This window comes from Paraburkholderia sp. SUR17 (genome assembly GCF_029536165.1).
Lineage (GTDB): Bacteria > Pseudomonadota > Gammaproteobacteria > Burkholderiales > Burkholderiaceae > Paraburkholderia > Paraburkholderia kururiensis.
Genome location: NZ_CP120508.1, coordinates 970869 through 1201554, shown reverse-complemented (window position 1 = coordinate 1201554; position 230686 = coordinate 970869). Strand labels below are relative to the sequence as shown.

General features: G+C 65.3%; 196 protein-coding genes, 4 tRNA genes and 3 rRNA genes (2 of these 203 only partly in view). 84 read left to right on the top strand and 119 right to left on the bottom strand.

Annotated features, from left to right (window positions below; genetic code table 11):
• Together P2869_RS05370 and P2869_RS05365 are read left to right on the top strand one after the other, a co-directional pair.
• Positions 1–203 carry the 3' end of a hypothetical protein gene (locus tag P2869_RS05370; RefSeq protein WP_277597674.1) on the top strand. Its footprint begins 214 nt before the window's first position, so only the last 203 of its 417 coding nucleotides appear in the window; its start codon lies off the left edge, out of view; the stop codon is at positions 201–203.
• A 131-nt stretch (positions 204–334) separates the two neighbouring features.
• The gene (locus P2869_RS05365; RefSeq protein WP_277597673.1) at positions 335–673 is read left to right on the top strand and encodes a transposase; all 339 of its coding nucleotides are present in this window, start codon (positions 335–337) and stop codon (positions 671–673) included.
• A 22-nt stretch (positions 674–695) separates the two neighbouring features.
• Here P2869_RS05365 and P2869_RS05360 read toward each other — a convergent pair whose 3' ends face one another.
• From P2869_RS05360 to P2869_RS05350, 3 genes are all read right to left on the bottom strand, one after another.
• Positions 696–1712, bottom strand: coding sequence for a cyclic nucleotide-binding domain-containing protein (locus P2869_RS05360; RefSeq protein WP_277597672.1), 1017 nt, complete (start codon positions 1710–1712; stop codon positions 696–698).
• Between the two features lie 173 nt (positions 1713–1885).
• Positions 1886–2197, bottom strand: coding sequence for a hypothetical protein (locus P2869_RS05355; RefSeq protein WP_277597671.1), 312 nt, complete (start codon positions 2195–2197; stop codon positions 1886–1888).
• Between the two features lie 114 nt (positions 2198–2311).
• On the bottom strand, positions 2312–3856 hold the full coding sequence (locus P2869_RS05350) for a PAS domain-containing methyl-accepting chemotaxis protein (protein ID WP_017777738.1): 1545 nt from the start codon (positions 3854–3856) through the stop codon (positions 2312–2314).
• A 437-nt stretch (positions 3857–4293) separates the two neighbouring features.
• On the opposite strand from P2869_RS05350, the gene P2869_RS05345 reads away from it, so the two are divergent.
• The gene (locus tag P2869_RS05345) at positions 4294–5397 is read left to right on the top strand and encodes a cupin-like domain-containing protein (RefSeq protein WP_277597670.1); all 1104 of its coding nucleotides are present in this window, start codon (positions 4294–4296) and stop codon (positions 5395–5397) included.
• A 139-nt stretch (positions 5398–5536) separates the two neighbouring features.
• Here the strand turns inward: P2869_RS05345 and P2869_RS05340 are convergent, their stop codons facing one another.
• From P2869_RS05340 to P2869_RS05325, 4 genes are all read right to left on the bottom strand, one after another.
• Positions 5537–5770: a sulfurtransferase TusA family protein gene (locus tag P2869_RS05340; RefSeq protein WP_017777736.1), complete on the bottom strand. Its 234-nt coding sequence runs from the start codon at positions 5768–5770 to the stop codon at positions 5537–5539.
• 182 nt (positions 5771–5952) lie between these two features.
• Positions 5953–7002, bottom strand: coding sequence for a Gfo/Idh/MocA family oxidoreductase (locus P2869_RS05335; RefSeq protein WP_277597669.1), 1050 nt, complete (start codon positions 7000–7002; stop codon positions 5953–5955).
• 40 nt (positions 7003–7042) lie between these two features.
• Positions 7043–8056 (bottom strand): inositol 2-dehydrogenase, encoded by a 1014-nt coding sequence (iolG, locus tag P2869_RS05330; RefSeq protein WP_277597668.1) that lies wholly within the window; start codon positions 8054–8056, stop codon positions 7043–7045.
• Entirely contained in the window at positions 8049–8930 is an 882-nt protein-coding gene (locus P2869_RS05325) for a MurR/RpiR family transcriptional regulator (protein ID WP_017777733.1), read from the bottom strand. Before P2869_RS05325 ends, iolG begins: the two co-directional genes overlap by 8 nt.
• A 253-nt stretch (positions 8931–9183) precedes the next feature.
• Here P2869_RS05325 and P2869_RS05320 point away from each other — a divergent pair, with 253 nt between their 5' ends.
• From P2869_RS05320 to P2869_RS05280, 9 genes are all read left to right on the top strand, one after another.
• Positions 9184–10242 (top strand): sugar ABC transporter substrate-binding protein, encoded by a 1059-nt coding sequence (locus P2869_RS05320; protein WP_277597667.1) that lies wholly within the window; start codon positions 9184–9186, stop codon positions 10240–10242.
• A gap of 144 nt (positions 10243–10386) precedes the next feature.
• Positions 10387–11550, top strand: coding sequence for an ABC transporter permease (locus tag P2869_RS05315; protein ID WP_017777731.1), 1164 nt, complete (start codon positions 10387–10389; stop codon positions 11548–11550).
• 13 nt (positions 11551–11563) lie between these two features.
• Positions 11564–12394: an ATP-binding cassette domain-containing protein gene (locus P2869_RS05310; protein ID WP_233411822.1), complete on the top strand. Its 831-nt coding sequence runs from the start codon at positions 11564–11566 to the stop codon at positions 12392–12394.
• A 79-nt stretch (positions 12395–12473) separates the two neighbouring features.
• The gene (gene iolC / locus P2869_RS05305; RefSeq protein ID WP_277597666.1) at positions 12474–14519 is read left to right on the top strand and encodes a 5-dehydro-2-deoxygluconokinase; all 2046 of its coding nucleotides are present in this window, start codon (positions 12474–12476) and stop codon (positions 14517–14519) included.
• Positions 14516–16531: a 3D-(3,5/4)-trihydroxycyclohexane-1,2-dione acylhydrolase (decyclizing) gene (gene iolD / locus P2869_RS05300; RefSeq protein WP_277597665.1), complete on the top strand. Its 2016-nt coding sequence runs from the start codon at positions 14516–14518 to the stop codon at positions 16529–16531. Before iolC ends, iolD begins: the two co-directional genes overlap by 4 nt.
• 24 nt (positions 16532–16555) lie before the next feature.
• Positions 16556–17470, top strand: coding sequence for a myo-inosose-2 dehydratase (gene iolE, locus P2869_RS05295; protein ID WP_277597664.1), 915 nt, complete (start codon positions 16556–16558; stop codon positions 17468–17470).
• Entirely contained in the window at positions 17467–18276 is an 810-nt protein-coding gene (gene iolB, locus P2869_RS05290; protein ID WP_277597663.1) for a 5-deoxy-glucuronate isomerase, read from the top strand. The genes iolE and iolB overlap by 4 nt, the downstream gene beginning before the upstream one ends.
• A gap of 196 nt (positions 18277–18472) precedes the next feature.
• The gene (locus P2869_RS05285) at positions 18473–18796 is read left to right on the top strand and encodes a helix-turn-helix transcriptional regulator (protein ID WP_126878889.1); all 324 of its coding nucleotides are present in this window, start codon (positions 18473–18475) and stop codon (positions 18794–18796) included.
• Positions 18793–20124: a type II toxin-antitoxin system HipA family toxin gene (locus P2869_RS05280; RefSeq protein WP_277597662.1), complete on the top strand. Its 1332-nt coding sequence runs from the start codon at positions 18793–18795 to the stop codon at positions 20122–20124. The genes P2869_RS05285 and P2869_RS05280 overlap by 4 nt, the downstream gene beginning before the upstream one ends.
• Before the next feature lie 91 nt (positions 20125–20215).
• On the opposite strand, the gene P2869_RS05275 is transcribed toward P2869_RS05280, so the two are convergent.
• Positions 20216–21895, bottom strand: a complete 1680-nt coding sequence (locus tag P2869_RS05275; RefSeq protein WP_277597661.1) for a methyl-accepting chemotaxis protein — start codon at positions 21893–21895, stop codon at positions 20216–20218.
• 320 nt (positions 21896–22215) lie between these two features.
• Positions 22216–23445 (bottom strand): acyltransferase, encoded by a 1230-nt coding sequence (locus tag P2869_RS05270; protein ID WP_277597660.1) that lies wholly within the window; start codon positions 23443–23445, stop codon positions 22216–22218.
• A gap of 274 nt (positions 23446–23719) precedes the next feature.
• On the opposite strand from P2869_RS05270, the gene P2869_RS05265 reads away from it, so the two are divergent.
• Positions 23720–24979 (top strand): MFS transporter, encoded by a 1260-nt coding sequence (locus P2869_RS05265; protein ID WP_017777721.1) that lies wholly within the window; start codon positions 23720–23722, stop codon positions 24977–24979.
• Positions 24980–25103: 124 nt separating this feature from the next.
• Here P2869_RS05265 and P2869_RS05260 read toward each other — a convergent pair whose 3' ends face one another.
• From P2869_RS05260 to alaS, 9 genes are all read right to left on the bottom strand, one after another.
• Complete coding sequence (locus tag P2869_RS05260; protein ID WP_277597659.1) at positions 25104–27455, bottom strand: hypothetical protein; 2352 nt, start codon at positions 27453–27455, stop codon at positions 25104–25106.
• A gap of 427 nt (positions 27456–27882) precedes the next feature.
• Positions 27883–28626 carry an ABC transporter ATP-binding protein gene (locus tag P2869_RS05255; RefSeq protein WP_277597658.1) on the bottom strand — a complete coding sequence of 248 codons (744 nt, stop codon included), beginning with the start codon at positions 28624–28626 and terminating at the stop codon, positions 27883–27885.
• Complete coding sequence (locus P2869_RS05250) at positions 28626–29375, bottom strand: ABC transporter ATP-binding protein (protein ID WP_017777716.1); 750 nt, start codon at positions 29373–29375, stop codon at positions 28626–28628. The genes P2869_RS05255 and P2869_RS05250 overlap by 1 nt, the downstream gene beginning before the upstream one ends.
• Complete coding sequence (locus P2869_RS05245; RefSeq protein WP_277597657.1) at positions 29372–30709, bottom strand: branched-chain amino acid ABC transporter permease; 1338 nt, start codon at positions 30707–30709, stop codon at positions 29372–29374. The genes P2869_RS05250 and P2869_RS05245 overlap by 4 nt, the downstream gene beginning before the upstream one ends.
• Positions 30702–31667 carry a branched-chain amino acid ABC transporter permease gene (locus tag P2869_RS05240; protein WP_277597656.1) on the bottom strand — a complete coding sequence of 322 codons (966 nt, stop codon included), beginning with the start codon at positions 31665–31667 and terminating at the stop codon, positions 30702–30704. The genes P2869_RS05245 and P2869_RS05240 overlap by 8 nt, the downstream gene beginning before the upstream one ends.
• Positions 31668–31670: 3 nt before the next feature.
• On the bottom strand, positions 31671–32162 hold the full coding sequence (locus P2869_RS05235; RefSeq protein ID WP_277597655.1) for a thioesterase family protein: 492 nt from the start codon (positions 32160–32162) through the stop codon (positions 31671–31673).
• A 23-nt stretch (positions 32163–32185) separates the two neighbouring features.
• Complete coding sequence (locus P2869_RS05230) at positions 32186–33334, bottom strand: iron-containing alcohol dehydrogenase (protein ID WP_277597654.1); 1149 nt, start codon at positions 33332–33334, stop codon at positions 32186–32188.
• 194 nt (positions 33335–33528) lie between these two features.
• Complete coding sequence (locus P2869_RS05225; RefSeq protein ID WP_017777711.1) at positions 33529–34059, bottom strand: NUDIX domain-containing protein; 531 nt, start codon at positions 34057–34059, stop codon at positions 33529–33531.
• Positions 34060–34335: 276 nt separating this feature from the next.
• Positions 34336–36960 carry an alanine--tRNA ligase gene (gene alaS / locus P2869_RS05220; protein WP_126878900.1) on the bottom strand — a complete coding sequence of 875 codons (2625 nt, stop codon included), beginning with the start codon at positions 36958–36960 and terminating at the stop codon, positions 34336–34338.
• A 207-nt stretch (positions 36961–37167) separates the two neighbouring features.
• On the opposite strand from alaS, the gene P2869_RS05215 reads away from it, so the two are divergent.
• A complete protein-coding gene (locus P2869_RS05215; RefSeq protein WP_026122032.1) occupies positions 37168–38388 on the top strand; it encodes a CaiB/BaiF CoA-transferase family protein in 1221 nt (406 codons plus the stop codon).
• 76 nt (positions 38389–38464) lie between these two features.
• Here P2869_RS05215 and P2869_RS05210 read toward each other — a convergent pair whose 3' ends face one another.
• Positions 38465–39097: an alpha/beta hydrolase gene (locus tag P2869_RS05210; RefSeq protein ID WP_277597653.1), complete on the bottom strand. Its 633-nt coding sequence runs from the start codon at positions 39095–39097 to the stop codon at positions 38465–38467.
• Between the two features lie 145 nt (positions 39098–39242).
• Here P2869_RS05210 and P2869_RS05205 point away from each other — a divergent pair, with 145 nt between their 5' ends.
• Complete coding sequence (locus tag P2869_RS05205) at positions 39243–40994, top strand: glutamine--tRNA ligase/YqeY domain fusion protein (protein ID WP_017777707.1); 1752 nt, start codon at positions 39243–39245, stop codon at positions 40992–40994.
• A gap of 61 nt (positions 40995–41055) precedes the next feature.
• On the opposite strand, the gene P2869_RS05200 is transcribed toward P2869_RS05205, so the two are convergent.
• The 3 genes from P2869_RS05200 to P2869_RS05190 all read right to left on the bottom strand — a co-directional run bounded on the left by P2869_RS05200 (position 41056) and on the right by P2869_RS05190 (position 43613).
• Positions 41056–41505 (bottom strand): NUDIX hydrolase, encoded by a 450-nt coding sequence (locus P2869_RS05200; RefSeq protein WP_277597652.1) that lies wholly within the window; start codon positions 41503–41505, stop codon positions 41056–41058.
• 23 nt (positions 41506–41528) lie between these two features.
• The gene (locus P2869_RS05195) at positions 41529–41942 is read right to left on the bottom strand and encodes a hypothetical protein (RefSeq protein ID WP_255219135.1); all 414 of its coding nucleotides are present in this window, start codon (positions 41940–41942) and stop codon (positions 41529–41531) included.
• A 225-nt stretch (positions 41943–42167) separates the two neighbouring features.
• Positions 42168–43613, bottom strand: coding sequence for a cytochrome c peroxidase (locus P2869_RS05190; RefSeq protein WP_277597651.1), 1446 nt, complete (start codon positions 43611–43613; stop codon positions 42168–42170).
• Positions 43614–43882: 269 nt separating this feature from the next.
• Here P2869_RS05190 and P2869_RS05185 point away from each other — a divergent pair, with 269 nt between their 5' ends.
• From P2869_RS05185 to P2869_RS05170, 4 genes are all read left to right on the top strand, one after another.
• Positions 43883–45460, top strand: coding sequence for an acid phosphatase (locus P2869_RS05185; RefSeq protein ID WP_277597650.1), 1578 nt, complete (start codon positions 43883–43885; stop codon positions 45458–45460).
• A gap of 282 nt (positions 45461–45742) precedes the next feature.
• Positions 45743–45958 carry a hypothetical protein gene (locus P2869_RS05180; RefSeq protein ID WP_017777701.1) on the top strand — a complete coding sequence of 72 codons (216 nt, stop codon included), beginning with the start codon at positions 45743–45745 and terminating at the stop codon, positions 45956–45958.
• A 79-nt stretch (positions 45959–46037) separates the two neighbouring features.
• A complete protein-coding gene (locus P2869_RS05175) occupies positions 46038–46202 on the top strand; it encodes a DUF6726 family protein (RefSeq protein WP_017777700.1) in 165 nt (54 codons plus the stop codon).
• 405 nt (positions 46203–46607) lie between these two features.
• Entirely contained in the window at positions 46608–47258 is a 651-nt protein-coding gene (locus P2869_RS05170) for a flagellar basal body L-ring protein FlgH (protein WP_277597649.1), read from the top strand.
• An 81-nt stretch (positions 47259–47339) separates the two neighbouring features.
• Here the strand turns inward: P2869_RS05170 and P2869_RS05165 are convergent, their stop codons facing one another.
• Positions 47340–48089 carry a response regulator gene (locus P2869_RS05165; protein ID WP_017777697.1) on the bottom strand — a complete coding sequence of 250 codons (750 nt, stop codon included), beginning with the start codon at positions 48087–48089 and terminating at the stop codon, positions 47340–47342.
• A 398-nt stretch (positions 48090–48487) separates the two neighbouring features.
• Here P2869_RS05165 and P2869_RS05160 point away from each other — a divergent pair, with 398 nt between their 5' ends.
• Together P2869_RS05160 and P2869_RS05155 are read left to right on the top strand one after the other, a co-directional pair.
• The gene (locus P2869_RS05160; protein WP_277597648.1) at positions 48488–49849 is read left to right on the top strand and encodes an ATP-binding protein; all 1362 of its coding nucleotides are present in this window, start codon (positions 48488–48490) and stop codon (positions 49847–49849) included.
• Positions 49850–49860: 11 nt separating this feature from the next.
• The gene (locus P2869_RS05155; RefSeq protein ID WP_277597647.1) at positions 49861–50931 is read left to right on the top strand and encodes a tyrosine-protein phosphatase; all 1071 of its coding nucleotides are present in this window, start codon (positions 49861–49863) and stop codon (positions 50929–50931) included.
• Between the two features lie 173 nt (positions 50932–51104).
• Here P2869_RS05155 and P2869_RS05150 read toward each other — a convergent pair whose 3' ends face one another.
• The 3 genes from P2869_RS05150 to P2869_RS05140 form a co-directional block, all read right to left on the bottom strand.
• Positions 51105–51641: a hypothetical protein gene (locus P2869_RS05150; protein WP_026122027.1), complete on the bottom strand. Its 537-nt coding sequence runs from the start codon at positions 51639–51641 to the stop codon at positions 51105–51107.
• A 119-nt stretch (positions 51642–51760) separates the two neighbouring features.
• Entirely contained in the window at positions 51761–52279 is a 519-nt protein-coding gene (locus tag P2869_RS05145) for a hypothetical protein (protein WP_346833740.1), read from the bottom strand.
• 289 nt (positions 52280–52568) lie between these two features.
• Positions 52569–52823, bottom strand: coding sequence for a hypothetical protein (locus tag P2869_RS05140; RefSeq protein WP_017777692.1), 255 nt, complete (start codon positions 52821–52823; stop codon positions 52569–52571).
• A gap of 194 nt (positions 52824–53017) precedes the next feature.
• Here P2869_RS05140 and P2869_RS05135 point away from each other — a divergent pair, with 194 nt between their 5' ends.
• Together P2869_RS05135 and P2869_RS05130 are read left to right on the top strand one after the other, a co-directional pair.
• Positions 53018–53464: a hypothetical protein gene (locus P2869_RS05135; protein WP_277597646.1), complete on the top strand. Its 447-nt coding sequence runs from the start codon at positions 53018–53020 to the stop codon at positions 53462–53464.
• 161 nt (positions 53465–53625) lie between these two features.
• Complete coding sequence (locus P2869_RS05130) at positions 53626–55287, top strand: sigma-70 family RNA polymerase sigma factor (RefSeq protein WP_277597645.1); 1662 nt, start codon at positions 53626–53628, stop codon at positions 55285–55287.
• A gap of 206 nt (positions 55288–55493) precedes the next feature.
• On the opposite strand, the gene P2869_RS05125 is transcribed toward P2869_RS05130, so the two are convergent.
• From P2869_RS05125 to P2869_RS05100, 6 genes are all read right to left on the bottom strand, one after another.
• Positions 55494–55727 (bottom strand): hypothetical protein, encoded by a 234-nt coding sequence (locus tag P2869_RS05125; RefSeq protein ID WP_277597644.1) that lies wholly within the window; start codon positions 55725–55727, stop codon positions 55494–55496.
• 217 nt (positions 55728–55944) lie between these two features.
• Positions 55945–56814 (bottom strand): DUF2894 domain-containing protein, encoded by an 870-nt coding sequence (locus P2869_RS05120; protein ID WP_346833739.1) that lies wholly within the window; start codon positions 56812–56814, stop codon positions 55945–55947.
• Positions 56807–57463, bottom strand: a complete 657-nt coding sequence (locus tag P2869_RS05115) for an OmpA family protein (RefSeq protein ID WP_017777687.1) — start codon at positions 57461–57463, stop codon at positions 56807–56809. The genes P2869_RS05120 and P2869_RS05115 overlap by 8 nt, the downstream gene beginning before the upstream one ends.
• Entirely contained in the window at positions 57460–59586 is a 2127-nt protein-coding gene (locus P2869_RS05110) for a DUF802 domain-containing protein (protein WP_277597643.1), read from the bottom strand. Before P2869_RS05110 ends, P2869_RS05115 begins: the two co-directional genes overlap by 4 nt.
• 34 nt (positions 59587–59620) lie before the next feature.
• A complete protein-coding gene (locus P2869_RS05105; protein WP_277598057.1) occupies positions 59621–60376 on the bottom strand; it encodes a DUF3348 domain-containing protein in 756 nt (251 codons plus the stop codon).
• 90 nt (positions 60377–60466) lie between these two features.
• Complete coding sequence (locus P2869_RS05100; RefSeq protein WP_277597642.1) at positions 60467–61243, bottom strand: NAD(P)H-dependent oxidoreductase; 777 nt, start codon at positions 61241–61243, stop codon at positions 60467–60469.
• Between the two features lie 85 nt (positions 61244–61328).
• Here P2869_RS05100 and P2869_RS05095 point away from each other — a divergent pair, with 85 nt between their 5' ends.
• The gene (locus P2869_RS05095; RefSeq protein WP_232833577.1) at positions 61329–62222 is read left to right on the top strand and encodes a LysR family transcriptional regulator; all 894 of its coding nucleotides are present in this window, start codon (positions 61329–61331) and stop codon (positions 62220–62222) included.
• A 604-nt stretch (positions 62223–62826) separates the two neighbouring features.
• Here the strand turns inward: P2869_RS05095 and P2869_RS05090 are convergent.
• The 9 genes from P2869_RS05090 to P2869_RS05050 form a co-directional block, all read right to left on the bottom strand.
• Entirely contained in the window at positions 62827–63642 is an 816-nt protein-coding gene (locus tag P2869_RS05090; protein WP_277597641.1) for an Imm49 family immunity protein, read from the bottom strand.
• Positions 63639–63911 carry a hypothetical protein gene (locus P2869_RS05085; RefSeq protein ID WP_277597640.1) on the bottom strand — a complete coding sequence of 91 codons (273 nt, stop codon included), beginning with the start codon at positions 63909–63911 and terminating at the stop codon, positions 63639–63641. The genes P2869_RS05090 and P2869_RS05085 overlap by 4 nt, the downstream gene beginning before the upstream one ends.
• A gap of 10 nt (positions 63912–63921) precedes the next feature.
• On the bottom strand, positions 63922–64773 hold the full coding sequence (locus P2869_RS05080) for a hypothetical protein (protein ID WP_277597639.1): 852 nt from the start codon (positions 64771–64773) through the stop codon (positions 63922–63924).
• Positions 64770–65051, bottom strand: a complete 282-nt coding sequence (locus tag P2869_RS05075) for a hypothetical protein (RefSeq protein WP_157977934.1) — start codon at positions 65049–65051, stop codon at positions 64770–64772. Before P2869_RS05075 ends, P2869_RS05080 begins: the two co-directional genes overlap by 4 nt.
• Entirely contained in the window at positions 65052–65702 is a 651-nt protein-coding gene (locus tag P2869_RS05070; RefSeq protein WP_277597638.1) for a hypothetical protein, read from the bottom strand.
• Positions 65703–66083: 381 nt separating this feature from the next.
• Positions 66084–77777 (bottom strand): hemagglutinin repeat-containing protein, encoded by an 11694-nt coding sequence (locus tag P2869_RS05065; protein WP_277597637.1) that lies wholly within the window; start codon positions 77775–77777, stop codon positions 66084–66086.
• Between the two features lie 192 nt (positions 77778–77969).
• Complete coding sequence (locus P2869_RS05060) at positions 77970–79784, bottom strand: ShlB/FhaC/HecB family hemolysin secretion/activation protein (RefSeq protein WP_277597636.1); 1815 nt, start codon at positions 79782–79784, stop codon at positions 77970–77972.
• A gap of 678 nt (positions 79785–80462) precedes the next feature.
• A tRNA-Arg gene (locus P2869_RS05055) sits at positions 80463–80539 on the bottom strand.
• A gap of 133 nt (positions 80540–80672) precedes the next feature.
• Positions 80673–81503 (bottom strand): undecaprenyl-diphosphate phosphatase, encoded by an 831-nt coding sequence (locus P2869_RS05050; protein WP_277597635.1) that lies wholly within the window; start codon positions 81501–81503, stop codon positions 80673–80675.
• A 572-nt stretch (positions 81504–82075) separates the two neighbouring features.
• Here P2869_RS05050 and P2869_RS05045 point away from each other — a divergent pair.
• A complete protein-coding gene (locus P2869_RS05045; protein ID WP_277597634.1) occupies positions 82076–82984 on the top strand; it encodes an aldose epimerase in 909 nt (302 codons plus the stop codon).
• A gap of 149 nt (positions 82985–83133) precedes the next feature.
• Complete coding sequence (locus P2869_RS05040; RefSeq protein ID WP_017777679.1) at positions 83134–83865, top strand: peptidoglycan DD-metalloendopeptidase family protein; 732 nt, start codon at positions 83134–83136, stop codon at positions 83863–83865.
• Between the two features lie 674 nt (positions 83866–84539).
• Here P2869_RS05040 and P2869_RS05035 read toward each other — a convergent pair.
• The gene (locus tag P2869_RS05035) at positions 84540–85079 is read right to left on the bottom strand and encodes a cytochrome b (protein WP_017777678.1); all 540 of its coding nucleotides are present in this window, start codon (positions 85077–85079) and stop codon (positions 84540–84542) included.
• A gap of 173 nt (positions 85080–85252) precedes the next feature.
• On the opposite strand from P2869_RS05035, the gene P2869_RS05030 reads away from it, so the two are divergent.
• The 3 genes from P2869_RS05030 (at position 85253) to P2869_RS05020 (ending at position 87530) form a co-directional block, all read left to right on the top strand.
• The gene (locus P2869_RS05030; protein WP_126878932.1) at positions 85253–85561 is read left to right on the top strand and encodes a DUF2288 domain-containing protein; all 309 of its coding nucleotides are present in this window, start codon (positions 85253–85255) and stop codon (positions 85559–85561) included.
• Complete coding sequence (locus P2869_RS05025) at positions 85558–86916, top strand: MATE family efflux transporter (protein WP_277597633.1); 1359 nt, start codon at positions 85558–85560, stop codon at positions 86914–86916. Before P2869_RS05030 ends, P2869_RS05025 begins: the two co-directional genes overlap by 4 nt.
• Before the next feature lie 440 nt (positions 86917–87356).
• The gene (locus tag P2869_RS05020; RefSeq protein WP_017777675.1) at positions 87357–87530 is read left to right on the top strand and encodes a hypothetical protein; all 174 of its coding nucleotides are present in this window, start codon (positions 87357–87359) and stop codon (positions 87528–87530) included.
• A gap of 317 nt (positions 87531–87847) precedes the next feature.
• On the opposite strand, the gene P2869_RS05015 is transcribed toward P2869_RS05020, so the two are convergent.
• On the bottom strand, positions 87848–88417 hold the full coding sequence (locus P2869_RS05015; protein ID WP_017777674.1) for a helix-turn-helix transcriptional regulator: 570 nt from the start codon (positions 88415–88417) through the stop codon (positions 87848–87850).
• Between the two features lie 118 nt (positions 88418–88535).
• Here P2869_RS05015 and P2869_RS05010 point away from each other — a divergent pair, with 118 nt between their 5' ends.
• Together P2869_RS05010 and P2869_RS05005 are read left to right on the top strand one after the other, a co-directional pair.
• Positions 88536–89261, top strand: coding sequence for an SDR family oxidoreductase (locus tag P2869_RS05010; protein WP_051062125.1), 726 nt, complete (start codon positions 88536–88538; stop codon positions 89259–89261).
• A gap of 2 nt (positions 89262–89263) precedes the next feature.
• Positions 89264–90349, top strand: a complete 1086-nt coding sequence (locus P2869_RS05005; RefSeq protein ID WP_277597632.1) for an S-adenosylmethionine:tRNA ribosyltransferase-isomerase — start codon at positions 89264–89266, stop codon at positions 90347–90349.
• Between the two features lie 169 nt (positions 90350–90518).
• Here the strand turns inward: P2869_RS05005 and rrf are convergent.
• The 5 genes from rrf to P2869_RS04980 form a co-directional block, all read right to left on the bottom strand.
• A 5S ribosomal RNA gene (gene rrf, locus P2869_RS05000) occupies positions 90519–90632 on the bottom strand.
• Between the two features lie 140 nt (positions 90633–90772).
• Positions 90773–93653: ribosomal RNA gene (locus P2869_RS04995) — 23S ribosomal RNA — on the bottom strand.
• Positions 93654–93945: 292 nt separating this feature from the next.
• Positions 93946–94021, bottom strand: a tRNA-Ala gene (locus P2869_RS04990).
• A 40-nt stretch (positions 94022–94061) separates the two neighbouring features.
• A tRNA-Ile gene (locus P2869_RS04985) sits at positions 94062–94138 on the bottom strand.
• Positions 94139–94201: 63 nt separating this feature from the next.
• Positions 94202–95732, bottom strand: a 16S ribosomal RNA gene (locus P2869_RS04980).
• The 16S, 23S and 5S rRNA genes sit together here with 2 tRNA genes alongside, the layout of an rRNA operon.
• 739 nt (positions 95733–96471) lie before the next feature.
• Between P2869_RS04980 and P2869_RS04975 the strand changes: the two genes are divergently transcribed.
• The 4 genes from P2869_RS04975 to P2869_RS04960 all read left to right on the top strand — a co-directional run bounded on the left by P2869_RS04975 (position 96472) and on the right by P2869_RS04960 (position 100334).
• Positions 96472–97686 carry a DUF2863 family protein gene (locus tag P2869_RS04975; protein WP_277598056.1) on the top strand — a complete coding sequence of 405 codons (1215 nt, stop codon included), beginning with the start codon at positions 96472–96474 and terminating at the stop codon, positions 97684–97686.
• Positions 97687–97882: 196 nt separating this feature from the next.
• Entirely contained in the window at positions 97883–98749 is an 867-nt protein-coding gene (locus P2869_RS04970; protein WP_199543910.1) for a response regulator transcription factor, read from the top strand.
• Between the two features lie 75 nt (positions 98750–98824).
• Positions 98825–99499: an energy-coupling factor ABC transporter permease gene (locus tag P2869_RS04965; protein WP_277598055.1), complete on the top strand. Its 675-nt coding sequence runs from the start codon at positions 98825–98827 to the stop codon at positions 99497–99499.
• Between the two features lie 259 nt (positions 99500–99758).
• Entirely contained in the window at positions 99759–100334 is a 576-nt protein-coding gene (locus P2869_RS04960) for a hypothetical protein (RefSeq protein WP_026121354.1), read from the top strand.
• Positions 100335–100547: 213 nt separating this feature from the next.
• Here P2869_RS04960 and P2869_RS04955 read toward each other — a convergent pair whose 3' ends face one another.
• Positions 100548–101711, bottom strand: a complete 1164-nt coding sequence (locus P2869_RS04955; protein WP_277597631.1) for a M14-type cytosolic carboxypeptidase — start codon at positions 101709–101711, stop codon at positions 100548–100550.
• Between the two features lie 26 nt (positions 101712–101737).
• Positions 101738–102532: a peroxide stress protein YaaA gene (gene yaaA, locus P2869_RS04950; RefSeq protein ID WP_017774435.1), complete on the bottom strand. Its 795-nt coding sequence runs from the start codon at positions 102530–102532 to the stop codon at positions 101738–101740.
• Between the two features lie 66 nt (positions 102533–102598).
• Here yaaA and P2869_RS04945 point away from each other — a divergent pair, with 66 nt between their 5' ends.
• Positions 102599–103117: a putative toxin-antitoxin system toxin component, PIN family gene (locus tag P2869_RS04945; protein ID WP_277597630.1), complete on the top strand. Its 519-nt coding sequence runs from the start codon at positions 102599–102601 to the stop codon at positions 103115–103117.
• 100 nt (positions 103118–103217) lie between these two features.
• Positions 103218–104393, top strand: a complete 1176-nt coding sequence (locus P2869_RS04940; RefSeq protein ID WP_277597629.1) for a pyridoxal phosphate-dependent aminotransferase — start codon at positions 103218–103220, stop codon at positions 104391–104393.
• A gap of 72 nt (positions 104394–104465) precedes the next feature.
• Here P2869_RS04940 and P2869_RS04935 read toward each other — a convergent pair whose 3' ends face one another.
• On the bottom strand, positions 104466–105119 hold the full coding sequence (locus tag P2869_RS04935; protein ID WP_126878527.1) for a glutathione S-transferase: 654 nt from the start codon (positions 105117–105119) through the stop codon (positions 104466–104468).
• Positions 105120–105259: 140 nt separating this feature from the next.
• Between P2869_RS04935 and P2869_RS04930 the strand changes: the two genes are divergently transcribed.
• From P2869_RS04930 to P2869_RS04905, 6 genes are all read left to right on the top strand, one after another.
• Positions 105260–106822: a 3-hydroxyacyl-CoA dehydrogenase gene (locus P2869_RS04930; protein WP_277597628.1), complete on the top strand. Its 1563-nt coding sequence runs from the start codon at positions 105260–105262 to the stop codon at positions 106820–106822.
• Positions 106819–107607, top strand: a complete 789-nt coding sequence (locus P2869_RS04925) for an enoyl-CoA hydratase (RefSeq protein ID WP_199543915.1) — start codon at positions 106819–106821, stop codon at positions 107605–107607. Before P2869_RS04930 ends, P2869_RS04925 begins: the two co-directional genes overlap by 4 nt.
• A gap of 13 nt (positions 107608–107620) precedes the next feature.
• A complete protein-coding gene (locus P2869_RS04920) occupies positions 107621–108340 on the top strand; it encodes a histidine phosphatase family protein (RefSeq protein ID WP_017774429.1) in 720 nt (239 codons plus the stop codon).
• A 54-nt stretch (positions 108341–108394) separates the two neighbouring features.
• Positions 108395–109501, top strand: a complete 1107-nt coding sequence (locus P2869_RS04915) for a phosphotransferase family protein (RefSeq protein WP_277597627.1) — start codon at positions 108395–108397, stop codon at positions 109499–109501.
• A 30-nt stretch (positions 109502–109531) separates the two neighbouring features.
• Positions 109532–110791 (top strand): acyl-CoA dehydrogenase family protein, encoded by a 1260-nt coding sequence (locus P2869_RS04910; RefSeq protein WP_277597626.1) that lies wholly within the window; start codon positions 109532–109534, stop codon positions 110789–110791.
• A gap of 181 nt (positions 110792–110972) precedes the next feature.
• Positions 110973–111674, top strand: a complete 702-nt coding sequence (locus P2869_RS04905) for a glutathione binding-like protein (protein WP_017774426.1) — start codon at positions 110973–110975, stop codon at positions 111672–111674.
• Between the two features lie 67 nt (positions 111675–111741).
• Here P2869_RS04905 and P2869_RS04900 read toward each other — a convergent pair whose 3' ends face one another.
• The 28 genes from P2869_RS04900 to P2869_RS04765 form a co-directional block, all read right to left on the bottom strand.
• Positions 111742–112206 carry a MaoC family dehydratase gene (locus tag P2869_RS04900; RefSeq protein WP_277597625.1) on the bottom strand — a complete coding sequence of 155 codons (465 nt, stop codon included), beginning with the start codon at positions 112204–112206 and terminating at the stop codon, positions 111742–111744.
• On the bottom strand, positions 112203–112670 hold the full coding sequence (locus P2869_RS04895; RefSeq protein ID WP_277597624.1) for a MaoC family dehydratase: 468 nt from the start codon (positions 112668–112670) through the stop codon (positions 112203–112205). Before P2869_RS04895 ends, P2869_RS04900 begins: the two co-directional genes overlap by 4 nt.
• Before the next feature lie 37 nt (positions 112671–112707).
• Positions 112708–113859 (bottom strand): acyl-CoA dehydrogenase, encoded by a 1152-nt coding sequence (locus tag P2869_RS04890; protein WP_277597623.1) that lies wholly within the window; start codon positions 113857–113859, stop codon positions 112708–112710.
• A gap of 10 nt (positions 113860–113869) precedes the next feature.
• A complete protein-coding gene (locus P2869_RS04885) occupies positions 113870–115066 on the bottom strand; it encodes an acyl-CoA dehydrogenase family protein (RefSeq protein ID WP_126878518.1) in 1197 nt (398 codons plus the stop codon).
• A 50-nt stretch (positions 115067–115116) separates the two neighbouring features.
• Positions 115117–115548, bottom strand: a complete 432-nt coding sequence (locus tag P2869_RS04880; RefSeq protein ID WP_277597622.1) for a DUF1178 family protein — start codon at positions 115546–115548, stop codon at positions 115117–115119.
• Positions 115549–115881: 333 nt separating this feature from the next.
• The gene (locus P2869_RS04875; protein ID WP_277597621.1) at positions 115882–116484 is read right to left on the bottom strand and encodes an NUDIX hydrolase; all 603 of its coding nucleotides are present in this window, start codon (positions 116482–116484) and stop codon (positions 115882–115884) included.
• A 52-nt stretch (positions 116485–116536) separates the two neighbouring features.
• Positions 116537–116833, bottom strand: a complete 297-nt coding sequence (locus tag P2869_RS04870) for a DUF2818 family protein (RefSeq protein WP_017774419.1) — start codon at positions 116831–116833, stop codon at positions 116537–116539.
• On the bottom strand, positions 116833–118305 hold the full coding sequence (gene nuoN, locus P2869_RS04865) for an NADH-quinone oxidoreductase subunit NuoN (RefSeq protein WP_277597620.1): 1473 nt from the start codon (positions 118303–118305) through the stop codon (positions 116833–116835). Before nuoN ends, P2869_RS04870 begins: the two co-directional genes overlap by 1 nt.
• A 25-nt stretch (positions 118306–118330) precedes the next feature.
• Entirely contained in the window at positions 118331–119821 is a 1491-nt protein-coding gene (locus P2869_RS04860) for an NADH-quinone oxidoreductase subunit M (RefSeq protein ID WP_017774417.1), read from the bottom strand.
• Between the two features lie 14 nt (positions 119822–119835).
• The gene (nuoL, locus tag P2869_RS04855) at positions 119836–121872 is read right to left on the bottom strand and encodes an NADH-quinone oxidoreductase subunit L (RefSeq protein ID WP_017774416.1); all 2037 of its coding nucleotides are present in this window, start codon (positions 121870–121872) and stop codon (positions 119836–119838) included.
• Positions 121873–121889: 17 nt separating this feature from the next.
• On the bottom strand, positions 121890–122195 hold the full coding sequence (gene nuoK / locus P2869_RS04850) for an NADH-quinone oxidoreductase subunit NuoK (protein WP_277597619.1): 306 nt from the start codon (positions 122193–122195) through the stop codon (positions 121890–121892).
• A gap of 17 nt (positions 122196–122212) precedes the next feature.
• A complete protein-coding gene (locus tag P2869_RS04845; protein ID WP_017774414.1) occupies positions 122213–122869 on the bottom strand; it encodes an NADH-quinone oxidoreductase subunit J in 657 nt (218 codons plus the stop codon).
• 173 nt (positions 122870–123042) lie between these two features.
• Positions 123043–123531 (bottom strand): NADH-quinone oxidoreductase subunit NuoI, encoded by a 489-nt coding sequence (gene nuoI, locus P2869_RS04840; protein ID WP_017774413.1) that lies wholly within the window; start codon positions 123529–123531, stop codon positions 123043–123045.
• A gap of 15 nt (positions 123532–123546) precedes the next feature.
• Positions 123547–124611, bottom strand: coding sequence for an NADH-quinone oxidoreductase subunit NuoH (gene nuoH, locus P2869_RS04835; protein WP_126878514.1), 1065 nt, complete (start codon positions 124609–124611; stop codon positions 123547–123549).
• Positions 124612–126954, bottom strand: coding sequence for an NADH-quinone oxidoreductase subunit NuoG (nuoG, locus tag P2869_RS04830; protein ID WP_277597618.1), 2343 nt, complete (start codon positions 126952–126954; stop codon positions 124612–124614). It lies immediately after the preceding gene.
• A 190-nt stretch (positions 126955–127144) separates the two neighbouring features.
• Entirely contained in the window at positions 127145–128473 is a 1329-nt protein-coding gene (gene nuoF / locus P2869_RS04825; RefSeq protein ID WP_017774410.1) for an NADH-quinone oxidoreductase subunit NuoF, read from the bottom strand.
• Positions 128470–128955 (bottom strand): NADH-quinone oxidoreductase subunit NuoE, encoded by a 486-nt coding sequence (gene nuoE, locus P2869_RS04820; RefSeq protein WP_017774409.1) that lies wholly within the window; start codon positions 128953–128955, stop codon positions 128470–128472. The genes nuoF and nuoE overlap by 4 nt, the downstream gene beginning before the upstream one ends.
• 143 nt (positions 128956–129098) lie before the next feature.
• Entirely contained in the window at positions 129099–130352 is a 1254-nt protein-coding gene (locus P2869_RS04815; RefSeq protein WP_126878512.1) for an NADH-quinone oxidoreductase subunit D, read from the bottom strand.
• A 9-nt stretch (positions 130353–130361) separates the two neighbouring features.
• The gene (locus tag P2869_RS04810; protein WP_017774407.1) at positions 130362–130964 is read right to left on the bottom strand and encodes an NADH-quinone oxidoreductase subunit C; all 603 of its coding nucleotides are present in this window, start codon (positions 130962–130964) and stop codon (positions 130362–130364) included.
• Positions 130965–130985: 21 nt separating this feature from the next.
• A complete protein-coding gene (locus P2869_RS04805; protein ID WP_006052903.1) occupies positions 130986–131465 on the bottom strand; it encodes an NADH-quinone oxidoreductase subunit B in 480 nt (159 codons plus the stop codon).
• A gap of 62 nt (positions 131466–131527) precedes the next feature.
• On the bottom strand, positions 131528–131887 hold the full coding sequence (locus P2869_RS04800; protein ID WP_017774406.1) for an NADH-quinone oxidoreductase subunit A: 360 nt from the start codon (positions 131885–131887) through the stop codon (positions 131528–131530).
• Positions 131888–132043: 156 nt separating this feature from the next.
• Positions 132044–132128 (bottom strand) — tRNA-Leu (locus tag P2869_RS04795).
• 113 nt (positions 132129–132241) lie between these two features.
• The gene (gene secG, locus P2869_RS04790) at positions 132242–132619 is read right to left on the bottom strand and encodes a preprotein translocase subunit SecG (RefSeq protein ID WP_017774405.1); all 378 of its coding nucleotides are present in this window, start codon (positions 132617–132619) and stop codon (positions 132242–132244) included.
• 92 nt (positions 132620–132711) lie between these two features.
• A complete protein-coding gene (gene tpiA / locus P2869_RS04785; RefSeq protein ID WP_277597617.1) occupies positions 132712–133497 on the bottom strand; it encodes a triose-phosphate isomerase in 786 nt (261 codons plus the stop codon).
• 113 nt (positions 133498–133610) lie between these two features.
• On the bottom strand, positions 133611–134624 hold the full coding sequence (locus P2869_RS04780; protein ID WP_017774403.1) for an NAD(P)H-quinone oxidoreductase: 1014 nt from the start codon (positions 134622–134624) through the stop codon (positions 133611–133613).
• 154 nt (positions 134625–134778) lie between these two features.
• A complete protein-coding gene (gene pnp, locus P2869_RS04775; RefSeq protein ID WP_126878508.1) occupies positions 134779–136929 on the bottom strand; it encodes a polyribonucleotide nucleotidyltransferase in 2151 nt (716 codons plus the stop codon).
• A 310-nt stretch (positions 136930–137239) separates the two neighbouring features.
• Positions 137240–137509, bottom strand: a complete 270-nt coding sequence (rpsO, locus tag P2869_RS04770) for a 30S ribosomal protein S15 (protein WP_017774401.1) — start codon at positions 137507–137509, stop codon at positions 137240–137242.
• A 108-nt stretch (positions 137510–137617) separates the two neighbouring features.
• The gene (locus P2869_RS04765; RefSeq protein ID WP_277597616.1) at positions 137618–138886 is read right to left on the bottom strand and encodes a branched-chain amino acid ABC transporter substrate-binding protein; all 1269 of its coding nucleotides are present in this window, start codon (positions 138884–138886) and stop codon (positions 137618–137620) included.
• Between the two features lie 248 nt (positions 138887–139134).
• Here P2869_RS04765 and P2869_RS04760 point away from each other — a divergent pair, with 248 nt between their 5' ends.
• The 3 genes from P2869_RS04760 (at position 139135) to P2869_RS04750 (ending at position 142165) form a co-directional block, all read left to right on the top strand.
• Entirely contained in the window at positions 139135–139665 is a 531-nt protein-coding gene (locus tag P2869_RS04760; protein WP_199543934.1) for a hypothetical protein, read from the top strand.
• Between the two features lie 192 nt (positions 139666–139857).
• Positions 139858–140499, top strand: coding sequence for a carbonic anhydrase (locus P2869_RS04755; protein ID WP_277597615.1), 642 nt, complete (start codon positions 139858–139860; stop codon positions 140497–140499).
• Between the two features lie 73 nt (positions 140500–140572).
• Complete coding sequence (locus tag P2869_RS04750; protein WP_277597614.1) at positions 140573–142165, top strand: SulP family inorganic anion transporter; 1593 nt, start codon at positions 140573–140575, stop codon at positions 142163–142165.
• Positions 142166–142265: 100 nt separating this feature from the next.
• Here P2869_RS04750 and P2869_RS04745 read toward each other — a convergent pair whose 3' ends face one another.
• From P2869_RS04745 to P2869_RS04720, 6 genes are all read right to left on the bottom strand, one after another.
• A complete protein-coding gene (locus P2869_RS04745; protein ID WP_017774396.1) occupies positions 142266–143816 on the bottom strand; it encodes a 2-isopropylmalate synthase in 1551 nt (516 codons plus the stop codon).
• 329 nt (positions 143817–144145) lie between these two features.
• Complete coding sequence (gene pssA, locus P2869_RS04740; protein ID WP_017774395.1) at positions 144146–145018, bottom strand: CDP-diacylglycerol--serine O-phosphatidyltransferase; 873 nt, start codon at positions 145016–145018, stop codon at positions 144146–144148.
• Positions 145019–145040: 22 nt separating this feature from the next.
• Positions 145041–145679, bottom strand: a complete 639-nt coding sequence (locus tag P2869_RS04735) for a phosphatidylserine decarboxylase (RefSeq protein ID WP_277597613.1) — start codon at positions 145677–145679, stop codon at positions 145041–145043.
• 184 nt (positions 145680–145863) lie between these two features.
• Entirely contained in the window at positions 145864–146880 is a 1017-nt protein-coding gene (gene ilvC, locus P2869_RS04730) for a ketol-acid reductoisomerase (protein ID WP_017774393.1), read from the bottom strand.
• 69 nt (positions 146881–146949) lie between these two features.
• Positions 146950–147441 carry an acetolactate synthase small subunit gene (ilvN, locus tag P2869_RS04725; protein WP_277597612.1) on the bottom strand — a complete coding sequence of 164 codons (492 nt, stop codon included), beginning with the start codon at positions 147439–147441 and terminating at the stop codon, positions 146950–146952.
• 162 nt (positions 147442–147603) lie between these two features.
• On the bottom strand, positions 147604–149367 hold the full coding sequence (locus tag P2869_RS04720; RefSeq protein ID WP_026121352.1) for an acetolactate synthase 3 catalytic subunit: 1764 nt from the start codon (positions 149365–149367) through the stop codon (positions 147604–147606).
• Positions 149368–149739: 372 nt separating this feature from the next.
• Between P2869_RS04720 and P2869_RS04715 the strand changes: the two genes are divergently transcribed.
• The 11 genes from P2869_RS04715 (at position 149740) to P2869_RS04665 (ending at position 159965) form a co-directional block, all read left to right on the top strand.
• On the top strand, positions 149740–150303 hold the full coding sequence (locus tag P2869_RS04715) for an RNA polymerase sigma factor (protein ID WP_017774390.1): 564 nt from the start codon (positions 149740–149742) through the stop codon (positions 150301–150303).
• Positions 150300–150728, top strand: a complete 429-nt coding sequence (locus P2869_RS04710; RefSeq protein WP_042301907.1) for a DUF3619 family protein — start codon at positions 150300–150302, stop codon at positions 150726–150728. The genes P2869_RS04715 and P2869_RS04710 overlap by 4 nt, the downstream gene beginning before the upstream one ends.
• Positions 150729–150744: 16 nt before the next feature.
• The gene (locus P2869_RS04705) at positions 150745–151515 is read left to right on the top strand and encodes a DUF3106 domain-containing protein (RefSeq protein WP_277597611.1); all 771 of its coding nucleotides are present in this window, start codon (positions 150745–150747) and stop codon (positions 151513–151515) included.
• A 123-nt stretch (positions 151516–151638) separates the two neighbouring features.
• Positions 151639–152100, top strand: a complete 462-nt coding sequence (locus P2869_RS04700) for an RDD family protein (RefSeq protein ID WP_277598054.1) — start codon at positions 151639–151641, stop codon at positions 152098–152100.
• 187 nt (positions 152101–152287) lie between these two features.
• Complete coding sequence (locus P2869_RS04695) at positions 152288–153250, top strand: UDP-2,3-diacylglucosamine diphosphatase (protein WP_277597610.1); 963 nt, start codon at positions 152288–152290, stop codon at positions 153248–153250.
• Positions 153251–153327: 77 nt separating this feature from the next.
• Positions 153328–154359 carry a glycosyltransferase family 1 protein gene (locus P2869_RS04690; protein ID WP_126878502.1) on the top strand — a complete coding sequence of 344 codons (1032 nt, stop codon included), beginning with the start codon at positions 153328–153330 and terminating at the stop codon, positions 154357–154359.
• A gap of 63 nt (positions 154360–154422) precedes the next feature.
• Positions 154423–155142, top strand: a complete 720-nt coding sequence (locus P2869_RS04685) for a diacylglycerol kinase (protein ID WP_277597609.1) — start codon at positions 154423–154425, stop codon at positions 155140–155142.
• A 237-nt stretch (positions 155143–155379) separates the two neighbouring features.
• Positions 155380–156090 (top strand): TetR/AcrR family transcriptional regulator, encoded by a 711-nt coding sequence (locus P2869_RS04680; protein WP_017774384.1) that lies wholly within the window; start codon positions 155380–155382, stop codon positions 156088–156090.
• Positions 156091–156157: 67 nt separating this feature from the next.
• On the top strand, positions 156158–156742 hold the full coding sequence (locus P2869_RS04675) for a TIGR00730 family Rossman fold protein (protein WP_277597608.1): 585 nt from the start codon (positions 156158–156160) through the stop codon (positions 156740–156742).
• Between the two features lie 64 nt (positions 156743–156806).
• Positions 156807–157553: an SDR family oxidoreductase gene (locus P2869_RS04670; protein ID WP_277597607.1), complete on the top strand. Its 747-nt coding sequence runs from the start codon at positions 156807–156809 to the stop codon at positions 157551–157553.
• Between the two features lie 438 nt (positions 157554–157991).
• A complete protein-coding gene (locus P2869_RS04665) occupies positions 157992–159965 on the top strand; it encodes a glycosyl transferase (protein WP_277597606.1) in 1974 nt (657 codons plus the stop codon).
• A gap of 84 nt (positions 159966–160049) precedes the next feature.
• On the opposite strand, the gene P2869_RS04660 is transcribed toward P2869_RS04665, so the two are convergent.
• From P2869_RS04660 to P2869_RS04590, 15 genes are all read right to left on the bottom strand, one after another.
• The gene (locus P2869_RS04660; RefSeq protein ID WP_277597605.1) at positions 160050–160682 is read right to left on the bottom strand and encodes a DUF924 family protein; all 633 of its coding nucleotides are present in this window, start codon (positions 160680–160682) and stop codon (positions 160050–160052) included.
• Positions 160679–161410: an alanyl-tRNA editing protein gene (locus P2869_RS04655; RefSeq protein ID WP_277597604.1), complete on the bottom strand. Its 732-nt coding sequence runs from the start codon at positions 161408–161410 to the stop codon at positions 160679–160681. Before P2869_RS04655 ends, P2869_RS04660 begins: the two co-directional genes overlap by 4 nt.
• 284 nt (positions 161411–161694) lie before the next feature.
• Positions 161695–162105 (bottom strand): group II truncated hemoglobin, encoded by a 411-nt coding sequence (locus P2869_RS04650; RefSeq protein ID WP_277597603.1) that lies wholly within the window; start codon positions 162103–162105, stop codon positions 161695–161697.
• 114 nt (positions 162106–162219) lie between these two features.
• Positions 162220–164898, bottom strand: coding sequence for an FtsX-like permease family protein (locus P2869_RS04645; protein ID WP_277598053.1), 2679 nt, complete (start codon positions 164896–164898; stop codon positions 162220–162222).
• An 89-nt stretch (positions 164899–164987) separates the two neighbouring features.
• Positions 164988–165605, bottom strand: a complete 618-nt coding sequence (locus tag P2869_RS04640; RefSeq protein WP_017774376.1) for a DUF4126 domain-containing protein — start codon at positions 165603–165605, stop codon at positions 164988–164990.
• Between the two features lie 300 nt (positions 165606–165905).
• The gene (gene kdpE, locus P2869_RS04635; protein WP_042301897.1) at positions 165906–166604 is read right to left on the bottom strand and encodes a two-component system response regulator KdpE; all 699 of its coding nucleotides are present in this window, start codon (positions 166602–166604) and stop codon (positions 165906–165908) included.
• Positions 166601–169834 (bottom strand): sensor histidine kinase KdpD, encoded by a 3234-nt coding sequence (locus tag P2869_RS04630; protein ID WP_277597602.1) that lies wholly within the window; start codon positions 169832–169834, stop codon positions 166601–166603. Before P2869_RS04630 ends, kdpE begins: the two co-directional genes overlap by 4 nt.
• A 263-nt stretch (positions 169835–170097) precedes the next feature.
• Complete coding sequence (gene kdpC / locus P2869_RS04625; protein WP_026121351.1) at positions 170098–170685, bottom strand: potassium-transporting ATPase subunit KdpC; 588 nt, start codon at positions 170683–170685, stop codon at positions 170098–170100.
• A gap of 30 nt (positions 170686–170715) precedes the next feature.
• The gene (kdpB, locus tag P2869_RS04620; RefSeq protein WP_277597601.1) at positions 170716–172821 is read right to left on the bottom strand and encodes a potassium-transporting ATPase subunit KdpB; all 2106 of its coding nucleotides are present in this window, start codon (positions 172819–172821) and stop codon (positions 170716–170718) included.
• A gap of 24 nt (positions 172822–172845) precedes the next feature.
• Positions 172846–174651, bottom strand: a complete 1806-nt coding sequence (gene kdpA / locus P2869_RS04615; protein ID WP_277597600.1) for a potassium-transporting ATPase subunit KdpA — start codon at positions 174649–174651, stop codon at positions 172846–172848.
• Entirely contained in the window at positions 174648–174740 is a 93-nt protein-coding gene (locus P2869_RS04610) for a potassium-transporting ATPase subunit F (RefSeq protein ID WP_017774370.1), read from the bottom strand. Before P2869_RS04610 ends, kdpA begins: the two co-directional genes overlap by 4 nt.
• Positions 174737–174850, bottom strand: a complete 114-nt coding sequence (locus P2869_RS04605; RefSeq protein ID WP_081601790.1) for a potassium ABC transporter ATPase — start codon at positions 174848–174850, stop codon at positions 174737–174739. Before P2869_RS04605 ends, P2869_RS04610 begins: the two co-directional genes overlap by 4 nt.
• Positions 174851–175053: 203 nt before the next feature.
• On the bottom strand, positions 175054–176028 hold the full coding sequence (locus P2869_RS04600; RefSeq protein ID WP_277597599.1) for a quinone oxidoreductase: 975 nt from the start codon (positions 176026–176028) through the stop codon (positions 175054–175056).
• Positions 176029–176124: 96 nt separating this feature from the next.
• Positions 176125–176517 (bottom strand): methylglyoxal synthase, encoded by a 393-nt coding sequence (locus tag P2869_RS04595; RefSeq protein WP_126878492.1) that lies wholly within the window; start codon positions 176515–176517, stop codon positions 176125–176127.
• 110 nt (positions 176518–176627) lie between these two features.
• A complete protein-coding gene (locus P2869_RS04590) occupies positions 176628–177407 on the bottom strand; it encodes an SDR family oxidoreductase (RefSeq protein WP_017774367.1) in 780 nt (259 codons plus the stop codon).
• Positions 177408–177701: 294 nt separating this feature from the next.
• On the opposite strand from P2869_RS04590, the gene upp reads away from it, so the two are divergent.
• The 11 genes from upp (at position 177702) to P2869_RS04535 (ending at position 187330) form a co-directional block, all read left to right on the top strand.
• The gene (upp, locus tag P2869_RS04585) at positions 177702–178352 is read left to right on the top strand and encodes a uracil phosphoribosyltransferase (RefSeq protein ID WP_126878490.1); all 651 of its coding nucleotides are present in this window, start codon (positions 177702–177704) and stop codon (positions 178350–178352) included.
• Between the two features lie 535 nt (positions 178353–178887).
• A complete protein-coding gene (locus tag P2869_RS04580; protein WP_017774365.1) occupies positions 178888–179616 on the top strand; it encodes a YebC/PmpR family DNA-binding transcriptional regulator in 729 nt (242 codons plus the stop codon).
• A gap of 225 nt (positions 179617–179841) precedes the next feature.
• The gene (gene purD, locus P2869_RS04575; protein WP_277597598.1) at positions 179842–181119 is read left to right on the top strand and encodes a phosphoribosylamine--glycine ligase; all 1278 of its coding nucleotides are present in this window, start codon (positions 179842–179844) and stop codon (positions 181117–181119) included.
• Positions 181120–181537: 418 nt separating this feature from the next.
• Positions 181538–182461 carry an oxygen-dependent coproporphyrinogen oxidase gene (gene hemF, locus P2869_RS04570; RefSeq protein WP_277598052.1) on the top strand — a complete coding sequence of 308 codons (924 nt, stop codon included), beginning with the start codon at positions 181538–181540 and terminating at the stop codon, positions 182459–182461.
• Positions 182452–183180: a nicotinate-nucleotide adenylyltransferase gene (locus P2869_RS04565; protein WP_277597597.1), complete on the top strand. Its 729-nt coding sequence runs from the start codon at positions 182452–182454 to the stop codon at positions 183178–183180. The genes hemF and P2869_RS04565 overlap by 10 nt, the downstream gene beginning before the upstream one ends.
• Positions 183181–183182: 2 nt before the next feature.
• Positions 183183–183650, top strand: coding sequence for a ribosome silencing factor (gene rsfS / locus P2869_RS04560; protein WP_126878487.1), 468 nt, complete (start codon positions 183183–183185; stop codon positions 183648–183650).
• 56 nt (positions 183651–183706) lie between these two features.
• Positions 183707–184177 carry a 23S rRNA (pseudouridine(1915)-N(3))-methyltransferase RlmH gene (rlmH, locus tag P2869_RS04555; protein WP_017774360.1) on the top strand — a complete coding sequence of 157 codons (471 nt, stop codon included), beginning with the start codon at positions 183707–183709 and terminating at the stop codon, positions 184175–184177.
• Positions 184178–184417: 240 nt separating this feature from the next.
• Positions 184418–185074 (top strand): Maf family protein, encoded by a 657-nt coding sequence (locus P2869_RS04550; RefSeq protein ID WP_277597596.1) that lies wholly within the window; start codon positions 184418–184420, stop codon positions 185072–185074.
• An 18-nt stretch (positions 185075–185092) separates the two neighbouring features.
• On the top strand, positions 185093–186562 hold the full coding sequence (gene rng, locus P2869_RS04545) for a ribonuclease G (protein WP_277597595.1): 1470 nt from the start codon (positions 185093–185095) through the stop codon (positions 186560–186562).
• 223 nt (positions 186563–186785) lie between these two features.
• Positions 186786–186944, top strand: a complete 159-nt coding sequence (locus P2869_RS04540) for a hypothetical protein (protein ID WP_017774357.1) — start codon at positions 186786–186788, stop codon at positions 186942–186944.
• Between the two features lie 56 nt (positions 186945–187000).
• Positions 187001–187330 (top strand): hypothetical protein, encoded by a 330-nt coding sequence (locus tag P2869_RS04535; protein WP_277597594.1) that lies wholly within the window; start codon positions 187001–187003, stop codon positions 187328–187330.
• A 74-nt stretch (positions 187331–187404) separates the two neighbouring features.
• Here the strand turns inward: P2869_RS04535 and P2869_RS04530 are convergent, their stop codons facing one another.
• Positions 187405–188247 (bottom strand): glycosyltransferase family 2 protein, encoded by an 843-nt coding sequence (locus P2869_RS04530; RefSeq protein WP_277597593.1) that lies wholly within the window; start codon positions 188245–188247, stop codon positions 187405–187407.
• Positions 188248–188540: 293 nt separating this feature from the next.
• On the opposite strand from P2869_RS04530, the gene P2869_RS04525 reads away from it, so the two are divergent.
• The gene (locus tag P2869_RS04525) at positions 188541–189791 is read left to right on the top strand and encodes an O-antigen ligase family protein (protein WP_277597592.1); all 1251 of its coding nucleotides are present in this window, start codon (positions 188541–188543) and stop codon (positions 189789–189791) included.
• Positions 189792–189824: 33 nt separating this feature from the next.
• Here P2869_RS04525 and P2869_RS04520 read toward each other — a convergent pair whose 3' ends face one another.
• Entirely contained in the window at positions 189825–190910 is a 1086-nt protein-coding gene (locus P2869_RS04520) for a glycosyltransferase (RefSeq protein WP_277597591.1), read from the bottom strand.
• 176 nt (positions 190911–191086) lie between these two features.
• Between P2869_RS04520 and P2869_RS04515 the strand changes: the two genes are divergently transcribed.
• A complete protein-coding gene (locus tag P2869_RS04515; protein WP_277597590.1) occupies positions 191087–192115 on the top strand; it encodes a glycosyltransferase in 1029 nt (342 codons plus the stop codon).
• 12 nt (positions 192116–192127) lie between these two features.
• Here the strand turns inward: P2869_RS04515 and P2869_RS04510 are convergent, their stop codons facing one another.
• Entirely contained in the window at positions 192128–193165 is a 1038-nt protein-coding gene (locus tag P2869_RS04510) for a glycosyltransferase family 2 protein (protein ID WP_277597589.1), read from the bottom strand.
• 165 nt (positions 193166–193330) lie between these two features.
• The gene (gene msbA, locus P2869_RS04505) at positions 193331–195118 is read right to left on the bottom strand and encodes a lipid A export permease/ATP-binding protein MsbA (protein WP_017774350.1); all 1788 of its coding nucleotides are present in this window, start codon (positions 195116–195118) and stop codon (positions 193331–193333) included.
• Positions 195119–195415: 297 nt separating this feature from the next.
• Here msbA and P2869_RS04500 point away from each other — a divergent pair, with 297 nt between their 5' ends.
• Positions 195416–196210: a glycosyltransferase family 2 protein gene (locus P2869_RS04500; protein WP_277597588.1), complete on the top strand. Its 795-nt coding sequence runs from the start codon at positions 195416–195418 to the stop codon at positions 196208–196210.
• On the opposite strand, the gene dnaE is transcribed toward P2869_RS04500, so the two are convergent.
• Positions 196204–199809: a DNA polymerase III subunit alpha gene (gene dnaE, locus P2869_RS04495; RefSeq protein WP_277597587.1), complete on the bottom strand. Its 3606-nt coding sequence runs from the start codon at positions 199807–199809 to the stop codon at positions 196204–196206. The genes P2869_RS04500 and dnaE overlap by 7 nt on opposite strands.
• 240 nt (positions 199810–200049) lie before the next feature.
• Between dnaE and P2869_RS04490 the strand changes: the two genes are divergently transcribed.
• Both P2869_RS04490 and gluQRS read left to right on the top strand, forming a co-directional pair.
• Positions 200050–200961, top strand: a complete 912-nt coding sequence (locus tag P2869_RS04490) for a sulfurtransferase (protein WP_017774347.1) — start codon at positions 200050–200052, stop codon at positions 200959–200961.
• A 106-nt stretch (positions 200962–201067) separates the two neighbouring features.
• Positions 201068–201985 carry a tRNA glutamyl-Q(34) synthetase GluQRS gene (gluQRS, locus tag P2869_RS04485; RefSeq protein ID WP_277597586.1) on the top strand — a complete coding sequence of 306 codons (918 nt, stop codon included), beginning with the start codon at positions 201068–201070 and terminating at the stop codon, positions 201983–201985.
• 149 nt (positions 201986–202134) lie between these two features.
• On the opposite strand, the gene P2869_RS04480 is transcribed toward gluQRS, so the two are convergent.
• From P2869_RS04480 to purT, 6 genes are all read right to left on the bottom strand, one after another.
• On the bottom strand, positions 202135–203574 hold the full coding sequence (locus tag P2869_RS04480) for a DEAD/DEAH box helicase (RefSeq protein WP_277597585.1): 1440 nt from the start codon (positions 203572–203574) through the stop codon (positions 202135–202137).
• Positions 203575–204062: 488 nt separating this feature from the next.
• Positions 204063–205499 (bottom strand): aldehyde dehydrogenase family protein, encoded by a 1437-nt coding sequence (locus tag P2869_RS04475; RefSeq protein ID WP_277597584.1) that lies wholly within the window; start codon positions 205497–205499, stop codon positions 204063–204065.
• A gap of 68 nt (positions 205500–205567) precedes the next feature.
• Entirely contained in the window at positions 205568–207232 is a 1665-nt protein-coding gene (locus P2869_RS04470) for an acetolactate synthase large subunit (RefSeq protein WP_277597583.1), read from the bottom strand.
• Between the two features lie 275 nt (positions 207233–207507).
• Positions 207508–207897 carry an MliC family protein gene (locus P2869_RS04465; protein ID WP_277597582.1) on the bottom strand — a complete coding sequence of 130 codons (390 nt, stop codon included), beginning with the start codon at positions 207895–207897 and terminating at the stop codon, positions 207508–207510.
• Positions 207898–207953: 56 nt separating this feature from the next.
• Positions 207954–208184 (bottom strand): DUF6726 family protein, encoded by a 231-nt coding sequence (locus P2869_RS04460; protein WP_277597581.1) that lies wholly within the window; start codon positions 208182–208184, stop codon positions 207954–207956.
• Between the two features lie 162 nt (positions 208185–208346).
• Positions 208347–209570 (bottom strand): formate-dependent phosphoribosylglycinamide formyltransferase, encoded by a 1224-nt coding sequence (gene purT / locus P2869_RS04455; protein ID WP_277597580.1) that lies wholly within the window; start codon positions 209568–209570, stop codon positions 208347–208349.
• 214 nt (positions 209571–209784) lie between these two features.
• Between purT and P2869_RS04450 the strand changes: the two genes are divergently transcribed.
• Entirely contained in the window at positions 209785–210333 is a 549-nt protein-coding gene (locus tag P2869_RS04450) for an META domain-containing protein (RefSeq protein WP_277597579.1), read from the top strand.
• Positions 210334–210484: 151 nt separating this feature from the next.
• The gene (locus P2869_RS04445) at positions 210485–214528 is read left to right on the top strand and encodes a DNA translocase FtsK (RefSeq protein ID WP_277597578.1); all 4044 of its coding nucleotides are present in this window, start codon (positions 210485–210487) and stop codon (positions 214526–214528) included.
• A 34-nt stretch (positions 214529–214562) separates the two neighbouring features.
• Here the strand turns inward: P2869_RS04445 and P2869_RS04440 are convergent, their stop codons facing one another.
• Both P2869_RS04440 and P2869_RS04435 read right to left on the bottom strand, forming a co-directional pair.
• Positions 214563–215153, bottom strand: a complete 591-nt coding sequence (locus P2869_RS04440) for an antimicrobial peptide resistance and lipid A acylation PagP (protein ID WP_277597577.1) — start codon at positions 215151–215153, stop codon at positions 214563–214565.
• 112 nt (positions 215154–215265) lie between these two features.
• Complete coding sequence (locus P2869_RS04435) at positions 215266–216537, bottom strand: lactonase family protein (protein ID WP_277597576.1); 1272 nt, start codon at positions 216535–216537, stop codon at positions 215266–215268.
• A gap of 301 nt (positions 216538–216838) precedes the next feature.
• Here P2869_RS04435 and P2869_RS04430 point away from each other — a divergent pair, with 301 nt between their 5' ends.
• Entirely contained in the window at positions 216839–216991 is a 153-nt protein-coding gene (locus tag P2869_RS04430; RefSeq protein ID WP_017774335.1) for a DUF3096 domain-containing protein, read from the top strand.
• A gap of 160 nt (positions 216992–217151) precedes the next feature.
• On the opposite strand, the gene P2869_RS04425 is transcribed toward P2869_RS04430, so the two are convergent.
• Positions 217152–217391 (bottom strand): hypothetical protein, encoded by a 240-nt coding sequence (locus P2869_RS04425; protein WP_017774334.1) that lies wholly within the window; start codon positions 217389–217391, stop codon positions 217152–217154.
• 343 nt (positions 217392–217734) lie between these two features.
• On the opposite strand from P2869_RS04425, the gene P2869_RS04420 reads away from it, so the two are divergent.
• Together P2869_RS04420 and phaZ are read left to right on the top strand one after the other, a co-directional pair.
• Positions 217735–219615: a glycoside hydrolase family 15 protein gene (locus tag P2869_RS04420; RefSeq protein WP_277597575.1), complete on the top strand. Its 1881-nt coding sequence runs from the start codon at positions 217735–217737 to the stop codon at positions 219613–219615.
• Between the two features lie 224 nt (positions 219616–219839).
• Entirely contained in the window at positions 219840–221117 is a 1278-nt protein-coding gene (phaZ, locus tag P2869_RS04415) for a polyhydroxyalkanoate depolymerase (protein WP_017774332.1), read from the top strand.
• A 92-nt stretch (positions 221118–221209) separates the two neighbouring features.
• On the opposite strand, the gene P2869_RS04410 is transcribed toward phaZ, so the two are convergent.
• The gene (locus tag P2869_RS04410; RefSeq protein WP_017774331.1) at positions 221210–221842 is read right to left on the bottom strand and encodes a TetR/AcrR family transcriptional regulator; all 633 of its coding nucleotides are present in this window, start codon (positions 221840–221842) and stop codon (positions 221210–221212) included.
• 327 nt (positions 221843–222169) lie between these two features.
• Between P2869_RS04410 and rsxB the strand changes: the two genes are divergently transcribed.
• From rsxB to P2869_RS04395, 3 genes are all read left to right on the top strand, one after another.
• The gene (gene rsxB / locus P2869_RS04405) at positions 222170–223036 is read left to right on the top strand and encodes an electron transport complex subunit RsxB (RefSeq protein WP_277597574.1); all 867 of its coding nucleotides are present in this window, start codon (positions 222170–222172) and stop codon (positions 223034–223036) included.
• Between the two features lie 50 nt (positions 223037–223086).
• Complete coding sequence (nth, locus tag P2869_RS04400) at positions 223087–223731, top strand: endonuclease III (RefSeq protein WP_277597573.1); 645 nt, start codon at positions 223087–223089, stop codon at positions 223729–223731.
• Between the two features lie 126 nt (positions 223732–223857).
• The gene (locus P2869_RS04395; protein WP_277597572.1) at positions 223858–224292 is read left to right on the top strand and encodes a DUF1841 family protein; all 435 of its coding nucleotides are present in this window, start codon (positions 223858–223860) and stop codon (positions 224290–224292) included.
• A 142-nt stretch (positions 224293–224434) separates the two neighbouring features.
• Here P2869_RS04395 and P2869_RS04390 read toward each other — a convergent pair whose 3' ends face one another.
• Positions 224435–224821: a c-type cytochrome gene (locus P2869_RS04390; protein ID WP_126878464.1), complete on the bottom strand. Its 387-nt coding sequence runs from the start codon at positions 224819–224821 to the stop codon at positions 224435–224437.
• Positions 224822–224867: 46 nt separating this feature from the next.
• Positions 224868–225233, bottom strand: coding sequence for a c-type cytochrome (locus tag P2869_RS04385; RefSeq protein WP_017774326.1), 366 nt, complete (start codon positions 225231–225233; stop codon positions 224868–224870).
• A gap of 369 nt (positions 225234–225602) precedes the next feature.
• Between P2869_RS04385 and P2869_RS04380 the strand changes: the two genes are divergently transcribed.
• The 3 genes from P2869_RS04380 (at position 225603) to tal (ending at position 228845) form a co-directional block, all read left to right on the top strand.
• On the top strand, positions 225603–226445 hold the full coding sequence (locus tag P2869_RS04380) for a MoxR family ATPase (protein ID WP_277597571.1): 843 nt from the start codon (positions 225603–225605) through the stop codon (positions 226443–226445).
• Positions 226446–226508: 63 nt separating this feature from the next.
• On the top strand, positions 226509–227684 hold the full coding sequence (locus P2869_RS04375; protein WP_017774324.1) for a VWA domain-containing protein: 1176 nt from the start codon (positions 226509–226511) through the stop codon (positions 227682–227684).
• A 207-nt stretch (positions 227685–227891) separates the two neighbouring features.
• Positions 227892–228845, top strand: coding sequence for a transaldolase (tal, locus tag P2869_RS04370; RefSeq protein ID WP_017774323.1), 954 nt, complete (start codon positions 227892–227894; stop codon positions 228843–228845).
• Positions 228846–228953: 108 nt separating this feature from the next.
• Here the strand turns inward: tal and P2869_RS04365 are convergent, their stop codons facing one another.
• Both P2869_RS04365 and P2869_RS04360 read right to left on the bottom strand, forming a co-directional pair.
• A complete protein-coding gene (locus P2869_RS04365; RefSeq protein WP_277597570.1) occupies positions 228954–230114 on the bottom strand; it encodes an FUSC family protein in 1161 nt (386 codons plus the stop codon).
• A 240-nt stretch (positions 230115–230354) separates the two neighbouring features.
• Positions 230355–230686: the end of a sodium:solute symporter family protein gene (locus P2869_RS04360; RefSeq protein ID WP_277597569.1), read on the bottom strand. It continues 1219 nt past the right edge of the window; the window shows 332 of its 1551 coding nt (coding positions 1220–1551); its start codon lies off the right edge, out of view — the gene reads right to left on this strand; the stop codon is at positions 230355–230357.

The following is a 230686-nucleotide window of genomic DNA, read 5'->3' as shown; positions in this document are numbered from 1 at the left end:
GCCTGCTCTTGCGTCGCGCGCACCATTTGCGCGGATGCGGACGCGAAACCCCCGTCGCCGACCTCATTGTTTCCTGCATCGTCAATCTGCTGGAAGCGCTCGAACTCAATTCACCTGACGAAACCGAAATCGGCCTCGCCCGGCTGCAACAGATCATCGACCTGGCCTTCACAGGCGGCCCGTGGAAAGCAGCCTCGGGCTGATGCAGCGGCTCCGCGCCACAACGCGGCCCGCGAAGAAGAACCGTCCGCAACACGAGAGAACGCATTCATCGACAGGCGCATGCAGAACGACAACACCAGTTCCCACGGAACTGGAATACGAGGGGGTTGCCATGCATCACGAGATCGGTCTGGGGGTCACGGCTTTTCGCCTCTCGGCGCCGGAGCGCCGGGTATCGGACGAACAATGGATGCAGGTCGCCCATCTGTTCTCGAGCGACGAGACGAAACACGGCGGCCGGCGAAAATGCCCCGACCGGGCCGTGCTCGATGCTGTCTTCTGGGTCATGACGAGCGGTGAGAAATGGCACCGGCTGCCGTCCTGCTACCCGGCGCAGCAGACCTGCTACAACCGGTTCGTGGCGTGGCGCCGAAGCGGCCTCGTCGACCAGGTGGTGCGGGCGCTCGGCTGGGACACGATGCGCGCCGACGTAGCGCACGCCGGGGACTGACGCGGGCCGTCCCCGCGCCCGGTCAGCTTGCCCCGAAGATGCGGTCGTACTCCCTTTCGAGCACGGCATGGCATTCGCACGCGGCCGCTTCGATCGCGGCGCGATCGAGCACGCGAATGGATCCTGGACGGCAACGCAGCGCGCCGCTCGCTTCGAGCGACTTCAGTTCGTCGAGCGCCTGCGCCGCGTGCGCACCGAGCACGTCCGGAAACACCCTCTGGCTGAAACGGACTTCGTCGGAATCCTGGCGGGCGAGCGTCTGCAACAGCCAGCGGCACATCTGCTGACGCGGCGTGTGGTGGTGGACGCACAAGGCAATCTGCGCCATCTGCGCCATGAGGGCCTGGGTATAGCGCAGCATCACCCGCTGAAACGCACCTGCCAGAGCGAACTCGCGGCGCGCCACTTCGACGCTCAACCGGAACGCCTCGCCGGCGCCTTGCACGACGGCGCGCCTTGCGGCATGCGGCTCGCCGATGCAGGCGGAAAGGCCCAGCAGCCCTTCGTTGCCCACCACTGCCACGCCGAGCGGGGCGCGGTCCGCCGTGGCATGAAAGATCGCGACGATTGCGGTGGTCGGCAGATACACGTTGGTGAGCGGCTCGCCTTGCCGGAACACGACCTGGCCGAGCGGCATCGCCACCGGTGCGAGATGCGGTTCGAGGCGCTCGCGCTCGCGCGGCGAGAGTGCGGCGAGCAGCCGGTTGCCGGGCGTCGACGCATGTGCCGTGCGCGAACCGCCATTTGTGCCGGCACCTGCTGCCGCATGCTCCGCGACGCGTCGCACAAGCGCGAGGTGTTCCTGGATCAGCGTGTCGCGGTTTCTTTCGGGCAGCAGGCTCAGCACGGCAGAGCGCACGTCGCTGTGGCCGAGTACGTCGAGAATGCGAAGCTTGACGAGGGTGCCGAGATCGCTTTTACCATTGCGCCAGGCCGATATCTGCGCACGAGTAAGATGGAGTGCTTCTGCAAGCTGGGCGTCGCTTGCGAAGCGGCCCCGCGTTTTGACGTCGTCGAACAATGCGTACCAGTCGCGCACAGTGTTATTGACCTGAATTGGCGTCCAGAGAACTCGACATGGACGGCATGGCAGCGCTACGGCATGTCGATGAAGTAACCGGGTAAGGTAACCAGACGAGGTGACCGGATCCGGTCGAAGGCGCACCCTTTATAGCACAACTGTGACAGCCGTCGCGGCCCTGTCCGCCGCCTTCAGCGGCCTGACGCCGCCTGCGCGGACAGCGCCGCCATGACGCGCACGAGCTGCTCGCGGCAGACCGCGCTCTCGCTCGTATCGTTGAGCGCGATGCCTTCGAGCAGATTCACGATCGCGCACAGGAACGCATCGGCCACGGGCATGGGCCGCGCACAGCTGCGCAGATAGTCGGCGTAGCCGTACACCGCTTGCAGAAACGCCACCTGGCGGGAGGCGAACTGTTCGTCGTCGAGCGGTGCGGCGACATCGACCGTCTCGCGTCCGTCGCGCAAGGCGCCAGGCAGCCGAATGGTATGCGGATTGGTCATGGCGCCCTCGCCCACGCCGTGAATGACCACGAGACAATTGCCATACGCAAACGGTAGGCGTGTTGATCTGTATCAGCCAGGCTGCGGACACACCGCGGCCTCGGGCGGCGTGCCTCAACGAAATACGCTCACGGCATCGACAAGACGCGTGGCCTGTTGCTTGAGGCTCTCCGATGCCGCCGTGCTCTCTTCGACGAGCGCCGCGTTCTGCTGCGTAATGCGGTCCAGTTCGCCCACCGCCGCGTCCACTTGCGTCACGCCGCTGCTCTGCTCTTCGGTAGCCGCGCGAATTTCGGCGATGAGGTCCGACACGCGTTTGACCTGCGCGACGATCTCGTCCATCGTCGTGCCCGCGTCGTCCACGAGCCGCGCGCCCGACGCCACGCGCTCCACGCTCGCGCCGATCAGGTCTTTGATCTCGCGCGCCGCGTTCGCGCTGCGCTGCGCGAGCCCGCGCACCTCGCCCGCCACCACCGCGAAGCCGCGCCCCTGCTCACCGGCGCGCGCCGCCTCCACCGCGGCGTTGAGCGCAAGGATGTTGGTCTGGAACGCGATGCCGTCGATCACGCCGATGATGTCCGCAATGCGCCGCGAACTCTCGGTGATCTCGTTCATGGTGTGCACGACTTCGGATACTGCACGTCCGCCCTTCGCGGCCGTGCTGCTCGCCGAACCCGACAGCGTGTTGGCCTGCAGCGCCGTTTCGGCATTGCTCTTCACGGTGGACGTCATCTGCGCCATCGATGCCGCGGTCTGCTGCACGCTGAAGGCCGCTTGCTCGGTGCGCTTGCTCAGATCGGTGTTGCCCTGCGCGATCTCGTCGCTCGCGCGCTGCACGTTGATGACCTGCTCGCTCACGTCGCCGATGAGCCAGCGGAACATGAGGCCGAGCTGGCTGATGGTGCGCAGCGTCATGCCGATTTCGTCGACCCGGTCCATGTGAACCACGTTCTGGCTTTCGCCCGTGGCCACGCGCAGCGCCTGGGCGAGCACCTGCTCGAGCGGCCGCGAGATCTGCGATTCGAGCCACCACGTGGCCATGAACGAAGCGAGCGCCATCAGCGCCGCAAAGCCGCCCAGCGCGCCGCCCGTCAAGCCGAGTTGCCACGCCGCCGCGACCATCGCCGGCAGCATGACGAGCAGCGCGGACCGGATGCGCCAGCGCACAGGCATTGTCTTCAGCAGCGAAGTCCAGCCCATCAGGCCGCGGCGCACGATCAGCCCCTTGTGAAAGCGCTGGTTGCCGGCCTTGCCCTCGCGGAAGTCACGATAGAGCGACTCCGCCGCGGCGATTTCCTCGCGCGTCGCCTTGGTTCGTACGGACATATAGCCCGCGGCCTGTCCGTTGCGCACCACCGGTATCGCATTGGCCCGCACCCAGTAATGGTCGCCGTTCTTGCGACGGTTCTTCACGAGCGCCGTCCACGGTTCGCCGCCCTTCAGCGTGGCCCACATGTCGGCGAACGCTTCTTGCGGCATGTCGGGGTGGCGCACGATGTTGTGTGGCTGGCCCTGAATTTCTTCCTCGGAAAATCCGCTGACCTGAATGAACGCCGCGTTGGCGTAGGTGATGTAGCTCTGCGTGTCCGTGGTGGACATCAGCGTGGCGTTGTCGGGAAATTCAAATTCGTGCTGCGTGACAGGCTGATTGTTTCGCATGACGCCCCCTGAAGCGAATTACGTGTTCGCTATTTATCGTCAGCCAGTGAGCATTCCTGAAGTGCAGACGTGTCGCGATGCAGACAGATTTCACCGTGGCGCGGCGCGCGCCACGGTGTCTTCACACGTCAGCGCGAGCTGAACAGGGCTTGCATTCTTGCCCCGCAGGAAGAGCCCGCGCTTGTGGGGCGAGGCTCTCGCCATGCACATCGCATCATGATGCGCAGCGTGGATCGCTTCGTGTCGCCGCACGTGCCGTCGCACGGTCCGCCGTTGCGCCGCTGTGAAGCGGGTAAAAAGATTCGGAGCGCGCAAAGCGCCAGCCCGGCGTTCATCCGACACCCTTCGCCTGGGCCTTACGTCTGCTGAAACTTATGTCTGCTGAAACACCACTCGCCACGCCATCGCCCGACACCTCTGCCTCGATGTCTGCCTCGATGAGCCAGACGATCGAACGGCTCACCGAACGCCTTGCCGAGCACTACATCGCGCCGGCACAGACGTCCACGCTCGATCTGATCGTGAGCGACCACGAGCACGCGCCCTGGCGCTTCGTGATGGGCACCGCCGTGCAATTGGTTGCGCTGTACGAAGGCAGTCTGCAGCCGCCCGCCATGTGCACGCTGACGTTGTCGCGCGCGCTGATCGAACACGTGCTGGCGCACCCCACGTCGTTCGATCTGCGCAGCGCGCAAAGTCTCACCATGGGCGGCGCGCGCATCACGGGAGCGAGCCGGATTACGGCGTACTGGATTCAATTGCTCAAGCGGCCCGATGCCACGCAGCGCGCCGCGCTCGCACGAGCCCGTGCACACGCGCCGGAGTCGATACAGACGGTGCCGCGCCTCTCTCTACACGACGGCGCCTCGCGTGAGCTGCTCGGGCACGTGGTGAGCGCGCTGCAATCGAGCACGCCGCTGCATCTCGCCGGCGTGCTCGACTGGCCCGAGACGCAATGGACCGCCGCCGACTGGCACGCGCGTGAAGGCGAGACGGTACTGCCCATCGTCTCGGGAGAAGGCCGTCACGTGTGCGTGAGCGCGCTGATCGACGCGTTTTCGGCCACCGCAGCATCGAACACCACTTCGTACACCGAAGGCTGCCTGCTGCCGCCCGACTGGGAAGCACGCTTCGCAATGCCGCTCGTGCCCCGCGACGCACTCGGCCCCGGGCAGCTGTGGGCCGGCCGGCGCTGCGCGCAAGCGGTCACGCGCCTGCATTGCGATCTCGGCAACTCGTTTCTCGCGCAGGTGCTGGGACGCAAGCGCGTGCGGCTCTATGGTCCGAGCCAGGAACGCGCGCTCTACGCGCTCGATGCGTTCAACAGCTACCGCCCCTGCGCCGTGGACGTCGACGCGCCCGACTTCGAGCGGCACCCGCGCTTTGCCGAGGCACAGGGTGTCGACGTGCTACTGGCGCCGGGCGATCTGCTGATCGTGCCGACGGGCTGGTTTCACTGCGTATGGGCGGTGGACGACGTGCTTTCGGTGAGCCGCGTATTGAGCGACGACAGGATCACGCGACTGCGGTCCCTCGTGTGATGGCGGAAGCGCCGTGAAAAGCTGCGGGGGGGGGGCGAAACGGAAAGCCGGATAAAAACCGGCAGGAGCGGCTCACAGCAGGAGGAGAAACCGGTCATCCACCGCTTCACGACCGGCCTGAAACAGAAACAGCGGCCGCCTAGCGCCGCCGCATCAGAAACACGAAGGTCTTGTCTTCCACCGAGCTTTCCACGATCTCGTTGCCCGTCTGCTTCGCGAAGGCGGCGAAGTCGCGTTGCGAGCCCGGATCGGTGGCGAGCACCTTCAGAATCTGCCCGCTTTGCATGTCGGCCAGCGCCTTCTTGGCGCGCAGGATGGGCAGCGGACAGTTGAGTCCGCGCGCATCCACTTCCTTGTGAACCTGAGTTTGCATCGGTGTTCGACCTTCGGGAGAGGCGCGCCAGCGGCGCGCTCGTAGAAGGCCGGATTTTACCGCAGCCGCTCTCGCAACGCTGCGCACCGCTGCGCAGGCTGCCGCAGCCACATGCCGTCGTGCGCCGGGACACAAAGCGTGCGCGCGATGCATCACGCCCAACTCCGCCCCGACTTCCCACCTCACGCCTGCAACGTCACCGCCTCGCCGGTTTCGAGCGAACGGCGCAGCGCGCTGCCGATGCGCGTTGCCTCCAGCGCGTCCGCGAGCGTGGCGCCCGCCTGCTCGCCGTTCGTCACGGCGGCGACGAACGCCTGCGCCTCGCACAGGAACGCCTCTTCGAAGCGGTCGACGAAGGTCGGCGTGCATTCGTTGCGAATGCCGGTACCGTCGTAAATCTCCACGCGATTCGCGCGAGGATTGCGCCCCACCGTGAGCGCGCCCGCCGGGCCGATCACCTCCGACGACGTATCGTTGCCGTGCGCCATGGTGCGCGACGCGTAGAACACCGCAAGCTGCCCGCCTTCGAATTCGCAGATGGCCACGCCGTTATCCACATCGCCTGCTGCGCGCAGTCCCTCGTGCAGCGCGATCGTGCCGCTCGCGTAGACGCGTTTGGCGCGCGGAAAGCCGAGCAGCCAGCGCGCCACGTCGATGTCGTGCACGGTGCAGTCCAGAAAGATGCCGCCCGAGGTGGGCGCGAAACGCACGAAGAAGCCTTCGGGGTCGTTCTGGTCGCAGGTCTGCGAGCGCACGAGGAACGGGCGGCCAATCGCGCCCGCCTGCACCTTGCCGAACGCGTCGCGATAGCTCGGATCGAAACGGCGCATGAAGCCGATGGTCACCTTGAGATGCGGATAGCGCGCGGCCACGCCGAGCACGCGTTCGCATTCGGCCACGTCGAGCGAAAGCGGCTTCTCGCAGAACACGTGCTTGCCCGCATGCAACGCATCGACGATCTGCTGCGCGTGCAGCGAAGACGGCGTGACGAGCCACACGGCGTCTACAGCGTCGTCGGCAAGCAACGCCGCGTAGTCGTCGTAGACGCGCGTGGCGGCAAAACGCTCGCGCGCCCACGCGCATTCCTCGGCGAGCGGACTGCACGCCGCAGCGAGCGCCGCGCCCGGCACGCGGAACGCGAGATTTTCGGCATGGCGCCGCCCGAGCCGCCCGAGCCCCACCACGCCAATGCGCAGCGGACCTGAAGCGGTGATGTTGGCTGTTGTCGCCATCAGTCGTGTCTCCTCGATCCTCTCTGTGAACGAACGCGCCTCAGCCCATCTGCACGATGCGACCTTCGCGCCACGACTGCGTGGCGGCCTCGGCCAGTTCGAGCGCCTTCAGACCGTCTGCCACCGTGGTGCGCACCGGCTTGCCTTCGGTCACCGCGGCGAAGAAATGCGCGATTTCGTCGGCATAGGCTGCCCGATAGCGTTCGAGGAAGAAGGCCTCCGGCACGTCGATGGCGACGGCACGCTTCGACCATGCCACCACCTCCGTGGGCCGCACGTTGCCCGCCTGGAGCATGCCCTCGCTGCCCAGCACTTCGAAGCGCTGGTCGTAGCCGTACGCGGCACGCCGCGCGGTGTTGATCTGGCAAAGCCGCCCGCGCTTCGTGCGGATCGTGACCGCGGTCGAATCGATGTCGCCGGCCTCGGCAATCGCGGGGTCCGTAAGACAGCTGCCCGTGGCATGCACGGTGGCGGCTTCGTCGTCCAGAATCCAGCGGAAGATGTCGAAGTCGTGGATCAGCATGTCCTTGAAGATGCCGCCCGAGTGCTTGATGTACTCCACGGGCGGCGCGCCCGGATCGCGGCTCGTCACGACGAGCATTTCCGGCGTGCCGATTTCGCCTGCATCGATGCGCGCCTTCACAGCGGCAAACGTCGGATCGAAGCGCCGCTGAAACCCGATCATGCAGACCACGCCTGCACGCGCCACCGCGTCCGCGCATTCGCGCGCACGTTCGATCGCGAGGTCCACGGGCTTCTCGCAGAACACATGCTTCTTCGCCGCCGCGGATTTCAGGATGAGGTCCGCATGCGTGTCCGTGCTCGAACAGATCACGGTGGCCGCAATCAACGCATCGCCCATCGCGCCGTCCACGTCGGCCACCTGCGCGCCGTGCTGCGCCGCGAGCGCGGCGGCCGCCTCGCGGTTCACGTCCACCACGTACTTGAGCCGCACACCCGGCTGACGCGCGAGATTGGCCGCGTGAATGCGTCCGATGCGGCCTGCGCCGAACACCGCGACGTCGAGCGTCTTGCCGCCTGCTGTTTCAGTCATCGTATCCTCCAGTGTCTTTCGATTCTTCTACGTTCAATTCGAGCTTGTACGCGAGCGCGATGAAGAGCGCCTGGCACAGGCAGATCGTGCTGGTCAGTGAGCGGAAGGCGAACGCGCTGCCCTCCTTCACGTACAGTTGCGCGCTCGCGTAACGCGCGAGCGGCGAAAGCTGGCTATCGGTAATCACGAGCGTCTTCGCCTGGTGATGCTGGGCCACGCGCAGGCAGTACTGCGTTTCCTTGCCGTAGGGCGCAAAGCTGATGGCGATCACCACGTCGCCCTTGCGCACGCTGCGAATCTGTTCGCGGTACATGCCGCCGAAGCCCGACACCAGATGCACGCGCTTGGGCGTGTGCTGCAGTGCGTAGACGATGTAGCTCGCCACCGGGAACGAGCGGCGCACGCCCACCACATAGATGTTTTCGGCCTGCTGGAGCATTTTCACGGCGGCGTCGAACTGCGCGTTGTCGAGACCCGCTTCGAGTTCGTCCAGACCGCTGCGGCACGCGCTGATGAACTCGCGCGCCACCGACCCGCCCGACACCCGCCCCGGCTTCTCGTCGATCAGCTTGCGAATGCGCTGCTGATAGCTCGTCGCTGAAACGCCCTGGTTCGTATAGGCCTGGCGGAACACGGCCTGCAGATCGGAAAAACCCGAGAAGCCGAAGCGCTGCGCGAAGCGCACCACGGCCGAGGGATGCACGCCGCAGCTCGCCGCGATGTCGCTCGTGCGATCCACCATCACGCTCGCGCGATGCTGCTCGATGTAAGTCGCCACGCTCTTCAACTGCCGCGGCAGCGACTCGTAGTTTTCCGCGATGCGCTGCATCAGTTCCTCGACGCTCGGCAGCGCTTCGGTGCTCTCTTCGCTCATGGTTCTACCCGTTTCCATTGGTGCAGCGCCGCAGCGTACGGCGCCTCGTCGTTGGGGGCGATTATAGGCACGCCACCTCATGAATGGAACAGATTTTCCATTTTTATTTGCAATGAAATTTCCGTTGCACCACGCCGCGAGATGACCTAATCTTGTTCGTGAGCGATGGCCCCGGCGCGCTTGCCATGCATTCACAGTGGGCCGGCACGCTCGCTCATTCCCTAAAAACGAAAGATCGAGATAGGTGGAGACAATGACACATCGCAAGGGCAAGGCAACGCTCAGGATGCTGGCTGCCGCATTGACGCTGGCGGCCGGCCTCGCCACCACGCTGGGCACGGCGTCCACCGCTTACGCGGCCGACGCGCACTTCGTTCTGATCAGCCACGCGCCGGATTCGGACTCGTGGTGGAACACCATCAAAAACGCCATCAAGCAGGCCGACGAAGACTTCAACGTAGAGACCGACTACCGCAATCCGCCCAACGGCGACATCGCCGACATGGCGCGCCTCATCGAGCAGGCCGCAGCGCGCAACTACGACGGCGTGATCACCACCATCGCCGACTACGACGTGCTCAAGAGTTCCATCTCGAAGGTCACGGAAAAGAAGATTCCGCTCGTCACGATCAACTCGGGCACCGAAGAGCAGAGCGCAAGACTGGGCGCCATCATGCACATCGGCCAGCCCGAATACGTGGCGGGCAAGGCCGCCGGCGAGAAGGCCAAGGCCGCGGGCGTGAAGAGCTTCCTGTGCGTGAACCACTTCGCGACCAACGCCGTGTCGTTCGAACGCTGCCGCGGCTTTGCCGATGCGCTCGGCGTGGACTACAAGACCTCCACCATCGACTCCGGCCAGGACCCGACCGAAATTCAGTCGAAGGTGAGCGCCTATCTGCGCAACCATCCGAACACGGGCGCCGTGCTCACGCTCGGCCCGGTGCCGGCTGCCGCCACGCTCAAGGCGCTCCAGCAGATGGGTCTGGCGGGCAAGGTGTTCTTCTGCACGTTCGACTTCTCCGACGACATCGCCAAGGCCATTCAGGCCGGCACGATCCAGTTCGCCATCGACCAGCAGCCGTATCTGCAGGGCTATCTGCCGGTCGCCGTGCTCGCCATCGCGAAGAAGGAACACACCACCGACCCGGCCGCCATCCGCAAGGCGCTGCAGGCCAATCCGAAGTTCCAGGCGCGCCTGCAGACGTACGGGCTGGAGCCGTCGTATGGGCCGAAGAACATCCGTTCGGGCCCAGGCTTCATCACGAAGGCCAACCTCGACAAGGTCATCAAGTACGCGGGCCAATACCGCTGATGGCGCGCGGCTGACTCGTTGTTGATTCGTGGTTGTTTCGTTCTGGTTGTTGATTCGTTCTGTCAGTCACCGGTTTCGCCATCCGCACGCGCGCCTGCCCGGCGCAGGGCGTGCGGCATGGCGGCCGGGCTTCAAGGAGACATCATGGGCGTAGCCGGCAAACCTTATCCCTCGCACGTCGACGAGAGCCCCGCCAATAACGGCGCGGGGCGCAACGCGACCGCGGCGGACGAGCGCGTGCGCAAGGAGTCGTGGTTCGGCCATCTCATGGGCCGCCCCGAGTTCGCGGCCATTTCGGGCACCGTGCTCGTGTTCGCCGTATTCGCCATCGGCGCGGGCAGCTCGGGCATGTTCAACCTCGACGGCGTGATGAACTGGTCGCAGGTGTCCGCGTATCTCGGCATTCTGGCCGTGGGCGCGTGCCTGCTGATGATCGCGGGCGAGTTCGATCTTTCCATCGGTTCCATGATCGGCTTCGCGGGCATGATGGTCGCGCTGCCCACCATGTATTTCCACTGGCCGATCTGGCTCGCCATCGCGTTCGCGTTCGCCGCTTCCATGGCGCTCGGCGCGCTGAACGGCTATCTCGTGATGCGCACGCGCCTGCCCTCGTTCATCGTCACGCTCGCGTTCCTGTTCATCCTGCGCGGCCTGACTCTCGCGCTCTCGATCATGTTCGCGGACCGCACCATCGTTTCGGGCGTGGGCGACGTCGCGAAGGCCGACCCGCTCACCAACCTGCTCTTTCACGGCGTCGCGTTCAAGGGGCTCTTCACGGCGCTCGCGCACATGGGCGTCGGCTCGCTGCTCGACAACGGGCAGCCGCTCGTGCCCGGCATTCCGAAAGTGATTCTCTGGTGGTTCGCACTCGCCGCCGTGGGCGCGTTCGTGCTCGCGAAGACGCGCTACGGCAACTGGGTTCTCGCCGTGGGCGGCGACGCGAATGCCGCGAAGAACGTCGGCGTGCCGGTGCGGCGCGTGAAGATTTCGCTCTTCGTGCTCACGGCGTTCTGCTCGTGCCTCTTTGCCGTGCTGCAGGTGTGCGACATCGGCTCGGCCGCCGCCGACCGCGGCATCCAGAAGGAATTCGAAGCCATCATCGCGGCAGTGATCGGCGGCACGCTGCTCACGGGCGGCTACGGATCGGTGATCGGCGCATGCTTCGGCGCGCTGATCTTCGGCGTGGTGCAGATCGGCATCACCTACACCAACGTGAGCTCCGACTGGTTCCGCGTGTTCCTTGGCGTCATGCTGCTGATGGCCGTGCTATTCAACCACTATGTGCGCCGCCGCGTCGCGCAGTCGTAACGGGAGGACGATCATGGCAGACACGACTATGGCGCAAGCCACCACGCCGGGCGACAGCAGCGGCGACACCATCCTCGCGCTCGAAAACGTCAGCAAGTATTTCGGCAAGGTGATTGCGCTCAACGGCGTCACGCTGCGCTTAAAGCGCGGCGAGGTGCATTGCCTGCTGGGCGACAACGGCGCGGGCAAGTCCACGCTCATCAAGACGCTTGCGGGCGTGCACGCACCCAGCGCCGGCGAATACCTCGTGGACGGCAAGCCCGTGCACTTCGAGTCGCCGAAAGAAGCACTGGACCTCGGCATCGCCACGGTCTACCAGGACCTCGCGCTGGTGCCGCTGCTCTCTGTTGCGCGCAACTTCTTCATGGGACGCGAGCCGCAGAAGAAACTCTTCGGCCTCGTCAACGTAATGGACCTGGAGACGAGCGCCGCCACCGCGCGCGAAAAGCTCGCTGAAATGGGCATCATCGTGCGCGACCCGCATCAGCCTATCGGCACGATGTCGGGCGGCGAGCGTCAATGCCTCGCGATTGCACGCGCCATTCACTTCGGCGCGCGCGTGCTGATTCTCGACGAGCCCACCGCCGCGCTCGGCGTGAAGCAGAGCTTCAACGTGCTCAAGCTCATTCACAAGGCACGCGCGAAAGGCATCTCGGTCATCTTCATCACGCACAACGTGCACCACGCCTACCCCATCGGCGATTCGTTCACGCTGCTCAACCGCGGCCGTTCGATGGGCACCTTCACGAAAGACACCATCACGAAGGACGAAGTGCTCGACATGATGGCGGGCGGCGCCGAGATGCAGAAGATGATCGCCGAACTCGACGGCGCCACGATCTGAATCGCACGTCGATTCACGCTCGATACAAGCTCGATCCACGCCTGAACCACGCTCGATTTACGAACACCAGGACTTACTCATGGCACTCACCGGCAACTCCAGCGCCCACGGCCCGAGCCGCTTCGCGCCCGGCCGCAGCCGCGACGTCATCTGTCTCGGCCGCCTCGCCGTCGACCTGTACGCGCAGCAGGTCGGCGCGCGGCTGGAAGACGTGACGAGCTTCGCGAAGTACCTCGGCGGCTCGTCGGCGAACATCGCGTTCGGCTGCGCGCGGCTCGGCCTGCGCTCGGCCATGCTCACGCGCGTGGGCAACGACCACATGGGCCGCTTTCTCACCGAAACGCTCGACAAGGAAGGCTGCGACACGAGCCACGTGCGCGTCGATGCCGACCGCCTCACGGCCCTCGTGCTGCTCGGCCTCAAAGATCGCGACACGTTTCCGCTCATCTTCTATCGCGAGAACTGCGCGGACATGGCCGTAGACGAACACGACTTCGACGAGGCGTTCATCGCGTCGTCGAAAGCGCTGCTCATCACAGGCACGCACTTCTCCACCGAGCAGGTGAACCGCGCGAGCCGCCGCGCGCTCGACTACGCGCGCCGCAACCAGGTGCGCACGGTTCTCGACATCGACTATCGGCCCGTGCTGTGGGGCCTCACGGGCAAGGCCGACGGCGAGACGCGCTTCGTCGCGAACGAAGGCGTGACGGCGCACCTGCAACGCATCCTGCCGCTCTTCGATCTCGTGATCGGCACCGAAGAGGAATTCCGCATTGCGGGCGGCAAGAGCGAACTCGTGGATGCGCTCGCGATGGTGCGCGCGGTGACGCCGGCCACGCTCGTCGTGAAGCGCGGGCCGCTCGGCTGCCAGGTGATCGACGGCAAGGTGCCCGCCTCGCTCGACAACGTGCCGTTGCAGAGCGGTGTCGAAGTGGACGTGCTCAACGTGCTGGGCGCGGGCGACGCGTTCGCGTCCGGCTTCCTCTCGGGCTGGCTGCGCGACCAACCGCTCGACGCATGCGCGAAAGCCGCGAATGCATGCGGCGCGCTCGTCGTGTCGCGCCACGGCTGCGCGCCCGCCATGCCCACGCCCGCGGAACTCGACTACTTTCTCTCGGCCGCAGCCGCCGACCCCGTGCGCATGCGCCGTCCCGACCGCGATACGACGCTTGCGCGACTGCATCGCGTTACGCCGCCGCGTACACGCCATGACGAAGTGCTCGGCTTCGCGTTCGACCATCGCAACCAGTTCTTCGACCTCGCGCAGCAAACGGGCGCGGACGAATCGCGCATCGCGACGCTGAAGGGCCTCTTCGTGGAAGCGGTCGCGCAGACCGAAAGCGCGCTGGGGCTTGCGGGCCGCATCGGCGTGCTGATCGACGACCGCTACGGCCAGGATGCGCTCAATGCCGCGACCGGACGCGGCTGGTGGGTGGGTCGCCCCGTCGAGTTGCCGGGCTCGGTGCCGCTCGTGTTCGACCATGGCCGCTCCATCGGCACCACGCTCGCGAGTTGGCCCATCGGGCACACGGTGAAGTGCCTCGTGCAGTTTCATCCCGACGAGCCCATCGAACAGCGGCTCGAACAGGAAGCGCAATTGCGCGCGCTTTACGACGCAACGCAGGCCAGCGGCCATGAACTGCTGCTCGAAGTGATTCCGCCCAAGCACGCCGGACTGCCGCTCGCGCCGGATACGGTTTATCGCGCACTGAAGCGGCTCTATAACGTGGGCATCTATCCCGAGTGGTGGAAGCTGGAACCGATGGACGCCGCGCAGTGGCGCGCCATCGACGCGCTCGTTGCCGAACGCGATCCGTACTGTCGCGGCGTGGTGCTGCTGGGTCTCTCGGCACCCGTCGAGCAACTCACGCAGGACTTCCGCGCGGCGGCCGCCTCGGCCACCTGCCGCGGCTTCACGGTGGGGCGCACCATCTTTCACGAACCGAGCCACGCGTGGCTCGCAGGCACCATCGGCGACGACGAACTCATTGCGCGCGTGCGCCGCACGTTCGAAACGCTGATCGCGGCGTGGCGCACGGCGCGCGACGCAGCCGGCGCAGGCGCAGGCACGGGCACGGGCACCGCTGGCCACGCGGGCACGGTACACGAGGAGAAAGCCGCATGAACGAACGCGTTGCACATTCCTCGCAGGAGGCGCCGGTCAAAGCCGGTGCTGCAGGGACGCCGGCAGTAGCCGGCTCAGTGGGAACGCCTGCAGGCGCCGGCTCAGCGCAAACGCCGGCCGCACAGCCACAAACCGGCACGGTCCGCTTGACCGCGGCCCAGGCGCTCGTGCGCTATCTCGCGGCCCAGCGTGTGGCTACCGAAGACGGCAGCGGCCGCACCGAGCCGCTCTTCGGCGGCGTGTTCGCAATCTTCGGTCACGGCAACGTGGCGGGCATGGGCGAGGCGCTCTATCAGCATCGTCACGAACTGCCCACCTTCCGCGCCCATAACGAGCAGGCCATGGCGCACAGCGCGATCGCCTACGCGAAGGCGCACATGCGCCGCCGCATGATGGCCGTGACGACGTCGATCGGCCCAGGCGCCACGAATCTCGTGACCGCTGCCGCGCTCGCGCACGTGAACCGGTTGCCGGTACTGCTCCTGCCAGGCGACATCTTCGTGTCGCGCGCGCCAGACCCGGTGTTGCAGCAAGTCGAAGACTTCCACGACGGCGGCATTTCCGCGAACGACGCGTTCAAGCCCGTCTCGCGCTACTTCGACCGCATCATGCATCCCGCGCAGTTGCTCACCGCGTTGCCGCGCGCGCTGCGCGTGCTCACGGACGCCGCGCTGTGCGGGCCCGTCACGCTCGCGCTGCCGCAGGACGTTCAGGCCGCCGCCTACGACTACCCCGTCGATTTCTTCATGCCGCGGCTGGTGACGTTCCACGCGCCCTCGCCGGTCGAAAGCGAGATCGACGCGGTGCTCGGCACGCTGCGCGCCGCGCAACGGCCGATGATCGTGGCCGGCGGCGGCGTGCTCTACAGCGGCGCCGCCGAAGCGCTGCGCGCGTTTGCGCACGCACACGGCATCCCGGTGGCCGAAACGCAGGCGGGCAAGAGCGCGCTTGCATGGGACGATCCGCTCAATGCGGGGGCGCTCGGTGTGACCGGTTCGCCCGCCGCGAATGCGCTCGCCCGCGACGCCGACTGCGTGCTCGCCGTGGGCACGCGGCTGCAGGACTTCACGACGGGATCGAACTCGCTCTTCACGCAGGCGCAAGTCATCGGCATCAACGCCAATGCGTTCGACGGGCTCAAGCACGGCGCGCTCGTCGTAGAGGCCGATGCGAAGCGCGCGCTCGAGACGCTCGATGCACGGCTTGCCGGCTGGCGCGCGACGGCTGACTGGAGCGAGCACGCGAGATCGCTTGCCGCGCAATGGCGCGACACCGTGAGCCGTCTCACGAACACGCCCCAGCGCGAGGGCACGCTGCCCTACGATGCGGACGTGATCGGCGCCGTCCAACGCTCGGCGGCGAACTCGCCCGGGGACGACATCGTGGTCTGCGCCGCCGGCACGCTGCCCGCCGAACTCCACAAGCTGTGGCGCGCAGGCCGGCCAGGCGCGTATCACGTCGAATACGGCTACTCGTGCATGGGCTACGAGATCGCGGGCGGTCTCGGCGCGAAGCTCGCCCACCCGAAACGGGAAGTCATCGTGATGGTGGGCGACGGCAGCTACCTCATGATGAACAGCGAACTCGCGACTTCCGTCATGCTGGGCGCAAAGCTGATCGTCGTCGTGCTCGACAACCGCGGCTACGGCTGCATCAACCGCCTTCAGCAGGCCTGCGGCGGCGCGCCCTTCAACAACCTCTTCGACGACTGCGTGCAAGGCCCGGCCGGCGCGCCGCAGATCGACTTCGCGGCCCATGCGCGCGCGCTCGGCACGCACGCGGAGCACGTGGCGAACGTCGGTGAGCTCGAGGCCGCAATGCAACGCGCGCGTGCCGCGGACCGCACCTACGTGATCGTGATCGACACCGACCCGGCCCGCACCACGGACGACGGCGGCTGGTGGTGGGAAGTGGCGGTGCCCGAAGTCTCGCAGCGCGGCGCCGTGCGCGAGGCGCGCGCGAAGTACGAAGCGCAGATCGCCGCGCGCGACCGCCACGACGGCACCACGTGACGCCATTGAGAAAAGGAACGCTCCATGAATTCGTTTGAAGTGCGCATCGGCATCAATCCGCTCTCGTGGATGAACGACGACCTGCCCTCGCTCGGCGGCGAAACGCCGCTCGAAGTCGCCCTCACCGAAGGGCGGCGCATCGGCTACGAAGGGTTCGAACTCGGCAACAAGTTTCCGCGCGAACCGCAGGCATTGAAGACGCTGCTCGCGCAGTACGACCTCGCGCTCGTCTCGGGCTGGTATTCGGGGCAGCTTGCGCGGCGCAGCGTGGAAGAGGAAATCGCCGCGGTGGGCCCGCACCTGGACCTGCTCGCGAAGAACGGCGCCACGGCGATGGTGTACGGCGAAGTGGCCGACACCATCCAGGGCGCGCCGAAGCCGCTCTATCAGCGGCCACGCTTTTTCTCGGCGGCGCAGTGGGACGCCTACGCGGAACGTCTCGACGCCTTCGCGCGCTATACGCTCTCGCACGGCGTGCGCGTCGCTTATCACCATCACATGGGCGCTTACGTTGAAACGCCCGCCGACGTCGACAACCTCATGGCGCGCACGAGCGACGCCGTGGGCCTGCTGTTCGACACGGGGCACATCACGTTCGCGGGCGGCGACCCCATTGCCGTGCTGGACAAATACATCGACCGCGTCTGTCACGTGCACTGCAAGGACGTGCGTCCCGCTGTCGTCAAACTTGCGCGCAACCGCAACTGGAGCTTCCTCGACGCCGTGCTGGCCGGCGCCTTCACCGTGCCCGGCGACGGTGCCGTCGATTTCGCGAGCGTGATCGATCGGCTCAAGCGCCACGGTTATCGCGGCTGGCTCGTGGTGGAAGCGGAACAGGATCCCGTGGTGGCGCCCTCGTACGCCTATGCGGAGAAAGGCTATCGCACGCTGCGCACGCTCGTGGACGCGCCGCTCGATGCAACGAAGGAGGCCGCATGACCCTGCTGGTGAAGGCCGAGCGCGAAGGCCAGACAATCGCGCGCGTCACACCCGAATCGGCGGACTGGCGCTACGTGGGTTTCGCCGCCTACCGGCTCGGCGAAAACGACGTGGTGCACATGTTCGAAAGCGCGCGGGAAAGCTGCATCGTGGTGCTCTGCGGTGTGGTGGACATCGAGGCCGGCGACACGAAGTGGCTGAACCTGGGTTCGCGCGACAGCGTGTTCGAGGACAAGTCGCCCTATGCCGTGTACCTGCCGCCCAACGTGCGCGCCGTGGTGCGCGGCGTGCGCAATGCCGAGATCGGCGTGGCGAGCGCGCCCGCGAAGGGCACCCTGCCGCCGCGGCTCATCGAGCCCGCGCAGATGAAACGCTCGACGCGCGGCAAGGGGCTCAACACGCGTTACGTCTGCGACATCCTCCCGCAAACCGAGCCGGCCGAATCGCTGCTCGTGGTGGAAGTGCGCACGCCCTCGGGCCATGCGTCGAGCTACCCGCCGCACAAGCACGACACGGATGACATCCCGGTGGAAAGCTCGCTCGAAGAGACTTACTACCACCGCCTGAATCCGCCGCAAGGCTTCGCCTTCCAGCGCGTGTACACGGATTCGCGCGACATCGACGAATCCATGGCGGTGGAGGATCACGACGTCGTGATGGTGCCGCGCGGCTATCACCCGGTGGTGGTGCCCTACGGCTACGACTCGTACTACCTCAACGTGATGGCGGGCCCGCAGCGCGTGTGGCACTTCAAGAACGATCCCGCGCACGAGTGGATCATCGAGCGGGATGCGCGCGGCGGCTGAACGCGCGAGAAGCCTGCCCGACGCCCGGATGAGGACCAGGGAAGCGGCGGCAACGCAGCTTAATGTCTCACTGAAATGACATTAAGCGGTTTTTTCCGCCTAATGTTCCCTATACAGGACAATACTTGCACCCACGTAATGTTCCGTATACGATGCGTTAACTCGCATTTCGACGTTAACGTACCGAATACAGAACATGAACCTCGCTGAATTGGGTGAAGCCTTCCGCCATGCGCGCATGGCCGCCAACCTCACGCAACAACAGGTGGCCGACCTGAGCGGCGTGGCGCGCGGCCGCATCAGCATGTTCGAGACGGGAACGCTGCCCGAAATTGGCGCCGTCAAGTTGCTGAGCCTCTTCGACGCGGTGGGACTGGAACTGATCGCCCGCCCGCCAGGCCACCAGCGCACGCTCGACGACGTGCTGATGGAGGCGGCCGAGACCTACGATGCGCCGCCCCGCCAGCGCGTGCGTGCCCGCGCCGCGCGGCCCCCGAAAGCCACGGAGGGCAAACCGTGAGCGACGCGACCCTCGACGTGTATGTGAACAGCCGGCACGTGGGCACGCTCACCGAAGAGGTCGGCCAGTACGTCTTCACCTACCTGCCCGATGTTCCGCCGGCAAGCCTCGTCTCGCTGCTCATGCCCGTGCGTGCGGCGTCGTACGGCTGGAAGACGCTGCATCCCTTCTTCCAGATGAATTTGCCGGAAGGCTTCCAGAAGAACCTGATGATCCGCCGTCTCGGCCCGCACGCCGACGTCAGCGATTTCGGTCTGCTGGCGCTCACCGGCGCGAACACGATCGGGCGCGTCCGGCTGGTTCCACGCGGCGCCACGCCGGAACAGGCGGCCAGCAAGGCGGATATGGCGGCGCTGCTGGCGTCGGCCGACTCGCGCGACAACCTCTTGCAGTTGCTCGAAGGCGGAGTTGCGGAAGGCGTCTCCGGGGTCATGCCGAAGGCGCTCGTTCGGCCCGACCACCTCGACAGCAAGGCCACGGTCTGGACCGACGAGTTCATCCTGAAGACGGGATTCGAAGACCTGCCGGGACTCGCCATCAACGAATACCTGTGCCTCGACGTGGCGCGCGAAGCGGGTCTCGAGGTACCCGAGGCGCGTCTGTCCGACGACGGGCAGGTGCTCGCCGTGCGCCGCTTCGACCGCAACGCGGATGGCGGGATGCTCGCGGTGGAGGACTACTGCGCCCTCAAACCCAACGACGCCGTCAACAAGTACAAGGGGTCGCTGGAGGACCTCGCCAAGCTGACGCACACCTACGTGCCGCGCGCTGCGCTCAAGGACAACGCCCGGCGCCTCTACACGCTGATCCTGCTGAACTACGCGATTCACAACGCGGATGCGCACCTGAAGAATTTCGCGCTCGTCTACACGAATCTCGACGACGTTCGGCTTGCGCCCGTCTACGACGTGCTGAGCGGCACCGTCTACCCGAGGTACGCCACGCAGCTGCCTGCGCTCACGTTGCAGGGCAAACGGGTGTGGGCCTCGGGCAGCATGCTCGCCACGTACGGCGGCGCCAGGCTGGGGCTCAGCAGGGCCGACATGGACGAAGCGCGCGAGCGGATCACGGGCGCCGTGCACAAGGTGGCCCCCAGGGTGGAGGCCTATGCGAAGAGCCACCCCGCGTTTCGCGAGGTGGCGAAGGGCATGCTGGACACGTGGGCCGCCGGGCTCGAGGACATCTTGCCCAACGCGAAGCCGGGCAAGACCGCCCCGGCGCCGCTGCGCGCACAGATGGGCATGTCCCGGCCCGACACGACGGCACGACGCAAGGAGGCGAATCCTTATGCCAACGCCGACGGTCCTTTCAGCTACAAATCGCGATAAGTCCGCGACAGGTCCGCGACGGGGCCGCAATCAATCCGCAATCAATCCGCGATCAGCCGCTCGATGCCGGACCGGCCACCCGATCCAGCCCTCAACCCGCCAGCTGGAACTTGCCCACCATCCGCTTGAGCGACTTCGCCTGATCGTCGAGCGACTGGGCCGCCGCCGTGGCCTCTTCCACGAGCGCCGCGTTCTGCTGCGTGCCCGCGTCCATCTGCGTGACCGCGTGGTTCACTTCCTCGATGCCGGCGCTCTGCTCCGCGGAGGCCGCGGAGATTTCGCCCATGATGTCGGTCACGCGCTTGACCGCTCTCACGACCTCGTCCATGGTCTGGCCCGCGTCCTGCGCGAGCGCCGAGCCGTTGCTCACGCGATCCACGGATGCGCTGATGAGCGTCTTGATTTCCTTCGCCGCGGCCGCGCTGCGCTGCGCGAGGTTGCGCACTTCGCCCGCCACCACCGAAAAGCCGCGTCCTTCCTCGCCCGCACGCGCCGCTTCAACCGCCGCGTTGAGCGCCAGAATGTTGGTCTGGAACGCGATGCCTTCGATCACGCCGATGATGTCGGCAATGCTCTTCGCGCTATCGTTGATCTCGCCCATCGTCGCGACCACGCGGCCCACCACTTCGCCGCCCTTCTCCGCGATCTCCGACGCGTTGGCCGCCAGCGTGCTGGCCTGCTTCGCGTTGTCCGCGTTCTGGCGCACCGTGGAGGTGAGCTGTTCCATGCTGGTCGCCGTGCGCTCCAGCGCCGTGGCCTGTTGCTCCGTGCGTTGCGAGAGATCCAGGTTGCCCATCGAGATTTCGCTCGACGCCGCGGCAATCGCCTCGGCGCTCGCCGCGATCTCGCTCACCGTGGAGGCGAGGCCCTTCTGCATGTCGCGCAACGCGAACAGCACGCTCGACGAATCGCGCCGCTCCACCTTCACGGGATAACCGAGCTCGCCCGCCGCAATGCGCGCCGCGATCTCTTTCGCGTAGGCCGGCTCGCCGCCCAGCTGACGCGCGAGCCGCCGCACCACCCACTCGCTCACGAGGAACGCGAGCACGATCAGCCCAACAGTCATCGCCGCGATCATGACGAACGACGAATGGAAAATGAACGCGGATGCCTTGATGGTGGCCTTCGCCGCCGTGCCGCGCTGCGCGACGAGTTCGTCGACGAGCTTTTCGAGCTTGCCCGTTTCCACGAGGAGCGACACGTCCTGCGTGCCCACTTGCCAGTTCATCTGCGAGAGGTCGAGCGGCTGCGCCTTCACGAGCGTCACGAAGTCATGCAGGTGTCCGCTCCACGTGGTCACCGCAGCGGAGAACTTGCGCTCCAGCTGGGCGTCGTTGGCGTCAGGCGATGCATCGGAATATTGCTTCAGCGTGGCGAGCTGGGTGTTGAGCGCGGCCAGACCGCTTTCGATGTCGGCGCCCAGTTCGTCGCGCTCCTTCGCGGTGGTCGCGGTAAGCAGCATCTTCTGGGCGCGGCTGGCGCGCAACATGTAGCCGCGCACTTCTTCCGCAGCGCGGCTCGCCACGTGGCCCTGGTCGTAGATGGATTGCGCCGATGCGTTGAGGCGGCTGATCTGCGTGAGCGCGAATATGCCGATGGCGAGCGTGCCGATCAACAGGAGGGCAAAGGCGAGACGCAGCGTCGCCTTCACCGAAAGCCGCGCGAGGCGGCGTGATCCGGCCGTGCCCGCAGGCTGCCCCGACCTGGGTGCCGCCGCTTCGTGCCGTGGTACGAATCCGATGGTCCCGCTGGTCCCCGAAACTGCTTTCATAGTGTCTTCCCCGCTACTTTGGCCGCGCGCTGCGGGCCGGATCGCACCCGCATGCGCGCTTATCCTCCGGGTCTACGGCAGCGGCATCCTTTTCTTTAGCACTGCGCCGTCCGTGTCAACCCGAACCCGTCGTGACGCGCGCTTCGTGGGCGCACGTCCGTGCGGCTTTATACACGGCCAAAAACGCGCAGCGGGTCCGGGTTTGCATTCGCCACACAGATTCGTCGCGCGGATGCGACGTAGCGGACCGTAGTTGCCTGACGACTCCGGACACTTGTTTTCCGGGGGTTTCACGTGCTTGTCACGCACACGTCGGCCAATCAGACCGCGGGCCGCGTAGGCACACGCTGGGCAAACTTGCGTAGCCGATGCGCAAGCCGGTGCGAGGGCCGCTCCACCGCGAGGTAGAACGCGTAGCTCACGGCGAGCGCGATCACCACCGTCGCGAACCATGCGGCCACGGCGCCGGGCGGACTGCCCGTGACGCCGAGAATCGCCTGCGCGAGCTTGTGGCAGAGATAGAGGCTGTAAGACCACGCACCGAGCGCACCCACGCGGCTCCAGAAACGGCTGCGCGAGGGCCGCGCCAGTTCGGCGGCAATCCATGCGGTCGCAACGAGCTGGAAGATGGGCAGCGTGATGTCGGGCCCGATGAACGGCAGGAACGCGGGCTTGATGCGCGACGTGGACGCCAGCACGAAGGTCAGCGACGCGGCGGCCACCACGGCGATGCGCGTGGCGACGAGTTGCGTCGAAAGCGCCTGCGCGACGGCGCGCAGCGTAGCGGCGAACCTCGCGGTAAAGGCCGACATGGGTGAACGCATGGACGAACCCAGGGACGCCCCCCCTCGTTCGCCCGCAGCGCCCATCTGCTGGATCTCGGCGACGAGGCAGCCCAGCAGCCAGCCAGGCAGATACAGGAACGACGTGCCGGCCACGCCGTAGGTTTCGTAGACGCAGTGCTCGCACACGATGTGCGTGTGCGTATGGACGTACCACACCATCGCGGCTCCGGCGAGCGCGATGCCGACGATCATCTCCCCCGCGTAGCGGAAATAGCTGCGCAGCAGCGGATAGAGCGTGTAGTAGACGATTTCGCAATAGAGCGACCACAGCACCGACTGCAGCAGATTGCCCGCCCCCGGCAGCGGCTGGCAGACGAGCACGGCCACCGCGAGCGGCAAACCGATGCGCACGTAACGCGAGGCAAAGTAGTTGACGGGCTTGAGCACCGCGTCGCGATGCCAGGCGTGGTGAATGCAGTAGCCCGAGATCACGAAGAACACGATCACGGCCGCAGGCCCGGCGAACAGCACGACCGAACCCGACCACAGCGCGCCGCCCACGGGCGCGAATGCAGGCGCGAATGCAGGCGGAAGCACGGCCTTGAAAATCTCTTTGAAAGGCGGCGGACCGAAGTGGTAAAGCATGACCCACGTGGCCGCGAGAAAACGGATGGCGTCGATCTTGAGCGATTTGCCGGACGCGGCCGCGCGTGCACTGCCCTCGCCATGCGCACCCGCCGACCTCACAGCCGAATGTCCGTCCATGACAGGCCCCTTTCAGGAAAGTGCGAAAAGCCTACGCTTGCGTGCCATGAAAAAAATCGGAAATAAATTCGCATGCGCCGAGGAGACGAAGCAGCACGCAACCCATGTCCTGATCGCGACAAAGGTTGTCCGCACAATGCGGGCAGGACACATTACACTGCGTCAAAACAAGTCGAATAAATCTATTTATTCCCATGCAATTTGGCGCCACATCCGTTTCGCCCGCGTTGGGCGACCGGACGCCGCGATGCGTGGACATTTCCGCCAATAAAAAATGGATACGAGTTTCGATAAACGCGCCGCCGCGGCAGGCGCCATCGCTTCCACGGCTTCACCCACAGAAGCCTCGCTGCCGGCGAAGGCCCAACGCACGGTTTATTCCGTGCTGGGTGCAATCAGCTTTTCGCATTTGCTCAACGACATGATCCAGTCGTTGATTCTCGCGATCTATCCGATGCTGAAGGCGAATTTCGCGCTCTCGTTCACGCAGATCGGCCTGATCACGCTGACCTATCAGATCACGGCGTCGATGCTGCAGCCGCTCGTCGGCATCTATACCGACCGGCGTCCGCAGCCGTGGTCGCTGCCCATCGGCATGGGCTTCACGCTGAGCGGGCTGCTGCTGATGTCGGTGGCGCCGAATTTCGGCGTGCTGCTCATGGCCGCAGCGCTCGTGGGCTGCGGCTCCTCGGTGTTTCACCCCGAGTCGTCGCGCGTGGCACGTATGGCTTCGGGCGGACGGCACGGGCTCGCGCAGTCGCTGTTTCAGGTGGGCGGGAACGCGGGCACGTCGCTCGGACCGCTGCTCGCGGCGGCCGTCGTGATTCCACATGGGCAGCGCAGCATCGCGTGGTTTTCGGTGGCGGCGCTCGTCGCGATTGCCGTGCTCACGCAGATCGGCCGCTGGTACCGCCAGCATCCGGCCACGAAGAAGACGCGTGCCGAACGGCCCCACGCCACGCTCTCGCGCGCACGGGTGGCGGCAGCAATGGGCGTGCTGGTGCTGCTCGTGTTCTCGAAGTACTTCTACCTTGCGAGCATCAACAGCTACTTCACGTTCTATCTGATCGACCGCTTCCATCTGCCCGTGCAGGCCGCGCAGGTGCATCTGTTCGTGTTTCTCGCGGCCGTGGCGGCGGGCACGATCATCGGCGGGCCGGTGGGCGATCGCATCGGGCGCAAATACGTGATCTGGGTGTCGATACTCGGCGTGGCGCCGTTCACGCTGCTGCTGCCCTACGCGAACCTGTTCTGGACCGGCGTGCTCACGGTCGTGATCGGCGTGGTGCTCGCCTCGGCGTTCTCGGCGATTCTCGTCTACGCGCAGGAACTCATCCCCGGCAAGGTGGGGATGGTGGCCGGCCTCTTCTTCGGCTTCGCATTCGGGCTGGGCGGCATCGGCGCCGCCGTGCTCGGCCAGCTCGCGGACGCCACGAGCATCGCCTACGTCTACAAGGTGTGTTCGTTCCTGCCGCTGCTCGGCGTGCTGACAGTGTTCCTGCCCAACGTGGAGGCGAAGAAGGCTGCGGCGTAATGAATGATGAATGGCGCCGCGCGCGGTGTGCTGGGTCGCACCACCATCGCGCGCGGCGCGTTCAGCGCGGCTTCGGCGGGTTCAAGCCTGCTTCAAGCCTGCTTCATTCGCCTCCTGACCCGCCTCACTTGTCCGAAGCGAGCGAGGCCGATGGCGTCGTCGACCGTTGTACGGCCATTTGTGCCGCACCGCGCGGATTGAGGTCCACGTCGAGGCTGCCGTCCAGCGCCATTTTCACGGTGCCCTTCGCCACGTCGCGCCGGTACGCGTACATGTCGAAATGCAGCGGGCCGCTCGCGTGCGAATCGTGAATCAGCGTGCGTCCATTCACCACGAGCGAATCGAACATCTTCACGTCCCCCGCTTCTATCCAGACGTAGCTCGCCCCCGCCGACGCCGGCGCGTGGATCGCGGGCGCATGCGGCTCGGCGCGAAACTTGAGCACGAGGCCCGCCTGCGTCACCGTCGCGCTCTCCAGATGGCCGCGCAACACCGGCGGCGGAAACACGGTGTACTGATCGAATACGAGTTCGTTGCCGCGCAGCGCCACGCCCTTGCGTGTGAACGGCGTGAGCGACGAGAGCGGAATGTCGAGCGCGCGCAGCAAGCCCGCCTGCGGCACGCCTAGCACCGTCACGCTCTGCGGCGCGTAAGCGAGATGACGCTCGTCGAGCACGCGAATCGTGCCGCTCATCGTCGTGGGCAGCCACACGCCTGGAAAGTGATTCCAGAGCTTGATGCCGCCCGTCACGCGTAACGCGTCGCCTTCCGGCACGAGCGCCAGGTCGTTGAGCGAGCGCGGCGTGTAGTCGAGCAGATAGTCGTTGAAGAGCGCCGACATCGCAGACCAAGGCTCCACCACTTCGCCGCCCAGAATGCGGATCTCGTATTGCGTCGGGTCGTCCAGATTCACGGGCTGGCCGGGCTGCTTCGCCACGAGTTGCGCGTCGAGCGCGCGCACGTGAAAGCCGATGCGCCCCGTCACGTAGAAGTCGACGTTCTGCGCATGGATGAACGGCGCCGGCCCCGACGAGCGGCGTTCGTCGTCCGCCGATTGTGCCGATTGTGCCGATTGTGCCGATTGCGCCGTGGGCGGCGATGCCGGCGGGGTCGCGGGCACGGCGTCCGAAGACATGGACACGGTAGACACACCCGACGCCGCCGACGCCACCTGCGTATTCGCGTCCCGCAACGATGCCGGCACGAAGCGCCATTGCGCGCGTGCTTCGGCGAGCGACGCCTGCTGCATGCGGATGAAGCTGTCGTTGTAGCGCGCAGCGGCGCTGCCCGTCTGTATCGGCGCAGACTGTGTTGCCTGCGCGGCCGCGCTCGTGACCGGCCACGATGCGAGCCGCACGTTTAACGCGCCCCCCTCGCTAAACGTGAGCCAGCCCGCGGCGAGTTGCTCGCGATAGTGGTACAGGTCCAGCACGAACGGCGCAGCGCGGTTCACGGGCTCGATAGCCATGTCGATGTTCATCGGCATCGAGCGCATGAACTTCACGTCGCCACCCACGATACGCAGGCCGCGCGCCGGCATCGACTCGGGGCACACGATGTTGTTCAGCGTATGGTCGTCGAGCGTGAAGCGCACGCCCTCGGGCGTCACGTCGATCTGCGTGATGGTCATGCGCAGCGCGGGCGGCGGCGTGAGCTTCGCGACCTGCATCACGACGTCGTCGCCTTCGAGGCGTGCAATCGGCGTCTGAACCTTGAGCAGGTCGGCCATCTTCACGTGGGCGGCCTGCATGAGATGATCGGCACTCGCGCCCGCCACCTCGACGTGCTGGGCATGGAATACGAGTTCGTCCGCATTGCGCATGGCGAGCGTGCCCGTGAGCGCGATCGGCACCCAGCCGTCGCGCCACATCTGCCCCGTGATGCGCAGCGTGCCCTGCTGCGGCACTACGCGCATGTTGCGCAAGGGCGAGCCCTGGTACTGGAACAGATAGCGGTTGAAGATCCCGGTGAGGCGGTCCGCATTGAGCGTGACGTCGCCGCGATGGACGCTGATCACGACGCTCGTCGGGTCGTCGAACACGACGGGTTCCCCGCGCTTGACCGGCGTGAGCGTGGCGCTCATGTCGTGGATCATGAAGCCGATGTCGCCTGTGACGCGAAAGTCCACGTCGCGCGCGAACATCAGCGAGCCGTCGATGCCCGAGTCGCGCAGCGTGAGTGCGCGCGTGCGCTGCAGTGCCAGGGGCCCGACCGACGGCACGCGCGCAAGAACACGCTGATCCTCGCCTAGCTCGCGCGCCTTTGCCACTTCGAGCTTTGGACGCTCGGCCGAACCCGCGTCGGCGCACCCGGCGAGGAGCGTCGTAATGGCGAGGAGCGCAGCAGCACACGCCGCCACGGACGTGAAAGCGCGTGTGCCGCGCAATGCGCGCTGGCTGCGTGGTTGAGTTTGTCCGGACTGCGCTTTCGCGCGCGCTTCGTGCTGAACAGCGGCCGAACCGGTTATGTCTTGCATGGTTGTCGCCTCCTCCCTGGGGAACGGCGCAGCGGCTTCGTATCGGGTCATACCCGCTTCGTACCCGCTTCGTGGAATGCGCGGCGCCGTCGTCCTGCGTGCCCTCGTTGTCCGGTACCGTCATCTGCGCGATCTGAGCGATGTGCCGGAACAGGGTCTTTGCAAGCGATTGTCTTTTTTTGTCGCCGCGCTGCCGACAAGATTCGTCGAGGAGAGTCACCAAACGCGGGCGCGGACGGCGACGGTCGCAGAAGCGCCGTGAAACCGCGTCCGCAGGGGCTTTTCGCGAGGCGCGCGGGTGACATTCAAACGCCTGTTTTGAGCGTTCGAATCGATAAAGGGCGGGGTTTTCGTGTTGCGCTGCAATGTCGCCACGTACCAGGCGCGAACCCGGCACGCACGGCAGGCGTGCAGGCTTGCCGCTCGCTCAGCCCACGCCGAGCCAATCGCGCACCACGTCGTCGCGTTTGGCGAACGCGTCGAGCGATCCGTCGAACACGATGGCGCCGTGTCCCATCACCGCAACGCGGTCCGCAAGCCGGCGCGCGAGCACGAGCCGCTGTTCGATCAGCAGCACCGCGACGCCGCGTTCGCGCAACGTGCTCAGGCAATCGCCTACGAGTGCGCTCATCTGGGCCGCCAGCCCTTCGGTGGGTTCATCGACGATCAGAAGATCAGGATCGCCAAGCAGTGCGCGAGCCAGCGCGAGCATCTGCTGCTCGCCGCCCGAGAGCACGCCTGCACGCGCCGTGGCACGCTCGCGCAAAATCGGAAAGAGCGCGTAGGCATCGTCTAGCGTGAAGCGCGGGGCGCGCGATAAGCGCGACACGCGCGACACGCGCCGCAAAGCGCCACGCGGCGCGAAACCGAGCGCGAGGTTTTCGCGCACCGTGAGCGTGGGAAACACGTCGCGGTGCTCGGGCACGTAACCGATGCCGAGCCGCGCGATCTCGAACGTGCGCCGTCCCGCGAGCATCTGACCTGCGAACCGCACATGCCCTTGCGTGCGCACCATCCCCATCACGGCCTTCGCGAGTGTCGAGCGACCCGAGCCGTTGCGTCCCGCGAGCGCGAGTACTTCGCCTGCATCCACACGCAGATCGACGCCGTGCAGCACCTGGCTTGCGCCGTACCACGCATGCAGTCCGCGAATCTCGAGCAGCGCGCCCATCACGCGAACGCCTCGCCCAGGTACGCGGCGCGTACCGCCGCGTGCGCGCGAATCTCTGCGGGCGTGCCCGTCGCGATAACCCTGCCCTGCACGAGCACCGAGATGCGATCCGCGAGTCCGAACACCGCGTCCATGTCGTGCTCGATCATGAGCAGTGTCTTGCCGGCCGTCGTCGCGCGGATCAGATCGATGGCGTGCGCGGCTTCGGCGCGGTTCATGCCGGCCGTCGGCTCGTCAAGCAACAGCGTGTGGGCGTCGCTTGCGAGCGCGAGGCCCAGATCGAGCGCGCGCTGCTGCGCGTAGCCCAGTCGCGCAGCACTCACGTCGCGCTGTGCGGCAAGGCCGATGGCGTGAAGCACGTCGTCGGCCCGCGTGTCGATGACTGCGGAGCCTGCCCATCGATGCCACCAGCGCACGCCGCCGCGCCGCGCGGCGAGCACGGCACAACGCAGGTTGTCGTACACGGAGAGCCGCCCGAACACGCTCGTGGTCTGGAAACTGCGGGCAAGGCCAAGATGATTCACGCGCGCGGGCGTGAGTCTCGTGATGTCCACGCTGTTCAACTCGATACGGCCTGCGTTCGCTCGCGCGGCGCCCGTGATCACGTTGAAGAGCGTCGACTTGCCCGCGCCGTTCGGGCCAATCAGCGCGTGGCGCTCGCCGGCTTGCACGACGAGATCGACGCCGCGCAGCACTTCGACATCGCCGAAGCGCTTCTCGAGGCCGCGCAGGACGAGCGCGGCGGTCATGATTCGTCTCCGGTGCGCGGGTCTGCGCGGGTGCCTGGGCCTGCCAGGTCGCTGTCGTTACCCGCCGTGAGCTTCGACCACGCACGTGCGGCGCGCCACGCACACACGCCGCCTGCCATCGCGAGCGCCGCGAGACAAACCGCGAGCCCCGACACGCCCGCCGCATCGTGCGGCACAGCGCCGACGAACGGCAGCGCAGCATCGGCGCTACCACCGGAGATGTCGCCGAAACGCGCGGCGTACGCCCACTGCACCGCGAGCACCAGTGCCACGCCCCACGCGCTCGCGCCGCCCGTGCTCCACGCGTAGAGGCGCGCGCAACGCCGCCATCCGTATTGCGCCACGAGGCGCCGCTGCCGCTCGACGAAACCCGCGAGGCCGCCCGGCGACGCCACCATCACGACCACGAAGAACAGCCCTACGTAGAGCAGCCACGCGCGCGTGACGCTCGCCACCGCGACGCTGAAAAACACCAGCGCGACAGCACCGACCGCCGGTCCGAAGAACCACGCCGGGCCGCCCGTGACCGTTGCGATCAGCACGGCGGCCGAGGGCAGCATGCCGACGCTCTCGGGCGACACGAGTTCCACGTTCACGAGCGCGAGCGTGCCCGCCACGCCCGCGAAGAACGACGAGAGCACGATCATCGCGTAACGGATGCGCGCCGGTGCACAACCGATCGCGGCGGCACGCACCGGGTTGTCGCGCACGGCGTTGGCGAGCCGCACGAGCGGCGTGCGCGAGAGCACGAACATCGCCGCGCTGGCCAGCACGCACCACACAGCGATCAACGCGTACGCCTGATGCGCCGGGCCGAAGGTCCAGCCGCCCCACGCCGGGCCGCTGGTACGGTCGATAGTGACGCCTGCTTCTCCGCCGAACCAGTGAGGCAAAGTCCAGGCCGCCGCCGCAACGAGTTCGCCGAGCCCGAGTGTGATCATGGCGAACGCCGTGCCCGCGCGGCGCGTGGCCACGGCGCCGAACAGCACGCCTACCAATGCGCCGCCCACGCCGCCCACTGCGGGCAGCAGCGGCAACGCGATGCCGAACCGGTTGAACACGTGCGCGGCTGTCAGCGCGCCGAGCCCCGAGCAGGCGGCATGGCCGAACGAGAGCAGCCCGGTCTCGCCGAGCAGCAGGTTGTACGAGAGCGCGAGCACGATCAGCGTGGCCGTCTGCGCGAGATACGAGAGCAGCCATCCCGCTGGCACGAGGTGTGATGGCGACGACAGCGCCGACACGAACGGCGGCCCGGCGAGCAACGCGATCAACGCGCACCAGGGCGCGGCACGCTGGAACAGGCGCGGGCGCGAAGGCCCGTGGCACCTACGCATCGTCGCCACGCTGGCCGAAGAGTCCGCGAGGGCGCAGCGCGAGCATCGCCACGAGCAGCACATAAGGCAACAGCGGCGCGATCTGCGCGACGGTAAGCGCGCTCCATGCAGGCGGCAGCGCATCGGCGAGATGCCCGAGGTGGCTCAGGTGATCGAGGCGTTCAGCCAGATCGCCGAACGACACGTTGCTCGCCGCCGCGAACGTCTGAATGCAGCCCACCGCGAGCGAGGCCGCGAGCGCCCCCGAAAGCGAACCCAGGCCGCCCGCCACCACCACGACGAACACGATGGAGCCGACGGACTCCGCCATCGCCGGCTCGATCACGAAGAGCGGCGCGCCCACCACGCCGGCCAGTGCCGCGAGCCCGGTGCCCACGCCGAACACCCAGGTGAAGACGCGCGGCACGTCATGACCGAGCGCCTCCACCATCTGCGCATGCGTGAGCGCCGCACGCACGACGAGCCCCGTCTTCGACACGCGCAGCACCGCGGCGAGCAGCGCGAGCATGGCGAGCGCCACGGCCATCATGAAAGCGCGGTAGCGCGCAAAGGCGAGGCCGTCGAGCGTGAAGAGCGGACCGTCGAGCACGGCCGGCACCGTCGCGCTCAGCGGCTCGAGCCCCCACACGAGCTTGACGAGTTCACCGATCACGTAGGCCGCGCCGAAGGTGAGCAGCAACTCGTTCAACGCGCCGCCAGGCCGCACGCGCCGCAATAGCCAGTGTTCGAGCGCCGCGCCCGTGGCGCCCACGGCAAGCGGCGCGAGCACGAGCGCCCAGCCGAAGCCCATGCGCGCCGCCAGCGAAAAACCCACGTACGCGCCCAGCATGTAGAAGCTCGCGTGCGCGAAGTTGAGCACGCCGAGCATGCTGAAAATCAGCGTGAGTCCGGCGCTGAGCATGAACAGCAAGAGGCCGTAGCTGAGGCCGTTCAGCGTCTCGATTGCCAACGTCTGCACGAGTTAATCCGCCGCCTGGTCCTGGTTCTTGTGCTGACCGGAAGCAACGGCCTCATGAGGCGCCACGACGAGCGGCGCGAGTGCTGCGCGCAACGCGTCGGGCAGCATCGACACCGGCCGGCGCGTGGCGCGCTCCACGTAGACGTGCACGAAATGCCCCTGCGCCGCGGGCTGCGACTCGCCCTCGCGAAAGAGCCCCACCTCGTAACGCACGCTCGACGACCCCAGCCGCGCCACGCGCAGACCGGCATCCACGCGCTCCGGAAACACGAGCGGCGAGAAGTAGTTGCACTGCGTCTCCACCACGAGGCCGATGGTCGCGCCGTGCTCCACGTCGAGCGCGCCCGCGCGGATCAGGTACTCGTTCACCACCGTGTCGAAATAGCTGTAGTAGACGACGTTGTTCACGTGGCCGTAGACGTCGTTGTCCATCCAGCGCGTGGTGATGGGCAGGAAGTGGCGGTAGGCGCTGCGAACGATCGCGGTGGGCCTCATGGTGGTTTGCGTCCCTTCGTGGGTTAGAGCGACTCGTGCAGCATGCGACGGTAGTCGTCCGCGCTGGCTTCGCGCGGATTGGTCTTGTGGCAATGGTCGGCAAGCGCGCCTTCGATCACGTGGTCGAACACGCTCGCATCCACGCCCATCTGCGCGAGCCCGGTGGGCAGGCCGAGCCGCGCGGTCATGTCGTGCAGCGCGTCGGCCAGATCGGCATGGGGCGCGAGCCCCATCACGCGGCGCATGCGTTCGTAGCGCCGGTTGGCCACCACGCTTTCGGCGCTCGCGTTGAAGCGCAGCACGGCGGGCAGCACAACGGCGTTGAGCGTGCCGTGATGCAGCGACGTGCGTCCGCCCACCTTCACGCCGCCGAGCGGATGCGACAGCGAATGCACGCAGCCGAGCCCCTTCTGGAACGCCATCGCGCCCTGCATCGAAGCGCTCATCATGTTGAGACGCGCGTCGCGGTCGCTGCCGTCGCGGGTGGCGCGCTCGATGTTCGCCCACGCGCGTTCGAGCCCGTCGAGCGCGATGCCGTCGGCGGGCGGGTTGAAGGCGGGCGCGAGGAACGTCTCGATGCAATGGGCGATGGCGTCCATGCCCGTCGCCGCGGTGAGCATGGGCGGCAGGCCGAGCGTGAGGCCGGGGTCGCAGATCGCGGCTTTCGGCAGCAGATGCCACGAATGGAAGCCGAGCTTGCGTCCGTCGTCGAGGATGATGATGGCGCCGCGCGCTACTTCGCTGCCCGTGCCGGCGGTGGTGGGCACGGCGATGAGCGGCGCGGCCGCGCTCGTGATGCGGTTGCTGCCGCCTTCGATGGTGGCATAGGTGGCGAGCGGCCCCGGATGGGTCGCCGCAATGGCCACGCCCTTGGCCAGATCGATCGACGAACCGCCGCCCACTGCCACGAGCCCGTCGCAGCCCTCCTCGCGATAACGTGCTGCGGCGGCCCGCACCATGGCCTCCGTGGGGTTCGAGGGCGTGTCGTCGAACACCGGCAGCGTGCCGCGACCAAGCGCGTCCGCCGCGCGCTGGGCAAGACCCGCCGCCACGACGCCTTTGTCCGTCACGATAAGCGGCCGCGTGATGCCGGCGCGCGCGCATTCGGACGCGAGCTGGTCGAGCGCGTCGTAGCCGAGATGGATGTGAGTCAGGTAGTAGATGTACGCCATGCCACGTCTCCTGGTTGGGTCGCCCGGTTTAGTCTGGTTCGGCCCGGTTGGGTCACCTGCCGCGCGCGGGCGCTTTTGTCTTACGGACCGCTGCGGCAACTGAGGGGTGCCGCTTCATCGTTATCGACAGGAATGTGCCGCTACTGCTCTGCTGTGATGGAGTGCTGATACGTCGCTACGCGCGGATGCCGCCGTCATTGTCCCGGCCGCTCGACGAATTCGAACGGCAGACCCCGGCGCCGCATCCACTCGGCGAGCGCCTGGCCGGTACCCGCCAGCCACGGCCGCAGCTTGGCGGGCTCCACGAGCCGATACTCCAGTAACTCCGGCGACAGCGCGATGGTGCCATGCGCCTTCACGTGATACGCGATGATGAGTTCGTTCTTGCGGATGAACTCGTAGACGCCCACCAGCTCCACGCTCTGCGCATGCAGCGCCGTCTCTTCGCGCACCTCGCGGGCAATGCCCTCTTCCGGCGTTTCGCCGTTTTCGAGAAAGCCCGTGATGAGCGCAAACGTGCCCTCGGGCCACGCGGCATTGCGTGCCAGCAGCACCCGCCCTTCGTACTCGACGATCGCCGCGACCACGGGCAACGGATTGTTCCAGTGCACATAGCCGCAGGCCTCGTCCGGACAGGTCTGGCGCACACGGCCGCCCTCGTGTTCCGGATCGGTTCGCTCGACGAGCGGCGTGGCGCAGCGGGGGCAGAAGCGGTAGTCGGTCATGGGGCGGGAGGACGCAGGGTGCGATGGAAAGCGTCCATTTTAGTGTGCGATTGCGGCGGTCGTGGGGCGGCGTCGGCGTGGGGCGAGGTTCGGGCTGAGGTTCGTCCCGGGACGGCCACTTTGGGCCGCCACGCCGCTCTCGTTGTACCCCACGCCTCGCGCCACAAACGAAACGGGCCGCTCCCTTTTCTTCAGGAGCGGCCCGCTTGCCTCTTACTCTCTCGTGCGTCTCGACGGCGCTTTCATCGGGCCATTACCGTAGCCCGCCACATGCGATTAAAGCTGCGCTTCGATCCAACCCTTCACGCCGGCCAGCGCGGCGGGCAAGTTGGTCGGATCGGTGCCGCCGGCCTGCGCCATGTCGGGGCGGCCGCCGCCCTTGCCGCCCACCTGCTGGGCGACGAAGTTCACGAGTTCGCCGGCCTTCACCTTCTTGCTCGCCTCGGCCGTGACGCCCGCAATCAGGCTCACCTTGCCGCCTTCCACCGACGCCAGCACGATCGCGGCGCTCTTCAGCTTGTCTTTGAGCTTGTCGACGGTCTCGCGCAGCGTCTTCACGTCCGCGCCTTCCAGCGTCGCGGCAAGCACCTGCACGCCGGCCACCTCGACCGCCTGGCCCGCCAGTTCGTCGCCCTGGCTCGACGCGAGCTTCGACTTGAGCGCCGCCAGTTCCTTCTCGAGCGACTTCACCTGGTCTTGCACCTGCGAAATGCGCTGCGTGAGTTCGGCCGGCTGCGCCTTGAGCGCCGCGGCCGCCGCGTTGACGCGTGCGTCGAGTTCCTGCACGTAGCGCACCGCGTTGTCGCCGGTGATGGCTTCCACGCGACGGATGCCCGCCGCCACGCCGCCTTCCACCACGATCTTGAAAAGGCCGATGTCGCCCGTGCGATGCACGTGCGTGCCGCCGCAGAGTTCGCGCGAGAAGCCGAGATCGAGCACGCGCACTTCGTCGCCGTACTTCTCGCCGAAGAGCGCCATCGCGCCGCCCTTCACGGCTTCGTCGTAGGGCATCACCTGCACCACGCCCGGCGCGTTCGCAAGCACCTCGGCGTTCACGATGTCTTCCACGCGGCGAATTTCGTCGTCGGTCATGGGCGCGTTGTGGGCGAAGTCGAAGCGGGTCTTTTCCGCATCCACGAGCGAGCCCTTCTGCTGCACGTGCGCGCCCAGCACTTCGCGCAGCGCCTTGTGCATCAGGTGCGTGGCCGAGTGGTTGCGCGCCGTGCGGGCGCGGCGGATCGCGTCGATCTCGGCCTTCACCACGTCGCCCACCTTGAGCGTGCCCTGTTCGAGCAGACCGTGATGGCCGATCACGTCGGCCTGCACCTTCTGCGTATCGCTCACTGCAAAGCGCACGCTCGCGTTACCAAGCACGCCCTGGTCGCCCACCTGGCCGCCCGACTCGGCGTAGAACGGCGTGTGGTCCAGCACCACCACGGCGTGCTGGCCCTTCGTCACTGCGTTGACCGCGGCGCCGTCCACGTAGAGCGCGACCACCTTCGCGTCGTCGAAGACGATCTCTTCGTAGCCGTGGAACGTGGTCTTCGCGCCCGAGTATTCGAGGCCCTGCGCCATGCGGAATTTGCCCGCCGCACGAGCCTGCTCGCGCTGGCGCGCCATGGCTTCGTCGAAGGCGGACTCGTCAACCGTCACGCCCCGCTCGCGGCACACGTCGGCCGTGAGGTCCAGCGGGAAGCCGTAGGTGTCGTGCAGCTTGAACGCGAGTTCGCCGTCGAGCGTCTTGCCGCCCGCGGCTTCGAGTTCGGCAAGCGCGCCTTCGAGAATCGACATGCCGTGCTCGATGGTCTCGAAGAAGCGTTCTTCCTCCTGGCGCAGCACGTCCGTGACGCGCGCCTCGTTTTCCTTGAGTTCGGGATACGCGCCGCCCATCTGCGCGACGAGGTCGCCCACCAGCTTGTGGAAGAACGCCTGCTTGCGGCCCAGCTTGTAGCCGTGGCGGATGGCGCGGCGCACGATGCGGCGCAGCACGTAGCCGCGGCCTTCGTTGCCCGGAATCACGCCGTCGACGATCAGGAACGAGCACGCGCGGATGTGGTCCGCAATCACCTTGAGCGAGTTGTTCGTGAGGTCGGTAATGCCGGTTTCACGGCCGGCGGCCGCGATCAGCGCCTGGAACAGGTCGATCTCGTAGTTGCTGTGCACGTGCTGGAGCACGGCCGCGATACGTTCGAGGCCCATGCCGGTGTCCACGCAGGGCTTCGGCAGCGGCGTCATGTTGCCCTGCGCGTCGCGGTTGAACTGCATGAACACGAGGTTCCAGATTTCGATGTAGCGGTCGCCGTCTTCTTCGGGCGACCCCGGCGGGCCGCCCCACACGTCCGGGCCGTGGTCGTAGAAGATTTCGGAGCACGGGCCGCACGGGCCGGTGTCGGCCATCTGCCAGAAGTTGTCGGAGGCGTAGCGCGCGCCCTTGTTGTCGCCGATGCGGATGATGCGCTCGGCCGGCACGCCCACTTCCTTCGCCCAGATGTCGTAGGCCTCGTCGTCTTCCTGGTAGACGGTGACCCAGAGCTTGTCCTTCGGCAACTGGTAGACCGTGGTGAGCAGCTCCCACGCGTAGTGGATCGCGTCGCGCTTGAAGTAGTCGCCGAACGAGAAGTTGCCGAGCATCTCGAAGAACGTATGGTGGCGCGCGGTGTAGCCCACGTTTTCGAGGTCGTTGTGCTTGCCGCCCGCGCGCACGCTGCGCTGGGCCGTGGTGGCGCGCGAGTACGGCCGCTTGTCGGTGCCGAGGAACACGTCCTTGAACTGCACCATCCCCGAATTGGTGAAGAGCAGCGTCGGGTCGTTGGCGGGCACAAGGCTCGACGAGCGCACGATCGTGTGGCCCTTCGATTCGAAGAACTTGAGGAATTTCTCGCGGATATCGGCTGCTTTCATGGCGTGGTGGGGCGGTCTCTGCTTTAAATCCGGCGCGTACCGGTCAAAACCGCAGACGCGCCAGCCATTTGCTTTCCAGACGGTCGATTATACGGGATCACGCCTGCCACGCGAGGCCGCAGAGCCCTCGTGGGCGGGCGCGCAGGCGGGAATCGCTTAAGATGGACGGCATTGCAGGCAGCCACAAGAGGAGACATGCAAGACATGATGGGCGCTCTCAGTCATATCCGGGTGCTGGACCTCACCCGCGTGCTGGCCGGTCCCTGGTGCGCACAGACGCTCGCCGACTTCGGCGCGGACGTGATCAAGATCGAGCGCCCCGGCGCCGGCGACGACACGCGCCATTGGGGTCCGCCGTATCTGAAGACGCCGGACGGCGCCGACACGCGCGAGGCCGCCTACTACCTCGCGGCCAACCGCAATAAACGTTCGGTCACGGTGGACATCGCCACGCCCGAGGGCCAGCGCATCGTGCGCGAACTCGCGGCGCAAAGCGACGTGGTGCTGGAGAACTACAAGGCCGGGCAGTTGAAGAAGTACGGGCTCGACTACGCATCGCTCGCCGCCGTGAAGCCGGACATCGTCTACTGCTCCGTGACCGGCTTCGGCCAGACCGGGCCCTACGCCTCGCGCGCCGGCTACGACTTCATCGTGCAGGGCATGGGCGGCTTCATGAGCATCACGGGCGAGCGCGACAGCCTGCCGGGCGGCGGCCCGCAGAAAGCCGGCGTGGCCATTGCGGACCTCATGACCGGCATGTACGCGACCATCGCCGTGCTCACGGCGCTCGCGCACCGCGACCGCACGGGCGAAGGCCAGTACATCGACATGGCGCTGCTCGACGTGCAGGTCGCCATGCTCGCGAACATGAACGCGAACTACCTCGCGAGCGGCAAGCCGCCCGTACGCTGGGGCAATGCGCACGCCAACATCGTGCCGTATCAGACGTTCCAGACGAGCGACAGCTGGATCATCGTGGCGGTAGGCAACGATGGCCAGTTCCGCAAGTTCGTGGAAGTGGGCGGCCGCGCGGAACTGGCCGACGACGAACGCTTCGCCACGAACCCGGCCCGCGTGCGCAACCGCGACACGCTCGTGCCCGTGCTCGCCGAAATGGTGCGCCTGAAGACCAAGCACGAATGGATCGCGGCCCTGGAAGCGGCGGGCGTGCCGTGCGGGCCGATCAACGATCTGGCCGAGGTATTCGCCAACGAGCAGGTGGTGGCCCGCGGGATGCAGGTCGACGTGCCGCATCCGTCGGGCGCCACGGCGAAGCTCGTGGCCAATCCCATCAAGATGACGAAGACGCCGCCGCGGGTGGCGAGCCATCCGCCCACGCTCGGCGAGCACACGGACGAGGTGCTGCGCGACGTGCTGGGCTATAGCGAAGACGCCATCGCGGCGCTGCGGGCGAAGTCGGCCGTCTGAACGCCGCGCGCCCGGGGCCGTTCAGCGCACGTTCAACGCACCCTCAGCGCACCCTCAGCGCACCCTCAGCGCACCCTCAGCGCCCCGCCTCCACGCGTGGCTCGCGCGCCAGTTCCGCGAGCCACGCGAGTCCCTGTTCCCAGTCGCCAAGACCGCTGTCGGCATTGATGTGCCCGCGTGCGCCGATGTCGAACCAGCGGCTGCCCCACGCCTGCGCGCACGCGGCGGAAAACGCAATGCCGCCGTACGGGTCGTTGCTGCTCGCCACGACGGTGGTGGGAAACGGCAGCGGTTCGAGCGGCACGGGCGAGAAGCCCGACGCGTCGCGGGGGAACACAGCGCCTGCCGGGTCCGGCACGGCCACGAGCAGCGCGCCCGCCACCTTCGCCGCGCGTTCGGGCGTGGCGTACTGCGTGGCCCAGAACGCCACGGTAAGACAGCCCATGCTGTGCGCGGCGAGCAGCACCGGCCCTTCAGCGGCGGCGATGGCTTCGTCGAGCGTGCGACACCACGCCTCGCGCACCGGATGGTCCCAATCGGCCATCTGCACGCGGGTGAAGGCGAAATGACCCGACGGCGCACCCGATACCGCGCCTCTGGCCGGCCCATGCCGGCCTTGCAGCGTCTCCCAGCGCGTCTGCCAGTGGCCGGGGCCGGAGTTCAGGTAGCCGGGCAGCGTCAGTACCGTGTGGTCCGTGCAGTCGATCATCGCTTTCGTGTTCCTCGCAGGCTCGCGACAAGGCTGCGGCGCCCCGCGCAACGCCGTGCGGCGGCTGCTGGAGCGGGCCTCGTCAGGTAGAATTAACAGAATTGCGGACGCACCGCGCGCCCTCGAACGACATCCCTACTCTCGCATGAACAACGAACGCAAACCCACCGAACGCAAAGCCGCCGACAGCAACCACGCGGACCGGACGGACGCGCCCGCGTCCAATTTCATCCGCAACATCATCGACGAGGACAACCGCTCGGGCAAGTGGAGCTCGCGGGTGGAAACGCGTTTCCCGCCCGAGCCGAACGGCTACCTGCACATCGGCCACGCGAAAAGCATCTGCCTGAATTTCGGCATGGCGCGCAGCTACGGCGGCGTGTGCCATCTGCGCTTCGACGACACGAATCCGGAAAAGGAAAGCGTCGAGTACGTCGAGTCCATCATCGACGCCGTGAAGTGGCTCGGCTTCGACTGGCAGCACGACGGCCGCGAGCACCTCTACTACGCGAGCGACTACTACGACAAGCTGTACGCGTTCGCCGAGCTGCTGATCGAGCGCGGCAAGGCCTACGTGGACAGCCAGAGCGCCGACGAAATGCGCGCGAACCGCGGCTCGCTCACCGAGCCCGGCAAACCCTCGCCGTACCGCGACCGCACGCCCGAAGAGAATCTCGACCTGTTCCGCCGCATGAAGGCGGGCGAATTCACCGAAGGCGAGCACGTGCTGCGCGCGAAGATCGACATGGCGTCGCCCAACATCAACATGCGCGACCCGGTGATCTACCGCATCCGCTTCGCGCATCACTACCGTACCGGCGACACGTGGTGCGTGTACCCGATGTACGACTACACGCACTGCATTTCGGACGCGCTCGAAAACATCACGCATTCGCTGTGCACGCTCGAATTCGAAGACCACCGGCCGCTCTACGACTGGGTGCTCAACGAACTCGCCGACGCCGGCGTGTTCACGCGTCCGCTGCCGCAGCAAATCGAGTTTTCGCGGCTCAACCTCACGTACGCCATCACGAGCAAGCGCAAGCTGCTGCAACTCGTGACCGAAGGCCACGTGGAAGGCTGGGACGACCCGCGCATGCCGACCATCGTCGGCCTGCGCCGTCGTGGCTTCACGCCCGAGGGGATCCAGCTCTTCTGCGAGCGCATCGGCATCACGAAGGTGGATTCGTGGATCGACATGAGCGTGTTCGAAGGCGCGCTGCGCGACGACCTCGACGAGAAGGCACCGCGCACGGTGGCCGTGCTGGACCCGGTGAAGCTCGTCATCGACAACTTCCCCGAAGGCGTGACCGAGGAATGCAGCGCGCCGGTGCATCCGCACCATCCGGAACGCGGCCTGCGCACGTTCCCGATTTCGCGCGAGCTGTGGATTGAACGCGAGGACTTCACGGAAACGCCGCCGAAGGGCTATTTCCGCCTTTTCCCCGGCAACAAGGTGCGGCTGCGCTACGGCTACGTGGTGGAGTGCACGGGCGCGGAGAAGGACGCGGACGGCAACATCGTGGCGGTGCATTGCACCTACTTCCCGGACAGCCGCTCGGGCACCGAAGGCGCGAACAACTACAAGGTGAAGGGCAACATCCACTGGGTGAGCGCGGCGCAGGCCTGCCCGGCGGAAGTGCGCCTCTACGACCGCCTCTTCAAGGAACCGCAGCCCGATGCAGGCGGCCGCGATTTCCTCGAAGCGCTGAATCCGGACTCGAAGCGTGTGGTGCAGGCGTATCTGGAACCGGGCGCACGCGATGCGATGCCCGAAGACCGCTACCAGTTCGAACGGCATGGCTACTTCGTGGCCGACCGCGTCGATTCGAAGCCAGGCAAGCCGGTGTTCAACCGCATCGTCGGGTTGCGCGACAGCTGGGGCAAGCCGGCTTGAATCTGCGATGAAGAGAAGCGGCGTCTGAAATGACGCCGTTTCTCCTGCGCACCGCGCGCCGTTACAGCCTGCGGTGTAGTTCCGCCAAAGACAACGTTGTCTCGAAGAGCCGGTTCAGACTCCGGCTCGCGTACTGGGCCACCTCGTCGGGCGCGGCCCAGCGGTAAGCGTCCATCTCGGGAATCATCACGCCGTCCCAACGGCGCGGAAAGAGCGACGTGCAGGTGCAGCGCGTGAGGTCCAGTTCGTCGTCCCGCGCGCGGGCGGCAAAGAGATGCAGCTCCTTGTCGCGCCGATAGTCGAAACGTCCCAGGTCCACCAGCCGGTCCGGGTCGATCACGAGGCCCGTCTCTTCCACCAGTTCGCGCAGTGCCGCCTCGCGCGGCGTCTCGCCTTCCTCGCCCTGCCCTTTCGGAACGTCCCAGTGGTTGGTGCCGGTGGCATGCGCAAGCAGAACCCGGCCTTCCGGGTCCAGCAAAACGACGCCACACGAAATGGTGCGTTCGGCCACCGGCTGCATCCTCCCTGCTGCTTCTATCGGGCTTTCTGGAATTGCCACTCGCCTTTGCCTTCGCGGCAGTAGGACGGCACAAGCGTCATGGACTGGCCCTTCGCATCCAGTTCCACGTCGACCTTGCGACAGGTCTTTTCCCCGTCTTTAGTCGTGTCGTGCGGCGTGATCTTCGCGTCGATCCTCACGCTGTTGCGGGAACCCTGATTCGTCCAGTTCGCGGTTTGGCCGTCCTGCTTGCTGTCGAGCGCGACATACACGGCCTTGATGATTTCATCGTGATCGCGCTGCTGGATGTAGGCGAGCGGCGTGTTGTCGAGAAAGCTCAGGTTCGAGGCCAGCGCGCTGCCCGCGCAGGCGAGCAGCAGCGCCCCGGCGCCCATGCTCAAGAGGTTTCGAATCCGCTGGCGGCTTTGATGTTGATTTCGCGTCGGCATTCAGTCGTTCTCCTTGTTAGCGTCGTTCGAATAGACGTCGTGCAATGGCCCGCACACGGGCTCCTCAATCGAGCACATTAATCGGCGCATTAACCAGCGCGTTAACCAGCACATTAACCGGCACGCAGACTGAGCGCCACGGCACGCGGGACGGCCTGGCAAGCATAGCACGCAGCTTTCGGCCGCCCAGAGGCTGCACGGCCCCGTGCGGCCCTGCGTCGCGGCCTACTGCGCGGCGGGTTGCCAGCCGTCCGTGAGCGTGTTGAGAAAGGCAATGACATCGCGGATTTCGGCCGCGTTGAACACGGGCGCGTCGCCCGGCTTGCGGTCGAACGGCGGCTCGGTATTGAGATTCGGCCAGTAGCGTTGCGGCAGGTCATCGAACTTCTGCACCTTGCCGTTCACCACCGGATAGAACTTCGCCGGGTTCGTGTCGCGTTCGGCGTAGAAGCGCAGCACCTGTTCGAGCGAATGGTAGACGCCGTTGTGGAAGAACGACTTCTTGAGCGCCACGTTGCGCAGCGTCGGCGTGCGAAAGAGGCCGCAGAATTCGGTGCGGCCCTTGAGGTCGGTACGCTCGGGGCCGCACGCGCCCAGGTCGTAGAAGTGCGGATCGCGGTTCACCGCGAGTGCGCGGTTGCGCGGCACGCCGACGGCGATCAACCCGAAGTCGCTGAACTGCGGCGGCGCGCCGTCCCGCGCGCGCTGGCTCACGTGGCAGCTCGCGCAGTTGCCCTTCTTCTCGTCGTTGAAAAGCTGCAGGCCGCGCAGCTCGGCCGGTGTGAGCTGAGTCTTGCCCGCCAGGTACGCGTCGTACTTGCTCGTGTACGGATAGAACACCTGCGGCGTCTGCTCGAACGTTTCCAGCGCCTTGAGGACCGCGTTGAAGGTGGCGTCGGCGTTGTCGAAGATGTGCTCGCCGAACGCGTCCCGAAACTGGTTCGCGTAAGGCGCGGCCTTGACCGCGGCGGCCACCTTCTGCGGCGAGCTGCCCATCTCGAGCGGCGAGAGGATCGGAATGCGCGCCTGGTCCGCGCCGCGATCCACGCGACCGTCCCAGGTAAGGCCGCCCGTGGGGCCCGCGTCCACGCTTTCGTCGCCTTCGTCGTCGGACTCGTGATAGTGCTCCTGGAACGCCGGCACCGACTGCAGATACTTGAGCGTGGGCACGGCTCGCATGCCTTGCTGGTGCATGTCGCTGCCGCCCAGTTGCACGGAGAGCGCGTTGGCCGGCGTGAACGCGCGCGACGGCGTGTGGCAGGTGGCGCACGCGAGCTTGCCCGAACCGGACAGCGATGGGTCGAAGAACAGCTGCTGACCGAGCGCCGTCATCTTGCGCACCGATTCGTACACCTGGGCGCGCGTCTGTCCGCCTCCGTCCACGGCAGCGACGCGCACGATCTGCACGATCTGCGGTGCATCCGTTGCTGCGCCCGCTCGCTGCGCATCGGGCTGCGCCGTTGCCGCCACGGTTTTCGCACTTGCCGGCGCAGCCACGTCCGCAGCGCCTTCGGCGCCCGGCCCGCGGGCATCGCATCCGCCGAGCAGTGCCAGCAGCAGGAGTACCGCGCCCGCGGCAAGCGCCGCAACGGCGTGCTCCCGCATGCGAAGCGACAGGCGGCCGGGCGAAGGCGACCGGGCGAACGGCCATTCCGTGAAACGACACAGCATGAGTATTCTTCCGAGGTTGGCGAATCGCGAGAGCGTATGTCGGTGCCGTGACGAAACCATGACGGAAAGCCAACGAACGCCCGGGAATTTAAAGGCGCTTGTAAATAATTACATCTGTCTGTCAAATTAGCTTGCGACACTCCCCGGGGCCGAACGTGCCGAGACAACCCGCCGGTTCCCGACAACAGCCGCACAGCATAGATCGGGAGCCGGGCACAACGGATGGACAGAACGGCCGCGGCAGTCCCCTACGCGAGAGAGAGAACTCCATGAACAAGAAACTGATCTGCACGGCGCCCCTCGCGATCGTTGCAGCGCTCGGCCTGTATGCCTGCGGTGGCAATGAAGTCACCAAGCCGGACATCTCGTCGGTGAAGAACATCGTCGTGATCTATGCGGAGAACCGCAGCTTCGACAACCTCTACGGCAAGTTCCCGGGCGCGAATGGCCTGCAGAACGTGACGGCCGCGAGCGCGAGGCAGCTCGATCGCGACGGCTCGGTGATGGCCACGCTGCCGCCCGTCTGGAACGGCCTCACGCAAACGGGCGTCACGCCCGCCGTCACGCAGGCGATGACCGCGAACCTGCCCAACAGCCCGTTCGCCATCGACGATCCGAACGGCTTCAACGTGCCCTTCACGCAGACGACGCGTGACCTGTGGCACCGCTTCTACGAAAACCAGATGCAGATCGACGGCGGCAAGAACGACAAGTTCGCTGCCTGGGCCGACTCGGGCGGCCTCGTGATGGGCTACTACAACCTCAACGCGGACAAGCTGCCGCTCTGGAAGATCGCCCAGCAATACACGCTCGCCGACAACTTCTTCATGGGCGCGTTCGGCGGCTCGTTCCTGAACCACCAGTGGCTCGTCTGCGCGTGCACGCCGGTCTACCCGAACGCGGACGCGAGCCCGGCCGCCAGCTCGATCTCGGCCGTGAATCCGGACGGCGTTTCGCTGCAGGTCGCGTCGAACTCGCCCGCCTCCGCCATTTCGGGGCCGCCGAAGTTCGTCAAGTCGGGCAACCTCACGCCTGACTTCTTCGCCGTGAATACGATGCAGCCGCCGTATCAGCCGAGCGGCAACAAGCCGGCCTCGGGCGGCGACACGACGCTCGCCGACCCGTCGAACGCGACGACGCTGCCGGCGCAGACGCAGCAGAACATCGGCGACCTGCTCAACAACGCGGGCGTGTCGTGGGCCTGGTATGGCGGCGCGTGGGGCGCGGCGCTCTCCGCATCGCAAAGCGGCACCTCGGGCGTGATCTACGGCGCGAACATGAGCGCGCCGAACTTCCAGCCGCACCACCAGCCGTTCAACTACTTTGCGGGCTACGCGCCGGGCACGGCGAACCGCTCGGCTCACCTGCTGGACGGCGGCCTTGCGGGTTCGGAGTTCATCAAGGCGATCGATGCCGGCACGCTGCCGCAAGTGGCCTTCTACAAGCCGCAGGGCAACCTCAACGAGCACGCGGGCTACACGGACGTCCAGTCGGGCGACCAGCACATCGCCGACGTGATCGCGCATCTGCAGAAGAGCCCGCAGTGGAACAACATGGTCGTGATCGTCACCTACGACGAAAACGGCGGCTTCTGGGACCACGTCGCGCCGCCGAAGGGCGACCGCTGGGGTCCGGGCTCGCGCATTCCGGCCATCATCGTTTCGCCGCTCGCGAAGAAGGGCTTCGTGGACCATACGCAGTACGACACGACCTCGATCCTGCGCTTCATCACGCGCCGCTACGCGCTGCCCACGCTGCCGGGTCTCACGGCGCGCGACAAGGGACTGACCGCGAACGGCAACCCGTCGATGGGCGACCTCACGAACGCGCTCGACATCGTGCATTAAGGTTTCTTCAAGCAGCAGCAACGCGCGTTACGCGCAACCTTCGGGCAGCTTCGGCTGCCCTTTTTTGTTTGTGCTGCATTCGTGCGGGCGATGCGTATGCGGTGACGCGCGCCGTGCCGCCTATGCCATGCTCCGCTAAGGTTTGGTAAGGGCCTGCGAAAAACACGCTGTGCCGCGCGCTTCGGCGCGGCGCCTCGCGCGTGAAGATCGGAGCGCGAAATACGGTGCGTCCCCTGTCGCGGTGTTTCGCGCATCAACGTTCAACCATCGGAGCGAGCCCTCATGCAACTGACCAACCTTCCCTCCACTCACCTGCCGAACCTCAACGAGGCCACCGGGACCACCAGCGCCGCCGGGGCCGCTTCGGCGAAGACCGGCAGCCGCACCGGCCTGCGCACCGGCACCGGCACGCAAGCGGCCGCCGAGCCCGCCGCCGACACCGCGCGCAAAGCCCGCACCGGCTCGATGGTCGGCTCGAACGTCGACACCACCGCGTGAGCGGCACATGGTGACAGCTGTTCCGGCACGGTGGTGCGGATGGCGCGGCCGGCCCGCGGCATTGTTGCGAGCCGCGCGCATGTGCGGCGCGTGGCTCGCCATGGCGGCGGCCACGTTCTCGCTCGACGGCTGCGCTGTCGCGGCGCTGCCATGCCGCGTGGTCGCGGCCACGCTGAAGGTAGTGCCGGTCGTGGGCCACACGGCCGCCGTGCCGTTCGATGCCTGTGCCGACGTGATCGACTGACGCAATCGCGTGACGGGGTGCAACAGCAGAGGGAGGGACGGGCTTCACGGCGTGGCGGGATCGTCCGTCACGTCCGTCTTCTCGCTGCCTCTCCATCATCGGGCGACGCTGCGTTCGCGCCGCCGTCGCAATAATTCGCAACACGCCGCAAGCCAGCGTAAGCCTTCGCAACCCATCGGCAATCTCTGATAACGACCGGTCGCGTCGCCGCGCATATTCGGCCCATTGCGCGAGCCGCGCGGCCCGTATCGTCTGGCCATTGCTCCATCGTGTTCGTTATCGAACTTTCATATCGAACCGTCATTCAGGTCCGCAGCCATGATCGCGTCGTTCCGCTCCCCTTGCTCCACTCGCTCCCCTCGCCGCATCGCGCGACAGGCGCGAAACCCAAGGCTGCTCGCCTTCGTGTTCGCCGCGTTGCCGTGGCTCGTCACGGGCTGCGGCTCGAGCCGACAGCCCTCGGTGATCAACATGCCCTTGCAGCCGCCCACCGTCGCGCAGCCTTACACGATCAACACGCAGGGCGCCATCTTTCAGCCGGGCACCGCGCTTGCGCTCTACGAGACGCCGCGCGCCCAACATGTAGGCGACGTGCTCACCATTCGCCTCTCGGAATCGTGGTCCGGCAACGATTCGGCCGACACCGAACTGAGCCGCGCAAGCTCGATCAGCGCGGAAGCCGCGGACAAATCGACGGGCGCCGCCGCGCGGCTCGCGCGTCTCTTCAACATCGGTTCGGCGGACACGACCTTCACGGGCAAGGGCACGACGAAGAACTCGATGGGCATGGACGGCACGCTCGCCGTTTCCGTGATCGGCACGACCGCGGGCGGCAATCTCGTGGTGGCAGGCGAAAAGGTGATCGCGATGGCGGGCAACCAGGAGCGGCTGCGGCTCTCGGGCATCGTCAATCCGAAGGACATCGAGGCCGGCAACTACGTGGCGTCGAACAAGGTGGCCAACGCGCATATCGAACAGGCGGGCGTGGGCAGCCTCACCGATTCCACGACGGTGGGCTGGCTGCAGCATCTCTTCCTGAGCGTGCTGACGTTCTGAAGCGGGCGCGCAAAACAGCATACACCGCGTGATGGCGAAATGATCGGGACAACCTCTCACGCCGCGGCGCGCGCCGCCCGCTTACCCGGCAACCGGACTGCCCGAGCCGTAGCGCTCGGCCGCGCCTGTCTCGCCCTGCGGCACGAAGATGTAGCCCTGCCCCCAGACAGTCTGGATGTAGCGCGGCTCGGAAGGATCGGTCTCGATCAGACGGCGCAGGCGCCAGATCGAAACGTCGAGGCTGCGGTCGCGGTAGGTGGCCGAGTGGCCGCGCAACCGTTCGTTGAGCTGGGCGCGCGTGATGACCGTCATCTCGTTCTTGACGAAGATCTTGAGCGTGGCGAATTCGCTGGAACGCAGCGGCACGCGCTCGCCGTTGCGGCGCAGTTCGCGCGCCGCGAAGTCCACTTCGAACGGGCCGAAGCGGTACGAAGGGCGAATCTCGGGCGCGCCCGGCGACACCGTGCTCTGCCGGCGCAGCACCGTGCGGATGCGCGCCACCAGCTCGCGCGGATCGAAGGGCTTGGGCAGATAGTCGTCGGCGCCCAGTTCGAGACCCACGACGCGGTCGATCACGTCGGAGCGCGCGGTGAGAAAGATGACCGGAATGTTGTCGCCCGTGGCACGCAACTGGCGCAGCGCGGTGATGCCGTCCTGCTCGGGCATCATGACGTCGAGCACGACGATGGACGGCCGCTCCATTTCGAGGCGGCGTTTCAGGCCCGCGCCGTCGTACAGCACGGACACCGCGAAGCCGTGGCTTTGCAGGTATTCGCGCACGAGGTCGCGCACTACGGGGTCGTCGTCGACGAGCAGCACATGTTCAGTCATGCCACGGATTCTAAGGGCTCAATTCGCGTTTTTGCGACGGCCAATCCTTTCCAGATATTTCCTGTAATGACCCTTTCGGGCTACGGCATGCGCCTGCGCGATTCGCCCCGCCTGCGAGGCCGATTTCGCCGAAGGTTGCCGTGCGGTATTCCCGCGTGCATTTGACACGTCTTTCGCGCTCTTTCAGGAACGCAACGCGGCTCACCGAACCTCAAATGAACGTAAGAATCGGTAACTCCACCGTCAGAACTCTGCAAGGTTCTTTTTTTGATGGCCGTCTACAATTTCGCGGTGTCGATTCCGGCGCCTGCCGTGCCTCGCGGCCGCACCGGTCTGCGTATCGGTCTACCTGCGGGCCCGTTTGTCGATCCGTCCTCCTGCCCGCCCTTTTGTCTGCGATGAACAAGCGAGCCCTCCTCAAGATTCCGTTCGACTCGCTGTTCGGCAGGATGGCACTCATTTCCATGATCGTGCTGTTCGCCGTGCAGGCGGGCTGGTTCGCCGTGCTCACGGCGCAGCGCCGCCACCACGACGCGGACGGCTACGCGCGCGGCCTGCTGCTCGTGCTCGAAGCCGTACACAGCGACACCTCCCACGGCGCCCATCTCGCGCCCGCGCTGCACACCCATCTCGTGCCGACCTGGAACATGCCGGCCACCGTGAAGCTCGAAAACCCGGCCGCGACGCCCATCGCGATGCTCGCGCGCAAGCTCGCCGCCGATTTGCCGGCCGGCGTGCAGATTGCCGCGGACATCGACCCGCAGCACACCGTGCGGCTCTGGGTGCGTTACCCGGACAGCAACAACTGGATCGTGACACCCGTGGACCTGCCGCCGCCCAAGCCGATTCTCGTGGAATCGGTGTCCATGCTGGTGGGGGCGCTGCTGCTCTCCTTCGTGGCCGCGTGGCAGTTGCAGCGGCCGCTCTCGCGCGTCGCCCAGGTGGCGCGCCATTTCGGCGGCGGCCGGCGCGCGGCGCCCGTGGTCGAGCGCGGGCCGCGCGAGCTGCGCGACCTGATCCGCGCGTTCAACCAGATGATGCAGCAGATCAACGAGACCGACGACGAGCGCGCCGTCATGCTCGCCGGCATCGCGCACGACCTCAAGGCGCCGCTCACGCGCCTCAAGTTGCGCGCGAGCGTGACGGCGGGCGGCAACGAGGAAACGCGCGCGCAGTTCATTCGCGACATCGATTCGCTCACCCGCATCGTCCAGCAATTCCTCGAATTCGCGGCGAGCGCGCCCGCGGCTGGTCCCGATGTGGGCGTGGACGACTTTCTCGCCGAGCAGTTCTCGCTGCCTGAAGACGACGATGCGCCGCTCTTCGTGCTCGCGCTCGCGGCCGGCCCCGCGTTTCGCCTGCCTCGCACGCTGATCGACCGGCTCGCCACGAATCTGGTCGATAACGCGCTCGAACACGGCGAGCCGCCCGTCGAAATCAGCACGCAGCGCGACGGCGACGACTGGGTGCTCATGGTGCGCGACCACGGGCGAGGCATTCCGCCCGCACGCATCGAAGACGCGTTGAAGCCCTTCGTGCGGCTCGATCCCGCGCGCGCGGGCGACGGCCACTGCGGTCTCGGGCTGGCCATCGTCACGCGGCTGGCGCGCGACCTGGGCGGCCGCTGCGCGATCGAAAACGCGGCGGGCGGCGGGCTCGCCGTGCGCATCACCGTTCCCGCCCAGACGCCGCGCGCCCTCCCGGGCCGCCCGTCGCCATACGACAGCTCACGCGCCGGCGCCCGGCTCGCAACCGCATGAACGGGCCTGACATGGACGCTGCCTTCCACGCCTCACCGTCTTCCTCCATGCTGCTTCACACGGACACGCCGCACGAGCCTGCGCACAATGCTTCCTTCAGCCCTGCGCTTGATCCCTCATTCAACCCCGCATTCAACCCGTCACTCCACGGCGCGTACGCCGCTGCGCTGCGCATGCACGGGGCCTGCGGCGGCCCACGCCCACCCCTGCCGATCCTGCCGCAGGCGTTGACGCGCCGTGCGTTCCTGAAGAGCAGCGCGCGCGCTGTGGCGCTTTCCGGACTCGGCGCGTGCCTGCTTTCGGCATGCGGAGGCGGCGACACGACCGACGTGCCTGCGGCGGTCCAGCTCACCTCCGTCGAAAATTTCCGCGACGTGAGCGGCTCCGGCGCAGGCTACCCGACTACCGACGGCCGCCGCACGCGGCGCGGCATGTTCTACCGCAGCGGCGCACTCTCGCCCGACGACGCCGACGCGGCCACCCTCGCGCGCCTCGGCATCGCCCAGGTCTACGATCTGCGCGTCGCAGCGGAAGTCGACGCGCGGCCCGACCGGCTGCCCTATGGCGCCGTGCGCAGCGAACTCGACATCTCGCCCATCGACGTGAGCGCCGTGCGCCCCGCGAGCGAAGCCGAAGCCGTGGCGTGGATGAGCGAGGCCGAGCGGCGCCTCGTGATCGACGCGCAATCGCGCTCGCGCTTCGGCGCGCTCTTCACGCAGCTCGCCAACACGGCGGGACCGCAGGTGTTCCACGGCTCGACGGGCAAGGACCGTACGGGCTGGGCCGCGGCGCTGCTGCTCGCGATTGCGGGCGTGCCGCTCGACGTGATCATGCAGGACTATCTGCTCACCAACACCGTCGCGGCGAGCGCCATTTCCGCGCGCATCGACGCCCTCGCGCGCCGCACGGACGCCACCGTGGCCGCCCGTGCCAAGCCGCTCTACGAGGCGCAGCCCGACGTGCTGCAGGCCGCCTTCGACCAGATGCAGCAAAGCTTCGGAACCCTGAACAGCTATCTCACTTCCGGGCTCGGTCTGAGCCAGGGCGTGATCGATACGCTGCGCGCGAAGCTCGTGGTCTGAGCGTCAATGAAAAAAAGGGGTTCTTCACTGTGGTAGGTGAAGAACCCCGAAGTATGGCCTGCCCGGTCGCACAGGCAGGCCTACGAGGGACGTTCCGGTACGCGCGCCCTTCGGCGCACGTACCGCTCGATGCAGCGCACGGCGCGGTGGCGCGTGCGACGCATCCGGTTCGGTCAATCGGTGCGCGCCACGACCATCCGGTCCACCAGCGCGCCAAGCTTGGTTCTCGGGCTCGAGAAGCGATCCGTGTTCAGCCCGCGCGTTTCATAGCGCGCATTCACCAGCACCTGACCGCCCCGCATGAGCGTGAGGTCGATGGCCGAGAGGTAGGCGGTCCATTCGTCACTGAACGAACGGTGGCCCCATTCCATCGTCGCCGCGTAGACCAGCGTGGCTTCGCAGGTGGGCGGCGACGTGCCGGGGCTGTAGACCTCCGACATCACGCCGCGCTTGCGCAACGCGTACTGCAACGCAGGCACGAAATCGCCCTGCGAGACGTTCTGGTTCAGCTCGATGCACACCGTGTGCAGCGTGGCCGGATTGCCGTTCACGTAAGTCGCCGACGGAAAATTCGAGGCCGCGGCGAACCCCGCCTGCACGAGCGATCCCGCGGCGTCCGCAGCGGAAATCAGCGTCCACGCGCAGCCCGAGAGCGCGCTGAAGCACGGCGTCGCGAAGAGCGCCGCCAGCAGCAGCGACGCACGCGGCATCGCGCACCGGCGGCACCGCCGCCATCCGCCGGCCAGCATGGCGCGAGGCAGCACGCTCGTCATCGCCGTCGCGCGCACGTCACGCCACGCACCGCGCCCACGCGCAAGCGCCGCTGCCCTCAGCGGACGATGCGCAGATGCAGGGTACGCGGCCCATCGACGCTCGCCGTCACGCTCACGGGACCGTTGTCGCTGCGCACCGTGAAGTGCTGGCGCGTCGGCGTGTTCACGTCGTGCACGACGTTGTTGAAGCACGCGGCGATGTCGGCGCCCATCTCTTCAAGCGGGTCGCTCACCACGCCGTCCGCGCCCCAGTGAGCAGCGAACCGGCAATCGTAGACGTGGCGCGCCGCGCGGCAGTCGCCGAGGAACGGCGCGTCGGTCAGCATGCCGCCGGTCTGGCCGCGCAGCGTCTGGAAGTCGCGCGTGGAGACGACGTGCGCGAGCGCCGCGCACGTGTCGGGCACTTCGCCGGCATAAGTCAGGGCCGGCGCAACCGCCAGGCCGAGCGCGCACGACGCGGCAACGGCCGCCGCCATGCGGCGCGCGAGCGGCGTTCGGCGCACCGCGCGCACGGGTGCGACACGAACCGCATCGCGCTGAAACAGGGGCAGAGAGAAGTGAAGATCGGCTTGCATGGGTAGCGGTCAGGTTCGGAGAGTAATCGACGTAACACACATAACCGGCGTGTAACACGCACACGGCGCACACACGGTGTAACGGCTGGCGTGCCGCGCTCCGTTTCCCGGCCGTCTCGCCGCTGAAGGATGCGTTTCACGCTTGCCGCCATGGTCGGTCAGCGGTGACTCGTCCGAAGCCGCAATAAACGCGGGGATCATGGGGTCCCCTTTCCGGATGTTATCGGCGCTTACGCCACGCGCCCCGGTTCTTACCCCACGCCTCCGCGTGTTACGGACCGCGCCGCGTTCACGGGCCGCCGTCTTCGATATCGGGCAGCGCCACTTCGAGAATCGCGAGCACGCGCGCCGCACGGCCGTGCAGTTCGTGGTCGAGCCGTTGCTGCCGGCGTTCGTCCGAACGCAGCCAGGTGCAGGCGTCGAGCACTTCGGCGCTCGTCGGCCCGATATCGAGAATCTGCGCCACGACGTCGTCTTCCACGCGCCCGACGATGTCGCGAATTTCGCTCGCCGTAGCGGGCTGCGGCACGTTGGTCTGGTTCATTGCGGTTTCCCTCCTCATTGCGTTCTTCGTTTCTCGCTCTACGGCTACGGCCTGATGCTGCGCGACCCTCTTTTCAGCTTTCCATGCTGGCCGCGACACCTTGCCGGCCCGTTGACATGGCTCAAACGTATCGCCTCGCACACTGCGTAAATAGAGGGCATGCAAACCGCGCGTGACCAACGGAGGCATTCCAGATGAACGACGGATACGAACGCCGCGCCCTGCTGCTGCAGCTGGGCAGCGTGCTGCAGACCATCAGCCGCGTGGTGGAGCGCGAACGCGACGACGAAACGATTGCCGAGCTGATCGCGGCGTCGCCCATCCTCGCGGACGTGGCGCTGATCGAATATGTGTGGGCGCACATGACAGTGCGCGAATTCGCGGACGCCGCGCTGCGCGCGTTTTGTCTCTGGCCCCAGTTGCTGCTGGAAGACACGCTCGATCACGACGCGCTGGCCGCGCCAGTGCGTGAGCACCTGTTCGCGGGCAATCCCGGCGGCTGGTTCGGTTACGCGGCTTCGCTGCGCGCGGAGGTGCCGTGGTTCGGCGAACAGGTCGCGGCGCACGGCGCGGACGGCCACTACGACGAACATCACGACGAACACCACGACGGCAAGGCGGCACGCAACGCCACGGCGTAAGCACACGGCCAACGCGGTCGCGTCGGCCGCGTTGAAGTTCGGCGAATCGCCCCCACGTTTGCCAGCGTCACGCAAGCCGCGGCGGACGGGCGTCCGCGATTCACTGGCAAGCGCAACCGGGTGAACGCGAGTTCACTCACGCAGGACGGCGGCAAACCGCAATGGATATGACTACGGCAGACCGGGTACAAGGCACGAACCGGAACGCGGACCGGAGCACCGACCGCACCGATCGTACGGATGACAGCGACCGCACGAACCAGTACGGGCAGAGCGTCGCGCGGCTGCTCGCGCTCGCCGCTGCGCAGGGCTACCTGATCGACGCCGACATCGTCGACGAGTTTCCGGACGAGCGCACCTCGCCGGACGCGCTCGACGCCGTGCGCACGGTGCTCCGGCAAACCGGCATCGCAGTGCTCGAAGAACGGCCGGACGGCACGTTTCTCGCAGACGATGCGGCGCCTGCCGTGGACCGCGAGGTGCTGGAGGAAGCCAGCGACCTGATCGAAGATGCCGCGCGCGGAGCAAGCGCCTCCACGGACCCGCTCGCCCTCTACGCGCGCCGCATGCACGCCGTACCGCTCCTCACGCGCGACGAAGAAGTGACGCTGGCGAAGGAAATCGAAGCGGCCCGGCGGGACGTGCTGTGGGCGCTCGCCGGTTGTGCGGAAACCGCTGCCGTGCTGCTCGCCAATGTGAACCAGCCGGCAAGCGAATCGGCGGATCGTGACAATAGCGACGGCGCCGACTCCGATACCGACAACGACACCGACACCGAATCGCCCGCCCGCAAGGCAAGCGCCGCTCGCACGGATGCCGGCAGCGCAGAGCAGACAAAACACGCGCTCGCCGCCCTGCGCCGCGCGTTGCGCAGCAGCGGGCCAGGCTCGCGCGCGCATCGCAACGCGCGCACGCGCATCGTCGACATGGCTCAGGCTGGCGGATGGTCGCCGCGCGCGGTGGAAAGCGCGTCGGCCGTTCTGCGTGCGTTGCAGGCCCACGCCGGCGACGCCGCCAACGCCACCGTGCCGCCCGAACTCGTCGCCACGCTCGCAGGCGAGCTGGCCAGCGCCCAACGCCGCCAGCGCGACGCCACGCGTCGCATGCTGGAAGCCAACCTGCGCCTCGTGCTCTCGATTGCCAAGAAGTACGCAAACCGCGGTCTCGAACTCGCCGACCTCGTGCAGGAAGGCAACCTCGGCCTCATGCGCGCCATCGACAAGTTCGAATATCAGCGCGGCTTCAAGTTCTCGACCTACGCGACGTGGTGGATCCGTCAGGCCGTGTCGCGCGCCGTCGCGGACCGTGCCCGCACGATCCGCCTGCCCGTGCATGTGAGCGATCAACTGGGCCGCATACGGCGCGTCGGCGAACAGATTCGTCAGCGCACGGGGCGCCACGCCGCCCTCGACCAGCTTGCCGCAGAAAGCGGGCTCAGCGAAGAGCGGCTGAAAACGCTGCTCGCGCTGCCCGGGGAACCCGCGTCGCTCGACGCGCTGCTGCCTGACGGCGAGACGGAACTCGTGGACATCGTGGCGGACACGAATGCGTCAACGCCGTTCGCCTCGCTTGTGGACGGACGCATGCGCGCCTGCGTCGCATCGCTGCTGAAGTCGATGAAGCCCTCGGAGGCGGATGTCTTGAGGCGGCGTTTCGGCATTGGCGGCGGCGCGCCGGACACCTACGACACGATCGCGCGGCAAGCCGGCGTATCGCGCGAGCAGGTGCGGCAGATCGAACGGCGCGCGCTGGCGGCGCTGCGTTCGTCGGCCGAAGCGCACGCGGCTCGCGAGTTTCTGGAAGCGGACGCAGCGGACGCGTGAGACACGAAGGGCGTAGCGAAGGGCGTAGCCGAGGGATGGCTGCGGTAAATCGGCGGGGTGTCGTGCACGTAACGAACGTAGCGCAGGCATGCGCCCCCCCGTCTGCATCGCCTTGCATCGCGTTTGTGCCTCGCCTGGCACGAGTTTGGCACGAGTTTTCCCGCTGGAACGCGGGCGCGAACGACGCAAACGGAATTGAACGCGGATTAACGCAACGGCGGCAACGGCGGCAACGGCGCGAACTGCGGCAGCCGCGCAATGGCGCGCAGTACCGAATCGCCGCGCGGCGTCACGCACGCATTCACGTACTCGCTCTCGCGCTGCTCCAGCGTGATGAGGCGGTGCGTTTGAAGCGTGCGCACCTCGAAACGGTCCAGTTGCTGCGGCTTGTGCCCGTGCTTGATGAGCATGAGCGTGGCGAATTCGTGGGGGCTGAGCATGATGAGTCCTCGTCGTAGGCTCGAGGCGCGATCGGCGTGCGCGGCACCTCCCACGTTATAGGACGGGGTGCCGTGGCGACTTGACCCGCATCAATGGCTGCAGCCCTTTGCGTGGGGCGCTTTTCCGCAGACCATAGTGTTTCGCGCCGGTCACCCGCGCCCGCCGTCCATGCTGGTGGCCCTCGCCGGTCGCCCTCGCCGGTCGCCCTGACCCGCGCTAACGTGCGCGGCTTCGCTCGCCCTTCTTTCCCGTTGCCGTGTTCGCAGCGCGCGGTGCGTCCTTCGGCGCAACGGCGGCGCCATTCATCTGCTCGACCCACGACAGCGCATCGACATACGACAGGAAGTGCTGGAGATAGCCCGGCGACAGTTCACGCATCAGCGAGAGCGACCGATGCACGAGGCTGCTCGAATTGAGCGGCCCCGCGTTGCGCGGCACGCGATCTTCGGACTGACGCAATTGTCGTTCGGCGCTGAGCCGCGACCACGTGGCACGGAAGTAGTCGAGCAGATCCATTTCGGGCCAGCTCGAGAGGTCGGGCCTCAACGGTGCAGGCTGGGCCGCGTCGCGGCTGCCGTCTTTGCCTGCCGGGCCGGTACGGTTGTCCGCGCTCGGCTGCGCACCTCGGGCGACGTAATCGATCAGTTCCGACAACGCTCCGCGAGCCGGTTCGCGTTGTTGTGAAGCGCGGTGTTGTGAAGCGGCGCGATCCTGCGCTGCATCGGCGGTAGCGAAACCTGCGCGCGCGAGTTCCGCGCTGTATTCATCCAACGCTTGCGTCAGTTTTTCGTCGAGCAATCGCCGCGTCTCGCCGCTGTGCGCGGCGGCACGGCGGTGCAGCGCGTCGATGAAGCGAAAGCGCATGGGCGCGATGCGCTCCGCGCCGCGCTCGCGCCAGCTATCGAGCAGCGCCTGCGCCTGAGTCACCGCATCCGGCATGGCGGCCGCATCGCGCACCGCAGCCGGTTCGGAGCGGGCGTCGTGACGAGATTCGCCGGCGACGGCGTTCGACGCCGCGCCGTCGCCCGAGTCTCCAGCGCTGGGTTCACGATCGCCCGGCGCCACGCGCTCCCCCGAGCTATTCACGATGCTCACCGTTGGCCGTCGCCAGCTTCGGGACAGCCGTAATCTCCACGCGCCGGTTCTTCGCGCGCCCTTCCTTGTCCGCATTCGAACTCACGGGCTGCTGGGAGCCGAACGCGGCTGCGAATACGGACGACGCAGGAATGCCCGCATCGATGAACGCACGCGTCACGGTGAGCGCGCGCTTGGCCGAGAGTTCCCAGTTGTCCGCGAACTGGCGATTGCCGGAGCGCACCTGGAGGTCGTCTGCAAAGCCGCTCACCATCAGCATCTCGTTGTTGGTCTTGAGGAACGCCGCGAGCGGTCCCGCGAGGCTCTTCAGCAGGTCGCGGCCCTGCGGCTGCAACTGGTCGGAATTGAGCGCAAAAAGCACGCTGCCGTTAATGCCGATGCGCCCGTTCACAAGCGTCACGCGCCCCGCGGCGAGCGGCCCCGCGAGCGCCTGTTCGAGCGTCTTGCGATGCTGCGCCTCCAGTTGCCGCTGGCGTGTCTCTTCCCGCAGCCGCGAGGAGAGTTCGATCTGCAGACCGATCACGCCCACCAGAATCAGCACGAACGCCCCCACCAGCACCGACATCAGGTCGCCGAACGCGGCCCAGATGGGCGCCGTGGTCTCTACCGTGCCTGCGCCGCTGTCGATTTCGTCGCTCATGCCGCATCGGCTCCTGCCGGTGCCTGCCGGCCCGCAAGCTGCTGCAGGTCTTCGACGATCTGCTTCTGCGACAGCATGCTGAGGTCGATCACTTCCCGCGCCTGCGCCACGTAGTACGCAAGCTGCTCGTCACTGCGCGTGAGCGACCGGTCGAGCGCGCTCTCGATGCGCTCCAGGTGCGTCACCAGCCGGTCGTTCGATGCGCCGAACACCTGCACCGCGCCCGCGAAGGCGTCCGAAAGGCTCGCAACCTCGACGGCGCTCGCGCTCACCTGGCCTGCCACGCCGTCGAGCCGCGCGGCTTCCGTCTCTACCTTGTCGGTGAAGCGCGCGCCCACGCGTTCGAGCAGATCGGCCGAGGTGGCCACGAGCGCGTCGATCGCCTCGCGCTGCCGCGTCGATGCGTGGTTGACCGCGTCGAGCAAGGTCGACAGCGTGTCCAGGATGCGGCTGCGCTCTTCGAGCATCGCGGTGTCGCGGACCATGCTTTCCGAGAGCTTCTGACGCAGTTCGGCCACCACCTCGGCAGCGGCTTTCGGCGCCTCGGACGCCGCCGCGACGAGCCGCGAAATTTCACCGATGGTTTCGCGCGCATGCGCCTCGCTCTGCGCCGACATGGCTTGCGCCGTGCTGGCCAGCGTCTCGCAGATTTCGCGCTGACGGCTCGCGGTCTGTGCGCCAGTGTCTTGCCATTCTTCGCGCAGCGCCGCGGCCATTGAAGCGAGCGACGTGGTCCACGCCTGCAGCCGCGCTTCGTCGCGTGAGGCGAGTTGCGTCTGCAGATTCGCGTGCGATTCGTTCATGGCCTGCACGAGCGCGGCGCCGTGCTGCTCGAAGCCGGCCGCGGCGGCGGCAAGCGCCTGCTCGTTGGCCGCGGCGAGTTTCGCGCTCGCTTCGCCTTGATGCGCGAGCGCCTCGTTCCACGCCTGCGAGAGACCGGTCGCCGTGGCATCGAGGCGCGCCGCCACGCCTTCCAGCATGCCGGCCGAGCGTTGCTCGAAGGCCTCGGCAAGCCGGTCCACCGACGTATGCAGATGCTGCGTGAACGCCTCGCCCGAGCGCTGATGCTCGGCGAGCGCGCGGTTCCAGACCTCAGAGACGTTGGTCGCCGTGGATTCGAAACCGCTCGCAAGGCCGTCGAGTTGCCGCTGCACCGCTTGCGCCACGGTGTCATGCAACGACGAGGTCTCGCGCGAAAGCCCCGCCATGGTCGCTTCCACTACCGGCTGGAGCGCGGCGCCCGCGGCGCGCGCGCTTTCGGCGGCGCTCTCTTTCAGCGATTGCCGCATGGACGCCGCGAGGCTCGCCCAGGTGGCCTCGGTCTTGCCGAGAAACGCCTGCTGGCCCGCCATCTGCCGCTCGTGGGCAGTTGCGCTCTGTTGCTCGAGCGCGGTCATCATCGTTTGCAGGCGCTCGACGAGCACGGGCATGGCCTCGGCCTGGCGCTGCATGAGCTTGAAGGTCTGCTCGCGCTGATACACCTGCGAGTAGGCGCGCAGCGTCGTCGCGATTTTCGCGTCGAGCAACTGCACGGCCTCGCCACGCTCGCGTCGGCACAACGCGGCGAGCAGGCCGAGCATCGCGGAAGTCGCCACGCCCGCAATCGAGGTGCCGAACGCGAAGCCGAGCCCCTTCACGGGCGCGGCGAGCGTGGTGCGCACGGCATCGAGATCGCTCGCGCCTTGCAGCGCCGCGCCGGTGCCCTTGAGCGTCGCGACCATGCCGAGCAGCGTGCCCAGCATGCCCAACAGCACGAGCAGGCCCACGAGATACGGCGTAAGCGCGGGCGCCGGAAAGGCAGCGCGCTCGCCTTCCACGCGCGCGCGCGCAGCGCCGCGCAGGCTTGCGTCGAGTTGGTCGAGCCACGCGCCGAGCGCGGGCGGGTGGTCCACGGGCCCCGCCAGACCCGCGACGGCGCGCACGAGCGTGGCGGTAGCGAGCCGGTAGCGGCGCAATTCCAGCGCGCCCGCCACGTAGCAGGCGCCGATCAGGAGCGTCACCGCCGAAGCGAGCGGATTCGAGGCGGCGTAGCCCACGGCAATCCAGCACACGGCGGCGAGACCCGCCAGGAAGACGACGAGGTCGATGCGAAATGAGGACAAGGCGCGGGACATGCTGGACATGGGCTCTTGCATGGGGTCTTGCATAGGGTTTTGATTAGCGGGCTTGGCGGGTGCGAAGCGCCGCGAGCAGCGCTTCGACCGGTTGAAACCGCACTTCGAGTTCGGCCAGCAATACGCTCTGCACATCGCGGCGAAACGCGTCGTGGCGTTCGCCTGAGAGCATCGGCGGGGCGTCGTTGGAGGCGTCCGCTGCGGGCGGTGTATCGGCCTGCGCCTCGCGGCACAAACGCTCGAAGTAAACACCGAGCAGCGTGGGCACCGACGCGAGCAGCGTGCGCTCGCGTGCGAAAAGCGCGCGCTCCATCACGGCATCGAGCACGGCGAGCCGCGCGAGGCCGGACGTGCGCGCCGCGAGCAAGGCGCGCAGGCGGCCGCGCAGGTCGCCGATGTCCGTTTCCATCGCCTGCTGCAACGAAAGATAGGACTGACGAAACGCGGCGTAGTCACCCGCCGCCGGCTCCGGCATGGCCTGTGAGCCGCCGCGCGGCGCGCGCGTGCGCCGGCTGACGGCGAGCACGGCGTCGTTAGCGATCGCCTTCGTCAGCGTGTTCCGCACACTCGCGCACAGTTCGTCCTCGGCTCGGCCAGGCGGACGCGCGCTTCCCACCACCGCGGGCGGATTCGCGTTCAGCGCCGATGAGAGCGCGATGGCGTCGGTCCAGCCGAGCCATTGGCTCAGACGGTCGGAGAGCGACTGCGTGGACGCGGGAACATCGGCATCGGCGAGACGGGCCAGCAGACGAACGAGGGTCGGACCGCCAAAGGCGGTACGGGGCGGGGCTTGCACGATACGACCAGAGGCAAAAAGGCAGCAGTTTACACGCTGCCCGCGGCCCGGCCGTCGTCTTTGTCAGGAAGGGAACATGCGGATGGTCGCGATTCAACCTACGTGTATCGCAAATCCGGCTTCGCCCGGCGCGAGGTCAGGGCGCAGCGTGAGCGCCGGTATCTCGTACGCGCCGCTGTTCTGCTGACGAAACGGGATGGGTGCGGCCGTGTCGAGCGTATCGAGCCGCTGACCCAGCGCCTCGCGCACCTGCGCAAAGCGGGCTTCGTCCATGCGGCTCGTGCGATAGACGACGAACGGCGGCAGCACGTCGAAGCCCGGGTAATAGAGGATGCCGTGCTGGATCGGGAACAGGATGTCGTCGATGGGACCGTTCACGCCGCGCGAACCGTAGTGGGATTCCCAGCCGCCCGTGGTGACGACGAGCATGGCGCGCTTGCCCTTCATCATGCCTTCGCCGTAGCGGTCGCCCCAGTGCGTGTCCGAGTGCTCGCCCACGCCGTAGGCGAAGCCGTATGCATAGACGCGCTCCACCCAGCCTTTGAGGATGGCCGGCATCGTGAACCACCAGAGCGGGAATTGCAGGATGACCGTGTCGGCCCAGCGCAGCTTCTCCTGCTCGCGCGCGATGTCCGCGGCTTGTGTGCCGTGCTGGAAGGCATGCTTCGAATCGAGCGAGGGATTGAACGGCGCGCCGGCTTCGCGCTCGGGGTAGTCGCTCGCGTCGAGCACGGCTTTCCAGTTCATCGCGTAGAGGTCCGAGACCTGGACCGCGTGCCCCGCCCGCTGAAGATGGTTGACGGTGAAGTCCCGCAGCGACCCGTTCAACGAGCGCGGTTCGGGATGGGCGTAGACCAGCAAGACGTTCATGAGTAAGCCTCCGTAGGTGAACGAAGGCAGGATAGGTGCGACGCCGGTATATTGGAAATGAATTCCCAATATGACAGGTATTGCCATGGACGATCTCAGAAAGCTGGACCTCAATCTGCTGATCACGCTCGACGTTCTGCTCTCCGAGCACAACGTCACGCGGGCCGCCGAGCGCCTGCATCTCGCGCAGCCTTCGGTCAGCGTGCAACTGGCGAAGCTGCGCAGCGTGTTCGGCGACCCGCTGCTGCTGCCGGGGCCGCGTGGCATGCGGCCCACGGCGAAAGCCGACGAACTGCGCGAACCGCTGCGGCAGGCACTCGAAGCGCTGGAGCGCGCGGTGCTGCCGGCGCGTGCGTTCGACCCGGCCAGGGCCACGCACACGTGGCGCGTCTCGGCATTCGATTACGGCGAATCGACGATCGTGCTGCCCGCCTTGAGCGGTCTGCGCGCGGCGGCGCCGGGCACGCGACTCGCGGTGGTGACCGTCCCGCCATCGGAACTGGCGAAGCAGGCCGAACAAGGCGCGATTGATCTCGCGTTCCACACCACCGAGGACGCGCCGCCCACCCTACGACGCCGCGCCTTGTTTACCGAGCGATACGTGCTGGTCGGCCGTGCCGGACATCCACGATTGAAGCGCCGCCCGACGCTGGCGCAGTTTTGCCAGCTCGAGCATGTGATCGTGTCGCCGAAGGGCGGCGGCTTCGTCGGCGTTACGGACGACGTGCTCGCCAAAGCCGGCATGACGCGCCGCGTCGTGCTTTCGGTGCCGCACTTTCTCTTCGTGCGGTCAGTGCTGGAAAGCACCGATCTGGTCGCGATGCTGCCCGAACGGCTCGTGCGCGGCATGGACACGCTGCGCGTGGTCGAACCGCCGGTGGATGTGCCGGGCTACGAGATGTCGATGCTGTGGCACGAGCGTGTGCATCGGGACCCGGCGCATCGGTGGTTGAGGGAGTTTGTGGGGGGTGGGGTTTGAGGGGTGATTACGGTGCTGTCTTGTCGGGCGTCGATGTACGGTTTGTGGCCAGGGAACATAGGTCGCCACGTCATTGCTCAAGGGATCGGTGGAGCTGACCTGCTGCTTGTCTTGGCTGAGGGCTCGCGGTTTCACTGAGCCATCAGATCCATCAATCTACACGTGCCTCTTAGTTTGATTTCGGCCTCGGCGATACTTCCTCACAGCCACCACACCCCAGCCGATGGCTTCAATTGAAAGCGCAACGATGAATGCAATCCGGTAAATCGATACGATCGTGCCGTGGCTTGCCACTTGGCGTACAGACATGGGCGTTAGCCCCCAATGTTTGGAGCCCCAAGCGATAGCACCCGGAAGGTACACAAGTCCGAGATAGACGAGGACTACCCCAGTTACTCGGGCACAAGCTCCCTTCCAACTGCCGCTCCGTAAGAGTTGGTCAATTCGTGATTGCTTCATTTCATTTCGGTGCTGGTTGACTAGGAACAAAAGATGTCGTACCGGACGATAGGCTCGTCATCACCCACGCTTGAACTTCGCGAAGTCCTTCGCATGATCCTTCGCCCACTGCCGCTCATTCGGGTGCAACTGCCGCTTGTAAAGGTCACGGCTTTCCGCCAAACAATTGAGACAGCTTGCCAAGGAAACCCTGCGGTGGCGGCACCCACCCTGGCTCAAGGAAGTCGTGAACGTTATCGTAGTGCCTCAGCGGACGGATAGGCAGTAGTTCCATCGGAATCAGGGGATGCTCGATCTCAACGGGGATGCCCCGATACCAGCACAGCTTGGCCTCCAGGGTACCGCGGTAAGCCATGAACTCTTCCGCCACATCGTCGCTTCCTTTGATAGATGCATGCTTCGCGATTAGCTCTTCCAGGCCTGCCTTATCACCCTTGAGTAAAAGCGAAAAGAAATCACGGCCTTCGGCACACTCCGTTCGCAGTGGCTTTCGGCCGTGCTCTGCAATTTTCTCGATCATGGCACGAACCGTTTGATCCTCGCCGCGGATTGTCATTTGCAACATGTAGACGTGGAAACGGCTATACAATGGATTATTGCGTTCGTTCACCAAATCCGCCGTTTCTAGACGAGCAATTTCTTTAACTACCTCCTCGCAGTCAGATAGCAGTGCAATCTCAATATCTCTTCCCACCTCGAAAGAAGCGCCTCCATCCTGCCCCACGCTTGCGAGAATGAGCTTGGACGCCAGATAGAAATTCTGCTTACACTTCTCGAGGTCGTGCTCAGTGAAATAGGCATAAATAGCTCTGTTTCGCGCGTACCCTGCGAGGCCGCAAAGAATGCTGCCTAACCTGACTGTCTTTCGACGATGCACGAACCACTCGATTTGACGAAGGCTTGCCTTTTCCTCTGCGCCAAGGACATTGAGAAGCTTTTGATCGCGGCTTAGTTCAATCATTTTGCCCCTCCGAGTTTGACAACAGTTGCCCCTTGGCTATCAACACCGGTAACCAACTTAACAAGCTTCCCATTATCCTTTGCCGCTTGAATAATGTCCGCGGTTTGCATCGCAGCAGCATCACCTGTTTGCCGCAGACGATCGATTGCACCGGTCACCCAATCATCTGTCATCTGCGTCGGTAAGGATCCGGAAGGGCCATTCAGCTTGATTGCCCCGTTCGCATTGAGTGGCTTGACCTCGTTGATATAGACCATGTCGCCTTTCACATACACTCCGTCAAAGCAATTGACGCCACACTTTCCATCGAGCTGTGTGAAACCGTTGCGCGCAAAAGTTGTTTACGACAAATTCGCGCGCGTCACCCTGCAAGGTCATATTCGGCAAGTTGTCGATCTGAGAAAGCATTGCGCGATCCGCAGCCGATAGCGGCAATGTCATACCCTGGTTCGTCACTTGGCCGGTTGCAATGAAACCTCCCGGAGAGGCAACCACCTCGCCCGCGAGGGTCGCGTCAAGTGCCCCTAGAGCGCGCCCGACAGTGCCAATCACTTTGTTGGTCACCGCGCCACCTAGCAGCATTTGCTCCAAGGTGTAATCGGGCTGAGCGGAACCGTTGGAGGTAGCAAGGTAACCAAGGCGGTTTTGATCGCGCAGGTCCATTCTCGGCACGACAGGCCCGGGAGCCTGCGTGCCCAGAATGTAGTTGGTGTACTGATCCGCGCACTGCGCCGGCGTCGCACTGAAATATGTCTCCACGCCTCCATCGGCCATGATCGGGCTGCCCCCGACCATAATCGGTTTGCCCATGTACGGCGCCAGCATATCTTGCGCGGTCTGCAAGTTCTTCAAATATGTGTCAACACCGCCGAGCGCACCCTCGCTATTCGGCATAGCCGCCGTCTGCAAAATGTTCTGAAGATACGCCATGTTCTTGGCATTGGCCACGTCGTCGACTTGGCCTTCGGCTACGCGCTCAAGCAAATCAGACCAAGCGGTGGTCGATGTCGAGATGCAGGCAGCATCGCCATTGCAGGTCTGCTCGGCCTTCTGCTGCGCCAACTTTTTGATTAGCGCACGCTCATCCGGATGCAATTGCCGGTTGTAAAGATTGGGGTTGATTCCTCTCACTCGTCCCAGTCTCGCGGCGGAGGCAAACGCTTTCTGGCAACCGACCCCATATGAACGAGCACTCCAACGAAAAAATTGCAGATACCAATGGCAACTGAAAATATTCCCAAGTCCATCCACCCCATTGCCCCAAAAATCAAGCCAACGCCAGCAAAAACAAATCCATAAGAGGCGATCCGGAGCGGTTTGAATCTCTCATCCCCGCAGTAACGCCTAACCAAAAAAAACGCAGCAAAAAACAACAGCGCGACCGGAAGTGACAATATTCTGAAAATCATTTAATTCCCCGATATACAAGCGGAGGCTTGCTTACATTGCGTGACGCCAGCAGCACCACCGATACCGACACCGAAGACCCCTTTTCCTCCTGAAACATTGCCCGACGGGTCTCTCGTAATCGTGGTATCACCGGCTATCCCATCTCCTCCAGAAATAAAGCCCCCCTTGCTGCCCGAAATTCCTGTGGTGGCTCCGCCCTGCGAAATGGTTACCGCCCCACCTGCTCCCGCATACATCCCAAGGCCGTAATTTCCGCAAGCCTGGCCGTATACGCAAAGGTTCGGATGATCTCCCAAGCTAATTGCTGCGCCCACTTCACCACCGCCACCTACGCTAAATAGATGATCGCTTGCATTTAAACCAAATTGCACCGTCACTGTGCCAAACCCTATTCCTCCCAAAGCCGCTCGCTCAGGCGTCATCGGTCCAGTCAATATTCCAGGATTCGCATACTCCTCTAATGTAGCCGAGAAGAGATTACTCGGCGCAAACTGCGTGAGATAGTTCGAAGCAGTTTGATTCGCTACAGGGCCACTACCCGCCAACTTATCGGTTCTCTGGTAGCCAGCTGCCAGCAGCATATTTTGTGCTTCTGCATCCGTGAGAGATTGCCCGGTTTGGTCCTGGTAATACTTTTCGAATGCCTTCACATTGTCCTTCGCCCACTGTTTCTCATCCGGATGCAACTGCCGATTGTAAAGATCAGTTGGCTTTAAAGCAGCCGTACATATCTTGCCCTGTCAACTCGTTCGTCTTACGTAGAAGAAGTTCGAGCGCCTCGTAGGCTGCGCCAGAATCCATTTTTCTCGCCGCCAACCCCATGCAATCCGACCGAAGTTGAGCCGTTAATTCGCATAGTGCCGCGACGATCTCATCGCGGTGTGGCGCCGACTCTCGTAACGCATCTCGGCCAATTGAATAGGCCTCCTCGTAGTTCCCAACACTTATACAAGTCCGAATACGTTCTGATATCCCACTCATTCACATCTCCGACACTCAAATTATCGACCGCGCTAAAGAACCAAGCGCTGTCAGAAACGCCCTTTGATTTCCCCGATCTTGTTCGTGTTCGGATCAGTCCACTCACCACGGTTAGGTACCAGCACCTGTTGAGCACCACCCGGTGCCGAGTATGCTCCTTGTTGTACAGGCGCTACCTTGCTAGTAAACGCCTGCGGGTCAGTTCCCGGCCGAGGTGTCATCGAATAGACATCGAAACCAAACTGCGATCCCCGCACAGCCTGTTCGGCAGGAAGACCAAGCTTTGCTGCGACCTGATCGGCGGGTAGCTTAGACAGTGCATCGTATTCCGCTCTGGTCATGAAGTACGGAGAATATGCGGAAACCGAATCACCGCCAAACGTTCCCTTAGGGACCACCTTGATAAGTTCCGTATCGGCATTGACGGCGAGGGTCGTAGGTAAGGTCGTGCCCGTCTCAATAAGACCGGCAGCGTACTTCTGAGCATCTTGCAGGGGAACTCCCGCCGCCGTGTATGCATCCACCACAGCCTGAGCTTGTTGGGTCTTCATCACATCGGTTGTCGGCTGCAGTCCCTGGGCGCCAAACCTTTCGGTCGTGTACGACTGTCGCGCCATATTGTTCAATGCCGCCACATCGTTTCCCGCCTGATTGGTCAGCACTGCAATTCCGACCGATCCGCCAAGGTTAAGCCCCGCATATGTCAGTCCCGCCGCATAAGGCGTCATCCCGAGGCTTTGCAGCACCTGTTGTCCGTACGTCGACGCCGTATCGCCACTCACCGCCGTCTTTAAACCCGCGTATGAGTAATCTAAACTCGTGCCCGCAGCGGTCAATGCAAGCGCACATCCAACACCCGTGGAACATCCAGCCCCTGCAATACCAACTGCCGCGGCCGCGCCCGTCACACCCTGCACCGCCCCCCCCGCACGAGTCGTTAGATGATAGCGGTCGTTCAGATCGACGATCGTATCCGCCCACCCATAGCCATCGAACGCCCCTGCATCCTTCAACTGCCGTTGTTCGGCCGTGTAGCTCTGCCCTTCGTTCTGCAACTTCGTCAGCGCCGCCTTGTCCGGATCGTTGTCCGGCACACCCGCTGCACATTGCGTCAGGGCGCACTCGGCAGCAGCAAGCTTGTGTTGCTCGTCCGCACTTTTCCCCTTCTGCAGATCCGCCAGCTTCTTCTTTTCATCGGGGTGGAGTTGCCGATTGTAAAGATCAGCATTCAACGCCCCACCCGCGCCACTCATCGCCCCCGCTGACCCGCCTAGCGCGCCGCCTGCAGCCGCACCCGCAAGTCCCGCGATGGCGTTCGACAGCAGCTTTCCGCCCAGCGAATCGTCGAAGGTATGGCTAGTCGCATTGCTGGCCATGTCGCCGGCAATCGTGCCGCCCATCGCCCCGGCCACATTGCCTCCGCCCAGCGCCGCCCCAAGCCCCGCCACGATGGCATGCGCGCCGATCCGGGCCGTCCCGTCGTTGGCCCACAGCGCCATTTGCTGCTCGGCCGCCGTCTGGTCCGCCTGCGCCTGTGCCACTCCCGCCGTATCGTTGACTGCCTCGGCGGCAGCCTGAGCTTTTATCGCGTTATCCCGGGCCGCTTTGGCCCGGTCGTACAATGCGCCGGCAATATCCCCCACCACCTGCATCCCGACCTGGCCCACGCCCTGCTGCACTGCCATGTCGTTCTGCACCTTCTGCGCGTCGAATGTATTCTGCACGGCACCGTTGGCATTGGCCGTATCGCGGCTCAGGCCAGCCGTGCTGTCATGGCCCGTGCCCGCATCGCCGCGCACGGTAATCGTTCCCGCGCTCACCGCCGCGTACGTCGTGCCCGATGCATCACTGCCCGTGCCTGCTACGGAGAAGCCGCTCGGGCCAAGCCCCTGGGAGTTCTGCGGGCCCGGCAAGTGTGATGCGACCTGCGTCACCGGCGTTTTGACGGTGGCCCCGTCCTTCGCGCTCCAGCCCGTGCCGCCGCTTGCACTGAAGCCGATCGTGTCGCCCGAATAGCTCGCGTGGTTGTCCAGATTCGTGTAGCCGAAGCTCTGCGTCGAAAGGCTGTTCTTGTCGGCACTCGCAGTGCTCGCGATCACCCCACCGTCCAGCTGCGTATGGTTGCCGACGTTGACGTTGAAACCGCCGTTGCCCGCGTAGATGCCGCTTTGCTGGTTCACCGACTGGAAGTCCGACTTGATGTCCTGCTGGCTGACACTCACGCTGCCGCTCACTGTCTGGCCCCAGCAGAACGGCGGAATACAGATGCTCGCCTGGAATCCACCGCTCGACTGCTTGCTGTCGTAAGTGCTCTTGTCCTGCGGGCTCTGGATGTTCAGGTCACGGCCCACGCTCGCCGCCACGGTATCGCCGGCCACTTCGGCTCCGCGCAGATTCGTATCGCGACCGCTCGTGATCGACAAAGTGTTGCTGGCGCTGATCTGAGTGTCGCGGTTCGTCGCGCTCTGTCCGTTGGCCTCGCCGTGCGACGTGTTCGCCGCCAGTTCCAGCGTGAAACCGTTCTGCTGCCCGCCGAGACCCAGCCCCACGCCGATGCTGCCGCCGCTGCTGCTGTTGTGGCTGGACTGCTGGCTCGTATCCACGGCGCTCTGCAGGTTGACGTCACGCGCCGCATCCAGCGTCACGTTCTGCCCGGAGATCTGCGTGCCGCGCGCGTTGATGTCGCCGTCTGTCGCGAAGCCTGCCGCGTCCTTCGTGCCGCTGCCCGTGGCAATCAGGTTTACATTACCGCCCGCATGCAACGTGCTGCCGTCGTTGGCCACCGAACTGCTCTGCGAGTCGCTATGGCTCGAACCTCCGCCAATACTCACGGTCGCCTTGATCAGCGGTTGGCCGGTGGCCTTTCCAGCGCCCACAGCGCTCGCGACGTTATAGGCGTTATAGGCGGCCAGCGCGGCCTGCGCGTCGCCCAGCGCGGCAAGCCGCGAATCGCTCGAACGGTGCGGGCCCGTCGCCTGGTTGATCGCCGCCACCGCATTGCCGGCCGCGCCGCTCAACGCCAGACTTACCCCGAACTGGCTCGAGTCCTGGCTCATGCTGCTTTGCATGGCGTCGGTGCCAGGATCGAGGTTCAGGTTCCTTCCGATCAGCGTCAGGTCCTTGCCCGCGCCAAGATCAGAGCCGGCAACGGTTACGTCCTGCTTCGCGTCGAGCGTTACGTTGCCGTTACCGCTAACGATCTGGCTGCGCATCGTGCTCTGCGTCTGCGACGCGTTGTCCTGCACGGTATGGCTGTTCGCCACGCCCACGCTGAAACCTGTGCCAGTGCCGTTGCTTCCCAGACTGCCGAACTGATGGCTGCTCGAATCCTGATGGTTGGTACTCGTGTCGAGCCCGGCCAGTACGTTGATCGCCCCCTCGCTTGCGATCAGGTCGACCCCTTGCGTGCCGCTGATCCCGGAGCCCACAACATTGATGTCGCCCGTGTGGCTCTTCACCACCACGCTGTTACCCGTTACCGTGCTGGCTGCCTGTTGCGTGGAGGTGCCATTGTTGTCCGACGCGCTGCGGCCTGCGTTGTAGGGCGACGGACTCACGCCGCCGCTGTTCGGGCCGCCGCTTATCCAGCGCGACAGGTCGCCCGGACTGGGGCTTGCCAGTTGGAAGCTCGAACTCGAACTGCTGGACTGGCTGGTCTGCGCGTACTGGTTAGTCGACGCCTGCAGCGTCACGTTGCGGTTAGCATCGAGCGTGGTGGTACCGCCGGCCGAAATCGTGGAGCCCGTGAGCGTGATATCCCCGCCGACCAGTGGCGCAGACGGGCCTCTGCGCATCATCGCGCCGTCCCCCAAGTCCGCCGCTGCGCCCGTTGCCACGAGAGTCACGTTTCCGCCACCGCGGATCGTGCTGCCCATGCTCGTCAAGCTGGAAGAGTCTGTCGTGCTCGAGCTGCTGCTGCGCCCGTACGACAGCGTCACCGAGGGCGTATCGGCCGCGCTGGCGCCAATCTCGTTGCCGATGCCTTGCGCACGACTAAACGCGGTGCCCGACGAGCCGGCGCTCGACAGGTTGCGCACGGTGTCGAGCGGCGTGCCGGTCACCGCGACTGAAATGCCGCTCGAGTGCGCTTCCTGGTGGTCATGCTCGTTCGCTGTGTCCTGACTCGGGTCGATCGTGATGTTCTGTGCCTGGATCGCGATGTTGCCGGTCGCACCGGTCGTGTCTGCCGCTGCCTTGCCGGCAACGATGTCGCTGCCGCCGATATGGACGTCCTTCCCGGCTGAAATGGCAACGTTGCCCTCGACACTGCCGACCGTGCTGCGCGACTGGCTTTGCGTGACAGAGTTCGCGCTGTACTGATCCTTCTGCTCGCTCGACCCGTAGCTGATGCCGATGCCGCCTGTGCCGGAGAAGCCGGAGTGCTTCACATCGTGGAACTCGGAATCCTGATAGGTATCCGTCGCGGCGACGATGTTGACGTTGCCCTTCGCGGCAAGCCCAACGTCATGCGTGCCGACGATGCTGCTGCCGGTCACGTTGATGTCCTTGCCGCTGACGATGGAGACGCCGTCCGCGGAAATCGTGCTGCCGTCGGAGTAAGTGGACGTCTGATCGACCTGGTTGACCGCACTCGTATGGCTCGCCACGCCGCTGTGGCTGTGCGTTTCGTGCGAATCGGAGACATGCGTTTCCGTGGCCGTGCCGACGTTGACGCTGCCTGCGGCGATCAGCGCGGCGTTGCCCTTATCGAGCGACACGGTACTGGCCGTCACGTTGATGTCCTTGCCGGACACGATGTTGAGACTGCCACCGCTCTGCAGCGTCGTCCCCGTCACCGCATCATCCGACGTATGCAGCGTCTCCGCGTAGCTGCCGTGATGGTCGCTGCCGGAACTGTTGCTGTTCACAGTCGAGGTCGCAGTCGCTGCCTGCAGCGTCACGTTGCCGGCCGCCGCGATCGTGCCGCCGCCGCCCAGCTTGATGTTCGCGCCTGTAGCAGTGAGGTCGCCACCCACGGCGATTACCGACGGGCCACCCACCTTGACCGAACTGCCCACCGACTGGTTCATGTCCGTGTCGGACACGCCGTTGGCCCGCTCCACGACCTTATGCTCGCCGGTCTGTACGGAGCCGAGATTCCAGTTGCCGCCAATGCTCATGCCGAGCGCGCCACCCACGTTCAGGCTGCTCGCGTTCTGCTCGAAGTTACCGCCGGTGATGATGGCCGCATTGCCCGCCACGTTGATGCTCGCCAGCGGTCCAAGCGTTGCCGTGACGCGCGTTGCGCCGGTGCTGCTCACCTGGTCGAGCGTCTTTACCTTCGTATCGAGCACGAGGTTGCCGCCCGCCTGCAGCGCGAGGTTGCCGGCGTTCACGGTCGCCGACGTGAGGTTCACGTCGCCTGACGTCACGAGCGCCATGTTGCCGCCGCTCTGCAGCGTACCGAACGAGCTGTCGATGCTCTGTGCGCTGATGGCGAAGCTGTTTGCCGCCTTGATCGTGCCGCTGTTGGTGACCGTTGTCGCATTCTGCAGATCGATGTCCGTCGCTGCGATCACCGGGCCGTTGCCCATGTTCTCCTGGCTCGCCTTCGCCAGATAGACAACCGGCACGAGCACCTCATGCCCATCGACGATCTGGCTCTGCATGATCACGACGTTGCTCGTAAGCTGCGACACCTGGTCCGGCGACAGGCCCGTGCCTGGGGCGAGATTGAGCGACTTCGCAAGCTCGGCACCCGAGGTCATCAGCGACTTGAACTCGTCCTGCGTATTGGCGTAGTTCGTCAGTACCGACTTGCCCGTCATGGACATGATCTGGTCCTGCACGAGCTTCTGCTCGTAGAACCCATCGCCCAGCCGCAACTGGATCTGGCCGGGGTTCATGCCCATCTGCTGGAAGTAGTAGTCGCTCGAGAGCCATTGCTGCTGGCTCGTAAAGGCCGGGTTGGTCTCCACGAGGTACGGCGCGTTCGGCGCGGCGTCGACGCTGAAGAGCCCCCCCTTGGGCAACGTAATGTTGTTCAACACCGTCACCGCGGTCGCGCCCGCGATGATGGGATTGTTGAAGTTGGCGAGGCCGCTGTTGGCGATGTGGCCACCCTGTACCGCGCCGGTAACGGCCCGCGCGCCGCCGCCCGTGCTGACCGTTCCATTCACCGAACCGGCACCGACCCTGCCGCCTGTCGAACCGGTGGCAATCGTCCCGCTGACCGCCCCCGCACCAGCGCCGGAAATACTCTGTCCCGGTAGCAGCCCGAGCGGCGTCACGGACGCATTGCCCGCAGTGTTGTTGAGGGTCACGCCGGTGCCGCTCAGCGTGCCGCCCGCGGTGAACGAGGACTCGTAGGCGGGCAACGCATACGTGCGGATGTCAGCAGGCGCTGCCTGGGTGTAGCCGCCCGGACGGGAGCCGACGAACGGCGCGTCGCCGAACGGCAACTGCCAGTTGTGTTCGCTGTTGTCGTAGTTGTCGTAGTGATATTCGCCGGAATAGGTGACCTGCACCTGCGGTGCAGTCTGTCCCTGCCAGCTGTTCTGGTCGAGCGTAGCCGGCATCGCAATATTGCCCGCCGCCGCCACCTGACTCCAGTAGTTCTGGAACGTGCCGACCGAAGAGGCGTTCAGGTTACCGCCCGCGATGATCTGCGAGCCCGGACTCACCGACGTGACGGTGTTGGCGACTGCTACACCCGTATAGGTCGTGTACTGGTACGTGCTGTTCCACTGCCCGCCGTGCGGCGGATCGGTGGGCACGCCTCCGATCATCGTCGGACTGCCTTTCGAGCCCATGACCTGCGGATTACCAGGGCCGCAGGCAGCCATGTCGGTGGCCGTACACCCTGACAGACTGATCCCAAGGCTTTGCAGCAAAGCCGGGTCGACCGAGGACGTGAACCCGGACGTGCTCATCGCACGTCGCGTGTTCGTTACCTGGTTCGCGGCGATCTGCATGTCGCCGCCCGACTGGATCAGGCCCGACTGGTTGTGCACGAGGCCCGCGTTGACGTAGTTGCCGTTCCCGTCCTTGCCGCCAGCCAGCACAACCCGGCCGAGACCATAGATCGCGGTCATGGCCGGGGCATCGGTTGCAGTCGTGTCGTCCCGGTTCTCGATATCGGCGGAGAGCAGTTCGAGGACGCCGGCGCTGTCGGTCGCACCGATCAGTGCGCTTGTGCCCAGGTTCTGCAGGACTTGCGTCGCATTGAGCGAGAGACTGCCGCCCACGATCGTGCCCGTGTTGGTCAGCGTATTGGAATGCGTGGCGAGGAGCCCGCCGGCTGCCATGGTGCCGGTGTTCTGGATATCGCCCGCATTGATGACGAGGCCGTTGACCGCGGCGAGCGAGCCGCCGTTGCTGAAGGTGCCCGGCAGCGTGAAGGTCAGGTTATGTCCCGCACTGAAGCCATAGCCCGGGGCCGTGGTGAAGTTGCCCTGCAGGTTCAGCGTGAGGTCGTTGACTGCGCTGTATGCGCCGCTGCCCACGAGTGAGCTGGCCGCTACCGAGAGATTGCGGGACGCCCCGATCTGCCCGCTGGCGTTGTTCAGATTGCCGCCCGTCGTAATGCCGACGTCGCCGGTGCTGCTTGCGACGTTGCCGATCCTGCCGCCGCTATTGTCGAGGTTGCCTGCGTTGATCTGCAGATTCGCGCCGCTCAACTGGCCGCCCTGCGTGTTCGAAATCGACGCTGCTGTCAGCGTGACATTGCCGCTGCCGCTGATCGCCCCCATGCCCGCCGCGCCACCGGCGTTGCTGTTCGCGATCTGGCTGCCGCCGTTGACGGTCGTCGCGCCCGTGCCGACGTTGGTAATCGCGCCGCCCGCGTTGTTGATCGAACTCGCGGAAAGGCTGAGCGTGCTGCCCGCGGCTGCGCCGCCCGCGCCGATCACGCCGCCCGCGTTGACGAGCGCGCCACCGCTCGACGCGGTCAACCCCGTGCCTGACGACAACCGACCGCCCGTGTTGTTCAACACGGTCTGAACGACCGCAGACATCAGGCCCTGCGAAGCGAGCGTACCGCTCGTATTGTCGAGGCTGCGCACGGATATGGTGGCCCGGCCGTTGGTGGCGATATGGCCGCCGACATTCGATACCGATCCCGCGCCGCTGCCCGGAGCAATGGTCAACGTTCCGGTACCGGCGTGCGTGATCGTGCCGCCGTTGTTATTGAGCGCGGCGGGAACAAGCGTGAGGTCCGTGCTGTTGGTCTGGATGACGCCGCCGTTTGAGTTGTCGATCGTTCCGCTGACATCCAGCCCGATGGCGCCGGTTCCAAGCTGGGTCAGTGACCCGTGCCCGTTCGTCAGATTCGTGGCGGTAATGCCGAGCTGGCTGGCAACGATCCTGCCGCTGCTGTTGTCGAGCTGGGGCACCGTCAACGATACGGTATTGGCGCTCACCGTGCCGCCAGCATTGCGCAGCGACGCGGCATGGGCCGTCACGCTCTGGGCGCTCATCGTGCCGCCGCTGTTGTCGAGCGACCCTGCCACCGTGGCGTCGAGGTTCTGACCTGCCGTGATCGTGCCGCCATTCGTCAATGACGCAGCCTGCACCGAGCTGTTGCCCGTCGCGCTCATCGTGCCGCCGGTGTTGGTAAGCGCGCCGCCGCTCGACACGTCGAGGTCCGCATTCGATGCGAGCTGACCGCGCGTGTTGTCGACTGCGCCCGACACCGTCGCGACAAGCCCCGAGTGGCCTCCGAGCGCGCCGCCGGTGTTGTTCACGCTGCCCGCGGAAAGCGTCGTACGGCCGTTGCTGACGATCGTGCCCCCCACGTTCGTGACGGCGCCTGTTCCGTTCGCTGCGTCGATGGTCAACGTTCCCGACCCGGCGTGCGTGATCGTGCCGCCGTCGTTGTCGAGCGTGGCCGGCGCGAGTGTGAGGTCCGTACTGTTGGTCTGGATCACCCCGCCGTTCGAGTTGTCCAGCGTGCCGCTCACGCCCATGCCCATCACGCCCGATCCCAGCTGGGTCAGCGAACCTTGGGCATTGGTCAGGTTCGTTGCTGCCAGATCCAGCTGATTGGCGGTGATCCGGCCGCCGCTGTTGTCGAGTTGCGGCACGACGAAAGAAAGCGTATTGCCACTGACCACACCGCTGGCGTTCCTGAACGAAGCAGCCCGAGCGGTCACGGTCTGCGCGCTCAGCGTGCCGCCGCTGTTGTCGAGCGTATTCGTTGCCGTCGTACTGAGCGTGCCGCCCGCCGTGATGCTGCCGCTGTTCGTGACCGACGCAGCCTGTACCGAACCGTCGCCCGTCGCGGCGATCGTGCCGCTGGCGTTGGTCAGCGCGCCGCCGCTGACCAGGCTCATGTCGGTGTTCGACACAATCTGCCCGTGCGTGTTGTCGAGCGCACCGGCGACGGCCGCGGCAAGTCCGGTCTGGGCGCTGATCGTCCCGCGTGTGTTGTCGATGCTGCCTGCGGAGAGCGCAGCCCGTCCGTTGGTGGTCACCGTGCCGCCGACGTTCGTGACACCACCTGCGCCGCTGGCCGCATCGATGGTCAACGTGCCGGTACCCGCGTGCGTGATCGTGCCGCCGTTGTTGTCGAGCGTGGCAGGCGCCAGCGTGAGGTCCGTGCTGTTGGTCTGGATCACGCCGCCGTTCGAATTGTCCAGCGCGCCGCTCACGTCGAAACCCATCGCGCCGGTGCCGAGCTGGGTAAGCACACCATGTGCGTTCGCGAAGTGGGTCGCGCTGAGATTCAGCTGGTTCGCCGTGATCTGGCCGCTGCTGTTGTCGAACTGCGGCGCGCTCAGGGACACCGTGTTGCCACTGATCGCCCCGCCCGCGTTCTTCAGCGACGCGGCACTCGCAGACAGCGTCGCGCCGTTCAACGTGCCTCCGCTGTTGTCGAGCGCGCCCGAGGTCGTTACACCGAGCGTTTGCGCAGCGGTAACCGTGCCGCTGTTCGTCAGCGATGCTGCGCGAATGGTCGCGTTGCCATTGCCGCCGATCACGCCGCCCGTCGCACCTTGCGCGGTGGTGCCCGAGGCGTTCGTGATCTGGCCGCTCGCCGTCAGCGTCAGGCCATCGCCGTTTTGCGACACGATGCGCCCGCCGGCGTTTTGCACGTTGGCCGCCGATACGTCGACGGCCCCGCTCGCCTCGAGCCGACCCGCCGTATTGTCGATGTCACCGTTAGACGCGATGTTGAGTGACTGTGCGGAGGTGATCGAACCCGCGCTGTTGCCCAGGCTAGCGGCGGAGACCGTGGCTCTGCCATTCGTGGCAATGCTGCCGCGGCTGTTGTCGAGCGAACCCGTCTGGATGTTCAGTGTCCCGTTGCCCGCCTGGCTGATCTGTCCATTCGCGTTCGTGAAGCTGCCTGAGCGCAGCGTCGCATTCTGCGCGTTGGTGGTGATCGTGCCACCCGTGTTGTCGAGCGCGCCGGAAGCGACGAGCGTCGTGTCGGCCGCACCGGTCTGCGAAAGCGTGCCGCCTCGGTTCGAAATGGCCCCTGCCGTCACGCCCAGTTGCGCGGCGCCCGTTTGCCCTTGATCGTTCGAGAACGTCCCGGCGGCGTTCGCCGTCAAACTGCCGCCGACCTGCAGCGAACCGCCCGCATGAACGATATTGCCCGTATCGCCACCCGCGCCCGTCGCGATCAGGGCCGCATTGCCTCGCGTCAACGTTTGCGCACCCGCCATGTTCAGACTGCTGCCCGACAGCGTGAGATTGCCGCCCGACATCTGCCGCCCCGTCGCCGTCACCGCACCCGTGCCCGTTACCGTGAGACTGCCCGCGCCCGTCACGTTGCCGCTCGCATCGACGCCCGCGCCAAGTGCGCCGCCCGAATTCACGCTTGCCGCCGTCACCGTGGTGTTGCCGAGAGCCGCTACCGTGCCGCTGTTGGTGATCTGCCCCTGGCTGTTGAGCGTCGCGTCCCCGGTGGCGTAGACGGAGCCGCTGTTCGACACGTCGTCCGCAGCCGTAATCGCCACGTTGCCGCTTGCACTCGTCGTGCCCGAGAGGGTCACCTTGCCCTGGCTGTTGAGCTGGACATCGCCTGACTGCGACGCGATCGTGCCGGCGCTATTGACGCCGACGCCCGCCTCCGTACCCACCAGCCGGATCTTGCCCGCGTACATGCCGCCCAGCTGCGCGACGTCGATCGCCACGCCGGGGCTGTTGCCGTCCGAGCCAAGCCACTGGGCGCTGAGGTCGTCGTGACGAACGTCGTTGTTGCCCGCCACGACGTTGAGCGATTGCCCCGCCCACACCTTGCCGTTGATTGCCACGCTGCGCGCAATCAGGTCGACCTGGTCGACATTGCTGCCGTTGAGGCCGGCAGCGCCCACCTGGATCTGACCACCCGTCACGTGAAACGCGTCCAGACTGCCGGTGCCGCCGAACACCGGCGTGCCGGTCGTCAGAATGCCGCGGCTCGTGTTGATGAAGCCACAGCCATTGCAGTAGATGCCCGCAGGATTCGCGATGACGACTTCCGCCCGCTGCCCGGCCACCTCGGTGTAGCCAAGCAACTGGCTCGCGTTGCCGCCCACGACCTGGTTGACGATCACGCGCGCACTGCCCGATGCGAGATTCGGGTTGCCTGCCACATACCCGGCCTGCTGCGTGAGCACGTTGTTTGCCGAGTTGTTGAGGACGAGCCCCGAGGAACCCACGTTGTACTGCGTGTAGGTGTTGTTCGATACGCCTGCACCGTTCGGCGTTGCGATCTGCACCACCGGCAAACCATTGGCGCTCACACCGACCGCCGTCTTCGTGCCCGCGGCTCCGGGCGCGGCCACGACCTGGGCATCCACCACGAGCGGCTGCATGCCCAACACACAGCGCGGCGAATGCGACGTGCCGCATCGGCAGCATATCGATGAAGCCGGCACGCTCCAGCGCGACAGAGGCCTTGCGCGCCGTGCCCGTCGATCGTCCCTTGCCGAAGCCTGTCGCCGTCTCCTGCACGACAGTCCACAGGCCGCGGCCGGCATTGAAGATCACGCGATAGATGTTTGTGTTCATAGCATGAAGCTCACGCTGAAGCCCGCGACGGGCCAGTGGTTCGGGAAACGCTCGGGCTGGTACAACGGACCGCCGATGAAGACGTCGTAACTGACGTGTTTGAAGGCGCTGCCACGCAGGCCGATCACCGCTCCGACGAGACGGCGCCCCAGCAGGTTGTTGGCTTCCGGACCGAAGACCTCGCCGCCGTCGAGCCCGACGTACACGGCCTGACCCAGGCGCGAAATGGGGACTTCCAGCTCGTTGCGCATGAACACGCCTTTCTCGGCGGCGAGCATGGTGTCGCCATCGAAGCCGCGCACCGTATAGCGGCTGCCGATCGAGAAATACTCGGTGGGATAGAGCACGTTCGGCGTGTTCTGCGCGCGCACCGTGGCGGTGTAGCGCAGCGGAAAGCCCGCAATGGCAAACGGCACGCTCAGCGTCGCGTCGAGCGTTTCCATGTGGTAGTAGTACGTCGGCGCGCCCGCGCCGACGCCGGGCAGATCGGCCTGTGCGCCGAACCACGGCACGCCCCAGCGATACGCCAGCGTGCTGTCGAGTTGCGCCGCGCCGAAGTAGTGCTTGTGCTCCCAGCCGACTTCCGCGTAGCTGTTGTCGCGGTGCTGGACGTCGATCTCCGTGCCGTCGATGAACGCTTCGCTGAAGCGCTTGCCGACGCGGAACTCCACCATGTTCTTCTGCACCTGGTTGCGGTAGAACTGGTACTCCGCCTTCACATCGAAATTGGTCGACTTGCCGCTTGAGACGAGCGTCGTGAACGCGCCGGCGATCTGCTGGTGGTAGTCGTACTGGCTGCCCGTCGCCGTGAACGTCCAGTTGCCCCAGGGAATCGAGTAATACGCGCTGCTGCCGTGCGTGCCGTACTGGCTCGTGTGGCCGTTGATGTCGTGGCTGTAGCCGATGTTGAGCAGATCGGACAGGCCCAGCGGATTGTCGAGCGTAAGGCTCACGCTGCCCTGCAACTGCCCCGTGGACCTGAGGCCGCTGTCGTCGGCACTCACGGAGAGCGACCACGGCTTCGTGCGCTTCACGGTAATCACGACGTCGCTTTCGCCGGCCGCCGGTCCCGGAACGATCTGCATGTCGACATCCTGGTTCGGCACACGCTTCATCTGCTCGAGACCCTGCTCGAGATTGCGCAGATTCAGCAGGTCGCCTGCCTTCGTCGGGAATGCGTTGCGCCAGGTGCCGTACGTCGACGGATCGGCAAAACGGATCGCACTGATCACGCCGGGAATCAGTTGGAGCTTCAGCCTGCCTGTCGAAATGTCCTGCGCGCCGATGACAACACGCGTTGTCGAATAGCCTTTCTCGATGATGCGGGCCATCACCCGATGCACGATCAGGTTCAGCCCCTCTCGCCCCACGCATTGACCGCGATAGCGCTGGAGGTAATCGCTCGCGAACGTCAACTCGCCGGGAAAGAGCGGATTGGGCGACAGGGCGCGTGCACCAGCCGCCTCCACGATATCGCTCAGGCCGGGTGGCACTTCCAGCGTCAGTTCTTCGACCTTGAAGCACGGCGTTTCGGCAGGCACCTTGCCGTCGTCTTCCGGTGCGCGCTCGACGGGCTGAAGCGCAACGTTGGGCGCGTGTAGCGCGCGCTCGCGCTCGGTCGCCTGCTCCTGAGCCCGTCGACGCTGTTCCTGCTCGCCGAGCGGATCGTTGGATTGCGCGTGCGCGAGATGGGTGGACGAGGCGACAAGCAGGGCCGCACATACCAACGCGAACTGCCTGACGCTGTGCCAGCGCGCGTGACTGCCCTCTGCGAACCTGTGCGCGGTTCGGCCGAATTTAAGCTTGCTCATCGGCGGGTACTCAGGGCGCGAGGGTCGCCACGTCCTGCCGGTTCCCCGGCAAGAGAGGAGTCTCGATCAGCTCTAGCGCGTGGAACGTACAGTCATGCGCTGCTTGTACCCGGCTTTTCCTGGCTTCGATGACACACAGGCGGGTGCGCGAGCGGCGAGCGGCGACCGTGCACGCGTGCTTCGAAAAAGCTGGGGCGTGCAGCGTCAGTGTGCGCATAGCATCCGCGCGATGCGCGCCGCGCGGAAAGCTCCGTCGCACCGCCCGGTCTTCCGTGATGATTTTCCCGACACTCGCCCGGTAGCCCAGTACTTCCCCGATAGCCACAGGCGCACCCCGCGGCTTGCCCGACGCAAGCCGATGGACCCCGTAATTCATTTTTATCGTCAGACTGTTTTTGTAACGGAATGTAATTTAACGAAACACGCAATGATCCGACATGAAAGGTTGCAAAAAATGTGCAAATACAACACTTTATGCAAATTGGATCATCTACCGCAGCTGGGTGACGAGGCGGCGAGGGGTCTACGGAAACGCACGCGCAGTTGGTTCGTCGTCGCTCGATGTGCGAACTGCAACCGTGTGTCGAAGTGCGCTAGACGCGCAGCATAGCTATGCTGGAGCCCGAAGAAACGTAACATCGATGCACGAGAAATGCGACGATGGCAATTCTGGGTGATTGGCACGGCAGGAGGGGCTCGAACCCCCGACCCTCGGCTTAGAAGGCCGATGCTCTATCCAGCTGAGCTACTGCCGCATATCGACGGGAAGCGGCGTCCGCAACGCCGCCCGAAATGAAGATGATGGTTGCTCCCAAAGGAAGGGAGCAAGCGCGGAATTATACCTTGAATGCCGCGGGCTGAGCCGCGCGCATCCGCATCCTGGCGTGCTCAGACGGGTTGCGGATGCAGCATGAACCACGTGAGGAACGCCACGCCGGCAATCGCGCAATAGATGCCGAACGACGCCAGGCGTCCACGGCCTTCGAAGTAGCGCATCAAAAAGCGGATGCTCAGCCATGCCGCAATGCCGGTCAGGACGCCGCCCACGAGCGCGTCCCCGAGCTGGCCCGGCGCGTGAAAGAGTTTGGGCAACTCCAGCAGGCCCGCCGCGAAGATGATCGGCGTGCCGAGCAGAAACGAAAACTCGGCGGCCTTTTCCGCGGTGAGGCCCGCCGCGTTGCCGGCGATCATCGTGAGGCCGCTGCGCGAGAAACCCGGAATCAGCGCGCCGATTTGCGCGAGGCCCACGAGGAACGCCTGCCTGAACGTCAGCTTTTCCGGCGGACGATGCGCGCGCGAGCGCTGCAGCCAGTCGCCGAACCAGAGCAGCAGCCCATTGATGATCAACGCAATCGCGACGATCCGCAGGTCGTGAAAGATGCGCTCGAGCCGCTTTTCAAGCACGAGGCCGACAATCCCGGCCGGAATCGTTCCGATGATGAGCGCCCACATCATGTGGCCGTCGTCGTTGTGCCGCCCCGCGAGCGAGCTGAAAAAGCCGCCGATCAGCGCGATCCACCGCTTGTGGAAATACAGCAGCAGCGCAAGCGCGGTGCCCAGATGCAGCGCCACGAGGAACGGCAGCAGTTGGGGCGCGTGCTTGTCGATGTGCATGCCGAACAGCGCGGGCACGAGAAGGGTGTGTCCGAGACTGCTGACAGGGAAAAGTTCAGTGACGCCCTGCAACACGCTCAAAAAGATCAGGAACGAAAAGCTCACGCGCGGATCCTCGCATTGGATGAACATCGCGCCGGCGTGCCGCCCCGGCGCCCGAAGCGCACCGATTATGCCGGTGCAGTATGGATGCGCCAAGCGTTCGGCGATTTTTGACGATTTATTTATTGCACCGCGTCAGAGCGACGGGCGCGGCAGAAAACATCGGGAGCACGACAAGCAAAAGGCCCGCCATGATGCGGGCCCTGCTGAAAAGGCATTGTCAGGAAGACGAAAGGCAAACACGCGGCGGTAGCCTGGCGGCCACGGCGCACTTCAACTTCAGCGCGCGACCTTGTAGAAAAAGTAAACGGTGCTCGCTGTGAACATGCCGAATAAAGCTACGCCCATTGCCATTGCGAGATCCATAGCGCCTCCGGTCCGGTCGGGCCCGGGGTCGCGTTTTACCGGGCGGTATGCGGATTATCGACAAGCCTCTGCCGGCACGACACTCGCAATTTCCCGGGAAGGGTTTCCCCGTAGCCCAAAGCGGCGCACAATCGCCGTTCGCCTGCGGGGTCGCGCCTTGCATGGCGTGGCTTCCTTCCTTTTCCATGTATTCGACGTATCCGATCGACATGCCCCAATTCCAGCAACAGGACATTCTCGAGATCGCACACGGCGCGTCGCTGCTGCGCGTCGCGCCGCAGGCCGGCGGCCGGCTGCTGTCGTGGCACATCGACGGCCAGTCCGTCATCTATTGGCCCGACGACGCGAACTGGGCCGAACCCGCACGCGTGCGCGGCGGCAATCCGCTTTTGTTCCCGTTTCTCGGGCGCCATCGCGCGGACGGCGAAATCGGCCGCTGGCGCGATGCCGAGGGCACGGTCCGCGACGTGCCGATGCACGGCTTCGCACGCGACCTGCCGTTCGCCGCCCAACCCGATGCGGACAGCCACGGCGTACGGCTCACGCTCACCGATAGCGAGGCTACGCGCGCCGGCTATCCGTTCGGATTCCGCTTCGAAGCGACGTATCGCCTCGCCGATGCCCACACGCTCGACGTTGCGCTGACGACGACAAACACTGGCACTGAGCCGCTGCCCTACTACGCCGGCCATCACTTTTATTTCACCCTACCGCACGATCAGCGTGCCGAAACGGTGCTCGAACTGCCGCGCACGCAACGCCGCCACCAATTGCCCGACGGCACTATCAGTACGCCGGAGCCGGGGGCACAGCGCTACACGCTCGACGAAGCGCGCATCCACGACCGGTTTCACTGTCTCGACGGCGCGCCGGATACCCCCGTACGCGTGATCGCCCCCGGCCTGAACCGGACGATCACGATCGACCTGCGTCGCCCGGGTTCCGTGCCCTGGTACGCCGTGACCACCTGGACCGAGCGCCCGGAGTCGGACTTCTATTGCGTTGAGCCGTGGCTCGGTCTGCCCGATGCCATCCACAACGGTCTCGGCCTGCGCTGGCTCCCACCGGGCGCGACCGAAGAAGCGGCACTGCGCATCACCGTGAGCGCCTTGCGCTAACCCTCGACCGCGATGCGCCAGGATCACGCCGCGCGCCATGCGCGGCGTTTCAGTTGACGTCGCAAAATGCAAACCCGTTAGAATCGGACGTTTTTTGCGACTGTCGCGCGATCGGGGATCGGTATGCACGCGACGCATTGCGAGGTCCAATGTTGGCAACAAGAATCAGGCGGCTCGCCTGCGCAGGGCTCGTCGCGGCACTCGCCGCCTGTGGGTCGGCGCCGGTGGGACCGGGCTACTACCGCGTCGAACGCGGCGACACGCTATCGAAGATTGCGCGGACTAACCGGCAGTCCGTGCAGAGCATCGTCCGCTGGAACAACCTGTCGAACCCGGATTCCATCGAGGTCGGTCAGGTGCTGCGTGTCGCTCCGCCTTCCGGGACGGTGTCGAGCGGCAACGGAGCATCGCGCGGCACGGCCGAATCCGGCGCGCCGGCCGCTCGCAGCGGCACCGCAACCGGCACAGCGTCCGGGAGCGCATCTTCAGCGGCGCCGTCGGCCGCCCCCGCCGCGCCCATCTCGCTCGTCTGGCCGGCCGCGGGCAACGTGGTGCGGGGTTTCGACGGCAAGAATTCCAAGGGCATCGACATCTCGAACAGCCCCGGCACGCCGGTCGTCGCAGCGGCGCGAGGCACGGTGGTCTACGCAGGCAACGGTCTGCGCGGCTACGGCAATCTGCTGATCATCAAGCACAACAGCGACTACCTCACGGCCTACGCGCATAACCGCACGCTGCTCGTGAAGGAAGGGCAAACGGTTGCGCAAGGACAGAAGATTGCCGAAATGGGCGATACGGATTCGGATCGTCCGATGTTGCATTTCGAGCTGCGCTATGAAGGACGCTCCATCGACCCTTCCCGTTCATTGCCGCCGCGTTAGTCAACATGGGCCGCCAAGCACGCGCATCGTCGTATTGCAGGGGCAAAAAAAAAGCCCGGCTCGAGGCCGGGCGAACGGGGGTTCGGCGCATATCGGCAAAGGACCGGTTCGCCATGCGCCAATTGGGAATCTAGCAACGCGTCTAATACAGCGCAATCGATTAATTGCCAATGAAATGTGATGCGGCGAACGGATTACGCGCTATGTGAAGCGAAAGAGAAGCCACTCGCGAAAGCTAAAACATCGCGAAACGACGTAATTCGGTAGATGAAAGGAGACCGGAGTGCGTGGCACCGCATCGGCAAGAGGCGCATGGCGTATAGCTTTGCGGGATTCACGCGAACAATGCGCGAGGCGAGAGTCTGCAATTCCGGCGCCCGGCAAAAGCGCGGGTTAACGAAAGGATAGGACAGCTTCGCGGAGATTTAAAGCTTTGTACGCGAACGCACTCATCAAACGTGTTTTAACAATAGCGATCAGTATAGACACACGAATACACACCACTTTCTCGTACGACTAAATATCGCAAAATTAGCTTATCGCGAATTTAACGAGCGAAGTGGCCAGAACGTGCACGTCTGACCACGCGGCTATATCGCCCGATTCCACCGCCCGGTGCATTTCGACGCAACGGCACGCGGGTTGGTTGCGAGCGGCGGGATCGGGCAAGCGCATCAGGAACCGGGCAACATGCGGCGGATCACGCCGTCACGCAACACGAAGTGGTGGTAAAGCGCGGCCGCCACGTGCAGGCCGATCAAGCCAAGCAGTCCCCAGGCGAGCGCGCCATGCAGATCGCCTAGTTCATGCCCGAGTGTGGAGCCCTGAGCCGAGAGCGGCGGCAGCGGAATCACCCCGAACAGCGTGAGCGACCATCCTCTCGACGATGCATTGGCCCAACCCATCAAGGGTTGCGCGATCAGCAGCAGATACAGGACACCATGCGTCAGGCGGGCTACGGAACGCAGCATGGCTGATCCCTCGGCTGGCGCGGGTTCCGGGCGCACGGCGCGCCATATGAGCCGAACGACCATGACGGCGACGATCGCCGTGCCCAGTTCGAGATGCCACGTGATGAGCCCTGCAGGCTGCGTGCCGCGATGGATGCCCGGCATGGTCCACGCCACGATGAACTGAATAACGAGCAACACGAAGATGAGCCAGTGCAGCAGTCTCGAGAAGGGATCGTATTTGGGGGGAGTGGAGTAAGCCATTGATACCTCGATGGTTCGGTCTTCGGATATGCCGTGCAATAAGCCGCACGGCCCAGTATTCGCCGGTTGGAAGCATAACGAGTGCCAGTGTATGGCTCAAGCAGCCGGACGGCCTGGTCTGCAAACGGCTTGATGATTTATAGTAGTCACCGCTCATGTCCCATTCCAATACGATGACGACGAACCCAGCTTCTCACAGCGCGCTCTATCTCAAGCTCCTTGGCGAAACGGCGAAAATCGACTGGCAAGATCTCGAACGCTTTTTCGCACAAGGCAAGCTGCTGCGGGTGGCGCGCGATCTCGATCTCGTGAGTGTCGCCGAGGCGATCGCGAGCGACGACACGCAGCAGGTCACGCAATGGCTTTCCGCGGGGCTTGTCGAGCGCATGCAGGCCGACACCGCGGCCGACTTCACCGCCCGCGATCCCGAACTGTGGGCTGTCGTCGTGTCGCCCTGGGTGTGTGTCCAGGAGCGCAGTTGAGCAGCCCTGCCGGCGAGCGGGCCGCCTCACCGGCGGCTCCGGTCGACTGGCACCGGCGGGTTCTCACGCTCGCCTTCCCCATCGTTATCGCGAATCTGACCCAGCCCATTCTGGGCGCGGTGGATACCGCCGTGGCAGGCCATTTCGACGGTGCCGCGAACCTTGGTGGCGTTGCGCTAGGCGGCCTCTTTTTCAACTTCGTTTTCTGGGGCTTCGGCTTTCTGCGCATGGGCACGACGGGACTCGTCGCGCAGGCATTCGGCGCAAACGATGTCGCCGCGCTGCGGATCAACGTCGTGCGGGCGCTCATGCTGGCGCTCGTGGCGGGTTTGGCTGTCCTCGTGCTGCAAGGTCCGCTGATCGAGCACACGCTGCGTGCGATCGGCGGTAGCGACGACGTCCGGCGCAATGCGCAGGTCTATTGCCGCGCGCGGATCGGCTCCGCACCTTTTGCGCTCGCGAATTATGTCGTGCTCGGATACCTGCTGGGCGTGCAGCGGGTGCGCACGGCGCTCGTCATCCAGGTGTTCATCAACACGGTCAACGTCGTCGCCGTACTGCTTTACGTGTATGGATTCGGCTGGAACATCGCGGGTATCGGGGCCGCGACGGCGACCGCGGATGCGCTTGGCTTCGTGCTCGGGGCCATCGTGCTGCGGCAGTTGCTGCCGCGCAATCTGCCGCGGCTCGACAGCGCGCAACTCGCGGATCCGGTCGCACTGAAGCGGCTGGTAGCGATCAATCGCGACATCTTCCTGCGCACCCTGTGCATCCTTGGTGCGTTCGGATGGTTCGCGCATCTGGGCGCAAACCAGGGTGACGCGATTCTGGCCGCCAACGCCCTGCTACTCAATTTCCAGACCTTCATGGCGTATGGACTCGACGGCTTCGCCCACGCCGCGGAAGCGCTCGTGGGCGCCGCAACCGGCGCACGCGATCGCGATGCCTTCCGTCAGTCCGTCAGGGTCACGATGTTCTGGTCGGCACTGGGTGCGCTGGGGTTTTCGCTCGTGTACGGCGCGGCGGGCGCCTGGATCGTCGAACGACTGACGGATCAGCGTGCCATTCGAGCCGCCGCGGAGGTTTTTCTGCCGTGGGCGGCGCTGTCGCCGGTCGTTTCCGTGTGGGGCTTTCTGCTCGATGGCGTGTTTATTGGCGCGACGCGCACGCGGGACCTGATGTATTCGATGGCGCTGTCGGGCGGCGTGTTCATGGCGGCGTCGTGGGCGCTCGTTGCGCCGCTCGGCAACCACGGACTGTGGGCCGCGCTGCTCGCGTTCATGGCAGCGCGCGGCATCACGCTGCTCATGCGGCTGCCGCGGCTCGCGGCGTCGATAGCGGCGCATCAGCCGTAGACGCGCAGACGCGCCAGACTGCTCGCGCCGGCGCCGTCGGCTCTTCCTGTGTAAGCCGCCGCGCATTCCGCGAACACGACGTTTCGCGGCTGTTTTGCGTCTATTTCGGCGCCGCCTCCGGTGCCTCGATCATCTGCGGCGGCCGGACGTCGGTGGGCACCCCGTGATAGTCCGGCGGATCCTGCGGCGGAGGGCCATGGCGCACGGCGGACGAATTGTCGGCACAGCCGGTTAATGCAGACAAGAACAAGAGGATCAAAAAGGGACGACTCATGGATTTCCCGAAGCCGGATGCGGCGAAGTGGCAAAGCCGCGAGTCTACGCGCAAAGCGCCAGGGACGCGCCCGCGGGCGGTTTGCCGCAACGTACACTTCTCCTCCCCGGTTCGTTTTTGCTGTCCTACCATGTACGCATGGCCGCAATCGTCCAAGGAGGCTGCCATGGATGCCGAGTCAATCGCGGGCCTGGTCGGACTGACCGTGGGCTTGCTCGTCTTGCTAGGACTGACCATCTTCGAATCGCGGACCTACCGGCGCGAGCACCACGGTGAAGGCATGATGCACCACTGGCTGGCCGAGCATCACATGCTCGACTGGACGCGGCGCAGGCATTGAAGGCTCGCTCCGTCCGAGGCTGTTCTGTCTGGGGTTGGCAGCGCTGCAGGGCGTCTGGCGACGCGCTGCGCGGGTTGTTGTTGGCTGACGGTTGTTGGCTCGTGGCGTATTTGGCCGCCGTTCTTGCAGGCTGCCCCTCGCCGGTTTGCTGCATTGCACTTGCTGCGCGAACTGCCGGCTGGCCTGTTATTGCGGGGCAACAACCGCGTACACGAGGCGCCTCCGCGTCCCTTCCTTCGTTGGCAGCGGCACGCCATGCGTGCTCTGGGCCGCTGTGCCCGGACAGGCAATAAACGCGTTTTCTCTTCTCTCCTACCTCAAACTCCGGCTTTCGCAAGCACGACGATCGACACGCTGAACGCCTCCTGCTGCGCGTCTTCGTTGCGATACGAGTGCGGCACGTGGCCAGGGAACGCGAGCACCTCGCCAGCGGCAACGCCATGGCGTTCGCCCGCAACAAACACGGCCACTTGTCCGGAAAGGCACGTGAAGTACTCGCGCGTGCCCGGCAGATGAGGTGTTCCCCGCATCGTTGCACCCGGCGCGAAGGACATCGTCTCCAGTATCCCGTCCGGCATCGGCTCCGGCACAAGCGGCCGGATGGTCAGCCCCATGCCGCGGCTGTGCGTCGGGACATCGGCCGCCGCCCACTTGCGCACTTTCGCCCGGGGCGAGGCCAGCAGTTCATCGATCGGCGCCCCCAGCGCACCCGCCACTTTCATGAGCACCGTAAGCGACGGATTACTGTCACCGGATTCCAGATTGGCGATCGTCGAGCGCGGCAATCCGGAGACCTTCGCCAGCGCCTCCTGCGTGAGGGCACGCGTGCGTCTTAGCGCAACGAGATTGCGGGCCAGGTGCTGCGCGGCGTGATCGAGTTCGTCCATCGTATCGACTTTCCGACAAAGGTTTGGACATCGCGCTGGGGCAAGGACGTGCGCGTTCCTATTATCAGGCCACGAGACGGCGTGCGTGCGCCGCCCCATCTTCAATCTGGAGAGTGCGATGAACTATCGCGATGACTTGCGCGGCGTACGTGCCGCGATAACCGGCGGCACCTCAGGCCTGGGCCTCGCCTTGATGGACGAACTGCTCATGCGCGGGGCTCGAGTGGCATTTGTCGCTCGAGATCCGAAGCGTGTCGCTGCCGTGGCTGCGGAGCGGCCCGGTGTGGTGGGCCTTGTAGGCGACATCGGACGCAAGGACGACATTTATCCGCTTGCGACGCAGATTACAGGGCTACTAGGTAGTCTCGATGTACTTGTGAACAACGCGTCGTCGCTTGGCCCTACCCCGCTTGCACTACTGGCCGATACCCAATGTGAGGAGTTCGAAGCAGCGCTCGCAGTGAACGTGCTGGGCGCGTTCCGGCTAACGAAGGCGTTGCTCGGCGCGCTTGCAGCATCGGCACGCGAACACGGCGGTGCACTGGTGCTGAACGTGTCGAGTGATGCCGCTATCGAGCCGTACGCAAGATGGGGGGCATATGGCTCGAGCAAAGCCGCGCTGCATCAGATGAGCCGCATCTGGAATGCAGAACTCGCGGACGAACGAATCCGCGTGCTCGCTCTCGATCCGGGCGACATGGACACTCCGCTGCATCGGCTGGCATTGCCGGATGCCGATCCAGCGACTTTGCGACGTCCCACGGATGCAGCACGCGAGTTCGCGGATGTGATTACGTCAACGCTTGATGACCTACGCGAAAATATGTCGATGGGGGTGCGCTGAAGATGCAAGCTGCCAGCCTTCCTAACCAGCGTCCCAAGGATGCACGGCTTCTCGTGATCGACCGCTGTGGACGCATCCGTCATCGCCTTCGGAGCGCGATCGCCGATCTCGTGCGCTCTGGCGATTGTGTCATTGCTAACGATGCGGCAACGCTCCCCGCGAGTCTTCACGGGATTCACGAACCCACCGGCGCGCCGATCGAGATCCGGCTAGCGGCCCGTGCATCCATCGATCCGAACGACGTCGCGCGCTTCAGTTGCATCGTGTTCGGCGCCGGTGACTTCCGTACTCCCACGGAAGCACGCGAAGCGCCCCCGCCCCTCGTTCGCGGCGACCGATTGCGGCTAGGTTCGTTGCAGGCAACGATCGTACGGACGCTGGATCATCCGCGCTTCGTTGAACTCGATTTCCACGGTACACCGACGAGCATCTGGCAAGGACTCGCGACGCATGGCCGACCGGTTCAGTACGCTCACGTTCCAGCACCGCTCGCACTGTGGGATGTGTGGACGCCGATCGCTGCGCTGCCCGTTGCATTTGAACCGCCTTCGGCCGGCTTCGCTCTGGACTGGCGCACATTGAAGGCGCTGCGTGACAAGGGCGCGTCTTTCGCCACACTGACGCATGCCGCCGGATTGTCGTCGACTGGCGATTCTTCCCTCGATGAGCGCTTACCTCTCGATGAACCGTATCGGATACCACTCGCAACCGCGCGACTGGTCGCGGAAACGAACATGCGAGGTGGACGCGTGATCGCCATCGGCACCACCGTCGTCCGCGCGCTCGAGCACGCGGCTATGCCCGACGGGAGCGTACGCGTCGGCGATGGGGTTGCGAGCGGGCGTATTGGACGCCATACGCGATTGCGCATCGTTGATGTGATCGTCTCCGGTACACATGAGCCGGAATCGAGCCACTACGCGCTGCTTGCCGCATTCGTTACCCGTCAAACGCTGGCACATGCCACCTCGGTACTCGAAAACGAGCACTACCGGACACACGAATTCGGAGATTCGATATGGATTGAGCGTGATGCGAGAAAAGATGAAGTATGTTGCGAATGCAAGCGGACGGCAGAATGCGCTTAATGGTCTCGCTGGTGTGCTGCGAAGTAGTGCAAATGTTCTGCTGGGGCTGGAGATGCGGGAGGTTTTGGGGCTGCCAAGGGGATGGGTCGAGGCGTGGTTCAGGAGGGAAGCGCTGGCCCAAAGCAGAAGACCCCGCCACATGGGTGGCGGGGTCTTTGCTGGGTAAGGAGCCTGACGATTACCTACTTTCACACGGGCAATCCGCACTATCATCGGCGTGGAGTCGTTTCACGGTCCTGTTCGGGATGGGAAGGGGTGGGACCGACTCGCTATGGTCATCAGGCATGACGGGTTGCTGCGTCGCGTGGGCGGGGCCGGAGGCCCGGCTGCGGCGCAGCCAATCGGGAAGCAGCGTATGTAACTGTGGGGTTGTGACTGGGCACAACGCGCAACTGTAGCGGTGTGCTGAAACACACCGGTTATAGGATCAAGCCTTACGGGCAATTAGTACCGGTTAGCTTAACGCATTACTGCGCTTCCACACCCGGCCTATCAACGTCCTGGTCTTGAACGACCCTTCAAGGGGCTCGAAGCCCCGGGGAAGTCTCATCTTGAGGCGAGTTTCCCGCTTAGATGCTTTCAGCGGTTATCTCTTCCGAACATAGCTACCCGGCGATGCCACTGGCGTGACAACCGGTACACCAGAGGTTCGTCCACTCCGGTCCTCTCGTACTAGGAGCAGGCCCCCTCAAACTTCCAGCGCCCACGGCAGATAGGGACCAAACTGTCTCACGACGTTTTAAACCCAGCTCACGTACCTCTTTAAATGGCGAACAGCCATACCCTTGGGACCGGCTACAGCCCCAGGATGAGATGAGCCGACATCGAGGTGCCAAACACCGCCGTCGATATGAACTCTTGGGCGGTATCAGCCTGTTATCCCCAGAGTACCTTTTATCCGTTGAGCGATGGCCCTTCCATACAGAACCACCGGATCACTATGACCTGCTTTCGCACCTGCTCGACTTGTCGGTCTCGCAGTCAAGCACGCTTATGCCATTGCACTATCAGCACGATTTCCGACCGTACCTAGCGTACCTTCGTACTCCTCCGTTACGCTTTGGGAGGAGACCGCCCCAGTCAAACTGCCTGCCATGCACTGTCCCCGATCCGGATTCACGGACCTGGGTTAGAACCTCAAACAAGCCAGGGTGGTATTTCAAGGTTGGCTCCACGCAGACTGGCGTCCACGCTTCACAGCCTCCCACCTATCCTACACAGACCGGTTCAAAGTCCAATGCAAAGCTGCAGTAAAGGTTCATGGGGTCTTTCCGTCTAGCCGCGGGTAGATTGCATCATCACAAACACTTCAACTTCGCTGAGTCTCGGGAGGAGACAGTGTGGCCATCGTTACGCCATTCGTGCAGGTCGGAACTTACCCGACAAGGAATTTCGCTACCTTAGGACCGTTATAGTTACGGCCGCCGTTTACCGGGACTTCAATCAAGAGCTTGCACCCCATCATTTAATCTTCCGGCACCGGGCAGGCGTCACACCCTATACGTCCACTTTCGTGTTTGCAGAGTGCTGTGTTTTTATTAAACAGTCGCAGCCACCAGTTTATTGCAACCCCTTCACCCTTCCGGCGCAGGCCGGTCAAGCTACCAGGGCGTACCTTATCCCGAAGTTACGGTACCAGTTTGCCGAGTTCCTTCTCCCGAGTTCTCTCAAGCGCCTTAGAATACTCATCTCGCCCACCTGTGTCGGTTTGCGGTACGGTCAACGTGAAACTGAAGCTTAGAGGCTTTTCCTGGAACCCCTTCCAGTTGCTTCGCAGCCGAGGCCGCTCGCGCCACACCCTTGAATTGCGTGCCCGGATTTGCCAGGGCACCTTCTCCAATGCAGCGACCGGGACTTCCAACACCCGGACAACCTTCCGCGATCCGTCCCCCCATCGCATTTCACGCCGGTGCAGGAATCTTGACCTGCTTCCCATCAGCTACGCATTTCTGCCTCGCCTTAGGGGCCGACTCACCCTACGCCGATGAACGTTGCGTAGGAAACCTTGGGCTTACGGCGAGGGGGCCTTTCACCCCCTTTATCGCTACTCATGTCAGCATTCGCACTTCCGATACCTCCAGCACACCTTCCGGTGCACCTTCGCAGGCTTACGGAACGCTCTCCTACCATGCGAGCAAGCTCGCATCCGCAGCTTCGGTACATGGCTTAGCCCCGTTACATCTTCCGCGCAGGACGACTCGATCAGTGAGCTATTACGCTTTCTTTAAAGGGTGGCTGCTTCTAAGCCAACCTCCTGACTGTTTTAGCCTTCCCACTTCGTTTCCCACTTAGCCATGTTTGGGGACCTTAGCTGGCGGTCTGGGTTGTTTCCCTCTTGACACCGGACGTTAGCACCCGATGTCTGTCTCCCGTGATTGCACTCTTCGGTATTCGGAGTTTGCTATGGCGAGGTAATCCGCAATGGACCCCTCAACCATGACAGTGCTCTACCCCCGAAGGTGATACACGAGGCACTACCTAAATAGTTTTCGGAGAGAACCAGCTATTTCCAGGTTTGTTTAGCCTTTCACCCCTATCCACAGCTCATCCCCTGACTTTTCAACGTCAGTGGGTTCGGCCCTCCAGTACGTGTTACCGCACCTTCAGCCTGGCCATGGATAGATCACCTGGTTTCGGGTCTACACCCAGCGACTGGACGCCCTGTTCGGACTCGCTTTCGCTACGCCTGCCCTATACGGTTAAGCTCGCCACTGAATGTAAGTCGCTGACCCATTATACAAAAGGTACGCCGTCACCCCTTTCGAGGCTCCGACTGTTTGTATGCATGCGGTTTCAGGATCTGTTTCACTCCCCTCCCGGGGTTCTTTTCGCCTTTCCCTCACGGTACTGGTTCACTATCGGTCGATCACGAGTATTTAGCCTTGGAGGATGGTCCCCCCATCTTCAGACAGGATTTCACGTGTCCCGCCCTACTTGTCGTACACCCAGTTCTTCCAACCTGTTTTCGCCTACGGGGCTATCACCCGCTATGGCCGCACTTTCCAGAGCGTTTGGCTAACAGTTCAGATAAAGAGTACAGGCTGCTCCCATTTCGCTCGCCACTACTCTGGGAATCTCGGTTGATTTCTTTTCCTGCGGCTACTTAGATGTTTCAGTTCGCCGCGTTCGCTTCACATGGCCTATGTATTCAGCCACGGATACTCCAGAAGGAGTGGGTTTCCCCATTCGGACATCTCCGGATCAAAGCTTGTTTGCCAGCTCCCCGGAGCTTTTCGCAGGCTACCGCGTCCTTCATCGCCTGTGATCGCCAAGGCATCCACCACATGCACTTGTTCGCTTGACCCTATAACGGGTGTGTCTCTTCCCACACAGGGAACAGACCTCGACCGCTACAGGTTGAGTTTTAGCGTTGTGCCGTATTCCAATGCCATCCTTCGATGGCCCTGAGATACTTTCGATACAATCACAACCCTGACTGACCTACTCACGCCCATCTCACAAGGCGCTTTCGCATCAGTCAAATTACTGCTGCTTCCTGATTGTTAAAGAACGACAGCGGCATCAACCTCATGCCGTCTGGCTGGCAGTCGCCAGGGCGCAGTACCCGTGTCTCACCGACACTGCGCGCTGGGGACTGGTGGAGGCAGACGGGATCGAACCGACGACCCCCTGCTTGCAAAGCAGGTGCTCTCCCAGCTGAGCTATGCCCCCTCACCGACTCCTGCAGGGGACTGCCCGTCACAGACAAAGTTGGTGGGTCTGGTTGGATTCGAACCAACGACCCCCGCCTTATCAAGACGGTGCTCTAACCGACTGAGCTACAGACCCCTGAGTCTGTCATTCATACAGCCGACAAGTGTGAGCGCTCTGACTTTGGACGCGCTGCTCTGGAAAGGAGGTGATCCAGCCGCACCTTCCGATACGGCTACCTTGTTACGACTTCACCCCAGTCATGAATCCTGCCGTGGTGACCGTCCTCCTTGCGGTTAGACTAGCCACTTCTGGCAAAACCCACTCCCATGGTGTGACGGGCGGTGTGTACAAGACCCGGGAACGTATTCACCGCGGCATGCTGATCCGCGATTACTAGCGATTCCAGCTTCATGCAGTCGAGTTGCAGACTGCAATCCGGACTACGATCGGTTTTCTGGGATTGGCTCCACCTCGCGGCTTCGCAACCCTCTGTTCCGACCATTGTATGACGTGTGAAGCCCTACCCATAAGGGCCATGAGGACTTGACGTCATCCCCACCTTCCTCCGGTTTGTCACCGGCAGTCTCCCCGGAGTGCTCTTGCGTAGCAACTGGGGACAAGGGTTGCGCTCGTTGCGGGACTTAACCCAACATCTCACGACACGAGCTGACGACAGCCATGCAGCACCTGTGTTACGGCTCCCTTTCGGGCACCCCCGGCTCTCACCAGGGTTCCGTACATGTCAAGGGTAGGTAAGGTTTTTCGCGTTGCATCGAATTAATCCACATCATCCACCGCTTGTGCGGGTCCCCGTCAATTCCTTTGAGTTTTAATCTTGCGACCGTACTCCCCAGGCGGTCAACTTCACGCGTTAGCTACGTTACTAAGGAAATGAATCCCCAACAACCAGTTGACATCGTTTAGGGCGTGGACTACCAGGGTATCTAATCCTGTTTGCTCCCCACGCTTTCGTGCATGAGCGTCAGTATTGGCCCAGGGGGCTGCCTTCGCCATCGGTGTTCCTCCACATCTCTACGCATTTCACTGCTACACGTGGAATTCCACCCCCCTCTGCCATACTCCAGCGCTGCAGTCACCAATGCAGTTCCCAGGTTAAGCCCGGGGATTTCACATCGGTCTTACAGCACCGCCTGCGCACGCTTTACGCCCAGTAATTCCGATTAACGCTCGCACCCTACGTATTACCGCGGCTGCTGGCACGTAGTTAGCCGGTGCTTATTCTTCCGGTACCGTCATCCACCAGGGGTATTGGCCCCGATGATTTCTTTCCGGACAAAAGTGCTTTACAACCCGAAGGCCTTCTTCACACACGCGGCATTGCTGGATCAGGGTTGCCCCCATTGTCCAAAATTCCCCACTGCTGCCTCCCGTAGGAGTCTGGGCCGTGTCTCAGTCCCAGTGTGGCTGGTCGTCCTCTCAGACCAGCTACGGATCGTCGGCTTGGTAGGCCTTTACCCCACCAACTACCTAATCCGCCATCGGCCGCCCCTTGAGCGCGAGGCCCGAAGGTCCCCCGCTTTCCTCCTCAGAGCGTATGCGGTATTAATCCGGCTTTCGCCGGGCTATCCCCCACTCCAGGATACGTTCCGATGTATTACTCACCCGTTCGCCACTCGCCGCCAGGCCGAAGCCCGCGCTGCCGTCCGACTTGCATGTGTAAGGCATGCCGCCAGCGTTCAATCTGAGCCAGGATCAAACTCTTCAGTTCAAACCTGTTACTGTCTCTGTCCGTCTCCGGACAGGTCGCTCAACTCGGTACTGACAGGTCGTGAATTGCTTCACTTCCTATTCCTTACCGTGTGAGACTCTTGATACCTTTGCTTGCCCGGCAACACAACGTCACCGGGGCACGCCGCCATCAAGCGCCCACACTTATCGGCTGTAAGTTTTTAAAGATCGTTCGCACCGTCACCAGAGTCACTTCCCTCCAGCACCGCCTGCGTCGCTGCATCAGCAGCAGAGAAACGAGATTATGAAGACTCTTTGCCGCTTCGTCAACAGATAATTTCGCATCCGCTTAAAAATCTGCCGGCTTCGCGCCCCGCCGTTTCCCGCAGCGGCCCGTGTTCGCAACGGGGAGGCGAATAGTAGGCCAACACCAGCCACATGACAAGGGGATGACGGAGATTTTTTCCAGACCCGCCTCCGCCGCGCTCATTTCCCCGTGCCTCTCACTACTGCGGCGGTCCAATGTGACGCAACCGTGGCCGTCCCTCCGCCATCTGCACTCCTAAAGCCGGCCGACTTCCGCAGCATGCGGGGCGTTCGAAGGCGGCGGAGCAGGCTGCGGCGCCTCAACATACCCAGCTCACTCGCCAGCCCCGGAGCCCTTCGCGGCATGCTGCCACCCTGTTCCTCAGCACTCTTCCGCATATTGCCAAGCGCGCACGATGCAGTTCGTGGAACCGTCTAGAATAGTCGTTCTTCGCACCTCACTGACTGGATTTATGCGCTCGCGAATCGCCAAACGCCTCCCCCCTGATGCCGACAAGCTCGTCGGCCTCTCGCTCGCGCTGTTCGCGTCGGGCAGTCGCACCGAAGACCGCTTCTGGGAGACGAAGCTCGACACGCTGCTTGCGAAGATCGTCCGCAACGGTAACCAGACGACGCTCGACGCCGCGCTCGACCATCTCCAGCAAAACCATCCCGACGCCTACGGCGCGCTTGCCGACATGGCCGAAACGCACAGCGAGTCGTTCATCGTCGAGCACGAGGGCGTCCAGTACGAGGCGCTCCTCATCGCGGCGCCCGTGCTCGCCTGGACGCGCTATGTGATCCCGTCCGGCCCGCTGAAGACCGAGTCGGCGGATGCGCTGCGCGCGCATCTCCAGGCACACGTGCTCGCAGGCGACACTCGCGTCGCCATGGCACCGTATCTGTATAGCATCGACCAGTTGCCGCGCCACCACGTCGAAACCTGGCGCATCGCGCAGCAGCTCGCGCAAGCGGCAATGAGCGGCAACAACGCGCGAATCAATTTCGGAGAACTGCCCGAAACGTCGCCCATTCTCGCGGACCCGCGCTTCCTGCTGGCTGTGGTCGCGGCACCGGTGGGTGCTCCGCTCTTTCGCTGGCAAGAGGAAGAGCACGGCGTGCGAATCGAGCGCAGTCAGTGCCTCGAGCAATGGGCTACGCAAGGCGGCGCCAATCTGGCGCTCGTCCTGCCCGGCTGCGAATTCGAATGCTTGTTGCCGGACGCGTACTACTCGGCTTGCCGCGACGCCGACGAGCGCGTTCGCCCACATACCGTGCGCACCGCCGTGCGCTATCTGTTCGACACCATTGGCGCTGCGCCACAGGAACTGCGCGCGGTCGTCGCCGGCTTTGGCGAGCGTCGCATCGACGAATACCGCATTGGCTTCACGCGACGCGGCAGCAATGACGTGATCTACGGCGTCGTCTGGCCGCTGTATGGACGCGAAAACGGCGAAGCGGAGATTGATGAGGAACCGGGCGAAGAGCAAGCCGCCGACGGCCCGCTCGAAGAAATCGTCGCCCTCCTGAAGGAAACGGGTGTCACCGATATCCGCCGGCATGCGGGTCGCTTCGAACCGGAATATTGCGACGATTGCGGAGTGCCGCTCTATGCTGATCCGCTAGGCGAAATCGTACACGCCGAAATGCCGGAAGATGCGGAGCCTGCACAACCACATTTTCATTAATTGCGCATAATCTGACGCAAGCCCCGCCGAGTGCGGGGCTTTTTCTTTTGCATTAATTGATCCTATGCCTTCTGGCCAGGCCGATTTTCCGAAAGCTTTTTGTCATAATCCTTGCGGTGCCACATCGCGAGCTCCCGGATTCCCCGGGGATGCGCGCATCGCGACACATGGCATGGCAAATAGGAGAACGAACGCAATGCGATTCGCTGTATTTAACCCTGACGCAGAACGGCGCGAGGGACTTAAGGCGCTGTTGAGACAAATCGACCGACAGGCGCGCTTCATGGACGTAGTGGACTGGCGCAGCGCCGATCGGGCCGTGCGCCACTGCACCCTGGATCTGATTGTCATCGACTGGCACGAAGGCATGCGCCTCGGCGACGTACAGGCCTTCGTGAGCGCATATCCACGCCTGCGCCTCGCAGTCGTCATAGACAGAGGATCGCCGGGACTGGCCCGAAGCCTGATCGACAAGGGCGTACCGGGCGTGATTCCGCGCTCTATGGACGCGCGCCTCATTTTGCGTGCGCTCGAAATGGTGATGCTGGGCGGAGAGTACTTGCCCGCTGACGTACTGAAGCCGGGAGCGGCAGGGAATGGCGACCGCCTTCAACGGCGCGGGTCCCAACTGTCGGTCCCACCAAAACGAGCCAGACTTTCAGGCGGCTTGTCACCCCGGCAGGAGCAGATCATGCGATGCGTCCACATGGGCAGCACGAACAAGATGATCGCGAAAACTTTGGGTATCAGCGAAGGTACGGTGAAGATCCACCTCGCGTGCATTTTCCAGCAACTTGGCGCGCCCAACCGCGCGGCGGCCGTGGCCATCTACAACGGCTGGCTTTCGTCGCAGCTTCAGGTGCTGAGTGACGATGCCGCACTGACACCGAAGCCAGTGCCGGGCGAGCCAGGCCCCGTGCCGTTGCGCAAACGAAGGAAGCCGTCTTTCTCGTATCCGTTGCCAGACGACAACATCGCGGAAGATCTGCCGATGGCCGCTGAGCCGGCGCCACCCTTCGATGCATCGGCGCCAAACCCGGACGAGGATACGAAGGAAGAATGATCGCGCGCACAGACGGCTGTGGCTGGCATGGAATGCGCTCACACGTTTTGTCGTCCAACGAGTAATATGAGACACATGGGTTTCCTCTACTCACCGCTTCCGCTATGGGTCGCCGTCGGTGCCTCGATCACCGCCGCCGGTCTGCTTGCGCTCGCGTTGTGGCGAAACCCTTTCAAACGTCTGCACGACGCCACGCTGCAACACGTCTGGCTCGCGATCATCGTCGCGGTATCGGTGCTCTGGGCGACCAACGCGTGGCTTGAGGACGGCACGGTCATGCACGTCCTCGGCGCTACGCTTGTCGTTACGCTGTTCGACTGGGCGCTTGCGCTCGTCGCGATGGCGGTAGTCACCGGCCTTGCCGCGCTCGTCTTCGACGCATCGTGGCAAGGTATCGCGCTGACATTCCTCGTGTTCGGCGCGCTACCCGTTGGTGTTTCGGCGCTGCTCCAGCGCGCGGCAGTTGCATGGTTGCCACGCAACCTGCTCGTCTTCATCGTGAGCCAAGGTTTCGTGGCACCCGCGATTGCCGTTACCGTCGCGGCATACGCTGCGCTCGGCACGCACATCGGCCTGGCGAACGGCTCGATGCTGGTCGTGCCGGCGGGCTACGCCTTCAGCGTACTCGTGCTCGCCTCGGGTGAAGCGTGGTTCACCGGGATGTCCACCGCGCTGATCGCTGTCTATCGCCCGGCTTGGGTCACTACGTACGACGTGCGACGCTACAGGCTCGGCGGCCCTCGCACCTGACACGCGGGGACGCAAGGCTCGTCGCAAGACTCGTATTAGTGCGCCCCTTCGTGGAACTTCGGTAAGCGTTCTTCGGCACTACCCATACAAGAGGTGCACTGCCACTGTGGATGGAGCGTTTCGCCACCGCCAACCTTCGATCAAAACCATCACGAGACGAGCCAACACACAGAAACACAAAAAATTCGAATGGGGATTGAACTACCTTTGCCGACGCGGCATCTTACGTCTTCTGATGTTCCACCCCGCCTCTAACTAGATGGATCGAACCCAAGCACACCGCCGGTGGCTGCGGTTGGTCGGCCCGCTGGCGGCTTTCGCGGCAAGCCTTTCGCTTGTATGCGTCAAGCCTGCATGGGCCGATCAGCTCGAACAGCACAACGAACTCGTCAATCAATTCGTGAACCAGATGCACGCGGATCCGCTCGTCGCGGACTGTGCTGCGCATGGCAACTTCGTCGCGAGCACCTCGACCGCATTCGACCACGTCGAATTCCCGCCCAGTTCGTTCGACAGCTCGCACTCTTCCGTCACCCCCTGGAACGATTCATTCGATGAAGGCAAGCAGCGCGTCAAGGTCGATACGATCGTGACCGTGGAAGGACTGGGCGTTTCGCAGAATGGCTCCAACGGTCCGTTCCAGCTCAAGTTCCGCTGCGGCTACGTCGGCCAACAGATGCTGGCGTTCAGCTGGAACGACCCCGTGCCGCCCGCGAAGCCACGCGCAAACCACTCCGCGAGCAAGAAGGGGAAAGGCAAGCACGCCGCGACGGGCAACGGGTCCACACGGAAAAACGCCAGAAAGAACAGCTCAGGCACGAAAAAGAAGCACTGAGCACGAGGCTTCAAGATCTCCACCGTTGCCCTGCCGCCTCGCAAGGCCCGCAAATAAACGCGGCAGTGGAGCGCCGCGCCGCGTCACCGCCTCTCGCGCGACGGGCAACGTGGCGACCCACCCGCCGCCGGCCACATCCACCTCAGAAACAAAACGGGGAATCCGCCTCCTGCAGATTCCCCGTTGGTTCTCTGGCGCTATCGCCAAACGCGGTCAATCGAATGTCTCGACGTGTCGCAAGACTGCCTGCAGCAGTGCGGCACCCAGCGCCGCACTGCGTTCGCCGTTCCATCCCACGCGCTCGTCCGGCAGGTTTGCATTGTCTTTGAACGGCATTTCAAGCGTGAGCGAAAGACAGCCGAAGACATTGCCGATGTACTTCGACGCAAGTTTCAACGCGTCCTCGCGATACTTGCTCGCGGCGTACCCATGCTTGTCCTGGAAGTCCGGGCTCGCCAGCTTGAAGGACTCGATGAACGCCTGCTGCTCCGTACGCTGCCGTTCAGTGAATCCGGGCAGCATCTCGGACCCCGCCACGAACACATACGGCAGCGCTTCATCGCCGTGGATATCGAAAAACAGATCGCAGCCTGTCGCATGAATCGCGTCGCGCACGTGCAGCACTTCAGGACTGCGCGCGGCGTCGGGCTCCATCCATTCGCGGTTCAGATTCGCCCCCACGGCGTTCGTGCGCAGGTTACCGTGCACACTGCCGTCCGGATTCATGTTCGGTACGATGTAGAACACCGCATGATCGTAGAGCTTGCGCGCCACGGGGTCGCCGGCCCAGTCGCCCCAACCGGCCAGCCGCTTCACGAGCCCTTCGACGAACCACTCAGCCATGGTTTCGCCCGGGTGCTGCCGCGCGATGATCCAAACCTTCTTCTTCGGCTTGCCGTTGGCGCGCACCGCTTCCGGTGTGCCGAGCGTCAACAGCGAAACCGGACGCCCTTCGACCGTCGTACCCAGTTCCATCAGCGCCGCGTGCGGCATCTGCTGAACCGCGCCCAGAAACTCCGAGTGGCGCTCCTCGCTATACGGCTCGAAATACGCGTAGTAGACGCGGTCGAATTCCGGCGTGTGATCGATGGTCAGTACCCGCCCGTCGTACGAGGTCGGCACGCGGAACCAGTTCACGCGGTCGTAGCTCGCAACGGCCTGGTAGTCCCGCCAACCCTCGGCGAATGCGCACGCCGACGCGTTTTCGAACGTCATCACGCAGCGTTCGCCGCGCGCGCCAGAGAGACGAAAGTAGAACCATTGCGCGAACTCCGACTGATTGTCGGGCCGCACGCGCAGACGGATATCGGCGGCGTCGGTGCAGGACACCACTTCGATGGCACCCGCGTCGAAATTGCTGGTGATGGAAAGCGTCATGGGATAACTGCTCCTTGGCCGGTGCGTCAATCGGCCGCCCGGCGGCGGAATACGTATGTCGAATCGTTCGATGCTGCCTTGTCGAACGCGTAGCCTTCAGCGTCGAAACCCTTGAGCGCGGTCGGCTCGTCTATCCGGTTCTCGACTGCGTAGCGTGCCATCAAGCCACGCGCGCGCTTGGCGTGAAAACTGATGATCTTGTAGCGCCCGCCCTTCCAGTCTTCGAACACGGGCGTGATGACGGGCGCATCCAGCAATTTCGGTCGCACCGAGCGGAAATATTCGTTCGAGGCGCAATTGACGAGCACGCGCGCAGCCTTCGTCCCCGCCTTCTCGTTGCGCACGAACTGTTCGTTCAGTGCATGCGTGATGCGCTCGCCCCAAAACGCGTACAGGTCTTTGCCGCGCCCATTGGCGAACGGCGTGCCCATTTCGAGGCGATAGGGCTGCAGCAAGTCGAGCGGGCGCAGCAGCCCATAAAGGCCCGACAACACGCGCACATGCTTCTGGGCGTAATCGAGGTCGGCGGCTGAAAGCGTCCGCGCGCTGAAACCCTCATACACGTCGCCATTGAATGCGAGCACCGCTTGCCTCGCGTTGTGCGTACCGAATGCCGGCGACCAGTCCGCGAAGCGCTGGAAGTTCAGCTGCGCGAGCGGGTCCGAAATCTTCATCAGCGTAGCGATCTGTTGCGGCGAGAGGCGGCGCAGACCGTCGATCAGCTCGGCAGCGTCATCGACGAAATGGGGAATGGTGTGCTTGCGGATGTGCGGAGGCGTTTCGTAGTCCAGCGATTTGGCCGGCGACAGAACGATTATCATAGAAGCTTTCAGGCACGCCGTGCCTGCAGGACAAAGACGAAAGCCCGATTGTAGCGAATGTGACGAATGCCCGGTTCCCAAGGTCCGACTCCCACCCACCCGACTCGCCCGCCGCGCGTCGTACTCGATTCGAACGTCTGGATCGACATCCTCGTATTCGACGACCCACACACGCGGCCCATTCATGCCGCGCTGGAAACAGGCGCACTGCAAGCCGTCGTGGACGGACGCTGCTTCGCGGAACTGGCACGCGTGCTCGAGTATCCGCAGTTCGCGCAGCGTGCGGTCGACAAGGCAGCCGCGCTCGCCATCGTCGAGCGGCTGACGCTGCGTGTCGAGCGTACCTCGCCAGTGGAAGGCGCAAAACCGCTGCCGCAATGCAAAGACCGTGACGATCAGAAGTTTCTCGAACTCGCGCATGGCAGCGGCGCCGCATGGCTGGTCTCGAAGGACCGCGCCGTGCTCAAGCTCGCCAAACGCATGACGCGCGACTTCGGCCTGCAGATCGCTCCCCCCGCGCAGTTCGTCGCGGCCTGTCTTGCGGTCGTCGAGTCCACCGGGCCTAACGAGCCCGTGCCGGCATGAGGGCCGCACGGGGACGGCAGCGCACGATGCGCGGCGATTCCCTACAATCGACGTTGCTTTCCACCGACTTTCCACCCCGAGCCATCCGCCACACCGCGCCATGAACGCACCGCACGACACGCCGCCGACGACGCCCGTCTTCCCGTCCCGCCTGCCGAATGTCGGCACGACCATCTTCACCGTGATGAGCGCGCTCGCCGCAGAAAAAGGCGCGGTGAACCTGGGCCAGGGATTTCCCGACTTCGACTGCGATCCGCGCATCGTCGACGCCGTCGCAACGGCCATGCGCGACGGTCACAACCAGTACCCGCCCATGGCCGGCGTCGCACCGCTGCGCGAAGCGATCGCGGACAAAATCGCGAACGTCTACGGTCGCCGCTACGACGCGGCCACCGAGATCACCGTCACGGCCGGCGCCACGCAGGCGCTGCTCACGGCCATCCTCGCCACGGTTCATCCCGGTGACGAAGTGATCGTGATCGAGCCGACCTACGACAGCTACCTGCCCTCCATCGAACTCGCGGGCGGCAAGCCGGTGTTCGTCACGCTCGAGGCGCCGGAGTACGCGATTCCGTTCGACCGGCTCGCCGCCGCCATCACGCCGAAGACACGGCTCATCCTCATCAATACGCCGCACAACCCGACGGGCACCGTCTGGCGTGCTGAAGACATGCAGCGGCTGCAGGAGATCGTGCGCGGCACCAACGTGCTGATCCTCTCCGACGAGGTCTACGAGCACATGGTGTACGACCGCGAGCCGCACGAGAGCGTCGCCCGCTACCCGGAGCTCGCCGCGCGCAGCTTCATCGTGTCGAGCTTCGGCAAGACCTATCACGTGACAGGGTGGAAAGTGGGCTACGTCGCGGCGCCCGCCGCGCTCAGCGCCGAGTTCCGCAAGGTGCACCAGTTCAACGTGTTCACGGTGAACACGCCGATGCAGATCGGCCTTGCACAGTACCTGCGCGATCCGGCGCCCTATCTCGAGCTGCCCGCGTTCTACCAGCGCAAGCGCGACTTCTTCCGCGCCGGGCTCGCGAACACGCGCTTTCGCCTGCTGCCCTGCGAAGGCACTTACTTCCAGTGCGTGGATTACTCCGCGATCAGCGATCTACCCGAAGCGGAATTCTCGAAGTGGCTGACGACCGAGATCGGCGTGGCCGCAATCCCGGTGTCGGCCTTCTATCACGAGCCGCACGAATCGGGCGTCGTGCGCTTCTGTTTCGCGAAGAAGGAAAGCACGCTCGCGACGGCGCTCGAGCGGCTCGCGCGGCTCTGACGCCGGCCCGATGCAATGAGCGCGACGACGATCAGACCGGCCCTGCCGTTCCCGCCGTCGCGCAGCGCCCCTTCACGTACGTTGCTGCTGCATGGCCTCCACATAGGCCTTGCGGTCCGCGCTGACCCGCTGCGCCGCCGGGCGCTCGCCCACCACCTTCACATAGCGCTTCCAGTCGATACCCGCATCGAGCAGGAAGTCGCGTCCGTAGATCGTCTGCGTGGCCATGCCGACGGGCGGCAGGCTCACGAACGCCGCCGTATCGGCCACGCAGAACCGCTCGCCGCGCAAATAAGGCGCGAACTGCGCCAGTCGCATGAAGCCCGCGATGTGATGCGTCAGCAGTTTCTCGGTGCGCGCCTTCGTGGCGTCCGTGATCGTGCCGCCGAAGAACGCTTCCTTGTACAGATTGCGTGCGACGAGTTCGAGATGCGTCTCCACGAACGCAATGAGTTCACGTTCCTTCGCCGCCTCCCACGGGTCCGCGGAGAAAATCTGTCGGTCCGGGTAGCGCGCCGCGAGGTATTCGACGATCACCGCCGACTCGCACAGATCGCCCTCGGCGGTTTCGAGCCACGGCACCTTGCCGAGCGGCGAGTGCGCGAGCACCGCCGCTTCCTGCGACGGCTGCACGAACACTTCCTCGAACGGGATGTCGTGTTCGAGCAGGACGAATTTCACCTTGTTGTAGTAATTGGACAGCGCAAAGCCATGCAGGCGAATCATAGGGTTTCCTTCCGGGTGGGCAGGACGGCCGGAACCGCTCTGCGAATCGTGCCTGTTAGTGTCTATGGCCAGGGCTGGCCCTCACATCATAAAAATGCACGAGCGTGCTATTCTAAACCGGACATGGAGTCGAGCATCAGATGAATTCACCGCACGTCAACATCGAGACCATCGGAATCGTAGGCACCGGCGCCATGGGCCGCGGCATCGCGCAGATCGCCGCGCTCGCGGGCCTCACGGTCCGTCTTTTCGACACGAATCCCGAGGCTATCGAAGCGGCACGCACTTACCTCGGCGAAACGTTCGCGAAGCTCACGGCCAAAGGCAAGCTCAACGACATTGAAGGCCGCGCGGCGCTCGAACGCGTGACGGGTACCCCGTCTATCGAAGGCCTCGCGGATTGCGACCTCGTCGTGGAGGCCATCGTCGAAAACCTCGAAGTGAAGCGCAAGCTGTTCCGCGATCTCGAAGCGGTGGTGAGCGGCCGCTGCATCCTCGTGTCGAACACGTCGTCGCTCTCCATCACGGCGATTGCCGCGGCGTGCACCGATCCCTCACGCGTGGCCGGCTATCACTTCTTCAATCCCGTGCCGCTGATGAAAGTGGTCGAGGTGATCGACGGACTGCGCACGAACCCGGCCGCCGGTGACGCGCTGATGGACCTCGCCCGCCGCATGGGACACACGCCGGTGCGCGCGAAGGACATGCCCGGTTTCATCGTGAACCACGCGGGCCGCGGCATGAACACCGAAGGTCTGCGCGTGGCGAGCGAAGGTGTCGCGAGCTTCGTCGAGATCGATCGCATCATGCGCGAGCAAGCGGGCTTTCGGCTGGGACCGTTCGAGCTGCTCGACCTCACCGCGCTCGACGTATCGCATCCCGTGATGGAGTCCATCTACCACCAGTTCTACGAGGAGCCGCGCTTCACGCCGTCGCCGATCACGGGCGTGCGGCTGGCCGGTGGGCTCATCGGGCGCAAGGCCGGCGAGGGCTTTTATCGTTACGCGGATGGCAAGCAGCAGGCTCCTGAAGAAGCGCCTGCGCCCTCCACGCTACCGCAACGCGTGTGGGTGAGCCGAAGCCACCCCGAAGCGCGGGAGGCCGTACTGCAGCTTCTCGCCAAAGCCAATGTCGCACTCGACGACGGCGCACACCCCGCCGCCGACTCGCTGCTCGTCGTTACGCCGTTCGGCCTCGACGCCACCACCGCAGCCGTCGAGGAAGGGCTCGATGCGAGCCGCGTCGTAGCTGTAGACGCGCTCTTCCCGCTCGTTAGCGCCCAGCGGCGCACGGTCATGACTACGCCCGCTACCACGCGCGAGGCACGCGATGCAGGCCACGCGCTCTTTGCGTCGGACGGTGTACCGGTCACCGTGATCCGCGACTCGACGGGCTTCGTGGCGCAGCGCGTGGTCGCGACGATCGTGAACATCGGCTGCGACATTGCCCAGCAGCAGATTGCATCCCCGCAAGACATCGACCTCGCCGTCACGCTGGGCCTCGGCTACCCGCGCGGGCCGCTCGCACTCGGCGACGCGCTGGGCGCAAAGACGATCCTCACGATTCTCCAGAACATCCATCGCGTGCTCGGCGATCCGCGTTACCGGCCGTCGCCCTGGCTCGCGCGACGCGCACAACTCGGCATGTCGCTCGTGCAACCCGACGCCGCCGACAGCGCCCACGCAGCAGGAGCCGCCCGATGACCGCCGAACTGCTCACATCGCGGCCGGCCGGCAGCGAATCCACGCTCGTGATGACGCTGTCGAACCCGGGCGCGCGCAACGCGCTGCATCCCGACATGTACGCGGCGGGCATCGAAGCGCTCGATTCGGCCGAACGCGATTCGTCGCTGCGCGCCATCGTGATCACCGGCGCCGACAACTTTTTCTGCGCCGGCGGCAATCTCAACCGGTTGCTGGAAAACCGCGCGAAAGATCCCTCCGTGCAGGCCGAAAGCATCGACCTGCTCGCCGAGTGGATCACGGCACTGCGCCAGTCGAGCAAGCCTGTGATCGCGGCCGTGGAAGGCGCTGCGGCCGGCGCGGGTTTTTCGCTCGCGCTCGCGTGCGACCTGCTCGTCGCCGCCGACGACGCGAAGTTCGTGATGTCGTACGCGCGTGTCGGCCTCACGCCCGATGGCGGCGGCTCCTGGTTCCTCGCGCAGGCGCTGCCGCGCCCGCTCGCCACCGAGGTGCTGATCGAAGGCAAGCCGATCGGCGCGACGCGCCTCGCCGAAGTCGGCGTGGTGAACCGGCTCGCGAAGCCGGGCAGCGCACTCGACACCGCCATCGACTGGGCCGACGACCTCGGCAAGCTCTCGCCGAATTCGACCGCGCGCATCAAGGCGCTCATCGATGCAGCGGGCACGCAGACGCTCGAAGCGCACCTTGTGGCCGAACGCGACAGCTTCGTGGCGTCGCTGCATCATCGCGACGGGCTGGAAGGCATCACGGCGTTTCTCGAGAAGCGCGCCCCCGTCTACAAGTGAGCGAGGCCACGCCATGAGCGGATTCACCCTGCCCAAACGCCGCCGCATCTATCTGATGCGTCACGGCGACGTGACGTACTTCGATGCATCGGGCCGCGCGATCGATCCCGAAAGCGTGCCGCTCAACGCGAATGGCCGCGTCCAGGCCACGGCCGCGGGCGATCTGTTCGCGGCGCAAGGCATCCGCTTCGATCGCGTGATCGTGAGCGGCCTGCCGCGCACGCTGGAGACGGCGCGACGTGTGCTCGCGCAGACCGGCCAGACCATCGAGCCCGAGATCGAGCCCGCGTGGGAGGAAATTCGCGGCGGCAAGCTGGCTCATCTCGCCCCCGAAGATATCGAGGCCTCGTTTCTCAGCGTGTTCGACGGCGTGGTCGCGGAAAGCACGCGCTTTCTGGGCGGCGAGAGCATTGGCGAACTGCTTGACCGCGTGCTGCCCGCCATCGACACCCTGCGCCGCGATGCCGCCTGGGACACCGTATTGCTCGTGCTGCACGGCGGCGTGAACCGCGCAATTCTTTCGCACGCGATCACCGCGGGCGGCCGCGCATTCTTCGGCCACCTTGCGCAGGCCACCGGCTGCATCAATGCGCTCGACGTCGGCGCCGAGCCACGCGACTGGGTCATTCGCGCGCTCAACCATTCGCCTCCCTCGCCGCTGCACCGCGACGTGCGCCACACGACGATGGAGATGCTCTACGCGCAATACGTCGAATACATGAAGCACCGCTAGCGCGCCCAACACACTCAAGATACGCAACGCAAGGCGCCCGACCTGGAGGAGACAATGGCACACGCCACCCCGGCAGAAAACACAGCACAACAGGCGGACTACTCGGCATTCGAAGGCACGCGGCCCGTCGCCGAGCGGCAGCGTTTCGACGCGGCTGCGCTCGAAGCGTGGCTCGCAAGCCATGTCGAAGGGTTCTCCGGTCCGCTCACAGTCGAGCAATTCGCTGGCGGTCAGTCGAACCCCACGTTCAAGCTCGTCACTCCGTCGCGCAGCTACGTGATGCGCGCGAAGCCTGGACCGAAGGCGAAGCTGCTGCCTTCCGCGCACGCGATCGAACGTGAATACCGCGTGATGGATGCGCTCGCAGGCACCGGTGTGCCGGTCGCGAAGATGCTCGCGCTGTGCGAGGACGAAGCGGTGATCGGCAGGGCGTTCTACGTGATGGCGTTCGTCGAGGGCCGGGTGCTCTGGGACCCCTCGCTGCCCGACATGTCGACTGACGAGCGCGCCGCGATCTACGACGAGATGAATCGCGTGATCGCCACGCTGCACAACGTGGTGCCGGCCGACGTGGGCCTCGCCGATTACGGCAAGGCAGGCAACTATTTCGCACGCCAGATCGACCGCTGGAGCCGTCAGTATCAGGCCTCGGAGACCGAGCCCATCGAGGCCATGCAACGCCTCATCGAATGGCTGCCGCAGCACATGCCCGACGACGCCGCTGCGCGAACGACGATCGTTCATGGCGATTACCGGCTCGACAATCTCATCTTCGACCGTCACGCGCCGCGCGTGCTGGCCGTGCTCGACTGGGAGCTTTCCACGCTGGGCGACCCGCTCGCGGACTTCGCCTACCACTGCATGGCGTGGCACGTCGACCCCGCGCAGTTCCGCGGCATTGCGGGCCTCGACCTCGCGGCGCTCGGCATTCCGGACGAAGCCGCTTATGTGCGGCGCTATTGCGAGCGCACGGGGCTCGATCTTCGCGGCGACTGGAACTTCTATCTGGCCTACAACATGTTCCGTATCGCCGCGATCCTGCAAGGCATCATGAAACGCGTCGTGGACGGCACGGCCGCGAGCGCCCAGGCCGCGGACGCCGGCCGCCGCGCGCGGCCCATGGCTGAACTGGCCTGGCGCTACGCGCAGAAAGTGCGCTGAGCCATCCCTTTCCCTTTCGCGAGGTATCCGATGAATTTCGACTACACCCCCAAGGTTCAGGCGTTGCGCGAAAAGCTGCTCGCGTTCTTCGACGAGCACATCTACCCGAACGAGTCGGTCTTTCTGGCCGAGGTCGCGCGCAATCGCGCGAACGGCAACGCGTGGATGCCCACCGAAATCGTCGAAAAGCTCAAGGAAACGGCGCGCGCGGCGGGCCTGTGGAACCTGTTCCTGCCCGACTCGGCGCGCGGCGCCGGGCTCACGAATCTCGAATACGCGCCGCTGTGCGAGATCATGGGACGCGTGCCCTGGGCGCCCGAGGTCTTCAACTGCAATGCGCCCGACACGGGCAACATGGAAACGATCGAACGCTACGGCACCGAGAGCCAGAAGCGGCAATGGCTCGACCCGCTGCTCGACGGCCAGATTCGCTCGGCCTTTCTCATGACGGAGCCCGAGGTCGCTTCATCGGATGCCACCAACATCCAGACGCGCATCGAACGCGACGGCGACCACTACGTGATCAACGGCCACAAGTGGTGGTCGTCGGGTGCGGGCGATCCGCGCTGCGCCGTCTATATCGTGATGGGCAAGACCGATCCCGACGCACCGCGGCACCGCCAGCAGTCGATGATCCTCGTGCCCGCCGACGCCACCGGCATCACCGTGCATCGCCCGCTCACCGTGTTCGGCTACGACGACGCGCCGCACGGCCACATGGACATCACGCTCGATAACGTGCGCGTGCCCGCGACGAACCTGCTGCTCGGCGAAGGACGCGGCTTCGAAATCGCACAGGGACGGCTCGGGCCGGGCCGCATTCACCACTGCATGCGGCTCATCGGGCTCGCCGAGCGCGCGCTCGAATTGATGACGAAGCGCGCGCTGCAGCGCGTCGCGTTCGGCAAACCCATCGCGTCGCAAACCGTGACGCAGGAGCGCATTGCCGAAGCGCGCTGCCTCATCGAGCAGGCGCGGCTGCTCACGCTCAAGACCGCCTACATGATGGACACCGTCGGCAACAAGGGCGCACGCGGCGAGATCGCCATGATCAAGGTGGTTGCACCGAACATGGCCTGTCAGGTGATCGACTGGGCGATGCAGGTGCACGGCGCGGCGGGCATGAGCGACGACTTCCCGCTGGCTTATGCGTACACGTCGGCACGCACGCTGCGCTTCGCCGATGGTCCCGACGAAGTGCATCGCAACGCCATCGCGAAGCTCGAACTCGCGCGCTACATGGATGCGGACGCGGCCTCGCGCGTCGAGATGCCGGTTACTCGTACCTGAAGCCGCACCTGAGCCGCACCTGAGTCGCCCCGGAGCCACATCTGCCCCGCACATCCGCCGCAGCGTGCGGGCGCGCAGGATGGCGCCCTGCACCGTCGCGCGATCTATGCTCTAATTTTTGCCTGTTCCGGCGCCGCACCAGAAAGACGCGGCGCCGCTTTCAAGCACGAAAGGAGCCACGATGATCGACGTCTACAGCTGGGCGACACCCAACGGCCACAAGGTCCATATCATGCTGGAGGAGACCGGACTCGCGTACCGCGTGCACCCCATCGATATCGGCGCAGGTGATCAGTTCAAGCCCGAGTTTCTCGCCATCAGCCCGAACAACAAGATTCCCGCGATCGTCGATTCCGAAGGCCCGAAGCGCGCCGACGGCCAGCCTTTTTCGCTGTTCGAATCCGGCGCGATCCTGATCTATCTCGCCGAGAAAAGCGGCCGCTTCCTGCCTACCGATCCGGCAGAACGGTATGCAACGTTTCAGTGGCTCATGTTCCAGATGGGCGGGCTCGGCCCGATGCTCGGCCAAGCGCATCACTTTCGCATTTACGCGCCACAGCAGATCGATTACGCGATCACGCGCTACACGAATGAAGCGAAGCGCCTCTACGGTGTGATGAACACGCAGCTCGCCAAAACCGCGTATCTCGCGGGCCACAAGTACACGATTGCCGACATCGCCGCGTTCCCGTGGACGCGCTCCTGGCAAAACCAGGGCATCGATCTCGATGCCTTCCCGCATGTGAAGCGCTGGCACGAAGAAATCGCCGCACGGCCCGCGGTGCAGCGCGGCGTGGAGGTGCTCGCCGCCGCGCGCCAGCCGCTCATCGACGAGAAGGCCAAGGAAGTGCTGTTCGGCGCGACGCAGTACGCGAAGCACTGACGCACTGAATCTCGCGAAAGACGTGGACGTTACCGGGGGCCGCCGCTCGATGGCGGCCCCCGGATGCTCAGAAGTAGTGGCGCGTGATGAATTCCGCGATGCACACAGGCCGCTCGCCTCCTTCACGTTCGAGCGTCACCTTCCAGATGACCTGCACGCCGTTGCCGTCCACGTCGGTGACCTCGGCCACAGCGAAATGTGCGCGCACCCTGGCGCCAACGGGCAACGGCGATGTGAAGCGCACGCGATTGAGCCCGTAGTTGAGACCCATGCGCTGACGTAGCGCGACCGTCCGTTCCAGCAGCGCGGGGATGAGCGAGAGCGTGAGGAACCCGTGCGCGATCGGCCCGCCGAACGGCGACTCGCGCCGCGCCCGTTCCGGGTCGACATGTATCCACTGATGGTCGCCTGTTGCGGCTGCAAAGCGGTCCACCCGCGCCTGATCGACCTCGATCCACTCGCTGACGAGTGCCGGCGCACCCACGAGTGCACGCAGCGCGTCTGCATCGATCTGCGGGGCGACCTCGCTCATGCTGCCGCCCCGCTCGTGCCCGGATGACGCAGACCGAAGATGCCCTTCGAACGTACGATGATGGCGGTCTGACCGTTCTGGTTGATGCCTTCCCACTGCATCGAGACGATGCCGCGATCCGGCCGGCTCGCCAGCACGCGTTTATCGAGCACGGAGATTTTCATCGTGATGGTGTCGCCGACCGCGACGGGCCTGAGCCAGCGAATCTCGTCCACGCCGGGCGAGCCCATCGAAGTGGAGCCCGCCAGCGTGCTGCGCACGAAGAGCCCCATCATCACCGAGCACGTATGCCAGCCGCTTGCGATCAGCTTGCCGTAGGGCGACGTTTTCGCTGCCTCGTCGTCCACGTGGAAGGGCTGAGGATCGAACCGCTGCGCAAACTCCACGATCTCGGCATGCCCGAACGTGTGCGAACCGATTTCGGCCGTCGTGCCCGCTTCTATATCCTCGTAGCTCAATCCCATCGCTTGATCCTCGTTGGCAAACGTCTTTTGTTGATGTTCACGCGTCGCAGGCGGTGAAGCCAGGTAACGCAGTAAAGCGCGCCAGGTGATGGTCGACGTCACCGAGCGTCGTTTCGATGATCGCGAGCCGCTTGAACAGATGCGCCGCGGCCACTTCGTTGGTGACGCCCATCCCGCCGTGCAGCTGGACCGCCTGCTGTCCCACGAAGCGCGCGGCCTGCCCGACCCGCACCTTCGCCGCGCTTATCGCGCGGCGCCGCTCGTCGGTGTCCGCGCTCGTGTAGCGCGCCGCGGCCAGATAAGTGAGCGAGCGCGCCTGTTCCGTGTGGATCAGCATCTCGACCATCCTGTGCTGCAGTGCCTGAAAACGGGCAATGGGCACGCCGAACTGCTGGCGCGTCTTCGTGTACTCGACGGTAGCATGGTTGAGCGCGTCGAGCGCACCGATTGCCTCTGCGCAGAGCAGAACGATGCCGTAGTCGGCGATGCGTTCGAGCGTGGCGGCACCCACTTCATGCGAGCCATCGGCAGCGAGCCGGCGTGCCGGTGTGGCGTCGAAGACCAGCGTTGCGGCGCGCTGGCCGTCGATGGTGCGGTAGTCCGTAGCGGTCGCACCCGCTGCATCGCGTGCCACGACGAAGAGTGCCAGCTCGCCGGGCGCTTCGCCGCCCGCGAGCCGCGCCGGGACGATCCAGTAGTCCGCCTGCGCGCCGTGCTGCACCACCGACTTGCTGCCGCTCAGCACGAAGCCGCCATCGCGCGGTGTCGCGACCGCCTCGACCGCGAACAGGTCGTATCGCGCAGCAGGCTCATTAAACGCCACCGCGAGCTTGATCTCGCCCGCCGCGGCACGTTCGAGCAGCGTCGCATCTTCGCCATCGCCCGAACCGGCGAGCTTCAATGCCTCGATGCCCACCGCGGTTGCCCAGTAGGGCTCCACGACCAGGGCGCGGCCCAGTTCCTGCATGACGACCAGCATGTCGAACGGCGTGCCGTCGAACCCGCCTTGTGCCTGCGGCACGGGCAACGCCGTCAGTCCCAGATCGACGAGCGCTTGCCAGGGGGTATCCGATACGCCGGCCTCGGAGCGCACGATCGCCTGACGCGCTTCGAAGCCGTATTGCCGGTCCAGATAGCGGCGCAGCGCGTCGGCGAATTGCTGTTGTTCGTCCGTGAAGGTGAAGTCCATGCGCTGCTCCTCAAAGGCCGAGAATCATCTGCGCGATGATGTTCTTCTGGATTTCGTTCGAGCCGCCGTAGATCGACGTCTTGCGGAAGTTGAAGTAGTAGGCGGCGAGCGGCGCCGCGTCGTCGTCGCCGGCGATGCTGTGTTCGCGTTCGCCTTCGAGGAACGGCACGTCGAACGGCGCGGCAAGCGGACCAGCGGCTTCGAACATCAGTTCGGTGAGCGCCTGCTGGACCTCGGTGCCTTTGATCTTCAGCATCGATGCTTCAGGCCCCGGTCCACGTCCGCCGGTTTCGCTGCTCACCACGCGCTGCACCGTGACTTCGAGCGCCATCAGTTCGATCTCGAGCGCCGCCACCTTCGCGGCGAACAGCGGATCATGCAGCAGCGGCTTGCCGTTCTTTTGCTGCGCGAGTGCGAAGCGCTTCAGAAAGAGCAGTTCGCGTTTCGACTGGCCCACGCGCGCAATGCCGGTGCGCTCGTGCCCGAGCAGATACTTCGCGTACGTCCAGCCGCGGTTTTCCTCGCCGACCCGATTTTCGACCGGCACCTGCACGTCTTCGAAGAACACCTCGTTGACTTCGTGATCTTCGTCGAGCGTGATGATGGGACGAACCGTGATGCCTGGCGTCTTCATGTCGATCAGCAGGAACGAGATACCTTCCTGCTTCTTCGCGGACGAGTCGGTGCGCACGAGGCAGAACATCATGTCGGCGTGCTGGCCGAGCGTAGTCCAGGTCTTCTGCCCGTTCACGACATAGTGGTCACCGTGGCGTTCGGCGCGCGTTCGCAGCGAAGCCAGATCGGACCCCGAACCGGGTTCGGAGTAGCCCTGGCACCACCAGTCGGTGCCATCGAGAATACGCGGCAGGTAGTGGCGTTTCTGCGCCTCGCTGCCGTACTTCATGAGGACGGGCGCAACCATCGACACGCCGAAAGGCAGCACCATCGGCGCGCCGGCCCGCGCGCACTCCTCTTCCCAGATATGGCGTTGTGTTGCGTTCCAGCCAGGTCCGCCGTATTCGACGGGCCACGCGGGCGCGGACCAACCGCGCGCGCCGAGCAGCTTGTGCCAGCGCGCGAAGTCGTCGCGATTCAGACGTTTGTGATTGAGAACTTTGTCGCGCAGCGACGAAGGCAGATTCGCTTCGAGCCAGGCGCGAATGTCGGCGCGAAAAGCGCCGTCGGCGGCGGAATAATCGAGGTCCATGCGCAGTGTCTCCTTGCCGCAGCGAGCGCCGCCACAAGGAAGACGCCGCGTTACTGCAACGGCTCCTTCAGTGCGGCCGGGATCGGCAGCGGCATCACGTCGATGCCTTCTTCGACGAGCGCGCGTGCATCCTCAGGCGTCGTGACCCCGCGAATATTGCGTGCGGGCGCCTCGTTGTAGTGGATGCGCCGGGCTTCCTCGGCGAAGCGGTCGCCCACGTTCTCGGTCTTGTCGAGGACCTCGCGCAGCGCGCGCATGACCCGCGCCTGCAGTTCGTTCATGTCCGGTGTGCCTTGCTGCGCCGGCTCGGCCGCTCCCGAAAGATTCAGACGAGGCGCGGACGGCAGGCGGCTCACTTCGGTGGCACCGCAAATCGGACATTCAACGAGCTTGCGAGCCAGCTGCGATTCGAAGTCGTCTGCCGAGGCAAACCAGCCTTCGAAGCGATGGCCGCCCGGGCATTGTAGATCGAGGACCTTCATGTGGAATCGGGGCTTACGTGCGAGTTTAGCGCAATTCGCTGTTTTATGAACGATCGTTCGAAAAACAGCGGTTAGGTATTCGCGGTGTGGCGGCGATGCGCTACCGCGCGGCACGGAGCGTTCTCTCGTGCCGGAAAAAAAATCGGCCCGTTATGAACGACGCATGACGTGTCCGGCGATTGTAGCGCCTCGGGCCGCGTGCTGCCGAGGTAGTCAAAAGACGGTGCCCGAGGTCTGCGCGACGCGCCAACACCGGCAATGATTCCCAGTGGAGACAGCGGTCTTTCCACAGCCTCCATCTGCCGCAACGGAACGCGGACCGAAGCGCGACGCTTACGCGTCGCCGCCAGTCTCCGCCGGCCCGAGCGGCCAGGCACCCGAGAGCACCTTTTCGAGCCAGAACGTGCCGATGATCGTCTTCACGTCCGTGATCTTGCCCGTGCGCACCCACTCCGAGAGATCGGGCACAGTCGCCGTGAAAAGCTCGAGAAATTCGCCGTCGTCCAGATTGCGCTCGCCCGCGGTGAGTCCGCGTGCCAGATAGATGTCGATGAACTCGGTGGAGTACGAAATGATCGGGTGGATACGCGTGACGTAGATGTATTCGCGCGCCGTATAGCCCGTTTCCTCGCGCAGTTCGCGCTTTGCACACGCAAGCGCGCCTTCGTTCGGATCGAGCTTGCCCGCCGGGTACTCGTACATCACCTTACCGATCGGGTAGCGGTACTGGCTTTCCATCAGCACGCGGCCGTCGTCGAACAGCGGAATCACCATGACCGCGCCCGGATGCTGCACGTATTCGCGCGTGGCGTGCTTGCCGTCCGGCAATTCCACCGTATCGCACTTGAGCGTGAGGAACTTGCCGTTGTGGATCGTGGTGCTTTCGACGCATCGCTCGTAGAGCGCGTCGTCGTGATCGGGGAGTTCGGCGGCCATATGCAAACCCTCTGTGCAACGCTGGAAGACCGGGGCGCGATGGCTCGCGCCGTCAGTGTCGTTTGACGAGATACTGCCAGGCGAAGCCTGGAAAGGCGAAGACGATGAAGAGACTGAACGTGATCGCGTAGAACTGCCAGCCCTGGTCGAAGCGATTGCCTGCGCGCGATTCGAGCATGAAACCGAGTGCGCCGACCACGAAATAGAGCACGATCAATTCGCCGATCCGCCACCAGGCGCTCTTCTTCGTCGCCCTGAGTGGGACCACACAGAAGAGGCGCTGGTTCAGAAAAGGCAGGTTGGCGCCCGCGAGCGCCAACAACACGATAAACCAGCCCGCTGCGGACATCAGAGCGAGAGCGTGTGCGAGATGGCCTGCAGGCAACCGGTCATCAACGGCCCCGGCACGAGGCCGAGTACCAGCACGGCGAGGCCATTGAGCGCAAGCAGCGCGCGGTTGCACATACCCGACTGGATCGGCGAGGCGTCCTGCGGCGCATCGAAGTACATGAGCTTGACGATACGCAGGTAGTAGAACGCGCCGAACAGCGACGTGATCACGGCCAGCACGGCAAGCCACGTGAGACCGGCATTCACCGTGGCCTCGAGCACGGCAAGCTTCGCGTAGAAGCCGACCGTCGGCGGGATGCCGGCGAGCGAGAACATCATCACCATCATGACGAACGCGAACACCGGGCTGCGCTGATTGAGACCCTTGAAGTCGTCGATCGTGTCGGCTTCGAAGTCACGGCGCGCGAGCAGCATCACCATGCCGAACGTGCCCAGCGTCGTGATCAGGTAGACGATGCTGTAGAACATGGCCGAACCGTAGGCGCCGGCCGCCCCGCTCGCCTTGCCGTCCACGATGCCGGAGAGCAGCCCCAGCAGCACGAAGCCCATGTTCGAGATCGCCGAGTACGCGAGCATGCGCTTCACGTTACGCTGCACGATACCCGTGATGTTGCCGACGATCAGCGAGAGCGCGGCGAGAATCACCAGCATTTCCTGCCAGTCGACTGCGAGCGGCAACAGACCCATCACGAGGAAGCGCAGAGCCCACGCGAACGCGGCCACCTTGGGGCCGCCGCCCGTGAGCAGCGTCATCGCCGTGGGGGCGCCTTGATACACATCGGGTACCCACATGTGGAACGGCACCGCGCCCATCTTGAACGCCACACCGGCCACAACGAAGATCACGCCGAACAGCAGCACGACGTCGTTGATGCGGCCCGAAGCAATGGCCTTCACCACATCGTTGAGGTCGAGCGAGCCCGTTGCGCCGTACAGCATCGAAATGCCGTAGAGCAGGAAGCCCGAAGCCAGGGCGCCCAGCACGTAGTACTTCATCGCCGCTTCGTTCGACGTCGAGGCGCTGCGGCGCAGGGCGATCACGGCGTAGAGCGACAGCGACATCAGTTCCAGACCGAGGTACAGCGTCAGGAAGTTGTTGCCGGAGATCATCACCAGCTGACCGAGCAGCGAGAACATGCCGAGCAGGAAGAAGTCGCCGCGGAACAGGTCGCGCTCTTCCAGATAACGACGCGAGTAGACGATCGACACGGCGAAGCCCAGCGTCACGACGGCCTTCATCGCACTGGCGAACGCGTCCACCACATACATGTGCGAGAAGAAGTAATAGACGTTGTTGTCGGCCGCGTTCACCGCGAACCAGATGCCGGCCACGAGGCTCGACAGCAAGGCGATGAAGTAGGTCGTGCGCCGGCCGCTGTCGCCGACGAACGTGTCGTTGAGCCACGCGACGATGACGGCGACCATCAGCAGCGCGTCGGGCAACAGAACGGTCATAGGTGCGTTTTGCATGATGTCTTAGATCCTCCGCTCTGTATTACTGCGACAACGGCAGCTTCGACTGCGCCACGTGGGAGAGGAGGTTATCCACGGAGACGTGCATCACATCGGTAAAGGGCTTCGGATAGATGCCCATATACAGCGTCAGCAGCGCGAGGATAGCCAGCATGAAGTACTCGCGGCGGTTCACGTCCTTGAGTTCCTTCACGTGATCGTTGGCCACGGCGCCGAAGTAGACGCGCTTGTACATCCACAGCGTGTAGGCCGCGCCGAGAATCAGCGTGAACGCTGCGCCGAACGCAATCCAGAAATTGAACTGGACAGCGGCCAGAATCACCATGAATTCGCCCACGAAACCCGAGGTACCCGGCAAGCCGCAGTTGGCCATCGAGAACAGCATGGCGAGCGCCGCAAACTTCGGCATCGTGTTCACGACGCCACCGTAGTCCGCGATCTGACGCGAGTGCACGCGGTCGTAGAGCACGCCGATGCACAGGAACATGGCGCCCGACACGAAGCCGTGCGAGATCATCTGCACGATCGCGCCTTCCACACCCAGTTGGCTGAAGATGAAGAAGCCGAGCGTGACGAAGCCCATGTGCGCGATCGACGAATACGCGACCAGTTTCTTCATGTCGGCCTGCACCATCGCCACGAGGCCGATGTAGATCACCGCGATCAGCGAAAGCGTGATGATGACCGGCGCGAGGAAGTGGCTCGCGTCCGGCGTGACCGGCAGCGAAAAACGCAGGAAACCGTACGCACCGAGCTTCAGCATGATCGCCGCCAGCACGACCGAGCCGCCCGTGGGCGCTTCCACGTGGGCGTCAGGCAACCACGTGTGCACCGGCCACATCGGCACCTTCACGGCGAAGGCAAGGAAGAAGGCAATGAAGAGCAGGATCTGCGGCGTCATCGCGATCTTCGCGGCCTGCCACGAGGCGAGGTCGAACGTGCCCGTCTGCGTGTACAGGTACAGCAGCGCGACCAGCATCAGGAGCGAGCCGGCCAGCGTGTACAGGAAGAACTTGAACGCGGCATAAACGCGGTTCGGGCCGCCCCACACGCCGATGATGATGTACATCGGAATCAGGGTGGCTTCGAAGAACACGTAGAACAGCATGCCGTCCTGCGCGCTGAACACGCCCACCATGATGCCGGAGAGGATCAGGAAGGCCGCCAGGTACTGCGAGACGTTCTTCGTGATCACTTCCCATCCGGCGATCACGACGATCACCGTAATCAGCGCGGTCAGCACGACAAACCACATCGAGATGCCGTCCACGCCCAGGTGGTACGAAATGTTGAAGCGTTCGATCCAGGTGGACTGCTCGACGAACTGCATCGCCGCCGTGCTAGCGTCGAACTGCGTGAACAGCGGAATCGTGACGATGAAGCTCAGGATCGACCCCACGAGCGCGATCCATCGCGCCGGCCCCGGATTCTTGTCGGACCCGATCGCCAGGATGACGAGCCCGAAAACAATCGGCATCCAGATGGCGATACTGAGAAGCGGATAAGTATGCATTCGTGTCCCTCGCCTTATTTGCCGCTAAGCGTTACAAACAGGGTCAGGAGCCCCAACATGCCGATAATCATGGCAAACGCGTAGTGATAGATGTAGCCGGATTGGAGGAAACGGATCACGCTCGCAAACCAGCCGATAAAACGCGCGCTCCCGTTGACGAGACCGTCGATGACCACGACGTCGCCCTCTTTCCAGAGTCCGCGGCCAATCGCCACCGCACCCCGCGCGAACACGACTTCGTTGATCTTGTCCATGTAGTACTTGTTGTCCAGCAGCGTGTAGATCGGGCCGAACTTGCTGCGGATCACCGCCGGCAGATCAGGACGCTTCAGGTACAGGAACCAGGCCACCACCACGCCGGCCAGCGCGAGCCACATGGGCAGCCCCGTCACCGCGTGCAGACCCAGATCCAGCCAGCCGTGGAATTCTTCGGCCATCTCGGCCAGCGCCGGGTGGCTCGACGAAATTTCGATCACCTTGTCGAACGCCACGCCGTGCTGGAAGAAGTCGCCGTACAGCATCGGGCCAATCGCAATCGCGCCGATCACCACCGACGGAATCGCCAGCAGCACGAGCGGCAGCCACACCACCCACGGCGTTTCGTGCGGCACGTGAACGTGGTGCTCATGCTCGTGGCCGTGCGCGGACGACTCAGCGCCATGGCCATTGCCGTAGTCCTTCGGATGGCGGAAACGCTCCTCGCCGTGGAACACCATGAAGTACATCCGGAACGAGTACAGCGCCGTCACGAACACGCTCGCCGTCACGGCGAAGTAGGCGAAGCCCGAGCCCGGCAGATGCGAGAGCTTGACCGCGTCGATGATCGAATCTTTCGAGTAGAAGCCCGAGAAGAACGGCGTACCGATCAGCGCGAGCGAGCCGATCAGCGACGTGATCCACGTGATCGGCATGTACTTGCGCAGACCGCCCATGTTGCGCATATCCTGATCGTGGTGCATGCCGATGATCACGGAACCGGCGCCGAGGAACAGCAGCGCCTTGAAGAACGCGTGGGTCATGAGGTGGAACACGCCGACCGGGTAGGCCGACACGCCCAGCGCGACCGTCATGTAGCCGAGCTGCGAGAGCGTGGAGTACGCCACCACACGCTTGATGTCGTTCTGCACGATGCCGAGGAAGCCCATGAAGAGCGCCGTGATGGCACCGATCACCGTGATGAACGAGAGCGCCGCATCCGAGAGTTCGAAGAGCGGCGACATGCGCGTCACCATGAAGATGCCGGCCGTCACCATGGTCGCCGCGTGAATCAGCGCGGAGATAGGCGTCGGGCCTTCCATCGAGTCCGGCAGCCAGACGTGCAGCGGGAACTGCGCCGACTTACCCATCGCGCCGATGAAGAGGCAGATACAGGCGACGGTCAGGAGGCCCCAGTGCGTGCCCGGGAACGCGAGTGCGGCCAGTTCGTTGCGCTTCGCGAACACGTCGCCGTAATTGAGCGAACCGGCGAACGCGAGCAGCAGGCCGATGCCGAGCAGGAAGCCGAAGTCGCCCACGCGGTTCACGAGGAACGCCTTCATGTTCGCGTAGATCGCGCTTTCACGCGTGAAGTAGAAGCCGATCAGCAGGTACGACACAAGACCCACCGCTTCCCAACCGAAGAACAGCTGCAGGAAGTTGTTGCTCATGACGAGCATCAGCATCGAGAACGTGAACAGCGAGATGTACGAGAAGAAGCGCTGGTAGCCGTCTTCTTCCGCCATGTAGCCGATGGTGTAGATGTGCACCATCAGCGACACGAAGGTCACCACGCACATCATCATCGCCGTGAGCGAATCGACGAGGAAGCCGATCTCGAACTTCAGGCCATGCACCGACATCCACTCGTAGATCGTCGCGTTGAAGCTTGCGCCGTTCAGTACGTCGAGGAACACGATGGCCGAAAGCACGAACGAGATCGCGACGCCGAGAATCGTGACCGTGTGGGCACCCGCCCGCCCCACTGTCTTGCCGAACAGACCCGCGATCAGCGACCCGACAAGCGGCGCGAGCGGGATGGCCAGCAGCAGGTTTTCATTGAGTGTCGTGGACATAACAGCCTTGCCTGAAATTAACCTTTGAGCTGATCGAGGTCCTCGACGTTGATCGTGTCGAGGCTACGGAACAGGGTCACCAGAATGGCGAGACCGATCGCCGCCTCCGCTGCTGCCACTGTCAGCACGAAGAACACGAAGATCTGGCCATGCACGTCGCCGAGGTAATGCGAGAACGCGACGAAATTGGTGTTCACCGCCAGCAGCATCAGCTCGATCGCCATCAGGATGATGATGATGTTGCGACGGTTCAGGAAAATGCCGACGACAGCGATCGAGAACAGGATCGCGCCGAGCACGAGGTAATGGGCAAGGGTCAACATGTTTTTCTCCTCCTCGCTCAGCTGTTGCTGCCGGGCGCAGTTTCTCCCGCAACCGGTTCGGGTGCGGCCTTCTCGGCCGGCATCTTCACAAGGCGCACGCGGTCTTCACGCCGCACGTGCACCTGCTCCGACACCACCTGACGCTTGCGGGTCTTGAGATGGCGCGCGGTCAGCGCGATCGCGGCAATGATCGCCACGAGCAGCACGAGGCCCGCCACTTCGAATGCGAAGATGTATTCCGAGTAAATGATCCGGCCGATCAGGCGCGTATTCGGCATGGAGCCCAGTGCGGCAGCCGCAGCCGTATCGCGCACCGGCGTGGTCGTGGCGCCGTAGCCGTGCCAGAGGATCAGCGCGGTCTCGATCACGATGATCGCGCCTACCACGGTCGCCATCGGCACGAAGCGCCGGAAGTCGCGCCGCAGTACGTCGAGATTGATGTCGAGCATCATCACGACGAACAGGAACAGCACCATCACCGCGCCCACGTAGACGAGCACCAGCAGGATGGCGAGGAATTCGGCCTCGAGCAGCATCCAGATCGCGGCCGCGTTGAAGAACGCGAGCACGAGGAACAGCGCGGAGGATACCGGGTTGCGCGAGGTGATCACCTTCAGCCCTGACACCGTCAGGAGCAGCGCGAAGATGTAGAACAGTACGGTCGTGAATTCCATGATTACCGGTTCATCGTTAGGCCATCGTGAGGCTTGTTGTCGTCGGACGCGCGGCACGGGCTGGCACAGGGGCACCGCGCCGCGGCGGTCGGGCTGAGGCTTCGCGCGTGAGCTACACCGCGCGGGCCCTGCAGCCGGCCCGGACCGCGGGCCGATCGAGCATCAAACTGAAATCAACGGTACGGCGCGTCCGCTGCCTTGTTCGCGGCGATCTGCGCTTCATAGCGATCGCCCACGGCCAGCAGCATGTCTTTCGTGAAATACAGATCGCCGCGCTTCTCGCCGTGATATTCGAGAATGTGCGTCTCGACGATCGAATCGACGGGGCAGCTCTCTTCGCAGAAGCCACAGAAAATGCACTTGGTCAGGTCGATGTCGTAGCGCGTCGTGCGGCGCGTGTTGTCCGCGCGCGTTTCAGACTCGATCGTGATGGCGAGCGCCGGGCACACCGCTTCGCACAGCTTGCACGCGATGCAGCGCTCTTCGCCGTTCTCGTAGCGGCGCAGTGCGTGCAGCCCGCGAAAGCGCGGCGAAATAGGCGTCTTCTCTTCGGGGAACTGCACCGTGAACTTGCGCCGGAACGTGTAACGTCCCGTCAGCGCGAGGCCCTTGAGCAGCTCGGTGAGAAAGAAGGTCTTGAAGAAGTTTTGGATTGCGGTCATGGGTTCATCCGCCCTTTATTTCCAGATATTCAGCGGCGACATGATCCAGAAGCCGACCACCACCAGCCAGACACAGCACACCGGAATGAACACCTTCCAGCCGAGACGCATGATCTGATCGTAGCGGTAGCGCGGGAACGTGGCACGCGCCCAGATGAATACCGACAGCAGGAAAAAGACTTTCAGCACCAGCCAGAACACGCCCGGGATGAACGACAGGAAGCCGAACGGTGCGCTCCAGCCGCCGAGGAACAGCGTCGAAGCCAAGGCCGAGATCACGATCATGTTGATGTACTCGGCGAGGAAGAACAGCGCGAACGCCATACCCGAGTAGTCGATCATGTGGCCCGCGACGATTTCCGACTCCCCCTCCACCACGTCGAACGGGTGACGGTTCGTTTCGGCGATGCCCGAGATGAAGTACACGACGAACATCGGCAGGAGTGGCAGCCAGTTCCACGAGAGCAGCGCGACGCCGTGGTCGGCGAAGAAACCGCGTTCCTGCGAGTTGACGATGTCCGAGAGGTTGAGGCTGCCCGAGGTCATCAGCACGACCACGAGCGCGAAGCCCATGGCGATTTCGTACGAGACCATCTGCGCTGCGGCACGCATGGCGCCAAGGAAGGCGTACTTCGAGTTGGACGCCCAGCCGGCGAGAATCACGCCGTAGACGCCAATCGACGAGATCGCGATTGCGTACAGCAGACCCGCGTTGATGTTGCCGAGCACGGCGCCTGCCTGGAACGGAATCACGGCCCACACGGCGAACGCCGGCACCACGGTCATGATCGGAGCGATCAGGTAAGTCCAGCGGCTTGCCTGCGCGGGCTGGATCACTTCCTTCAGCAGCAGCTTCAGCACGTCTGCGATAGGCTGCAGAAGACCTGCGGGACCCACACGGTTCGGGCCAATACGCACGTGCATCCAGCCGATGAGCTTGCGCTCCCAGAGGATCAGGTACGCGACGCACAGCAGGATCACCACCGCCACCACCAGGATGCGCACGAGCGCCCACACCGTGGGCCACGCCACACCCAGCAACTGGCTGCCGCCTGCGTTGATCGTATCGAACAAGCTCATTTACGCCTTCTCCACCAGCAGTTCACCGAACAGGCTGCCCAGCGCCGCACCGGCGGGCGTTGCCGCCGGCACGCGCACCACCGTCTGCGCAAGATTCGCGTCGCGCACCGCCGGTGCCTGCACCGAGCGATCGCCTTGGCGCACGCGCACCGCGTCGCCGTCCTTCAAACCCAGCTGATCGAACAGGGCTGCCGGCAGGCCCACCGTCCCGGCCGCCTTCGCCGCCATCGTCAGATGCAGCGACGGCGCACGACGCACGAGCGGGTCGGCGTGGTAGATCGGCACATCGGACACGCGTTCGAAGCCGCCGTTGGCCGGCTTCGCCGCCGAACCGCCTGCGGCACGTGCGATCGCGCCGTTTGCCTTGTTCGACAGACGCGACGTGAGGTCGCCGTCGCCCAGCGCAGCCGTGCGCACTTCTTCGGACGTATCGAACTCGAAACCCGGCTTGCCAAGCAGGCTGCCGAGCACGCGCAGCACCTTCCAGGCCGGGCGGGCGTCGCCAAGCGGACGCACGACACCGTTGAACGACTGCACCGTGGCTTCGGCGTTGACGAACGTGCCGGACGTTTCCGTGAACGGCGCGATAGGCAGCAGGACGTCGGCGTATTCGGCGCCGGTCTTGAACGGCGACAGCACGACGACCATCTCGGCCTGATTCAGCGCTGACAGCGCCGCTGCCGGATTGGCCGTATCGAACTCGGGCTCGACGTTGAGCAGCACATAGCCCTTGCGCGGCTGCTCGAACGCTTCGCGCGCGTTCAGGCCGCCCTCGCCCGGCAGCGCGCCGGCGAGATACGCGCCCACGGTGTTCGCCGCCTCGGTGAGGAAACCGAGCGTCGCGCCGGTGTTCTCCGCAATCCACTGTGCTGCGGCGTGCAGGCGTGCAAATTCGGGGTGCTGCACGGCGCTGTTGCCAAGCAGCACGACACGCCGTTCGCCGGCTGCGAGCGATGCCGCAACCTGCTTTGCCGCCTCGGACGGTTGGGCGCCCGCGAACGCTTCGGGCACGCTCACACCGCGCGCTTGACCGACCGCTGCGGCGATGCCGGCCAGCTCGTCGAGCCATGCCGACGGTGCCGCCACGATGCGCTGTGCGGTCGGAATGAGCGAGTCGTCGTTCGTGGCCTGCAGCAGCGTGAGCTTTGCGCCACCCTTGGCGGCCTGGCGCAGACGCGCGGCCAGCAGCGGATGATCGCGACGCAGGAACGAACCGATCACGAACGCCGAGTCGAGGGTCGAGAGGTCGGCGATCTTCGTGCCGAGCCACGGTGCGCCCGCGAGCGGGGCCGAGAAATCCGACTGGCGCAGACGGAAATCAACGTTCGGCGTACCGACGGCGTTGGCCAGTTGCTTCAGCAGATAAAGCTCTTCAACCGTGCTGTGCGGGCTCGCGAGCGTGGCGAGCGCATTCGCGCCATGGTCGGCGGCGATGCCCTTCAGACCCTTCACCACGTATTCGAGCGCCGTTTGCCAGTCCGTCTCGATCCACTGGCCGCCTTGCTTCACCATCGGGCGCGTGAGGCGTTCGTCGCTGTTGAGGCCTTCGTACGAGAAGCGGTCCTTGTCCGAAATCCAGCACTCGTTGATCGCTTCGTTTTCGAGCGGCAGCACGCGCATGACGTGGTTGTTCTTCACCTGCACCACGAGGTTGGCGCCGACGGAATCATGCGGGCTCACCGACTTGCGGCGCGACAGTTCCCACGTGCGGGCGCTGTAGCGGAACGGCTTGCTCGTGAGCGCGCCTACCGGGCACAGGTCGATCATGTTGCCCGACAGTTCCGAGTCCACGGTCTTGCCGACGAACGACGTGATTTCCGAATGCTCGCCGCGGCCCAGCATGCCGAGTTCCATTACGCCGGCAACTTCCTGGCCGAAGCGGACGCAACGCGTGCAGTGGATGCAGCGCGTCATCTCTTCCATGGAGATCAGTGGACCGACATTCTTGTGGAACACCACGCGCTTTTCTTCGCTGTAGCGCGACGACGACTTGCCGTAGCCCACTGCGAGATCCTGCAACTGGCATTCGCCGCCCTGATCGCAGATCGGGCAGTCGAGCGGGTGGTTGATGAGCAGGAATTCCATCACCGACTGCTGGGCCTTCACGGCCTTGTCGGAGGTGGTGCGCACGACCATGCCGGGCGACACCGGCGTGGCACACGCGGGTACGGCCTTCGGCATCTTCTCGACTTCGACGAGACACATCCGGCAATTGGCCGCAATCGACAGCTTCTTGTGATAGCAGAAGTGAGGAATGTAGGTATCGACCTTGTGCGCAGCCTGGATCACCATGCTGCCTTCAGGCACCTCGACCTTCTTGCCGTCTATTTCGAGTTCAACCATGATGGTCAATCATCCTTAACCTGTTACCGCTCAATCGTTCGCCCCGTTCATCGCCTGCTGCGGCAATGAATTCGCGGTGTGGCGCGCTGGTCGTATCTGCTGCGCGCGTTGCATTCGTTGCTGTTCCCGCCGGCCGCTCACCGGCCCGCTCCTGCGACCGCTCGCTTCGCGGCGGCCTCAGGAACACCGCTTACGCAGCCACCGTCTCCGGCGCCGCCGGTGCACCGGCATGACCGCCAACGAGGCAACGCTTGTTGGCCACGTGATATTCGAATTCGTCCCAGTAGTGCTTGAGCATGCCGCGCACCGGCATGGCGGCTGCATCGCCGAGCGCGCAGATCGTGCGGCCCATGATGTTTTCCGCCACGGAGTTCAGGAGATCCAGATCTTCCTTGCGGCCAAGACCATGCTCGATACGGTGCACCACGCGGTAGAGCCAGCCCGTGCCTTCGCGGCACGGCGTGCATTGACCGCACGACTCTTCGTAATAGAAGTACGACAGACGCAGCAGCGAGCGCACCATGCAGCGCGTCTCGTCCATCACGATCACGGCGCCCGAGCCGAGCATCGAACCGGCCTTCGCGATCGAATCGTAGTCGAGGTCGGTTTGCATCATGATGTCACCCGGGATCACCGGCGCCGACGAGCCGCCCGGAATCACCGCCTTGATCTTCTTGCCGCCGCGCATGCCGCCCGCAAGCTCCATCAGCGTGGCAAACGGGGTGCCGAGCGGCACTTCGTAGTTGCCAGGACGTTCGACGTCGCCGGACACCGAGAAGATCTTCGTACCACCGTTGTTGGGCTTGCCGAGTTCGAGGTAATTCTGCGGACCGATGGCCAGCAGGAACGGCACGGCCGCGAACGTTTCGGTGTTGTTGATCGTGGTCGGCTTGCCGTACACGCCGAAGCTCGCCGGGAACGGCGGCTTGAAGCGCGGCTGGCCCTTCTTGCCTTCCAGCGACTCGAGCAGCGCCGTTTCTTCGCCGCAGATGTACGCGCCGTAGCCGTGGTGCGCGAAGAGGTCGAACGAGAAGTCCGTCCCCAGGATGTTCTTGCCGAGGAAGCCCGCGCGGCGCGCTTCTTCCAGCGCCTCTTCGAAGCGCTTGTAGACTTCCCAGATCTCGCCGTGGATGTAGTTGTAGCCCACGGTAATACCCATCGCGTACGCGCCGATGGCCATGCCCTCGATCAGCGAATGCGGATTCCAGCGCAGGATGTCGCGATCCTTGAACGTGCCCGGTTCGCCTTCGTCCGAGTTGCAGACGAGATACTTCTGACCGGGAAACTGACGCGGCATGAAGCTCCACTTGAGGCCGGTCGGGAAGCCCGCACCGCCGCGGCCGCGTAGACCCGACGCCTTCACGTCCGCAATGACCTGCTCGGGCGGAATCTTCTCTTCGAGAATACGGCGCAGCTGCTTGTAACCGCCGCGCGCAACGTAGTCTTCGAGATGCCAGTTGTCGCCGTTCAGCCCGGCGAGAATCAGCGGCTTGATGTGCCGATCGTGCAAAGACGTCATTTCGAAAGTTCCTCGAGCAGCTGGTCGATCTTCTCGCGGCTCATGAAGCTGCACATGCGATGGTTGTTCACAAGCATCACGGGCGCGTCACCGCACGAGCCCATGCACTCGCCCTCTTTCAGGGTGAACTTGCCGTCCGGCGTGGTTTCGCCAAAGTCGATGCCGAGCTTCTGCTTCAGGTATTCGGCCGCGCTCTCCGAGCCGCCGTCCGGGCCCAGCTGGCACGGCAGGTTCGTGCAGAGCGTGATCTTGTATTTGCCGACGGGCTTCGTCTCGTACATCGTGTAGAAGGTCGCGACCTCCTGCACGGCGATCGCCGGCATGCCCAGATAGTCGGCGACGAACTGCATGAGTTCGGGCGACAGCCAGCCGTGCTCTTCCTGCGCGACGGCCAGCGCCGCCATCACCGCGGACTGCTTCTGGTCGGCGGGATATTTCGCGATCGAGCGATCGATTTCTTTCAGGCCTTCAGCTGAGATCATTTTCAGACACGACTCTTTCAATTCCTACCGAACGAAAACCTGTCGCGAACCGCTTGCTGCGACAGACGTGGCGTTCCTTGCATGATGCGCAGCGCGCGCCGGACTGCTGCTGCCCCGAGGCACGCGCCGTGTTGCGAAACCGCTTACCGGTCGATTTCCCCGAACACGATGTCCTGCGTGCCGATGATGGTCACGGCATCGGCAATCATGTGGCCGCGCGCCATTTCGTCGAGTGCCGCCAGGTGCGCGTAGCCGGGAGCGCGGATCTTGAGCCGGTACGGCTTGTTCGCGCCGTCGGAGACGAGATAGATGCCGAACTCGCCCTTCGGATGCTCGACGGCAGCGTAGGCCTCGCCTTCCGGCACGTGGAAGCCTTCCGTGAAGAGCTTGAAGTGGTGAATCAGCTCTTCCATGTTCGACTTCATGTTCACGCGCGACGGCGGCGCAACCTTGTGATTGTCGGTCATCACCGGACCCGGATTCTTGCGCAGCCATTCAATGCACTGTTTCGCAATGCGGGTGGACTGGCGCATTTCCTCGACGCGTACCAGGTAGCGGTCGTAGCAGTCACCGTTCACGCCGACCGGGATGTCGAAGTCGAGGCGGTCATACACCTCGTACGGCTGCTTCTTGCGCAGATCCCATTCGATACCGGAGCCGCGGATCATCGGACCCGTGAGACCCATCTGCAGGGCGCGCTCGGGACTCACCACACCGATGCCGACAAGACGCTGCTTCCAGATGCGGTTATCGGTGAGCAGCGTTTCGTATTCGTCGACGCAATTGGGGAAGCGGGTGAAGAAATCGTCGATGAAGTCGAGCACCGAACCCTGGCGCGCTTCGTTCATTCTGGCGAGCGCCTTCTCGTTGCGGATCTTCGACGCCTTGTATTGCGGCATCGCATCCGGCAGGTCGCGATAGACGCCGCCAGGACGATAGTACGCCGCGTGCATCCGTGCGCCGGACACGGCTTCGTACACGTCCATCAGGTCTTCACGCTCGCGGAACGCGTAGAGAAACACCGCCATCGCGCCCACGTCGAGCGCGTGCGCGCCGATCCACATCAGGTGGTTCAACACGCGCGTGATTTCGTCGAACAGCACGCGAATGTATTGGGCGCGAACCGGCACGTCGATGCCGAGCAGCTTTTCGATCGCCATCACGTAGCCGTGCTCGTTGACCATCATCGACACGTAGTCGAGACGGTCCATGTACGGAACGGACTGAATGAACGTCTTGCTTTCGGCGAGCTTTTCGGTCGCGCGATGCAGAAGGCCGATGTGCGGATCGGCACGCTGGATCACTTCACCATCGAGCTCGAGCACGAGGCGCAGCACACCGTGCGCTGCCGGGTGCTGCGGGCCGAAATTGAGCGTGTAGTTTTTGATTTCTGCCATGGCACCCTCTTAGTGTTTCAGACCGCCATAGCGATCCTCGCGGATCACGCGCGGCGTGATTTCGCGCGGCTCGATCGTCACCGGCTGGTAGACGACGCGCTTCTCTTCCGGGTCGTAGCGCATTTCGACGAAGCCGGAAACCGGGAAGTCCTTGCGGAACGGGTGGCCGATGAAGCCATAGTCGGTGAGGATGCGGCGCAGGTCAGGATGGCCCTCGAACACAATGCCGTAAAGGTCGAACGCTTCGCGCTCGTACCAGTTGACCGAGTTCCAGATATCCACGACGGAGGGGACAATGGGGACTTCGTCGTCCGGTGCGAACACGCGCACGCGCAGACGCCAGTTGTTCGTCACCGAGAGCAGATGCAGCACGGCTGCAAAACGCGGGCCCTCGTAGGCACCGTCGCCGTACGCCTGATAGTCGACGCCGCACAGATCGATCAGTTGTTCGAAACGCAGCTTCGGATCGTCGCGCAGCTGCTTCGCCACGTCGAGGTATTCGCCTGCTTTCACGACGATCGTCAGCTCGCCGATCGCCTCGGTAATGCTCACGAGGCGGCCGCCAAAGGCCGCCTCGAGGTTCGCTTTCAGGGTCTCGAGTTTGCTTGCCATATTGTGGGGGAGGCTCAGGCCTTATTGACGGGCGATGGTGTTGGTGCGGCGGATCTTCGCCTGCAGCTGGATCACCCCGTAGACCAGGGCTTCGGCCGTGGGCGGACAGCCCGGCACGTACACATCGACAGGTACGATGCGATCGCAGCCACGCACCACCGAATACGAATAGTGATAGTAGCCGCCACCGTTGGCACACGAGCCCATCGAGATGACCCAGCGCGGCTCGGCCATCTGGTCGTACACCTTGCGCAGAGCCGGTGCCATCTTGTTGCACAGCGTACCGGCCACGATCATCACGTCCGACTGACGCGGGCTCGGGCGAAACACCACGCCAAAGCGGTCGAGGTCGTAGCGGGCTGCGCCCGCATGCATCATCTCTACCGCGCAACATGCAAGACCGAACGTCATCGGCCACAGCGAGCCGGTGCGCGTCCAGTTGATCAGCTTGTCAGCCGTGGTGGTGACAAACCCTTCCTTCAAGACCCCTTCGATACTCATTTGCTTTCCACTCCAGGCGGGCGGCATGGCGCTGCCACCCATGCAAACCGGCAATTAACCCGTTACTCCCAGTCGAGGCCGCCTTTCTTCCAGATATAGGCGAAGCCCAGCAGGAATTCGAGCAGAAAAATCATCATCGCGATGAAGCCCGGCCAGCCGATGTCGCGCAGGGCAACGCCCCACGGGAACATGAATGCGGTCTCGAGATCGAAGATGATGAAGAGGATGGCCACGAGGTAGTACCGCACGTCGAATTTCATGCGGGCGTCTTCGAAAGCTTCGAAGCCGCACTCGTACGGCGCGTTCTTGTCGGCGTCAGGCCGGTTGGGACCAAGAATCTTGCCAATGCTGACCAGCGCTATACCCAAACCGGTGCCCACAAGGAGGAACAACAAGACGGGGAAATAGGCTGCGAGGTTCAAGACTATCCTCAATCGGTTGGTTCTGGATTCCGCGAGCGCTGTGCGGCCCGCGGCATATTACTTCAGAAGCTTGACGGACGCCGCCAAACGAACAAATACGACGCCAGAAGTAAAAATGCCAGCCGAAGCGAAGCAGCGGCTGGCATTAGATAACATTGGTGCCGACGGCGAGACTCGAACTCGCACAGCTTTCGCCACTACCCCCTCAAGATAGCGTGTCTACCAATTTCACCACGTCGGCACTGTATGCAATCCGGGAAAACAACTTGTTGAAACCCGCGAATCGCTTCAAGACTTGAATTCTAACCTGTCTAAACAGATTGTTCAACGCATCAAAGCGGGTCTGTCGAAAATTTATTTCGGCACGTCCTGGCCCGGAGTCGATGCAGCCGAAGCCGCGGCAGGCAACGAAGCCGGCGCAACAACCGACGCAGCGGAGGCAACCGCAGGCGCATTTGTTGCGGCGCCCAACACACCCGCTGAAGGCTTCGAATGATACGAGCCGAGATAAGTAAGCGCCAGCGTCGATACGAAAAAGACTGTTGCAAGCACGGCGGTTGTACGCGAAAGGAAATTCGCGGAACCGCTTGCACCGAACAGACTGCCCGACGCGCCGCTGCCGAACGCGGCGCCCATGTCCGCACCCTTGCCGTGTTGTAGCAGCACGAGGCCGATAACGCCAAGCGCCGACAGCAGCTGGACGACAATGATCAACGTCTTCAAATACAGCATCACACTCACCTGAGGTTCTGTTAAAGCGGTGACATCAAGCCGTCACGCGCATGGAAGCATGGGTGCCGCGATGCCGCGGCACCCGAAACGCCTTACGAAGCCTGAGCGGCGCTCGCTGCGGCAGCGGCCTCGCAGATCGCGATGAAATCGGCCTCCTTGAGCGAAGCGCCGCCGATCAAGCCCCCATCGATATCGCTTTCGCGGAACAACTCTTCCGCGTTGTCGGGCTTCACGCTACCGCCATACAGCAGCGGCACGTCCGCCACGGCGGCGCCTTTCGCCGCCAGCTGCGCGCGCAGGAACGCGTGCACCTGCTGAGCCTGCGCCGCCGTAGCGCTGCGCCCGGTACCAATCGCCCACACCGGCTCATAGGCCACGACGATTCGCGCCGCCTCGTCGGACGAGAGCTTTGCGAGCACTTCGCCAAGCTGCACGTCCACCACCTGCTCAGTGGTCCCGGCTTCACGCTGCTCGAGCGTTTCGCCCACACACACGATTGGGGTCAAACCCGCCTCGAGCGCGCGCTGCGTTTTGACCGCCACGAGTTCCGCGCTTTCGTAGTGATATGCACGGCGCTCCGAATGCCCGACGATCGCGAACGACGCGCCAAATTCGCGCGCCATCTCGGCAGCCACTTCGCCGGTATAGGCGCCTTGCACGTTGGCCGACACGTCCTGCACGCCCCACGCGACGCGGCTGCCCTCGAGCAGGGACTGCACCTGCGCGAGATACGGAAACGGCACGCAAACACCAACGCGGACATCGGCGGGAAGCGCTGCGGCCCGCTTTGCGATCGCCTGCAGCAACGTGGCGTTCGCTTCGAGGCGACCGTGCATCTTCCAGTTACCGACTACCAGTTTCGCTCGTTGTTTCGACATCGTCTCGTCGTGTCCTCTCGTGTCGCGGGCAGCCCGCGGTCCGTTGCCGGGGCAGCGAAAGCAAAAACGCGCAATTTTACTGTGCGACCGCCAAGCCGGTCAAACCGCACATGTCAAGCCCCCTGCCAGTTCAGCACGATCTTGCCGATGTGCTCGCTGCTCTCCATGAGCGCATGCGCCTCGGCCGCACGCGCGGCCTCGAACACACGGTAGACGACCGGCTTGATACGACCCTCGTCGATCAGCGGCCACACGCGCTCCTTCAGTTGCGCCGCCACTTGCGCCTTGAACTCCACGGGACGCGGGCGCAGCGTCGAGCCGGTGATGGTCAGCCGGCGCCGCAGGATTTCGTTGAGGTTAACTTCCGCCTTCGCGCCGCCGAGCATGGCGATCAGCACGATGCGTCCGCCATCCGCGAGTGCCGAAAGCTCGCGTGGAATGTAGCTCCCGCCCACCATGTCGAGAATCACGTCGACGCCACGATCGTTCGTGAGCGACTTGAGTACTTCGACAAAGTCTTCGGTCCGGTAGTTGATGGCGCGCTCGGCACCCAGTTGCTCGCATGCGCGGCACTTGTCTTCGGAACCCGCCGTCGCGAAGACGCGAAAGCCCAGCGCGTGCGCAATCTGGATGGCCGTCACGCCGATGCCGCTCGAGCCGCCCTGAACGAGCAGCGTCTCGTTCGCACCGCCCTCGCCCGCGCCCAGCTGCGCGCGCATGAAGACGTTGCTCCACACCGTGAAGAACGTCTCGGGCAAGGACGCGGCCTCGACGTCCGACAGCGCGCCCGGCACCGGCAGACATTGCTGGAGCGGCACCGCGGCGTACTCGGCATAACCGCCGCCCGCGAGCAGTGCGCATACGCGGTCACCTTCCTTCAGGCCGAACGGATTGCGTTTGGGATCGATCGTGCCGCCGGCGATCACACCCGCCACCTCCAGGCCCGGCAAGTCCGAAGCGCCGGGCGGCGGCGCATAAGCGCCCTTGCGCTGGAAGACGTCCGGACGGTTCACGCCCGAAGCCGCCACCTTGATCAAGACCTCACCGGCCTTGGGTTCCGGCATGGGCCGCTCGGCAAGCTTGAGCACGTCAGGCGCGCCGAACTCCGTAATTTCGATCGCTTTCATCCGCGTTCCCCTGAGTCTGGATTGCACTGCAAACGGCAGACAGCATGCCCTGGATTAACGTTGCATGCAGCGCGATCCGCGCTCGCGTTTCGCGTGCCATCAAGAAAAACGGCCGGCACGCTTGCGCGCTGCCGGCCGTCGTCATGCTACCGCGTTACTGCTGCGGAGCCGGCTCGCCCTGCGGCGCGCCGGAGGGCGAGTCGTTGAGCAACGCCTTGGCCGACAGGCGCACGCGACCCTTCTCGTCCGTCTGGATGACCTTGACCTTCACGACCTGGCCTTCCTTCAGATAGTCGTTGATGTCCTTGATGCGCTCGTTGGCGATTTCCGAGATGTGCAGCAGGCCGTCCTTGCCCGGCAGCAGGTTCACGATCGCGCCGAAGTCCAGCAGCTTGAGAATCGTGCCCTCGTAGATCTGACCGACCTCGACTTCCGCCGTGATCGCTTCGATGCGGCGCTTCGCTTCGGCCATGCCTTCGCTGCTCGTGCTCGCGATCGTCACGACGCCGTCGTCGGAGATGTCGATGGTCGTGCCGGTTTCTTCGGTCAGCGCGCGGATCACCGAACCGCCCTTGCCGATCACGTCGCGGATCTTCTCCGGGTTGATCTTCACAGTGATCATGCGCGGCGCGAACGCCGACAGTTCCGTGTTCGCACCCGACACCGCGGCCGTCATCTTGCCGAGGATGTGCATGCGGCCTTCCTTCGCCTGCGCGAGCGCGACCTGCATGATTTCCTTCGTGATGCCCTGGATCTTGATGTCCATCTGCAGCGCGGTCACGCCGTCGGCCGTACCGGCCACCTTGAAGTCCATGTCGCCCAGGTGGTCCTCGTCGCCGAGAATGTCGCTCAGCACCGCGAACTTGTTGTCTTCGAGGATCAGCCCCATCGCGATGCCCGCGACGTGCGCCTTCATCGGCACGCCGGCGTCCATCAGTGCGAGACAGCCGCCGCACACCGAAGCCATCGAGGACGAACCATTCGATTCCGTGATTTCGGACACCACACGAATCGAGTAGCCGAACTCTTCGGCGCTCGGCAGGCACGCGACGAGCGCGCGCTTGGCAAGACGGCCATGGCCGATTTCGCGGCGCTTCGGCGAGCCCACCCGGCCGGTTTCGCCGGTCGCGAACGGCGGCATGTTGTAGTGGAGCATGAAGCGGTCGCGGTACTCGCCTTCGAGCGCGTCGATGATCTGCTCGTCACCCTTCGTGCCGAGCGTCGCCACCACGAGCGCCTGCGTTTCGCCGCGCGTGAAGAGCGCCGAGCCGTGCGTACGCGGCAGCACGCCGGTGCGGATTTCGATCGGACGCACGGTGCGCGTATCGCGGCCGTCGATGCGCGGTTCGCCGTTCAGGATCTGGCCGCGAACGATCTTCGCTTCCAGGTCGAACAGGATGTTGCCGACAGTCGCCGCATCCGGCGCTTCGCCAGCCGACGTCACGGCGTCTTCCGCCAGCTTCGCCGTCACGGCCGAGTAGATTTCCTTGACCTTCGCCGAGCGGGCCTGCTTTTCGCGAATCTGGTAGGCCGCCTGCAGGTCGGCCAGCGCGAGTTCCGTCACGCGCGCGATCAGCGGCTCGTTCTTCGGTGCCGGCTGCCAGTTCCACTCCGGCTTGCCGCCTTCGCGCACGAGTTCGTGAATCGCGTCGATCGCGGTTTGCATCTGCTCGTGGCCGAACACGACTGCGCCCAGCATCACGTCTTCCGGCAGTTGGTCTGCTTCGGATTCCACCATCAGCACGGCGCGCTCCGTACCCGCCACGACGAGGTCGAGGCGCGATTCCTTGATCTGCGCGCGCGTCGGGTTCAGCACGTATTCGTTGTTGATGTACGCAACACGCGCGGCACCCACCGGGCCGTTGAACGGCAGGCCCGACACCGCGAGTGCAGCCGATGCGCCGATCAGGGCCGGGATGTCCGACGGAATGTCCGGATTCACCGACAACACGTGAATGACGACCTGCACTTCGTTGTAGAAGCCTTCAGGGAAAAGCGGGCGCAGCGGACGGTCGATCAGGCGCGAAATGAGCGTTTCGCCTTCCGAGGGACGGCCTTCGCGGCGGAAGAAGCCGCCGGGAATCTTGCCGGCCGAATACGTTTTCTCGATGTAGTCGACGGTGAGCGGGAAGAAATCCTGGCCGGGCTTGGCCGACTTCGCGCCGACCACGGTCGCGAGCACGACCGTATCTTCGACGTCGACGAGGACGGCACCGCTCGCCTGACGGGCGATTTCACCCGTTTCGAGGCGAACGTTATGCTGGCCCCATTTGAATTCCTTCACGACTTTATTGAACATGGACATAGAAGTCACTCCTTGACTCGTTCGTTGTTATACCGCGCACCCTCGGGCGCGGCTACGCGAGGACCGGCACCGCATGGCTAGAGGAGTGTTATGCCATTCCAGCGGATCACGTTCGCGCGAGGCGGGCGAACCGCGATCGCATGAACCGCTGGAATGACACAAAGCTCTACCCAGAAAGCCCGGTCATCGGGGCGTACTGCCTGGTGCTACCCAGTGGCCTGCCGGTGCGCAGCACATGAAGCGCACCGTTCAAAAACAAAATGCCTGCATCAGCTGACTGACACAGGCATCTTGTTGAAAAACCGTCCGGTTACTTGCGCAGACCAAGCTTTTCGATCAGCGCGCGGTAACGATCAGCGTCCTTGCCCTTCAGGTAGTCGAGCAGCTTGCGGCGGCGGCTCACCATGCGCAGCAGGCCGCGGCGGCTGTGGTGATCCTTCGCGTGGGACTTGAAGTGAACGGTGAGTTCGTTGATACGGGACGTGAGAAGCGCCACCTGAACTTCGGGCGAACCCGTGTCGTTGGTGCCACGCGCGAATTGCGCGACTACGTCGGACTTCTTGATATCTGCTACAGACATTTGATTTCCTTTGAATCGAACGGGCGGTCACGGAAGAAAGGCCGTGCCGTGGGGGTTACAGCAAGGGCGATATTGTAGCACAGCGACCGCGCCAAACCGAAACCCCAATCATGGACGCTTCATCTGGCACGTGGTGGGCGGCACAGTACGCTGTGCGGGCAGTGCCAGCACCGTGCGAAAACCGTAGCCCGAGCCCTCGTTGTCGTAGCGCACGCCCGGCACACCGGCTTTCTCCATGGCCATCACGTAAAGGGGCTGGATCAGCTGATGATCCTCAGCGCGCATCCATTCGGCGTGAAAGCCGTTGTCGAACTTCATGCCTTCCAGCGCGTGCGCCACGGCCGCCGGATCGGCGGAACGGGCTCGCCCCATCGCGTCGGCCAGCATCTCGACAAGCAGGCTCATGCGCAGCACGGGGTAGTCGTCGACGGCGTTGGGATAACGCGCGCGAAACGCCGCGTACCAGGCATCCGACTGCGCACCGCCTGCATTCGGATGCCAGTCCGCAACCGCGAATACGCGTCCGACGCCGGCATCGCCCAAGGCCGCCGGGGCACCGAGACTGTTGCCATAGAACGTGTAGAACTTCGTGTCGAGGCCCTGCTCGCGTGCCGCTTTGACGAGCAGCGTGAGGTCGTTGCCCCAGTTGCCCGTCACGACGGCGTCCGCGCCGCTGGCGCGGATCTTGGCGATATAGGGCGAAAAATCCTTGATGCGGCCAATCGCGTGGAACTCGTCGCCCACCACCGCGATGTCGGGCCGCTTCGACGCCAGCGCGGTTCGGGCAAGCGCGCTCACGTCGTGGCCAAAGCTGTAGTCCTGATTCAGCAGGTACACCTTCTTCACGGAGGCGTCACGCGCGATCACGTCGGCGAGCGCGTCCATGCGCATGCCGGCGTGGGCGTCGAAGCGGAAGTGCCAGAAGCTGCAACTGGCGTTCGTGAGCGCGGGGTCGTCGGCGGAGTAGTTGAGAAACAGCTCGCGATTGTCGGGATTGCGGCTGTTCTGCTTCTCGATGGCATCGAGGAGCGCGGCCGCCACCGCCGAACTGTTGCCCTGCAGGATGAAGCCGATGTGCCGGTCGGCCGCCGCGCGCAGCTGGACGAGCGCGGCCTCGGCACTGCCCTTGCTGTCGAGCACGACGAGTTCGAGCGGATGAGTGCCGTCGGCCAATTGCACGCCGCCGCGTGCGTTCACGCGCTCGACGCCGAACCGGAGATTGCGCTCCACGGCCGCGCCGGCATTTGCGAACGGACCCGACATGCCTTCGATCAGGGCAAGGCGGATCGGCTCGCCGGCATGGCTGGCTCCCGGCACCGGCGTTGCCGCCTCTGCGGTGACGCCCGGCCACGTTGCCAGCGATGCAACGAACGTCATCGCAGCGACCGCCACCTTCAGTGCCACCTTCAGTGCCGCCCTCGGCGCCACACTCGACCCTGCCCCACCGTACCTCATCGCAACTCCCGGAAAGCCTTGGAAGCGCGGATCATAGGCCGCAGGCAGGCGAGCGGCAAGTACGGCGGCGGCACGTCCGGACCGCCCGCGCCACCGCCCCTCTGACGGGGCCCGTGTCAAAATGACGAGGTTCGACGCCACACGTTCTGCCCATGCTCCCGGAGGCTTTCATGCGTATTTCAACGACCACCGCGCGACCGCGCACCTTGCTTGCAGCGCTTGCCGCCTGCTTCGGCGCACTGACGCTCGCGGGTTGCGCGCAGCCCTGGCAGCAGGTGCAGCCGGGGGCGGACCAGTCGACGATCGTTGCACGACTGGGCGCGCCGCGCGAAGTCTACGATCTCCCGAATGGCGGACACCGCCTGATGTGGCCGACCCAGCCGATGGGCGAAACGACCACCGCGGCGGACATCGACGCCTCGGGCAAGATCGTGAGCGTGCGCCAGGTCCTGCAACCCAACGAGTTCTATCGCGCCGAGATCGGCAAGTGGACCCGCGCCGACGTGCTCGTGAATTTTGGCCGGCCGGTGGAAACGTCGTATTTCCCGCTGATGAAGCGCGAGGTGTGGACCTATCGCTACCTGGAAGACAACGTCTGGTACATGCTCTACAGCTTCTACTTCGACGACAACGGCACACTGCGCCTCACGCAGAAGACGCCGGATCCGCTCCACGATCCTGACCGCCGTAATCTGTTCTGACACCTGCACGGCGCGCCCTTCACCGCGTCACCCGCTGTCTTTCACCACACCGCCAAATGCCGCCCACCGGGCGGCATTTTTTATTCGCCCGGCATGAAACCGATTTTTTTCGGATTTTGTCTGAATTTTTTCTGATAGAAAGCATTTTGTAATGGTCAAACAGCGCTCCCGCTCAACGTGGAGTCACTTCCTATGAACCTTCCGAAACGCATGCTCGTCGCGAACGTCGCCTGGGCGCAGGAAATCGCCCGGCGCGACCCGCAATTCTTCGACACGCTCGCTCAGGGCCAGAACCCTCAAGTGCTGTGGATCGGCTGCTCCGACAGCCGCGTGCCCGCCGAAAGCGTCACGCATTGCGCACCCGGCGACCTCTTCGTCCATCGCAACATTGCCAACCTGTTCGACGCCGGCGACGACAACTCCATGAGCGTGCTCGAATACGCCGTCGAGGTGTTGCGCGTGAAGCACATCATCGTCTGCGGACATTACGGATGCGGCGGCGTACGCGCCTCGCTCATGCCCCCGGCACCGCATCTGCCGCACGTGAACCGGCGCATCCGGCCCCTATGCGAACTCGCGCAGACACATCGCGCTGAGCTCGACGGCATTGCGCCGGAGCAGGCACGCATCGACCGGCTCGCCGAGCTGAACGTGATCGCTCAGGTGCAGCGCCTGCGCGAGCATCCCATCGTCGCGCGAAGCGAGCCGCCACCGCTCGTGCACGGCTGGATCTTTTCGCTCGCAGACGGCCAGTTGCGCGAACTCGAATCGGGATACGAACACGTGTCTGCCACGGCCGCCCTAGGGCTCGAACTCGCGCTCAAACGGGCTTGAGTTCTCTCGAGACTTTCAGCGCGCATAGACGCTCACCGCATCACGCACACCACCTTTCACCGCCCACTTCGCCATGACCCCGAAAGATTATCTATCTTCGCTACCGCGCGACCTTGCCGCCGGCACCGTCGTGTTCCTCGTTGCGCTGCCGCTCTGTCTCGGCATCGCCAAAGCCTCCGGCGCGGAGCCCTTCGCCGGACTCGTGTCGGGCATCGTCGGCGGGCTCATCGTTGCCGCGCTGAGCGGTTCGCGATTGAGCGTGAGCGGCCCGGCCGCGGGCCTCGTCGTGATCGTGATCGACGGTATCGCGCGCCTCGGCAGCTTTTCGGCGTTTCTCGTCGCCGTGCTGCTGTCGGGCGCGATCCAGTTCGTCTTCGGCATGCTCAAGGCCGGACGGCTTGCGGCCTATGTGCCCTCGCCCGTCATCAAAGGCATGCTCGCGGCCATCGGGCTGCTGCTCATCATCAAGCAGTTGCCGCTCGCACTCGGGCTCACCTCGAGCGCAGGAAGCGACGCGGCATCTGCCGTCGCGCACGCCGGCTCCATCGCCACGCCGTTCGGCGCCGTCTCGCCCATGGCGTGCGCCGTCGCGGTGTTGTCGCTCGCGCTGCTGGCAGGCTGGGAAACGCGCGCGTTGCGCCGCTTCAAGCTGGTGCGGCTCGTGCCGGCGCCGCTTGCCGTCGTGGTGATCGGCATCGCGGCAACGCTCGCGGGCGAAGCGCTCGGCGCCTCGTTCGCCCTGCCCGTCGAGCATCGCGTCGCACTTCCCGAACTCGCGTCGCTGGCGGCACTCGGCAACGCGCTCAGCTTCATCGACCTCGGCCCGGGCTTCGCCCGGCTCGCCGACCCTGCCGTATGGATCGTCGCGATCACGCTGGCCGTTGTCGCGAGCCTCGAATCGCTGTTGAGCCTCGAAGCCGTGGAGCAGATCGATCCGCAGCGCCGGCCTGCGCCGCCTGACCGCGAGCTGAAAGCGCAAGGCGTGGGCAACCTGGTCGCGGGCGCTATCGGCGGGCTGCCGATCACGTCGGTCATCGTGCGCAGTTCGGCCAATGTGCATGCCGGCGCGCAGAGCCGTCTGTCGGCGATCTTTCATGGCGTGCTGCTGCTCGTCAGCCTGTTTGCGCTCACGGACGTCATCAATCTGATTCCGCTCGCCTGCCTCGCGGCGATTCTGATCTTCACCGGCTTCAAGCTCGCGAAGCCGTCGCTGTTCGTCGCCATGGCGAAGCAAGGCGCGGCGCCGTTCGTGCCGTTCGTCGCGACGGTGGGCGGCGTGCTCGCCACCGATCTGCTGATGGGCATTCTGCTTGGCGTGGCATGCAGCGTCGCGCTCGCGTTGTGGGCGAATCTGCATCGGCCCATCGCGCTTGCGCAGCACGACGATCATTTTCTGCTGTCGTTTCGCAAAGACGTTTCGTTTCTCGGCAAGGTACCGCTCAAGCAGATGCTTTCGCGCATTCCGGATCGCGCCACGGTGATCGTGGATACGACGCGTGCCGACTTCATCGATCACGACGTACGGGAACTGCTCGACCGCTTCATTGAGGACGCGCCGGAACGCGCGATCGCTGTCGAGATGCGGCATGCCACGCCGGTGCTGCCCACCGCGACGCGCGGCTGGAGCTGGAACCGTGGGCTCGCACAGCAGACAGGCGGGCGCTGAAATAGAAAGCGGCCGCTGAAACTACAAGCGGCCGCACGAGAAGCATGAAGAGAAATACGACGAGGGCGCCTGGCAGCGTCCTCGTCACAGGAGCAGTGAGTCAGATGCCGCCGCTTTGCGGATTGAGCTTGTCCGTATCGGCATGCAGCTTGTTGAGCGCCGAGATGTAAGCCTTCGCCGAAGCCGCGACGATATCCGGGTCCGTGCCCACGCCGTTCACGATGCGCCCGGCCTTCGAGAGTCGCACGGTCACTTCGCCCTGCGCCTGCGTGCCGGTCGTGATGGCATTCACCGAATACAGCATGAGCTCGGAGCCGCTGCCCACTTCGGTTTCGATCGCGTTGAGCGTGGCGTCGACGGGACCGTTGCCGTTTGCCTCGGCCGTGGTTTCCTTGCCGTTCACCGTGAACACGATGCGCGCGTGCGGCCGCTCGCCCGTCTCCGAATGTTGCGCGAGGGAGATGAACTTGTAGTGCTCTTTTTCCTGCGCCTCGGCCGACTCTTCGCTGACGATCGCGATGATGTCTTCGTCGAAAATTTCAGCCTTGCGGTCGGCCAGTTCCTTGAAGCGTGCGAACGCATTGTTGAGATCGGTCTCGCTGTCGAGCGTGATGCCGAGTTCCTGGAGACGCTGCTTGAACGCGTTGCGGCCCGACAGCTTGCCGAGCACGATCTTGTTCGCGCTCCAGCCCACGTCTTCCGCGCGCATGATCTCGTAGGTGTCGCGCGCCTTCAGCACACCGTCCTGGTGAATGCCGGACGCGTGCGCGAACGCGTTGGCGCCCACCACCGCCTTGTTCGGCTGCACCACGAAGCCCGTGATCTGCGAGACGAGCTTCGAGGCGGGCACGATCTGCGTCGTATCGATACCGACGTCGAGCCCGAAGTAGTCCTTGCGCGTCTTCACCGCCATCACGACTTCTTCGAGCGAGGTATTGCCTGCACGCTCGCCGAGGCCGTTGATCGTGCATTCCACCTGGCGCGCGCCGCCGATCTTCACGCCGGCAAGCGAGTTCGCCACGGCCATGCCGAGGTCGTTGTGGCAGTGCACCGAGAAGATCGCCTTGTCCGAGTTCGGAATGCGCTCACGCAGCGTCTTCACGAGATTGCCGTACAGCTCGGGCACGCCGTAGCCGACGGTGTCCGCGATATTGATCGTGGTTGCGCCTTCGGCAATCACGGCTTCGAGCACACGGCACAGGAAGTCCATGTCCGAGCGGCTGCCGTCTTCCGGAGAGAACTCGACGTCGTCGGTGAACTTGCGCGCGAAGCGCACGGCGAGCCGAGCCTGTTCGTAGACCTGATCCGGCGTCATGCGCAGCTTCTTCTCCATGTGCAGCGGCGAAGTGGCGATGAACGTGTGAATGCGGAAGCGGTTCGCGGGCGCGAGCGCGTCGGCGGCACGCTGAATGTCCTTGTCGTTCGCGCGGGCGAGCGAGCAAACCGTGCTTTCCTTCACCATCGACGCGATCGTATGAATGGCATCGAAATCGCCGTTCGAACTCGCGGCGAAGCCTGCTTCGATCACGTCCACGCGCATGCGTTCGAGCTGCCTCGCGATACGGACTTTTTCTTCTTTCGTCATCGACGCGCCGGGCGACTGCTCGCCGTCACGCAACGTCGTATCGAAAATAATCAGCTTGTCTGCCATCTTGGGTCTCCAGGGATTCGCTCAGGAACGGAAAGGGAGTACGGAATACGGTTGTTTGCGCCACCGCTGGCGACGCTGACAACGTACGGGCAGACGGAGGGCGGAAACGATCAGCGCGGCAGGCGCGCTAGCGCTAGCACGCGTAGCGGCGCGCCGGCTAGAAGGGAAAGGAGGGGGAACTTGAAGGTCACCATGCCGGCGACTATAGCGGGATTCAGCCAAACGTGCAATTGGCGCCGGCACCGGTCTGTGGGCGATCCGGGGGCCGAAACCGCGGCCCGGCATACGTCTGTTGCCGGACCGCGCGAGGCCGAAAATCCCCGCGCCACTCAGCGTTCGCGAGGCAGCGAACGCGCCGGGTTGGTGCGGCCGCGCAGCGTCTGGTATGCCCAGAACACGTAGCCGGAAAGGCCGTACAGCACGAAGAGGCCGAACAGCATCAGCGGCGGGTCCGACGACACCAGCACGAACGCCACCACGACGAGCAGCGTGGCCGCGAACGGCACGCGGTGCCGCACGTCGAGTGCCTTGCCGCTGTAGAACGGCGCATTCGACACCATCGTGACGCCGGCGTAGACGGTAAGCGCGAACGCCACCCACGGCAGCCAGCCGAGTTTGAGCGGCACGCGGTTGTCGGTGGCAAGCCAGACGAAGCCGGCAATGAGCGCGGCCGCTGCCGGGCTCGGCATGCCCTGGAAGAAGCGCTTGTCGACCACACCGATGTTGGTGTTGAAGCGCGCGAGCCGCAGCGCAGCGCCGGAGCAGTAGACGAACGCGGCAAGCCAGCCCCAGCGCCCAAGGTCCTTGAGAATCCATTCGTACATCACGAGCGCCGGAGCCACACCGAACGACACCATGTCCGAGAGGCTGTCGAACTGCTCGCCGAAAGCGCTCTGCGTGTGCGTCATGCGGGCGACGCGTCCGTCCATGCCGTCCAGCACCATCGCGACGAAGATGGCGATGGCCGCCACTTCGAAGCGCACGTTCATCGCCTGCACCACGGCGAAGAAGCCGCAGAACAGCGCGGCCGTGGTGAATGCGTTGGGCAGCAGGTAGATGCCGCGCTTTCTCAGGAACTGCTGACGCGCGGCCCGCCGGCCCGCGTCCACAGCGACCGTTTCCTGGACGCTCTTGTTGCGGCGAAAGGAACGCGGCAGAGGTGCGCCGCCGCTGTTGCGAGGTCGGCGTTTGAATGCGGCCATCGAAGAACCTCCCTATGCCGCGTTAGAGCTCGGCCAGAATGGTCGACGACGCGAAAACCTTCTCGCCGATCGACACGCGCGGCCGGCTTCCCATGGGCAGGTACACATCGACGCGCGAGCCGAAGCGGATGAAGCCGTAACGCTGGCCGCGCGTGAGCGGTTCGCCCGCACGCACGTAGCAGAGAATGCGGCGCGCAATCAGGCCGGCGATCTGCACCGCGGTCACCGTATGCCCGCTCGCCGTATTGATCACGAGGGCGTTGCGCTCGTTTTCGAGCGATGCCTTGTCGACTGCCGCGTTCAGATACGCGCCGGGAAAATATTCGACCTTCGAAATGACGCCATCCACGGGCGAGCGCTGCGAGTGCACGTTGAACACGTTCATGAACACGCTGATCTTGAGCGCCTCGCGATTCGCATAGGGGTCGTGTGCCGTTTCGACGGCGACGATCCGGCCGTCGGCCGGGCACAGCACGGCGTTTGCCTGCTGCGGAATGGGACGCGGCGGATCGCGGAAAAACTGGACGACGAAAACGAGGATCAACCAGAACGGCCATGCGAGGCCGAGCCCCGCAATGGCGTGGATCAACAACGCAACGACGGCGGCGATGGCGATGAACGGCCAGCCTTCGCGCGCGATGATCGGATGAGGGTAATTCATTGATGGCTTCGGTATTTTTGTAAAACCGTAGGATAGCAAAAGCCGCCCAGGGTTCTGCACACCTGGGCGGCTTCTGGGTACTTCATGCGCTTCACATGCGTGCGCGCGATGCCGGGCAAACGGACGGCGAACCGGACCTGCAACTGTCCCGCCAGGCCGCCCGCTTTCCCCACATGCGGCCGGCTTAGTTCTTCGACTGGTCGACCAGCTTGTTCTTCGCGATCCACGGCATCATCGCGCGCAGCTTGCTGCCCACCTGCTCGATCTGATGCTCGGCCGTGATGCGGCGACGCGATTGCAGCGTCGGCGCGCCGGCGCGGTTTTCGAGGATGAAGCTCTTCGCGTACTCGCCCGTCTGGATGTCCTTCAGCACATCCTTCATCACCTTCTTGGTTTCCTCGGTGACGACGCGCGGACCCGTCACGTACTCGCCATATTCGGCGTTGTTCGAGATCGAGTAGTTCATGTTCGCGATGCCGCCTTCATAGATCAGGTCGACGATCAGCTTCAGTTCGTGCAGGCACTCGAAGTACGCCATTTCCGGCGCGTAGCCCGCTTCGACCAGTGTTTCGAAGCCGGCCTTGATGAGCTCCACCGTACCGCCGCACAGCACGGCCTGTTCGCCGAACAGGTCGGTTTCCGTTTCTTCGCGGAAGTTCGTTTCGATGATGCCGGCACGGCCGCCGCCGTTCGCTGCCGCGTACGAGAGCGCGATGTCGCGCGCCGCGCCGGACTTGTCCTGCGCCACGGCGATCAGGTGCGGCACGCCGCCGCCTTGCGTGTAGGTGCCGCGCACGGTGTGGCCCGGCGCCTTCGGCGCGATCATGATCACGTCGAGGTCAGCGCGCGGAATCACCTGGCCGTAGTGCACGTTGAAACCGTGCGCAAACGCGAGCGCCGCGTTCTGCTTGATGTTGGCGTGCACTTCGTTCTTGTAGACCTCGGCGATCTGCTCGTCGGGCAGCAGCATCATCACGACGTCGGCGCCCTTCACCGCTTCGGCCACTTCCTTCACCGTGAGGCCGGCGTTTTCCGCCTTGCTCCACGACGCGCCGTTTCGGCGCAGGCCGACCGTGACGTGCACGCCGCTTTCCTTCAGGTTCAGCGCGTGCGCATGGCCTTGCGAGCCATAGCCGATGATCGTGACCTGCTTGCCTTTGATGAGGGAGAGGTCGGCGTCCTTGTCGTAGAAAACTTTCATGTCTGTTCCTTGACGATATTCAGGGTATTCAAAAAAAACCGGTGGGTTGTCTGGTGCGAGTCCGGCGCATCACACCTTAAGAATGCGCTCGCCGCGTCCGATGCCCGAGCTGCCCGTGCGGACTGTCTCGAGAATCGCGGTGGCGTCGAGCGCCTCGATGAACGCGTCGAGCTTGTCGCTCGCGCCCGTCAGCTCGATCGTATAGGTCTTCTCGGTGACGTCGATGATGCGACCGCGGAAGATATCCGACATCCGCTTCATCTCCTCCCTTTCCTTGCCGACCGCCCTCACCTTGATCAGCATCAGCTCGCGTTCGATGTGGGCGCCCTCGGTCAGGTCGACCACTTTCACCACCTCGATCAGGCGGTTCAGATGCTTCGTGATCTGTTCGATCACGTCGTCCGAGCCAATGGAAACGATGGTCATGCGCGACAGCGAATGGTCTTCGGTCGGCGCCACCGTCAAGGTTTCGATGTTGTAGCCGCGTGCGGAAAAGAGACCGACCACACGCGAAAGCGCGCCCGGCTCGTTTTCCAGCAGAACGGAAATGATGTGTCGCATGGTGTTTCCCGCTTCGTTTTCCAGTTAGTCGAGTTGCGCGCCTCGCTCTTCATCGAGCGCACTGCATGGCGCGCAGCGCAGCGGTGCCGCCGCTGCCCGCGCGTTCGCCTTTCGTGAAGGCGTGTGCGGCAGGGCCGGCACGAGGCTCACCGCCCGCTGCCGCTACAGATCCTCCGCGCCAAGCAGCATCTCGGTGATGCCCTTGCCCGCCTGAACCATCGGCCAGACGTTTTCGGTGGGATCGGTCTGGAAATCGAGAAATACCGTGCGGTCCTTGAGACGCAGCGCTTCCTTCAGCGCCGGCTCCACTTCCGAACTTTTTTCAATGCGCATGCCGACATGGCCATACGCCTCGGCGAGCTTCACGAAGTCCGGCAGCGCGTCCATGTAGGAATGCGAATAGCGCTTGCTGTACTCGATCTGCTGCCACTGGCGCACCATGCCCAGATAGCGGTTGTTGAGCGAAATGATCTTGACCGGCGTGTCGTACTGCTTGCAGGTGGACAGCTCCTGGATGCACATCTGGATGGAGCCTTCGCCCGTAATGCAGACCACTTCCTCGTCCGGATGCGCCATCTTCACGCCCATCGCCGCGGGCAGCCCGAAGCCCATCGTGCCGAGCCCGCCCGAGTTGATCCAGCGGCGCGGCTTGTTGAAGCGGTAGAACTGCGCGGCCCACATCTGGTGCTGGCCCACGTCGGAACAGACGAATGCGTTGCCGTCGGTGAGCTCCCAGAGTTTTTCGACGACGTACTGCGGCTTGATGATCTCGCTTGCGCGGTCGTACTTGAGGCAGTTCTTCTCGCGCCAGCTTTCGATGTCCTTCCACCAAGCGGCAAGCGCCTCGGTGTCCGGGCCGTGCTCGGCGTGCTGGAGCTGCTCGATCAATTCCTTCAGCACTTCCTTCACGTCGCCGACGATCGGAATGTCCACCTTCACGCGCTTCGAAATGGAGGACGGGTCGATGTCGATGTGAATGATCTTGCGCGGACGCGACGCGAAATGCGCCGGGTCGCCGATCACGCGATCGTCGAACCGCGCGCCGATGGCGATCAGCACGTCGCAGTGCTGCATGGCCATGTTCGCTTCGTAAGTGCCGTGCATGCCGAGCATGCCGAGGAACTTGCGATCGTTGGCACGGTAGCCGCCCAGTCCCATCAGCGTGTTCGTCACGGGGTAGCCGAGCAGATCCGCGAACTGATTGAGTTCACGCGATGCGTCGGCGAGGATGATGCCGCCGCCCGTGTAGATGTACGGACGCTTTGCCGAGAGCAGCAACGCCACGGCTTTGCGGATCTGGCCCGAGTGCCCCTTGGTGACGGGGTTGTACGAGCGCAGCGAAACGGTCTTGACGGGCTCGTAGGCGCACGGCGTCTTCGAGACGTCTTTGGGAATGTCGATCAGCACCGGACCCGGCCGGCCCGTGCGCGCAATGTAGAACGCCTTCTTCACCGTTGCCGCAAGCTCGCGCACGTCCTTCACGAGGAAGTTGTGCTTGACGCAAGGCCGCGTGATGCCGACCGTGTCGCACTCCTGGAAGGCGTCCTGGCCGATGGCCGACGTGGGCACCTGGCCGCTGATGATGACAAGCGGAATCGAGTCCATGTACGCCGTGGCGATACCGGTCACCGCGTTGGTGACGCCCGGACCCGAGGTCACGAGGCATACGCCGACCTTGCCCGTGGAGCGCGCATAGGCGTCCGCCGCATGGACTGCGGCCTGCTCATGGCGCACGAGGACGTGCTGGACTTTGTCCTGCTTGTAGAGTTCGTCGTAGATGTAGAGTACCGAGCCGCCGGGATAGCCCCACACGAATTCGACGTCTTCGTCGGCCAGTGCCTTCATGAGCACGGTGGCGCCGATAGAGTCGGTTTCAGGGAGAGTAGAGGTATCCGACGTGGAGAATTCCGCGCTGGGCATATTCATTATTCACCTTTCAAATTTTCGGCAAAAAATTGATCGGGTGCTCTCTGCCGGGCTTGTGGCTCGGGTTCAAGCGGCGCGTCCAGTTGACAGGCGAGCTTTGTGGGCCACGCCTCAATTGAGACAAGTCACTTATGTTGCGAACCAGCGACGATATCTGCTGGCGCGCGCGCGGTCAAGTAAATCCTTCCTGCACTCGCTCCAGACGAGCGTTTTTGCCCGGCCCGGCCCGTCTGGGCGGCCGTCAGAGGCGCGCCGGCGGCACGGAAGCGGCCCGTCTGTCCCCTGGAAGGCGCGAAAATTTGCTAGCATCCGCGGGTTTTACGACATTTTTCGAACGATTACGCGCACGCTGGCTGCGCCGACCTTCAGCGGATGGCATCAGACAAGGAACTCGCCGATTTTCTGGCGGGCGTCGAAAGGCGCGCGTTCAAGCAGACGGTCTACGCCGTGCGGGACGACGACGCGGCACTCGACATCGTGCAGGACGCGATGATCAAGCTCGCCGAGAAATACGGCGACCGTCCCCCGGCCGAACTGCCACTTTTGTTTCAGCGTATTCTTCAGAATGCGACGCACGACTTTTTCCGTCGGCAAAAAGTACGCAATACGTGGGTGACACTCTTTTCCTCGCTCGGCAACGCCGAAGACGAGGAATTCGATCCGCTGGAAACATTCGAGGCCGAAGGCAGCCCGTCCGGCGCGGAGAGCGGCGAACAACAGCTCGAGCGCGAGCAGGTGCTCAAGCTGATCGAGGAGGAGATCCAGAAACTGCCGGCACGTCAACGGGAGGCGTTTCTGATGCGTTACTGGGAAGATATGGATGTCGCCGAGACTGCCGCCGCCATGGGCTGCTCCGAGGGTAGCGTAAAAACGCACTGCTCGCGGGCCACCCACACGCTGGCGCAGGCGCTCAAGGCCAAAGGAATCACGCTATGAGCTCCGCTCTCGAAACTAAAGAACTCGAGTTTGCGCGGCAGCTGCGCCGTGCGCTCGACGAAAACGCCGCCAGCATCCCGCCCGTTACTGTCGATCGCCTTGCCGCGGCCCGCCACGCCGCCCTCGCCCGCAAAAAAGCCGAACCGGCCGAAGTGCGCGTCGTCGCGCCTGTGCTCGTCCCGGCCGGCATGCCCGGGGCGATGCCCGCTCCGTTGGCGCCGCGCCAGCGTTCGCGGCTGCGCCGCTTCGCATTCGCATGGCCGCTCGTCGCGCTCGTCGTGGGTCTCGTCGCCATTGCGTACTGGGAGGACTACCAGCGCACGGCCGAACTCGCGGACATCGACGCCGCCATGCTGAGCGACGACCTGCCGCTCAACGCGTATCTCGACCACGGTTTCAACGCCTATCTTTCGCGCGCACGCTAACCGGGGGACCGATCGGGTGAGTTACAAGCGCGGCCTCGCCGTAGTCTTCGGGTGCGTGATCGCGGCGCTCGTGTCGTACGCCGCAACTTACCCACGGTTCCATCCGGGCGCCGCCGCGCCGGCCCTCAGCACGCCGGCCAAGGCCGGCGCGGGCGAGCCGTCGCTCACTGTCGACTTTCCGCCGCTCAATACCAGCACCAGCCCGCTCTCGTGGGCGCGCCTCAGCGATGCGCAGCACACGGCGCTCGCGCCGTTCGCCGGCGAATGGGATCGGTTCAGCGAGGAACGCAAGCGCAAGTGGCTCAAGATTGCGTCCCGCTACGCGAAGATGTCGCCGGAAGCGCAAAAAAGACTCCAGGAGCGCATGAGCGAGTGGGTCCGCATGACGCCCGAGCAGCGGCGCGTGGCACGCGAAAACTATCAGGTATCGAAGGAACTGCCGCCGCAGGCGCGGCAGAACGCCTGGAAGGCGTATCAGGCGCTCTCCGAGGAGCAGAAGGAGCGGCTCGCCGCCACCGAACGCAAGCGTCGCCCGACCGTGGTGAGCGCCCCGCCGAGCGGCAAGAGCGAAATACGCGGCATCAACCGGCTGCTGAGTGCCCGCGAGCGCGCAGCGGGCGCGAGCGCCGTGCAGCCGGGCAGCGCCGTGCCGGCCGCCGCGACCTCGCAGGCGGCGAGTGCATCGCCCGCCACACCGGCCATGCCGCTTCCATCGAGCAGCAGCCTGCCGCCCACACCGGTGCCCGTCTCGCCCTCTGAAGCGCCGTCGGTTTTCAACGGCTCCTGAGCGGCCATCGCTCTCCGACGTGATCGACCCGCCATCGTGTCCGGCCTGAACACCTCCCGCTCCCAGAACGTCGCCGAATCGCCTTCGCCGCAGGGCGTCGCGGCCGACGACGTCCCCCCCACCGTGCGCCACCGCCTCGCCGCGCTGCTCTACGAGGCCATGATTCTCTTCGGCGTGGTTTTCTTCGCCGGTTATCTCTTCAGTACGCTCACGCAGCAGCGCAACGGGCTCACGCATCACAACCTGCTTGCCGCGTGGATCGGCCTTGTCGTGGGCATCTACTTCGTCTGGTTCTGGACGCACGGCGGACAGACGCTGCCGATGAAAACCTGGCGCCTGCGCGTCGTCGGCCCGAACAACACGCCCCTCTCCGTGCCGCGCGCCATCGCGCGCTATCTGCTTGCGCTGCTGTGGTTCCTGCCGCCGCTTGCGCTGCATCCTGTCGCGGGCCTCACGCTGCCGCACACCCTCCTCGTCGCCGCGCTCTGGTTCGTGCTGTGGACCGCGACGGGCCGCATCGGCGCGAGCCGCCAGTTCCTGCACGACCGGCTCGCCGGCACACGCATCGTCGCGGTCGTACGCTAAGCGCCTCGCCCGTCGTCGAGCGGATCGAGCCGCTCGATGCGTGACGACCACGAGGCGCACAACGCACCGCACACGCGCGGCAAACCCAGCCGCACTTCCCGCCGCGTAATAAGAAATTCTCGTGACTGTCACGGCTCGGTCACGCGCGCGTGGCCGAATTCGCATACCGAAACACGCCGCGCGAGCCATGGCCCCGAAGACGTCCGTGAGTTCCTTTTTCCGTCAGACCGGCCAGGGTGGCGAACCCGTCGCCTTCACGCCAGGCGCGCCGGCAGGCTCCCTGCCCTTGCCGCCTCAGCCGCCGCATCCGCTCACGCACCAGAACGCACCGGATGCACCGCATCACGACGACGACCACCCCGCGTCGCACCGCTACCGCACCATCTGGCTCTCCGACATCCATCTGGGTTCGAACGGCTGCCAGGCGCCCTATCTGCTCGACTTCCTGCGTCACAACGAGTCCGAATACCTCTATCTCGTGGGCGACATCATCGACGGCTGGCAGTTGAAGAAGGGCTGGTACTGGCCGCAGGCACACAACGACGTGGTGCAGAAGATCCTGCGCAAGGCGCGCAAGGGCACGCACGTGGTCTACATCCCCGGCAATCACGACGAAGGCGCGCGGCAATTCTGCGACCTCGCGTTCGGCGACATCCACGTGCGCGGCGAAGCATTCCACACGACCATCGCGGGCCAGCGCCTGTGGATCGTGCACGGCGACCTCTTCGACGGCGTGATCCAGCATGCGAAGTGGCTCGCCTACCTGGGCGACACGCTGTACACGCTGATCCTCGTGCTCAACCGCTGGTTCAACCGCATCCGCAGCCGGCTCGGCTTCCAGTACTGGTCGCTCTCGCAGTATCTGAAGCACCAGGTGAAGAACGCGGTGAACTTCATCTCGTCGTTCGAACGTGTGATGACCGAGGAAGCGCGCCGCCGAGGCTGCGACGGCGTGGTGTGCGGACACATTCACAAGGCCGAGATCCGCGACATCGACGGCGTGCTCTATTGCAACGACGGCGACTGGGTGGAGAGCCTCTCGGCGCTCGTCGAGACCTTCGAGGGCGAACTCAAGGTCATCTACTGGACCGTGATGCGCAGCCCGCAAGGCGTACCGGCGAAGACCGGCAAGGCGAAGGCCGCGGCATGACCCACGCGCCCCACGGGCACCCGCAGCAGCCACCACCGGCGCAGCACGCGCAAGACACTCGAGAGGGCCAGACACCGATGAAGATCATGATCGTGACGGACGCATGGGAGCCGCAGGTAAACGGCGTCGTGCGCACTTTGAAGAACACGACGCGCGAGCTCACCGCGCTCGGCCACCGCGTGGAGATCGTCACGCCGCTGGAGTTCCGTACGGTGCCGTGTCCCACCTACCCGGAAATCCGCCTGTCGCTGTTCCCGAAGGGCAAGCTGCACCGTCGCATCGACGACTTCGCACCCGACGCGCTGCACATCGCGACCGAAGGTCCGCTCGGCCTCGCAGCGCGCCGCTACGCGATCACGCATCGGCTGCCGTTCACGACCGCGTACCACACGCGCTTTCCCGAATACGTGCAGGCCCGCTTCGGCATTCCACTCGCGGCCACCTACCGCTTCCTGCACTGGTTCCACAAACCATCGCTTGCCGTGATGGCGCCTACGCCGGTCGTCAAGGCCGATCTCGAAAAATTCGGCTTCACGAACGTCGTGCTGTGGACGCGCGGCGTCGACCTCGACATCTTTCATCAGATGGACTCGAAGGTGCTCAACACGGCGCGGCCGATCTTCCTGTACGTCGGTCGTGTCGCCGTCGAAAAGAACGTCGAGGCATTTCTCAAGCTCGATCTGCCCGGCTCGAAGTGGGTGGCGGGCGAAGGTCCGGCGCTCGGCGAACTGAAGTCGCGCTACCCGCAGGCGAACTACCTCGGCGTGCTGAGCCAGGCCGAGCTCGCGAAAGTCTACGCGGCCGCCGACGTATTCGTGTTCCCGAGCCGCACCGACACGTTCGGCCTCGTGCTGCTCGAAGCGCTTGCATGCGGCACGCCGGTCGCGGCCTACCCGGTGACGGGGCCGATCGACGTGCTCGGCGACGGCGGCGCGGGCGCCATGAACGAAGACCTGCGCGAAGCCTGCCTCGAAGCGCTGAAGATCGACCGGAACGCGGCGCGCGCGTGGGCCGAGCGGTTCTCGTGGAGCGCCGCGTCGGCGCAGTTCGCGGCACACCTGAAACCGCTGCCGCGCGCGACCGTCGAGGAGCGCAGCGCCACCGCGTGACGGCGGCCCTGCTACTGCCGCCAACCTTCCACCATGCGACGACTTTCTCCTGTGCCTTCTCCCATGCCTTCTTCCGCAAGCGAGGAGCGCGAACGCGAGGCACCGGACGCCACGGCTGCCGCGGCCAATGCGGCGGCAGCTGACGCATCGGCCGGCCCCGGCGTTCGGCGTGACCCGCCGATGTCCGGCCGCAAGCCGGGTGGCGGCGAGCCCGGCGCGTATCATGCTGGGCAACCCGACCACGAGCACGCGCCCTCGCGGCACACCATGCGCCCCTCCCCCGCCCAGCCCGCCCACCGCGTAGAGGCTAACCACGCGGACCACGCCGAAATGCACGAGCCGCTCGGCCCCGACGATCCGCTCGCCCCGCTGCCATTCAACCCGTACAAGGGCAACCGCGGCGTGACGCGCGCGTGGCATGCGCTCAAGAACTCGCTGGCCGGCTTTCGCGTGGCCATCCGCGTGGAAAGCGCGTTTCGCCAGGAGCTCACGCTCGCCGCGATCCTGCTGCCCATCGGGCTGCTGGTGCCCGTCGAGCCGGTCGCGCGCGTGCTGTTGCTTGGCTCCGTGCTGCTGGTGCTGATCGTCGAGCTGCTCAATTCGAGTCTGGAAGCGGCCATCGACCGGATTTCGCTTGAGCGTCACGAGCTGTCGCGGCGCGCCAAGGACCTGGGCAGCGCCGCCGTGATGGTGGCGCTGTTCGTCTGCGTGATGACGTGGGTGCTGATCCTGGCCCCGCTCGTCGGCCCGCTGCTCTCGCGCTGGCTCGCGGCGCTGCCGTAGGCGAACGGTAGAAGGCGGGCCGAAGCGCCGCGCAAAAGTGGCGCAAAACGGTGGAAAAGACGCTCGCGTGCACCGGACGGCGCATCGCCGCACTGCGTGGGAACCCTGAGCTTCGGCGGGAAATGGTCGGTTTATAATCGAACGATAGTCTTAAAAAAGACCAACCGTGTCCGGGCGAGCCCCGCGCGAACGGCACGCCGCCGCGCGCCTGCCCGGCAAGAACCAGGGCCGGACGACATGGAAGCCAAACCTCCCCGCCGCACCCGTGAGCGGATTCTCGAGCTCTCTCTGAAACTCTTCAACGAGATCGGTGAACCGAACGTCACCACGACGACGATCGCCGAGGAAATGGAGATCAGTCCAGGCAACCTGTATTACCACTTCCGCAACAAAGACGACATCATCAACAGCATCTTCAGCCAGTTCGAGCAGGAGATCGAAAAGCGGCTGCGCTTTCCCGACGACCATCGGGTCACCATCGACGAAATGTGGTCGTACCTTCAGTACATGGTCGACTTCATGTGGCGCTACCGCTTCCTCTATCGCGACCTCAACGACCTGCTCGCGCGCAACCGCACGCTGGAGATGCACTTCAAGCAGATCATCAGCCACAAGGTGCGCTTCGCCGGCCAGTTCTGCGAGCAACTGGTCTCGGACGGCGAGATGGTCGCCACGCCCGACGAGATCAACGTCATCGGCACCAACATCGGGCTTATCGGCACCTACTGGCTGTCGTATCAGTTCGTGATGAACCCGCGCAAGTACAACGATCAGGAAGCGATCCGCGCCGAGCTGCACCAGGTGAGCGTGCAGATCGTGTCGCTGATGGCGCCATACCTGCGCGGCCGCTCGCGCCAGATTTTCGACGACCTCGTCTCGGGACGTCTGCCGCGGCGCGAGTTCTACGACTACCTGCCGCCACGCGAAAACGCGGCCGGCGGCGCATGACACCCATGGGCGCGGCGGCCGGCGCGGCCCGCCCGCTCGACGGCAACGAAAACAGGAACGTTCGGCAATGAAGTCGGTTTGTGTCTATTGCGGCTCCTCATTCGGTGTGAGGAACGATTATCGGGAAGCGGCGCGGGCGTTCGGCCGCGCGCTCGTGGAAGCGGATCTGGCGCTCGTCTACGGCGGCGGCAAGGTCGGCCTGATGGGCGCCATCGCCGACGAAGTGTTGGCCCAGGGCGGCCGCGCCATCGGCGTGATTCCGGAGCTGCTCGTCAACAAGGAAGTGGGCCACACGGGCCTTTCCGAACTGCACGTCGTGCCCGACATGCACCAGCGCAAGAAGATGATGGCCGACTTCGCCGACGCCTTCGTCGCGCTGCCCGGCGGCGCCGGCACGCTCGAGGAACTGTTCGAGGTATTCACGTGGGCGCAGCTCGGCTATCACCAGAAGCCGGTCGCGCTGCTCAACATTCAGGGGTTCTACGATCCGCTGATGGCGTTGCTCCGGCACACCGTGCAGGAAGGCTTCATGCGGCAGAACTGGCTCGACATCCTGCAGGTCGAAGCCGATCCGCATGCGCTGATCGCGAAACTGCAGCGCTACCAGCCGCCCGTCGCCGACAAATGGACGACGGCGCGCGAAGCCGTTTGAACCCGTCCGAAGCTTCTGCAATCACGCGATGTGACGTCGTGAACCTGACTGGCGGGAGGCCGCAATGTCGAAAGTCGTTCTGATCACGGGCGCGAGCCGCGGCATCGGCCGCGCGACGGCAAGACTGCTCGGCGCGCGGGGCTGGACCGTCGGGGTCAACTACGCCCACAACGAGGCCGCCGCCCAGGAAGTGGCGGCGGAGGTGGGCCGTGCAGGAGGCCACGCCCGCCTGATACGCGGCGACGTGGCGAACGAGGCCGACGTCATCGCCATGTTTGATACGCTCGAAAAGGCGTTCGGCCGCATCGATGCGCTCGTCAACAACGCAGGCATCGTCGCGCCCTCCCTGCCGCTCGCCGACATGAGCGCGGAGCGCCTGCGGCGCATGTTCGACGTCAACGTCTACGGCGCCTACCTCTGCGCGCGCGAAGCGGCGCGCCGCATGTCGAAGGACCGCGGCGGCGACGGCGGTGCGATCGTCAACGTGTCGTCGGCTGCGGCGCGCCTTGGCTCGCCGAACGAATACGTCGACTACGCAGGGTCGAAAGGCGCGGTCGACACCATGACCATCGGCCTCGCCAAGGAACTCGGGCCGCAAGGCGTGCGGGTCAACGCGGTGCGGCCTGGCCTGATCGACACCGACATTCACGCGAGCGGCGGACGCCCCGAGCGCGCCGCGGTGCTCGGCGCGCAGACGCCGCTAGGCCGGCCCGGCACCGCCGACGAGGTGGCCGAAGCCATCGTCTGGCTGCTCAGCGACGCCGCTTCCTACGTAACGGGCGCCCTGCTCGACGTCAGCGCCGGCCGCTGACGGGCTGCGTCACTCCACTGGCCTTTCACGACCGCGTCTTGCGCAAGCAGACGCGGTCTACGTGACCCTGTCTACGTGATCCGGTCTACGCGACCCGCTCCAATCGCCTCTCGCCGGCCTGCCTTCCCACCGTCGCTTGATTACGACTGTCCTTCGCTTTTCGTAACCTGCTGTAATAATCCCCCTATAGAATCGCGGGACAGTTTGTCCACCACGCGACACGGACCTGCGCGCCACACGCGCACCGCCGGTGGACAAGACCCTATGCACACAGCTCCTCGCCAAAGCAGCCGGGAGCGAGAGTGAGATCTTTAGATGCGTCAACCGAATCACCCCGTCGCCGGGCTTGTGGGAGGGCCAGCGGCGGGTACGCCCGATGCCGGCTCGCCGGCGTCCGGTCTGGCCGCAGCCGTCCTTCCGGTCGCGGCATCAACGGCCATGGCCCCCGAAGCGTCTGCCGGCACGCCATCCGCCGAAGGCACGGCGTCCCCCGTACGACCCATTGCGCTCGCCTCGCAAGGCGAAGCCGTCGCGCCCGTTCCTGCCGATCCACTCGGTCCGCCGCTCGCGCCCGCTTCGGGCACGCGGGCACTCGCATGGTCGCGTCGGCTGATCTGGCTCGTCGCCATTGCGCTCGTCTGCGCCTGGCTGCTGCCCGGCACGCTGGGCCACGACCCGTGGAAGCAGGACGAGACCTACACGTTCGGCATCGTCCAGCACATGCTGGAAACGGGCGACCTCGTCGTGCCGACCAACGCGGGACAGCCGTTCGTCGAAAAGCCGCCGCTCTACGACTGGGTCGCAGCGGGACTCGCGTGGAGCCTCGGACGGTATCTGCCCCTGCACGACGCGGCTCGCCTCGCGAGTGCGCTGTTCGCCGCGCTGGCGCTCTATTTCACGGCGCGCCTCGCGAAGCGCACGACCGGCGCCGCCCGCTGGCTCGACCTGCGCGTGATCGGTACGGTCGCGCTCTTTGCAGGCAGCCTCGTCGTCATCAAGCACGTTCACGACATGATGACCGACGTCGCGCTGATGGCCGGCGCGGCGATGGGTCTGTGCGGACTCTACGAGCTGGTGGTCGCGCATCTGGCCACGCATCTGGCCCCGCATCTGGCCACCCGCGCGGCCAATCAGGCGCAAACGAACGGCGGCACAGCCACGGCCGGGGTACAGACAGAAGCACGGACAAAGACATGGTCGCAACCCGACACGCAGACCAACACGCGCGTGCCCGCCGCCCTGCTCGGCGCAGGCGTGGGCATCACGCTGATGACCAAGGGACTGTTCCTGCCACTCGTGTTCGGCGCCACCGTCTGCGGCGTGCTCGCGCTCTATCCGGCCTGCCGCAGCCGCGCGTTCATGCGCTCGCTTGCCGTAGCCGCGCTGGTGTGCGCGCCGTTCGCGCTGATCTGGCCGGTCTGTTTCTATCTGCGCTCCGAGGCGCTCTTCAAGGTCTGGTTCTGGGACAACAACGTCGGCCGCTTCCTCGGTTTTTCGGTGCCCGAACTGGGCTCGGAAAACGACGGACATCTGTTCGCCCTGCGCGCGCTGCTCACGGCGGGCTTCCCGGCGGGGCCGCTCGCCTTCGTCGCGCTGGCAACGGGCACCTGGCGGCGTTGGCGCGAGCCCCAGGTGGCGCTGCCCACGCTTTTCGCAGGCGTCGGCGTGGCCGTGCTGCAGACGTCGGCCACGGTGCGCGTGCTGTACATCCTGCCGTTCATGCCGGCGCTCGCGGTGCTCGCCGCCGACGGCATCCGCCGGCTGCCCGCGCGTCTTGCCGTGATCTGGGACATGACGGGCCGCGTGCTGTTCGGCTCCCTCGTGCTGCTCGCGTGGATCATCTGGTCGACGATGACGGGCCCGGTCGGCACGCACGCCTCGCTCGCACGGCTCGGCCGCTGGCTGCCGCTCGACTGGACGATGCCGGTGCGACCGACGCTCGTCGCCGCCGGCATCGCGCTGACCGCGGGCTGGCTCTGGCTGCTGCCCGCGCTCAAGCACAGCGGCCGCTGGCGCGGCGCGCTCAGCTGGTGCCTCGGCGCAACCGCCGTGTGGGGGCTCATCAGCACGCTGCTGCTGCCGTGGCTCGATGAAGCAAAGAGCTACCGCTCGGTGTTCGAAGACCTCTCGGCGCATCTCGCCGTCGAATGGAACGAGGGCGACTGCATGGCGAGCAGCGGGCTCGGCGAATCCGAAGCGCCCATGCTGTATTACTTCGCGGGCATCGAACACGTGCCCACCGACCCGGCGACCACCGAGTGCACGTGGCTCATCGTGGAGAGCCGCAGGAACGACGCGCGCTCGCCCGGCGACGACTGGCAGCTGTTCTGGTCGGGCGCGCGTCCCGGCGATACGGACGAACTGCTGCGCGTGTTCGTGCGCACGCCCGATGCGATGCCGCCACTCGATTGAATATCGTTTGAGCCCAGTGTGAAGCGCTGCTGGCCCGCGAATCCGCCACCGCGGACCACTACCACCGCAAACCCGCCGAAACCCCTAAAACGAAGACCCCGGCTCGCGCAGGAACGCCTCTTCCTCCTGCGTGGAGGGCCGCGCGAGCACCGCATTCCGATGCGGATAGCGCCTGAAGCGCTCGATCACCTGCGCGTGCCGCACCGCGTACCGGTAGTAGTCGTCACCGCCGGGTTCGTCGGCGAGCGCGCGAAAGAGCCGCAGCGATTCGTGCTGGCTCGCCTCCGACTCGTCGTGCTCGAACGGCAGGTACGCAAACGCGCGGTGATGCACGCTGGGCAGCAGACGGTCCGCGCCGCTCGCCACCATCTGCCGCGCGACAGCGAGCGCCTTTGGATCGCCCGCGAATGCGTGCGGCGTGCCGCGATGGCAGTTGCGCGAAAACTGGTCGAGCACGATGACGAGCGCCAATGCGCCGGGCGCCGTGGCGGTCCACGCATCGAGCGCGCCTTCGCGGCCCAGCACGATCAGTTCGCCGAAGCGCTCGCGAAGCTCGCTGTCGAACGCTTCGTCGCGTGCGAACCAGATCTTTCGCTTCGCGCCGTAGCCGGGCGAATCCGGCTCGCCGAACCAGAAGTCGAGCACCGCCTTCGCGCGGGCATCGAGCTGCGCGTAATCGCGGCTCCAGTCGCTGCCTGCTGCGACTGACGCGCTCATGCGAACTCCAGCACGAGCCGCCGCGTACGCGCGCTCTTCTTTTCGAGCTTCGCCACGCGCAGCGCGCCGATCTCGCTCGTATTGCGCACGTGCGTGCCGCCGCAGGGCTGAACGTCTACGTCTTCGATGCGCAGCAGCCGCACGCGGCCCAGTCCCATGGGCGGCTTCACGCTCATCGTGCGCACCAGTTCGGGACGCTGCTGCATTTCGTCGTCGGTGATCCAGACGGTGGCCACCGCATGCGAGCCTTCCACCAGGTCGCCCAGGCGCGCCTCCACCCTGTCGCGTTCGATCGGCTCCACGGTCGCGAAGTCGAGCCGCGCGTAGTCCGCCGTGATGCTGCAACCATCCACGGGATACGGCAGCACCGCGCACATCAGGTGGCTCGCGGTATGCAGGCGCATGTGCCGGTAACGGCGCGCCCAGTCGATCTCCGCGCGCACGCGTTCGCCCACACGCAGGCGCGCAAGCAGCGCCTCCTGTTCCGGCGCGGGCACGTGGACGGCATCGTCCGGTGTGGCGCCTTCGAATTTCGCCTTGCGCGTGTCCGCAATCGCGATGCGCGTGCCGTCTTCGAGCGTGAGCGCGCCCGTGTCGCCCGCCTGGCCGCCGCCGAGCGGATAGAACACCGTCTGGTCGAGATGAATGCCCTGCTCGTCGATCGCGGTGATCAACGCGTCGCATTGCGTGAGATAAGCGTCGTCGCGAAAGAGCGCCTTCGTGGTCATGATCGTTTCCTGTCGGTTTCGTGGGGCTTCATGGAGGCGGGGGGCGCTCAAGGTGCCATAAAGGTGCCATAAGCGTGCGACTTGCGTACCACCGGCGCGCCACACCAACCATGCGGCATGGCGGCCATTATTGCGTCGCCCGCGCTGCGGGGGACAGGCCGCCTCCAGGCCAACTGTCACCGGACTGTACTGGTCCGACGAACAGGCCAGCACTGAACCGCCGGCGCAGCGTGCCATCAGCCAGGACCTCAGCCTGCACATCAACCAGCACATCAACCCGGAGATCAGCCCGGACGGTTGCGCATCCAGTCGGCGGTCTCGAAAAACGAATGCAGCAGACGCTCGCGCAGCGGCTCGGGCAAACCGACGTCCTCCATCGCCCAGGCCATGCAGCGCAGCCACTGGTCGCGCTCGTCCGATGCGATGGCGTACGGCAGATGCCGCGCGCGCAGCCGCGGATGCCCGAAGCGGCTGATGTAATGGTCGGGGCCGCCCAGCCAGCCGCAGAGGAACCAGAAGAGCTTGTCGCGCGAGCCGTCGAGCGTCGGCGGATGCAGCGCGCGCAGGCCCGCGAATTCGGCTTCGAGATCCATCAGGTCATAGAAGCGGTCGACGAGTTCGCGCACGCGCGCCTCGCCGCCCACGAGTTCGAAGGCCGTGGGTTGGGTCGGCGCTTCGTCGTTCGGATCGGTCATACGGTCAAGAAAGGAAGTCGGAAAAAAATGCGGGCGGGAAAGCACGGCCTCATTGACGAGGCTTCAATGAGGCCGCATCGATGCGGCCGCATCACGCTCCCGATGCATCGCGTCTCACGCATCCCGCAGCGATTGCAGCGCGGGCCGCGCCAGTACGTTGCGCAGGCTCAGCCAGCCGCCCACCGCCGCGCACGCCACGCCGGCCACCACGCCGGCCGGCAGCAGCCACGGGTCGAAGGCGAGATAGAAGTCGAACACGCGCGTGGCGAGCACCACGCCCACGGCCTGCGCGCCTGCCGCGCCCATGAGCCCCGCGAGCGCGCCCACCACGGCGAATTCGGCGAACTGCACCGTGAGCACCTGGCGGTGCGAGGCCCCCAGCGCGCGCAGCAGCGCGGATTCTCGCACACGTTCGTCGCGGGTTCCGGCAAGCGCCGCGTACAGCACGAGCAGCCCCGCCCCCAGCGTGAACGCGAACAGAAACTGCACGGCGCCGATCACCTGGCCGATCACGCGCTGCACCTGCGAGAGGATGGGCGCGGTGTCGATGGCGGTGACGTTCGGATACGCGGCAACGAGTCCGTCGATCACGCCGCGCTGCTCGCGCGGCACGTGAAAGCTCGTGATGAACATCGACGGAAAATCCTGCAGCAGCGCGGGCGGCATCAGCACGAAGAAGTTCACCTTGAACGACCCCCAGTCGAGCTTGCGCGTGCTCGTGATGGGCGCATCGACAGTCATGCCCGTCACGTCGAAGCGCAGCGTATCGCCGGGCTTCACGTTGAGGATTTTGGCGAGCCCCTGCTCCATGGAAAGCTGTGGCGCCTTCGAGTCGCCATACCACTTGCCCGCTTCGATGCGATTGTCGTCGGGCAGCTTCGTCGTGTACGAGAGGTTAAATTCGCGGTCAACGAGGCGCCGCGCGTCTTCGCTCTTGTAGCTGTCCGGATTGACCGGCTTGCCGTTGATGGCGACGAGCCGCGCGCGCACCATCGGTTCGAGCGTCACGTCGGCAAAGCCGCGCGCCTTCAGGTAGTCGAGCACGCCTGCGCGCTGGTCGGGCTGAATGTCGATGATGAATTCGTTCGGTGCGTCGGGCGGCGTCGATTTGCGCCAGCCGTCGATCAGGTCGTTGCGCGTCATCGCGATGAGCAGCAGGCACATCAGCCCGATGCCGAGCGCCGTGATCTGCAGTGCGCTCGCGCCCGCCCGCCGCTCCAGCGAAGCCAGCGCATAACGCCAGCCGACGCTCGCGTTCACGCGCTCGCTGCGCGCCACGTGCGCGGCGGCCCAGAGCGCGAGCCGCGCGACGACGGAGAACAGCAGCAGCCCGCCCGCGAAGCCGCCCGCCACGATGCCGCCCAGTTTGAGTTCGCCCGCCGCGAGCACGAGCAGGCCGGCGAAGAGCGCGATGCCGAACGCGTAAGCGGCCCACGCCGTGCGCCCCGCCTCGCCCCACTCGCGACGCAGCACTCGCACCGGCGGCACGCGCGTGAGCGGCAACAGCGGCGGCAGTGCGAAGCCGAGCAGCAGCACGAGGCCGGCCGCCAGCCCTTCGAGCGCGGGCCACACACGCGGATACGGCAGCGCGACGTCGATCAGACTGCCGAGCCACGCGAGCAAAGCGAGGTGTCCGCCGAAACCGAGCGCGAGGCCCGCGATGCCGCCCACGAGTCCCACCGTCAGGAACTCGAGCGTGAACAGCACGCGCAACGTGCGTTGGCTCACGCCGAGGCAGCGCATCTGCGCGCAGCTGTCCAGATGGCGGCGCGTGTAGCGGTGCGCGGTCATGGCGATGGCGACCGCCGCGAGCAAGGCCGTGAGCAGCGCGACGAGCGTGAGGAAGTGGCCCGCGCGATCGAGCGTCTGCCGCACCTGCGGCTGCCCGTCCTGCAACGATTCGAGCGCGACGCCGCGCATCTTGCCGCCGTCCACGCGCGCATGGGCCCACCCGGCAAAACGCGCCACGGCGGCATCGGGCCCCGCTACGAGCAGCCGCCAGGTGACCCGGCTGCCGTAGCCGATCAGGCCGGTGGACGAAAGCTCGTCGGCGCGCATCATGAGACGCGGCGAGAAATTGACGAACGAGAAGCCGCGATCCAGCTCGCGGGTAATCATCGCGGCCACCTTGAAGGTGCGCCCGCCCACCAGCACCGTGTCGCCCACGCGCAGCTTGAGCGTATCGAGCAGTTGTTCGTCCACCCAGACGGTGCCGGGCGCGGGGATGCCGGTTGCGGCGTGATCCGGCGCATTAGGCCCGGACGCGATGCGCAGCGCGCCGCGCAACGGATATCCCGGCGAGACGGCCTTCACGGCGGAGAGGCGTGCGAGGGTGGGCGCAGGCTGGGCGGCCTCGACTGCCGGTTGCGACTGAGGAGCGTCGCCGCCCGGCTGCGCGCGCGTCGCGGCCGCAGCCGGGCCTGAGCCCAAAGTTGAGCCCAAAGTTGAGCCCAAAGTTGAGCCCAAAGTTGAGCCCGAAGTTGAGCCCGAAGCCTCGCCCGTAGGTGCAGCCGCCCCCGACGCCGAAGCCGCACCGCCGCTCACCATCGTCGGAAAAATCGCTGTCGATGCGGTACGCAAGCCGAGCGTCTCTGCCTCGCGGGCGAATTGGGGATCGACGGGATGGTCGGCGCGCACGATGAAGTCGGCCGCGATCATTTGTCGCGCGTCGCGTTCGAGCCCTTGTTGCAGCCGGTCAGCGAGAAAGCCGACGCTCGAAAGCGCGGTGACGGCCAGCACCAGCGCGAGCGCAAGCATGGTCAGTTCGCCCGCGCGCCAGTCGCGGGCCGTCATGCGCGCGGCCTGGCGGACCACGTCGAACCATCGGTAGCGGCGCGACGCCGCGTCTTTCGGCAGGCTTGCCTCGACCTTCTGTGCTTCGCTCAATCGTGTCGGCTCCTCAACGTTCCGAAACGCGACACCATATGCGTCGCCATCCCCCTGAAACCGCCCTGCACGCCGCGCCACAGCCGCGGCAACGCCCACAGCGCCACGGCGAGGAAGCCCGCAAGCAGCACCAGAAAGAGCAGCGGCACGAAGAGCGCGAGCAGCACGCCCGTGAACGTGAGGCCGTCTTCGGCCGTGGAGGTCACGACGTTCGACACCGGTTCCGGCGAAAGATTGATCAGTGCGCGCGTGCCCGCCTTGGCGAGATGGGTCGTGCCGGCAAGCGTGCCGCCCGCGAGCGCCGCCACCGTGAGCAGCGCCGGGTCGGCGTGACCGAGCGCGCCCGCCGCGAGCACCGCGCCCGCGGGAATGCGGATGAAGGTGTGCACGGCGTCCCAGAGCGAATCGAAGGCAGGAATCTTGTCGGCGAGAAATTCAGCGATGGTCAGCACGGCCGCCGCCGTCAGCACCCAGGGCGAAGCGAGCACCGCGAGCGTGTCGGGCAGATGGATGAAGCCGAGGCGCTCCAGAACGCCCGCAATCAGCACCGTGAGATAGAGGCGCAAGCCGCTGCCCCAGGCAAGGCCTGCTGCCAGCGATAGTGGTTCAAGCATTGCCCCCTCCTTGCGCGCGGCCGGCGCGGCTGCGGCTGTTCGCGAGCGCGTCCTCGAATGGAGCGGACCGGCCAATCGAGGCGGGGCGTCGCGTATCAATCGCGTATCAATCGGGTGTCAATTGGGCCTCACGCAGGGCCTCAAGCGGGGCATCAAGGATGCATCGGACGCGCATCAAGCGCGTATCGAACCGCCGAACCCGCGCCGCATGGGGCGCGAGCCAATTTCAAGACCGGATCGCTGCATTATAGCCACGGACATTCGCGTTCCGCCGCGTGGTTGCGCGAACCCGCTGCGGCCTCAGCTCGTGCCGATGAGCCGATACCCCACGCCCGTCTCGGTGACGATGTGCTCGGGCTGGGCGGGATCGCGTTCCAGCTTCTGGCGCAGGTGTGCCATGTAGATGCGCAGGTAGTGGCTGCTCTCCACGTGCGACGGCCCCCAGACGTCGCGCAGCAGTTGCCGGTGGGTCAGCACGCGGCCGGCGTGGCGCACCAGCGTGGCGAGCAACCGGTACTCGATGGGCGTGAGATGCACGGGCGCCCCGTCGCGCGAGACCTGGCGTAGCGCAAGGTCCACGGTCACGCCGCCGAAGTGGACCTGCGGCGTTTCGTTCGAGCCGCCGTGGTTGCGGCGGCGCAGATGCGCGCGAATCCGCGCGAGCAGTTCGGAGACGCCGAACGGCTTCGTGAGGTAGTCGTCGGCGCCCGCGTCGAGTGCGGCCACCTTCTCGCTTTCCTGACTGCGCGCCGAGAGCACGATCACGGGCAGGTCGCTCCAGCCCCGCAGCTCGCGGATCACGTCGAGCCCATCGGTGTCGGGCAGCCCGAGGTCCACGATCACGAGGTCGGGCTTGCGCGTGGCTGCCTCCACGAGACCCTGGCGGCCCGTGTCGGCGTCGTGCACGGCGATGCCTTCGGCTTCCAGGGTCGCGCGCACGAAGCGGCGAATCTGCTTTTCGTCTTCGATCAGGACGACGGTGATGCGCGGCTCGTTCATGAGTGAGAGTGGGGAGAGGGCGTGGGCCCCGAAAGCGGGTCCGGTCGGTCCGGCCGGTCCAGGTTGGGCGAGCGGTCGGCGGCGGGCGATGCAGCCCCGGCGCCGGAGGCCGTAGTATCGCCCGGCACGGGGCCAGATGGCGAGGCAGAAGACGAACCCCCGGGCATCTCCGTGGGCGGCGCGGCGGATCGGGTTTGCTCAGCGGCTTGTTCTGTGCCGCCGCCCGTCGCCGGGGCAGCGGCTTCACCGGCGCGAGGCCCGTGCGTTTGCTGTGTTGCTTCGCGAAGCGCTTCCTGAGTGGCTTCCTGAGTGGCTTCCTGAGTGGCTTCCTGAGTGGCTGCCTGAGTGGCTGCCTGAGTGGCTGCCCGAGTCGCTTCCTGCACCGTTTCCCGAACGACCTCCTGCCCCGCCTCTTCCGCCTCTTCCGCCTCTTCCGCCTCCATCGTCGCGGGCGGCGTCTCCACCGGCAGCGTGAACCAGAAGCGCGCGCCTTCCACATGGCCGTCCGGGGCAAGCCGGTTGAACGCGCCGATCGCGCCACCGTGCGCCTCCACGATCGCGCGGCAGATCGCAAGCCCGAGCCCGATGCCCGGCTTCGCCGACTCTTTCTCGCCGCGCGTGAACTTCTCGAACACGCGCGCTTCCATGCCCACGGGCAGCCCCGGCCCCGCGTCGTCCACCGTCACGCGCACGAACGGCCGGCCGCCCTCCTCGATGCGCTCGGCGCCGATCACGAGCGGCGTATCGAGCGGCGTGTACTTCGCCGCGTTCTCGAAGAGGTTCGAGAAGAGCCGCTCCATCAGCACGGCATCGAGCTGCAGGAGCGGCAGGTCAGCCGGCAGCTTCGTCTGCACAGGATGCCGTTGCAACACGCGGCGGCACGCACGCAGCGCAGCGCCCACGGTCTCTTCGAGCAGCGTCCACTGGCGGTTCAGATTGAGGCTGCCCGCCTGCAGCCGCGCCATGTCGAGCAGGTTCGTGACGATGCCCGTCATGCGCAGCGCCTCGTCGTGAATCGCTTCCACGAGTTCGCCGGACTTCTCGGCGCGCGGGTCGGCGGCATGGGCCACATCAGGCATATCGCCGCCAACGCCCGCCTCATGCATCTGCGCGAGCATCGACGAAAAGCCGACGATTGCCGTGAGCGGCGTGCGCAGGTCGTGCGAGATCGCCGAGAGCAGCGAGTTGCGCAGCCGCTCCGACTCCATGTTCACGAGCGCGTCGCGGGCAATTTCCACGTAGTGCACGCGCTCCACGGCGAGTGCGATCTGCGCGGCGAACGCTTCCAGCATGCGCTGCTGTTCGGGCACGTCGAGTTCGTGTGCATCGTGCGTTTCCACCGCGAGCACGCCCCGCGTGCGCATGGGCGCCTTCAGCGGCAGATACAGCGCGCGGGCCGCGGGCAACGTGTCGGTGCCGCGTCCGGCCGGCTGCTGCTGGTCGTACACCCACTGCCCCACGTCGATGTCGAGCGCCTCGCCTTCCAGCATGATGGCCGGGTCCGGCTCTTCCACCTTCTGCTGCAGCTTGTCCTGGCTGTCGGGCAAAAGCAGCGCCACGCGCGCGCGGAACACCTCGCTCACATGCCGGCTGCCGATGGCCACGATCTGCTCCATCGTGAGCGCCGCCGCCAGTTCGCGCGCCATCGCGTACATGGCGCCGGTGCGCTGTTCGCGACGCTGGGCAACCGCCGCCTCGCGACTCAGGCTCGACGTGAGATGGCTGATCACGAGCGACGTGAGCAGCATGCCGAGAAAGGTCAGCAGGTACTGCGTGTCCGACACCGAAAACGACATGCGCGGCGGCACGAAGAAGAAGTCGAACGCCGCGACGCTCGCGAACGAGAGCAGCACGCCCGGCCCGCGGCCCAGCTTCGCCGCCGCGAAAATCACACCGAGCAGATACAGCATCACGAGGTTCGTGAGGTCGATGTGCGTCCTCAACTGGCTCGCCACCGCCGTGATGGCCACGCAGATGGCGAACGCGATCGCATACGCGCGCGGCGGCGAGCGGCGCTCGCGTGCCGCCGAGAGCGCGTCGCGCCAAGCGCTGGCGAGCGTGTCGGGGTGCGCGTCGCGGTCGCGGCCATGTTCGTCAGCAGCGGCGCGGATCAGCGTGAGATCGAGGTCGCCTGCGCGTTCCGAAAGACGTTCGCCGAACGGCCGCCGCAGCCGGCGCGAGAAGCCCGAACGCAGCGAGCCGCCCGCTACCAGCTTCGAGACGTTGCGTACGCGCGCGTAGCCGAGCAGCGTATCCACGGCGTCGTCACCGGCGAGCGTGACCGTTTCGGCGCCGAGGTCCGCCGCGAGCTTGAGCGCGGCAAGCGTGCGTTCGCGGCGCGCGTCGGGCAGCCGTTGCAGCTTCGGCGTTTCCACATAGACGGCGATCCAGTCGGCCTTCAGGCTCGCCGCAAGACGCGCCGCGCCGCGCACGAGCGTGGGCGCCTCCGGCCCCGGCCCGATGCACACCAGCAGACGTTCGCGCGCCTGCCAGATGCGCTGGATGGAGCGGTCGGCGCGGTACTCGCGCATCTGCGCATCCACGCGGTCGGCCGTGCGGCGCAGTGCGAGTTCGCGCAGCGCGATCAGGTTGCCCTTGCGAAAGAAGTTGCGCACCGCGCGTTCGGCCTGCGCGGGCATGTACACCTTGCCGTCGCGCATGCGGTCCAGCAGTTCCTCGGCGGGCAGGTCCACGAGCGTGACTTCGTCCGCGCGGTCGAACACGCGGTCGGGCACGGTCTCCCAGACGCGGATGCCGGTGATCTGCCCGATCACGTCGTTGAGGCTTTCCAGGTGCTGAACGTTGACCGTCGTATAGACGTCGATGCCCGCGTCGAGCAGTTCGTAGACGTCCTGCCAGCGCTTGAGGTGACGCGCGCCCTGCACGTTCGAATGCGCGAGTTCGTCCACCAGCACAAGCTGCGGCTTGCGTGCGAGCGCGGCGTCCAGATCGAACTCGCCGAGCGTGCGGCCGCGGTACTCGATCTGCTGGAGCGGCAGCACGTCGAGCCCTTCCGTCAGCGCGGCGGTTTCGTGGCGCCCGTGCGTTTCCACGATGCCCACTACGACGTCAGCGCCCTCCTCTTTGCGCCGACGCGCCGCCTGAAGCATGGCGTACGTCTTGCCGACGCCCGCCGACGCGCCGAAGAACACCTTCAGCTTGCCGCGCTGGCGCTTCTCTTCGTCGCGCTGCAGGCGGTCGAGCAGTTCGTCGGGATCGGGTCGGTTCATACGCGAGGGAGGTCGAGGGGTGGCCCGCCGTTAAGCGGATGCGTGAGCGGGTGCGTGCGTCAGGCTTCTTGAGTCGTATGGCGCAGGCGCATTGCCGCGGCCATCGTCGCACCGCGCCGTGAAAATGGCAACGCGGCGGCGCGTTGTCGCGCGCCGCCGCCTGCCTCGTTGTGCCTGCTTGTGCCTGCTTGTGCCTGCTTGTGCCTGCTTGTGCCTGCTTGTGCCTCGTTGTGTCGGGCTTGCCGCGCGAAGCGCCCGCCGCTTCAGCCGCGCTGCGCAGCGTCCAGCGCGAGATTGAGCTTGAGCACGTTCACGCGCGGCTCGCCGAAGAGACCGAACTGGCGGCCTGCGGTATAGCGGTCCACGAGCGCCTGCACGTCGTTCGCGTTCAGGTGGCGCGCCTTCGCCACGCGTTCCACCTGATACGCGGCGGCGGCCGGCGAGATCTCGGGGTCGAGGCCGCTCGCCGACGACGTCACGAGATCCACGGGCACGGGCTTCGACATATCAGTGCCCGCCGCCTTGAGCGCGTCGAGCCGCCCCTTGATTTCGTCGGCGAGCGCCGGGTTGGTCGGCCCCAGATTCGAGCCCGACGAGCCCTGCGCGTTATACGGCATGGGCGTCGTAGCCGAGAGCCGCCCCCAGAAGTACTGCGGCGCGTCGAACTGCTGGCCGATCAATTCCGAGCCCACCGGCTTGCCGTTCACTTCGATCAGGCTGCCGTTGGTCTCGTGCGGAAACACGGCCTGGCCGAACGCGGTCATCACGGCGGGATACGCGAGCCCCGTGAGCGCCGTGAGCACCGCAAAGATCACAGCGAGCGGGCGAAGCAGACGAAATAGCGATTTCATGATGGTCGATCCTTCGATGTCCGGCATGTTTCACACCCACCCGAACGCGGTGAGCGCCATGTCGATGAGCTTGATGAACGGGAACGGCAGCAACAGGCCGCCCAGACCATAGACCAGCAGATTGCGGCGCAGGATGGCGGCCGCGCCGAGCGGCCGGTACTTCACACCCTTCAGCGCGAGCGGAATGAGCGCGACGATGATGAGCGCGTTGAAGATCACCGCGGACATGATCGCCGACGACGGCGAGCTCAGATGCATCACGTCGAGCACGCGCAACTGCGGGTAGGTCGTGGCGAACGCCGCGGGAATGATGGCGAAGTACTTCGCCACGTCGTTCGCAATGGAGAACGTGGTGAGCGAGCCGCGCGTCATCAGCATCTGCTTGCCGATCTCCACGATCTCGATGAGCTTGGTCGGGTTCGAATCGAGGTCGACCATGTTGCCCGCTTCCTTCGCGGCCTGCGTGCCCGTGTTCATCGCCACCGCGACGTCGGCCTGGGCGAGCGCGGGCGCGTCGTTGGTGCCGTCGCCCGTCATCGCCACAAGGCGGCCTTCGGCCTGGTGCGAGCGGATCATCTTGAGCTTCGCTTCGGGCGTGGCTTCGGCGAGGAAGTCGTCCACGCCCGCTTCCGCCGCAATGGCCGCCGCCGTGAGGCGGTTGTCGCCCGTGATCATCACGGTCTTGATACCCATCTTGCGCAGCTCGGCGAAGCGCTCCTTGATGCCGCCCTTCACGATGTCCTTGAGTTCGATCACGCCGAGCACGCGCGTGCCGTTCGCGCTTTTTTCCGCGACGACGAGCGGCGTGCTGCCGCGGCGGGCCACCTCGGTCACCGCGTGATTCACCTCGGCCGGATAGTGGCCGCCGTTCGCTTCGACGTACTGCTTCACGGCGTCGGACGCTCCCTTGCGAATCTCGCGCGGTGGCGTGCCGGGAGCCGTGGGTGCGAGGTCCACGCCGCTCATGCGCGTCTGCGCGCTGAACGCGAGGAACACTGCGTTGAGCGCGGCCATGTCGCGCTGGCGGATGTTGAAGCGCTGCTTCGCGAGCACGACGATGCTGCGGCCCTCCGGCGTTTCGTCTGCGAGCGACGAAAGCTGCGCCGCGTCCGCGAGCGCTTCTTCGGTCACGCCCGGCGCAGGCAGAAAGGTCGACGCCTGGCGGTTGCCGAGGGTGATCGTGCCGGTCTTGTCTAGCAGCAGCACGTCCACGTCGCCCGCGGCTTCCACGGCGCGGCCCGATGTGGCGATCACGTTGGCCTGCATCATGCGGCTCATGCCCGCCACGCCGATAGCCGAGAGCAGCCCGCCGATGGTGGTCGGAATCAGGCACACCAGCAACGCGACGAGCGCCGTGATCGTCACGACGTGGCCGGCCTTCACGGCCGCGACCGAGAACATCGAGAACGGCAGCAGCGTGGCCGTGGCAAGCAGTAGCACGATGGTCAGCGCGACGAGCAGGATGGTGAGCGCGACTTCGTTCGGCGTCTTCTGGCGCTTCGCACCTTCCACCATCGCGATCATGCGGTCCAGAAAGGCTTCGCCGGGGTTCACCGAAACGCGCACGACGATCCAGTCCGAAAGCACGCGCGTGCCGCCCGTCACCGACGAAAAGTCGCCGCCCGACTCGCGGATCACCGGCGCGGATTCACCCGTAATCGCGGACTCGTCCACCGAGGCGACGCCTTCGATCACTTCGCCGTCCGCGGGAATCACGTCGCCTGCTTCGACGAGCACGACGTCGCCCTTGCGCAGGTCCGTGGCCGTGGTGATGCGCACGGGCGCCTTCGGATGCGGCTCGTTGAGCTTCTTGGCCATCACATCTTTCTTCGCCTGACGCAGCGAAGCGGCCTGCGCCTTCGAGCGGCCCTCGGCGAGCGCCTCCGCGAAGTTGGCGAAGAGCACCGTGAACCACAGCCACAGTGCGACGGCGAGAATGAAGCCCGCGGGCGCCTCGGCCTGGCCGCCCAGCGCGGCGATCCAGAGGATCGTGGTGAGCACGCTGCCCACGTAGACGCAGAACATCACCGGATTGCGCAGCTGCGTGCGCGGATCGAGCTTCCTGAACGACTCCACGATGGCCGGACGCACGAGCGCCGGATCGAACATGGAACGGGTTGCGGAATGTTGATTCATGGTTCTTGAGTTCCCGAATGCGTGTCAGTGGCCCGCCACCATCATCAGATGCTCGACGCCGGGGCCGAGCGCGAGCGCCGGCACGTACGTGAGCGCACCCACCAGCGCCACGGTGCCGAGCAGCAGCACGACGAAGAGCGCGCCATGCGTGGGCAGCGTGCCGGCCGTCACGCCGATACGCTTCTTTTCCGCGAGCGACCCCGCAATGGCGAGCACCGGCACGATGGTGCCGAAGCGGCCGAACCACATCGCAATGCCGAGCAGCGTGTTGTAGAACGGCGTGTTCACGGAAAGGCCCGCGAACGCGCTGCCGTTGTTGTTCGCCGCGGAGCTGAACGCGTAGAGAATTTCGGAGAAGCCATGCGGGCCCGGGTTGGCGATACCCGCGGTGCCGGCACTCGTGAGCACCGCGATCGAGGTGCCGACCAGCACGAGCAGCGGCGTGAGCAGCACGACGATGGAGACCATCTTCATCTCGTACGACTCGATCTTCTTGCCGACGTATTCCGGCGTGCGGCCGATCATGAGCCCCGCCACGAACACGGCGAGCAGCGCGAACACGAGCATGCCGTAGAGGCCCGAACCCACGCCGCCGAAGATCACCTCGCCCAACTGGATCAGCAGCAGCGGAACGAGGCCGCCCAACGGCGTGAGCGAGTCGTGCATCGTGTTCACGGCGCCGCACGACGCAGCGGTGGTGGCCACCGTGAAGATGCCGGACTGCGCGATGCCGAAGCGCGTTTCTTTGCCTTCCATGTTGCCGCCCGATTGCAGCGCGCTCGCCTGCTGATCGACGTTGAGCGACGCGTAAAGCGGATTGCCCGCCTGCTCGGCGCTGATTTCGCCCCACACGCCGATGGCGAATGCAATCGTCATCGCGGCGAGCACGGCCACGCCCTGGCGGCGATCCAGCACCATCTGGCCGAACGTCAAGCACAGCGCCGCGGGCAGCAGGAGAATCGCGATCACTTCCACGAAGTTGGCGAACGGCGTGGGGTTCTCATACGGATGCGCCGAGTTGGCGTTGAAGAAGCCGCCGCCGTTCGTGCCGAGCATCTTGATCGCGACCTGTGAGGCGACCGGACCCATGGCGAGCGTCTGTGACGTGATCTTCGTGTCGACCGTCACAGGGTTGCCCTTCGCGTCCTTCACCGGATTGCCCGCCGCGTCGAGCTTCGGCGCCGCGTACGTCGTGGTCTGAAGTACGGGCACGTCTTCATACGCGCGGAAGTTCTGGATCATCCCCTGGCTCATCAACAGCGCAGCGATGAGCGCCGACATCGGCACGAGCACGTAGAGCGTGACGCGCGTCACGTCCACCCAGAAGTTGCCGATGGTCTTCACGGTGTGACGCGCGAAGCCGCGAATCAACGCGATCACCACGACGATGCCGGTCGCCGCCGAGAGGAAGTTCTGCACGGTGAAGCCGAGCATCTGCGTGAGGTAGCTCACGGTCTGCTCCGGCGAGTAGTCCTGCCAGTTCGTGTTCGTGACGAAACTCACGGCCGTGTTGAACGCGCCGTCCACGGTCATGGGACCGAAGCCCTGCGGATTGCCGGGCAGCCAGCCTTGCACACGCAGCAGCAAATAGAGGAACAGCGCGCCCAGCAGGTTGAACGCGATGGTTGCCACCGCGTATTGCTTCCAGCCCATCTCGGCCTGAGCATCGACGCCGGCCGCGCGGAACAGGAACCGTTCGAGCGGCGCGAACACGCGCACGACGCGCGATGTGCCGTCCATCACCTTCGTCAGATAACGCGAAACGGGCACGGCGAGCAGCAGCAGAACGACGAGATAGACGAGCGGTTGCTGAATGTTGTCGAGGTTCATTCCAGATCCTCCGCGCGCAGCAGCGCATGGATGAGATAGGCGAACAGCAACAGCGTGGCCGCTCCGGAGAGCCAAAGCATCCAGGTCATGACCGTGCCCCCTGGCCGCGCCGGTATTGCGTGAGCTTCTGGCAACCGGCAATCAGGGCGTAGGTCAGCGCGGCGAAAGCCACGATTCCCCCGACATACAGCGCATCCATGTTTGTGTTCTCCGATGATGGATTACGGATGGATGCAACGTTAGTCGGTTGGATGTAAAGGGCGGGTTAAAGGTGGGGGGCGCGGGTGTAAAAAGCGCGTAAACGTGGGGGGCGCGGGGTGCGCGGCGCTCGTCGGGCGGGCGGAACGCGAAAAAAAGGCGGCACGTCTGCCGCCCTTTACGGGAAAGGAAAGCTTGCGCCGCTCAGGGCATCAGCACCGTGGAGCCCGTCGTCTTGCGCGCTTCGAGGTCCTCATGCGCGCGGGCGACCTCGGCAAGCGCATAACGCTGGTTGATGCTCGTCTTCACCTTGCCCGAGGCGAGCACGTCGAACAGTTCGGCCGACATTGCTTCGTAGTCCGCGCGTTTGGCCATGTACGTGAAGAGTGTGGGACGCGTGAAGAAGAGTGAGCCACGGCCCGCGAATTCGGACGAGTCGATGGGCGGCAGCGGCCCCGACGCGTTGCCGAAGCTCACGAAGAGGCCAAGCGGCGCAAGGCAGTCGAGCGAGCCGGTGAAGGTGTCGCGGCCAATCGAGTCGTAGACCACGGGCACGCCCGCGCCGTTGGTGATCTCGCGCACGCGCTTCGTGAAGTTCTCGCGCGTGTAGACAATCGGGTAGTCGCAGCCGTGCGCCTTCGCGATGGCGGCCTTGTCGTCCGAACCCACGGTGCCGATCACGGTGGCGCCCAGCGCCTTGGCCCACTGGCACACCAGCAGGCCCACGCCGCCCGCGGCGGCCTGGATCAGGATCGTGTCGCCGGGCTTCACCCTGTATGTGCGGCGCAGCAGGTACTGCGCCGTGAGGCCCTGCAGCATCACCGAGGCCGCCTGTTCGTACGAGAGCGCGTCCGGCAGCTTTACCACTTGCGCCGCGCCCAGCACGCGTTCTTCGGCATAGGCCCCGGGCGGGCGCGCGACATAGGCCACGCGGTCGCCTACGGCGAGACTCGTCACGCCAGGCCCCACGGCCGCGACCTCGCCCGCCGCTTCCATGCCGAGCCCACCGGGCAATGGCAGCGGATAGAGCCCGCTGCGGAAGTACACGTCGATGTAGTTGAGCCCGACCGCGTGCTGACGGATGCGGATCTCGCCCTCGCCGGGGGCGCCCACGGGCACGTCGACCCACTTCATCACCTCCGGGCCGCCCGTGCGTTCGAATCGGATTGCCTTGCTCATCTCGTTCTGTCTCCTGTTCAGTCGTTATTCGAAGCCGCATTCGAAGCCGCATTCGAAGCGGGAAGGCGGATTGGCCTCATCCGCCATCCGCTGCCGTCACTCGCCTTCCTGGGCGAGTCGCAGCGCCAGCACGTCGAGAATCATGCGCGCGGTCGAGATGTTGGTCGCGCACGGCACGTTGTGCACGTCGCAGGCGCGCACGAGCGCGTTGATGTCCGGTTCGTGCGGCTGCGGCGTCATGGGGTCGCGCAGGAAGATCACCATGTCCACCCTGCCCTCGGCCAGCTGCGCGCCGATCTGCAGGTCGCCGCCGTGCGGGCCCGAGAGCATGCGCTCCACTTCGAGCCCGTGCGCAGTCGCGATGCGCGAACCCGTGGTGCCCGTGGCGATGAGGTGGCAGCGGCGCAGCGTGTCGGCATACTCGCCGACCAGCTTCACGATGTCGTCTTTCTTGTGGTCGTGCGCAATAAGTGCGACGCGTGTGGACATGAGGTGGGTCTCCCTTTGGTTGATCTGGTCGAATGTGATGGATGAGGTGGGCGGGTCGGGTCGTGGCGAGCGGGCGGCGGCCGTCAGAAGGTGCTCGTCAAAAGTGCCCGTCAAAAGGTACCCGGATAAGCCCCGCCGTCGATCAACAGATTTTGCCCCGTGATGTAGCCCGCGTGCACGCTGCAGAGGAAAGCGCAGGCGCGGCCGAACTCGTCGGGCTGACCGAAGCGGCCCGCCGGAATCGACGCCATGCGGTGCTGGCGGGCTTCGTCGATCGAAACATTGGCGGCCTTCGCCTGCGCCGCCATCGTGCTGACGATGCGGTCGGTATCGAAGAGGCCCGGCAGCAGGTTGTTGATCGTCACCCCGTGCGGGGCGACCTTGCGCGCCACGCCCGCCACGAAGCCCGTCAGGCCCGAGCGGGCGCCGTTGGAGAGCCCCAGCACGTCGATGGGCGCTTTCACCGACGAACTCGTAATGTTCACGATGCGGCCGAACCCGCGCTCGATCATGGCGTCCACGGTGGCGCGAATCAGCTCGATCGGCGTGAGCATGTTGGCTTCGAGCGCGCGGATCCAGTCGTCGTGGCCGAACTGGCGGAAGTCGCCCGGCGGCGGGCCGCCCGCGTTGTTGACGAGGATGTCCGGGCGCGGGCACGCGGCGAGCGCCGCCGCGCGGCCTTCGGGCGTGGTGATGTCGCAGGCCACCGCGTTCACCTCGACACCGGTCTTCGCGCGAATCTGGGCCGCCGTGGCGTCGAGCGTCTCCTGCGTGCGCGCGACGATGGTGAGATTCACGCCTTCGGCGGCCAGCGCTTCTGCGCAGCCGCGCCCGAGTCCCTTGCTCGCCGCGCAGACGAGCGCGGTGCGTCCTGCGATGCCCATGTCCATCGGTATGTATCCTCTTTGGTGTGCTTGCCGGCTGGCCGCTTCGCCTGCGGGGTGCGGCGGCGGGGTGCCGTGGGTGGGTGCCGAGTAGCCGATTCTAGAAGAATCGGCGCGGCGCCGTTGGCCGCGGCATCCGTCCATATCGCCACCGCACGCTTTGTCGGTAAACTTGCAGCCGTGGCGCGCCTGCCGGACCCTTGCCGGACCGCGGCGCGTCTTTTCACCGAGCTGCGGTCAGGGCGCTGAGCCCGCCCTGCCGGCCCGGCCGATTTCCTCTTGCCGCCTTGTGCCTTCGTCATGAAACAGGACAGCCGCTTTCCGAACCTTTTTATCCTCGATCACCCGTTGATCCAGCACAAGCTCACGCACATGCGCGACAAGGACACGTCCACCCGCACGTTCCGCGAACTGCTGCGCGAAATCACGCTGCTGATGGGCTACGAGATCACGCGCAATCTGCCCGTCACCACGCGGCGCGTGCAAACGCCGCTCGTCGAGATCGACGCGCCGGTGATCGCGGGCAAGAAGCTCGCCATCGTGCCGGTGCTGCGCGCGGGCGTCGGGATGTCGGACGGGCTGCTGGAGCTGATTCCGTCGGCGCGGGTGGGCCATATCGGCGTCTATCGCGACGACGCGCACCGCCCCGTCGAATACCTCGTGCGGCTACCCGACCTGGAAGACCGCATCTTCATCCTGTGCGATCCGATGGTCGCCACGGGCTACTCGGCGGTGCACGCCGTGGACGTACTCAAGCGCCGCAACGTGGCCGGCGAGAACATTCTGTTCCTCGCGCTCGTCGCGGCGCCCGAGGGCGTCGAGGTGTTCCAGAAAGCGCATCCGGACGTGAAGCTGTACGTGGCGTCGCTCGACTCGCATTTGAACGAGCATGCCTACATCGTGCCGGGTCTCGGCGACGCGGGTGATCGGCTGTTCGGTACGAAGAACTGAAAGAGCGACGGCCCCGACGTTCGCGTGCGCCGGGGTCGCCGCAGGGTGCAGCGGCCCTCCCGGGTCCGCGAACTATCCCGCCCGCGTTGCCCTGATCGGGCGGACCACCCCCGCCATTCAAGGCCCACACTCCCGCCATCCGGCCGCTCTTCTGTCCTTCCCGCGTCCGCTCAGGCCACCGGACGGCGGCTGTCGGGCCGCCCCGGCGTGGTAAAATCGATGTTCGCTTCAGCGGGTTGGTGGGCGGCCAAGAACGCATTAACGGCGGCAAACTAACGGCGGCAAACTAACGGCGGGCAGACGGGTCGCCTGACCGGTCGGCTTCTTTCCCGCCGGGCGGCGCGTAACAACACGACGGACACGAAGGCCATGCGGCCACGCCGCCGCACGACGGCGCGATCACGCGAACGCACGAACAGACATCGAGGCGCGCAAGGCCAGTGCCCCACGGCCGCCCGCCGCGCCCGAAATCGCAACGACGCAACGACAATTGCACAATGCGCGCGCCTTGCCGGCGAGCGCCACGGAGAAAGGTATGGCGGGTCATTCGAAATGGGCCAACATCAAGCATAAAAAGGCAGCAGCGGACGCCAAGCGCGGCAAGGTCTGGACGCGGCTCATCAAGGAAATCCAGGTGGCGGCGCGCCTCGGCGGCGGTGACATCGACACCAACCCGCGCCTGCGGCTCGCCGTGGACAAGGCGACCGACGCCAACATGCCCAAGGACAACATCAACCGCGCGATCCAGCGCGGCGTGGGCGGCGTGGACGGCGCCACCTACGAGGAAATCCGCTACGAGGGCTACGGCATCGGCGGCGCGGCGATCATCGTGGACACGATGACCGACAACCGCACGCGTACCGTGGCCGAAGTGCGGCACGCGTTCTCGAAGTTCGGCGGCAACATGGGCACGGACGGCTCGGTGTCGTTCATGTTCGATCACGTCGGCCAGTTCCTGTTCGCGCCGGGCACGCCCGAAGACAAGCTCATGGACGCCGCGCTCGAAGCGGGCGCCGACGACGTCGTGACCAACGACGACGGCAGCGTCGAAGTGATCTGCCCGCCCAACGACTTCCCGAAGGTGAAGTCCGCGCTCGAAGCCGCGGGCTTCAAGGCGGAGGACGCCGAGGTGACCATGAAGCCTCAGACGGAAGTCGAATTCACCGGCGAAGACGCGGTGAAGATGCAGAAGCTGCTCGACGCGCTCGAGAATCTCGACGACGTGCAGCAGGTGTACACCAACGCGGTGATCGACGAGGCGTAAGGGCCACGACGCGCCACGGGCCACGCGCAAGGACAAGGCATAAAGGCGCGGCAATCTCGCCTGCGACGTATGCCATGTCCGCCCCGCGTGCCTGTGTTATGCGCCGTCGTTCGCCGCGCGCCTTTCGTGTCACAGGCCTGACGTTCGCCCCGTGCGAACCTTGCGGATATCACGGTTGATGCGCTGGCATCGGCCGTCACGGTTTTTCAGTCTTCGGGGATTCAAATGAAGTTACTCGTCGTCGGTTCTGGCGGCCGCGAACATGCCCTCGCATGGAAGCTTGCGCAATCGCCGCGCGTGCAGCTCGTCTACGTCGCGCCCGGCAATGGCGGCACCGCGCAGGACGCGCGGCTCGCCAACGTCGACATCACGGCGCCGGACGCGCTGGCCGATTTCGTCGAGAAAGAGCAGGTCGCCTTCACCGTGGTGGGGCCGGAAGCGCCGCTCGCCGCGGGCATCGTCAATCTGTTTCGCTCGCGCGGCCTGAAAGTGTTCGGCCCCACGAAGGAAGCCGCCCAGCTGGAAAGCTCGAAGGACTTCGCCAAGGCGTTCATGAAGCGCCACGCCATTCCCACGGCCGAACACGAGACCTTCTCGGATGCCGCCGCCGCTCACGCGTACATCGACGCCAAAGGCGCGCCCATCGTCATCAAGGCAGACGGGCTCGCCGCGGGCAAGGGCGTCGTGGTGGCCATGAGCGCCGACGAAGCGCATGCCGCCATCGACATGATGCTCGCCGACAACAAGCTGGGCGACGCGGGCGCGCGAGTCGTGATCGAAGAATTCCTCGCGGGCGAGGAAGCCAGCTTCATCGTGATGGTGGACGGCAAGCACGTACTGCCGCTCGCCTCCAGCCAGGACCACAAGCGCCTGCTCGACAACGACGAAGGCCCGAACACGGGCGGTATGGGCGCCTACTCGCCCGCGCCCATCGTCACGCCGCAACTGCACGCGCGCGTGATGCGCGAGATCATCCTGCCCACCGTGCGGGGCATGGAAAAGGAAGGCATCCGCTACACGGGCTTCCTCTACGCGGGCCTCATGATCGACGCGCAGGGCAACCCGAAGACGCTCGAATTCAACTGCCGCATGGGCGACCCGGAAACGCAGCCCATCATGGCGCGTCTCAAGGGCGACTTCTCGAAGGTGGTGGAGCACGCCATCGCCGGCACGCTCGATACCGTCGAACTCGAGTGGGACCGCCGCACGGCGCTCGGCGTGGTGCTCGCGGCGCACAACTATCCGGACACGCCGCGCAAGGGCGATCGCATCAACGGCATTCCGGCCGAGACGGAAAATTCCGTCACGTTCCATGCGGGCACGTCGATCGTCGACGGCAAGCTGGTCACTTCGGGCGGCCGCGTGCTGTGCGTGGTGGGACTCGCGGACTCGGTGCGCAGCGCGCAGTCGGTCGCCTACGAGACGATCAACCAGATCTCGTTCGACGGCATGCAGTACCGCCGCGACATCGGGTATCGCGCGGTAAATCGCAAGCACGGGTGAGGCGGCACAGGCGGGCGGAGAGCGCGGGCACGGGCGATGTGACCCGCCGCTGCGTAAGCTGCCGCCTGTGGCCTGACGGCGAGCCACGTGCGGCCGAAACGTCGCGGCATCCCGCGTGAGCACGCTGCGAGGTCACGCGGCATCGCACGGTATGGCGCGGCATCGCCCGACATTGCAGAACATCGCGGAACATTGCACCCGGCGCCGGGGCCATTCATCGGCTGAAACAGAAGGACACGTGGCTCGACGCATCCGCAAGGCGCCACGTACCGGCCGCGCAGACGAGCCTTACCGCACCAGCCACCAGGCGGCGATGGCGCTACACTCCCGCTATCGGGCGCCCTGCACAGAGCGGGCACGGCCCGAACCCTCACAGAGCCACTTCGCGGTTGCCGCAGCGCGCCGCCCCTCAATACCGATGACCGACTCGACTCAAGACAGCGCGGCCGTCAGCACCTGGCTGCAAGGACTGCAGACGCAGATTGCCGACACGCTCGGCGCCTTCGACGGCAAGCCGTTCGCCACCGACGACTGGCAGCGCCCGCCCGGCGAACGCCTGCGCGGCGGCGGCCGCACGCGCATTCTCGAAGGCGGCGAGTTCTTCGAGCGCGGCGGCATCGGCTTTTCCGACGTCGCGGGCGACGCGCTGCCGCCGTCGGCAAGCGCTGCGCGTCCGCAGCTGGCCGGGCGCGGCTTCGAGGCGATGGGCGTTTCGCTCGTGCTGCACCCGCACAATCCGTACTGCCCCACCGTGCACATGAACGTGCGCATGCTGATCGCAACAAAGGCTGGCGAAGAGCCGGTGTTCTGGTTCGGCGGCGGCATGGACCTCACGCCCTACTACGGCTTCGAGGAAGACGCCGCGCACTTCCACCGCGTGTGCCGCGACGCGCTCGCGCCCCATGGCGACGACCTTTACCCGCGCTTCAAGCGCTGGTGCGACGAGTACTTCTTCCTCAAGCATCGCAACGAGCCGCGCGGCATTGGCGGCATCTTCTTCGACGATTACGCCGAAGGCGGCTTCGAGCGTTCGTTCGCCATGCTGAAAAGCGTGGGCGAGGCATTCCTGAAAGCCTACGTGCCGATCATCGAGAAACGCCGTGCGCTGCCCTTCGGCGAAGCCGAGCGGGCCTTCCAGGCGTACCGGCGCGGCCGCTACGTCGAGTTCAACCTCGTGTTCGACCGCGGCACGCTGTTCGGCCTGCAAAGCGGCGGACGCACGGAGTCGATCCTGATGTCGATGCCGCCTGTCGCCAGTTGGCGCTACGACTGGAAGCCGCAGCCGGGCACGCCGGAAGCGCGCCTTTACACCGACTTCCTGGTGCCCCGCGAATGGGTGTGACGCAGCAGCCGCTGCCGCGGCGCGTCGGCCTCCTGGGCGGCACGTTCGATCCGATTCACAACGGGCATCTTGCGCTTGCGAGGCGCTTTGCCGAACTGCTGCAACTCACGGAAGTGGTGCTGCTGCCGGCGGGACAGCCGTGGCAGAAGGCGGACGTGTCGGCGGCCGAACATCGCCTTGCGATGACGCGCGCCGCGGCCGGCTCGCTTGTGCTGCCCGGCGTCACCGTGACGGTGGCCACCGACGAGATCGATCACGGCGGCCCCACCTACACGGTGGACACGCTCGAACGCTGGCGCGCGCGCGAGGCGAAGCAAATCGGGGCGTCCGGGACGCCGGCCTCGCTTTCGCTGCTGATCGGCGCGGACCAGCTCGTGCATCTGGACTCCTGGCACGACTGGCGGCGTCTTTTCGACTACGCGCACGTCTGCGCGGAGACGCGGCCCGGCTTCGAACCGGCGTCCGCGGCACCGGCCGTTGCGGCCGAAATCGCGATGCGCAAGGCCGATGCGGCCACGCTGCGTGCCACGCCGCACGGCCATCTGCTGATCGACGCGGCGCTCGCGTTCGACGTATCGGCCACCGACATCCGCAAGCACCTGCGCGAACACCTCGCCCAGCACGCGGACGTCGGCGGCACAGCGGCCATGCCGGAGGCGAGCCTCGTGCCCGCCGAAGTCTGGACCTATATTCTTCAACATCATCTGTACCACGGGTAATCATGGACATCCGCAAACTGCAGCGCGCCATCATCGACGGTCTTGAAGACGTGAAAGCGCAAGACATCAAGGTGTTCAACACCACCCATCTGACCGGACTCTTCGATCGCGTGATCGTGGCGAGCGGCACGTCGAACCGGCAGACGAAAGCGCTCGCATCCAGCGTGCGCGAGAAGGTCAAGGAAGCGGGCGGCGAGATCATCAGCACCGAAGGCGAGGACATCGGCGAATGGGTGCTCGTGGACTGCGGCGACGCGGTGGTCCACATCATGCAGCCCGCGCTGCGCCAGTACTACAACCTCGAGGAAATCTGGGGCGACAAGCCGGTGCGCGTGAAGCTCACGGGCCGCGGCGGCTTCGGCGGTGCGCGCGCCGAAGAGCCGATGGAAGACGAGGACGAAGAAGACGAGGCGGCCGCGCCGGCACCGCGCAAGACACCGGCGCGCAAGAGCGCCGCGCGCCGCAGCTAAGGGCGGCGTAGCCGTCCTGCACGCTTCTTCCCCGCTCCCGCCTTGCTACCGTTGCGATGAAACTGCACATCGTTGCCGTCGGCCACAAGATGCCCGACTGGATAGCCGCGGGCTTCGACGAATACGCGAAGCGCATGCCGCCGGAACTGCGTATCGAACTGCGCGAACTGAAGCCGGAGCAGCGCGCGTCGGGCCGTTCCGCGGAGAGTGTGATGGCAGCCGAGCGGCAAAAGATCGAAGCGGCGCTGCCGAAGAACGCGCGCATCGTCGCCCTCGACGAACGCGGCAAGGACTGGACCACGATGCAGCTCGCCACCGCCCTGCCCGACTGGCAGCGCGACGGCCGCGACGTGGCCTTCCTGATCGGCGGTGCAGACGGGCTGGACCCGGCGCTCAAGGCCCGTGCCGATCTGCTGCTGCGCCTCTCGAGCCTCACGCTGCCGCACGCCATGGTGCGCGTGCTGCTCGCCGAGCAGCTCTACCGCGCCTGGACCATCACGCAGAATCACCCGTATCATCGCGCGTGAATGACGCGCTCGTCGGCGCGAACGCTCGGTGCGCGCTGGATGCCGATGAGCCGGATGCCGATGACTCGCGGTCGCTGCGTGACAGGGCGCTCGCCGGCGATGCTGCGGGTGGTGAAGTGGCTATGTAACACGCCCCACGCGACTCGCGCCCCATCCGAAGCGTCCGAATCAGCGGGCAACGTCGGCGTCAACCTCAGCCGCACGCACCGAACGCCCCCGCCTACTTCCCGGAATCTGTTCATGACCTCGCCGTCCACGTCACGCACGCCATCCACGCTTTCCACATCTGTCTGGCCCTTCGTCTATCTCGCCTCGCAAAGCCCGCGCCGCCAGGAACTGCTCCAGCAACTCGGCGTGCGTTTCGAACTGCTGTTGCCGCGTCCCGATGAAGACGCCGAAGCGCTCGAAGCCACGCTGCCGGACGAAGCCGCCGACGCCTACGTCGTGCGCGTCTGCGAAGCCAAGGCCGAGGCCGCCCGTCTGCGCCTCGAACGGGGCGGCCATGCCGCGGCGCCGGTCCTCGTTGCCGATACAACCGTCACGATCGACGGCGCGATTCTCGGCAAGCCCGCCGACGCCGACGACGCGCTCGCCATGCTCGCTCGCCTCGCCGGCCGCGAGCACGAAGTGCTCACCGCCGTGACCGTGATCGACGCAGGCGGTGCGTTGCTGCCCACGGCGCTCTCGCGCTCGCGCGTGCGCTTCGCCGCGTCGACGGCCGAGGCGCTGGCGCGCTACGTCTCGAGCGGCGAGCCGTTCGGCAAGGCCGGCGCGTACGGCATCCAGGGACGCGCCGCCGAGTTCATCGAGCATATCGAAGGGTCCTATTCGGGTATCATGGGTTTGCCGCTTTACGAAACCGCCGCGCTGTTGCGCACGGCGCGCCTCGATTTCTAGAACATCTAGAACAACACCATGAACGAAGAGATCCTGATCAACGTCACGCCGCAGGAGACGCGCGTTGCGCTGGTCCAGCAGGGCGCAGTGCAGGAGCTTCACGTCGAACGCACGCTGTCGCGCGGGCGCGTCGGCAACATCTATCTCGGCAAGGTGGTGCGCGTGCTGCCAGGCATGCAGTCCGCCTTCATCGACATCGGGCTTGAACGCGCCGCGTTCCTCCACGTCGCCGACATCTGGCATCCGCGCGTAGCGGGCGAGCCGCAGCAGCCCGTGCCGCATCAGCCCATCGAGAAGATCGTGTTCGAGGGGCAGACGTTGATGGTGCAGGTCGTCAAAGACCCCATCGGCACCAAGGGCGCGCGGCTTTCCACCCAGGTGAGCATTGCGGGCCGCACGCTGGTGTATCTGCCGCAGGAGCCGCACATCGGCATCTCGCAGAAGATCGAAAGCGAAGCGGAGCGCGAAGCGGTGCGCGCACGGCTCACCTCCGTGCTGCCCGCGGACGAGAAAGGCGGCTACATCGTGCGCACCATCGCCGAAGACGCCACGAGCGAGGAACTGGCCGGCGACGTCGCCTACCTGCGCAAAACGTGGGCGACCATTCTCGCGCAGGCGCAGCGCATGCCGGCCACGAGCCTGCTCTACCAGGACCTCAACCTCGCGCAGCGCGTGCTGCGCGACTTCGTGAACGACGGAACGACGCGCATCCAGGTGGACTCGCGCGAAACATTCCAGATGCTCACCGAGTTCGCCGCGGAATTCACGCCGGCGGTGTCGTCGAAACTCCATCACTACACGGGCGAGCGGCCGCTCTTCGACCTCTACAACATCGAGGCCGAAATCCAGCGGGCGCTGTCGCGGCGCGTGGACCTGAAGTCGGGCGGCTATCTCGTGATCGACCAGACCGAGGCGATGACGACGATCGACGTGAACACCGGCGGCTACGTCGGCGCGCGCAACTTCGACGACACGATCTTCAAGACGAACCTGGAAGCGGCGCACACCATCGCGCGGCAACTGCGCCTGCGCAACCTGGGCGGCGTGATCATCATCGACTTCATCGACATGGAAAACGCCGAGCATCGCGACGCCGTGCTCGGCGAACTCAAGAAGGCGCTCTCGCGCGACCGCACGCGCGTGACGGTCAACGGCTTCTCGCAGTTGGGGCTCGTGGAAATGACCCGCAAGCGCACGCGCGAATCGCTTGCGCACGTGCTGTGCGAGCCGTGCCCGGTATGCCAGGGCAAGGGCCAGGTGAAGACCTCGCGTACCGTCTGCTACGACGTGCTGCGCGAAATTCTGCGCGAGTCGCGCCAGTTCAATCCGCGCGAATTCCGCGTGGTGGCATCGCAGCAGGTGATCGACCTGTTCCTCGAAGAGGAGTCGCAGCATCTGGCGATGCTGATCGATTTCATCGGCAAGCCGGTGTCGCTACAGGTCGAATCGAATCTGAGTCAGGAGCAGTACGACATCGTGCTGATGTAAGCCGCGTCACGGCTCTACGCCTCCCGGCCCCACGCGAACGGCAGCCCATGCGCAATCTGTCGGCATAGCCGCTTCGCGGCTCTCCTGCGCGCGGCAGCAAAACGCGAGCCAAAAAACGCGAAACCAAAGCACGGCCCGAAAGCGCGAATCCAAAGCGCGAACCTGCGTCTCCCGCCCCATCGCCTAGAATCGAACTATCGGGTTGAACACTACGGAGGCTGCCATGGCTGAGTCGATGGTAAGCGTCGTTGTCGGGTTGCTGGTGCTGGCGCTGGTTGCCATCATGCTCACCTCGCGGTACCGGCACGATATTCACCGGGAGCGGATGCTGAGCCGCATGGATGGACACCGCTGGTGGGAACGCGAGCGGCATCGTCACTGAACAGTCGAATGCAGGTTGAACAGCGGTAATCGACGATGCAACGCACGGAGGCGATCATGTCCGACCTACCCCGCGCCCGCGAGGCCTGGCATCAGGCCGATTACGAGGGCTTCGAAATTCACGTGCGTCCCGTACCGGAAGACGTCCAGCAAGGGGCGCCCGGCACCGTGGCGCGGCCCGCGCGATACACCTATGAGGGCTACGTCTGCCATCCCGGCGCGGATCCGGCGCTGCCCGGACACACGGTGCCGTTCCACGCAGACGGCGAAGAGTGGTTCGCAAGCACCGATGATGCGCTGCACGAAGCCCTGCACGTGGGACGCAGCATCGTGGAAGGCTCGCATCCCGATCTTTCGGTGCTGGGCCTCGTGACGAGCGGGGTGTGAGGCGCTCATCCGCCGGCGGCCAGCGGCCAGGCCAGCACAAATTCGGCCAGCAGCGCGGCCGGCAGACGGGCGTCCTAGCTCAGCGCGCGCTTGATACGCGACTTCAACAGTGCGCGACTGAGCTTCGCGTGAGGCTGCGGTTCCTCCACCGCAACCGCGCCCTCGACGGGCTGACCGCGCCGCAGATAGAAGCGGTCGAAGGTCGCCTGGGTCATGCCCCATTTGTGCAGGAACTGGCGGCGTCCGTCGTTCTTGACGACCTTGCCGGTGCTCTTCTGCTGGAAGTGATAGACGAGACTGTCGCCCACGCCGAGGAAAATCCGGCATCCGGCGTCCCACAGCTTCATCGAGAAATCGTTGTCGCTGCTCATGCCCGGACTCAGCTCGCTGCTGTAACCGCCCACCTTGAACCACCAGTCACGATGAACGAGCGTCGGCGGCCACGTGGCGCCGCGCCAGTCGCCGCGCACGAGCGTGGGAGCGGCTTCCACCAGGGCGTGCGCGTCGAAGCTTGCGGCCTCGCGGCCGAAGTCGCGCACCACGACGCACGGATTGCCCGTATCGACAGGCTCGATCATCGTGCCCGAGAGCAGGAAAAGGTCGGACGGCATCTGCGCGATCCGGCGGGCAAGCGCCACGTCCCAGCCCGGGCAGCAATACATGTCGTCGTTCATGTAGACGACGTAGTCTTCTCTGGCGCGCGCCGCCGCAAGATTCACGGCATGGCAGATCCCGATGTTGGCGGGCGATGCGGTGTGCTCGATGCCCTGCTCCCGCACCCACGCCAGCGTGCCGTCCGACCCGTCGTTGACGTGGACGATGATCTGGTGCGCGTGAGCGGAATGCCGCCGCAGGCTTGCGACCACGAGTTGCAGGTAGGGCAGGTTGTTCCAGGTGGGGATGATGATGGAGAACATCGGGAGTGGGAATCCTTGTGTTGCGCCGCATCGGCGGCACGTGCCTCGCACTGAAGGTGCGATTGTACCCGTGCATACCGTCCCTTCTGTCCCTGGCGCTCGTACCCGCCGCCGCCAGTCGGTGCGGATTGCCCAGGCGCCGCGCTTTCCGCTCCACCGGCCCGCCCTAAGCGCTGTGGCCCGTAGAGGGCCGGTTATAATGCCGCTCGCCTTCGTATATCAAAATTGACGCCACGCCACCCGTCGATTCATCGCTCGCAAACCGGCTGGCGTGGCCGCCCTGATTCGTCCCTATGACTTTATCGCCTCGCCTTGTGCGGCTTGTCGGCGCCCTGCTGTTTCTCGCCCCCGCGGTGAATCTCGTCTGGCGTGGCGGCACTGGTTACTGCTTCTTCCTCCTCGTCGCGATCTCGCTGTACGTCGCGTTCGCCAACCGGCATTCCCGCGAGTACTTCGCGCCGCTGCGCAAGTACCCGTGGTACACGGCGAGCATGCTGGTGTTCACGCTCGCCATCGCGCTCCAGCAAGCGGTCGAACATTACTGGCTGCCTCGCCAGTTCGACGCCCTTTCGCGTTTCGCGCTGGCGCTGCCGCTGTTCCTCATGCTGTGTCGCATGCCGCCGCGGTATCTGCGCGCCGTGGGCTGGGGCTGCGTGGCGGGGGCACTCGCCGTTGCGGTGTGGGCCATCGTGGCGCGCCCGCCCGGCGGCTGGACCGACGCAACGCGCCTCAACAACTCTTACACGAACGCGATTCCGTTCGGCGACACCGCGCTGCTGCTCGCTTTCCTCTCCATTTTTACTTTCGGCTGGGACGCGCGGCGCGACTGGCGCACGCTTTCCATCAAGCTGCTCGCGCTCGTGGCCGGCGGGTTTGTCTCTTACCTTTCGGGGACGCGCGGCGGCTGGCTCGCCGTGCCGATCTTCGTCGTACTGCTCGGCGCGCAATACGGCTGGTTTGCCCACTGGAAGCGGCTCGCGATCGCCACGGTGGTGGTGGTGGCCTGTGCCGCGGCGCTGCTGTCGACGGAGCGCATGCGGCATCGCTTCGACGAAGCCACGACCGACGTCACACTCATGCAGCGCGGCAACGACGACACCTCAGTCGGCTTGCGGCTGCAACTCTGGCAGGCGTCACTGCGGATTTTCTCGCAGCACCCGGTCTACGGCGTGGGTAAAGGCCGGCTGGTCGATGCGCTCGGCGAGATGGCCAAACGCGGCGAAGTGAAGAGCGAGATCGTCAATGAACGCGCCCACAGCGACTTCTTCTCGACGCTCGCGGAGATGGGAACGGTCGGCGTGCTCTGCCTCGCGCTCTACTATTTCGGCACCCTGGTCTACTTCTGGCGTCATCGCCGCGCCGCAGACCCCACCATCCGGGCCGCCGCCCATGCGGGGCTCGCCGTGTCGTTCAGCACCATCATCTTCGGGCTCACCATCGACGTACTCGTGCCCATCATGGTGACGGTGCTCCTTGCGCTGCTCACGGCGACGCTGCTTGCCATGATCGAGGTGCGCGGCCGGGAGATTGCGTCGGGCAGCTGAAGCGGCCGGTGCCTGCCCTTCGCCCACCGCGGCTCAAACGGCTGACATCAGGCGATAAAGGGCGGCCACGTGCGCATCCACGCCCGGGTCGTAGACGAGGTTCTCCAGCGGACGTTCGAGACGCGCATGGCCTGCGCGCACCTGCTCGATGGCCGCCTGAATCGCGTGCTCGAAGCTGCCGGGCGTGGTGCGCGAGAACTCGATCTTCCCACCCTGCGCGACGGCTTCGGCCGACCCGACGTTATCCGCGATGACGAGCGGCGTGCCGCACATCACCGACTCCACGCCCACGAGGCCGAAGGGCTCGTAAGCCGACGCCACCACGGTGTAGTCCGCCGCCGCGAACAACGTCTCGATGTCGCGGCAGTAGCCCACGTAGCGAATCGTGTCGCTCGTGCGAGGCACCGGACGCCCCGCCACGGCAAGGCACACCGGCAATGTCGTCTGGGCAAAGAACGCTTCGAGCAGGTCATACCCTTTGCGTTCGTGGCTCGTGGACGAGAACACGAAAACCACGCGGTCTTCGGGCAAGCCGAAACGGCGCCGCGCCTCCATGCGCGCGTCGTTCGCGAGCGGCTTGAACCGGCCCGTATCGACGGGCGGATAGATCACCGAGATTTTCCCGGGCGCAATGCCATAGAACCGCTGCAACTCGCGGCCCATCAGTTTCGAGTGCGCCACGATCGCCCGCGCGTTCGTGTAGGTGCGTCGCTCCAGTTCGATCTGCCAGCGGTCGCTGCGCCGCTCGCTGCGTCCTGCCGCTTCCAGCGAGCCCGGGTGGGTGCCGCCGCACAACGCCACGTCGGCGAATGGCGAATGGTTGATCGCGAAGAGGCACTGCGGCCGGTGTTGCCGCAGCCGCCGCGCGAGCCGCCAGTTGAATGCCAGATTGCGCAGCTTGCGCGGCGCCCAGCGCACGTTGAGCGGCTGGGCGTCGATCCAGCGAGCTTCCTCCATCGCGCGGTCAATCTCGCGTGCGTAGAGCGTGGGCCGCAGCCCCATGCGATGAAAGCCCGCGATGATGTCACGCGTGTAACGCTCCGCTCCGCCGCTCGCTTTCAACGCCTGAGCCGTGAGCGCGATGTCGGTCAGCCGCAAGGAATCGTTGGGCGCATGCATCAGGGCATCGGCGCGGGGATCTGGCGAGGATTCAGGCAAGGACGGCATCTCGTTCGGGATGAATTGAATGGTCACGCGAGCGCGTGGAAGCGCCGCGGCGAACCAGCGCGATTGTAATGGAACCGCGAGACGCTCGACCCAGTAGAATCTGCCGGTTCGCCTTTCGACACCCGCTTATGAACACACCTGAGGCATCGCCCGCCGCCCCCGCAGACGCCGGCACGACAGCATCCGCTGCGCGACCGCTTGTCTCCGTCCTGCTGATCGCCTACAACCAGGAACGCGTGATTGCCGATGCCGTGCGCAGCGTGCTGGCGCAGACCTGGCGGCCGATCGAGATCATCATTTCCGACGACTGCTCGCGCGACGGGACGTACGCCGCCATCGAAGCGACGGTGCGCGACTACACCGGCCCGCATCGCGTCATCACGCGCCGCAATACGGTCAACGAAGGCATCAGCGCGCACCTTTCGCGCCTCGCCGGCATGGCTCACGGCGAACTACTGTTCGTTGCCGCCGGCGACGATCTTTCGGCCCCCGACCGCTGCGAGCGCGTCGTGCAGTTCTGGCTTGCGCACGGCCGCCAACCGGACCTGATCGCAACGGATCTCACGAGCATCGACGACGCCGGCGATACGCACGGGCGCGTCACGCCCGACGATCTCGGCCGCTACCGCATCGACGACTGGTTCGAGAAGCGGCCCTTCCTGGTGGGCGCGGCACACACGTGGTCGCGTCGTCTTTTCGAGCGCTTCGGCCCGATGCAGCCGGGCACGGCCGCCGAGGACCAGATCATGACGTTCCGCGCCATCGCCACGGGCGGCGCCATGAGTTTGCATGAGCCGCTCGTGCGCTACCGGCGCGGCGGCCTTTCGGGCAAGCGGCGCTACCGCTCGGTGGCAGAGATGCTCGCGCGCGTGCAGCAAAGCAACCGCTTCGCGCTATCGGAGGCGGCGCAGTTGCAGCGAGATGCGGAGGTGGCGGGTCTTGGCGACCGGATGCGGCGCACGCTCGCGCCGAAGATCGCCCGTGAACAGTTCATCCGCGCGATGTTCGAGGCGCGGGGTACCGGCGAGCGTCTTGCGCTCGTCTTTGGTCAACGGGACGTCAAGTGGGGGCTCAGGATCAGGATGTTCCTCCACACCACCTGCCCCGCCGTCTACGCGCCGCTCCTCTGGGCCAAGCGCACCTTCAGAAAGGGATAGCGCGAAGCCAGCTCAGACGCGGGACAGTCCGGCGGCAGTACGTCCGCCGCGCCGGCGGCCGGCGTCCATGCCGAAGCGCAGCACGCTGAGCCGCAGGCGTCGCAGCATCTTGAGGGAACGCAGGAAGGTCTCGCCGGTGTGCGTATTTGTGACGAACCACAACGCGCCCGCCATGTTCGCAAGGCCCCGCGAAAGCGCGGCCATGTCGGCCTGAGCGCGCGGCGGCAGTTCATCGCCGAAACGGAAGGCGAATGCCTGCAACTGCGCCGCCACGCCATTGATCTGCCGGCGGCGGCCGCGCTCGCGCCGCTCGGCCGATGAGAGCGCCGCGAGAGCCGGGTCGCGTACGGCCTGGCAGCTGCCCGTGGCGGCTGCCCCCACCGCGTTGCCCCCATGCTGCCGGTACTTCAGATGCGGCTTCGCAATATGCACGATCTCGCCGAACGCAGCCGCCACCATCGCCAGCCACCAGTCGTGCATCACGACCTGTGGCGGCATCGGCAACGCGCGTTCGACCGCAGCCCGATTCAGCAGCATCGAGCAGCCGGGAATGTGGTTGCTCAGAAGGAAGTCGCGCAGCCGCGCGGCGTTGGCCGACTTCGTCGTGATGTGAAACAGCGACCTGGACAGGCAGGCAAGACGCGCATCGACCAGTTCGATGTCGCAGAAGGCCAGCGCGGGGGTGCCGGCGCCACGCCGCGCGGCCACGGCCTGCAGCGCCGCAACGGCGTCGGCGATCTTCTCCGGCGCCCAGACGTCGTCCTGGTCGGCTAGCGTGATGAACTCGCCTTCGCAACCGGCCATCGCCCGTTCGAAGTTGCGCGCAATGCCCACGCGCTCGCCGGCCGCCACGACCCGGATGCGAAGCGGGCCGCGGTAGGACTGGAGCAGATCGGGGGTTCCGTCGGTGGAGTCGTCGTCGGAGACGACGACTTCGAGATTCGGCCAGGTCTGGGCTTCGAGGGAGGCCAGGAACTCGGGCAAATGCAGCGTGCCGTTATAGGTTGCGAGCGCGACTGAAACGAGCGGAAAGCGTGTGTGAGCGAGCATGCCGGGAAGCCGCGGCGTCTCGCGCCGCATCGTTGCACAGACCAGCGCGCAGCATGAGGGACAGATTCGAAAATTGCAACAATTCGTTACAATTCGGGCGATCAATTGTGGCGTCGGCGCACTTGCGGGCGGCGGAGAGGCCCGGCGGGAACACCACCCCCTGCCCTACGCCGCCGCCTGCTGAAACTGGATCCGGTGCAGATGCGCGTAAAGCCCGCCCTGTGCCAGCAATTGCTGATGGCTGCCGCGCTCGACGATGCGCCCTGCTTCCATCACGAGAATCCGGTCGGCGCGCTCGATGGTGGAAAGCCGGTGCGCGATCACGAGCGTCGTGCGCCCGCGCATCAGCGTTTCCAGCGCGGCCTGTACGTGGCGCTCCGATTCGGAGTCCAGCGCCGAGGTCGCTTCGTCCAGAATCAGGATCGGCGCGTCCTTGTAGATGGCCCGCGCGATGGCGAGGCGCTGCCGCTGTCCGCCCGACAGCCGCATGCCGTTGTCGCCCACGAGCGTATCGATGCCGTCCGGCATCGCCGTGACGGTGTCCCACAGGTTCGCCGCCTTCAGTGCCGCGGCCACGCGCTCGCGGTCGGGGGTCTCGCCGTAGGCCACGTTGCTCGCGATCGTGTCGTTGAAGAGCGTCACGTCCTGGCTCACCATCGCGATCTGGCTGCGCAGTCCGTGCACGTTGTAGTCGGGCAGCGCGACGCCGTCCACGAGAATCTCGCCGCCCGTCGGGTCGAAGAAGCGCGGCAGCAGGTTCACGAGCGTGGTCTTGCCGCTCCCCGACGGCCCTGCGAGCGCCACCATCTCGCCCGGCGCCACCTTGAACGACACGCGGTCGAGCGTGGGCTGACCGGCGAGGCCATAGGTGAACGACACGTCGCGAAACTCGACCTCGCCGGTCGCGCGTTCGAGCGGCAGCCCGCCGCCTTCGGGCTCGGGCGGCTCGTCGATCAGACCGAAGATCAGCTCGGCCGCGGTCATGCCGCGTTGCAGCGGCTGGTTCACGTCCATCAGATGCTTGAGCGGCGAAATGATCAGCAGCATCGACGTGACGAACGCGACGAAGCCTCCCACCGTGGTCTGGTCGTGCGACGACTGCACCACGGCGATCGTGATGACGACCGCGAGCGCAATGGACGACAGGAACTGCGTGAGCGGCTGCGCGAGCCCGCCCGAGATGGTCATCCGCATCGAGTAGCCGCGCAGCCGGCGGCTCAGCGCGTTGAAGCGGTCGGTCTCGTATCGCTCGCCGTTGTGGACCTTCACGACCTTGTAGCCGCCCACGGTCTCTTCGACGATGTACGACAGTTCGTTGGTGAGCGCCTGGTGCTCGCGGTTCAGGCGACGCAGGCGCCGGTTGATCTTGCCCACCAGCCAGCCGATGCCCGGCAGCAGCACGGCCACGATCAGCGTCAGGCGCCAGTTGAGATAGAACAGGTACGCGAGCAGGAACAGCACGGTGAGCGAGTCGCGCACGAGCGTCACCATCACGCTCACCAGCACGTTGAGGATCTGGTTGACCTCGAACACGATGGCATTGATGACGGTGCTCGCGGTTTCGCGCTGGAAGAATGCGACGCTCGTATGGATCATCCGGTCGAACATCTTCATGCGCAGTTCGAGCAGGACGCGGTTCGACACGTACTGCAGCAGGTAGCCGGACGCATACTGCGAGACGCCGCGCACGAACGCGAGGCCGATCACGGCAGCCGGGACGTACCACTTCGCGCTGGGGCTGCCCTTGGCGCCGAAGCCGTGGTCGAGCAGCGGCTTCAAGAGCGCGGGGATGCCGGCGTCGGTGGCCGAGCTGACGGCCATGGCCGCGATGCCGGCAATCAACACCCACCACAACGGCTTCAGGTACGGCAGCAACCGCCGCAACACGACGACGGGCGAAGAAGCGTCGCCGGAACCGCCTATGGGCTTGCTTAACGTGGGCTTCGCGCTCAAGAGTTCCTCGGGAAATACGGACAAACAGGCGTCCGGGGCAGTTGCGCCGCGGACCGATCGGAAAGATCAGCATTGTAAACCGCCGGCCACGGGGCACCGCACAGCAGTGCCGATACATTCGCTTGCACGCGTTCTGTTCGCGTTCTGTTCGCGTTTTGCGCGCGTTTTGCGCGCGTTTCGTGCGCATTGCGGCATCAGGGTTCAACCGTGCCGACGGCTCGGCCGCGCGCGCTGTGTATACTTTCGCGAGCTTTTCCGACGCCTTCTCCACTCACCTCTACCGCCCGCTACTCACGCATGAACCCGCCTACGCTCGGCGTCGCCATCATCACCCGCAATGCCGCCGCGCGGCTCGCCGAGTGCCTTGCCTCCGTGGCCTTCGCCGAAGAGATCGTCGTGGTGGACAGCGGCAGCACCGATACCACGCTCGAGATCGCCCGCGCCCACGGCGCCCGCATCATCGAGCACCTCGACTGGCCCGGCTTCGGCCCACAGAAGAACCGCGCGCTCGATGCGCTTGCCACGACCTGGGTGCTTTCCATCGACGCCGACGAGATCGTCTCGCCGCAACTGGCCGACTCGATACGCGCCGCAATCGCAAAGCCGCGCGCGGACGTCTACGAAATCGACCGGCTGTCGAGCTTCTGCGGCCAGTGGGTGCGCCACAGCGGCTGGTATCCGGACTGGATTCCGCGCCTGTTCCGGCGCAGCGCGGCGCGCTTTTCCGGCGACCTCGTACACGAGCGGCTAGTCTTCGAAGGACCGACGCAACGGCTCGACGGCCGGCTACTGCACTACTCGTATGAAGACTTCGAGAGCGTGCTGCGCAAGCTCGACGCCTACTCCAGCGCCGGCGCTGCCCAGCGGCACGCGGCGGGGCAGCGCGGCAGCTTCGGCAAGGCGGTGGCGCGCGGCCTGTGGGCCTTCGTGCGTACCTGGATTCTGCGGCGAGGGTTCCTCGACGGCCGCGCGGGTTTCATGATCGCCGTCTTCAATGCGGAAACGGTCTACTACCGCTTCCTCAAGCTCGCCCATCTGGACGAAGCGGGCCGCCGGCCCGCCCCGCAGGACGCCGGCAAGTCCGTTCAATAAACGATTTCGATCGAGCTTCCCGCGAACTCGCCGCGCAACGCCGAGAGCAGTTCGTCGGTGGGCTTCACGCGCCACGCGTCGCCTAAGCGCACTTCGCCTTCGGCGTTGTCGCTGCGATAGACGATCTGCACCGCGAGGCCGTTGGGAATCGGCGCCGGTGCTGCGCGGGAGTGGCCGCCACCGTTGCCTCCATAGCCCCCGCCGTTTGCCCCATTGCGGCCATACCCGCCGTTGCCGCCTCGGCCAGCCTGCGCCGATGCGGATGCCGGCGCAGCCGCGGCCTGCGCCTCGTCGGCACGGGCGCAATGCACCTCCAGCACGCGGCGCAGCGCAAGCGCGTCAGCGTTGCCGTTCATCTGTACCTTCACCGCCTGGGCATAGCGGCTGCGCGCGCGCTCGAGGTCCATCACCGTCTCCGCCGTGAAGCGGATGCCGCCCGTGAACGCGTCGTTGCGCGCCTGGCCCTGCACGACGAGCAGTTCGTCTTCCTTGAACAGGTGCTTGTGCGCTTCGAACTGTTCGTTGAAAACGGTCACTTCGCACTGGCCTGTGCCGTCGTCCACGAGTGCGATCAGCATCTTGCCCCGCTGCGTCATCTGCGTGCGCAGTGACGCGATCACGCCCGCAATCAGCCGGTCGCGGCCCTCCTTCAGTTCGCCGATCTTGAGCCGCACGAAGCGGCGCACCTCGTCCTTGTAGGCATCGAAGAGGTGGCCCGAGAGATAGAAGCCCAGCGCGCCCTTCTCTTCCTGAAGCTTGCGCTTTTCGGGCCACGCGGGCTCGTCCACGAGTTCGTGGCCTTGCGAGGGCGCGTCGCCCATGTCGAAGAGGCCGGCCTGCAAGGCGTTCGCGGCGGCCTGCTCGGCCGCCTCCATGGCGAGCGGCACCGACGCGATGAGCTGCGCGCGATTGGCGTGCAGCGCGTCGAACGCGCCGGCGCGGATCATGGCTTCGACGGTGCGGCGGTTGACGATGCGGCGATCCACGCGCGCGCAGAAATCGAACAGGTCCGTGAAGGGACCGTCTTCGCGCGCCCGCAGAATTTCCTCGATCGCGTTCTGGCCGCTGCCCTTGATGGCGCCAAGGCCGTAGCGGATGGTCTTCGCGCGCTTGCCGTCGGGCTCGCCCACCGGCTCGAAGCGATAGGCCGAACGGTTGACGTCGGGCGGCAGCACCGTCATGCCGTTGGCGATGCAGTCTTCGAACAGGATCTTGACCTTGTCCGTGTCGTCCATCGCGAGCGACATGTTGGCCGCCATGAATTCGGCGGGATGGTGCGCCTTCAGCCACGCGGTGTAGTACGCGAGCAGCGCGTAGGCCGCGGCGTGCGACTTGTTGAAGCCGTAGCCCGCGAACTTCTCCATCAAGTCGAAGATTTCGTCGGACTTCGCGCGCGAGAGACCGTTCTTCGCCGCGCCCTCGGCGAAGATTTCGCGGTGCTGTGCCATCTCTTCGGGCTTCTTCTTGCCCATCGCGCGGCGCAGCAGGTCGGCGCCACCGAGCGAGTAGCCGCCGATGATCTGCGCCATCTGCATCACCTGCTCCTGATAGACCATGATCCCGTAGGTCTCTTTCAGGACGGGCTCGACGCGCGGGTCCGGGTACTCCACCATCTCGCGGCCGTGCTTGCGCGCGCAGAAGCTGGGGATCAGGTCCATCGGGCCGGGACGGTACAGCGCCACGAGCGCGATGATGTCCTCGAAGCGGTCGGGCTGGGCGTCTTTCAGCATGCCTTGCATGCCGCGGCTTTCCAGCTGGAACACGGCAACCGTGTTGGCCTTCTTGAGGATCGAGAACGACGCCGGGTCGTCGAGCGGCACCTGCGCGAGCGACCAGTTCTCCTTCGACGGATCGAGCCGGCGAATGTAGCGTTCCGCCCAGTCGAGAATGGTCAGCGTCGTGAGACCCAGAAAGTCGAACTTCACGAGGCCGACGGCTTCCACGTCGTCCTTGTCGTACTGGCTCACCACGCCGCTTTCGTCGCCCTGCGTGTAGAGCGGACAGAAGTCGGTGAGCTTGCCGGGCGCAATCAGCACGCCGCCCGCGTGCATGCCGACGTTACGCGTCAAGCCTTCCACGCGCTGCGCGAGTTCGAGCAACTGGCGTACTTCGTCTTCGTTGTCGTTGCGCTCCTGCAGCAGCGGCTCTTCCTTCATCGCGTCGGCAATCGTGACGTGCTTGCCGGGCTTGAACGGAATGAGCTTCGCCACGCCGTCCGTGAAGTTGTAGCCGAGGTCGAGCACGCGGCCGATGTCGCGCACCGCCGCCTTCGCCGCCATGGTGCCGAAGGTGGCGATCTGCGAGACGGCGTCCGCGCCGTACTTTTCCTTCACGTACTGGATCACGCGGTCGCGGCCGTGCTGACAGAAGTCGATGTCGAAGTCGGGCATCGACACGCGTTCCGGATTCAGGAAGCGTTCGAACAGCAGGTTGTAGCGCAGCGGATCGAGGTCGGTAATACCGAGCGCGTAAGCGACGAGCGAACCCGCGCCCGAGCCCCGGCCCGGCCCCACCGGCACGCCGTTGTTCTTGGCCCAGTTGATGAAGTCCGCAACGATCAGGAAGTAGCCCGGAAAGCCCATCTTGATGATGGTTCCGCACTCGAAGTCGAGGCGCTGGTAGTAGCGCTCGCGTTCCTGCTCGCGCTCGGCCTCGTTTGGATAGAGCTGCACGAGGCGCTTTTCGAGCCCTTCTTTCGAGAGCTGCACGAGGTAGTCGTCGAGCGAGAGGCCATCCGGCGTCGGAAAGAGCGGCAGCTTGGGCTTGCCGAGTTCGAGCGTGAGATTGCAGCGCTTCGCGATTTCAACGGTGTTGGCGAGCGCGGACGGAATGTCGGCGAAGAGCTTCGCCATCTCGTCCTGGGTGCGAAAGTACTGCTCGGTGGTGAAGCGTTTCGGGCGACGCGGATTGGCGAGGATGTCGCCTTCCGAAATACAGACGCGCGCCTCGTGTGCCGTGAAGTCGTCGGGCGTCATGAACTGCACGGCGTGCGTGGCGACCACCGGCAGCTTCAGTTGCGCCGCGATCGTCACCGCCTGTTGCACATAGGCTTCCGCGCCGGGATGGCCGCCACGTTGCAACTCGATGTAGAACCCGTTCGGAAAGACCTTGGCCCAACGCTCGGCATGGCGCTTCGCCGCTTCCTCGTTGCCGGCGGCAAGCGCAAGACCGATGTCGCCGTGCTGCGCGCCCGACAGCGCAAGCAGCCCTTCGGCAAGCTCGCCTTCGAGCCACGCCGCATCCACTTCGGCGCGGCCGCGGTACTGGTTCGTGAGCCACGCTTTCGTGAGCAGCTCGCAGAGATTCAGGTAACCGCGCCGGTCCTTCACGAGCAGCAAAAGACGCGAAGGCTTGTCGCGGTCGTCCGGATTCATGATCCAGACGTCGCAGCCGGCAATGGGTTTGACCCCTTTGCCGCGGGCTTCCTTGTAGAAACGAACGAGACCGAATGCGTTGCCGAGATCGGTGAGCGCGAGTGCGCCCTGACCGTCTTTGGCCGCCGCCGCGACGATGTCGTCGAGGCGCACGATGCCGTCGGCAATCGAGAATTCCGAGTGGACGCGGAGGTGAACGAAGCGGGGATCTGACATGCGCGACATTGTACAACCGGGCGCCTGCGGCCTTCGGCTAATTTGGGACGGAGAGAGAGGCGAAAAGCTGCGTGGCGGACAGGCCTCACGAGGTGCTCCCGGGGCATCCAGGCCGATGCAGAAGAGCCCCTTCGCAGTTGAGGGATAATAGCGGTTTGCGCCCGCGCCGCTTGCGTCCGGCGGCTGTAACGCCGTCGCGGCAACCTCGCCGCCGCACCGCTGCGCAGGCCTGTCTTATCGCAGAACGCCATGTCCATCCTGAATCTCGCTTCCTACTACTTCGTCACGCTCGACAAGACCGCCGAATGGCGCCCGCTCATGCTCGAACGCTGCAAGGCGCTCGACCTGCGCGGCACCATCCTGCTCGCGCCCGAAGGCATCAACCTGTTCGTCGCCGGCACGCCCGACAACGCCCGCGCGTTCATGGATTACCTGCGCCACGACCCGCTCTTCGAAGGCAAGTTCACGAGCCTGCAGTTCAAGGAAAGCTTCTCGGAGGACCGGCCGTTCAACCGCATGCTCGTGCGCCTCAAGCGCGAGATCATCACGATGAAGAAGCCCGCGATCCAGCCCGAGCTGGGCCGCGCGCCCGCCGTGGACGCCCGTACGTTGAAGGCATGGCTCGACCGCGGCCACGACGACGAAGGCCGCCCGGTCGTGATGCTCGACACGCGCAACGCGTTCGAAGTGGACGTGGGCACGTTCGACGACGCGCTCGACTACCGCATCGCGAAGTTCAGCGAATTCCCCGCCGTGATCGAGGCGCATCGCGCGGACCTGGAAGGCAAGACGGTGGTGTCGTTCTGCACGGGCGGCATCCGCTGCGAGAAGGCGGCCATCCACATGAAGGAAGCGGGCATCGAGCATGTCTATCAGCTCGAAGGCGGCATTCTCAAGTACTTCGAGGAAGTGGGCGGCGCGCACTATCACGGCGCCTGCTTCGTGTTCGACCATCGCACGGCGCTCGACCCCGCGCTCAAGCCCGCCGACATCGCGCAATGCTTCGCGTGCCGCGCCGTGGTGAGCGCCGAGGACCAGCGCTCGCCGCTCTATACGCCGGGCAAGAGCTGTCCCGCATGCCATCCGGCGCGTGCCAACGGCGGCGCTCAAGCCGGGGCGCACACGGCGGCGACTGCCGGTGAGCGTTCGCAGGCTGCTTGAGCCTATCGAGCCAGCCGAGCCCGTCTAGCCGGTCGAGTCCGTTAAGCCGCCAAGCCCCTTCCGCGCGTTGAGCACCCGCCCACAACCCACCACAGCGGCCCGCACCATGGCCTACCGCGGCCGCTTCGCCCCGTCGCCCACCGGACCGCTCCACTTCGGCTCGCTCGTGGCAGCACTCGCGAGCTGGGCGGATGCGCGTGCGCACGGCGGCGCCTGGCTCGTGCGCATCGAAGACGTGGACGGGCCGCGCACCGTGCCGGGCGCGGCCGATGACATCCTCGACACGCTCGCGCAATTCGGCATGCGTGCCGACGAACCGCCCGTCTGGCAAAGCCAGCGCACGGCGCGCTACCAACAGGCGTTCGATCAGTTGCAGGCCGCGGGCCTCGTCTACCCGTGCGGCTGCACGCGCAAGGAAATTGCCGACTCGCAGCTGCATGCCCACACGCGTCACACCACGCTGATCTACCCGGGCACCTGCCGCCAAGGTTTGCACGGCAAGACGCCGCGCGCGTGGCGCCTGCGTGTGCCGGACGGCGCACCCAGCGTGGTGAATGAAAAAAACATGGCGGACGACCCCGCCGTGATCTCGTTCGTGGACCGCTGGCAAGGGCTGCAAACGCAGAATCTGGCGACGGAAGTCGGCGACTTCGTGCTGCTGCGCGCGGACGGGCAATGGGCGTATCAGCTCGCGGTGGTGGTGGACGACGCCGACGCGGGCATCACGCACATCGTGCGCGGCGCCGACCTGCTCGACTCCACCGCGCGGCAGATCTACCTGCAGCGGTGCCTGGGCGTGCCGACGCCCGCGTATCTGCACGTGCCGGTCGTCACGAACGACGAGGGCGAAAAGCTCAGCAAGCAGACCGGCGCCACCGCGCTGGACGCAAGCCGGCCGCTCGACGCGCTGCACGCGGCGGCAAACCATCTGGGACTGGATCTGGACGAGACGCGCTATGCATCGACAGCGGCGTTTCTGGCCGGCGCCACGGCAGCGTGGGCGCGGCTGATGAAGATCTCGTGACGGCTCGGGCCGGCCGCGCCGCATGTGGCGGCGGGTAAACGGCAGGTAAGCGGCGGGGAGACAGCGCGGCAGTCAGGCCACGGTAAATGAATCCGGCAGAACCCCGGCAAGCCCGGAAAAATCAGGCTCGCCTTATCTATCTCAGGACCTCAGGACGAAGAACCCTTGCGCGCCATGCCGAAGCCGCCCAGCAGCGCGGCGAGCGGCTGCTTCGACGCGCTCTTCTGCGGCGCCGGGGCCGGCTTCTCTTCGGGCTGGCTCGCAGAGGCCGGCGGCTCGTAAGGCTTGAGGAAAAAGTCGTCGACGGGCGCCGCCTGCCGATGGTGCGGCCTGTCGAACGACGCGGTACGCCGATGCCCCGTCCGTTCGCCGCGGCCATCGCGCTCGCGCCGGCCGCCGCGTTCCTCATGATGCGCAACCGGCACGTCCACGGTCAGACGCTGCACCTCGATGGGCCGCTTGATGAGCTTTTCGATGTCGGCCAGCTGCTTGCGCTCGTTCGGGCTGCACAGCGACAGGGCATCGCCCGACGCGCCCGCGCGGCCCGTGCGGCCGATGCGGTGTACGTAGTCTTCGGCGTTGAACGGCAGGTCAAAGTTGATTACGGCCGGCAGTTCCGCGATGTCGAGCCCCCGCGCCGCGACGTCCGTGGCCACGAGCGCTTCAATCTCGCCGCGCTTGAAGGCGTCGAGCGCCTGCATGCGCTCGCTCTGCGTGCGATCGCCGTGAATGGCCGTGGCCACCACGCCGCTGCGCTCCAACTGGCGCGCAAGGCGGCTCGCGCCGATCTTGCTGTTGCAGAACACGATCACCTGCTTGAGGCCGCGCTCGCGGATCAGCTGGACCACCGCGCCCGTCTTGTCGCCCTCGGCGACCTCGTAGACGATCTGCGTGACGTTCGTGGCCGTCGAATTGCTGCGCGCCACCTCGATGGTCTGCGGGTTGCGCAGGTAAGTGGCCGCCAACTTCTTGATTTCGGGCGAGAACGTGGCGGAGAAGAGCAGCGTCTGGCGCTCCTTCGGCAGCAGGTTCAGGATGCGCTGCAGGTCCGGCAGGAAGCCCATGTCGAGCATGCGGTCGGCTTCGTCGAGCACGAGCATCTGCACCTGGCCCAGGTTGGCGGTTTTCTGCTGCACGTGGTCGAGCAGGCGCCCGGGCGTCGCGATCAGGATTTCCACGCCGCGCCGCAGCTCGGCCGACTGCGGATTCATGTCCACGCCGCCGAACACCACGGCGCTGCGCAGCGGCGTGTGCTGGGCGTAGGCGCGCACGTTGGCGGCCACCTGGTCGGCGAGTTCGCGGGTGGGCGTGAGGATCAGCGCGCGCACCGGATGGCGCGCCGGCGACGCGCTCGTGCTGGCCGACGGCAGCAGCCGCTGGATGATGGGCAGCGAAAAGCTGGCGGTCTTGCCGGTGCCGGTCTGCGCCGCGCCCATGACGTCCCGCCCGGCGAGCACGACCGGAATCGCCTGCGCCTGGATGGGCGTGGGTGTCGTGTAGCCCTGGTCGGCAATCGCCTTGAGGATGTCGGGCGCAAGGCCGAACTGGTCGAAGGTCGAGGTGCTGGGCTGGACAGCTGTGTCGGACATGGTGGCTTTCGCTAAAAAGGCGCCCCCTTTGGGCGCGCGGCGGCCGCTCGGGCCTCGGCCGCTACATGGCGGCATGAAGCCGCTCGAAGCATCGGAATGAAGGTGGAACCGTTCGCTGCCGCGAAATTCCCGCGCGGGCCAATCAGGCATGAATCGGATGTGAAGCGCGCATGCGTGGCCCGAAAGCTCCGGGCGGCGGCCTTTCTGCGGAGCCTGAGGCTCCGGGGCCCCGGGATCCCGGCAGGCACGCTCAAAGGCCGACATTGTAGCACCGCAGCGCGCGTGCCACCGCCTGGCCGGATGGCCAAGGGAGGCCGCTGTGGCGGCGGGCGCGGCGCCGGCCCACGGTCGTCGCGCCGAGCCGTCCGCCTACGGCTCGGGGTGCCCCGTGTGCACCCGGACGGCGCCCATGCCGCAATCACCGCGCGCTCGCCACCCACTTGCCATACTCTTGCCGCCCTCTCCAGCGCTCACCGCTCTCGCCGCCCTTACCACGTCTCGCGCATCACCATCAGCCGCAGTTCGGTCATGTCTTCGATGGCATAGCGCACGCCTTCGCGGCCAAGGCCCGAGTCCTTCACCCCGCCATACGGCATGTTGTCGACGCGAAACGACGGCACGTCGTTGATCACCACGCCGCCCACTTCGAGCGCGTCCCACGCGCGGTGAGCATGGGCGAGCGAATCGGTGAACACGCCGGCCTGCAGACCGAAATCGCTGTCGTTCACGGTATCCAGCGCCTCGCCGAAGTCCTGGAAGCGCTCCAGAATCGCGACCGGCCCGAACGCCTCCTTGCGGTAGAGGTCGCTTGCGCGCGCCACGTTCTCGAGCAGCGTCGCCTCGAACATCGCGCCGTCCACGCCCCCGCCCGCCACGATCTTCGCGCCGCCCTTCACGGCCGCGTCCATCCAGCCCGCGAGGCGCCGCGCCTCGGATTCCGAGATCATCGGCCCGACGAAGGTCTGCTCGTCCTTCGGGTCGCCCATCTTGAGCGACTTCGTCTTCGCGATCAGCTTCTCGCGCAGCGCGTCGTAAATCGCCTCGTGCGCGAGGATGCGCTGCACGCCGATGCAGCTCTGGCCGGACTGGTAGAACGCGCCGAAAGCGAGCCGCTCAACGACGTAGTCGAGCTTGTCGCGCTGGTCGGCATCCACGATGGCCGCCGCGTTGCCACCCAGCTCCAGGATCACCTTCTTCTTGCCCGCCCGGCGCTTGAGGTCCCAACCCACCGCGGGCGAGCCCGTGAACGAGAGCAGGCGGAAACGCTCGTCGGTCGTGAAGAGATCCGCGCCGTCGCGATGCGCAGGCAGGATCGAAAACGTGCCTTTCGGCAGATCCGTTTCAGCCAGCACTTCGCCGATGATGAGCGCGCCCACCGGCGTGCGGCTCGCGGGCTTGAGCACGAACGGCACGCCTGCGGCAAGCGCGGGCGCCACCTTGTGCGCGGCGAGATTCAGCGGAAAGTTGAACGGCGAAATGAACGAGCACGGACCGATCGGCACGCGCTTCACGTAGCCGCGGTAGCCCTTCGCGCGCGGCGAGATTTCGAGGTTCACGATCTCGCCGTCGATACGCACCGACTCTTCGGCAGCCACCTTGAAGGTATCGATGAGCCGCGTCACTTCGCCGCGCGAGTCGTTGATCGGCTTGCCGGCCTCGATGCACAACGCCATCGCGAGTTCGTCGAAGCGCTCGCGAAAACGCTTCGCGCAATGTTCGAGCACCGCCTGGCGCTTGAACGGCGCATACGCGCGCAGCGCGGGCATCGCGGCGACGGCGGCGCCGATGGCCGCGTCGATCGCCTTCGCGTCCGCGAGCGCGACGCGCGTGGCGACTTCGCCGCTGTATTTGTCGGTGACTTCGAGGTCGGTGTTGGCCGCCACCGCCTCGTTGGCGAGGTAATACGGATAAGCCGGTTTCAGCATGGTCGATGTCTCCTTGACGCCTGGGTTGAAGGAGCAGCGTGGGGATTCCCCCACGCCTTGATCTGCACCTAGATCTGTGCCGACAGCCGCTTGATCTCGCGGTTCAGCACGCGCTCGTTGTCCGAGTAGTCGATCGGCACGTCGATTACGTGCACGCCCGGCGCCGCAAAGCACTCGCGCACGAGCGGCGCGAGTTCGTCCGCGGATGCGATGCGATGGCCGAGCGCGCCGTAGCTCTTCGCGTACTCGACGAAATCGGGGTTGTGCAGCGTCATGCCGTAGTCGGGGAAATTCATGTTCTCCTGCTTCCAGCGGATCATCCCGAACGCGTCGTCGCGCAGGATCAGCACGACGAGGTCGAGCTTCAGCCGCACCGCCGTTTCGAGTTCCTGCGAATTCATCATGAAGCCGCCGTCGCCGCACACGGCCATCACGTTGCGTTCGGGGTGGACGATCTTCGTCGCGATGGCCGAGGGCAGCCCCGCGCCCATCGACGCGAGCGCGTTGTCGAGCAGGAGCGAATTCGGTTCGTGCGCGCGGTAGTAGCGCGCAAACCAGATCTTGTACATGCCGTTGTCGAGACAGATGATGCCGTCCACCGGCATCGTCTCGTAGACGTCGTGCACCACGCGCACCGGGTACATCGGGAAGCGCTCGTCGTGCTGGCCGCGCGCGAGGTGTTCCTCGAAGTGCTGCTTGATCTCGGCAAAGCGCGCGAAGTCCCACTGCGGCTCGCCGCGTTCCAGCCGCGCCTTCAGGTTCTCCTTCATCTGCCACAGCGTGTTGGCGATGTCGCCCACCACCTCGATCTGCGGGAAATACACCGGGTCAACTTCGGCGCCGAGGAAGTTCACGTGGATCACCGTCTTCTCGCCCGCGTCCACGCTGCGCATGAAGAACGGCGGCTTCTCGATCACGTCGTGCCCGACGTTGATGATGCAGTCGGCGTGATCGATTGCGCGGTGCACGAAGTCGCCGTCCGAGAGCGTGGCGTTGCCGAGCCACAGCGGATGCGATTCGTCGATCACGCCCTTGCCCATCTGCGTCGTGAAAAACGGAATGCCGATCTGGTCGACGAACTCGCGCAACTGCTTGCGCGTGGTCTTGCGATTGCCCCCCGCGCCGATCATCAGCAGCGGATGACGCGCCTGCGCAATGGCGCTCACCGCATGCGACACCGCTTTTTCCTCGGCAACCGGGCGGCGGCTGAAGCTCTTCGGAATGGGCTTGCCGTCGCCTTCCTCGTCGGCCACGTCTTCAGGCAGCTCGAGATGCACGGCGCCCGGACGTTCTTCCTCGGCGCGCCGGAACGCTTCGCGCACGAGCGCCGGAATATTGCCGATGGAAACGATCTGCCGCGTGTATTTGGTGAGCGGCTCCATCATGCGCACCACGTCGACGATCTGGAAATGCCCCTGCTTGCTAGTCTTGATCGGCTTCTGGCCCGTGACCATCAGCATGGGCATGCCGCCCAGCTGGGCGTACGCGGCCGCGGTCACGAAGTTCGTGGCCCCGGGCCCGAGCGTCGCGAGACACACGCCCGTGCGGCCGGTGAGGCGCCCGTAAGTGGCCGCCATGAAGCCTGCGGCCTGCTCGTGGCGCGTCACGACGAGCCTGATTTTCGAGCGGCGCAGCGATTCGAGCAGGTCGAGGTTTTCCTCGCCGGGAATGCCGAACACGTACTCGACGCCTTCTGCTTCCAGTGCCTTGACGAACAGATCCGATGCTTTCATGGGGAGTCTCGCGTCAGTGACGGCGCGTTCGCCCGCAGGAGGCAGCAGTCCACGTGCCCATGCCCGCGCCGGGAGTCCGCAACCGGACGATCGAAAAAGGAGAAAACCGTGTAGCGCCGCGTGCCGATGCGGGTTGGCATCGGCACGCGGCGCGTCACAGATTACTACCGGGCGGGAAATGGTGCGCGTTGGGCGGCAAGGTGGGCTTCCTGGCGGTACCGCCTGGTGGTACCTCTCGGCCGAAACCTCCAGGCCGAACCTCCAGGCCGCGCAGGTCAGCGCTGGATCGTGACGCAGTCGGCGAGTATGGGCGGCGCGTTCTCGCCCGCCGTGGCGTCGTAGAGATCGGCGCGCCGACCCTTGGTCCACCAGGTGTAGCGGTCGGCCTGGTACTTCGCGCCCGAAGCGGCGAGCGTGTTGACGAACAGCATGGCGCGGCCGTTGACCGGCAAAACCGCAAAGCTTTGTCCGTTGGCCGCGCTCAGATACGAGACCTTGAAGGTGCGCCCGCTCGAGCAGGTGTAGCGGAACGTATGACGTGCCTGGGTCTGGATCTCGCCGATGTTGAGCGGCCCGGCAACGGCGTTGCCGCTCGCGGCGGTCAGCACCAGCGTGGTCGCGAGCGCTGCGGCCCGTGCTACAGATGGCTTCTGGTTCTTCTTCATGTCGTTCTCCGCCCGCTCGCGCCAATGCGGCGCCTGTATGCCGTGGCCATCCATCGTTACGGATCGATGACGTCGGCGCATGCGTCGGTGGGCGCGGCTGCGGCATGCCCCACCACCGGTACGATTTTCAAACCCGCGGACGCGATGCGGCACGGCGCCGCCGCGAGTCCGCATCCACCCAGCCCCGCCGCAAGCCCGAAGCCGAGCGCCGCACAGGCCACAGCGCGCCCGGCGAGGCGAAGAATACGCAGGACGCGAGGCGCGTGGGGAGTTGTTCGGCGGGTCATTTGGCGAGTTGGTTGGCGAGTTGGTTGGCGAGCTGGTTGGCGAGTTGGTTGGCTATAGCCGCCGGCGTTGCAGGATGCCTGCTTCATCGATTCCCCTCCTCGTCCCTAGCCCTGGCGGGCACGGCTGCCTTGCTGCCTCATTCGTTCGCCGCGCGCAGCCGCTTACTGACCGCTCTCTCCCGACACCGGCCGCACGCGCGCCGCAGCCTCTTTGGCGCGTTCGAGCGCCTCGCCGATATCGGCGCCCGTCGCCAGCGCCACGCCCATACGGCGTTTCACGAAGCTCTCGGGTTTGCCGAAGAGGCGCAGGTCCGTGCCCGGCACGGCAAGCGCCTCGGCAACGCCCTCGAACGCAATGCCCGGCTCTTCGAGCCCGCCGTAGATCACGGCCGAGGCGCCCGGCGCGCGCAGCGCCGTATCCACGGGCAGCCCGAGAATGGCCCGCGCATGCAGCTCGAACTCCGAGAAGCGCTGCGAGGCGAGCGTCACGAGCCCCGTGTCGTGCGGACGCGGACTCACCTCGGAGAACCACACCTCGTCGCCGCGCACGAACAGCTCGACACCGAAGATGCCCCGGCCGCCGAGCGCGGTCGTCACCTTCTGCGCGATCTCGCGCGAGCGCGCCAGCGCCTTTTCGCTCATCGGCTGCGGCTGCCACGATTCCACGTAGTCGCCCGCCACCTGGACGTGACCGATCGGGTCGCAGAAATACGTGCTGACGGCTTGCGTCGCCGGGTCCACGGCGCGCACGGTCAGTTGCGTGATCTCGTACTCGAAGTCGATAAAACCTTCGACGATCACCCGGCCCCGGTTCACGCGCCCGCCCGCCAGCGCGTACTGCCAGGCCGGTTCCACGTCGGCGTCGCTCCTCAGCACCGACTGCCCCTTGCCCGACGACGACATCACCGGCTTCACGACGCACGGGTAGCCGACCTTCGCGATGCCGGCGCGCAGCTCTTCGAGCGAGTCGGCGAAGGCGTACGGCGACGTGGGCAGGCCGAGTTCCTCGGCGGCGAGGCGGCGGATGCCCTCGCGGTTCATGGTGAGCTGGGTGGCGCGCGCGGTGGGAATGACTTCCGCGAGACCGTCGGATTCGACGGCGGCAAGCGCGTCTGTGGCAATGGCTTCGATTTCCGGCACCACGAGATGCGGCTTTTCCCGCTCGATCAGTGCGCGCAGCGCCTGCGGGTCCGTCATGTCGATCACGTGCGCGCGGTGCGCGACCTGATGCCCAGGCGCGTTGGGATAACGGTCGACCGCGATCACCTCCACGCCGAGCCGCTGCAGCGCGATGATCACTTCCTTGCCGAGTTCGCCCGCGCCGAGCAGCATGACGCGCGTGGCCGTTGCCGAAAGCGGCGTGCCGATCCGTTGACCGATCTGCATGAAGTCTCCAGAGAGTGTGAAGCGGATGTGAAAGAAAGTGCCACCGATGTTAACATGCGCGCCCCGCACGAAACCCGTGCGGTGGTCCGCCGCGCGGCACGGCGCTGGCCCGTCCGGCGCGGCGCCCGCGCTGCTCCGGCACGGGTGCGGCTCGCGTGCCGCGAGGCCGCCAGGGTACTCTTACACCTTCGTCCGTTCGAAGAGGAACAGCTTCATGGTCCCCATGTTCCGCGCGCGAAGCGTTGCGCGCCTGGCCGTTCAGGCCACCGTGTCGCGCAAGGCGGCGCTCGCCGCTGTCGTGTGCGTCGCGCTCGCGGCCTGCGCGTTGCCCAAACATCCCGATGCATCCGCACCTGCGCCCGATCCGTTCAACCCTGCGGCAACGCAACTGCTCGACGACACCCAGTGGGAACTCGCGAGTTGGAAGAACGCGGACGGCACGGCACGCGACATTCCGCAGGGCGAAGGCGTCAAACCCATCACGCTCGACCTTTCGACGGCAACCGGACAGCGCCACGCGAGCGGCTTTTCCGGCTGCAACCGCTACATGGGCACCTACACGCTGAAGGACGGCAAGCTCGGCTTCGGACCGCTCGCCGGCACACGCATGGCCTGCGCAACGCCTGGCGGTCAAATCGAGGGCGAGTACCTCGCTGCCCTCTCGCACATCGACCGTTCGGGCGTACAGATGCGTGACCCGCAACAACTCATGCTCGTGCTCGACGACGGCAGCACGCTGACCTTCGCGCGACGCGCAAAGTAAGGCGCGCGGGTATTAACGGTATCAGTGATATCAGTGGTCGCGCCGCCGCGGCGCAACGCTTCGGCGATTCGCCGCGGGTTGTCTCAGAAGCGTCCGGCTTCAGCGGTTAAACTCGGCAAGTTGGTTTCCCCCTTATTCGTTGATGTCTGGCATGCACACGGTTTTCGGCTGGTTCGGCGCATCGGCCCTGTGGTTTCTCCCTCTTTTCTGGCGTCTTGCGAAATCCGTGCTGCCGGGCGGCGCCGGGCTGCGCGGACCCGGAACGATTCGACTGTGGCTCGGCTTCATGGGCGTGCTGGTTGCGAGCATGACGCTCGAAGCAGCGCTTGTCGGCATCGCGGGCAGTGACGCGCTGGGCCAGGGCCTCGCCGGTGCTTTCGGAAAGCTGCTGGGCCACATCGGCACACCGGTTGCGATGGCGGTGCTGTTCCTCGCGAGCCTGCCTTGGCTGCTGGACTTTCGCTGGCGCGACGCGTTTGCCTGGGCCGACGCAGCTTTCGGACTGGGCCTCGGTGGTAGCCGGGCGCCGCGCGAACCGCGTGAGCCACGAACGCGAGAAGGCCGCGGCGCAGAGCCACGGATGCGACGCGCCGAGCCTGACGAACCGCTCACCTCACACACCGCGCCCGCCGTCAACACGATGGCGCCGCGCAGCACCGGCCGCTACGCGCGACCCACGGTCTGGCGACCGGCCTCGACGGGACGTGCAGCGACGGCAGCCTCGACCGCGAGCGGCGCGGGGTCTGCAGGGGCGGTGACGGCCGGCGCCGTTGCCACACCGTCCGCTGCTGCGATGGAGCGCGGTATTCCGACTCCCGCCCGGCAGACCGTCACGGCTGCGGGGGCAGCGGTTTCGACTGCTGCATCTGCGGCATCTGCGGCGCGGGCGGTAGGCGCGACGGCGTCTCGGGTACCGGGCGCCCCGTTGTCCGCGTCCGCTTCGCCGTCTGTTTCGTCACCCGCTTCTTCACCCGCTTCTTTGCTCGCCTCGTCACCCGCTTTGCCGTCCGTTCCGCCGCGAGTTCCGCCGTCTGCACCTGCTAGTGCCGGGCGGTTACGCGAACAGACAGCGCCGGGTCACGTGTCCCCTGCGCGTCGCCCTGCTGTCGATCCCACCGTCGCGGAAACACGGTCCGCCACGTCGCGCGTGGGCGCAAACCCAAGTCAAAGCGCGGCGGCGAGCGGCTTCGCGAACGGCCCCGTCATGTCGACGCAGGGGTCGGCGGCGCCACGCGCGGGCAGCGCGCTGGGTGCCACGGCGGCCACATCGAAACTGCTTGCCGCACGTGGCATTCCGCCGTATGGGCCGGTGCGGCGCGAACCGACGACCGCCGCCACACCAGGACCGACCATTCAGGACGCGAAGCATCCTGGGACGCGGCCCTGGCAGTCGTCTTCGGTCACGCCGCAAGGTGAAGCAGCGAGCACGAGCGGCGTGGCGGCAACAGGCGCTGTTGCATCGGACGTGGGTCTGGACACGGCGTCTGCTTCGGCGTTGGGTTCCGCTTCGGACCCGGCGTCTCCGTCGTCCGGTGAGTCGTCAGCGCAACCCGTTTGGGTGGCTGGCGCGCACGACACCGCACTGCCCACGACCGCCCACGCCAGCGCGCCTTCCATCGGCACGCCCACGCGCCCTGGCCGCACGCCCGCGCCGGCTTACTCGCGCCCCGCGCGCATCGACGAAGCCGAGCGGCAGCCGCTCTCCTCCACGGTGCAGGAAACGCTGCGCAGCATCGAAGAGAACACCGCGCGATGGACTTCGCTCGCCGGCGCGAGTCTCGCGCGTCGCGGGAACGTGGAAGCGGTGAATGGCGACGGCACGGGCCACGCAACCCCGCAGCCGCAGAGCGAAGGGCAAGCGGAGCAACGTTCGCGGCTAGCAGATGTGTCGAGTGCAATGGATGCGCCGACTGCAATGGACTCGACCGATGCAGTCGCGGAGCAAGCCGTTCCCTCGCCGCTTGCGCCCGCCGCACCTGGCCAACTCATGGCGACTCCCGCCGCGACGGAACGCTCGCTCACAGCCGCCGCGCCGCAGCCGCTCGTGACGCCGGTGCCGGCCACGCCCGCATCCGACACGACGACGAACCCGCTTGCGGTGCTCGCCAATGACGTCGCCCAGTCACCGTCGGCCGAGGCCCCGCCGGCCCTCGGCGTCTCGGCGAGTGCATCGGCCGGGGACGAGGCTGTCTCGGCCGCGTCGTTGCCGCTCTCCGTCTCGTCCAACGTTGTGCGCTTTCCCGGCCCCGCTATCGCTCACGGCAACGTCGCCGCCGAGCCAGCGCTCGCGCCCTGGCAGGACATGCCGTCGGCACCGGTGCGTCCGGCATTCTCGTTCGCCGAGCCCGAACCGGAACGGCATCACGAAGCGGTCGGGGCGCCGGCCAGTACCGTCGCCCTGGACCTTGCGCCGCCTGCCGCTGCCCTGGCTGCGCCCGCCGCGACTGTCGTCGAAGTCACGCCGCCGGTCGGGCAGACCGCGCCGTCGCCGGGCCATCCCGCTGCGCCTGACATCACGACGCTCGCTCCGGTGACCCGCCCTGCCTTGGAAAGCGCCGCCACGCTCACCGCGTCAGGGAACACCACGGCACAAGCCGCAACCACGAGCGACCCCGCCGCCACACCGGAATCTGCCGCCTCTGCCACCTCTGCCGCCCGTTCGCCGCTGCGCGGCCACGCGCACGCCACCTTCGAATTCCGTGCGCCGTCGGCCTCGCGGGTCGAATTGCCCGGGCTCGACCTGCTCGAGCCCGCCGATGCGAGCATCGAGCCCGTGTCCGACGCGCAACTCGCGCAAACCGGCCAGTTGATCGAGCAACGACTGCAGGAATTCAAGGTGCCGGTGAGCGTGGTGGGCGCGTCGGCCGGGCCCGTCATCACGCGCTTCGAAGTGGAGCCCGCGCTAGGTGTGCGCGGCAGCCAGATCGTCGGCCTCATGAAGGATCTTTCACGCGGCCTCGGTCTCACGTCGATTCGCGTGGTGGAAACCATTCCGGGCAAGACATGCATGGGCCTGGAGTTGCCCAACGCGCGCCGCCAGATGATTCGCCTCTCCGAGATTCTCGAATCGAGCCTGTATCAGCACTCGCATTCGAAGCTCACCATCGCGATGGGCAAGGACATCACGGGACACCCCGTCGTCGCCGATCTCGCCAAGGCGCCGCACATGCTCGTGGCCGGCACGACGGGCTCGGGCAAGTCGGTCGCCATCAACGCGATGATCCTCTCGCTGCTCTACAAGGCAACGCCCGAGGAAGTGCGGCTCATCATGATCGACCCCAAGATGCTGGAGCTTTCGGTCTACGAGGGCATTCCGCATCTGCTCGCGCCCGTGGTCACCGACATGAAGCTCGCGGCCAACGCGCTCAACTGGTGCGTGGGCGAGATGGAGAAGCGCTACAAGCTGATGTCGGCCGTGGGCGTGCGCAATCTCGCGGGCTTCAACCAGAAGATTCGCGACGCGGACACGAAGGGCAAGAAGATCGGCAACCCGTTCTCGCTCACGCCCGAAGCACCCGAGCCGCTCTCGCCGCTGCCGCTCATCGTCGTGGTGATCGACGAACTCGCCGACCTCATGATGGTGGCGGGCAAGAAGATCGAAGAACTCATCGCGCGGCTCGCGCAGAAGGCACGCGCGGCGGGCATCCATCTGATTCTCGCCACGCAGCGGCCCTCGGTGGACGTCATCACGGGTCTCATCAAGGCCAACATTCCCACGCGCGTCGCGTTCCAGGTGTCGTCGAAGATCGACTCGCGCACGATTCTCGACCAGATGGGCGCCGAATCGCTGTTGGGGCAAGGCGACATGCTGTTCCTGCCGCCGGGCACCGGCTATCCGCAGCGCGTGCACGGCGCGTTCGTGGCCGACGAGGAAGTGCATTGTGTAGTCGAATACCTGAAGCAGTTCGGCGAGCCGGAGTACGAGGAAGGCATTCTCGACGGCCCGGCATCGGAAGGCGGCCAGCAGGACCTCTTCGGTGACGCGCCGGACGCCGAAGCCGACCCGCTCTACGACGAAGCGGTCGCCTTCGTGGTGCGTACGCGGCGTGCGTCGATCTCGTCGGTGCAGCGTCAGTTGCGCATCGGCTACAACCGCGCGGCGCGGCTCGTCGAGCAGATGGAAACCGCCGGACTCGTCTCGCCGATGGGGGTCAACGGCAGCCGCGAAGTGCTCGCACCTGGGCCCGCGGAATGACGCATCGCCTGAGCGAGCAGTTGGCGCACGGCAGTCAAAACTCGTAGCGCGCCCAGAAGAACGCGACGTCGCCCTTGCTCACGCCCGGAATGCGCGGAATGAAAGCGCCCATCACCGACGCCTTCGCATAGCGGATGGACGCCACCGGCAGCGCGAGCGGCACCGGCAGGTAATGCAGGATGTCGCTGCGCGCGGTGAAGCCCGCAAAGTACCCGCCGCCAACCGAAAGACCGCCCAGCACGGGCGACGTGTACCACTGGCGCGCCCAGCCGGCGATGGGTTCGGGGTTGTTGTGCGAATCCATGAAGACGAGCGCGAACAGGATGTCTTCGTTGCCGTTCGTGTCCGTGAAGTGCTTGCCCGCGCCGCCGCCCCATGACTGCGCGTTGAGATGGCGGCGGTCGTCGGCGCTATAGCCGTCGATGTGCCAGCCATAGCCCGTGAGATAGAGATCCCACGTACCCTCTTCGGCCACGCGCGCCGCACGATTGCATGCGGCCTCGAGAAGCGCCGACGAAGACGGACAGCTCGCGTGCGCCTCGTTCGCGGCGAGCGGCGAAAGCAGCGCAAGCGTTGCCAGCCCCGCTGCCGCGCCGAACGTTCTGCTTGCCTGCTTCGTTCTCATCGCGCGTTCCATCCTGCCGATTCCGGCGGCCCTGCCTCGGCCGCCATCCTTCCGCGGGCGCCGCGCGAGGCGCGCGCCCGCACACCATTGCCTCACATGCGCCGCCACCCGCTCACGACGGCGACACCAGCTTGAAGTCGACCGGCGAACCCACGTCGATACGCTTCGGATCGGACCCGAGCAGGCCGGTCTGTGGATCGCGGCGGAACACGTACGCCGTATCGCTGTTCTGGTTGCCGACGATGAGCCAGTGCCCGGTCGGGTCGATCGTGAATTCGCGGGGCGCCTGGCCGAGGCTGGACTGCCGCCCCACCTCTTTCAGATGGCCGTTGGCCGCATCGACGGCGAAGATCACGATCTCGTTCGCGTCGCCGCGATTGGACGCATAGAGAAAGCGTCCATCGGGCGACAGGTGGATCGCCGCCGCGCCCTGCTTACCCTTGAAACCGGGCGCTGCGAGCGGCAGCGTCTGTACGGGCACAAGCTTGCCGTCCTCATGGCGAAGCACCGTCACGGTGGCCGCGAGTTCGCTCGTCAGATACGCGTAGCGGCCGTCGTTGTCGAACACCAGATGACGCGGGCCGCTGCCTGCCTTCATGGGGATGTAGCGCGTCTGCGTCGGGCTCAAAAGACCGCGGCTGCCGTCGGGCGTGTAGTGGTAAGCGTAGATCTTGTCCGCGCCGAGGTCCTGAACGAACAGGTACTTGCCGTCCGGCGAGAACACGGTGGAGTGCACGTGCGCGTTGTCCTGGCGCCCCTTCACCGGACCACCGCCTTCATGATGCACGGTGAGCACGGAGCTGCCCACCTGGCCGTCCGGCTGGATCGGGAATACGGCGAAGCTGCCGCCGGGGTCCGCCGCCACCGAGTAGTTCGCGGTGAGCAGATAGCGCCCATCCGGCGAGAAGCTCAGATAGCACGGGTCGTTGCCCTCCGACGAGACGCGGTTCAGGAAGGTCAGCTGGCCGCTCGCGGTATCGAAGCGAAAGGCGCTGATGCCGCCGCGCTGCGAGGCCGGCCCGTTGTCGCCGGGCAATTCGTTCACGGCATAGACGTAGTGCCGGTCGCGGCTCACCACGAGGTACGAGGGGTTCACCGTCTTCGCCACCGAAACGCGTGTCGCGTCACCCGTCTTCGTATCGAAGCGGTAGACGTAGAGGCCCTCGCTCTTTGGCCCGGTATAGGTGCCGATCAGCAGGTCGTAGACGCCGTCGGCGGGAACGGCGGCCGACTCTTCTGCGAGTGCATGCGTCGTGGCAATGGAAGCCATGATGGCAAGTCCCTTGATGAGCGTGATGCAGGAACGGGAGAACCTGTACGGCGGGGCAACGAACGCTTTCGATGATGCGGGCACGCCGGATGCGGCGCGGGCACTACGATGCATGTGGACCTCCTTGACATCGGATTGTTGGATTCTGACGGTGTCGCCGGGTTGGTCTACAGCGCGGCCGTTAGCGCAAGCGGCAATGATGCGGATATAGTGTGCGCTCGCGCCTGCAAGGAAAGACATCGGCAAATCGGCTAACGGAATGGTTGGCCAGATGTGTTTGCGAGGCGCCTTGGACACGTTGTGGTTATTGGGCGAAGTATAGAAGGTCACGCTGGATTGCGCAGGCGCTGCGCCATGCACGCCGGCGCTCGCCGCCAGACGCTGTCCGCCAACTTATCGCCGGGAGGGAGTCTGCATGAATGTCACGCTGAGCCTGGGCCCCATCGTTTCGCTGATCGCGGGCATTCTCATCCTCATCATGCCGCGCCTCCTGAACTACATCGTGGCGCTCTACCTCATCATCATCGGACTCATCGGGATCTTCGGCATGGGGTCGTCGCATCTCTGAATGCAGGTGCCCGGCACATGCCGCCGGCAACGGCGTCGCGTGCCGGTCTCGCATCAGCCATCCGGATGATTGTTTCGTAGCCGGCTGCGGACTGACAATGAGCCGTGTCAGTCGTGTCCGCGCGCGTCAGGCGCAGTCAGCAGCTCAGCCCACCGATCCGTCAGCCGTTCGCAAGCTGGTCGAGGCGCAGCTTGCCCTGCAGCGACAAACCGCCCACGGCATAATGGCCGTCGCCGTCGCGGTAACGTTTGAAGCAGCCTCGCTCGATCAGGAACGCCGCAGCCGTTTCCATCCCGTTGCGGGTCAGCCCCAGGCGGCTCGGGTCCAGTGACAGCAGGGAGTCGTCGGCAAGTTCGCTTGCAGCGGAAAGAATCGTGATGCAATCGGATTTCGACAGCATGGCTTCTATCCTCGAAAACGTCGCGTGGGGCTCAAAGCGACGAGGCGAAAGGGACCGGCACAGGTACTGCAACGAGTGCGCGGCGCGCGGCGATGAAGAGATGACACAACAGAGAGAGCGGCGGACATATTGGCGTCGTTTCTCGACCCTCTCGCTGTCGCCCGCTGAGGGATTGTAAGCAGTGAAAATGTCAAACGCTAGCGCCAAATGTCCAGATACCGGGTAAATGACGAGTCACGCCTCATTGAGACCGGCGGCGGCTGCCCGCAGCCGGTCTCCCGGTAACATCAGTCGTACCTCGCTGCATCGCGCGTACATCGAGCGCATTTCTTACCTGCCGACCATGCCCGCACTCATTGAAGACTACGCACTCATCGGCGACGGCCATACCGCCGCACTGGTCTCGCGCTCCGGTTCCGTCGACTGGCTCTGCTGGCCCCGCTTCGATTCCGCCGCGTGCTTCGCCGCGCTGCTCGGCACGCAGGACCATGGCCACTGGCAGATCGCGCCCGCGGTGGAAGGTGACGTGAAGATCACACGCCGCTATCGGGGCAAGGCAGGCAGCGAAACGTTGATTCTCGAAACCGACTTCGAGACGCCCGAAGGCGCCGTCACGCTGATCGACTTCATGCCGCCCGGCAACGGCTGGTCCGAACTCGTGCGCATCGTGGTAGGTCGGCGCGGCAAGGTGCCCATGCACATGCGGCTTGCGCTGCGCTTCGACTACGGCTTCTCGGTGCCGTGGGTCAGCCGGCTGGTCTACGAAAGCGGCATCAAGGCAATTGTCGGCCCCGATACCGTGGTGCTGCGCACGCCCGTGGAACTCCGCGGCGAGAACATGCACACCGTGGCGGACTTCACGGTGTCCGAGGGAGAACGCGTGCCGTTCTCCCTCGCGTACGCACAGTCGCATCTGCGGCTTCCGCCGCCACGCGATCCGCACTCGGCGCTCGCCCGCACGGAAAACTTCTGGGCCGAGTGGTCGTCGCGCAGCACGGTGACAGGTCGCTGGGCCGCGCCCATCCGCCGCTCGATGCTCACGCTCAAGGCACTGGCGTACGAACCCACGGGCGGCGTCGTCGCGGCGCCCACCACGTCGCTGCCCGAGCAACTGGGTGGTACCCGCAACTGGGACTACCGCTACTGCTGGCTGCGCGACGCTACCATCACGCTGCTCGCCCTCATGCGTGGCGGCTACTACGACGAGGCGCGCGCATGGCGTAGCTGGCTGGGCCGCGTGATGGCGGGCTCGCCGCAGCAGTTGCAGATCATGTACGGCATTGCGGGCGAGCGCCGGCTGCCGGAGTCGGAGATCGAATGGCTGCCCGGCTACGAAGGTGCAAAGCCCGTGCGCGTCGGCAACAACGCGGTCGGCCAGTTGCAGCTCGACGTCTACGGGGAAGTGATGAACGCCCTGCATCTCGCGCGCGTGGGCGGGCTGCAGGCCGATGAGACCGCGTGGTCTATCCAGTGCACGATGCTCGAACACCTGGAAACCATCTGGGAACAGCCGGATGAGGGCATCTGGGAAACGCGCGGCGGACGGCAGCACTTCACGTTCTCGAAGGTCATGGCGTGGGTCGCGTACGACCGGGCGATCAAATCGGCCGAATCGTTCGGGCTGCCGGCGCCGCTCGAACACTGGCATGCCATGCGCGCGAAAATTCACGCGTCGGTCTGCGAGCACGGCTGGAACCCGCGCATCAACGCGTTCACCCAGGTCTATGGCGGCGACGATCTCGACGCGAGCGCCCTGCTGCTGCCGCTCCTCGGCTTTCTGCCGCCGAAAGACCCTCGCGTGGCGGGCACGGTTGCCGCGATAGAAAAGCATCTGATGCGCGACGGCTTCGTGATGCGCTATCGCACCACCGACGTCGACGACGGCCTGCCGCCCGGCGAAGGCACGTTCCTCGCCTGCAGCTTCTGGATGGTCGATAACCTCGCGCTGCAGGGCCGGGTTCAGGAGGCGCACGACATGTACGAGCGCCTGATCGGGCTTGCCAACGACGTCGGCCTGCTCGCCGAGGAATACGATCCGGAGGCCGGCCGGCTGGTAGGGAATTTCCCGCAGGCGTTCTCGCATGTCGCGCTCGTTCACACCGGCTTGAACCTGATGCGCCACGAGCAGGAAATGGCCACCGCGACAGGCCAGCCGGCGCACAACGGCAAGCAAAGCGGCCAGGCCAGCGACAGTGCGTTCAGCGACGCCAGCACGTCGCAGTGACCGCACGATGAAGGATTACCCCTATATTGTCCGACTGTTGTTGCGTTGCACAATGGGTGCCCGTCGGATATCATCGATCGACGCCCCTGGCCGATAATTACACTGACCGTTTACCAGCCAGAAGCAAGTCACACGCAACCTTAAAGCAACCCGGAAGGCCCGCCTCCAGGACCGCGCCAGCCCCGCGGCCCCGTGCGAACCGCCCCAACGCCCGGAGCGCCCACATGCTCTATCAGTTTCATGAATTCCAGCGGGCCTTGCTGAGCCCGCTGACCGCCTGGGCTCAGGCCGCGTCGAAATCGTTTGCGAATCCGGCCAGCCCGTTCGCCTACGTGCCGGGGGCGTCGCGCCTGTCGGCCGGGTACGAACTGCTGTACCGGCTCGGCAAGGATTACGAGAAGCCCCAGTTCGACATTCACCAGATCGTCAAAGACGGCCACAACATTCCGATCGTCGAGCAGACCATCATCGAAAAGCCGTTCTGCCGGCTGCTGCGCTTCAAGCGCTACGCCGATGACAGCGAAGCGGTCTCCCAGCTCAAGGACGAACCCGTTGTTTTGGTGTGCGCACCGCTCTCGGGCCACCATTCCACGCTGCTGCGCGACACCGTGCGCACGCTGCTGCAAGACCACAAGGTCTACATCACCGACTGGATCGACGCCCGCATGGTGCCGGTGGAAGACGGCCCCTTCCATCTCGACGATTACATCGCCTACGTCCAGGAGTTCATCCGCCACATCGGCGCGAAGAATCTCAACGTGATTTCGGTCTGCCAGCCCACGGTGCCCGTGCTCGCGGCCATCTCGCTGATGGCGAGCCGCGGCGAGGACACGCCGCGCACCATGACGATGATGGGCGGCCCGATCGACGCGCGCCGCAGCCCGACCTCGGTCAACTCGCTCGCCACGCAGCACTCGTACAACTGGTTCGAGAACAACGTGATTCATACGGTGCCGCCCAATTATCCGGGCGTGGGACGCCAGGTGTATCCGGGCTTCCTGCAGCACGCGGGCTTCGTCGCGATGAATCCTGAGCGGCATGCCGCCTCGCACTGGGACTTCTATCAGAGCCTCCTGCGCGGCGATGAAGAGGATGCCGAAGCGCACCGCAACTTCTACGACGAATACAACGCAGTGCTGGACATGGCCGCCGAGTATTACCTCGACACCATCCGCATCGTCTTTCAGGAGTTCCGTCTTGCCGAAGGCACGTGGGACGTGGCCGGCGAGCGTGTGCGTCCGCAAGACATCAAGCACACGGCGCTCTTCACGATCGAAGGCGAGCTGGACGACATCTCCGGCGACGGCCAGACGCGTGCCGCGCAAGACCTGTGCAGTGGCATTCCCGAGGCACACCGGCGTCATTTCACCGCGGAAAAGTGCGGGCATTACGGCATTTTCTCGGGTCGGCGCTGGCGCACCATCATCTATCCGCAACTGCGCGACTTCATTCAGGAACACGCAAAGGCGCCCCGCGTCGAGACAGAACACGCCGAAGCCTGAGTTCCCCCAGCCGCAACAACGCTTGCTTGCGCAGCCGGTTCACACGTCGGCTGCGCGCAGGGCTTACTGCATGAGTCACCGCGCGAGACGCGTCAGCGCCTCATCAGATACGCGAGCAGCATCTCTGTATTCATCTGCACGAGTTCGGAGCGCTCGGTCGGCGTGCTGAAATCGCGACCCAACGTAGCGGTCAGCGTGAACCGGTTGGACACGATGTAATAGCCCATGCCGGAGAGCGTCACGTAAAAGCGCAGCGGATCGACATTGCTGCGGAAAAGCCCGGCCTTCTGCCCGCGTTCGAGAATGCTGCCGACGGTGGCAACGATTGGCGAAATCATCTCGCGAATACGCGACGACTTCTGCATGTAGCGGGCCTCGTGCAGGTTTTCGTTGTTCACGAGCCGCAGCAGATCGGGATGATCCCGGTAGTAGTCCCACACAAAATGCGCAAGGCGCGTCATTGCTTCCACCGGTGCCACGCCGTTCAGATCGAGCGAGCGCTCGGCCTCGTTGAGTGCGCTGAACGCGTACTCGAGTACTGCCGTGAAAAGCTGTTCCTTGCTGCCGAAGTAGTAATAGAGCATGCGCTCGTTCGTCTCTGCGCGCCTCGCAATCTGATCGACGCGCGCGCCGAAGAGCCCTCCGTTTGCGAACTCCTCCGCGGCCGCCAGCAGGATACGGCGACGCGTGCCTTCAGGATCTCTTTTGATTTTTGGCTGGTTCATGGTCTCAAGATGCTGCGTGAGCCGCGTTATCCGGGCCGCTGCCGAACGTCTCCTCGCCATGCATCGGCAGCGGTGAACTGGAGCGCCTTGGCTGGCGCGCCCCGCCGTTCCTGGGGTCTTTCCTGTAAAGCGTTTTGATTATGGCACATGGGTCGCCAATGGCAATCGGGGAAATCGGCGATAATGCCGCATTTGGCGAGCGCGCGGCTGCAAGGCCTGCCCGGGCCCTGTACACCCTCTGACAGGCCGCGTAACACGGCGCAAACGGGCCGTTCTGCAGGCTGATTTGCAGCCGTTTTGCGACCGTTTCGGCCAGCTCCTCATGTCGTGACCGTGACCGATTCGAAGACACTCGCAGATCGCATCGAAGATCTGCTCCCCCAGACGCAATGCACCAAGTGCGGCTACAACGGCTGCCGGCCCTACGCCGAAGCCGTCGCCGCCGGCACCGCGAACTACAACCAGTGCCCGCCCGGCGGCGCCGAAGGCGTGGCGCGCCTTGCCGGCCTGCTCGGCAAGCCGGTCATCCCGCTCAATCCCGTCAACGGTGCCGAACGGCCGCGTCCGCTCGCCGTGATCGACGAAAACCTGTGTATCGGCTGCACGCTGTGCATGCAGGCATGCCCTGTCGATGCAATCGTCGGGGCACCGAAACAGATGCATACGGTCGTCGCGCCGCTGTGCACGGGCTGCGATCTGTGTGTGGCGCCCTGCCCGGTCGATTGCATCGCGATGGTGCCCGTGACGGACGGCGCAACGGGCTGGGCCGCCTGGTCCCAGGAGCAGGCCGACGCCGCCCGCGAACGCCATGACCAACGCCTTGCGCGCATGGAGCGCGAGCGCGAAGCCGCGGAAGCGCGCGCGGTGGCAAAGCGTGCGGGACTGCACGCCGCACCGCAGCCCGCGCGCAGCGCGGCAACCACGGCACCTGTGCAGAGCGAAGTGCCCAGCGCAGCGCCTGCCGCGCCCGCCAGCGATGCCGAAGCGAAGAAGCGCGCCATCATCCAGGCCGCGCTGGACCGCGCCCGCAAGAAGAAGGAAGAGCTGGTCGCGAAAGGACTGGGTCCGCGCAACACCGACCATGTCACCGCCGACGTACAGGCGCAGATCGACGAAGCCGAAGCGCGCCGGCGGCGTCTTCGCATCGCCTCCGGCGAGCAAGGCGACGCGCCCTCGCAGCCCGATACTGACTGACCCGCCAGCCAGCGCTCATCCCAGCCTCTACCTCCGCACTTACCGACCGCATGAACGCGAACAAACGCCGCGCCATCTTCGAGACGTTGCAAAGCCTCAATCCGCATCCGACCACCGAACTCGAATACACCACGCCATTCGAGCTGCTGATCGCCGTGATGCTGTCGGCGCAGGCCACGGACGTATCGGTCAACAAGGCCATGCGCAAGATGTTCCCCGTCGCGAACACGCCGCAGCAGATCGTCGAGCTGGGCGAAGCGGGCGTGGCCGAATACATCAAAACGATCGGCCTGTACCGCACCAAGGCGAAGAACGTCGTGACAGCGAGCCGCATCCTGATCGAGCGCTACGACGGCGAAGTGCCTGCCGATCGCGAAGCGCTGGAGAGCCTGCCGGGCGTGGGCCGCAAGACGGCCAACGTGGTGCTCAACACCGCGTTCGGTCATCCCACGATCGCGGTGGATACGCATATCTTTCGGGTTGCGAATCGAACAGGGCTTGCTCCCGGCAAGGACGTGCGAGCCGTGGAGGCCGCACTCGAGAAGTTCACACCCGAGCCGTTCCGCCAGGACGCGCATCATTGGCTGATTCTTCACGGGCGGTATGTCTGCAAGGCGCGGCGGCCGGAATGCTGGCACTGCGTGATCGAACCGCTATGCGAGTTCAAGCAGAAGACCCCGCCGCCGCAGATGTGACGCAGATGTGAGCCGCGGCGCTTTCGGCGTCCTTGGCAGAAGACCTGCGACAAATTGTCGCCCTTCCCCGCCAACCCGCCGCAACCGCCCCAATCCCGCAACGCATTCCCCATCCGGTCGCCCACGATGTTCAATCCCAGCCGTGACGAAGTCCGCCGCTTTTTCACCGAAACCTGGCGCAAACAGCGCACCGGGGAAATCCTGACGCCACTCGAAGCCATCGCCGCCGACTGGATCGTCGAGCACCCGGAGTACCATGCCGCGCTCGCCGACGCAGACAGCGCAAGTGCCGAGCATTACTCGCCCGAGCGCGGCGAGACGAATCCGTTCCTGCATCTTTCGATGCACCTCGCCATCAGCGAGCAGCTTTCCATCGACCAGCCGCCCGGTATTCGCGCCGCGCACGAGCGCCTTGCGGCAAGGCTCGGCTCGAGCCACGACGCCCATCACGCGATCATGGAATGCCTCGGCGAGACGCTCTGGGAAGCCCAGCGCACCAACACGCCGCCGGACACCGACGCGTATCTCGCCCGTATCGAGCGCCGGGCCACAAGGGACTAAGGGGACTAAGGGCACTAAGGACGCCGTGCGTGGGCGCCCTCGCCCCGCCACGCGCACATAAAAAAACGACACCCCGCCGGAAAGCGGGGTGTCGTTCTGCCATCGTATTCGCCGGCTGCCCGGTGACCGGGCTTCGCGCAGCTTACTTCTTCTGCACGAGGTCGCCGGAGAGCGACTCGACGTAGGCCGCAATGTCCTTCATGTCGCCCTGCGAAAGGCTTTGCACCTGCGCCTGCATGATCGGATTGTTGCGGCCCAGATGCGGGTTGCCGTTGCCCATCTGATACTGGCGCAGTGCCCAGTAGACGTAGTCGGCGTGCTGGCCCGCGAGCTTCGGATACTCCGGGCTCACCGGCTTGTTGAGCCCCGCGCCGTGGCAGGCCGCGCAGTTGTGGCTGTCAGCGAGCACCTTGCCGTTCGCGGCGTCCGCGGCGTGGGCGCCGGCAGCGAAACCGGCCAGTGCGAGCGCGGCGCAAGCCGTCTTGAGCATCGCTTGAAGGGTATGAAGAGCCGTGTGGGGCTTGTTCATGAATTCTCCTGTCCCGTGAAATTAGAGTGCCGGGTGACCGCGCCGGTCACTTCTCGGGATTGTTCTTCGACGTGGACGACTGGGCCGCGTAGTAAGCCGCGATGTCCGCGATGTCCTGATCCGACAGCGAAGCCGTAATGGCGTGCATCGTGTCGAAGTGGCGATCGCCCTTCTTGTAGCCGTGCAGCGCGTTCTCGAGATATTTCTGGTTCTGGCCGCCGAGCATGGGAACCCGGTAGACCTCGGGGTACGCGGTGCGGTAGTCCGGAATGCCGTGGCAACCAATGCACATCGCGACCTTGCCCTGGCCCGCCTTCGCGTTGCCGACGACGTCCGCGTTCGCGTTGGCGGCGAAGCCCGCGAGCACAGACATGGCTGCGATCACGACGTGTTTGCCGACGAATTTGTTCATAGCATGTAACCTGGCTTGAGGGGAAACGGACGCCCGAAAAGGCCACGGCCCGCGCCGTTATTTCTTCGAAGGCCGGACGCAGGCCAAAAAAATCGACCCGATTGTACCGCGACGCCGTGCCGCACGTCCACACGGCCAACAAGGGCGGCGGCCCGCCGGGCACGGGTCCTGCGGGTTGTCCCGAAGCTCGCCGGCGATAGCCCCGGGACCCGCCGGCGCGCGCGCAAGCGGTCCGCGAATCGTCACCCGATACTCGCGCGAATGCGCAGGCGAACGCGCCTTTGAACGCGAGGTGAACAATATAGGAGCCCCGCCCAAGGCAACAGGGCATCTGACTTATACTGAATTTTTTTCGCCCAGGTAGCCGCCATGCGCTTCGAAGGCTCTTCTCACTACGTCGCCACCGACGATCTCAAGCTCGCGGTCAACGCCGCGGTGACGCTCAAGCGGCCGCTGCTCATCAAGGGCGAGCCGGGCACCGGCAAGACGATGCTTGCCGAGGAAGTGGCCGCGGCGCTGGACATGCCGCTCCTGCAGTGGCACATCAAGTCCACGACGAAAGCGCAGCAAGGCCTCTACGAGTACGACGCGGTCTCGCGTCTGCGCGACTCGCAGCTGGGCGACGAGCGCGTCAAGGACATCCGCAACTACATCGTGAAGGGCGTGCTGTGGCAGGCGTTCGAAGCCGATCGACCCACGGTGCTGCTCATCGACGAGATCGACAAGGCCGACATCGAGTTTCCGAACGATCTGCTGCGCGAACTCGATCGCATGGAGTTCTACGTGTACGAGACGCGCGAACTCGTGCGCGCCGTGCATCGGCCGCTCGTCATCATCACGTCGAACAACGAGAAGGAATTGCCCGACGCGTTCCTGCGTCGCTGCTTCTTCCACTACATCCGCTTCCCCGATCCGGCCACCATGGAACAGATCGTCGAGGTGCACTACCCCGGCATCAAGAAGACGCTGTTGCGCGCGGCGCTCGAAAGCTTCTTCGAATTGCGCAACGTGGCCGGACTGAAGAAGAAGCCCTCGACGTCCGAACTGCTCGACTGGCTCAAGCTGCTGCTCGCCGAAGACATTCCGCCCGACGCGCTGCGCTCGCCCGACAACCGCCAGATCGTGCCGCCGCTCGCGGGCGCGTTGCTCAAGAACGAGCAGGACGTGGGTCTCTTCGAGCGGCTCATCTTCATGAACCGCAACAACCGCTAAGGGTTGTGCCGCGACACAGCGGCCACGGGTTGGCCACGGGTGGGCCACGAACGGAGTTCCGGCATGCTGATCGATTTCTTCTACTCGCTGCGCGAAGCGAAGCTGCCCGTTTCGGTGAAGGAGTACCTCACGCTCATCGAGGCGCTCAAGGCGAACGTGATCGCGCCGTCGCTCGACGAGTTCTATTACCTCGCGCGCATGATTCTCGTGAAGGACGAGCAGTACTACGACCGCTTCGACGCGGCGTTCGGCGCGTACTTCCACGGCGCCGAGGCGAAGTCCGCGCTCGCCTTCGAGATACCCGACGACTGGCTCAAGAAGAAGCTCGATCGCGAATTCACCGCCGAGGAGAAGGCGCAGATCGAAGCGATGGGCGGGCTCGACAAGCTGATGGAACGCCTGAAGCAACTCTTCGACGAGCAGAAGGAACGCCACGAAGGCGGCAACAAATGGATCGGCACGGGCGGCACGTCGCCGTTCGGCCATGGCGGCTATAACCCCGAGGGCGTGCGTATCGGCGGCGATGCGGCGGGGCAGCGTTCCGCGGTGAAGGTGTGGGAGGCGCGCGCGTATCGCGACTACGACGACCAGGTGGAGATCGGCACGCGCAACATCAAGGTCGCGCTGCGCCGGCTGCGGCGCTTTGCGCGCGAAGGCGCGGCCGAGGAACTCGACCTGCCCGACACGATTCGCAGCACCGCCGCGAACGCCGGCTGGCTCGACCTCAAGATGGTGCCCGAGCGACACAACAACGTGAAGGTGCTGATGCTGCTCGACGTGGGCGGCTCCATGGACGATCACATCCGCCGCACCGAAGAGCTTTTCTCGGCGGCGAAGACCGAGTTCAAGCACCTCGAGTTCTACTACTTTCACAACTGCGTCTACGACTTCCTCTGGAAGAACAACCGGCGCCGCCACACCGAACGCACGCCGACGTGGGACGTGCTGCACCGCTTCACGCCGGACTACAAGCTGATCTTCGTCGGCGACGCGACGATGGGCCCCTACGAAGTGCTGCAGCCGGGCGGGTCGGTGGAGTACAACAACGCCGAAGCGGGCGCGGTCTGGCTGCGCCGGCTTGCCGACCACTTCCCGCGTTTCGCATGGCTGAACCCGGAGCCCGAGGGCCTGTGGCCGTACCGGCAGTCGGTCTCCGTGATTCGCGAAGTACTCGGTCAGCGCATGTATCCGCTCACGCTCGCCGGACTCGAAGCCGCCATGCGCGTGCTCTCGAAGTGACGCGGCACGGCGGCTGCGGTGTCAAAACAGCATCATCCGATTCGCCATAAAATAGCAGCGTAAAGCGGCGCCTCAAGCCATACTGGCCGACCCGGCAAACCCCGGTAAAACGCCGGTAAAACAACACGCAGCCCAACGCACCACCTAAGGCGGCCGTCCTTTCAACTCCTCTGGACCCCGGCGCTTACGCGCTTTTCAAGGCTCGACATGACTACCTCACTCGACCAGCTGAAACAGTACACGACCGTCGTCGCGGACACCGGCGACTTCCAGCAGCTCGCCCAGTACAAGCCGCAGGATGCAACCACCAATCCGTCGCTGATTCTCAAGGCCGTCCAGAAGGACGACTACAAGCCGCTGCTCGAAAAAACCGTGCGCGACCACGCGTCGAAGCCGGTCGGCGCGATCATCGACCACCTGCTGATCGCCTTCGGCACTGAAATTCTCAAGATCATTCCGGGCCGCGTCTCGACCGAAGTCGACGCGCGCCTTTCGTTCGACACGAAGGCGTCCATCGACAAGGCCCACGAAATCATCAAGCTCTACGAAGCGGCCGGCATTGGCCGCGAGCGCGTGCTCATCAAGCTCGCGTCCACGTGGGAAGGCATTCGCGCCGCCGAAGTGCTGCAGAAGGACGGCATCAAGTGCAACATGACGCTGCTGTTCTCGCTCGCCCAGGCCGCGGCCTGTGCCGAAGCGGGCGCGCAGCTGATCTCGCCGTTCGTGGGCCGCATCTACGACTGGTACAAGAAGGCCGCCGGCAGCAACTGGGACGAAGCAAAGGACGGCGGTGCCAACGACCCGGGCGTGCAGTCCGTGCGCCGCATCTACGCCTACTACAAGAAGTTCGGCTACACGACCGAGGTGATGGGCGCTAGCTTTCGCACCACGAGCCAGATCGTCGAGCTGGCCGGCTGCGACCTGCTCACCATCAGCCCCGACCTGCTGCAGAAGTTGCACGACAGCACGGAACCGGTGCAGCGCAAGCTGTCGCCTGAAAGCGCGAAGGGCGAGCAGATCGACCGCGTGCCGGTGGACGAGCCGTCGTTCCGCTTCCTCGTCAACGACGACGCGATGGCCACCGAAAAGCTGGCCGAAGGCATTCGCGCGTTCGCGGCCGACGCGATCAAGCTCGAGAAGCTGATCGAAGCGCTGCGCTGATCTCAGTCGCGCTCACGCGCGTCGGTGAGCGGATCACGGAGCCCTTCGCGGCGCCGTGATCCGTGCGATGCGGGAAAGCTGCTTCGTCAGCCCCGGCGCCGCTGAAGGTCACGAAGCCGCAGCGTGCCGCTCGATATTCCATTGCGGCTCCGTTTCCACCAGCAAGGCCCGCAGGCAATCGACCTGTCCGGCAATGCGTCGTCCGAGCCAGCACGGGCCCAATAGATCGAGTGAAGTACCGGCTAACGATCCGGCCTCCGCTGCGTTGCCCTCGCGTTCCGGCAGCCCGAGCGCCGGCGTATTCGCCATCCGCAGCCCTTTCGCCCCCGCAAACCGCAAGGCTCTCGCCATCGCGAGCAAAGCCGCTCTGACCTCCGGCGCATCGACGTTCGCCGCGCCTGCAAAGGCCGCGCGCGCAGCAGGCTCGGTCTGCCCGAGCGCCGCGGTGGAAAGCATCTCCAGCGCGCTCAAGAGCGAGCGATGCAACCGCTGGAGCTCTTCCAGCGTGCTCATCGGCACGCCGGTCTCCTTCGTCACGGACGGCATCAACGAGCGCAACTGCACGAGCCGCTTGCCGAGGCGCAGGAAGATCTGCACCTGGGCTTCGGCGTCAAGCGCTTCGCCGCTCATGATCTTCGCGTAGACGCGCGCGGACTCGCGCAGATTGTCCGCAAATCGATAGCGCCACGAGTACGTCGCATAGAGCGGCAGCGCAAACGAGAACGCGAGCGCGATCACGATGCCCACCAGCACGTTGAGCGTGCGCCAGAGGCCAACCGAGATCAGGTTGTCGCCGTGGCCCGCCACGATGCACATCGTGATGGCCGTGAGCAGCGCGACATAGGCGGGCTTGCCGATCGCGTAATAGCCGCACACGCCGGCCACGATCGACATCAGCACATAGGTGAGCGCAGGCGAGCCGATGGCGTTCGCCTGCAGGATCACCACGAGACCGATCACCGCGCCAAGCAGCGTACCGATGGCGCGCTCCGCCGCCTTCTTGCGGATATTGCCCTGGTGTTGCAGCCCGCCGATCACCACGAGCAGCGTGACCGAGGCCCAGATGCCGTGCGGCACGTTGATGCCTGTCGTCGCGAGAATGGAGACGAGCATCGCCAGTCCCACGCGCACGCTGTGAATCACGGCCGCATTGCGATAGCGGTAGTACGGCGACGTCACCGCGCGCCAGGCACGCGCCGCATGCGAGCGCGGCGAGCGGCGTCGCAAGGCTGCGGGGGAATGCGAACGGTCAGGATCGGATGAAGCCATGGATGGGCAATGCGCGTTATCGGGGGCTACACAGCAACGGAAATGCCGCGAGTCGCATGCACAAGCTGAGACGCAACACGAGGGCAGCACGCCACAACGAGCGGACGACAAGCAGCGCGACGCCCGTTATCGTGCACCGGAAAAACAAATGCCCGCAACCTTGCGGTGCGGGCATCGGTGTCAGCGCCTTGAAGCCGGCGCGCCGTCAGCGCGAGGCCAGCCTGAACACTACAAAGCAGCTCAGCTTTCGACCACGTCCAGATAGTCTTCGGGGCGCGTGCGGTCTTCAGCCTTCTTCACGCCTGCCACGTGGATCAGCACGCTCACCACCACGGCCACCACGAGGTTCACGATGAGCGACCACACGGCGGCATAGCCCGGAATCGCCATCCCGAACAGGTGCACCGTGAAGATGGAGCTGGCGAGCTTCAGCGACACCGCCATCCACGTGCCCGTCACGATGCCGACCGCCCAGCCGATCAGCAGGCCGCGATAGTCGAGCACGCGCGTGTAGAGACCGAGCACGATGGCCGGCAGCGTCTGGATGATCCAGATGCCGCCCAGCAGTTGCA

Bases quoted from the DNA above. Each gene is read 5' to 3' on its own strand.
- P2869_RS05175 (WP_017777700.1), top strand. From the start codon at position 46,038: ATGTGCGGCGCGTGGCTCGCCATGGCGGCGGCCACGTTCTCGCTCGAC.
- P2869_RS05365 (WP_277597673.1), top strand. From the start codon at position 335: ATGCATCACGAGATCGGTCTGGGGGTCACGGCTTTTCGCCTCTCGGCG.
- P2869_RS04500 (WP_277597588.1), top strand. From the start codon at position 195,416: ATGAACCCGCCTACGCTCGGCGTCGCCATCATCACCCGCAATGCCGCC.
- P2869_RS04410 (WP_017774331.1), bottom strand. From the start codon at position 221,842: ATGAACCAGCCAAAAATCAAAAGAGATCCTGAAGGCACGCGTCGCCGT.
- P2869_RS05015 (WP_017777674.1), bottom strand. From the start codon at position 88,417: ATGGACGAACTCGATCACGCCGCGCAGCACCTGGCCCGCAATCTCGTT.
- iolG (WP_277597668.1), bottom strand. From the start codon at position 8,056: ATGACTGAAACAGCAGGCGGCAAGACGCTCGACGTCGCGGTGTTCGGC.
- P2869_RS04440 (WP_277597577.1), bottom strand. From the start codon at position 215,153: ATGAGAACGAAGCAGGCAAGCAGAACGTTCGGCGCGGCAGCGGGGCTG.
- P2869_RS04905 (WP_017774426.1), top strand. From the start codon at position 110,973: ATGATCGACGTCTACAGCTGGGCGACACCCAACGGCCACAAGGTCCAT.
- P2869_RS05045 (WP_277597634.1), top strand. From the start codon at position 82,076: ATGCCCCAATTCCAGCAACAGGACATTCTCGAGATCGCACACGGCGCG.
- nuoN (WP_277597620.1), bottom strand. From the start codon at position 118,305: ATGCAAAACGCACCTATGACCGTTCTGTTGCCCGACGCGCTGCTGATG.
- P2869_RS04600 (WP_277597599.1), bottom strand. From the start codon at position 176,028: ATGAGCAAGGCAATCCGATTCGAACGCACGGGCGGCCCGGAGGTGATG.
- P2869_RS04375 (WP_017774324.1), top strand. From the start codon at position 226,509: ATGCTGATCGATTTCTTCTACTCGCTGCGCGAAGCGAAGCTGCCCGTT.
- P2869_RS04680 (WP_017774384.1), top strand. From the start codon at position 155,380: ATGGAAGCCAAACCTCCCCGCCGCACCCGTGAGCGGATTCTCGAGCTC.
- P2869_RS05250 (WP_017777716.1), bottom strand. From the start codon at position 29,375: ATGACCGCCGCGCTCGTCCTGCGCGGCCTCGAGAAGCGCTTCGGCGAT.
- P2869_RS04690 (WP_126878502.1), top strand. From the start codon at position 153,328: ATGAAGATCATGATCGTGACGGACGCATGGGAGCCGCAGGTAAACGGC.
- P2869_RS04480 (WP_277597585.1), bottom strand. From the start codon at position 203,574: ATGTCCGACACAGCTGTCCAGCCCAGCACCTCGACCTTCGACCAGTTC.
- P2869_RS04595 (WP_126878492.1), bottom strand. From the start codon at position 176,517: ATGTCCACACGCGTCGCACTTATTGCGCACGACCACAAGAAAGACGAC.
- P2869_RS05255 (WP_277597658.1), bottom strand. From the start codon at position 28,626: ATGGGCGCGCTGCTCGAGATTCGCGGACTGCATGCGTGGTACGGCGCA.
- kdpC (WP_026121351.1), bottom strand. From the start codon at position 170,685: ATGAAATCGCTATTTCGTCTGCTTCGCCCGCTCGCTGTGATCTTTGCG.
- P2869_RS04610 (WP_017774370.1), bottom strand. From the start codon at position 174,740: ATGACCTGGATGCTTTGGCTCTCCGGAGCGGCCACGCTGTTGCTGTTC.
- P2869_RS05115 (WP_017777687.1), bottom strand. From the start codon at position 57,463: ATGAGCGACGAAATCGACAGCGGCGCAGGCACGGTAGAGACCACGGCG.
- P2869_RS04605 (WP_081601790.1), bottom strand. From the start codon at position 174,850: ATGGATGCGCTGTATGTCGGGGGAATCGTGGCTTTCGCCGCGCTGACC.
- phaZ (WP_017774332.1), top strand. From the start codon at position 219,840: ATGCTCTATCAGTTTCATGAATTCCAGCGGGCCTTGCTGAGCCCGCTG.
- rng (WP_277597595.1), top strand. From the start codon at position 185,093: ATGAACGAAGAGATCCTGATCAACGTCACGCCGCAGGAGACGCGCGTT.
- P2869_RS05005 (WP_277597632.1), top strand. From the start codon at position 89,264: ATGCAAGCTGCCAGCCTTCCTAACCAGCGTCCCAAGGATGCACGGCTT.
- pnp (WP_126878508.1), bottom strand. From the start codon at position 136,929: ATGTCCATGTTCAATAAAGTCGTGAAGGAATTCAAATGGGGCCAGCAT.
- P2869_RS04395 (WP_277597572.1), top strand. From the start codon at position 223,858: ATGTTCAATCCCAGCCGTGACGAAGTCCGCCGCTTTTTCACCGAAACC.
- P2869_RS04970 (WP_199543910.1), top strand. From the start codon at position 97,883: ATGCGATTCGCTGTATTTAACCCTGACGCAGAACGGCGCGAGGGACTT.
- P2869_RS04695 (WP_277597610.1), top strand. From the start codon at position 152,288: ATGGCCCCGAAGACGTCCGTGAGTTCCTTTTTCCGTCAGACCGGCCAG.
- nuoL (WP_017774416.1), bottom strand. From the start codon at position 121,872: ATGTCCACGACACTCAATGAAAACCTGCTGCTGGCCATCCCGCTCGCG.
- P2869_RS04450 (WP_277597579.1), top strand. From the start codon at position 209,785: ATGGTCCCCATGTTCCGCGCGCGAAGCGTTGCGCGCCTGGCCGTTCAG.
- nuoE (WP_017774409.1), bottom strand. From the start codon at position 128,955: ATGATCTCAGCTGAAGGCCTGAAAGAAATCGATCGCTCGATCGCGAAA.
- P2869_RS04870 (WP_017774419.1), bottom strand. From the start codon at position 116,833: ATGTCCGCAGCGGGCTGGTTTATCGTGTTGTTGGCGCTCGCGGGCGCC.
- rpsO (WP_017774401.1), bottom strand. From the start codon at position 137,509: ATGTCTGTAGCAGATATCAAGAAGTCCGACGTAGTCGCGCAATTCGCG.
- P2869_RS04590 (WP_017774367.1), bottom strand. From the start codon at position 177,407: ATGGACATGGGCATCGCAGGACGCACCGCGCTCGTCTGCGCGGCGAGC.
- nuoG (WP_277597618.1), bottom strand. From the start codon at position 126,954: ATGGTTGAACTCGAAATAGACGGCAAGAAGGTCGAGGTGCCTGAAGGC.
- P2869_RS04365 (WP_277597570.1), bottom strand. From the start codon at position 230,114: ATGGCTTCATCCGATCCTGACCGTTCGCATTCCCCCGCAGCCTTGCGA.
- P2869_RS04815 (WP_126878512.1), bottom strand. From the start codon at position 130,352: ATGGCAGAAATCAAAAACTACACGCTCAATTTCGGCCCGCAGCACCCG.
- P2869_RS04935 (WP_126878527.1), bottom strand. From the start codon at position 105,119: ATGATTCGCCTGCATGGCTTTGCGCTGTCCAATTACTACAACAAGGTG.
- P2869_RS05235 (WP_277597655.1), bottom strand. From the start codon at position 32,162: ATGAGGCCCACCGCGATCGTTCGCAGCGCCTACCGCCACTTCCTGCCC.
- P2869_RS04900 (WP_277597625.1), bottom strand. From the start codon at position 112,206: ATGAGCGAGGTCGCCCCGCAGATCGATGCAGACGCGCTGCGTGCACTC.
- P2869_RS04845 (WP_017774414.1), bottom strand. From the start codon at position 122,869: ATGGAATTCACGACCGTACTGTTCTACATCTTCGCGCTGCTCCTGACG.
- P2869_RS05090 (WP_277597641.1), bottom strand. From the start codon at position 63,642: ATGATTGAACTAAGCCGCGATCAAAAGCTTCTCAATGTCCTTGGCGCA.
- P2869_RS04380 (WP_277597571.1), top strand. From the start codon at position 225,603: ATGCGCTTCGAAGGCTCTTCTCACTACGTCGCCACCGACGATCTCAAG.
- secG (WP_017774405.1), bottom strand. From the start codon at position 132,619: ATGCTGTATTTGAAGACGTTGATCATTGTCGTCCAGCTGCTGTCGGCG.
- P2869_RS05185 (WP_277597650.1), top strand. From the start codon at position 43,883: ATGAACAAGAAACTGATCTGCACGGCGCCCCTCGCGATCGTTGCAGCG.
- rlmH (WP_017774360.1), top strand. From the start codon at position 183,707: ATGAAACTGCACATCGTTGCCGTCGGCCACAAGATGCCCGACTGGATA.
- upp (WP_126878490.1), top strand. From the start codon at position 177,702: ATGAAACAGGACAGCCGCTTTCCGAACCTTTTTATCCTCGATCACCCG.
- kdpE (WP_042301897.1), bottom strand. From the start codon at position 166,604: ATGAACGAGCCGCGCATCACCGTCGTCCTGATCGAAGACGAAAAGCAG.
- P2869_RS05265 (WP_017777721.1), top strand. From the start codon at position 23,720: ATGGATACGAGTTTCGATAAACGCGCCGCCGCGGCAGGCGCCATCGCT.
- P2869_RS04895 (WP_277597624.1), bottom strand. From the start codon at position 112,670: ATGGGATTGAGCTACGAGGATATAGAAGCGGGCACGACGGCCGAAATC.
- P2869_RS04520 (WP_277597591.1), bottom strand. From the start codon at position 190,910: ATGCATGCGCCCAACGATTCCTTGCGGCTGACCGACATCGCGCTCACG.
- purD (WP_277597598.1), top strand. From the start codon at position 179,842: ATGAAGTTACTCGTCGTCGGTTCTGGCGGCCGCGAACATGCCCTCGCA.
- nuoF (WP_017774410.1), bottom strand. From the start codon at position 128,473: ATGACGTCTTTGCACGATCGGCACATCAAGCCGCTGATTCTCGCCGGG.
- P2869_RS05215 (WP_026122032.1), top strand. From the start codon at position 37,168: ATGGGCGCTCTCAGTCATATCCGGGTGCTGGACCTCACCCGCGTGCTG.
- P2869_RS05020 (WP_017777675.1), top strand. From the start codon at position 87,357: ATGGATGCCGAGTCAATCGCGGGCCTGGTCGGACTGACCGTGGGCTTG.
- P2869_RS05210 (WP_277597653.1), bottom strand. From the start codon at position 39,097: ATGATCGACTGCACGGACCACACGGTACTGACGCTGCCCGGCTACCTG.
- P2869_RS04630 (WP_277597602.1), bottom strand. From the start codon at position 169,834: ATGAACCGACCCGATCCCGACGAACTGCTCGACCGCCTGCAGCGCGAC.
- P2869_RS04765 (WP_277597616.1), bottom strand. From the start codon at position 138,886: ATGACGTTCGTTGCATCGCTGGCAACGTGGCCGGGCGTCACCGCAGAG.
- P2869_RS04890 (WP_277597623.1), bottom strand. From the start codon at position 113,859: ATGGACTTCACCTTCACGGACGAACAACAGCAATTCGCCGACGCGCTG.
- P2869_RS05180 (WP_017777701.1), top strand. From the start codon at position 45,743: ATGCAACTGACCAACCTTCCCTCCACTCACCTGCCGAACCTCAACGAG.
- P2869_RS04930 (WP_277597628.1), top strand. From the start codon at position 105,260: ATGAATTCACCGCACGTCAACATCGAGACCATCGGAATCGTAGGCACC.
- P2869_RS04655 (WP_277597604.1), bottom strand. From the start codon at position 161,410: ATGACCACGAAGGCGCTCTTTCGCGACGACGCTTATCTCACGCAATGC.
- P2869_RS04885 (WP_126878518.1), bottom strand. From the start codon at position 115,066: ATGGACCTCGATTATTCCGCCGCCGACGGCGCTTTTCGCGCCGACATT.
- P2869_RS04390 (WP_126878464.1), bottom strand. From the start codon at position 224,821: ATGAACAAGCCCCACACGGCTCTTCATACCCTTCAAGCGATGCTCAAG.
- nuoH (WP_126878514.1), bottom strand. From the start codon at position 124,611: ATGAGCTTGTTCGATACGATCAACGCAGGCGGCAGCCAGTTGCTGGGT.
- P2869_RS04875 (WP_277597621.1), bottom strand. From the start codon at position 116,484: ATGGCCGCCGAACTCCCCGATCACGACGACGCGCTCTACGAGCGATGC.
- P2869_RS05275 (WP_277597661.1), bottom strand. From the start codon at position 21,895: ATGAAAGCAGTTTCGGGGACCAGCGGGACCATCGGATTCGTACCACGG.
- P2869_RS05355 (WP_277597671.1), bottom strand. From the start codon at position 2,197: ATGACCAATCCGCATACCATTCGGCTGCCTGGCGCCTTGCGCGACGGA.
- purT (WP_277597580.1), bottom strand. From the start codon at position 209,570: ATGCAGATCGGTCAACGGATCGGCACGCCGCTTTCGGCAACGGCCACG.
- P2869_RS04540 (WP_017774357.1), top strand. From the start codon at position 186,786: ATGGCTGAGTCGATGGTAAGCGTCGTTGTCGGGTTGCTGGTGCTGGCG.
- P2869_RS04435 (WP_277597576.1), bottom strand. From the start codon at position 216,537: ATGCATCGTAGTGCCCGCGCCGCATCCGGCGTGCCCGCATCATCGAAA.
- P2869_RS04755 (WP_277597615.1), top strand. From the start codon at position 139,858: ATGAACCTTCCGAAACGCATGCTCGTCGCGAACGTCGCCTGGGCGCAG.
- nth (WP_277597573.1), top strand. From the start codon at position 223,087: ATGAACGCGAACAAACGCCGCGCCATCTTCGAGACGTTGCAAAGCCTC.
- P2869_RS05225 (WP_017777711.1), bottom strand. From the start codon at position 34,059: ATGACCGACTACCGCTTCTGCCCCCGCTGCGCCACGCCGCTCGTCGAG.
- P2869_RS04805 (WP_006052903.1), bottom strand. From the start codon at position 131,465: ATGAGTATCGAAGGGGTCTTGAAGGAAGGGTTTGTCACCACCACGGCT.
- P2869_RS05065 (WP_277597637.1), bottom strand. From the start codon at position 77,777: ATGCAGCCGCTCGTGGTGGATGCCCAGGTCGTGGCCGCGCCCGGAGCC.
- P2869_RS04810 (WP_017774407.1), bottom strand. From the start codon at position 130,964: ATGGCAAGCAAACTCGAGACCCTGAAAGCGAACCTCGAGGCGGCCTTT.
- P2869_RS05325 (WP_017777733.1), bottom strand. From the start codon at position 8,930: ATGAGCGAAGAGAGCACCGAAGCGCTGCCGAGCGTCGAGGAACTGATG.
- P2869_RS04940 (WP_277597629.1), top strand. From the start codon at position 103,218: ATGAACGCACCGCACGACACGCCGCCGACGACGCCCGTCTTCCCGTCC.
- P2869_RS04445 (WP_277597578.1), top strand. From the start codon at position 210,485: ATGCACACGGTTTTCGGCTGGTTCGGCGCATCGGCCCTGTGGTTTCTC.
- P2869_RS05205 (WP_017777707.1), top strand. From the start codon at position 39,243: ATGAACAACGAACGCAAACCCACCGAACGCAAAGCCGCCGACAGCAAC.
- P2869_RS04535 (WP_277597594.1), top strand. From the start codon at position 187,001: ATGTCCGACCTACCCCGCGCCCGCGAGGCCTGGCATCAGGCCGATTAC.
- P2869_RS04685 (WP_277597609.1), top strand. From the start codon at position 154,423: ATGCCTTCTTCCGCAAGCGAGGAGCGCGAACGCGAGGCACCGGACGCC.
- P2869_RS04735 (WP_277597613.1), bottom strand. From the start codon at position 145,679: ATGAATTACCCTCATCCGATCATCGCGCGCGAAGGCTGGCCGTTCATC.
- dnaE (WP_277597587.1), bottom strand. From the start codon at position 199,809: ATGTCGCGCATGTCAGATCCCCGCTTCGTTCACCTCCGCGTCCACTCG.
- P2869_RS05195 (WP_255219135.1), bottom strand. From the start codon at position 41,942: ATGCCGACGCGAAATCAACATCAAAGCCGCCAGCGGATTCGAAACCTC.
- P2869_RS05095 (WP_232833577.1), top strand. From the start codon at position 61,329: ATGGACGATCTCAGAAAGCTGGACCTCAATCTGCTGATCACGCTCGAC.
- P2869_RS04510 (WP_277597589.1), bottom strand. From the start codon at position 193,165: ATGCTCGCTCACACACGCTTTCCGCTCGTTTCAGTCGCGCTCGCAACC.
- P2869_RS05075 (WP_157977934.1), bottom strand. From the start codon at position 65,051: ATGATTTTCAGAATATTGTCACTTCCGGTCGCGCTGTTGTTTTTTGCT.
- kdpA (WP_277597600.1), bottom strand. From the start codon at position 174,651: ATGAACCTCGACAACATTCAGCAACCGCTCGTCTATCTCGTCGTTCTG.
- P2869_RS04710 (WP_042301907.1), top strand. From the start codon at position 150,300: ATGAGCTCCGCTCTCGAAACTAAAGAACTCGAGTTTGCGCGGCAGCTG.
- P2869_RS04925 (WP_199543915.1), top strand. From the start codon at position 106,819: ATGACCGCCGAACTGCTCACATCGCGGCCGGCCGGCAGCGAATCCACG.
- P2869_RS04920 (WP_017774429.1), top strand. From the start codon at position 107,621: ATGAGCGGATTCACCCTGCCCAAACGCCGCCGCATCTATCTGATGCGT.
- P2869_RS04580 (WP_017774365.1), top strand. From the start codon at position 178,888: ATGGCGGGTCATTCGAAATGGGCCAACATCAAGCATAAAAAGGCAGCA.
- P2869_RS05260 (WP_277597659.1), bottom strand. From the start codon at position 27,455: ATGCAAGACATAACCGGTTCGGCCGCTGTTCAGCACGAAGCGCGCGCG.
- P2869_RS05285 (WP_126878889.1), top strand. From the start codon at position 18,473: ATGAACCTCGCTGAATTGGGTGAAGCCTTCCGCCATGCGCGCATGGCC.
- P2869_RS04660 (WP_277597605.1), bottom strand. From the start codon at position 160,682: ATGAGCGCGTCAGTCGCAGCAGGCAGCGACTGGAGCCGCGATTACGCG.
- iolB (WP_277597663.1), top strand. From the start codon at position 17,467: ATGACCCTGCTGGTGAAGGCCGAGCGCGAAGGCCAGACAATCGCGCGC.
- iolE (WP_277597664.1), top strand. From the start codon at position 16,556: ATGAATTCGTTTGAAGTGCGCATCGGCATCAATCCGCTCTCGTGGATG.
- P2869_RS04860 (WP_017774417.1), bottom strand. From the start codon at position 119,821: ATGCATACTTATCCGCTTCTCAGTATCGCCATCTGGATGCCGATTGTT.
- P2869_RS05030 (WP_126878932.1), top strand. From the start codon at position 85,253: ATGACGACGAACCCAGCTTCTCACAGCGCGCTCTATCTCAAGCTCCTT.
- alaS (WP_126878900.1), bottom strand. From the start codon at position 36,960: ATGAAAGCAGCCGATATCCGCGAGAAATTCCTCAAGTTCTTCGAATCG.
- P2869_RS05040 (WP_017777679.1), top strand. From the start codon at position 83,134: ATGTTGGCAACAAGAATCAGGCGGCTCGCCTGCGCAGGGCTCGTCGCG.
- P2869_RS04460 (WP_277597581.1), bottom strand. From the start codon at position 208,184: ATGACCCGCCGAACAACTCCCCACGCGCCTCGCGTCCTGCGTATTCTT.
- ilvN (WP_277597612.1), bottom strand. From the start codon at position 147,441: ATGCGACACATCATTTCCGTTCTGCTGGAAAACGAGCCGGGCGCGCTT.
- P2869_RS04750 (WP_277597614.1), top strand. From the start codon at position 140,573: ATGACCCCGAAAGATTATCTATCTTCGCTACCGCGCGACCTTGCCGCC.
- P2869_RS05315 (WP_017777731.1), top strand. From the start codon at position 10,387: ATGGGCGTAGCCGGCAAACCTTATCCCTCGCACGTCGACGAGAGCCCC.
- tpiA (WP_277597617.1), bottom strand. From the start codon at position 133,497: ATGTCGAAACAACGAGCGAAACTGGTAGTCGGTAACTGGAAGATGCAC.
- P2869_RS04965 (WP_277598055.1), top strand. From the start codon at position 98,825: ATGGGTTTCCTCTACTCACCGCTTCCGCTATGGGTCGCCGTCGGTGCC.
- kdpB (WP_277597601.1), bottom strand. From the start codon at position 172,821: ATGAATCAACATTCCGCAACCCGTTCCATGTTCGATCCGGCGCTCGTG.
- P2869_RS05320 (WP_277597667.1), top strand. From the start codon at position 9,184: ATGACACATCGCAAGGGCAAGGCAACGCTCAGGATGCTGGCTGCCGCA.
- P2869_RS05060 (WP_277597636.1), bottom strand. From the start codon at position 79,784: ATGAGCAAGCTTAAATTCGGCCGAACCGCGCACAGGTTCGCAGAGGGC.
- P2869_RS04515 (WP_277597590.1), top strand. From the start codon at position 191,087: ATGAACACACCTGAGGCATCGCCCGCCGCCCCCGCAGACGCCGGCACG.
- P2869_RS05100 (WP_277597642.1), bottom strand. From the start codon at position 61,243: ATGAACGTCTTGCTGGTCTACGCCCATCCCGAACCGCGCTCGTTGAAC.
- P2869_RS05035 (WP_017777678.1), bottom strand. From the start codon at position 85,079: ATGGCTTACTCCACTCCCCCCAAATACGATCCCTTCTCGAGACTGCTG.
- P2869_RS04420 (WP_277597575.1), top strand. From the start codon at position 217,735: ATGCCCGCACTCATTGAAGACTACGCACTCATCGGCGACGGCCATACC.
- P2869_RS05125 (WP_277597644.1), bottom strand. From the start codon at position 55,727: ATGCTCAGCCCCCACGAATTCGCCACGCTCATGCTCATCAAGCACGGG.
- P2869_RS04760 (WP_199543934.1), top strand. From the start codon at position 139,135: ATGCGTATTTCAACGACCACCGCGCGACCGCGCACCTTGCTTGCAGCG.
- P2869_RS04960 (WP_026121354.1), top strand. From the start codon at position 99,759: ATGGATCGAACCCAAGCACACCGCCGGTGGCTGCGGTTGGTCGGCCCG.
- gluQRS (WP_277597586.1), top strand. From the start codon at position 201,068: ATGGCCTACCGCGGCCGCTTCGCCCCGTCGCCCACCGGACCGCTCCAC.
- P2869_RS05130 (WP_277597645.1), top strand. From the start codon at position 53,626: ATGGATATGACTACGGCAGACCGGGTACAAGGCACGAACCGGAACGCG.
- P2869_RS04645 (WP_277598053.1), bottom strand. From the start codon at position 164,898: ATGACGGCCCGCGACTGGCGCGCGGGCGAACTGACCATGCTTGCGCTC.
- P2869_RS04745 (WP_017774396.1), bottom strand. From the start codon at position 143,816: ATGGCAGACAAGCTGATTATTTTCGATACGACGTTGCGTGACGGCGAG.
- P2869_RS04430 (WP_017774335.1), top strand. From the start codon at position 216,839: ATGAATGTCACGCTGAGCCTGGGCCCCATCGTTTCGCTGATCGCGGGC.
- P2869_RS04490 (WP_017774347.1), top strand. From the start codon at position 200,050: ATGTCCATCCTGAATCTCGCTTCCTACTACTTCGTCACGCTCGACAAG.
- P2869_RS04530 (WP_277597593.1), bottom strand. From the start codon at position 188,247: ATGTTCTCCATCATCATCCCCACCTGGAACAACCTGCCCTACCTGCAA.
- P2869_RS05135 (WP_277597646.1), top strand. From the start codon at position 53,018: ATGAACGACGGATACGAACGCCGCGCCCTGCTGCTGCAGCTGGGCAGC.
- P2869_RS05310 (WP_233411822.1), top strand. From the start codon at position 11,564: ATGGCAGACACGACTATGGCGCAAGCCACCACGCCGGGCGACAGCAGC.
- P2869_RS04565 (WP_277597597.1), top strand. From the start codon at position 182,452: ATGGGTGTGACGCAGCAGCCGCTGCCGCGGCGCGTCGGCCTCCTGGGC.
- P2869_RS05230 (WP_277597654.1), bottom strand. From the start codon at position 33,334: ATGGCGTACATCTACTACCTGACTCACATCCATCTCGGCTACGACGCG.
- P2869_RS04675 (WP_277597608.1), top strand. From the start codon at position 156,158: ATGAAGTCGGTTTGTGTCTATTGCGGCTCCTCATTCGGTGTGAGGAAC.
- P2869_RS04425 (WP_017774334.1), bottom strand. From the start codon at position 217,391: ATGCTGTCGAAATCCGATTGCATCACGATTCTTTCCGCTGCAAGCGAA.
- P2869_RS04880 (WP_277597622.1), bottom strand. From the start codon at position 115,548: ATGAAGGTCCTCGATCTACAATGCCCGGGCGGCCATCGCTTCGAAGGC.
- P2869_RS05110 (WP_277597643.1), bottom strand. From the start codon at position 59,586: ATGTCCAGCATGTCCCGCGCCTTGTCCTCATTTCGCATCGACCTCGTC.
- P2869_RS04650 (WP_277597603.1), bottom strand. From the start codon at position 162,105: ATGACCGATCCGAACGACGAAGCGCCGACCCAACCCACGGCCTTCGAA.
- P2869_RS04470 (WP_277597583.1), bottom strand. From the start codon at position 207,232: ATGAAAGCATCGGATCTGTTCGTCAAGGCACTGGAAGCAGAAGGCGTC.
- P2869_RS05340 (WP_017777736.1), bottom strand. From the start codon at position 5,770: ATGCAAACTCAGGTTCACAAGGAAGTGGATGCGCGCGGACTCAACTGT.
- P2869_RS04780 (WP_017774403.1), bottom strand. From the start codon at position 134,624: ATGAAAGCGATCGAAATTACGGAGTTCGGCGCGCCTGACGTGCTCAAG.
- nuoK (WP_277597619.1), bottom strand. From the start codon at position 122,195: ATGTTGACCCTTGCCCATTACCTCGTGCTCGGCGCGATCCTGTTCTCG.
- P2869_RS04975 (WP_277598056.1), top strand. From the start codon at position 96,472: ATGCGCTCGCGAATCGCCAAACGCCTCCCCCCTGATGCCGACAAGCTC.
- P2869_RS04720 (WP_026121352.1), bottom strand. From the start codon at position 149,367: ATGAATATGCCCAGCGCGGAATTCTCCACGTCGGATACCTCTACTCTC.
- iolD (WP_277597665.1), top strand. From the start codon at position 14,516: ATGAACGAACGCGTTGCACATTCCTCGCAGGAGGCGCCGGTCAAAGCC.
- P2869_RS04670 (WP_277597607.1), top strand. From the start codon at position 156,807: ATGTCGAAAGTCGTTCTGATCACGGGCGCGAGCCGCGGCATCGGCCGC.
- rsfS (WP_126878487.1), top strand. From the start codon at position 183,183: ATGGACATCCGCAAACTGCAGCGCGCCATCATCGACGGTCTTGAAGAC.
- P2869_RS04465 (WP_277597582.1), bottom strand. From the start codon at position 207,897: ATGAAGAAGAACCAGAAGCCATCTGTAGCACGGGCCGCAGCGCTCGCG.
- P2869_RS05270 (WP_277597660.1), bottom strand. From the start codon at position 23,445: ATGGACGGACATTCGGCTGTGAGGTCGGCGGGTGCGCATGGCGAGGGC.
- hemF (WP_277598052.1), top strand. From the start codon at position 181,538: ATGACCGACTCGACTCAAGACAGCGCGGCCGTCAGCACCTGGCTGCAA.
- P2869_RS05350 (WP_017777738.1), bottom strand. From the start codon at position 3,856: ATGCGAAACAATCAGCCTGTCACGCAGCACGAATTTGAATTTCCCGAC.
- P2869_RS04475 (WP_277597584.1), bottom strand. From the start codon at position 205,499: ATGCTGAAACCGGCTTATCCGTATTACCTCGCCAACGAGGCGGTGGCG.
- P2869_RS05145 (WP_346833740.1), bottom strand. From the start codon at position 52,279: ATGCAAGCCGATCTTCACTTCTCTCTGCCCCTGTTTCAGCGCGATGCG.
- P2869_RS05190 (WP_277597651.1), bottom strand. From the start codon at position 43,613: ATGCTGTGTCGTTTCACGGAATGGCCGTTCGCCCGGTCGCCTTCGCCC.
- P2869_RS05165 (WP_017777697.1), bottom strand. From the start codon at position 48,089: ATGACTGAACATGTGCTGCTCGTCGACGACGACCCCGTAGTGCGCGAC.
- P2869_RS05245 (WP_277597657.1), bottom strand. From the start codon at position 30,709: ATGCGTAGGTGCCACGGGCCTTCGCGCCCGCGCCTGTTCCAGCGTGCC.
- P2869_RS04915 (WP_277597627.1), top strand. From the start codon at position 108,395: ATGGCACACGCCACCCCGGCAGAAAACACAGCACAACAGGCGGACTAC.
- ilvC (WP_017774393.1), bottom strand. From the start codon at position 146,880: ATGAAAGTTTTCTACGACAAGGACGCCGACCTCTCCCTCATCAAAGGC.
- P2869_RS04550 (WP_277597596.1), top strand. From the start codon at position 184,418: ATGACCTCGCCGTCCACGTCACGCACGCCATCCACGCTTTCCACATCT.
- P2869_RS05160 (WP_277597648.1), top strand. From the start codon at position 48,488: ATGAACAAGCGAGCCCTCCTCAAGATTCCGTTCGACTCGCTGTTCGGC.
- P2869_RS04665 (WP_277597606.1), top strand. From the start codon at position 157,992: ATGGCCCCCGAAGCGTCTGCCGGCACGCCATCCGCCGAAGGCACGGCG.
- iolC (WP_277597666.1), top strand. From the start codon at position 12,474: ATGGCACTCACCGGCAACTCCAGCGCCCACGGCCCGAGCCGCTTCGCG.
- P2869_RS04385 (WP_017774326.1), bottom strand. From the start codon at position 225,233: ATGAACAAATTCGTCGGCAAACACGTCGTGATCGCAGCCATGTCTGTG.
- nuoI (WP_017774413.1), bottom strand. From the start codon at position 123,531: ATGACCGCAATCCAAAACTTCTTCAAGACCTTCTTTCTCACCGAGCTG.
- tal (WP_017774323.1), top strand. From the start codon at position 227,892: ATGACTACCTCACTCGACCAGCTGAAACAGTACACGACCGTCGTCGCG.
- P2869_RS05150 (WP_026122027.1), bottom strand. From the start codon at position 51,641: ATGCCGCGTGCGTCGCTGCTGCTGGCGGCGCTCTTCGCGACGCCGTGC.
- P2869_RS04955 (WP_277597631.1), bottom strand. From the start codon at position 101,711: ATGACGCTTTCCATCACCAGCAATTTCGACGCGGGTGCCATCGAAGTG.
- P2869_RS04715 (WP_017774390.1), top strand. From the start codon at position 149,740: ATGGCATCAGACAAGGAACTCGCCGATTTTCTGGCGGGCGTCGAAAGG.
- P2869_RS04525 (WP_277597592.1), top strand. From the start codon at position 188,541: ATGACTTTATCGCCTCGCCTTGTGCGGCTTGTCGGCGCCCTGCTGTTT.
- P2869_RS05335 (WP_277597669.1), bottom strand. From the start codon at position 7,002: ATGGCGACAACAGCCAACATCACCGCTTCAGGTCCGCTGCGCATTGGC.
- P2869_RS05155 (WP_277597647.1), top strand. From the start codon at position 49,861: ATGGACGCTGCCTTCCACGCCTCACCGTCTTCCTCCATGCTGCTTCAC.
- P2869_RS05010 (WP_051062125.1), top strand. From the start codon at position 88,536: ATGAACTATCGCGATGACTTGCGCGGCGTACGTGCCGCGATAACCGGC.
- pssA (WP_017774395.1), bottom strand. From the start codon at position 145,018: ATGGCCGCATTCAAACGCCGACCTCGCAACAGCGGCGGCGCACCTCTG.
- P2869_RS04910 (WP_277597626.1), top strand. From the start codon at position 109,532: ATGAATTTCGACTACACCCCCAAGGTTCAGGCGTTGCGCGAAAAGCTG.
- P2869_RS04945 (WP_277597630.1), top strand. From the start codon at position 102,599: ATGCCCGGTTCCCAAGGTCCGACTCCCACCCACCCGACTCGCCCGCCG.
- P2869_RS05140 (WP_017777692.1), bottom strand. From the start codon at position 52,823: ATGAACCAGACCAACGTGCCGCAGCCCGCTACGGCGAGCGAAATTCGC.
- yaaA (WP_017774435.1), bottom strand. From the start codon at position 102,532: ATGATAATCGTTCTGTCGCCGGCCAAATCGCTGGACTACGAAACGCCT.
- P2869_RS05345 (WP_277597670.1), top strand. From the start codon at position 4,294: ATGAGCCAGACGATCGAACGGCTCACCGAACGCCTTGCCGAGCACTAC.
- P2869_RS04640 (WP_017774376.1), bottom strand. From the start codon at position 165,605: ATGCTTGAACCACTATCGCTGGCAGCAGGCCTTGCCTGGGGCAGCGGC.